This is a genomic window from Chryseolinea soli (genome assembly GCF_003589925.1).
Classification (GTDB): domain Bacteria; phylum Bacteroidota; class Bacteroidia; order Cytophagales; family Cyclobacteriaceae; genus Chryseolinea; species Chryseolinea soli.
Genome location: NZ_CP032382.1, coordinates 7551058 through 7781743 on the forward strand (window position 1 = coordinate 7551058; position 230686 = coordinate 7781743).

At 48.6% G+C, this 230686-nt stretch carries 215 protein-coding genes (2 of these 215 running past the window's edge); 77 read left to right on the forward strand and 138 right to left on the reverse strand.

Annotated features, from left to right (window positions below; all coding sequences use genetic code 11):
- The 6 genes from D4L85_RS31345 to D4L85_RS31370 all read right to left on the reverse strand — a co-directional run.
- Positions 1-1702: the 5' portion of an efflux RND transporter permease subunit gene (locus tag D4L85_RS31345; RefSeq protein WP_119758057.1), read on the reverse strand. It extends 1727 nt beyond the left edge of the window; the window shows 1702 of its 3429 coding nt (coding positions 1-1702); the start codon lies at positions 1700-1702; its stop codon lies beyond the left edge, outside the window.
- A 20-nt stretch (positions 1703-1722) separates the two neighbouring features.
- Complete coding sequence (locus D4L85_RS31350; protein WP_160144118.1) at positions 1723-2853, reverse strand: efflux RND transporter periplasmic adaptor subunit; 1131 nt, start codon at positions 2851-2853, stop codon at positions 1723-1725.
- A gap of 30 nt (positions 2854-2883) precedes the next feature.
- Positions 2884-4344, reverse strand: coding sequence for a TolC family protein (locus tag D4L85_RS31355; protein ID WP_119758059.1), 1461 nt, complete (start codon positions 4342-4344; stop codon positions 2884-2886).
- A gap of 11 nt (positions 4345-4355) precedes the next feature.
- Positions 4356-5000, reverse strand: a complete 645-nt coding sequence (locus D4L85_RS31360; RefSeq protein WP_119758060.1) for a TetR/AcrR family transcriptional regulator — start codon at positions 4998-5000, stop codon at positions 4356-4358.
- Between the two features lie 127 nt (positions 5001-5127).
- On the reverse strand, positions 5128-5505 hold the full coding sequence (locus D4L85_RS31365; protein WP_185154863.1) for a hypothetical protein: 378 nt from the start codon (positions 5503-5505) through the stop codon (positions 5128-5130).
- 11 nt (positions 5506-5516) lie between these two features.
- Positions 5517-6080: an RNA polymerase sigma factor gene (locus D4L85_RS31370; RefSeq protein ID WP_335621955.1), complete on the reverse strand. Its 564-nt coding sequence runs from the start codon at positions 6078-6080 to the stop codon at positions 5517-5519.
- Between the two features lie 249 nt (positions 6081-6329).
- On the opposite strand from D4L85_RS31370, the gene D4L85_RS31375 reads away from it, so the two are divergent.
- Complete coding sequence (locus tag D4L85_RS31375; RefSeq protein ID WP_160144119.1) at positions 6330-8780, forward strand: ATP-binding protein; 2451 nt, start codon at positions 6330-6332, stop codon at positions 8778-8780.
- Between the two features lie 85 nt (positions 8781-8865).
- On the opposite strand, the gene D4L85_RS31380 is transcribed toward D4L85_RS31375, so the two are convergent.
- From D4L85_RS31380 to D4L85_RS31390, 3 genes are all read right to left on the reverse strand, one after another.
- On the reverse strand, positions 8866-10224 hold the full coding sequence (locus D4L85_RS31380; protein ID WP_119758062.1) for a sigma-54-dependent transcriptional regulator: 1359 nt from the start codon (positions 10222-10224) through the stop codon (positions 8866-8868).
- Positions 10225-10308: 84 nt separating this feature from the next.
- Positions 10309-10611, reverse strand: a complete 303-nt coding sequence (locus D4L85_RS31385; RefSeq protein ID WP_073132801.1) for a hypothetical protein — start codon at positions 10609-10611, stop codon at positions 10309-10311.
- 306 nt (positions 10612-10917) lie between these two features.
- Positions 10918-11268, reverse strand: a complete 351-nt coding sequence (locus D4L85_RS31390) for a DUF6249 domain-containing protein (protein ID WP_119758063.1) — start codon at positions 11266-11268, stop codon at positions 10918-10920.
- A 192-nt stretch (positions 11269-11460) separates the two neighbouring features.
- Here D4L85_RS31390 and D4L85_RS31395 point away from each other — a divergent pair, with 192 nt between their 5' ends.
- The 5 genes from D4L85_RS31395 to D4L85_RS31415 all read left to right on the forward strand — a co-directional run bounded on the left by D4L85_RS31395 (position 11461) and on the right by D4L85_RS31415 (position 14951).
- Positions 11461-12018 carry an RNA polymerase sigma factor gene (locus D4L85_RS31395; RefSeq protein WP_119758064.1) on the forward strand — a complete coding sequence of 186 codons (558 nt, stop codon included), beginning with the start codon at positions 11461-11463 and terminating at the stop codon, positions 12016-12018.
- 3 nt (positions 12019-12021) lie between these two features.
- A complete protein-coding gene (locus D4L85_RS31400) occupies positions 12022-12549 on the forward strand; it encodes an anti-sigma factor family protein (RefSeq protein ID WP_119758065.1) in 528 nt (175 codons plus the stop codon).
- Positions 12550-12645: 96 nt separating this feature from the next.
- The gene (locus D4L85_RS31405; protein WP_119758066.1) at positions 12646-13980 is read left to right on the forward strand and encodes a sugar porter family MFS transporter; all 1335 of its coding nucleotides are present in this window, start codon (positions 12646-12648) and stop codon (positions 13978-13980) included.
- A 40-nt stretch (positions 13981-14020) separates the two neighbouring features.
- Positions 14021-14428 (forward strand): DUF1801 domain-containing protein, encoded by a 408-nt coding sequence (locus D4L85_RS31410; RefSeq protein WP_119758067.1) that lies wholly within the window; start codon positions 14021-14023, stop codon positions 14426-14428.
- Positions 14429-14456: 28 nt separating this feature from the next.
- Entirely contained in the window at positions 14457-14951 is a 495-nt protein-coding gene (locus tag D4L85_RS31415) for a DinB family protein (protein ID WP_119758068.1), read from the forward strand.
- A gap of 4 nt (positions 14952-14955) precedes the next feature.
- On the opposite strand, the gene D4L85_RS31420 is transcribed toward D4L85_RS31415, so the two are convergent.
- On the reverse strand, positions 14956-15501 hold the full coding sequence (locus D4L85_RS31420; protein ID WP_119758069.1) for a hypothetical protein: 546 nt from the start codon (positions 15499-15501) through the stop codon (positions 14956-14958).
- A gap of 4 nt (positions 15502-15505) precedes the next feature.
- Positions 15506-15868: a hypothetical protein gene (locus D4L85_RS31425; protein ID WP_119758070.1), complete on the reverse strand. Its 363-nt coding sequence runs from the start codon at positions 15866-15868 to the stop codon at positions 15506-15508.
- A 196-nt stretch (positions 15869-16064) separates the two neighbouring features.
- Here D4L85_RS31425 and D4L85_RS31430 point away from each other — a divergent pair, with 196 nt between their 5' ends.
- Positions 16065-16562, forward strand: a complete 498-nt coding sequence (locus D4L85_RS31430) for a hypothetical protein (RefSeq protein ID WP_119758071.1) — start codon at positions 16065-16067, stop codon at positions 16560-16562.
- A 9-nt stretch (positions 16563-16571) separates the two neighbouring features.
- Here the strand turns inward: D4L85_RS31430 and D4L85_RS31435 are convergent, their stop codons facing one another.
- From D4L85_RS31435 to D4L85_RS31465, 6 genes are all read right to left on the reverse strand, one after another.
- Positions 16572-17018 (reverse strand): hypothetical protein, encoded by a 447-nt coding sequence (locus tag D4L85_RS31435; RefSeq protein WP_119758072.1) that lies wholly within the window; start codon positions 17016-17018, stop codon positions 16572-16574.
- Positions 17019-17384: 366 nt separating this feature from the next.
- Positions 17385-17777: a type II toxin-antitoxin system HicB family antitoxin gene (locus tag D4L85_RS31445; protein ID WP_119758074.1), complete on the reverse strand. Its 393-nt coding sequence runs from the start codon at positions 17775-17777 to the stop codon at positions 17385-17387.
- A 32-nt stretch (positions 17778-17809) separates the two neighbouring features.
- Positions 17810-18049, reverse strand: a complete 240-nt coding sequence (locus D4L85_RS35195; protein ID WP_418219845.1) for a type II toxin-antitoxin system HicA family toxin — start codon at positions 18047-18049, stop codon at positions 17810-17812.
- A gap of 146 nt (positions 18050-18195) precedes the next feature.
- Positions 18196-18513 carry a hypothetical protein gene (locus tag D4L85_RS31455; protein ID WP_119758075.1) on the reverse strand — a complete coding sequence of 106 codons (318 nt, stop codon included), beginning with the start codon at positions 18511-18513 and terminating at the stop codon, positions 18196-18198.
- Between the two features lie 111 nt (positions 18514-18624).
- Positions 18625-19935 (reverse strand): adenosylhomocysteinase, encoded by a 1311-nt coding sequence (gene ahcY, locus D4L85_RS31460; protein ID WP_119758076.1) that lies wholly within the window; start codon positions 19933-19935, stop codon positions 18625-18627.
- Between the two features lie 1158 nt (positions 19936-21093).
- A complete protein-coding gene (locus D4L85_RS31465) occupies positions 21094-21594 on the reverse strand; it encodes a helix-turn-helix domain-containing protein (RefSeq protein ID WP_119758077.1) in 501 nt (166 codons plus the stop codon).
- Between the two features lie 555 nt (positions 21595-22149).
- Here D4L85_RS31465 and D4L85_RS31470 point away from each other — a divergent pair.
- The gene (locus D4L85_RS31470; protein WP_119758078.1) at positions 22150-22479 is read left to right on the forward strand and encodes a helix-turn-helix domain-containing protein; all 330 of its coding nucleotides are present in this window, start codon (positions 22150-22152) and stop codon (positions 22477-22479) included.
- A gap of 251 nt (positions 22480-22730) precedes the next feature.
- Positions 22731-22928 (forward strand): PCC domain-containing protein, encoded by a 198-nt coding sequence (locus tag D4L85_RS35200; RefSeq protein ID WP_418219846.1) that lies wholly within the window; start codon positions 22731-22733, stop codon positions 22926-22928.
- 83 nt (positions 22929-23011) lie between these two features.
- On the opposite strand, the gene D4L85_RS31475 is transcribed toward D4L85_RS35200, so the two are convergent.
- The 5 genes from D4L85_RS31475 to D4L85_RS31495 all read right to left on the reverse strand — a co-directional run bounded on the left by D4L85_RS31475 (position 23012) and on the right by D4L85_RS31495 (position 27213).
- Positions 23012-23458 (reverse strand): nuclear transport factor 2 family protein, encoded by a 447-nt coding sequence (locus tag D4L85_RS31475; RefSeq protein ID WP_119758079.1) that lies wholly within the window; start codon positions 23456-23458, stop codon positions 23012-23014.
- Between the two features lie 55 nt (positions 23459-23513).
- Positions 23514-24929, reverse strand: a complete 1416-nt coding sequence (locus D4L85_RS31480; RefSeq protein WP_119758080.1) for an aldehyde dehydrogenase family protein — start codon at positions 24927-24929, stop codon at positions 23514-23516.
- A gap of 255 nt (positions 24930-25184) precedes the next feature.
- Complete coding sequence (locus D4L85_RS31485; RefSeq protein ID WP_119758081.1) at positions 25185-26000, reverse strand: helix-turn-helix domain-containing protein; 816 nt, start codon at positions 25998-26000, stop codon at positions 25185-25187.
- A complete protein-coding gene (locus D4L85_RS31490; RefSeq protein WP_119758082.1) occupies positions 25997-26500 on the reverse strand; it encodes a hypothetical protein in 504 nt (167 codons plus the stop codon). Before D4L85_RS31490 ends, D4L85_RS31485 begins: the two co-directional genes overlap by 4 nt.
- A 461-nt stretch (positions 26501-26961) precedes the next feature.
- The gene (locus D4L85_RS31495; RefSeq protein WP_160144120.1) at positions 26962-27213 is read right to left on the reverse strand and encodes a hypothetical protein; all 252 of its coding nucleotides are present in this window, start codon (positions 27211-27213) and stop codon (positions 26962-26964) included.
- Positions 27214-27515: 302 nt separating this feature from the next.
- Between D4L85_RS31495 and D4L85_RS31500 the strand changes: the two genes are divergently transcribed.
- From D4L85_RS31500 to D4L85_RS31530, 7 genes are all read left to right on the forward strand, one after another.
- Complete coding sequence (locus D4L85_RS31500; RefSeq protein WP_119758084.1) at positions 27516-28067, forward strand: flavin reductase family protein; 552 nt, start codon at positions 27516-27518, stop codon at positions 28065-28067.
- 120 nt (positions 28068-28187) lie between these two features.
- A complete protein-coding gene (locus D4L85_RS31505; protein ID WP_119758085.1) occupies positions 28188-29144 on the forward strand; it encodes a helix-turn-helix domain-containing protein in 957 nt (318 codons plus the stop codon).
- Positions 29145-29271: 127 nt separating this feature from the next.
- Entirely contained in the window at positions 29272-29835 is a 564-nt protein-coding gene (locus D4L85_RS31510; protein ID WP_119758086.1) for a hypothetical protein, read from the forward strand.
- Between the two features lie 63 nt (positions 29836-29898).
- Positions 29899-30855 carry a helix-turn-helix domain-containing protein gene (locus tag D4L85_RS31515; protein ID WP_119758087.1) on the forward strand — a complete coding sequence of 319 codons (957 nt, stop codon included), beginning with the start codon at positions 29899-29901 and terminating at the stop codon, positions 30853-30855.
- An 84-nt stretch (positions 30856-30939) separates the two neighbouring features.
- On the forward strand, positions 30940-31746 hold the full coding sequence (locus tag D4L85_RS31520; RefSeq protein ID WP_228450689.1) for an SDR family NAD(P)-dependent oxidoreductase: 807 nt from the start codon (positions 30940-30942) through the stop codon (positions 31744-31746).
- 108 nt (positions 31747-31854) lie between these two features.
- Positions 31855-32247 (forward strand): GlcG/HbpS family heme-binding protein, encoded by a 393-nt coding sequence (locus D4L85_RS31525; RefSeq protein ID WP_119758088.1) that lies wholly within the window; start codon positions 31855-31857, stop codon positions 32245-32247.
- Between the two features lie 27 nt (positions 32248-32274).
- The gene (locus D4L85_RS31530; protein WP_119758089.1) at positions 32275-33087 is read left to right on the forward strand and encodes an SDR family oxidoreductase; all 813 of its coding nucleotides are present in this window, start codon (positions 32275-32277) and stop codon (positions 33085-33087) included.
- A gap of 86 nt (positions 33088-33173) precedes the next feature.
- Here D4L85_RS31530 and D4L85_RS31535 read toward each other — a convergent pair whose 3' ends face one another.
- A complete protein-coding gene (locus D4L85_RS31535) occupies positions 33174-33461 on the reverse strand; it encodes a winged helix-turn-helix transcriptional regulator (RefSeq protein ID WP_228450690.1) in 288 nt (95 codons plus the stop codon).
- Positions 33462-33606: 145 nt separating this feature from the next.
- Between D4L85_RS31535 and D4L85_RS31540 the strand changes: the two genes are divergently transcribed.
- On the forward strand, positions 33607-33978 hold the full coding sequence (locus D4L85_RS31540) for a nuclear transport factor 2 family protein (RefSeq protein ID WP_119758091.1): 372 nt from the start codon (positions 33607-33609) through the stop codon (positions 33976-33978).
- A gap of 72 nt (positions 33979-34050) precedes the next feature.
- Positions 34051-34824: an alpha/beta fold hydrolase gene (locus D4L85_RS31545; RefSeq protein WP_119758092.1), complete on the forward strand. Its 774-nt coding sequence runs from the start codon at positions 34051-34053 to the stop codon at positions 34822-34824.
- A 23-nt stretch (positions 34825-34847) separates the two neighbouring features.
- Here the strand turns inward: D4L85_RS31545 and D4L85_RS31550 are convergent, their stop codons facing one another.
- From D4L85_RS31550 to D4L85_RS31595, 10 genes are all read right to left on the reverse strand, one after another.
- Positions 34848-35696, reverse strand: coding sequence for an aldo/keto reductase (locus D4L85_RS31550; protein WP_119758093.1), 849 nt, complete (start codon positions 35694-35696; stop codon positions 34848-34850).
- 38 nt (positions 35697-35734) lie between these two features.
- The gene (locus tag D4L85_RS31555) at positions 35735-36583 is read right to left on the reverse strand and encodes an alpha/beta fold hydrolase (RefSeq protein WP_119758094.1); all 849 of its coding nucleotides are present in this window, start codon (positions 36581-36583) and stop codon (positions 35735-35737) included.
- A gap of 62 nt (positions 36584-36645) precedes the next feature.
- Entirely contained in the window at positions 36646-37491 is an 846-nt protein-coding gene (locus D4L85_RS31560; protein WP_119758095.1) for an alpha/beta fold hydrolase, read from the reverse strand.
- 465 nt (positions 37492-37956) lie between these two features.
- Positions 37957-38547 (reverse strand): DUF1826 domain-containing protein, encoded by a 591-nt coding sequence (locus tag D4L85_RS31565; protein WP_160144121.1) that lies wholly within the window; start codon positions 38545-38547, stop codon positions 37957-37959.
- Between the two features lie 56 nt (positions 38548-38603).
- Positions 38604-39812, reverse strand: coding sequence for a GTP-binding protein (locus D4L85_RS31570; protein WP_119758097.1), 1209 nt, complete (start codon positions 39810-39812; stop codon positions 38604-38606).
- A gap of 24 nt (positions 39813-39836) precedes the next feature.
- The gene (locus D4L85_RS31575; protein ID WP_160144122.1) at positions 39837-40301 is read right to left on the reverse strand and encodes a hypothetical protein; all 465 of its coding nucleotides are present in this window, start codon (positions 40299-40301) and stop codon (positions 39837-39839) included.
- 2 nt (positions 40302-40303) lie between these two features.
- Positions 40304-40714, reverse strand: coding sequence for a Fur family transcriptional regulator (locus D4L85_RS35205; protein ID WP_119758099.1), 411 nt, complete (start codon positions 40712-40714; stop codon positions 40304-40306).
- Positions 40715-40911: 197 nt separating this feature from the next.
- Positions 40912-41649: an outer membrane beta-barrel protein gene (locus D4L85_RS31585; RefSeq protein ID WP_119758100.1), complete on the reverse strand. Its 738-nt coding sequence runs from the start codon at positions 41647-41649 to the stop codon at positions 40912-40914.
- A gap of 33 nt (positions 41650-41682) precedes the next feature.
- Positions 41683-42348 (reverse strand): hypothetical protein, encoded by a 666-nt coding sequence (locus D4L85_RS31590; protein WP_228450691.1) that lies wholly within the window; start codon positions 42346-42348, stop codon positions 41683-41685.
- A 31-nt stretch (positions 42349-42379) separates the two neighbouring features.
- A complete protein-coding gene (locus D4L85_RS31595; protein ID WP_119758101.1) occupies positions 42380-44689 on the reverse strand; it encodes a TonB-dependent receptor in 2310 nt (769 codons plus the stop codon).
- 669 nt (positions 44690-45358) lie between these two features.
- Here D4L85_RS31595 and D4L85_RS31610 point away from each other — a divergent pair.
- Entirely contained in the window at positions 45359-45700 is a 342-nt protein-coding gene (locus tag D4L85_RS31610; RefSeq protein ID WP_119758104.1) for an MmcQ/YjbR family DNA-binding protein, read from the forward strand.
- A 57-nt stretch (positions 45701-45757) separates the two neighbouring features.
- Here D4L85_RS31610 and D4L85_RS31615 read toward each other — a convergent pair whose 3' ends face one another.
- The 3 genes from D4L85_RS31615 to D4L85_RS31625 form a co-directional block, all read right to left on the reverse strand.
- Complete coding sequence (locus D4L85_RS31615) at positions 45758-46504, reverse strand: alpha/beta hydrolase (protein WP_119758105.1); 747 nt, start codon at positions 46502-46504, stop codon at positions 45758-45760.
- 626 nt (positions 46505-47130) lie between these two features.
- Positions 47131-49011 carry a tetratricopeptide repeat-containing sensor histidine kinase gene (locus D4L85_RS31620; protein ID WP_160144123.1) on the reverse strand — a complete coding sequence of 627 codons (1881 nt, stop codon included), beginning with the start codon at positions 49009-49011 and terminating at the stop codon, positions 47131-47133.
- Positions 49012-49575: 564 nt separating this feature from the next.
- On the reverse strand, positions 49576-50745 hold the full coding sequence (locus D4L85_RS31625) for a XylR family transcriptional regulator (protein ID WP_160144124.1): 1170 nt from the start codon (positions 50743-50745) through the stop codon (positions 49576-49578).
- Positions 50746-50986: 241 nt separating this feature from the next.
- Here D4L85_RS31625 and D4L85_RS31630 point away from each other — a divergent pair, with 241 nt between their 5' ends.
- The 6 genes from D4L85_RS31630 to D4L85_RS31655 all read left to right on the forward strand — a co-directional run bounded on the left by D4L85_RS31630 (position 50987) and on the right by D4L85_RS31655 (position 63168).
- Complete coding sequence (locus D4L85_RS31630) at positions 50987-54028, forward strand: SusC/RagA family TonB-linked outer membrane protein (protein WP_119758108.1); 3042 nt, start codon at positions 50987-50989, stop codon at positions 54026-54028.
- Between the two features lie 11 nt (positions 54029-54039).
- Complete coding sequence (locus D4L85_RS31635; protein ID WP_119758109.1) at positions 54040-55545, forward strand: RagB/SusD family nutrient uptake outer membrane protein; 1506 nt, start codon at positions 54040-54042, stop codon at positions 55543-55545.
- Positions 55546-55564: 19 nt separating this feature from the next.
- Positions 55565-57058, forward strand: coding sequence for a sugar porter family MFS transporter (locus D4L85_RS31640; protein ID WP_228450692.1), 1494 nt, complete (start codon positions 55565-55567; stop codon positions 57056-57058).
- Entirely contained in the window at positions 57055-58032 is a 978-nt protein-coding gene (locus D4L85_RS31645) for an ROK family protein (RefSeq protein WP_119758110.1), read from the forward strand. The genes D4L85_RS31640 and D4L85_RS31645 overlap by 4 nt, the downstream gene beginning before the upstream one ends.
- 2 nt (positions 58033-58034) lie before the next feature.
- A complete protein-coding gene (locus D4L85_RS31650) occupies positions 58035-59789 on the forward strand; it encodes a class I mannose-6-phosphate isomerase (protein ID WP_119758111.1) in 1755 nt (584 codons plus the stop codon).
- Between the two features lie 205 nt (positions 59790-59994).
- Positions 59995-63168 carry a GH92 family glycosyl hydrolase gene (locus D4L85_RS31655; RefSeq protein WP_119758112.1) on the forward strand — a complete coding sequence of 1058 codons (3174 nt, stop codon included), beginning with the start codon at positions 59995-59997 and terminating at the stop codon, positions 63166-63168.
- 68 nt (positions 63169-63236) lie between these two features.
- Here the strand turns inward: D4L85_RS31655 and D4L85_RS31660 are convergent, their stop codons facing one another.
- Positions 63237-64589 (reverse strand): glucosidase family protein, encoded by a 1353-nt coding sequence (locus tag D4L85_RS31660; protein WP_228450693.1) that lies wholly within the window; start codon positions 64587-64589, stop codon positions 63237-63239.
- 158 nt (positions 64590-64747) lie between these two features.
- On the reverse strand, positions 64748-65689 hold the full coding sequence (locus D4L85_RS31665; RefSeq protein ID WP_119758113.1) for an NADP-dependent oxidoreductase: 942 nt from the start codon (positions 65687-65689) through the stop codon (positions 64748-64750).
- A gap of 149 nt (positions 65690-65838) precedes the next feature.
- Between D4L85_RS31665 and D4L85_RS31670 the strand changes: the two genes are divergently transcribed.
- On the forward strand, positions 65839-66693 hold the full coding sequence (locus tag D4L85_RS31670) for an AraC family transcriptional regulator (RefSeq protein ID WP_119758114.1): 855 nt from the start codon (positions 65839-65841) through the stop codon (positions 66691-66693).
- A gap of 150 nt (positions 66694-66843) precedes the next feature.
- On the opposite strand, the gene D4L85_RS31675 is transcribed toward D4L85_RS31670, so the two are convergent.
- The 25 genes from D4L85_RS31675 to D4L85_RS31795 all read right to left on the reverse strand — a co-directional run bounded on the left by D4L85_RS31675 (position 66844) and on the right by D4L85_RS31795 (position 90516).
- Positions 66844-67290: a VOC family protein gene (locus D4L85_RS31675; RefSeq protein WP_119758115.1), complete on the reverse strand. Its 447-nt coding sequence runs from the start codon at positions 67288-67290 to the stop codon at positions 66844-66846.
- A 57-nt stretch (positions 67291-67347) separates the two neighbouring features.
- The gene (locus tag D4L85_RS31680) at positions 67348-67950 is read right to left on the reverse strand and encodes an NADPH-dependent F420 reductase (RefSeq protein WP_119758116.1); all 603 of its coding nucleotides are present in this window, start codon (positions 67948-67950) and stop codon (positions 67348-67350) included.
- Between the two features lie 181 nt (positions 67951-68131).
- Positions 68132-68692 carry an NADPH-dependent FMN reductase gene (locus D4L85_RS31685; RefSeq protein WP_119758117.1) on the reverse strand — a complete coding sequence of 187 codons (561 nt, stop codon included), beginning with the start codon at positions 68690-68692 and terminating at the stop codon, positions 68132-68134.
- 142 nt (positions 68693-68834) lie between these two features.
- On the reverse strand, positions 68835-69653 hold the full coding sequence (locus tag D4L85_RS31690; RefSeq protein WP_119758118.1) for an alpha/beta hydrolase: 819 nt from the start codon (positions 69651-69653) through the stop codon (positions 68835-68837).
- A 197-nt stretch (positions 69654-69850) separates the two neighbouring features.
- On the reverse strand, positions 69851-70888 hold the full coding sequence (locus D4L85_RS31695; protein WP_119758119.1) for an LLM class flavin-dependent oxidoreductase: 1038 nt from the start codon (positions 70886-70888) through the stop codon (positions 69851-69853).
- An 82-nt stretch (positions 70889-70970) separates the two neighbouring features.
- A complete protein-coding gene (locus D4L85_RS31700; protein WP_119758120.1) occupies positions 70971-71396 on the reverse strand; it encodes a nuclear transport factor 2 family protein in 426 nt (141 codons plus the stop codon).
- A gap of 61 nt (positions 71397-71457) precedes the next feature.
- The gene (locus D4L85_RS31705) at positions 71458-72222 is read right to left on the reverse strand and encodes an SDR family NAD(P)-dependent oxidoreductase (RefSeq protein ID WP_119758121.1); all 765 of its coding nucleotides are present in this window, start codon (positions 72220-72222) and stop codon (positions 71458-71460) included.
- 80 nt (positions 72223-72302) lie between these two features.
- On the reverse strand, positions 72303-73088 hold the full coding sequence (locus D4L85_RS31710) for an SDR family NAD(P)-dependent oxidoreductase (RefSeq protein ID WP_119758122.1): 786 nt from the start codon (positions 73086-73088) through the stop codon (positions 72303-72305).
- A 155-nt stretch (positions 73089-73243) separates the two neighbouring features.
- Complete coding sequence (locus D4L85_RS31715) at positions 73244-73666, reverse strand: nuclear transport factor 2 family protein (RefSeq protein WP_119758123.1); 423 nt, start codon at positions 73664-73666, stop codon at positions 73244-73246.
- 39 nt (positions 73667-73705) lie between these two features.
- Positions 73706-74446: an SDR family NAD(P)-dependent oxidoreductase gene (locus D4L85_RS31720; protein ID WP_119758124.1), complete on the reverse strand. Its 741-nt coding sequence runs from the start codon at positions 74444-74446 to the stop codon at positions 73706-73708.
- Positions 74447-74461: 15 nt separating this feature from the next.
- Complete coding sequence (locus D4L85_RS31725) at positions 74462-74911, reverse strand: nuclear transport factor 2 family protein (RefSeq protein ID WP_228450694.1); 450 nt, start codon at positions 74909-74911, stop codon at positions 74462-74464.
- A 61-nt stretch (positions 74912-74972) separates the two neighbouring features.
- Positions 74973-75935 (reverse strand): amidohydrolase family protein, encoded by a 963-nt coding sequence (locus D4L85_RS31730; protein WP_160144125.1) that lies wholly within the window; start codon positions 75933-75935, stop codon positions 74973-74975.
- Positions 75936-76010: 75 nt separating this feature from the next.
- Positions 76011-77462, reverse strand: coding sequence for an aldehyde dehydrogenase family protein (locus D4L85_RS31735; protein WP_119758126.1), 1452 nt, complete (start codon positions 77460-77462; stop codon positions 76011-76013).
- Between the two features lie 45 nt (positions 77463-77507).
- A complete protein-coding gene (locus D4L85_RS31740) occupies positions 77508-79142 on the reverse strand; it encodes a GMC family oxidoreductase (RefSeq protein WP_119758127.1) in 1635 nt (544 codons plus the stop codon).
- 34 nt (positions 79143-79176) lie between these two features.
- Positions 79177-80130 carry a pirin family protein gene (locus D4L85_RS31745; RefSeq protein WP_160144126.1) on the reverse strand — a complete coding sequence of 318 codons (954 nt, stop codon included), beginning with the start codon at positions 80128-80130 and terminating at the stop codon, positions 79177-79179.
- Between the two features lie 52 nt (positions 80131-80182).
- A complete protein-coding gene (locus D4L85_RS31750; RefSeq protein ID WP_119758129.1) occupies positions 80183-80767 on the reverse strand; it encodes a Crp/Fnr family transcriptional regulator in 585 nt (194 codons plus the stop codon).
- A gap of 33 nt (positions 80768-80800) precedes the next feature.
- A complete protein-coding gene (locus tag D4L85_RS31755; RefSeq protein ID WP_119758130.1) occupies positions 80801-81223 on the reverse strand; it encodes a nuclear transport factor 2 family protein in 423 nt (140 codons plus the stop codon).
- Between the two features lie 163 nt (positions 81224-81386).
- Complete coding sequence (locus D4L85_RS31760; RefSeq protein ID WP_119758131.1) at positions 81387-83315, reverse strand: sigma 54-interacting transcriptional regulator; 1929 nt, start codon at positions 83313-83315, stop codon at positions 81387-81389.
- A 23-nt stretch (positions 83316-83338) separates the two neighbouring features.
- Positions 83339-85642, reverse strand: coding sequence for a tetratricopeptide repeat-containing sensor histidine kinase (locus D4L85_RS31765; RefSeq protein ID WP_119758132.1), 2304 nt, complete (start codon positions 85640-85642; stop codon positions 83339-83341).
- 362 nt (positions 85643-86004) lie between these two features.
- Positions 86005-86589, reverse strand: a complete 585-nt coding sequence (locus D4L85_RS31770; protein ID WP_119758133.1) for a Crp/Fnr family transcriptional regulator — start codon at positions 86587-86589, stop codon at positions 86005-86007.
- 308 nt (positions 86590-86897) lie between these two features.
- The gene (locus D4L85_RS34575; protein WP_160144127.1) at positions 86898-87053 is read right to left on the reverse strand and encodes a hypothetical protein; all 156 of its coding nucleotides are present in this window, start codon (positions 87051-87053) and stop codon (positions 86898-86900) included.
- Between the two features lie 272 nt (positions 87054-87325).
- The gene (locus tag D4L85_RS31775; RefSeq protein WP_160144128.1) at positions 87326-87688 is read right to left on the reverse strand and encodes a hypothetical protein; all 363 of its coding nucleotides are present in this window, start codon (positions 87686-87688) and stop codon (positions 87326-87328) included.
- Between the two features lie 53 nt (positions 87689-87741).
- Entirely contained in the window at positions 87742-88488 is a 747-nt protein-coding gene (locus tag D4L85_RS31780; RefSeq protein WP_119758135.1) for a hypothetical protein, read from the reverse strand.
- 165 nt (positions 88489-88653) lie between these two features.
- The gene (locus D4L85_RS31785; RefSeq protein WP_119758136.1) at positions 88654-89355 is read right to left on the reverse strand and encodes a hypothetical protein; all 702 of its coding nucleotides are present in this window, start codon (positions 89353-89355) and stop codon (positions 88654-88656) included.
- Between the two features lie 822 nt (positions 89356-90177).
- On the reverse strand, positions 90178-90516 hold the full coding sequence (locus D4L85_RS31795) for a hypothetical protein (RefSeq protein ID WP_119758138.1): 339 nt from the start codon (positions 90514-90516) through the stop codon (positions 90178-90180).
- Between the two features lie 479 nt (positions 90517-90995).
- Between D4L85_RS31795 and D4L85_RS31805 the strand changes: the two genes are divergently transcribed.
- Entirely contained in the window at positions 90996-91955 is a 960-nt protein-coding gene (locus D4L85_RS31805) for a hypothetical protein (RefSeq protein WP_119758140.1), read from the forward strand.
- A gap of 197 nt (positions 91956-92152) precedes the next feature.
- On the opposite strand, the gene D4L85_RS31810 is transcribed toward D4L85_RS31805, so the two are convergent.
- Both D4L85_RS31810 and D4L85_RS31815 read right to left on the reverse strand, forming a co-directional pair.
- On the reverse strand, positions 92153-92818 hold the full coding sequence (locus D4L85_RS31810) for a DsbA family oxidoreductase (protein WP_228450695.1): 666 nt from the start codon (positions 92816-92818) through the stop codon (positions 92153-92155).
- 288 nt (positions 92819-93106) lie between these two features.
- On the reverse strand, positions 93107-93844 hold the full coding sequence (locus D4L85_RS31815) for a hypothetical protein (protein WP_119758141.1): 738 nt from the start codon (positions 93842-93844) through the stop codon (positions 93107-93109).
- 583 nt (positions 93845-94427) lie between these two features.
- Between D4L85_RS31815 and D4L85_RS31820 the strand changes: the two genes are divergently transcribed.
- From D4L85_RS31820 to D4L85_RS31855, 6 genes are all read left to right on the forward strand, one after another.
- Positions 94428-94559, forward strand: coding sequence for an SDR family NAD(P)-dependent oxidoreductase (locus D4L85_RS31820; RefSeq protein ID WP_119758142.1), 132 nt, complete (start codon positions 94428-94430; stop codon positions 94557-94559).
- 96 nt (positions 94560-94655) lie between these two features.
- Positions 94656-96017, forward strand: a complete 1362-nt coding sequence (locus tag D4L85_RS31825; RefSeq protein ID WP_160144129.1) for a serine hydrolase domain-containing protein — start codon at positions 94656-94658, stop codon at positions 96015-96017.
- A gap of 1007 nt (positions 96018-97024) precedes the next feature.
- Positions 97025-97504, forward strand: a complete 480-nt coding sequence (locus D4L85_RS31835; protein WP_160144130.1) for an SRPBCC family protein — start codon at positions 97025-97027, stop codon at positions 97502-97504.
- Between the two features lie 291 nt (positions 97505-97795).
- On the forward strand, positions 97796-99058 hold the full coding sequence (locus tag D4L85_RS31845; protein WP_119758147.1) for a glycosyltransferase: 1263 nt from the start codon (positions 97796-97798) through the stop codon (positions 99056-99058).
- A 247-nt stretch (positions 99059-99305) separates the two neighbouring features.
- The gene (gene nhaA, locus D4L85_RS31850; protein ID WP_119758148.1) at positions 99306-100454 is read left to right on the forward strand and encodes a Na+/H+ antiporter NhaA; all 1149 of its coding nucleotides are present in this window, start codon (positions 99306-99308) and stop codon (positions 100452-100454) included.
- A gap of 306 nt (positions 100455-100760) precedes the next feature.
- Positions 100761-101000, forward strand: a complete 240-nt coding sequence (locus D4L85_RS31855) for a hypothetical protein (RefSeq protein ID WP_119758149.1) — start codon at positions 100761-100763, stop codon at positions 100998-101000.
- 72 nt (positions 101001-101072) lie between these two features.
- On the opposite strand, the gene D4L85_RS31860 is transcribed toward D4L85_RS31855, so the two are convergent.
- On the reverse strand, positions 101073-102830 hold the full coding sequence (locus D4L85_RS31860) for a chloride channel protein (RefSeq protein WP_119758150.1): 1758 nt from the start codon (positions 102828-102830) through the stop codon (positions 101073-101075).
- 734 nt (positions 102831-103564) lie between these two features.
- Between D4L85_RS31860 and D4L85_RS31865 the strand changes: the two genes are divergently transcribed.
- The 8 genes from D4L85_RS31865 (at position 103565) to D4L85_RS31900 (ending at position 109478) form a co-directional block, all read left to right on the forward strand.
- Positions 103565-105082: a sensor histidine kinase gene (locus D4L85_RS31865; protein WP_119758151.1), complete on the forward strand. Its 1518-nt coding sequence runs from the start codon at positions 103565-103567 to the stop codon at positions 105080-105082.
- Positions 105045-105455, forward strand: coding sequence for a response regulator (locus tag D4L85_RS31870; RefSeq protein WP_119759028.1), 411 nt, complete (start codon positions 105045-105047; stop codon positions 105453-105455). Before D4L85_RS31865 ends, D4L85_RS31870 begins: the two co-directional genes overlap by 38 nt.
- 294 nt (positions 105456-105749) lie before the next feature.
- Positions 105750-106433, forward strand: a complete 684-nt coding sequence (locus D4L85_RS31875) for a response regulator transcription factor (protein ID WP_119758152.1) — start codon at positions 105750-105752, stop codon at positions 106431-106433.
- Positions 106430-107803: a HAMP domain-containing sensor histidine kinase gene (locus D4L85_RS31880; RefSeq protein WP_119758153.1), complete on the forward strand. Its 1374-nt coding sequence runs from the start codon at positions 106430-106432 to the stop codon at positions 107801-107803. Before D4L85_RS31875 ends, D4L85_RS31880 begins: the two co-directional genes overlap by 4 nt.
- Before the next feature lie 92 nt (positions 107804-107895).
- Positions 107896-108375: a hypothetical protein gene (locus D4L85_RS31885; protein ID WP_119758154.1), complete on the forward strand. Its 480-nt coding sequence runs from the start codon at positions 107896-107898 to the stop codon at positions 108373-108375.
- A 10-nt stretch (positions 108376-108385) separates the two neighbouring features.
- Positions 108386-108796, forward strand: a complete 411-nt coding sequence (locus tag D4L85_RS31890) for a response regulator (RefSeq protein WP_119758155.1) — start codon at positions 108386-108388, stop codon at positions 108794-108796.
- A gap of 81 nt (positions 108797-108877) precedes the next feature.
- Positions 108878-109087 (forward strand): hypothetical protein, encoded by a 210-nt coding sequence (locus D4L85_RS34580; protein ID WP_160144131.1) that lies wholly within the window; start codon positions 108878-108880, stop codon positions 109085-109087.
- Positions 109088-109121: 34 nt separating this feature from the next.
- A complete protein-coding gene (locus D4L85_RS31900) occupies positions 109122-109478 on the forward strand; it encodes a hypothetical protein (RefSeq protein WP_119758157.1) in 357 nt (118 codons plus the stop codon).
- Between the two features lie 342 nt (positions 109479-109820).
- Here the strand turns inward: D4L85_RS31900 and D4L85_RS34585 are convergent, their stop codons facing one another.
- From D4L85_RS34585 to D4L85_RS31925, 5 genes are all read right to left on the reverse strand, one after another.
- Positions 109821-110141, reverse strand: coding sequence for a hypothetical protein (locus D4L85_RS34585; RefSeq protein WP_160144132.1), 321 nt, complete (start codon positions 110139-110141; stop codon positions 109821-109823).
- A gap of 59 nt (positions 110142-110200) precedes the next feature.
- Positions 110201-110551, reverse strand: a complete 351-nt coding sequence (locus tag D4L85_RS31910; protein WP_119758159.1) for a TfoX/Sxy family protein — start codon at positions 110549-110551, stop codon at positions 110201-110203.
- A gap of 440 nt (positions 110552-110991) precedes the next feature.
- Positions 110992-111921: a hypothetical protein gene (locus D4L85_RS31915; protein ID WP_119758160.1), complete on the reverse strand. Its 930-nt coding sequence runs from the start codon at positions 111919-111921 to the stop codon at positions 110992-110994.
- Between the two features lie 81 nt (positions 111922-112002).
- The gene (locus D4L85_RS31920; protein ID WP_119759029.1) at positions 112003-113487 is read right to left on the reverse strand and encodes a sensor histidine kinase; all 1485 of its coding nucleotides are present in this window, start codon (positions 113485-113487) and stop codon (positions 112003-112005) included.
- 3 nt (positions 113488-113490) lie between these two features.
- Positions 113491-114216 carry a response regulator transcription factor gene (locus D4L85_RS31925; RefSeq protein WP_119758161.1) on the reverse strand — a complete coding sequence of 242 codons (726 nt, stop codon included), beginning with the start codon at positions 114214-114216 and terminating at the stop codon, positions 113491-113493.
- A 393-nt stretch (positions 114217-114609) separates the two neighbouring features.
- Here D4L85_RS31925 and D4L85_RS34590 point away from each other — a divergent pair, with 393 nt between their 5' ends.
- The 7 genes from D4L85_RS34590 (at position 114610) to D4L85_RS31955 (ending at position 122324) form a co-directional block, all read left to right on the forward strand.
- A complete protein-coding gene (locus tag D4L85_RS34590) occupies positions 114610-114966 on the forward strand; it encodes a DUF6249 domain-containing protein (protein ID WP_160144133.1) in 357 nt (118 codons plus the stop codon).
- A 32-nt stretch (positions 114967-114998) separates the two neighbouring features.
- Positions 114999-115589: an RNA polymerase sigma factor gene (locus D4L85_RS31935; RefSeq protein ID WP_119758163.1), complete on the forward strand. Its 591-nt coding sequence runs from the start codon at positions 114999-115001 to the stop codon at positions 115587-115589.
- On the forward strand, positions 115586-115984 hold the full coding sequence (locus D4L85_RS31940) for a hypothetical protein (RefSeq protein ID WP_119758164.1): 399 nt from the start codon (positions 115586-115588) through the stop codon (positions 115982-115984). Before D4L85_RS31935 ends, D4L85_RS31940 begins: the two co-directional genes overlap by 4 nt.
- Complete coding sequence (locus D4L85_RS31945; RefSeq protein ID WP_119758165.1) at positions 115981-116817, forward strand: trypsin-like serine protease; 837 nt, start codon at positions 115981-115983, stop codon at positions 116815-116817. The genes D4L85_RS31940 and D4L85_RS31945 overlap by 4 nt, the downstream gene beginning before the upstream one ends.
- Before the next feature lie 339 nt (positions 116818-117156).
- Positions 117157-117417 carry a hypothetical protein gene (locus tag D4L85_RS35210; protein ID WP_418219881.1) on the forward strand — a complete coding sequence of 87 codons (261 nt, stop codon included), beginning with the start codon at positions 117157-117159 and terminating at the stop codon, positions 117415-117417.
- A 379-nt stretch (positions 117418-117796) separates the two neighbouring features.
- Complete coding sequence (locus D4L85_RS31950) at positions 117797-118207, forward strand: response regulator (protein ID WP_119758166.1); 411 nt, start codon at positions 117797-117799, stop codon at positions 118205-118207.
- A gap of 874 nt (positions 118208-119081) precedes the next feature.
- Positions 119082-122324, forward strand: coding sequence for a DEAD/DEAH box helicase (locus D4L85_RS31955; RefSeq protein WP_119758167.1), 3243 nt, complete (start codon positions 119082-119084; stop codon positions 122322-122324).
- Between the two features lie 476 nt (positions 122325-122800).
- On the opposite strand, the gene D4L85_RS31960 is transcribed toward D4L85_RS31955, so the two are convergent.
- From D4L85_RS31960 to D4L85_RS31975, 4 genes are all read right to left on the reverse strand, one after another.
- Complete coding sequence (locus D4L85_RS31960; RefSeq protein WP_119758168.1) at positions 122801-124696, reverse strand: ATP-dependent nuclease; 1896 nt, start codon at positions 124694-124696, stop codon at positions 122801-122803.
- 548 nt (positions 124697-125244) lie between these two features.
- Positions 125245-126234 (reverse strand): type II toxin-antitoxin system HipA family toxin, encoded by a 990-nt coding sequence (locus D4L85_RS31965; protein ID WP_228450696.1) that lies wholly within the window; start codon positions 126232-126234, stop codon positions 125245-125247.
- A gap of 20 nt (positions 126235-126254) precedes the next feature.
- Positions 126255-126578: a HipA N-terminal domain-containing protein gene (locus D4L85_RS31970; RefSeq protein ID WP_119758170.1), complete on the reverse strand. Its 324-nt coding sequence runs from the start codon at positions 126576-126578 to the stop codon at positions 126255-126257.
- Between the two features lie 10 nt (positions 126579-126588).
- Positions 126589-126804, reverse strand: coding sequence for a helix-turn-helix domain-containing protein (locus D4L85_RS31975; RefSeq protein WP_119759030.1), 216 nt, complete (start codon positions 126802-126804; stop codon positions 126589-126591).
- Between the two features lie 342 nt (positions 126805-127146).
- Between D4L85_RS31975 and D4L85_RS31980 the strand changes: the two genes are divergently transcribed.
- From D4L85_RS31980 to D4L85_RS32025, 9 genes are all read left to right on the forward strand, one after another.
- The gene (locus D4L85_RS31980) at positions 127147-128241 is read left to right on the forward strand and encodes a helix-turn-helix domain-containing protein (protein ID WP_160144134.1); all 1095 of its coding nucleotides are present in this window, start codon (positions 127147-127149) and stop codon (positions 128239-128241) included.
- Positions 128238-128669, forward strand: a complete 432-nt coding sequence (locus D4L85_RS31985) for a hypothetical protein (RefSeq protein WP_119758172.1) — start codon at positions 128238-128240, stop codon at positions 128667-128669. The genes D4L85_RS31980 and D4L85_RS31985 overlap by 4 nt, the downstream gene beginning before the upstream one ends.
- 304 nt (positions 128670-128973) lie before the next feature.
- A complete protein-coding gene (locus D4L85_RS31990; protein WP_119758173.1) occupies positions 128974-129873 on the forward strand; it encodes a multiubiquitin domain-containing protein in 900 nt (299 codons plus the stop codon).
- Entirely contained in the window at positions 129857-131275 is a 1419-nt protein-coding gene (locus D4L85_RS31995) for a HesA/MoeB/ThiF family protein (protein ID WP_160144135.1), read from the forward strand. Before D4L85_RS31990 ends, D4L85_RS31995 begins: the two co-directional genes overlap by 17 nt.
- Before the next feature lie 91 nt (positions 131276-131366).
- Positions 131367-131711: a hypothetical protein gene (locus tag D4L85_RS32000; RefSeq protein ID WP_119758175.1), complete on the forward strand. Its 345-nt coding sequence runs from the start codon at positions 131367-131369 to the stop codon at positions 131709-131711.
- Positions 131712-132000: 289 nt separating this feature from the next.
- Positions 132001-133059: an SH3 domain-containing protein gene (locus tag D4L85_RS32005; RefSeq protein WP_119758176.1), complete on the forward strand. Its 1059-nt coding sequence runs from the start codon at positions 132001-132003 to the stop codon at positions 133057-133059.
- Between the two features lie 245 nt (positions 133060-133304).
- Positions 133305-135197: a DUF262 domain-containing protein gene (locus tag D4L85_RS32010; RefSeq protein ID WP_160144136.1), complete on the forward strand. Its 1893-nt coding sequence runs from the start codon at positions 133305-133307 to the stop codon at positions 135195-135197.
- Between the two features lie 111 nt (positions 135198-135308).
- A complete protein-coding gene (locus D4L85_RS32015) occupies positions 135309-136103 on the forward strand; it encodes an FRG domain-containing protein (protein ID WP_160144137.1) in 795 nt (264 codons plus the stop codon).
- A 521-nt stretch (positions 136104-136624) separates the two neighbouring features.
- Positions 136625-137224, forward strand: a complete 600-nt coding sequence (locus D4L85_RS32025) for a DsbA family oxidoreductase (protein WP_119758180.1) — start codon at positions 136625-136627, stop codon at positions 137222-137224.
- Between the two features lie 103 nt (positions 137225-137327).
- Here the strand turns inward: D4L85_RS32025 and D4L85_RS32030 are convergent, their stop codons facing one another.
- Positions 137328-138644, reverse strand: coding sequence for a sialidase family protein (locus D4L85_RS32030; RefSeq protein WP_119758181.1), 1317 nt, complete (start codon positions 138642-138644; stop codon positions 137328-137330).
- A 355-nt stretch (positions 138645-138999) separates the two neighbouring features.
- Here D4L85_RS32030 and D4L85_RS32040 point away from each other — a divergent pair, with 355 nt between their 5' ends.
- The gene (locus D4L85_RS32040) at positions 139000-139746 is read left to right on the forward strand and encodes a coiled-coil domain-containing protein (protein WP_160144138.1); all 747 of its coding nucleotides are present in this window, start codon (positions 139000-139002) and stop codon (positions 139744-139746) included.
- Between the two features lie 54 nt (positions 139747-139800).
- Here the strand turns inward: D4L85_RS32040 and flxY are convergent, their stop codons facing one another.
- From flxY to D4L85_RS32210, 35 genes are all read right to left on the reverse strand, one after another.
- Positions 139801-141093 carry a flexirubin biosynthesis putative acyl-CoA ligase FlxY gene (gene flxY / locus D4L85_RS32045; protein ID WP_119758184.1) on the reverse strand — a complete coding sequence of 431 codons (1293 nt, stop codon included), beginning with the start codon at positions 141091-141093 and terminating at the stop codon, positions 139801-139803.
- Positions 141090-141464 (reverse strand): holo-ACP synthase, encoded by a 375-nt coding sequence (gene acpS, locus D4L85_RS32050; protein WP_119758185.1) that lies wholly within the window; start codon positions 141462-141464, stop codon positions 141090-141092. The genes flxY and acpS overlap by 4 nt, the downstream gene beginning before the upstream one ends.
- A complete protein-coding gene (locus D4L85_RS32055; protein WP_119758186.1) occupies positions 141461-143119 on the reverse strand; it encodes a C45 family autoproteolytic acyltransferase/hydolase in 1659 nt (552 codons plus the stop codon). Before D4L85_RS32055 ends, acpS begins: the two co-directional genes overlap by 4 nt.
- Positions 143100-144623 (reverse strand): phytoene desaturase family protein, encoded by a 1524-nt coding sequence (locus D4L85_RS32060; RefSeq protein ID WP_119758187.1) that lies wholly within the window; start codon positions 144621-144623, stop codon positions 143100-143102. Before D4L85_RS32060 ends, D4L85_RS32055 begins: the two co-directional genes overlap by 20 nt.
- A gap of 53 nt (positions 144624-144676) precedes the next feature.
- Positions 144677-148510 carry a trifunctional MMPL family transporter/lysophospholipid acyltransferase/class I SAM-dependent methyltransferase gene (locus D4L85_RS32065; protein ID WP_119758188.1) on the reverse strand — a complete coding sequence of 1278 codons (3834 nt, stop codon included), beginning with the start codon at positions 148508-148510 and terminating at the stop codon, positions 144677-144679.
- 2 nt (positions 148511-148512) lie between these two features.
- Positions 148513-148848, reverse strand: a complete 336-nt coding sequence (locus D4L85_RS34895; RefSeq protein ID WP_236849093.1) for a DUF2062 domain-containing protein — start codon at positions 148846-148848, stop codon at positions 148513-148515.
- A 14-nt stretch (positions 148849-148862) separates the two neighbouring features.
- The gene (locus D4L85_RS32070) at positions 148863-149693 is read right to left on the reverse strand and encodes a glycosyltransferase family 2 protein (RefSeq protein WP_228450697.1); all 831 of its coding nucleotides are present in this window, start codon (positions 149691-149693) and stop codon (positions 148863-148865) included.
- Positions 149693-150061 carry an ApeI family dehydratase gene (locus D4L85_RS32075; protein WP_119758189.1) on the reverse strand — a complete coding sequence of 123 codons (369 nt, stop codon included), beginning with the start codon at positions 150059-150061 and terminating at the stop codon, positions 149693-149695. The genes D4L85_RS32070 and D4L85_RS32075 overlap by 1 nt, the downstream gene beginning before the upstream one ends.
- Positions 150058-150681, reverse strand: a complete 624-nt coding sequence (gene lolB2 / locus D4L85_RS32080) for a flexirubin biosynthesis protein LolB2 (RefSeq protein ID WP_160144139.1) — start codon at positions 150679-150681, stop codon at positions 150058-150060. The genes D4L85_RS32075 and lolB2 overlap by 4 nt, the downstream gene beginning before the upstream one ends.
- On the reverse strand, positions 150662-151324 hold the full coding sequence (lolA2, locus tag D4L85_RS32085; RefSeq protein WP_228450698.1) for a flexirubin biosynthesis/transport protein LolA2: 663 nt from the start codon (positions 151322-151324) through the stop codon (positions 150662-150664). Before lolA2 ends, lolB2 begins: the two co-directional genes overlap by 20 nt.
- Complete coding sequence (locus tag D4L85_RS32090; RefSeq protein ID WP_119758191.1) at positions 151317-152090, reverse strand: polysaccharide deacetylase family protein; 774 nt, start codon at positions 152088-152090, stop codon at positions 151317-151319. Before D4L85_RS32090 ends, lolA2 begins: the two co-directional genes overlap by 8 nt.
- Positions 152084-153112, reverse strand: a complete 1029-nt coding sequence (locus D4L85_RS32095) for a beta-ketoacyl synthase chain length factor (protein ID WP_119758192.1) — start codon at positions 153110-153112, stop codon at positions 152084-152086. The genes D4L85_RS32090 and D4L85_RS32095 overlap by 7 nt, the downstream gene beginning before the upstream one ends.
- A 32-nt stretch (positions 153113-153144) precedes the next feature.
- Positions 153145-154341 (reverse strand): beta-ketoacyl-[acyl-carrier-protein] synthase family protein, encoded by a 1197-nt coding sequence (locus D4L85_RS32100; protein ID WP_119758193.1) that lies wholly within the window; start codon positions 154339-154341, stop codon positions 153145-153147.
- A gap of 3 nt (positions 154342-154344) precedes the next feature.
- Entirely contained in the window at positions 154345-154602 is a 258-nt protein-coding gene (locus D4L85_RS32105; RefSeq protein ID WP_119758194.1) for a phosphopantetheine-binding protein, read from the reverse strand.
- A gap of 3 nt (positions 154603-154605) precedes the next feature.
- Positions 154606-155211, reverse strand: a complete 606-nt coding sequence (locus tag D4L85_RS32110; protein WP_119758195.1) for a beta-ketoacyl-[acyl-carrier-protein] synthase family protein — start codon at positions 155209-155211, stop codon at positions 154606-154608.
- Between the two features lie 3 nt (positions 155212-155214).
- Positions 155215-156456 carry an NAD(P)/FAD-dependent oxidoreductase gene (locus D4L85_RS32115; RefSeq protein WP_119758196.1) on the reverse strand — a complete coding sequence of 414 codons (1242 nt, stop codon included), beginning with the start codon at positions 156454-156456 and terminating at the stop codon, positions 155215-155217.
- Between the two features lie 72 nt (positions 156457-156528).
- Positions 156529-157596, reverse strand: coding sequence for a methyltransferase (locus D4L85_RS32120; RefSeq protein ID WP_119758197.1), 1068 nt, complete (start codon positions 157594-157596; stop codon positions 156529-156531).
- Between the two features lie 10 nt (positions 157597-157606).
- Positions 157607-158716 carry a beta-ketoacyl-[acyl-carrier-protein] synthase family protein gene (locus tag D4L85_RS32125; protein WP_119758198.1) on the reverse strand — a complete coding sequence of 370 codons (1110 nt, stop codon included), beginning with the start codon at positions 158714-158716 and terminating at the stop codon, positions 157607-157609.
- Positions 158713-159132: an acyl-CoA thioesterase gene (locus D4L85_RS32130; RefSeq protein ID WP_228450699.1), complete on the reverse strand. Its 420-nt coding sequence runs from the start codon at positions 159130-159132 to the stop codon at positions 158713-158715. Before D4L85_RS32130 ends, D4L85_RS32125 begins: the two co-directional genes overlap by 4 nt.
- A gap of 60 nt (positions 159133-159192) precedes the next feature.
- On the reverse strand, positions 159193-159831 hold the full coding sequence (locus D4L85_RS32135) for a hypothetical protein (RefSeq protein WP_160144140.1): 639 nt from the start codon (positions 159829-159831) through the stop codon (positions 159193-159195).
- A gap of 16 nt (positions 159832-159847) precedes the next feature.
- Positions 159848-160273 carry a hotdog family protein gene (locus D4L85_RS32140; RefSeq protein WP_119758201.1) on the reverse strand — a complete coding sequence of 142 codons (426 nt, stop codon included), beginning with the start codon at positions 160271-160273 and terminating at the stop codon, positions 159848-159850.
- 18 nt (positions 160274-160291) lie between these two features.
- Positions 160292-161176, reverse strand: a complete 885-nt coding sequence (locus D4L85_RS32145) for an LpxL/LpxP family acyltransferase (protein ID WP_119758202.1) — start codon at positions 161174-161176, stop codon at positions 160292-160294.
- 7 nt (positions 161177-161183) lie between these two features.
- Positions 161184-161438, reverse strand: coding sequence for an acyl carrier protein (locus D4L85_RS32150; protein ID WP_119758203.1), 255 nt, complete (start codon positions 161436-161438; stop codon positions 161184-161186).
- A 3-nt stretch (positions 161439-161441) separates the two neighbouring features.
- Complete coding sequence (locus D4L85_RS32155) at positions 161442-162665, reverse strand: beta-ketoacyl-[acyl-carrier-protein] synthase family protein (RefSeq protein WP_119758204.1); 1224 nt, start codon at positions 162663-162665, stop codon at positions 161442-161444.
- A gap of 154 nt (positions 162666-162819) precedes the next feature.
- Positions 162820-163548: a flexirubin biosynthesis SDR family reductase FlxB gene (gene flxB, locus D4L85_RS32160; protein ID WP_119758205.1), complete on the reverse strand. Its 729-nt coding sequence runs from the start codon at positions 163546-163548 to the stop codon at positions 162820-162822.
- Positions 163549-165090 (reverse strand): flexirubin biosynthesis tyrosine ammonia-lyase FlxA, encoded by a 1542-nt coding sequence (gene flxA / locus D4L85_RS32165; protein ID WP_119758206.1) that lies wholly within the window; start codon positions 165088-165090, stop codon positions 163549-163551.
- A 310-nt stretch (positions 165091-165400) separates the two neighbouring features.
- The gene (locus D4L85_RS32170; protein WP_119758207.1) at positions 165401-165949 is read right to left on the reverse strand and encodes a transposase; all 549 of its coding nucleotides are present in this window, start codon (positions 165947-165949) and stop codon (positions 165401-165403) included.
- Between the two features lie 319 nt (positions 165950-166268).
- Positions 166269-167336 (reverse strand): hypothetical protein, encoded by a 1068-nt coding sequence (locus tag D4L85_RS32175; RefSeq protein WP_160144141.1) that lies wholly within the window; start codon positions 167334-167336, stop codon positions 166269-166271.
- Between the two features lie 154 nt (positions 167337-167490).
- The gene (locus D4L85_RS32180; RefSeq protein WP_119758209.1) at positions 167491-169974 is read right to left on the reverse strand and encodes a GAF domain-containing protein; all 2484 of its coding nucleotides are present in this window, start codon (positions 169972-169974) and stop codon (positions 167491-167493) included.
- A gap of 247 nt (positions 169975-170221) precedes the next feature.
- Positions 170222-171511 (reverse strand): glutamate-1-semialdehyde 2,1-aminomutase, encoded by a 1290-nt coding sequence (hemL, locus tag D4L85_RS32185; RefSeq protein WP_119758210.1) that lies wholly within the window; start codon positions 171509-171511, stop codon positions 170222-170224.
- A gap of 90 nt (positions 171512-171601) precedes the next feature.
- Positions 171602-173323, reverse strand: coding sequence for an ABC transporter substrate-binding protein (locus D4L85_RS32190; RefSeq protein ID WP_119758211.1), 1722 nt, complete (start codon positions 173321-173323; stop codon positions 171602-171604).
- A gap of 145 nt (positions 173324-173468) precedes the next feature.
- Positions 173469-174995: a glutamine-hydrolyzing GMP synthase gene (gene guaA, locus D4L85_RS32195; RefSeq protein WP_119758212.1), complete on the reverse strand. Its 1527-nt coding sequence runs from the start codon at positions 174993-174995 to the stop codon at positions 173469-173471.
- 83 nt (positions 174996-175078) lie between these two features.
- Complete coding sequence (locus D4L85_RS32200; RefSeq protein ID WP_119758213.1) at positions 175079-175693, reverse strand: outer membrane beta-barrel protein; 615 nt, start codon at positions 175691-175693, stop codon at positions 175079-175081.
- Position 175694: 1 nt separating this feature from the next.
- Positions 175695-176318 carry a DUF4136 domain-containing protein gene (locus D4L85_RS32205; protein WP_160144142.1) on the reverse strand — a complete coding sequence of 208 codons (624 nt, stop codon included), beginning with the start codon at positions 176316-176318 and terminating at the stop codon, positions 175695-175697.
- 232 nt (positions 176319-176550) lie between these two features.
- A complete protein-coding gene (locus tag D4L85_RS32210) occupies positions 176551-177297 on the reverse strand; it encodes a phosphatase PAP2 family protein (protein WP_119758215.1) in 747 nt (248 codons plus the stop codon).
- A 206-nt stretch (positions 177298-177503) separates the two neighbouring features.
- Here D4L85_RS32210 and D4L85_RS32215 point away from each other — a divergent pair, with 206 nt between their 5' ends.
- The 5 genes from D4L85_RS32215 to D4L85_RS32235 all read left to right on the forward strand — a co-directional run bounded on the left by D4L85_RS32215 (position 177504) and on the right by D4L85_RS32235 (position 181470).
- Positions 177504-178196 carry a response regulator transcription factor gene (locus D4L85_RS32215; RefSeq protein WP_119758216.1) on the forward strand — a complete coding sequence of 231 codons (693 nt, stop codon included), beginning with the start codon at positions 177504-177506 and terminating at the stop codon, positions 178194-178196.
- Entirely contained in the window at positions 178193-179572 is a 1380-nt protein-coding gene (locus D4L85_RS32220; protein ID WP_119758217.1) for a HAMP domain-containing sensor histidine kinase, read from the forward strand. The genes D4L85_RS32215 and D4L85_RS32220 overlap by 4 nt, the downstream gene beginning before the upstream one ends.
- Positions 179573-179702: 130 nt before the next feature.
- On the forward strand, positions 179703-180185 hold the full coding sequence (locus tag D4L85_RS32225; protein WP_119758218.1) for a hypothetical protein: 483 nt from the start codon (positions 179703-179705) through the stop codon (positions 180183-180185).
- 28 nt (positions 180186-180213) lie between these two features.
- Positions 180214-180675 carry a lipocalin family protein gene (locus D4L85_RS32230; protein ID WP_119758219.1) on the forward strand — a complete coding sequence of 154 codons (462 nt, stop codon included), beginning with the start codon at positions 180214-180216 and terminating at the stop codon, positions 180673-180675.
- Between the two features lie 6 nt (positions 180676-180681).
- On the forward strand, positions 180682-181470 hold the full coding sequence (locus D4L85_RS32235; RefSeq protein WP_119758220.1) for a YoaK family protein: 789 nt from the start codon (positions 180682-180684) through the stop codon (positions 181468-181470).
- On the opposite strand, the gene D4L85_RS32240 is transcribed toward D4L85_RS32235, so the two are convergent.
- The 6 genes from D4L85_RS32240 to D4L85_RS32265 form a co-directional block, all read right to left on the reverse strand.
- A complete protein-coding gene (locus D4L85_RS32240; protein ID WP_119758221.1) occupies positions 181421-182317 on the reverse strand; it encodes a 1,4-dihydroxy-2-naphthoate polyprenyltransferase in 897 nt (298 codons plus the stop codon). The genes D4L85_RS32235 and D4L85_RS32240 overlap by 50 nt on opposite strands.
- 59 nt (positions 182318-182376) lie before the next feature.
- A complete protein-coding gene (locus D4L85_RS32245; RefSeq protein ID WP_228450700.1) occupies positions 182377-182856 on the reverse strand; it encodes a DUF5384 family protein in 480 nt (159 codons plus the stop codon).
- A gap of 12 nt (positions 182857-182868) precedes the next feature.
- Complete coding sequence (locus D4L85_RS32250; protein ID WP_119758223.1) at positions 182869-183429, reverse strand: glutathione peroxidase; 561 nt, start codon at positions 183427-183429, stop codon at positions 182869-182871.
- Complete coding sequence (locus D4L85_RS32255) at positions 183416-183916, reverse strand: glutathione peroxidase (RefSeq protein ID WP_228450701.1); 501 nt, start codon at positions 183914-183916, stop codon at positions 183416-183418. The genes D4L85_RS32250 and D4L85_RS32255 overlap by 14 nt, the downstream gene beginning before the upstream one ends.
- A gap of 223 nt (positions 183917-184139) precedes the next feature.
- Positions 184140-185927, reverse strand: coding sequence for an arginine--tRNA ligase (gene argS, locus D4L85_RS32260; RefSeq protein WP_119758224.1), 1788 nt, complete (start codon positions 185925-185927; stop codon positions 184140-184142).
- Between the two features lie 123 nt (positions 185928-186050).
- The gene (locus tag D4L85_RS32265; protein ID WP_119758225.1) at positions 186051-187028 is read right to left on the reverse strand and encodes a deoxyhypusine synthase family protein; all 978 of its coding nucleotides are present in this window, start codon (positions 187026-187028) and stop codon (positions 186051-186053) included.
- Positions 187029-187290: 262 nt separating this feature from the next.
- Between D4L85_RS32265 and D4L85_RS32270 the strand changes: the two genes are divergently transcribed.
- Positions 187291-187938: an SRPBCC family protein gene (locus tag D4L85_RS32270; protein WP_119758226.1), complete on the forward strand. Its 648-nt coding sequence runs from the start codon at positions 187291-187293 to the stop codon at positions 187936-187938.
- Positions 187939-187998: 60 nt separating this feature from the next.
- On the opposite strand, the gene D4L85_RS32275 is transcribed toward D4L85_RS32270, so the two are convergent.
- Complete coding sequence (locus D4L85_RS32275; protein ID WP_119758227.1) at positions 187999-188958, reverse strand: arginase; 960 nt, start codon at positions 188956-188958, stop codon at positions 187999-188001.
- Between the two features lie 294 nt (positions 188959-189252).
- Between D4L85_RS32275 and D4L85_RS32280 the strand changes: the two genes are divergently transcribed.
- A complete protein-coding gene (locus D4L85_RS32280; RefSeq protein ID WP_073135306.1) occupies positions 189253-190650 on the forward strand; it encodes a type III PLP-dependent enzyme domain-containing protein in 1398 nt (465 codons plus the stop codon).
- Between the two features lie 79 nt (positions 190651-190729).
- On the opposite strand, the gene D4L85_RS32285 is transcribed toward D4L85_RS32280, so the two are convergent.
- Positions 190730-191575: a DUF4412 domain-containing protein gene (locus D4L85_RS32285; RefSeq protein ID WP_119758228.1), complete on the reverse strand. Its 846-nt coding sequence runs from the start codon at positions 191573-191575 to the stop codon at positions 190730-190732.
- A gap of 253 nt (positions 191576-191828) precedes the next feature.
- Between D4L85_RS32285 and D4L85_RS32290 the strand changes: the two genes are divergently transcribed.
- Positions 191829-193955 carry an elongation factor G gene (locus D4L85_RS32290; RefSeq protein WP_119758229.1) on the forward strand — a complete coding sequence of 709 codons (2127 nt, stop codon included), beginning with the start codon at positions 191829-191831 and terminating at the stop codon, positions 193953-193955.
- 55 nt (positions 193956-194010) lie between these two features.
- Here D4L85_RS32290 and D4L85_RS32295 read toward each other — a convergent pair whose 3' ends face one another.
- A complete protein-coding gene (locus D4L85_RS32295; protein WP_119758230.1) occupies positions 194011-194430 on the reverse strand; it encodes an SRPBCC family protein in 420 nt (139 codons plus the stop codon).
- A 426-nt stretch (positions 194431-194856) separates the two neighbouring features.
- Between D4L85_RS32295 and D4L85_RS32300 the strand changes: the two genes are divergently transcribed.
- Positions 194857-195612 carry a polyprenol monophosphomannose synthase gene (locus tag D4L85_RS32300; RefSeq protein ID WP_119758231.1) on the forward strand — a complete coding sequence of 252 codons (756 nt, stop codon included), beginning with the start codon at positions 194857-194859 and terminating at the stop codon, positions 195610-195612.
- Positions 195613-195636: 24 nt separating this feature from the next.
- On the opposite strand, the gene D4L85_RS32305 is transcribed toward D4L85_RS32300, so the two are convergent.
- Together D4L85_RS32305 and D4L85_RS32310 are read right to left on the reverse strand one after the other, a co-directional pair.
- Positions 195637-196059 (reverse strand): hypothetical protein, encoded by a 423-nt coding sequence (locus D4L85_RS32305; protein ID WP_160144143.1) that lies wholly within the window; start codon positions 196057-196059, stop codon positions 195637-195639.
- A 215-nt stretch (positions 196060-196274) separates the two neighbouring features.
- The gene (locus D4L85_RS32310) at positions 196275-197504 is read right to left on the reverse strand and encodes an ABC transporter permease (protein ID WP_228450702.1); all 1230 of its coding nucleotides are present in this window, start codon (positions 197502-197504) and stop codon (positions 196275-196277) included.
- Between the two features lie 83 nt (positions 197505-197587).
- Here D4L85_RS32310 and D4L85_RS32315 point away from each other — a divergent pair, with 83 nt between their 5' ends.
- Both D4L85_RS32315 and nth read left to right on the forward strand, forming a co-directional pair.
- Positions 197588-198787 carry an exo-beta-N-acetylmuramidase NamZ family protein gene (locus tag D4L85_RS32315; RefSeq protein ID WP_119758233.1) on the forward strand — a complete coding sequence of 400 codons (1200 nt, stop codon included), beginning with the start codon at positions 197588-197590 and terminating at the stop codon, positions 198785-198787.
- A 39-nt stretch (positions 198788-198826) separates the two neighbouring features.
- Entirely contained in the window at positions 198827-199462 is a 636-nt protein-coding gene (gene nth, locus D4L85_RS32320; protein WP_119758234.1) for an endonuclease III, read from the forward strand.
- A gap of 68 nt (positions 199463-199530) precedes the next feature.
- On the opposite strand, the gene D4L85_RS32325 is transcribed toward nth, so the two are convergent.
- From D4L85_RS32325 to D4L85_RS32335, 3 genes are read right to left on the reverse strand one after another with little or no spacing between them, the layout of a single operon-like run.
- Positions 199531-200124, reverse strand: coding sequence for a precorrin-2 dehydrogenase/sirohydrochlorin ferrochelatase family protein (locus D4L85_RS32325; protein WP_119758235.1), 594 nt, complete (start codon positions 200122-200124; stop codon positions 199531-199533).
- A gap of 11 nt (positions 200125-200135) precedes the next feature.
- A complete protein-coding gene (gene cobA / locus D4L85_RS32330; protein ID WP_119758236.1) occupies positions 200136-200921 on the reverse strand; it encodes a uroporphyrinogen-III C-methyltransferase in 786 nt (261 codons plus the stop codon).
- A complete protein-coding gene (locus D4L85_RS32335; RefSeq protein ID WP_119758237.1) occupies positions 200918-203050 on the reverse strand; it encodes a HEPN domain-containing protein in 2133 nt (710 codons plus the stop codon). The genes cobA and D4L85_RS32335 overlap by 4 nt, the downstream gene beginning before the upstream one ends.
- A 449-nt stretch (positions 203051-203499) precedes the next feature.
- Here D4L85_RS32335 and D4L85_RS32340 point away from each other — a divergent pair, with 449 nt between their 5' ends.
- Entirely contained in the window at positions 203500-204186 is a 687-nt protein-coding gene (locus tag D4L85_RS32340) for a hypothetical protein (protein WP_160144144.1), read from the forward strand.
- Positions 204187-204188: 2 nt separating this feature from the next.
- Here D4L85_RS32340 and D4L85_RS32345 read toward each other — a convergent pair whose 3' ends face one another.
- The 3 genes from D4L85_RS32345 to D4L85_RS32355 form a co-directional block, all read right to left on the reverse strand.
- Entirely contained in the window at positions 204189-204593 is a 405-nt protein-coding gene (locus tag D4L85_RS32345; RefSeq protein WP_119758239.1) for a DUF3052 domain-containing protein, read from the reverse strand.
- Positions 204594-204675: 82 nt separating this feature from the next.
- The gene (locus D4L85_RS32350) at positions 204676-205245 is read right to left on the reverse strand and encodes a hypothetical protein (RefSeq protein WP_073135330.1); all 570 of its coding nucleotides are present in this window, start codon (positions 205243-205245) and stop codon (positions 204676-204678) included.
- A gap of 89 nt (positions 205246-205334) precedes the next feature.
- Positions 205335-206699 (reverse strand): LPP20 family lipoprotein, encoded by a 1365-nt coding sequence (locus tag D4L85_RS32355; RefSeq protein ID WP_119758240.1) that lies wholly within the window; start codon positions 206697-206699, stop codon positions 205335-205337.
- Positions 206700-206842: 143 nt separating this feature from the next.
- Here D4L85_RS32355 and D4L85_RS32360 point away from each other — a divergent pair, with 143 nt between their 5' ends.
- Positions 206843-207358 carry a hypothetical protein gene (locus D4L85_RS32360; protein WP_119758241.1) on the forward strand — a complete coding sequence of 172 codons (516 nt, stop codon included), beginning with the start codon at positions 206843-206845 and terminating at the stop codon, positions 207356-207358.
- A 201-nt stretch (positions 207359-207559) separates the two neighbouring features.
- Here the strand turns inward: D4L85_RS32360 and D4L85_RS32365 are convergent, their stop codons facing one another.
- From D4L85_RS32365 to D4L85_RS32375, 3 genes are read right to left on the reverse strand one after another with little or no spacing between them, the layout of a single operon-like run.
- Complete coding sequence (locus D4L85_RS32365) at positions 207560-208327, reverse strand: succinate dehydrogenase/fumarate reductase iron-sulfur subunit (RefSeq protein WP_119758242.1); 768 nt, start codon at positions 208325-208327, stop codon at positions 207560-207562.
- 1 nt (position 208328) lies between these two features.
- The gene (locus D4L85_RS32370) at positions 208329-210248 is read right to left on the reverse strand and encodes a fumarate reductase/succinate dehydrogenase flavoprotein subunit (RefSeq protein ID WP_119758243.1); all 1920 of its coding nucleotides are present in this window, start codon (positions 210246-210248) and stop codon (positions 208329-208331) included.
- 49 nt (positions 210249-210297) lie between these two features.
- Positions 210298-210990, reverse strand: a complete 693-nt coding sequence (locus D4L85_RS32375) for a succinate dehydrogenase cytochrome b subunit (protein WP_119758244.1) — start codon at positions 210988-210990, stop codon at positions 210298-210300.
- A 465-nt stretch (positions 210991-211455) separates the two neighbouring features.
- Between D4L85_RS32375 and dnaE the strand changes: the two genes are divergently transcribed.
- Both dnaE and trxA read left to right on the forward strand, forming a co-directional pair.
- A complete protein-coding gene (gene dnaE / locus D4L85_RS32380) occupies positions 211456-215646 on the forward strand; it encodes a DNA polymerase III subunit alpha (RefSeq protein WP_119758245.1) in 4191 nt (1396 codons plus the stop codon).
- A gap of 109 nt (positions 215647-215755) precedes the next feature.
- Positions 215756-216079, forward strand: coding sequence for a thioredoxin (gene trxA, locus D4L85_RS32385; protein WP_119758246.1), 324 nt, complete (start codon positions 215756-215758; stop codon positions 216077-216079).
- A 93-nt stretch (positions 216080-216172) separates the two neighbouring features.
- Here the strand turns inward: trxA and D4L85_RS32390 are convergent, their stop codons facing one another.
- Positions 216173-217576, reverse strand: a complete 1404-nt coding sequence (locus tag D4L85_RS32390; protein WP_119758247.1) for a sialate O-acetylesterase — start codon at positions 217574-217576, stop codon at positions 216173-216175.
- 81 nt (positions 217577-217657) lie between these two features.
- Positions 217658-218161, reverse strand: a complete 504-nt coding sequence (locus tag D4L85_RS32395; RefSeq protein WP_119758248.1) for a YkgJ family cysteine cluster protein — start codon at positions 218159-218161, stop codon at positions 217658-217660.
- 50 nt (positions 218162-218211) lie between these two features.
- Here D4L85_RS32395 and D4L85_RS32400 point away from each other — a divergent pair, with 50 nt between their 5' ends.
- Positions 218212-219414 (forward strand): acetyltransferase domain-containing protein, encoded by a 1203-nt coding sequence (locus D4L85_RS32400; protein ID WP_119758249.1) that lies wholly within the window; start codon positions 218212-218214, stop codon positions 219412-219414.
- Positions 219415-219505: 91 nt separating this feature from the next.
- On the opposite strand, the gene D4L85_RS32405 is transcribed toward D4L85_RS32400, so the two are convergent.
- From D4L85_RS32405 to D4L85_RS32420, 4 genes are all read right to left on the reverse strand, one after another.
- A complete protein-coding gene (locus D4L85_RS32405) occupies positions 219506-220468 on the reverse strand; it encodes a helix-turn-helix transcriptional regulator (RefSeq protein WP_119758250.1) in 963 nt (320 codons plus the stop codon).
- Positions 220469-220575: 107 nt separating this feature from the next.
- Positions 220576-222252 (reverse strand): RagB/SusD family nutrient uptake outer membrane protein, encoded by a 1677-nt coding sequence (locus tag D4L85_RS32410; protein ID WP_119758251.1) that lies wholly within the window; start codon positions 222250-222252, stop codon positions 220576-220578.
- Positions 222253-222267: 15 nt separating this feature from the next.
- Positions 222268-225495, reverse strand: coding sequence for a SusC/RagA family TonB-linked outer membrane protein (locus D4L85_RS32415; RefSeq protein WP_119758252.1), 3228 nt, complete (start codon positions 225493-225495; stop codon positions 222268-222270).
- Positions 225496-225825: 330 nt separating this feature from the next.
- Entirely contained in the window at positions 225826-227496 is a 1671-nt protein-coding gene (locus D4L85_RS32420) for a sodium/sugar symporter (protein WP_119758253.1), read from the reverse strand.
- Between the two features lie 252 nt (positions 227497-227748).
- On the opposite strand from D4L85_RS32420, the gene D4L85_RS32425 reads away from it, so the two are divergent.
- From D4L85_RS32425 to D4L85_RS32435, 3 genes are read left to right on the forward strand one after another with little or no spacing between them, the layout of a single operon-like run.
- The gene (locus D4L85_RS32425; protein ID WP_119758254.1) at positions 227749-228525 is read left to right on the forward strand and encodes an HAD-IIA family hydrolase; all 777 of its coding nucleotides are present in this window, start codon (positions 227749-227751) and stop codon (positions 228523-228525) included.
- A 58-nt stretch (positions 228526-228583) separates the two neighbouring features.
- The gene (locus D4L85_RS32430) at positions 228584-229087 is read left to right on the forward strand and encodes a hypothetical protein (RefSeq protein ID WP_119758255.1); all 504 of its coding nucleotides are present in this window, start codon (positions 228584-228586) and stop codon (positions 229085-229087) included.
- 45 nt (positions 229088-229132) lie between these two features.
- Positions 229133-229597: a hypothetical protein gene (locus D4L85_RS32435; RefSeq protein ID WP_119758256.1), complete on the forward strand. Its 465-nt coding sequence runs from the start codon at positions 229133-229135 to the stop codon at positions 229595-229597.
- Between the two features lie 57 nt (positions 229598-229654).
- Here D4L85_RS32435 and D4L85_RS32440 read toward each other — a convergent pair whose 3' ends face one another.
- On the reverse strand, positions 229655-230686 hold the 3' end of the coding sequence (locus tag D4L85_RS32440; protein ID WP_418219847.1) for a ThuA domain-containing protein. It continues 2694 nt past the right edge of the window; 1032 of the gene's 3726 nt are visible here — the last part of the coding sequence; its start codon lies off the right edge, out of view; the stop codon is at positions 229655-229657.

Below are 230686 nucleotides of genomic sequence, written 5' to 3' on the forward strand. Positions count from 1 at the left end.
GAACGAAGGGCCAGGCACGCGTCTGGAACTTGGAGATTACTTCTTCCAATACAAAACGGTGCAGCGCATAGATGCCGAAGATGAATACGGTAAAGTTACCCATACCGATCGATCCGGTAACGTAGAACAACAAAGCGATGGCAGCAAAGATCACGAGCGATATCTTGAAGCCTTTTGTAAACTTCGGTTTGTTCTTATGATCGTGATCGTGCGGCTTCATGAAGTCGGCCGCAAACACCGGGTTCATAATGTAGGCCACTACCAGCGAGGCCAGCAAGGCTACGATGAGGGTGATCGGCAGGTAGACCATGAATTTACCGATCACGCCGGGCCAGAAGGCCAACGGCACGAACGGCGCCAACACTACCAACGTTCCAGAAAGCACGGGCATGAACACTTCGCCGGCAGCGATCTTCGCTGCTTTGCGAATGGGGACTTTTCCATTGTCAAACACGCGGTGTGTATTCTCGATCACCACGATGGCATCATCCACCACGATACCGAGCGCCAACAGGAACGAGAACAAGGTCATCAGGTTCAGCGTAAAGCCGAGCGTGGGGAAAGTAAGAAAGGCGATAAAGCTTGATATCGGCACCGACAATCCCACAAAGATGGCGTTGGTGGCACCCATAAAGAACATGAGGATGAGCGTTACCAGGACGAAGCCGATGATGATCGTGTTGATCAGATCGTGCAAAGTGGTGCGCGTATTCTCCGATTGATCTCCAGTGATCGTGATCTTTGCTCCTTTAGGAAGGATACTCGTTTCAAATTCCTTTACAATCTCCTGGATCTGGTCCGATGCATTGATGAGGTTCTCACCGCCGCGTTTCACCACCTGCAGGGTCACCACGTTTTTCTCGTCCAAACGGGCGAAGCTTTCTTGCTCCTTGTGCGTGTCCTGTACGTCTGCAATGTCTTTCAAATACACTTTGCCGCCCTTGGTAGAACCTACCACGATATTGCCCATTTGTTCGGCCGAGTTAAATTCGCCGTTCACCGTTATGGAACGCTTCATGCCGTCGACAGAAAGCTGTCCACCGGCGATGAGCACGTTTTCACCTCGCAGCGCTTGTGAAATGTCGTCAAGGTCTACGCCGGCCTGGGCCATTTTAAAGAGGTCGGCATTCACTTGGATCTCGCGATCCAAAGCACCCGCGATGTCGACACGACGAATCTCCTTTAGTGCCTCGATGCGGTCCTGCATCTGCTCTGCATATTCTTTCAACGTAGCCAAATCGTAATCGCCCGACAGGTTGATGAACAGGATCGGCACTGCCGAGATATCGATGTCCACCACCTGGGGTTCGTCTGGCATGTCGTTGGGCAGATCGGGCTTGGCCTTGTCTACCGCTTCCTGCACTTCGCGTTTGGCGTCCTTCACTTCCACGTCGGGACGAAACTCGATGATCACGTTCGAAAAGTTCTGTACCGAATTGCTGGTCACTTTCTTTATACCGGCAATGGACTTCACCTGCTTCTCGATTTGTTTCGAGATCAGGTTTTCGATGTCTTCGGGCGCGCCGGGATAGGGCGTGGCCACATAGATTTGCGGAAACACTACTTCAGGAAAGTTTTCCTTCGGCAGACTGTTATAGGTCATGATCCCCGCCAAGCAGATGATCACCGTAGCCACATAAATGGCCACTTTGTTATCGATCGACCAACTGGTGGGTTTAAATTCTTTTTCGATGTCTTGCATAAAAAGGATAGGTTAATGCCCTAGTTGGTTTTAATCACTTGTCCGTCGTCCAGACCCTGATAACCGAAAGAAACAATCTTCTCGCCGGCCTTAAGACCTTGAACTTGCGCCTGGTTGTCGTACACGCCGTCGACCTTTACCACTTTCCTGCGAGCTACGGTTTGCTTGCCGTCGGTTTCGGATATGAATACGATTTTCTCGTTGTTGATGGATTGCACCACGTTTACCGGTACAACGATCGCCGCGGGCTCTGTATGGAAGATCACTCTCACAACGCCGGTCATGTTAGGGCGAAGGTTAGCTTCCGCCGGCAATTTCACTTCCACGGGGAAAGACCGCGAAAGGGGATCGATCGTTTTTCCTACGAACGTTACCGTAGCCGAGATATCTTTGCCCAATTCGGCAATGCTTACCGTCACTTTGTTACCTTTCTTGATGTTGGTCACATACGCCTCCGAAACGGCGGCTTTCAACTTCAGATTGGACGTGTTCACGATGCGCGCAGCAGGCATACCGGGCGCAATGTTTTGCCCAACCTTAGCCGCTATTTCATCCACCGTGCCACTGAAAGGGGCGGTGACGCGGGTCTGGCTGTTTTGTTCTTCCAGTGAAGCTACTGTTCTTTCGAGATTTTCTTTGGTGGTCTTGGTCTGCAAGTATTGTACTTCCGTTCCGATCTTCTGATCCCAAAGATTTTTTTGGCGTTGGTATACCGTGGTTGCCAATTCCAACTGCGCCTTCATAGCTTCAATGTTGCGTAGGATAACCGAGTTATCGATCTGCGCCAACGTCTGCCCTTTGGAAACAGCGTCGCCTTCTTGCACATATACGGCAGTGATTACGCCAGCGGCCTTAGAGCTCACCTGGATGTTGTCTTCCGCCTCCACGCGACCTTGTGTTTGCACAAAGTAATCGAATTTGCGCGGCGCCAGCTCGGTGACATTCACTTCTTTGGCTCTCACTTTCACAGAATCGGGGTTGGCCTTGGCGATCTCCCCCTCAAGTTTCTGTATCTGTTTGGTAATATCTGCCTGCTGTTGTTTCAGCTTCGCCAGTTCCGCCTTCTTATCGTCGGGCGAAGCAGCGCTGCAGGCCGCTAAGATTGCGGCAGTCAGGATGACGGCAAAACGTGTATATATCGTGGCTTTCATAAAATGGTTATTTTTCATTGGGTTTGGTTCTTATTTAGCGGGTTGGGCTGTTGCATATTTTGAAGGATCGATCTTCGCATACGCTTTATCGAGGTCGATCTTGGAAACGATCGCATCATACAAGGCGTTGTAATAATTGATCTGCGCCTGCTTCAAGCTGTTCTCGGCATCAGTCACTTCGATATTCGATCCTACACCTTGCTCGTACTTAATCTTGGTTACCCTGGCTACCCTGTCGGCCAGCCCCATGTTTTCTTGTTGCGATTTCAAGGTCTCCACGGAGTTCTTAAAGGTGACGGTATTCTGTTCGATGCTCAAGTCGATGCTTTGCTTCAATGAGCTGTAATTGTTTTGGAGCTTCAGCAAGGCCAGTTTGGATTGTTGGATCTGGTAGGTACGCTGCAAGCCACTGAACAATGGAATGTTGAGCGTGATACCGTAGGCCATGTACGGATACCATTTGTCGGGACCGAACTCAGACGTGGAGGCGATCTTCGATTCGGTCTTAAACAAGCCACCAATGGTAGGCGACTGTGTGCCATAGCCCGCGTTCAGGTAGCCCGACAGGCTGGGCAGGGACGTAGAATACTTATTCTTGATGTCCAGCTCCTGCAACTTGCGTTGTGTATCGAGCAATTTGTATTCGATGCGATTTTTGTAATCCCATCCTTCCTGGTATTCGTTGAAGAGATTTGCGTTCACCGTCAGGTCTTTCAGGTCACCCACGACGGTCAGTTCTTTCTCCATCGGATAGTTCATTTGGAATTTCAACAGCCCCAAGCTCAGGCTCTGCGAGTTCAAAAAATTTAACCGCTCCGTTTTGAGATTGTTCAGGGTCACCTGGATCCGATCCACGTCGATGGATTCGGCAAAACCATTTTTGTTCAACGCTGCGGTATTTCTCAACAGGGTGTCGACACGCGCAATGTTGTTGTCGAACAACGTAATGCGTTCGTTGTTCACCAGCACCGCATAGTACGCTTTTGTCACCATTTCAACCACCTGGATCTGGGTTTGCTCCTCGGTCTTATAGGCGAGGTCTTTATAGGTGTCGGCTGCCTTCAAGCCTACCAGGTACGATCTGCTGAAAAGCAATTGATTGATCGTAACGCCCGCGGTGCCGTTACTGGGCAATTGAAAAACGTTTTGAAAAGCCACCACATCACCGGACTTGATGCCCGGGATCGAACTCAGGTCGATAATGCTCGGTTGGCCTTCCGTGTATCTGCTGTAAAAACGAGGCAGTTTCGGGTTATGCTGAAGGGCCACGCTACCATTGATTTGCGGCAACCCGATTCCGGTAGTTTCCCTTACTTTGGATTCCGATATCTGGGCATCGATGCGTGCATTCTTCACGGCCACTTGATTGGTCAGTGCATACGAAATGGCTTCGTCCAATGTGAAGACGCTTTTTTCGTCCTGCTGCGTCTGGGCTTCCACCCACAAGGGCACAACTAAACTGAATACTAAAAGATAATAAAGGGGTTTCATGCTGTTGTGGTTTATCGTTGGTTTACTGGGGTTACTTCTATAGCCTTCTTTTCTTTGTACTTCTGATAGAGCTTCCGTCCTTTTTCGGTAACGAGGCCGTGTACAAAGTGATCGAAGATTTCCATTTGCACGTCTGCCAGCTTGAATTGTTGCTGGGGGAATGTATGATCATCAAAAACGATCTCTACCGTAGCCATTCTAACAATGCTCAGGACCTCGGTGTTGAGTTCCGGCCGGTAATATCCTTCGGCGATGCCCTGGTCCAGGTTGGCTTTCACGGAGTCGTAGATGCAGCTCTTTTTAAACTCCTGCCAGATGGCCCAGGCCCGCGGGTGGTATTTCTGAAGATCGAACAACAGCGAGGGATTGATCTCCTCCATGTTGCGTTTCAGACAAATCGAAAGCTTGGCCAGTTCGTCGATGGCGTTTTCGGCGCTCACCCGGATCTCGTCGAATTCTTTCTGGCCTTCCTTGAGGTGCATTTGGCACACCATGGTGACCATGTCTTCCTTATCGGCAAAGTGCTGGTAGAGGGTTTTCTTGGAGACGGTGAGGTGGCGGGCGATGTCATCCATAGAGATGCTGCGCACGCCGTATCGCATGAAGAGGCCTTCTGCCCCTTTTAAAATCTTGCGTTTGATGTCTTGTTCTTCCATAAGGGTTGCAAAACTATGGAAACTATTTACATTACAAAAGTTTCCATAGTTTCCTTGAACGCTCAAAGCGAGCTATGGTTCCACTTTTTCGTAACTTTTTAAGAGAATTTCTTCGGAAATATCAGCCTCAACCGTTTGAACCGGTCGAACCCGTCGAGTCACCGGTTTGGGTGTTTTCTTCCCAGCGGCACCATTTATCCTTCATTTTTTGTTTGAGGGCAGCCCGCTCATCGGGGCTCATAGACGAAAACTTAGCATAGAACTTATTCTTCCAATGGGCTTCGGCAGGATGCGGGCGATGCCAGCCGCGTTTTCCGCCTCCAAAGCCGGAGAACAGGATCTTAGACAACAGGAACAAACCCAGGGCTTGCCAGAAGGTGATGACGGGACCGGCAAACAAGGCCGGGACAAGCCAGTTCCAAAGGCTCATCGTCACCCATCCAAAAACAAAGATCGCCAAAACGCCCAGGGCCACACACGCCACAAATTTTACTACTCGGTTCATAATCCAATGCTTTAAATGTCTTTATACAGTCGTTGTAATTTTTTTCGCAAAGCGAGGATCGCATAGCGTTTCCTCGACAATAATGTGTTGATCGAAACGCCCGTTTCCTCGGATATTTCCCGGAAACTGCGCTCTTCAATCTCATTGAGTATAAAGATCTCGCGCTGTTCGGCGGGCAAATCATCCAGGGCCTCCATAATGGCGTCCCAGATCACATCACGTAAATAGGCGTCTTCGGGAGAGTTCCCCAAATCGGGCAAAATGTCCTGTAATGTCAGCGGTGCATCGTCGTCCGTCCCTGCATACATCTCGAGGTCCGCGCGTTTTGGACGGGCGGCATCGCGGCGATAGCGGTCGATGATCTTGTTTCGGGCCACCGAAAATAGCCAGGAAGTGACACGGTCCAGGGACTCTATCGTATCGTAGCCGGCTACGAACTGATAGAATACATCCTGCAGAATGTCTTCCGCCTCCTCCACGGAAGAAACCCGGTTGCGGATAAATCCCAGCAACTTGTCCTTCTCACGGAGAAATGTTTGCTCTTTCATTTGCATGGCCAAGTCCATCGCTTCCATTACGTTAATTACCTCCTAAGTCGGGAATGGAGGGAGGATTATTGTAGGATGGGAAGGCAAAAATCAGCATTTATAAGGAAGAAGTCTGCATTTAGGCTAGAATACAGGAGCCGGAAGCCCGGAGCCAGGAGCCTTTTCGACGAAAAATTGCCCCACAAAACCCAATCTATCCCTAACTTATGGCCACCAATCATTGTTTTTCCCCCAATTGGTATGCAGTATTTTCGCGATAAGCTCTATCCTACTTCAGTGAAACGGAAAATCCTTGCGGGGTTTCTCCTGGCCTTTGTCGCCATTTTGCTGGCCTTGGGCATTACCCATTTTGGGTTTCGCGATATGTTGGATACGGTGAACGAACTTTCGGCGCCGAACCGGAAGCTGGACGCCTTGAATGATATTTTTCAAGAGATCACGGCCCTGGACCAACTCCAGCGTGCAGAGGCCATCCGAAATCCTCATAAGCCCTACAAAGCGTTTCTTAAACAATCCAAGTCTCTCGGAAACAAGATCGACTCCCTGGGACTGCTCAAGTGGGATACCGCGCAACACGACCGGCTGATCACCATCAAGCAGATCCTGCAAAAAAGGAATTCACTGTTCTTTTCTTATTTGAAACTAAAATCCGAGGTGGCCGACAACCGCCGCCTCTCCATACGGCTCGACACCCTTTCCACCATCCTGCAACACGAAAAGATCCTGGTCGATACTAGTGTGGTGACAACGGAAAAGAAAACGATCACCACCTACACCCGCGATTCGGTTGCCGCTCAAAAAGAACGGTCGGGCCTGGGCAAGCTCTTCAGTAAAAAGAAAACCCCTCCCCCGGCCACCACACACGTCAAGGTACAGGAAGAGCTTAGCGTGACCGTTGACACGCTTTCCGTGTCGCGTCAAAACAAAGCGCTCGAAGAAGTGGAGAAGATCGTGACGGACCTCGAGAAAGATCAGCGCGCTGAGAACAAAAAATTGTTACAGCAGGAATTGGAGCTCATCCACGCCAATAGTTTGCTCATCAATAAACTGCTCAGCATCCTCCACGATGTGGAGAACGAAGAATTGGCGCAGATGCACGAAAAGAACGACCACGCCATTGCCCTGGTAACAAAAAGTATTTCCAACATCGGGTTCCTGCTGGGCGCTTTCTTCCTGGGCGCCGCGCTGCTGGTGTACCTGATCTGGGTCGATATCGGCCGCAGCAATTACTATAAAGAGCAGCTCGAGAAAGCAAAAGATGAAGCGGAAGAATTGAGCCAGATCAAGCAGCGCTTCCTGGCCAACATGAGCCACGAAATTCGCACGCCGCTGCAATCCATCATCGGGTTTGCCGAACAATTGAAACACCGCGGACAAACCCGCGAAGCCATCGACGCCATCCACAGCTCTTCCGAACACCTGCTCCACATCGTAGACGAAGTGCTGGACTATAGCCGCATCTCCAGCGGAAACTTCACCTTGGAACAAGAACCGTTCGACCTTCTTGCCCTGGTACACGAAGTAGAATCTGCACTGCGCATCCAGGCCGACCGCAAGGCCCTCGCCCTCGTGCTCGACGTTGAACACGCCCGCGATTTTCAATTGCTGGGCGATGGCTTCCGGCTGCGCCAAATTCTTTATAACCTCATCGGCAACGCCATCAAATTCACCGCCAAAGGGTCGGTGAAACTCGCAGTGACAACCTTGGAGCAGGAGGAAGACGCATACATACGCTGCATTTTCGAGATCACCGATACCGGTATCGGCATACGCCCCGAGGACCTGGAGAAGATCTTTAATCAATTCGAACAAGCCAGCGCCCTGATCGCGCGTCACTACGGCGGCACGGGATTGGGATTGACCATTGTGAAATCATTGGTCGAAGCACAGGGCGGGTCGCTTGAGGTGGAGAGCGTGCCGGAGAAAGGCTCAACGTTCCGGGCAGCCATTCCGTTCGCCCGCGCCACTGCCGGCGCACCCCGGCATGCTGTCCAGAAAAAACAGCCGAGGAGCGCCTTCACGGGAAAAGTGCTGGTCGTCGACGACGATGTGATGATCCTGCGGCTGTGCAGCCTCATCCTTCAAAAGAACGAAGTAAACTTCACCACCTATGGCGAAGCGCAAGATCTGATCAACCAACAACCTGATGCCGCCGTGTCGCATATCCTGATGGACATTCGCATGCCCAACATCAATGGTGTTGAACTTTGTCACGTGCTCCGGAAAAGATACCCTCCTCAAACACGCTTTGTCGCGCTCACGGCCCACGTCTTTCCGCAGGAGCGTCAGCAACTGTTGGACGAAGGCTTCGACGTCGTCCTGTCAAAACCCTTCCGCGAACACGAACTGCTGGACGTGTTGGGCATCGACGCCGACACTACCGATACGTTGGATCCTAATCTCTCCATGTTGAGACTCATGACCCTGGGGGATGAGGCCTTGTTCCAATCGGTGTTGCAGCAATTTATCGAAGAAACGAAACGCGATGTGGAGAGCCTGGACCGGGAGTTGAAGCATATGCGCGCCGAGCCCATCCGTGAGATCGTGCATAAGCTGGCAGGACGCATTGGGCAGATGGGGTCTTCCGAGCTATCGGTGACGCTACGGGATATTGAAACGCAATTGGCGGATGGTGTGGCGCTGCAGGATGTGTTGCAGCCGTTGTTGGATGCGAAGGATGGTGTGGAGGGGTTGTTGATGAGTATTCAGGTGAATGTGGTGTCGTAACCATTGGCGCACCAACGGGCACGTCACTGCAGAGTGGCCGGTTAAAAAATCTTGTTGGTGAAAGAATACCAACAAGGGCGGTGGATTATTCGATGCCGTATTTTTCGATCTTTAAATATAAAGTCTTCCGGTCAATGTTGAGGATGCGGGCGGCCTTGGATTTGTTGTAGCGCACTTCTTTCAATGTCTTCATGATCATTTCTTTTTCCTGCGATTCTTGTAAGGCCTTCAGATCATAGACCGGGGTGTCGTTGTTGGGTTTAGGCTGGGGGTTGCGGATGGTTTCGAGCATTTCTACCGGGAGGGCGGCGGCGGTGATGAGGCCTTCGTTGGTGAGGAGGACGGCGCGTTTTACCACGTTTTTCATTTCACGGAGGTTGCCGGGCCATTCGTAGGTGCGGAAAATGTCGGTCACTTCTTTGTTGAAGCCGGTGACATGGCGGTCGAGTTCGGCATTGGCCAATTCACGGAAAAAGTCCAGAAACTCATCGAGGTCCTCTTCGCGGTGGCGGACGGCGGGCACTTTTAGCTTGAACTCGTTCAGGCGGTGATAGAGGTCTTCTCGAAACAATCCCTTCTTCACGCTTTCGGCCAGGTCGTCGTTGGTGGCGGTGATGATGCGCACGTCGATTTTCACTTCCTTGTTGCTGCCGATGGGCTGGATGATGCGTTCCTGGATGGCACGCAATAGTTTTACCTGCACTTCGTAAGAAAGATTACCCACCTCGTCGAGGAAGAGGGTGCCCTTGTGGGCGTCCACAAATTGACCAACCTTATCCTGGACAGCGCCGGTGAATGAGCCCTTCGTATGGCCAAACAGTTCGCTGGCGGCAAGCTCTTTGGAAAGGGCACCGCAGTCGACGGCAATAAATGGCGCTTTGGAGCGGGCGCTGAGGCGGTGTATGGTTTGGGCCACGTTCTCTTTTCCCGTGCCACTCTCCCCTTCTATGATCACCGACATGTCGGTTGGCGCCACAAGGCGTATGTATTCATATAGCCGCTTGGCTTCGGGACTGGTGCCCTCCACAAATTGCTTTAGGGCAGTCGATTTGGGTTGGGCCGTGACCGAGGGTGTCGGGGCGTTTTCTTTTTTTAGGGCCTGCTGGAGCATCATCAGCAATTCGTCGGGGTTGACGGGCTTGGTGATGTACTCATAGGCGCCCATCTTCATAGCCTTGACTGCCGTGCGGATGTCGGAAAAGCTGGTCATAATAATGACCTGGGTGTGGGGTGAATGCTTTTTGATCTCGGTGAGCACATCCATACCCGTGGTGTCGGGCAGGCGGTAGTCCAGCAAAACGAGGTCGAATGCTTTGGTTTTCAACGTCTGCAGGCCGTCATGACCCTTATGACAAACGGTGACGGAAAAACCTTGCTTGGTGAGAAATCCTTCCAGTATCCTGGAAAAGGTCAAGTCATCTTCTATTACGAGAATCGCGCCCATATACGGGCTAAAATAAAGAAGAAAGCTGGAATAATTCCCAGCTTTCTTCCAATCGGTTGTTTACAGGTTGTGAGGACAAGTCGATTAGTCGACTTTCTTTCCGTCCTTGTTGAACTTAACGGTCTTTGTTTCCGCACCGTTCTTCAACTCTACTTCATAGACATCGCCAGCTTTGTAGGCCGAGCTGATCATCCAGCCACGATATTCTTGAGCTTCGAGCGATTTTTTAACGGCTTCAGGAAGTTCTTCAGATTTGATCTTTACTTTTTCGCCTTGCTGCACTTCGGTAGGAGCAGCTACAGCTTTATCACTTTCCGTTGCATTTTGTGCATTAACAAATGCTACACTTGACAAGAGGGCTGCTGCAGCGATCATTACTTTTTTCATGACAGTTAGAATTTAGTTGAACATTTAATTATGATTAGCCTACTACGAAAGAAAGTGCCAACGGCAGCATGACCAATAAACTACTGTTTATCAGGGCGTTGAAAAACAAGAATCAAAATATTGTGCTGAAAAATTGTAGAGGTATTCTACAGGATGAGAGTATAGTTCCACAAACACTGCGTACGCGTGAAGATAAAAATCAACAAATGGAACTACTGTATTTAACGAAAAGCATCAAATGACGGTTACAGCATCTGCCCGGAAGCACATGCTGTAACAAACGTGATGGGAAAAGCGGCAGAGCGATCAACGACCTTGTTCTTTTTTCGCTTTATTCTCTTCGATGAGGTATGATCCACCCAAACCCAGGCCTCCGAAGATGAACAGCATGGAAAAGTAGGCCACCTCCTCCATATAGAAGGTACTGTCGAGCCAATATCCCATCAACAACCCCAAACCTGCCCCGATCAACAGGAGCGATGCGCGCAAAGGCCCGGACGTGTTACTCCTCCTGGGGGCGATGGCATTCGGGTCCATGCCTTTTTCGATCATGGCCATGCGCTCTTCATTGGCGTATTTACGGAGATAAATGACCATGATAAATGCCCCGATGGTAGCGACGATGGGAATGAATACCCCGATTACTGCGACTTCCATAATTGTAAGGATTTTGTTTAAATCTGCCTCTAGGACGCGGGCGTTTGAAGCCAGGTTACCGACTTTCTGAAAAAATCGTATTCTCCATCCCCACGCGGCGGAAAAGGCGTCGGCCAATGATGTTCAAAGTTTTTTGATCCCCGGGGATCGAATCTGTAACTTCCGTTGAAAAGATCGCGTCAAAGCGCTGTCATGACCATCCCCGCGGAGCATACCATTATCGACAGGATCCTGGCCGGTGAGCCCTCCGTGTATGCGGAGCTGGTGAACAAGCATAAAAGCTATGCGTTCACGATTGCCAACAAGATCCTGCAAAATCGCGCCGAGGCCGAGGAAGCCGCGCAGGATGCTTTTATAAAAGCCTATCATCATTTGTCGACCTTTAACCGGGAGGCAAAGTTTTCCACGTGGCTGTACCGTATTGTGTTCAACACGGCCATCAGTTATAAACGCAAAAGCCGCCACACGTTCCAGTCCATCGAAAATACGGTGCTGGAATATTCTCCCGACGGGGAGGGCACGCTGGAGCGGACCGACAAGCGGAAATACCTGGCGCTGGCAATGGCCCGCCTCAACGAAGCGGACCGCACGGCCCTGACCTTGTTCTATCTCGACGAATTTTCGCTGGAAGAGATCGCCGAGATCACAGGCATGCAGGCTAACACGGCCAAGGTGCGCATCCATCGCGCCCGGCTCCGGCTGGCCGATGAGTTAAAATTGATCTTAAAACAGGAAGCGTTAACTTTGTAACGTATGAAAAAGATACCCCAGGCCCTCGAAGAAATGCTTTTCGACTATCTGGACGGCACCCTCAACGCCGCCGACAAGCAACGTCTGGAGACGGAACTCAGCCAGAACCGCGAGCTGAAAGCCCGCCTGGATGAATTGCAAAATGTTGAACGGTGGCTTTCCAAAATTCCACTGGAAGAGATGCCCTCTCGCAATTTTACCCAACAGGTCATGGGCAAGCTGGATCAATATCCCCGGTCCTCCACCCTCACCTACCGCAATGGCATCTTTCTGCTGATCGGTATCCTGGTGGCTGTCGGACTGGCCACGATCCTGGTCTCCTCCGGGGTCTTCGACAGTGTTCAGACCACCATCAACTTAAACCAGGAATTGCCCCAGAAATATATTCAAAAGAGCCTGCCACCCATTGCCCTGAGTGGAAAGTTGATCGTCAACATCATCATCCTGCTGAACCTGGGGCTGGCCTGGCTGGTACTGGACCGCGCCATCTTGAAGCCCCTCTTTCAACGCCGCATGCACGCCGGCCACTAGCTTTTTATCATTTCTCCCCGCTTCCGGGGATTGATTTGATCGGCTTCATGTTTCATTCCGCATTGTTTCTTACCTTAAAAGATTCAATGCCTAAACATGAACACTCCCGCAACCGCCTTCCGCAATGCCCTCGTAGCCGCCCTCGGTGGCTTTCTTTTTGGATTTGACACGGCCGTGATCTCCGGTGTGGAAAAGTCCATCCAAACCCTTTGGTCCCTGGATAGTTTCTGGCACGGCTTCACAGTGGCCGCGGCGCTTATGGGCACCGTGATCGGCGCGCTGATCGCCGGAAGACCCGCCGAAAAATACGGCCGCAAAAAAGTGTTGCAGGCCATTGGGTTGCTCTACCTGGTCACGTCGCTCGTCACAGCGCTGACGCCGGCATGGTCCCTGTTCGTTGTGTTTCGGTTCCTGGGCGGGATTGGGGTGGGCGCCTCGTCGGTAGTGGGGCCGATGTATATCGCGGAGATCTCGCCTGCACACGCACGCGGCAAGTTGGTAGGTTTGTTTCAATTCATGGTCGTGAGCGGCATCCTCATCGCCTTTGTGTCCAACTTCCTCTTATTCGGCGTGGGCGAAGAGGCCTGGCGATGGATGCTGGGTGTGCAAGCCATACCCGCACTCCTGTATTTTGTGCTGGTTTTCTTCGTACCCGAAAGCCCGCGCTGGCTGGTCAAAGAAGGCCGACCCGATGAAGCGCTGAAAGTATTCGTCAGCATCGGCGAGCCGCGGCCTGCCGAAGCCGTTGAAAAGATCAAGGCGTCGCTGCATTTGGAAACCGGTGGCAGACGGGAGAGCGTTTTCAACGGTCAGTACAACAAACCCATTTTGTATGCCGTGGTGCTGGCCATGTTCAATCAACTGTCGGGCATCAATGCCATCATGTATTACGCACCCCGCATCTTCGAAATGACGGGGCTGGCCAAAGACACGGCTTTATTGCAAGCGGTGTCGATCGGCGTCACCAACATGATCTTTACCTTGCTCGCCATTTCCGTGATCGATAAATTTGGAAGACGCACGTTGTTGATCATCGGCTCGGTGGGCATGGTCATCTCGCTCGGTTTGGTGACCCATGCTTTTTATACAAAACAATACGGCGGCTATGCCGTGATGTTGTACCTGGTGGGCTTCATCGCCTTCTTCGCATTCTCGCAAGGCGCTGTGATCTGGGTATTCATCTCCGAGATCTTTCCCAACAAGGTGCGATCGCAAGGACAGACGCTGGGCAGTTCCACGCACTGGATCATGGCGGCAATTATTTCGTGGACCTTTCCCGTGCTGGCTGAGTCGTCGGAGATGGGTGGATTCATTTCATTTCTCATCTTCACGATCATGATGTTGCTGCACGGGTTCTTTGCGTGGAAAGTGCTGCCGGAGACGAAGGGGAAATCGCTGGAGGGAATACAGGAATCGTTGGGAATTCATTGAGAGAAAGAGTTTTAGTCAATAGTAAACGTGACAAATCGCTATGGCAAAGAACAAAACCACCGAAACTAAGGTAAACGTAAATGACTTTATCGAATCCTATGTGGAGAACGAGCAAAAGAAAGCCGATAGCTTTCGATTGCTTGAACTCATGAGCAAATGGTCTGGGCGTAAACCGAAAATGTGGGGACCGACCATTATCGGTTTTGGAAGTTACCACTACAAATATGCCAGCGGCCATGAAGGCGACGCGCCGCTCATTGGGTTCTCGCCGCGTAAGGCCGAATTCTCACTCTATGTTTTTTTACCAACCGAACAAAACAAGCATCTGCTGGATGACTTTGGCAAATTCACGATGGGGAAATCCTGCATCTATGTAAAGAAGCTGTCGGACGTCAACCTGGCGACATTGGAGAAACTGTGCAAGCATACTATTGCTCTACATCAGTGAACATCACCGTGCTTGTAAGGACTAAGCCATGCATCTCCAAAACCTCACCACCCGCTTCATTCGCTACAACCTTTGGGCTAACGAACGCCTTGCTTCCTGGTTGATGACCGTCGACAGAAATATACTCTACGAAAAAACAGGCTCAAGTTTTGGAACAATCGATCGGACACTCCAACATATGCTGTCCGCACAAATTTACTGGCTTACCCTCTTTACCAAAGGACAGATCACTGAATTCAGTCAACCGATAAGAGAAAATGCTGTAGACCAGATCATAGCCGATCTCATTATTAGCTCACAACAATTGATCGATGGCCTCTCCGTACTGAATGAGCAGCAGCTAACTGAACGCATCAAGGTATCGGACAGCACGCAAAGTCGATATGAGTATATCCTGCATATCGTCAATCACGGTTCGTACCATCGTGGCCAGGTCGTTACAATGTGTCGCGCACTGGGAATCACAGGAGAAATACCTGTAACCGATTACGATGCGTACCTCTGGTGGATAGAGAACATGTGACTGATCAATCGGGAGCCTCGCTCCCAAAAAATTTGCTAGGAGAAGCAAGTTGGTGGAGCGTATCAACTGGGGTTAATGTAAGCCTGTCTATGGATCGTTTTGCATGCAAAAAAACATTCTGTATCAAGAACACAGGTATCAAATAGATGAGCATGCAGAACGAATTCGCAAAAACAGCATAGTTCATCAATACAGAAAGCTCATGATATATTTCCCGGACTCCTCCGATTGAGCAGGACTCAATCGCACGCCGCCTTTGCTCAATGACATCTTTCAAATCCGGATCACTTTCCTCCGCTCTGATCATTCTACGTACAAAATTTATATTCAGAACGGGCAAAACTTCAAGCATGCCGTTAATAATGTCGTGCAGGTGATCGAATTCACTATCCTTGAATTTGTGGTTTTCATTGATCTTGAGGTCACGAAGGCCATCGCGTAGCGCATAAAGCTCGAAGCGAAGTTTCAATCTGATGCTTGGCAACAAGATCCCTTCGTAGATAAAATGCCAAAGGCAGATAATCACCAAAGTTACAAATAGGTACGTCATAGCATTAATGATTTGAAGAACGTAATTCCCTTTCCAACAATTTGGCCTGTTTCTCATTTCGCTCGCGCGAAATCCTCGCCATTTCCTTGTTGATCATTCTACGTTGATGCTTAGAATGCAACAACCACCCGATGCTCGTTACTACTCCCAAAGTCCAGCCGACCAAATGGAGGGACTTAAAAAGCGCCAATAGTTCAAAAACCAATTTCGAAACATCTTTCTCCGGCATTTTGAAAACGAAGCAGATAACTACCAGCCCGATAAGGGCAACAGGAAACTGCCCTTTATTCATCGACATGACCAAAATGTCACGTATGGCCTGCCAAAATCCGATTTTGCCGTTTCCAGTTGACCTTCTTTTTGTCATCACAACGTTTTTCGAACAACGGGTCTAACCCTGTGCCTACACTAAATTACAGCGCTCCACTGCAATAATTTTGCAGTGCCAAAATATTCGCAAAAAAAGTCACGTTGAGCTGGCGCGTATGGAAAGAGAATATTGCAATCAAATAATCACAAAACCGATTCTACTAGATGAAAGCAAATAGCACTATATTTAGCTTGTGGGCGACATCGAAAACCTTCTCCATAAAATCGAAAGCGAATCCAACTATGGATTGCTTGGGGACTGTTATTGCTTACAGGGTCACGTTGAGTTAGGTTTATTTAGGATAAAGAAAATCGAGGACGTTTACCAGGACGCTTTCAAAGATTTTACACTAGGTCTCCCAAACCCCTTTGTTACTATTGGCATATCCGTCGATCAGAACGAATTGTGGCGAATGAAAGAACAGATGATCGACAATGGTAAGAAGGACTTTTCGGGCAACATCTTAATTGATGACAAGTTTCATGTGGTTGAGGGTGAACCAACCCGGAATTTAATTTTCACATCAACGAAGCTGATCAATCTATACGATAAAAACCTGATCTCCCTCAGACTAGGGGTCAATCGAAATTGGTTGCTGCTTGGCGTGGCCCCGAGTTTTGAGATCGCTCAAATGCATAGCACAACGGTAAGGGTGTTAGGTGGGAGAAAAGAAGACCCTCCTAAAGAATAAAAAAAGGCGTCAATCGAAAACTTTCATCTTTGCCACAACCGTGCGCATGGTTTCCTCCGGGCCAATCCATTTTGCAATATTCTCGCGGATCAGATCGATCATTTCCCGGACGATCTCTTTCCGGAAACCGAATTTGATGGCAAAGATCTCGCACAACCGCAGCTCTTCAACATGAATGTTCTTGTCGACGGACATCATGTGAACGAGGTCGTACAGTTGTTTGAATTTTTCACGATCGCTGCCCGGAACTTGAAACTTGATGTCAGAAGAGTCGTGCTGCATCGCTTGTAGCTCCGCCGATGAAATGTTATTTCGTTGCGCTGCGTATTTCAAAAGTCGTTGTTCTTCCGTCCCCAAACCGCCATCAGCTGCGGCAATTTCGATCAGGTTGCGCATATGGCTTTTCGCTGTGGCCTTGCCCATCTTGAAAAGGTCGAGGACGTCGTTGATATTCATGAGAGCGGATATTTCTTACGAAGATAGTCAAGGGCCATCGCTTTCTTGCGCGTTTTTTCGTTCAAACGTTTAACGATTTGCTACTTTTCGATTAAGAATATCAAAAATCTGAAAGTGTGCTCAAAAGGTCTTCGTTGTTGAGGCGCAAATCGAAGTGATTCGAAATAAGAGATACTATTCTCAAAGAATTTTGCCAACCCTGGCGCCCATCCCCACAAAAATCAGGGCTCAAGGCGATTGTCACTACATCAATCCGGTCAAGCGCTCGCTCGATCTCTCTCATCCGTAAAAAAATAATCAATATCAAGATTTAAGATCCACTGCAGATTATTTTTATATTGAGAGCCTTTCTCTTTACTCCTTACCTCACAGCTCCACCGCCATCAGCTCGCTTGCCAACTTGTGAATACCCGTTTCCAATTTCTTCAACTGTTCCGGGCGTGGTTTTTTTCTTCCGGTGGCGTAGTGGTTAATCTGGCGTTGGTTAATGCCGGAGATCCTTTCCAGCGCAGCATTGGTGAATATACCCTTGAAGTAATTCAGGAAACTTTGTCCGTCGTATTTGTAGATCAATTCGTAGTCTTTGTTCTTTACCCAATCGGCCACCTCGTTGTGTTTGACGTATAGTTTAAGACCCTCCTTCAAATTCTTCTTTACCTCCGCTACGGTCTCGCCCGCACCATACACACCCGGAAATTTTTCAATCCAGGCACCATAGTCGTCCGGGCCTTTTGAAATAATCACTCTAAGCTTTCTCATTTTTTTGATTTTATTACTGAACAGAACGTTGTCTAAAGCCCCATATCTTTTGCAATCCTTTTTCGCAACCCTTCCCCTATTTCCTTCGCCCCATGAAACGGAACATGGTATCGCACACCATCTTTTTCATAGATATAGTGGCTTCCCTCGGCACCCGCCCAAATCCATCCACTCCGACGAATCTGTCTGTGAAATTCCGAATACTTCACGGCTAACAGGTTTAGGCTTGAAACATTCGAGGGATGAAATAAAGGTAGTAAAATTACTACCATTTAAAACCGATTTATCTCCAAAAAGCTGCCCTAAAATAAAAAAAGACGCAAAGCCACCATTGCACCTGGCTTTGCGTCTTGCAAATCGTATTGAAACTTATTCTTGTTAAGTCGAGAAAACGAGCACGGCTCGCGCTTTGCCTTCGTTAAAAACTCTTCGTGCTGTCACCGGCATCGGTCTTCTTCTCCTTCGGCTGTGGGCATTCGATCTTCCATTCGCGCGCCAGGAAAAGGGTCCCCTCCTTGGCTTTCTTCACCACCTCGTCGAGCTTCTTGCTGAATTTACATCCCATGTCGACGTAGCGATACTTCGCGCCGTCGACCACGAAATTGAAATGACAGGTGTTGCTGGCCTTGTGGGTCTTCATGCAAACGAATTCAACATTGTCGCCCTGGTCGGCGCGAAACGAAGCCAGCACGACAAACAAAGTGACGGGAACCAAGCGGATCAGGAAGGATCTCATATGAATTGGGATGGGCATTTAATGCTGCAAATGTAAAGACAACCGTCATGCCACAAAACAAAAAAACCTGGGGCTGCCAGGTTTTTTTGTTTGTATAGCGATCGTTTCGGATCAGTATCTGTAATAATCCGGTTTGAAGGGACCTTTCACATCCACGCCGATGTATTTGGCTTGGGTAGGCGAAAGCACATCCAGCTCCACGCCGATCTTCTTCAAGTGGAGGTTTGCCACTTTTTCGTCCAGGTGCTTGGGCAGCATGTATACTTTGTTTTCGTAGCTCTTGGTATTGGTCCAGAGCTCCAATTGCGCCAGCGTTTGGTTGGTGAAGGAGTTCGACATTACGAACGACGGGTGGCCCATAGCGCAACCGAGGTTCACCAGACGGCCTTCGGCCAACAGGATGATCTCACGGCCGTTGCTGAGCGTGTAGATGTCTACCTGAGGTTTGATGGTATCCTTCTTGCCATTCTTGTTCAACCAAGCCACGTCGATCTCGTTGTCGAAGTGACCGATGTTACACACGATGGTCTTGTCTTTCATGCTTTGGAAGTGACGATCCTGGATGATGCCGAAGTTACCGGTAGCCGTCACGATGATGTCGGCTTCCTTGGCAGCGTCGTCCATTTTCTTCACGGCATAGCCGTCCATGGCGGCTTGCAGCGCGCAGATGGGGTCGATCTCGGTCACGATCACGCGTGCACCGGCACCGCGCAGCGAAGCGGCAGAGCCTTTACCCACGTCGCCGTATCCGGCTACGACGGCTACTTTACCGGCGATCATGACGTCGGTGGCGCGACGGATCGCGTCTACGCAAGATTCTTTGCAACCGTATTTGTTATCGAATTTCGATTTGGTAACCGAGTCGTTGATGTTGATGGCGGGCAGGGGCAATTTGCCATTGTGCATGCGCTCGATGAGGCGGTGCACGCCGGTAGTAGTTTCTTCGGAGATACCGCGGATGCCTGCGACGAGTTCGGGGAAACGATCCAGCACCATGTTGGTGAGGTCACCACCGTCGTCGAGGATCATGTTCAGGGGCTTGCCACCTTTGAAGGCATAGAGGGTTTGCTCGATGCACCAGTCAAATTCCTGTTCGTTCATTCCTTTCCAGGCGTATACCGGAATACCGGCAGCGGCGATCGCGGCGGCGGCATGGTCTTGCGTGGAGAAGATATTGCAGGAAGACCAGGTCACTTCGGCGCCCAGCTCAACGAGGGTTTCGATGAGCACAGCGGTTTGAATGGTCATGTGGAGGCATCCTGCGATGCGTGCATCTTTCAATGGCTTCTGCTTGCCAAATTCCTCACGGAGGGCCATCAAACCGGGCATTTCAGCTTCCGCCAGTTTGATCTCTTTGCGACCCCATTCAGCCAGGGAGAGGTCTTTTACCTTAAAAGGGAGTTTTTTCTCGTCAACAGTCATTTTTTTTGGATTTTTGCTTTAATAGACCTCCAAAAGTACGATAAAGGTTTTTAAATAACTACATACACCCGCGGGCAAAGGGGTCCATAAAGTTGGGAGTGTGGCATTTTGAGCATTTAATGACCATCCAGGACCTGCCATTTTTTAAACGCCGCCGGGGGCCGGGCACCGAACCATAACGGAAGCCGTGCTGTTATGCCAAAAATTAAAATCAGTAATCTTATTTACGCTAACGAATGAAAACCATTATAAAGCCCGTTATCCGGATCGACATTGTGTCGGACGTTGTATGTCCCTGGTGTTATATTGGCCCCCTAAAAAACGCGAAACAACGCGAAACAAATCCAGTCAACAGTAGATAAATCCAACCAACCCTAAGATAATCAGGAGTTGCAATCCCTAAATAAATCGATTCAACGCTAAGATAATCAGCGAGTTTCAACCTAAATAAATCAAACCAACGCTAAATAAATCGCAACCAACCCTAAGATAATCGGGGCGTTGCCTTCAAATTTGACGTAATCGTCGGTTACGCTTCTGCGCGCCATTCTTTCATTCCTTTGTGACTGCTTGAATCTTTCCGAACATCGCGCAAATTCGTTACCCGGTGTTTCAGCAGAATTTGAGAATGATCTTGCCTAAATGGGATGTGCCTGGGCAGGTGACTTCCAGGTCATTCCAGGATGTGGATACGATTAAGCTCTTTTGGATCTGTTGGAGTAAGCAAAGGTTTCGAAGAGGTGTAAAACGAACTTGTTGATGCCTTCCCGTTGTACGGCAAACGCCCACGTCAGACGGTCTTCATAGTATGCGCCTCCTTCGACAAAGGACGGCGGCACAAAGTTATCTTTACAGAAAATTCTGAATGGCGTTGAAGTTAAGGTGGGAAGTCGAGCAAGGTGGTAATGCCTTCCTCCGGTCGGCGGACACATTCCGTTGTACTTAGTTGCAGGATCATATTATTAAACGCATAACCCTTGAAAGCCTGAGACCTCCCATTCAACTTCCACGCTTGCTATGCAAGCCGAACGGCATCTAACGTGACTTGCGATCCACAATAATCCTCAATCGAAGAGCATCCCGGACGGAGCTACTTCGCGGGTATAACATGAAGGCTTTGGTAAAATCATTGAGGGCTCTGAGCGTCGCTTTAAGAGACTATTTTATTCGTTTTTCATATAGAAAACTGCCCTTCCGTTTAGGAGATAAAGTTTTTTTCAGTTTCTTCTCGATAACAAGTTTCTTCAGGACTCCAGAAGTAGCAGAACTATTTAGACGCACGCTGTACAAATCCGCGCATTTTTCTGTTATTTCCAGAACCGACCTCGGTTTTTCCAAGTAGTCGGTATGTAATAATTCTATAATGGTAGCGGTTGTCGCGGGGCGATTTTTTTTTCGATGAAGTAGACTGAAGTCAGTGTTGAGTTTAAGAGGGAATTCAAACCTAAGAAGTTCGTCTGGATACTTACCGAGCGCAATAGCAATGGCCTTGATCGTATGCATATTAGCAGCGTGCCTGCCATTTTCAATTCGCGAGATTTGATTCACTTCCATTTTAGACTCCGTTGCCAACTGATCCTGCGACCATTGCTTCTCTTCCCGCAGACGCCGGACGTGTTTTCCAAATGCCTTTTGAAATTCTTTATCCTTATTCCTCACTCAGGGCAAACTGCGCCCCCTTAATGGTTAGTTTATTATCAAATTTGTATATAAATTGATTATTCTATATTTTTGATAGAGTTTAAAGAGAATCAAAAAACGGGAGCCATTCCTATTGCCGATACCCGAAAAACACCGCGTAGGTCACATTGCCCCAAATTTGAATCCATTTGATGTTTTAGGTGGTGAATTTGTGGCACGGTTGAGTTTCCCTTCAAGAAAAGAGCCCAGCGAAAAGGGATCCTCAGATCTTTCGTTACATGATTTTGAGTCGTGCCCGGTCTTATTTCATTCTCCGTATGAAACAACCCTGAAACTAGTTTAACCCAATTTTGGACAAATTGTCCAAACCAATTTGATTATCGACTTGAATGTTCAGGATTTCTCAGTCAATTTAAGAAGGTAAGACCACCTGAAAACATATGTCATTCCGCGCCATTGGCTTTACAGTAGTTTTCGTTAGGATTTTTTGATATGACAGGAATCAATTGATAAGTTTAGAGTAGATGCAGCTGCAATAGCTCCATAGTGCTTTTAGAATAAAACTTTTGATTCATGAAATCACGATTTTTAGCTCACATGACCATAGAGGAATTCAAAATTCTTTTGAGAGAAATTTTGAAGGAAGTATTGGATGAAGAAAAACGAACTGGTCTGGATACCGACTGCTTATTAAGCACTCGGGAGGCTGCCCTTCTGTTGAATCTTGAGGTCACAACTTTATACGACAAAACTTCTCAACGATTAATACCACATTATAAGCGCGGTAAAAAAGTATTGTTCAAAAAGTCCGAGTTGCTTGCATGGATTGAGGCAGGAAAAGTTGCTACTACACAAGAGATCCAAAAAGATGCATCCCAACATATTTGGAAGAGAATGCCCTGATTCCTCTTTGTCGATCTCCTTGCACATCCAAAAAAACTCAATGAATAAGCCAAGGGCACCGGCCAATAAAGTCCCAGTCCTACAGTAGCCTCAGTTCTTTCTTTAATCTCCGGTCTTATGATTAGCCTTAACCCACATCATTTATAGTCATTCCACAATCATGCATTTGGCTTCTTTGATTTTGGCAAGAAAGAATACATACCGAAAGACTTCAAAAGGGTGGAACCTGCCAGTATGCGGGGCACCATTGCATGGAAGGCGGACAGCCGTCTATCCACGCGCATGGCGTTGCTGGCGACCAATCGTTTCAAACTTTTGGAGGACACATTCTAAAAACTAGTGTTAGCACCGGGTCCCTGGAAGTCCTCATTATTCCGCACGACAAACTTTTTGAACGAAAACATGATGATAGCATAGGCACAGACGTTCTCGACATCCAAACACCTTGATGCTACCTGGGAAATTTAAGATTTGATGATAAAACTGAGACTATTCCGATGAGAAGGCAAATATCATTTTTAAGCTACAACAACTATCTATTTTCGATCCAGCAAACTTTTAATTTTCGCTCTGCAAATAACCACGAACCGTTTTGCTTTACCATGGAGTCATAGTAACGAATACCCGCGATCATAATTTTCTGGACTCCGTCTTGAATATTCAGGTGATAGGCCCTGCAATAGGAAAGGCTGGTCGCGCGGTCTCCCTCTAGTTTAATGGTACTTTGACCATTGAAATGCATCGTGGATATATAGGTATTCAGATTGTCAAATACTGGAAAGAGGTCTCTCCGTGTACTAACCACTTGCGTCGGCGTTGACGCTTTTTCGTCCATATATACCTCAAAATTGGTATCCTCAGTAAAGAGTGCCATTTGGCCTTGCGCATCACGGGTGTCAGCACAGTAGGCGTACCGGTCGATTAGCTCACGGATTGCCAGTCGGTCTTCAAATTGTTGCAGTTTTTGTTCGACGTTCATAGTATTTTATAGATTATTTTACACAGTTCGATCGGACCTTTCGAGTACAAACTTTTTATTCCAAGAATGCTTTCGGCTCAAGATATTCCTCCAACCCAAATTCGCCATACTCCCTCCCAACGCCTGATTGCTTAAACCCTCCGAAGGGAGCTTTTGAATCGTGCATGAATCCGTTGATACAAATCCTTCCTGCGTCAATCTGCGAAGCTACCCGGTATGCCCTTTCCTTGTCTGCCGAAGTGACGTATGCGGCTAGGCCATAGGTAGTATCATTAGCGATGGCAATCGCGTCTTCGTCATTTTTGTAGGGGATAATGGATAAGACAGGCCCGAAAATTTCCTCCTGGGCAATCCGCATGCTGTTCTTAACATTAGTAAAAATGGTGGCCTTGGCAAAATATCCGTTTTCCAGCCCCTTTGGTTTTCCTAGACCACCCACCAACAACGTAGCTCCCTCCTGTTGTCCGACTTTGATATACTCCTGAACGCGGTCAAACTGTTTTTTACTTACCATCGGCCCCACCATTGTTTCCATACTGCCCGGGTCGCCGACTTTAATATTATCCACTGTATATTTTGCGATTTCGTTTACGTCCTTGAGTTTGCTTTCAGGCACGAGCAAGCGCGTGCCTGCGGCGCAGGCTTGGCCGCTGTTCAGAAAGGCAATCGTAATAGCCATCGGGATAGCCTGCTGCAAATTGGCGTCGTCCAGGATAATGTTTGGCGACTTGCCACCGAGCTCCATGGTAACCCTTTTCATGCTTTCGACCGCTCCGCGCATAATGATCTTGCCTACACCGGTGGAACCTGTGAACGCTATTTTATTAATGTCAGGATTTCTGGTGATCTCTCCGCCAATCACATCGCCCATGCCATTCAGGAAGTTGACGACACCTTTGGGTATGCCGGCTTCATGAAAGCACTCGGCCATTACTTGCGTTTGCTGAGCACTCATTTCACTGGGTTTGACAACGGATGTGCAACCTGCGGCTATCGCTGTTGAGAGCTTTGTAACAATAAATCCGTTACTCATATTCCACGGTATAATAATACCAACGACTCCAACGGGCTGCAGACGGACTCTCGACTTACCGGTCTTTCTTTCAAGGTCAAAATGCTTCAAGGTATCGATCATGGCACTGACGTCTTCAATCGCGTTGTTGGTAACCATCGTGCAGAATTGTCTCACGCCGCCATATTCTTCTACCATCACGTCCGTTAAATCATTGGCGCGCCTTTTTATTGTTGCACGCAGTTTCTCCAAATAGCCAATGCGCTCATCCTTTGTTGTCTTGGAGAACGTTGTAAACGCCACTTTTGCCGCGACAATCGCCGCCCTCGCATCCTCCACATCGCCCAAGGTCACCTCCGCCATCTTTTTGTTTGTCGTTGGGTTGATCAGTTCCAGTATCTCCGTACCATGTGGAGTAACAAACTCGCCGTTGATATAGAATTTATTGATCGTTTTCATCCGCGTAAATATTTAAGTAGAAAGGTCAAACAATACACTACACGGTCAGGCGCATCCGATATATCGCCTGATCCTGTAATTCACCGTTCTGTTTTGTGGGACGAGTTTAGATGTTTTGTGTAAGGTTCTATTTGCTGTCCGGATCAAATTTCAATTGCTGTGCGGTGCAGCATCCCCTCTAGAAAAAAAAGGTCTCTTGGATCTGTCGTTTGATGATACCGTGGCAATGACTGATTCTTTGTCCAAAATGTCAATTCACTTTACCCCCATGATCTCCTTCGGCGTGGCACCAAATTTCTGTTTAAAGACCCGGTAGAAGTGCGTCAGATTCTCAAAACCTACATCCAAATAAATATCAGTCGGGTTATGCTTTTTCTTCTTGATCAAATGATAGGCCTCTGCGAGCCTTTTCTCCATCAGCCATTTGCCAGGAGGCATATTAAAAGTCTTTGTAAAGTCCCGTTTGAATCCAGCGAGACTTCTTCCGGTGAGTTTTGCAAAAGTTTCCAGTGAAGTATTGTAGTGAAAATTGTTCTTCATGAACTCCTCAAGATCTATTTTTTGCGGCTCACTAAAGTCAAACAGGATGTTTTTCAGCCTTTCGTCCCGCTGAAGGATCAATTCAATGGCCTCGCTTATCTTGATCCGTGCGAGCTTATCATTTAACGGCCGCGACTGCTCAAGGTAAGGCAACAACGATGAGAAGTATGTAGTAAAATAGCTGTCGGCATTTAGTAAAAGCATACCATCCCCTTCATACTTCCCATCACAATTCATGTTGTTTGTCAGGGCGTAGTGTTGCAAGCGTTCTTTGCTTAGAATAAGTGCCATTACTTTATACTCTTGATCCATCGCCGGAATCTTTAAGCTATTGGCCAATTGATTTTTGCGCGCCAATAAAAGTTGGTTTTTCTTCAGGATGGTCGTGCCTCCCTGGTGAAATACATGGGTCTCTCCAGAAATTTGATATGCGAGAAGATTTTCGGGCACAAATGGCTCGAGGCCGCGCTCTTCTTCAAACGAGCATGAATAAACAAATGCACCTTCAATGGTTGTTGTCGCTAATTTCATTTGACGTTGGTCATACGTTCGAGCTGCTGGAGGTACTCCGAGTTGCGAGCGTCTGTGTTGCTGTCCACAATCAGTAAAATGATGGAAAGCAGAATGACCGTAATTCCGATTGCCCTCCAGGTGGTATTCGATACCAATATAACCAGTAATGCCCCAAAGAGTATAATTAAGGGTAGCATTTTGAGCACCCTTGCCAGTTCACGTTTTGACTTCTGTGCCCTGGCAACCTCTTCTTTAATGAAGACTTCTGAATCGGACCTGTATTCTTGTTCGAATCTTGAGATCCGGGGCATATTTGCCATGTATAAACCTGTCCCCACGGCGATCAGGAATAGACCGGCTGCCAGGAATGGCCAAATATAAGCTCTTGCCATTGCCGTTTTTCCGAAATAGGCAAATCCCGCCGAGGTGGCGATTACTAAGATGCTTGCAAGCCATACTATTTTCGCTGAGAAAACTTCGGCTCTTGCCCAGTCGGTACTTAATTTTATTTCGTCCATGGCTTAGTTCGTTGGTCGCACAAGTTTTAGAATTTAGCCGGCTATTTCCTTGCTGTGCGGCTCAAATAATAGTTTCTATATGGCTCATCGGGTATAAATCCGAAATAGCAAAGTCCCCGAGGCGGGAGACTTTGCTATGGCGTGACACGCTATAGGGGAATGTATTGAGGCTACTTTCGTATCCTAAGGGCTGTCACTGTCCAAATCCAAGTCTCCCGCCTCGGGGACTTGGATTTCTCAACAGCGCAGTTACTATTTTATGACTTGTCGTGAGTCGGGATTTATTTAGCGTCTAAGTCATATTCGAAATAGCAAAGTCCCCGAGGCGGGAGACTTTGCTATGGCGTGACACGCTATAGGGGAATGGATTGCGGCTATTTCGTATCCCAAAGGCTGTCGCTGTCCAAATCAAAGTTTCCCGCCTCGGGGATTTTGATTTCTCGAACAACGCAGTTACTATTTTATATCTCTACGTTCCCGGGGTGCAATATCTCATCAAAGATCTCATCAACCGCTCGCCGAAAAAAACGGCTATCTATATTCTCCAGGTCCAGATACTGTTCAGGGTTGTTGATCACGCTTTCCCTGGTCATCGACACAAAATTGCCCCATGCGGCAACGCTAAGGGTTTCGTGCTTATATTCCAAGAGTTGAATAAAAGGATATAACGAGGCATGGAGCCTATTTTTTTGTGTATTAAATTCATCCGTCATGGCTTCCAGGGATTTGGGATGGTCAATGTAGGAGTTTTTACGCTGCCAGGCAGATATCAAGTGTCTACTAATGTGCACCAAAAAAAACACGTGCCGATGCGTTAGGAATGGTGAAATATTATAGAAATTCCGGTGAGTGCTTCACAGCTCTGCCTTCTGTTCATTCAACAATATGGTTTGCGGGTTGTTAGAAGTGGGTTTAGTTTAGGGAGAGAATAGGATATAATTTACTATCGTAGGAGGGCTCAGAAATAGCTGCCATTATAAACCACGAAACTTGATCAATACTAAGCAAACATGTCATGAGAAACTATCCCCTCGAGAAAGTATACAGGCTTATGGAGCCTAGTCCGATCGTATTGGTAACAACTTTTCACCGCGGAAAGCAAAACATCATGACGATGGGATTTCACATGATGGTTCAGCATACGCCTCCTCTTATCGGAGCGGTCATTGGTCCCTGGGATTATAGCTATAAAGCGTTGAAGGCAACGCGCGAGTGCGTTATCGCCATACCTGGAGCAGACCTGGCAGAAAAAGTCGTTGACATTGGCAACTGTTCCGGAGACGACATTGATAAATTCGGAAAATTCAGACTCACTCCGACCGAAGCACAGCATGTCAAGGCACCTTTAATCGAACAGTGCATTGCAAACATTGAATGCAAAGTGGCCGATATGCGATTGGCAAACCGGTATAGCCTTTTCATTCTTAAAGCCGTAAAAGCCTGGGCAAATCCCGATAGAAAGGAGCAGCGAACATTACACCACCAGGGCAATGGTACCTTCAAAGTGGATGGCAGGACTATAGACTTGCGCAAGCGAATGGTGAAGTGGCGGGAATTGGTGGATTAATGCGAGCGAAGAATAAGAAACAACTCACCTTCATGCTTAATAGATCGCATCCCACCGCTGGCGGAATGGATCAGGAAACTGGATAGCAAATTTGCTGCAGTTTTTATAGATTGGGCAAGCATGGGAAAAACAAAAAAAACGCCCGCAACCGAAAACATCCCTTATTTGCGTGACTTGGAAAGCTTTTATAAGCATGTAAAGGCAAGGCCACCATTGCATAAAGATTTCGACATACGGGAAATCGACCCCGAGGTGCTAAAGGCGTATGACTATGTAGCCAAGCCATTCCGTCATTCATTCTATTGCGTCACCTTATTCCTCCAGGGAGACATTACCTTGAACGCAGGCTTTTGGAAAACAAGATTAAAGAGACCTGCAGTATATTTTAAGACACCATGCCAGATAGTATCCTGGACCAAACCCGAACGATGGCTGCAAGAATATTTCATAGTATTTACCGACAATTTTCTCCTAAATAACAGGGCGCTGGCAGATATCATTTTTGATTTGCCATTTTTCAAGTTGGATAAGGCCATTCCCTTTGAGATAGAACCTGATGAAGTGGAGTTGCTGGTAAGTATTTACAAGCAAGTCCTGAAAGAATATCATTCTGACAGCAAGGACAAATTCGCACTTATAGCCTCCTATGTTCATACGCTGTTGCTGCATGTGCGCAGGCTCTTTCTCAAATACTCGCAGACGGACGAAGTGCTTGTGAATCATATCCATTCGCATGAGCAGATGCTCGTCGAGAGTTTTCGCGCGCTCATCAGAAAAAGCCTTGTCAATGGCAATGTTGACCGGCGGCATTTGACAGTGAGGTATTTGGCGGCGCAACTGTCGGTCCATCCCAACTATTTGAACGCTGTGGTCAATCGTCAGAATGGAAAGACCGCGATTGCATCCCTGCACGAACAGATTTCGCATGAGGCGCAAACACTCCTGAGCCAGACGAAATTTACCCTTAAAGAAATAGCCTTCCGGCTTGGTTTTGCAGACGCGCCGCATTTCAACCACTTCTTTAAAAAGCAGACAGGCTTCACGCCTGCGGCCTATCGGAAAAAACAAAATCTTTAGTTTTTTCAATAATCGCTTTGATTTATACAACGCTTTCCTTGTCCGTATTAAGGAGATTTGGCTGCATAGTGTTTAGGGCGATCCGCGATTTCGTCGTACCTGAATTAGACATTAAAAACAAATAAAAATGAACACTGATCAGCTACAGAAAGCTTCTTTTGGAGAATGGAAAAGCATAGCGGTCGAGGTGCGGCCGAGCAATACGAAGAACCCGAACGGGACATTGAAACCATTTTACTTAACCAGGGAATTTACCCTCCGCCCGGAGAGCAGGTTCAATCTTGTTGTCACCAATTTTGCCGACCCCTTTGGCAAGGTAGCCCTTGCCAGAATGTCTATCACGGGTCATATCGAATGGTGCGGTGACCACGCTGTCGTCCCTAATACCCAAAAAGTAGACTTCTCGGCAGACGAGGAATATATCGTCACTCCCCTGTTGCAGGGTTTTGCAGACGTGCTGAACCAGTATACCAAAGGCTTTAACGAATGGAAAGTCAGTGAGCCGCAAAGCATATTCAAGAAGGCGTTTGCCCCCTTTGGCCTTACGGAGGGAAACATATTCAAGGAGTACGACCTCATTTACGTTCTAAACGATATGATGTTCTGGGGCGCAAGACATGTAGATGGCCGGGGATTTGATACTGAGGAAAACAGGCCTACGAGTTTGCAAATCCCGATGGTCAGAAAATAAAACATTGAATATCCCATCGTATCTTCAGCGTCTTGCAACCATCCGCCAGAACAAGCCTTCGATATGGCCTCAAAAAATAAAGTATCCAGCCAAGCGCACATTCCACTCCTGGAAAACCTGGTTGATTTCTATAAATTCGTCGGGGCTGCTCCTCCTTTGAGCAAAGATTTTGATCTGCGTGAGGTTGATACCCAGCTCATGAACTTGTTCGATTCCGTTGTTGAGCCCTTCCGTCATCGATTTTATTGTGTGTCCTTGTACTTAGAGGGCGGTGGTATCATGAATACTGGCTTTTGGAAGACCACCCTCAGCAAACCCGCATTATATTTTAAGACGCCCAATACAATTCTCTCCTGGGTGATTCCTGAAGGTACGCGCAAGGAGTATTACATTCTTTTTACTGAAGCCTTTCTCATCAAACATAAAGCATTGGCAGAGCTTGTTTTCGATTTGCCTTTCTTCCAACTGGAAAAAGCTATTCCCTTTGAGATAGAACCTGAGGATGCTGAATTTCTTGCTGGCATTTACAAAACAATTCAGAAAGAGTATCATTCCGACAACATTGATAAATTTGAATTCATAAGTGGATACACTTATTTGTTGTTGCTCAATGTGCGTAGATTATATTTCAAGTTTGCCGAGAGAGAACAAGAATTGGTACTGGAGTTGAAGTCAGGCGACGACGCCCTGGTGAATAAATTTCAGTCTTTCATTAAACAATATCTGCCAGACCCGGCTGTCAACGAACAAGCAAGAACTGTAAATTTTTACGCTAGCCTTCTGAATGTCCATCCTTATCATTTGAATGCAGTCGTAAAGCGTGTTACGAAGGAAACCGCGATTTCATTTATCCATCGGCATATCATCAATGAAGCCAAATCGCTACTTATTCAGACCAACCTGTCTATAAAAGAGATTACATTCAAACTTGGTTTTAACGAACCCGCGCATTTTAACAACTTCTTCAAGAAACAGCTCCAGGTAACTCCGGCTATTTACAGGACCCAGGGCGGAATTTGATTTTTGCAACCTTCACTTTGGTATTTGCACTGTTATAACCATCGGTTCTAGATAATTTTGAACCATAGTCAAACGGAAAATATCATGAGTAAAACAATTTTTATTACCGGAGCGTCAAAGGGATTTGGCAGAATCTGGGCAACCGCTGCGTTAGAACGCGGAGACAACGTCATTGCTACTGCAAGAAGAGTCGAAGACCTGAATGACCTTAAGCAACAGTTCGGTTCTTCTGTTCTGGCGATTCAACTCGACGTAAGAAACAAGGCAGCCGGAGCGGGGGCCCTGAGAAAAAGCCTCGAGCACTTTGGAAGTCTCGACGTGGTCATCAATAATGCAGGCTATGGTTTATTCGGAGCCATCGAAGAAAACTCCGAGGAAGAAGTACGTGCGCAGATGGAAACAAATTTCTTCGGCGCGTTGTGGATTACGCAGGCAGCCATCCCCATCATGCGTAAACAGCGACACGGCCACATCATTCAGGTTTCAAGTATTGGCGGGGTGATCGCACTGCCTGTTCTTGGAATCTATCACGCATCAAAATGGGCAATGGAAGGCTTTTCTGAATCCCTTTCCAAAGAAGTCGCCGAATTTGGCATCAAAATAACACTGGTTGAACCAGGTGGTTATGCAACCGATTGGGGCGGCAGTTCCTCTTTTAAAAGCAAACCAGTGGAAGGTTACGAGCAAACAAAAGAATTTGTGTTCACGTTGCTTCAAAATTCAGCTGCCGATCCGCAAGCGACGGGCCAGGCAATTCTCAAAGTGATCGATGCAGAGAATCCACCATTGAGAATCTTCCTGGGAGATATGTTGCCATTGATAAAACCGCAGTACCTGGAGCGCTTGCAAACATGGGAAAACTGGTCGGCTGTGTCAGTGTCCGCCCAATAGTAAACCAATAATGAAACACATTGGACATAACGTGCGCCACCGTTGTCGTGGATCGCTGGAATATTGTCCAAACTCTCCGGAAAACATTTACACCAACTCAAACAATTTATGGAGATCACAACCAAACAAGCAGAAAAACTTATGAGCCAGGCAAAAGCCAAGGCCGAAGAGATCAATGTTGCTATGAACATCGCCATCACCGACAAATGGGGACACTTGAAGGCATTCGAACGAATGGACGACGCCTTCCTAGGATCGATCGATATCGCAATAAAAAAAGCCAAGACGTCAATGCTTTTCCGTATGACTAGCGAACAGGTAGGAGAATTCCTAAAGCCTGAAGTGGCCGCATATGGAATGGAGAATACCAGTGGTGGGCTCATCGGATTTCCGGGAGGAATGCCTGTAAAAGCCAATGGCGAAATCATCGGATACATCGGAGTTTCCGGTGGCTTTCCCATCCAGGATCAAACCGTTGCATCCGCCGGAAGCACTATCTAATTATTATATCGATAACCATCCATTATCATGTCAAACAAAAAAACAATACTCATCACAGGGGCTGGCTCGGGCCTGGGAGAAGGCACGGCTATCGGTTTAGCGAAAGCAGGGTATAACGTCATTGCCGGTGTTCACATATCACCACAAGTAACAAGTCTGCGGTTAAAGGCAGAAGAACTTGGACTTCAGGATAAACTCAGGGTTGAAAAACTTGATGTATTGGATCCATTCGATGTCAACTATGCCCTCACGTGGGACATCGATATTTTACTCCTCAACTCCGGAATAGGCGAAGGAGGACCGGCTTTTGAAATTCCAATTGATCTCGTTCGGAGAAATTTCGAATCGAACGTATTCGCCCCGCTGAATCTTGCACAAAAATTTATTGGCAAGTTTATCACGAATAAGAAAAAGGCTAAAGTCATCTTCACTTCTTCCATGGGCGGGTTTCTATCACCATGGGGATTGGGAATTTATTGTTCAACAAAGCACGCAATTGAGGCCATAGCAAATTCCTTGCAGCAAGAACTCACACCCTACGATATTCAGGTACAAACCATTAATCCAGGCTCATACCTGACAGGCTTCAACGAAACCGTAGCCGACTCTGCTTTCCGCTGGTTGGACGATGCAAAAAACTTCACCAAGCAAAGTGCCATGAAAGCACAATTTGATCTTTTGCTAGCCAACGACACGTCACGTCTGGACCCAAATGAAATGATTGATGCCATGGTAAACATTGTTCCGCAGGAGACTGGTAAATACAGAAACGTTGTACCGAAGTTTGTCGAAGATTTCATAAGAGATCTCCAGGTGAAAGCCTGGGACCAAACCATTTAAAATAATTCAGCAGCGGAAAAGGCGCCTCCACTTATTACATCAAATGGAGGCGCTTTATTCTTTATTTCGCAGGTTTTAACAAAAAATTATTTCTTTAACCCTCGCCTCATATCTTTTAGTCCCCATTGCTGAATGGTGACTATTACAGGCCACATCGTTTTGCCATATTTCGAGACTTTGTATTCTACCCTTGGCGGAACTTCTGGAAATACGGTCCGCTCGATAATACGGTCTTGCTCCAACTCGCGGAGTTGATTGATCAGCGTTTGCTTGCTGATATGCGGAATCACTTTGCGCAGTGTACTAAAACGATTATGCCCCATCTCTATTCCGTATACGACCAACACTTTCCATTTGCCTCCTATCTTATTCATGAAATGTGTAACGGGGCAGTTGTTCGGATTAAAATCTTTGTTTTTTCTATTCATTGGTCTAAAAAATTGTACTAAGCATATATTTTATGACTACTTGTTTATACGTTACTAACCTACGAATTTAGGCTCGTAAAATCACAAAATAATGAATCCTAAAGAGCTGGCGTTAAAAGCCATTACGGATGTTTTTGTCCGCAAGGACATCACGGCATTTGATAAGTACTTTTCCAAAGATTACAAACAGCACAATCCGTTCATCCCGAATGGCACGGAAGCGCTAAAACAATTTCTCCCTACGTTGCCTAAGAATTTCAAATACGAACCTGGAGTAATCACCGATCACGGAAATATGGTCATGATTCACGGACGGTATGAAAACTGGAATGGCAAGAACATGATCGCAGTAGATATTTTTAAGATAGAGGACGGCAAACTCGTGGAACACTGGGATGTCATGCAGGAAGAAGTTTTGCCTTCCCAATCAGCCAATGGAAATGCTATGTTCCCAATTATTTGAAGAGCGTCTAAGTCCTTAATTCAGTCATTACCTTTTGCAATTAGGTGAGTACCTGCCGCTTTTAAAAATCAAATGAAATATCAGGTAAACAACACTACCCTTCACATCGTTGACGAAGGTAAACATTCACCAACCTTGCTCTTCCTGCATTTCTGGGGAGGTTCATCAAGAACGTGGACCGAGGTCGCTGGCTTACTCAGCGATCGCTATCGCACGATAAGATATGATCACCGCGGGTGGGGTGAATCTGATAAACCGGACAACGGCTATGACATCAAAACTCTGGCCTCAGACGCTTTGGCCCTCATTGCACAATTGAATTTGGATAGTTTTGTATTGGTGGGCCATTCCATGGGAGGCAAAGTGGCACAATACGTCGCAGCGCGGCAACCGAAAGGGTTGCGCAAACTGATCCTGGTTGCACCTTCTCCCGCAACGCCTACAATCTTTCCTCAGGAAGCTCTCAATAACATGATGAATGCGTATACCACAGAGGCAGGAATAAATAAAACCATCGATCAAGTATTTCAGGCTGGCAACATCAATTCCACGATACGAATACGGACCATCGAGGATATGAAAAAGCATAGCAAGGCTTCGAGAATAAGTTGGCCTAACATCGCCCTGTCGGAAGATGCCTCCGAAGGGCTCAGCAACATCAATGTCCCTACGCTCATTATTGCCGGCGAAAAAGATGTGGTGGATACTCCGGCAAGATTAGAACACGAAGTAAAAGACCGAATACCCGGCTCTTCCATGGTAACTATCCCGCAAGTGGGGCACTTAATGATGCTACAAGCACCTGAACCGGTAGCCGCTTTTATAGACAGTTTTGCCAAACAGTAGTCATAGTTTGCGTAAGAGCACAGTTATTCAATGGTGCTCAACTCGGCCATTTCTTCTGCTGTGAGCTTAACCTCTGCCGCTTTCACGTTCTCCGCGAGATGGCTTGCTTTGGAGGTGCCCGGTATGAGCAGGATGTTCGGTGAATGATGATACAGCCAGCTTAATGCAACCTGTTGCCCGGTAGCTTTGTGCTTGTTGGCAATCTTGGTGAGCTTTGCCGCATAGGTGATATCGCCGGCATTGATAGGGTTCCAGGGAATGAAGGCGATATGATGTTCTCTGCAGTATTCCAACTCTGGTTCCCAGTTACGCGCGACGATACTATACCTGTTTTGCAGTGACACAATGGATACGAACTGCTGCGCTTTTTTTAATGTGGCCAAGTTTACTTCTGAAAGCCCGATGTGTTTTATAAGGCCCTGCTGCTGCGCTTTTTGCAAAAAGGACATCGTGGATTCGAAAGGAACTTTGGGGTCTATCCTGTGTAATTGATAGAGGTCTATGCGATCAAGTTTCAGTCGTTTGAGGCTGCCTTCGAGTGCTTCTCTCAGGTGGTCTGGGTGACCGTTGATGTGCCATGCATTGGGACCGGAACGCTCGAGACCACCCTTTGTGGCGATCACCATATCGGCAGGATAGGGATGGAGTGCCTGGGCAATGAGTTCTTCAGATACATAAGGGCCATAACTGTCGGCTGTGTCAATGAAATTAACGCCGAGCCCTGGAAGGGCTTGCAGTACACGGATGGCTTCGTCCCTGTTTTTTGGTTGGCCCCAAACACCTTCCCCCGTGATGCGCATGGCACCAAAACCGATTCGATTTACGGCAAGATCGTTTCCAATCTTATAGGTATTGTTATCCGGGATCGTCATAGGTTTTCTAGTATATTTCTTATTCGACGGCACAGGCCTTATTCAAAAGTATTCAAAAAATAATTGGCCTGTTCCACAAATAACTCAGGATACTGAAAAAATGACCCATGCGCGGAATCAGGATAATAATTGAGAAGTGCATTGGGGATTTGCCTGAAAAGTTCCTGTGACGAAGCGCTGTCCATCATGTTGTCATGGCTGCCTTGTATGATCAGGACAGGTTGTTGGATTTCTTCAAGCTTTATCGTGACGGGATCGGTTCCCCATCGTGTGAGCGCCTTGATTTGCGCCTGCACCGAAGGCAGACTGGTATTTTTGTCGCGGTCTTGCTTTCTTTCCATCAATCGCTGAAGTGTGGCCGTCAGTTTTGACCTGCTTTTTTCAGATTTGGTCGCAAAAATAAAGAGAAAGCTTTCCATGGGGTTGTTCAATTGAAATGCTTTTTCCGCCAACTGCGGGAATGAATGCAAAGCCTTCGTCCCCTGTGGCGCTGTTCCCACCAGGATAATTTTGCGCAAGATGTCTGGCTTCTTCGTGGCGATCATTTGCGCGACAAAACCACCTAACGAAAAGCCAAGCAAATCACACTGTTTCACGCCTAGGGCGTTGATGACCTTTAGAACATCCAGCGTCATGGCCTCCACGTTGTCGGGCGTTATCCCTTCTGAATTACCGATGCCGCTGTTGTCAATAGTAATAACATGCCTTTCGCGGGAAAGGCCATCCATAATGATCGGGTCCCAATTGTCCAATGTGCCCGTAAAGTGTTGTAAACAGACGATGGGAGATCCGGATGGCATGCCTAATGACCGGTAAGCATAGCGAATTCCATCCACCTCGATATACTCGGTTGGCGCATCTTTGTATGCTAAGATTGGGTTGCTCATAGTTTGGTTTTACAGCATAAAAATTCTTCCTTAGCCGCGAGGCTCTTCTAATTTGACTTTGTTCACAAAGCCCTTAGAAGCGAGCGATAGTCTCCATCAAGCCACGAGACAATGGTCTTATTATACTCATCGGCGGCCTCTTCCCAAAGGCGATGTTCTGCCTCAAGCAGCAAGTGGCGATTGTTCGGCAATCGATCTGCCAGAAATTGAAGATTTACCGGCGGCACGATGGCATCATGCTTTCCTGATAGGATCAATGACGGCGTTTTCACATTGAGCAACAGCGGTTCCAGTTTAGGAAGATCGTGAATATATCCCCGTACAAACTGGGTCGCCTCTTCAAGACGCCGGCCAGCAGACGCAGCCCGAAAGTCTTCAATGATGGCGGCGGGCGTCAATAGCGCCGCTTGCTCCAGGTAGGGTTTCACGCCATCGGCCCCGGCGTTGGCCAGATAGCCCTCGGGCGAATGAATAAGGTCTTTCAAAGCACCTCCGGCAAGATCAGGTTTCATCGCGGCACCGCCAATGACCAGGCTCTCAAAAAGTTCTTGCTGTTTCGAAGCAGCAAACAAAACGGCAGGTGTACCCACGTCAGGTGCGACGGCATGCACGCGGCTGAAGCCGAAATATTTGAGAAGCTTTATGACAAAATCCCCCATCGCTTCTGGCGCCATGACATCAGCACGACTTTGTGAGAGACCGAAACCTGGTAGGTCAACGATTATAACACGATGTGTGGCGGCAAGCCGTGGTGCCAAGTGATAAAATGCGTAAATACTTTCTGGCCATGGCGCAGTAAGAAGAATAGGCATGCCTTTCGATGCGCCGGACCGTGCATATCGAATGGCTAATCCGTCAATCTCGGCTGTCGCCACAGCACCAATGTTTGGTAAATTGTTTTCGCTCATATTTTATAGTTTGATTTCGCAACTGATGGCGTCACTTTGCCTGAAATTTATCAGTCAGGCAAGATTGAAGAACAAATCAAGAACGGATTGTATAAATCAAAGCAAGTATTGTAGAAACTAAATATTTCGCTGATATTTTCCTGGTAATTCCCTGAATCATACCCTGGCGGAATGAACTGGGCAAGGGGGTCGGAATCTCATCTAGTCATCCAACTTCCAATTTGGCTTCCATTGTATTTGAAATAATCCCTTCTCAAACTTCATCGGTAACCAAACATAAGTGGAGTTCTCCAGGTCAACTTTGTTCCAACGATCCGCTAAGAATACAAAGTCGTCCTGACCCTTTTCCGTCAGGGGCAATACGAAGGTGCTTTGTGATAAAAATGTCGAATCAGCCTTAGGGCAAAACGACAGGCAGAGCTCAGGTTTTCATCTCGATCACAAGGTCGTCTGTGTAAACATATTTCAAAAATCCAATCGCAAGAGAAGTCTTTTTCCCCCAAGTTGCTGAATAGCGGGGGAGCGATGAACGATCCCTTTTCCGCCCGGACGCGAGGGGACTTCACCTTTAAGTATGGCCACTTCAAAAGGTTCAGTCTGCTTCACTTTTGAAAAGTCACGGATGATATCCTTATTGGACCCGGTGACCAATTTTTTTTGGTTTACATACCGATCTTCAATCCACTCTGTGCCGCTTCCCTGGTACGTGCATAATAAGCGCAAATCATAGGCATCGGTGTGGAATTTTCGACAAGCGTCATCACTAACCACTTTAAGAATTAGTTGGATCTGCTGTGCCTTCGTGATGTTAAAAAACACTTGCGTGATGTTGAGAATATCCTGCATGAATTTTCTTTTCCATAAAAGATGGGCATCATCGTTACTTAACCGAGCTGCCAGCGTTTTGGCCACGTTGTGCGGAGTTACCGATTCACTAATTCCGTTAAAATCATTCTCGATCAAATACCAGATAAATAATTCAATATCGTCATCAATCGGCCGCTTGTAATAGACAAAATTTACATACGGATCATGGATCAAGGCTAAGTCATTCATTTGATCAACTTCGACCTGACAGAATTGTCTTCTGCCTACAAGTTCATTTAACCACCTCATATTGGCCACTGGTCTTGAAATTTTCCGCCTAACTGAAAATGGTTGATCTCTGCTTCATTGCAAAGGCACTCCTCCAATTCTCGCTGTACCTTATCCTTATCCAGGTGTTGACCGATGATGACGAGTTCATTGAGCCTGTCACCCCAGGTGTTGTTCCATTTCCGCTGAATGAGATCCTGGTTTTCCATATAGGCCGCGCTTTTAGCACGGTCAGCCAGGGGAACGGAGGCCCACCATTTGCCATAAACCTCCGCTTTCGACGCCCCCCCGACCTGGCTCCACAGCAGGGCATGATCCGGCCGGGACAACATCCAGAAAACCCCTTTGCTCCGGATGACGTTACCAGGCCATTTGTTCTTGATATACATCCAAAGGCGATCGGCATTGAACGGCCGATGTTCACGGAATACAAATGAGCTAATCCCATATTCATCCGTTTCCGGTGTGTGTATACCATTCAGTTCCTTGATCCACCCGGCAGACTGTTCCGCTTTTTCGTAATTGAAAAGCTTTGTATTCAGAATATCATTAACATCAATCTTACTGAACGAAGTCTTTATGACGCGAGCATCGGGATTTAGTTTGCGCAGGGTGCCTTCGAGTAATTTTAGATCTTTAGCGTCAATCAGATCGGTCTTATTCAATACAATTACATTGGCAAACTCAATTTGGTCGGTTAGCAAACTTACAATGCTGCGTTGATCTTCCATATCATCGGTCATTTCTCTGGTCAACACGGTATCGGCACTCCCAAAGTCTTTAAAGAAATTGAGTGCGTCGACCACCGTAACCATCGTATCCAGCCGGGTAATGTCCGCGAGGTTGAGAAGTTGGTCCCTGGTATCGAAGGTGAAGGTCTGTGCTACAGGAATAGGCTCCGATATGCCGGTGCTCTCGATGAGCAAGTAGTCAAACTTTCCTTGCGCGGCCAACGCACCTACTTCTTTGATCAGGTCTTCGCGTAACGTACAACAGATACAACCGTTGCTCATTTCCACCAGCTTCTCTTCCGTTCGCGAAAAATTGATCTCATTCTTTACCAGCTGAGCATCCACATTAACTTCGCTCATGTCATTGACGATCACGGCTACTTTCAATCCATCCCGGTTGTGAAGGACATGATTGAGGAGGGTTGTCTTGCCGGCTCCTAAAAAGCCGCTGAGAACGGTTACCGGCAATTTCTTTTCTTTAAAAAATCTCATCATTAAAGGGTTACGGTTAAATACTTTTTAATTTTCAATGATCTCAGCCTCTACCAATATGAAGTTCATATGATTGATGTCCTTATCGTTGAGCTTTAGTTTACCTTTCACGGTAATGGTCTGATCGGATTTCAGTTTAGGTGCCTTGGATTTTAGAATGGCCTCCGCTACGGACTCTGGGCCAGCCCCACCACAGAAAAAACAGGAGGCAAGCGGGCTTTTTGAAATGATGATTTGATCCCTCGGCCCATCAAAGGGTATGTAGTGTCCCTTTACCGTAATCTCCGTGCCCGCCAATGACGTAATCCGCTGGTCAAAGAAGGGAACCAAGTAATATTCATTCAGCTTTTTGAACAACCTTGAGGTGAATTTTACCTTGGCAAATATGGGCCATCCGTCCACCGCGCCGCTTTGAGCAAAGGCGGCCGGAAAACAAAGGAGCGCGAAGATTAAAATATACCCCCTGTAAATCCTTCTTCCTGTTCGCTGCATAACTACGAATACCTGCATTTTTTGCAACTGCCCTTTATTAATAATATCTGTTGTTGCACGACATATCCAGGAGGGGCTCCTACGTTTTCAATCTTTCCGGTCAGGCAAAAAACCTTGCCGCAGTCGGTGCATTGAAAATGAGCATGATCATCAAGGGTCTTGTCGTGGGTTGACAAAGCATACTTCAACACTCCCTGGTCGCAAATCACCTGGTGGATAAAATTCTTTTTGATCAATATTTTGATAGTACGGTAAACCGTGGTCCTGTCGAATTCTCCACGGAGTTGATCCCTGATCTCTCCCTCCGAAAAGGCTATACCGGAATGATCCATGAATATCTTTACTATTTCTTTTCTACAGGAGGTCTGGTGAATTTCCAGATCAGCGATTATTTTATTTCTCTTCGTCACCATAAATAATGATTGAGAATAGTTGAGAAATTTGATTTTAAAACCGGAGACAAGAAGAAGAAGAGGAAGAACGGCTGCCCGATACCAACCCTAACCTACGAAGAAAAAAATGCGGTATGGGCAAGCCGTTTCAGCCTTCAAAGCCTGGGTTGATCCGCGTCATGCTCCAGGCAGGAAGCCGTGCTTCTGTCATCTCAGTATTATTTACCCAATGAAAAAGATAATCCCACCGAAGTATTGACCCACGACATGGGTTGTTTGGTCACCAGGCGGCCTGCCCTATTCTCGCGGTGCTCATTCTCGATTTTCACCCCATCGGAATTGAAATAGTCGGCGCGAAACATAAGGCCAAGCTTGTCGGTAAGGGTGTAACGAAATCCCGCACCCACTTGCCATCCAAAAGCTGATCCCGTTGAACTGTTCTGCTGAAGTGGCGCTGCCGTATTATCTTCTAACACCACCGTCATTTCCGGTGTTGAAAGACTCTTCAGAAGACCGCCCAACAGCCGGATGTCAAATGTGAACTTGTTCACTGGGAAGGAGAAATAGGGACCCGCCATCAGGTTAAGCGAGCTATAGTTGCCGCTAGTGGTGACGGTAGAGGCATCGACGCCAAAGGCATCGGTATAGCTTGCACCCAATTTGGCAGCATCGGTTTGACTGAAACCTCCGTGTTGCGCATAATACAGTGTTCCCCCTACTCCGATATGGGGAAGAAAGTAATAGGCACCTTCTACGCCGGCGGCGAAACCGGTGTTGGCAAAGCCCGCCTTATTGTTCCAATTATTAAAAGTGCCGGCCTCTGCTTTCGCGAAATCACCGGTAGGGATGGATGCGCCCAGCGTGAAACCGATGAAGTTCTTTGCCCTGTCTTGTGCTATGGATGAAAAAGAGATCAGCACAGATAGTGCGCAGAAAATTATAAATTTTGTTTTCATAGTTGAGTCCGTTTATCGTTTGCTAATAATCCATTATTGAATAGTGACCGTGAAGCCTACATCCAGATCGGTTGATCCGGGCGCGTATGTTCCATTTTTTACATTGGGTTGGTGGCGCATCACGATGCGCAGCCATCCGGTGCCTGCCGCTCCCGCTGCAAAATTGCTTTCGAGGCCAACCGGGTATTGTTGCGGGTTGATGTCATGATCGGTAATTGCAATCGTCAGGTTAAGGGCGCTTCCTGCTGGAATGGGTGTTGGAATAGGTTCCGGGTAGACATCATTTTTATCATCCGGATAGCTGTTGGGGATAACCAGGGGCTGACTTGTCGGCAACGGTTGAAAAAAGAACAAGTGATAATTTGCCCGCTCCTTGATCTCGTCCGAGACCACAAAAACAGGGCTCTGTGTTTTGTCCAGCAATACAATTTTGGCGGTATAGGTCGCATTCGCTTTTAAAGTCAGATTCGCCTGACTGACATCCACGGGCAAAGGATTTCCATTGTTATCCAGCAACTGCTCCCACTGGGCAGTAGGTTTGTCTGACGCGTCGGCCGTATTGATAAGTTGTAGCTGCACGGTGGTCAAGGCCTCGTTGGCGATGGTTGGGGCTACAACCTGTTCGTCCTTGTTACAGGAGAATACCACCAGCGCCCCGCCGGCGATCATCATGGAAAGTGATTTTCTAAAGTTCATCATTGTATTTATTTAGGTTATTTTATTTTGTTGGTCATTTTGATTGTTGTTTGGTCATCCCAAAGGGTATGCGCACCCGCACCGTAAAATTTCTTCCAGGCTCATCAGTGAAATAGCGGAACCTGTCCATATAGTCGCGATAGACCTCGTTCAGTAAATTGTTGGCCGAGACATTGAACATCATAGGCTGCCTGCCCACGTGAAGGGAGAACCCCACGTTAGCATTCAGAAGAAAGTAAGCGGGGGGTGGATCGACATAGTCGCTGTTGGCGGGGACGCGACCCTGATGCCCCACGTAAATTCCCGTGGCGGCCATGAAGAGCTGTTTTAAAAATCCATGATCGCCGAGTCCGTAACGGATCGAATTTTCAAACCGGTTGGCCGGTATCAATTGCAAGTAGTCGTGAATGGTGTTGTTCCAGGCATAGAGCAACGACATTTTGGTTGTGAACGCCAATGAATCCGTCAGCTTATACGTGGCCGAAAGATCCACTCCGCGAAACCGTGCATTGACTTGCGTGTAGGTGAACGTCGGATAGGAGCCTCGCACGGTGTGGATGTATTGCAGATCCGGCTTGAGGAAAATGTAGCCGTCAATAATGTTGTTGTAGAGGCCCAATTCTCCATGCCAGCGATCGCCATCATAATGAAGCGAGGTGCTGAAGTTATACGCCCTTTCAGAATGCAGATCCGGGTTCCCGATCTCATAGGCCACAGCGCTCTGGTGCACCCCCTGCGACATCAGTTCATTGATGGTCGGCGCGCGCCAGGCCGTTCCGATATTGACTGCCCACGACAGATTAGGTCTTATATAATACTGGGCGCCGATGGTCTCCGTAAAGTTCTGAAAGGTCCACGTGGGTGTGACAACCTGTGCCGTATTGTTGTCCAGCGCATAGGCTCTTAACCAACGGTAGTCGTATCGCAGGCCAGCTTCTAGCGTCAACCGGTCTTTTGTCCACTTTCCAATATAGAATGCGCCGCCACCGTAGTTCCGGAAGTTGGGGATCAGCATTTCATATTGACGCACATTGCCTTGGGTAATGCCATTGAACCCAAAGCTTCCCGAATAATTTCCCATCGCTTTGTGCTTGTAGGTCACATCCAGCGTGTGAGACACAAGCCGCAAGTAAAGCTCAGGGTTCTGCCGACCGCTGAGTGGCACGTAATCGTATTCGGACCGTTCATTCTGTTGCCTGGCAAATACCACATCCAGGCGGCTTTCATTATTGAAGATCAGGAATCCATTGGCCTTGAACAGATCGTGCTTCACCTGCTGATAGGGACGGTCAATGGAGTAGCTGAAATAGGATGGAGTGATCGGTTCGGGCCTGCTTATGGCTGCCGTAATATCGCTTATCGATTCCGCATGGGTTCCGGAGAAAATGCCGAGTTTGGTATTGAATTCACTGTAATAAAGCGCTCCCCCGTAATTTTTTCTCTTGTAGGATAGCGCTGTCGAGAAGTTTGCCTCTTCGAAGCCGGTGTTCTCCATATAGTAGTTGGGCGTTTTAGAATTCCCCGCTCGCCTATACGTTCCCTGAACCCGCCAACTCAGCCCGCTAAGTTTCCTGTCGAAGGCGCCTTGCGTGATGCCCGAGACCACACCCATGCGATTATTGCTTGCCGCTACCGTGTTGAATTCTCCACTGATCCCGGGGGAATCCGGAAACGAGGCTGGCTCCACCAGGATCACGCCGGCGATGGCATCCGATCCATAGCGAATACTGGACGCGCCTTTAATAACGGAGAGTTTTGTTGCAATGAAAGGATCGATCTCCGGAGCATGCTCCGATCCCCATTGCTGCCCTTCCTGTCGCACGCCATTGTTAAAAATGAGGATCCGATTGCTATGCAAACCGTGTATGACAGGCTTGAAAATTGACGGCCCCGACTGAAGCGTGTAAACACCGGGGACACTGGTCAGCGATTCTCCCAACGTAGCGCCCCGTACTTTGATGAGGTCTTCTCCTTTGATCTCGGTCTTCGACTGTGAAACAAGGGCTTGCTCCTCTTCCTTTTTTCCCACCACTTCAATTTCTTTTAACGAAGTGACTTCCGGCCTTAGCGAGAAATCGTACGTGACGTTCCTCTGTATAGCAACCGAATACGTGATGGACTGATAGCCGACAAACGAACACACAACGGTATAATTACCCGCGCAAATTGAGTCGATCGAAAAGCTTCCATTCCGATCAGCAGCCGATCCTCTATTTAATTCCCTGACATAAACATTTGCAAAAGGTAATATCGCTTTGCTTTCAGCATCATATACCTTACCGCCGAACGAAATGGAGCAAGTGTGCTGCGCCATTCCAATAGCGGGAAGGAACACTACCAGCATAGCTATTCGTATGATGAAATTCACCAAAATAGAATTTAGAAGTTGAAGGCAACACTACAGCTTAGTTGCAGCGGGTGCCCGACACTGAAGTCAAAAAGAAAAAAAGGGGGAAAGGATCAGTCCATCAAGACTGGAGGGGCGCGGTCCCGGGATAACGAAGCGGACCAGCAGGTTACATCAATACTTGAGGGAACGGAAAGCGTTACCTCGGGTGGTAATGTGCTTAATCGGAAAGAGGGATCAATGAATAAATGAAACAGAATATCCAGGGCACATATCGTACAACGTTCGGTATGCGCTTGAACCGAAGACTGGCCTTTTTGCAATTCCACGACCGGCTTCCGGAAATCGTGGTTGTCGTGCAACAGGTTAATAACCACCTGGCTGAAAAGCAGGTTGGCTATCAGGAAGCAGGGAAAGGCAATATGGCGAATTGTCTTTTTCACGGATTTTGTTGGCGCATACAAATATAGGACGATAACCTGTTAATGCAACTAGGTTGCACTAAATTTACAGGAACGGAAGGCCTGGAGCATTTAACCCTTAAATTGTAACAGATGAAATCAAAATTTCGTCTAAATGAAAAAGTGCGGCTTGACTTTAATTTTGGTTTGTTGACGTCTTGACAACGGCATCGTGTGAAGTGGTTCCAAACAAAAATGCTAAACAATGACACTGGAAGACTTAAGACAGACTTGCATTTCTCTGCCCCACGTGACAGAAGATGTAAAATATGGAACTGACTTATGTTTTTCGATTGGCAATAAAATATTTTGCGGGACACGAATTGAAGGGCCCTTTAGGACAGGTATAAAATGTGAAGAAAGCGATTTTGCCCATTTAGTAGAAAGGGAAGGAATTGTTCCTATGCCAAGACTTTCAAAGACATTTTGGATAAGGATCGAGAAGGCTAATTCACTAACCCCGGCAGAATGGAAGAATTATCTCAGAAAGTCCTATGCGTTAGTGTTATCAACCTTGCCGCTAAAAGTAAGACAATCCTTAAAATAGAAGTACCCATCCCTAAACAACTCCAAGTAGTTCCTCGGGATGGGTACTTCTCATTCCCTAAACACTGTGTTGTAGCAAGATCTCATGTGCTTCCGTAGCAGCTTCCACGATCACTTTGGCCACTTTCTCGGGCTGCGACATGAAAATCACGTGGCTTCCTTTCACCTCGGTAACTTTAGTATTGGAGCGCTTGTACATGGCGTGTTGAATTTCGGGAGCAATACTCTTGTCTTGCGTAGCGACAAGAGCATAGGTAGGCTTGTCTCTCCAGGCCGCCTTGCCGATCGGTGTAGCAAAACCCTTGGCATAGAAAGCGCCTTGCGATGCAAACATGAATTCCGCTTCCTCCTTGGGGATATCGGCGCAAAAGCCCGCATGGTACTTTGCTTCGTCGTAATAAACGATTCCCTTTTCGTCGGGAGGCAACACTCCGTTCTCCGATGCCGGCGGGGCGGTTTGAAGCCACTGCAATGCCGACTCTCCATTGTCAGGCTGAAAGGCTGCGATATAGACAAGGGCCTCCACATTGGGGTGATTACCGGCCTCCGTTATGACAGCCCCTCCCCATGAATGCCCAGCCAGGACGGTGGGACCATCCTGTTTGTCCAACACCACTTTTGTAGCAGCAACGTCGTCCTCAAGGGAGGTCAATGGGTTCTGCACTACGGTGACGCGATAGCCTTTTTTCGTAAGGACATTATACAATGCCTTAAATCCAGAACCGTCTGCGAATGCTCCATGCACCAGTACGACATTCTTAATGTTGGAGTTAGACTCCGGGTTGTTTTGATTTGTGCTTTTCATAATTAGGGTTTTTTATGGTTTACTGTGAAATTGTTTCTTATGCAAAAATACTCCCCCACTGTGCTAGCAGCATTGTTGAAAAATCCCGAGTTCCTGTAATTATTTCCCGGGATGCATGATCTGGTCCTATGGCGTTTGGTCTGAAATAGACCATAAAATGAGAGCAGCCGTACCACTTTTTAAGGGTACGGCTATCTGATACCTTCGGTGTGCAAGCCTCTACTTCGTTTTAATGGCATTGGTCGCCGCTTCGACAATCACATTGATAGCGGCTTCCGACTAGGATATAAAGATCAACGTCTGGAGCGACGCTCTGTCCACGGCTGCCAACATGCATAAGTCGGTTTGTCGGTCATGCTGCGTGCGTATGGTAATCAGAGGTCAACGTTGTGGGACTCAATTTAGGAGTTTTTAAGTTGCTTGCATCGCTGAAAATGGACAATTTAGCTCACGTCTACCTCTTGTATATTTTCGTCAAACTTTGTATGTTATGGCTTTGGGCTTAATCCAACGTTGTAATCCCTCATGCCAAATTTTCCATCCCCTAATAAATAACCGAAAGACCGGATTGCCGCACGCAGGGCTGCGAGTCGTAGCAGAAAGTGAAGAGATTGGAGCGTGCATTTTTACCGGATCATCACAACAAACTCTGATCCCTGATCCACCGTGCTGCTAGCAGTAATGTCTCCGCCAATCAGCTTGGCTGCCTTCATCGCCAGGTAAAGTCCCAAGCCACTCCCAGTCGATTTGGTGCTGCAGCGGACATAGGGCTTGAATATGTTTTCAAGGAACTGGGGTTCGATGCCAATGCCCTGGTCTTTTATCACGATATAAGCGAAGCCATTCCCATTGTGTACGGTAATCGTCACGTGATCACTACAGCCCATTGAAAATATACAAGCATTTTCGAGAATGTTCATCATGACGATGTTGACCAGGACAATGTTAGATTTAACCACTACTTGATCGCTTTCAATGATCTCGAAGTTCATCCGGGGATATTCTTTGCGCAGTTCCTCTATTTTAAGCCCCAAATATTTATTAATACTTATTCGAACGCGGTTACTCTTCCTTTCTTTTTCAAGCTCATAGGCCATTTGTAGCTTTTTGAGCATTTTGTCCATTCCGTTCGCTGTTTTTTGAATAGCATTAAATATCTCAATGCGTTCGCTTTCATGGGTAAGAGGAGCTATTTGGACGAGCCCTAATATTGTCGTGATCGGCCGGCGTACATCGTGCGATGCCCGGTAAAGGTACGTGTCCAGTTCCTGGTTGGTCTTCCGTAGCCGTTCTGTTCTAGCCTTCACCCTGTTTTCAAGGACCCGGTTCAGCTCATTGAGCTGCTTATTGCCTCGCCTTATAATATAGAGTAATCCCGCGAGCAGCACAGACACCAGCACAAAAGCTATCATCGAGATACGGCTTATCGTAAGCTCCTTTTCTTTCAGTTCATTTTCCTTTTTTAAAAGTGCGATATCGGAACGTTGTTTTTCAAAACGTTTTTGATTTTGAATTTGCTGAAGCTGCGAGTTGATCTGTATACTTTGCACCGAATCGCGGAATGTAATGTGTCTTTTGTAATATTTGAAAGCATTGACGGGATCTTGCTTCAGCTCAAACCATTGCGACATCAGATAGTTATATTTGCTCAGCGAAATAGGCCGTCCTGACCGCGACAGCAATGCATAGGCCGAGTCGTAATATTGCCTGGCGAGTGCAAGCCGCCCCTCGGACACGTATATCGCCCCTAGGCTAAGCAACGATAAGGCTGCTGAAGTAGGGTCGTTGTGTTTCAGGCTTGTACGGATATCATTTTCGTAACTTTCTATAGCCTCCTTTGCCATTCTCTTGGCGAGATAAATATCGGCCGCATTACCCGCCACGAGCGCCTGCCAAAATTCCTCTTTCAGCGAAGTGGCCAGGGCATATGATCGGTCGTAATATCGCTGCGCGCTATCGATGTTGTTCTCCTTGTAATATGCCAAGCCTATGGTGTTATACACTTGCATAAGCTGTATGGAGTCTCCGTGCGCCTTGGGAAAAATACCATGCAACAAGTCAATCACACGGCGGCCGTTCTCAATAGCCAGGGGATAGTTCGCCGTGTTATACTGCAAATTCGCGATGCCGACGTAGCACGATGAGGCTTTGCGCGCCAGGCCCAGTTGAAGATAGATGTCGGCTGCCATATAGAGGTCCTCGGCGGTCAGTTCCATCCGGTAGGTATTGCTGATGAGTGAACTCCTGAGCACCAGAAGCTCCGCCCGCTCGAATAGCAAACTGGGATTTTCTGTGCGGGGCAATATACCCTCTATGACTTCGATCGCTTCGAGGCCTAGGTTGTTGTGAAAAAGGGCCTGGGCCGTTGCATACGCTTGCCACACATTCCGGTCAATTCCCGTTATCGTATCGATATCAATGGCTGTCTTTGCACACAGAAGAATAGAGTCTACGTGTCCGTTCTTGCACCGGGTCAGCGCATCCGAATATTCCTGAAAATTCTTCATCTTTAATGCAAGCGTATCCGCCATCTCGGGTGCCCTCTTACAGGAACACAGGCCAATACAAAAAACAATAAAAACGGTTATAGCTCGATGGGTCAAAGAAATACGTTTGAAAGGTTTGTACAATTTAGGTAAAATATATCCAGGTTTTCAGGTAGCCGGTCAAGAGACATTCAAATTTTCAGAGCAACGGGGCCACCTTTATCACGAAGCGTAAACTAAGTCGGGATGGAAACTCAAATCGTTTGTAAGTTATACTGAGGTCGGGGCAAATGTCCGGAATGGAAAATTAACCTGCGCGTTCTTGTAGGGATGCCGGTCGAGAGAGCTTCAACGTAACATCCCACGGGAAGTGCCGGACGCTGATCCATTTGATCCACTTCACATCGTAGCCTATGCCGTAAAAAGATACTGCTCGTCCGCCGCCAGGTGGGCACCATATTCATACGTTTCCGTATTGAATTTACTGCCTATGTTTTTCGAAGCGCCCCACGATAGCTAACGGACGTTTGGCATCGCCGATGAACAGCATCATCGATGAAACATTTACTTTCATTCTGAATTTCCTTAAAGGCTTTTTTTTGGCTGAAATTCTTTCCGATACTCCAGAGGCTTGAATCCAGTGGCCATCTTGAAATAACGGGTAATGTTATCAGGATTACCAAAACCCATCTCGTAGGCAATTTGCTGAGCCGTAAGATCAGACTCCGCTAAAAAATTTTTAATCCTTTTAATCCGCACTTTCTTTATCTCTTCCAAGATGGAGGAGTTGAGCAACAGGCTAAACTTTTTTTCCAGTATCCGGCGGGAATGATTGGTAGCGTGGACTACGTCATTAACATGGATGTCGCGATAAGGTGCGTTGACGTTAATATAATTCAATGCCTTCCGCACCTGTTCGTCTTCTATCGCCAACGCACTGGTCGAATGGCGCTCTATGACAACATTAGGTTTAATCATGAAGTCTTGCTGCGGTCTTTTTTGTGTCTCAATCCACTGTAGCATTCCCTGCGCGATTTCGTAACCTGCCCTCCAGGCATTCTGATCGATGCTAGACAAAGTGGGAAGGGCCATGTCGCATAACAATTCGTCATTATCCACTCCAAGGATAGCGAGTTCGTCGGGAACTTTATAGTCGGCGACTTTGGCGGCATCCAGAAGGTGTACGTTTAACTCATCTGTAACTGAAAAAATGGCGCATGGTTTTGGAATGGTTTTTAGCCATGACAGGAGGCGAAGTGGCAGATCCTCCCAGAGCATTCTGTGATCATCGAACAAAAACTTTTCAACCCGTACGTGACGTTTACCAGCACTCAGTTGAAATCCGTTCTCACGCTCAAGTGACCAAACAAATTTTTTGAAACCCAGCAGCCCTAAGTTCTTGTAGCCTTTATTGAGGAAGTACTCGGCAGCAAGTTCACCGATACCGGTATTGTCCGCCCAAAGGTTGACACAATCCTTATATAAACGGGTATGTGGCGAGACAATCATCGGGATGTTCCATGACCGCATGGTTTCAAGACTTGGTATCTCCCGTGTGACAATACCTTCCGGTTTCCAGTCCCAAAGTCTCTCTATCAACTTTGTGTTATCATCTGCGTGGATGTACTTTGGAGAATAAAAAAAGAAATTGAATCTGTCATAAAGTTTATTGAAATGCGTAATGCCTCTAAGGACATCCCTGTCATATGCGCGAGAGGCATCAAGTAACACGGCGACTCTGAACTTCTTTTCCACCTTAGTTTTATTCAATGCCTGAAATTAGTCTTTATAAAGAAATAATTCACAATGTGTATTAAGCGCTCGAAACTTGCTGCTCATTTAAGCGTTGCAACGCATTCCGATCAATCGCAGTCATTTCAAGATGCCTATGTGTCGTTCGCATTTGGAATGCTTATAGACGCAATCGGAAGATCGACTTAACGCTTGGTTAACAATCTTTATCAAAGATTCAAGCTTAACCAAAAAAACAAAACCTATGTTCAAACTCTACCCCAAATGTATTTTGGTGGTGATACTTCTATGCCTTTTCGCGTCAAGCATGAACGCTCAAGGTCAGACGATCACCGGAATTGTGACAGAGGCGGATGCATCCCCTCTCCCTGGCGTCAATGTGCTGATCAAAGGCACGACGAATGGCACCTCCACAGATGCCGAAGGAAAATTTTCCTTAAGTGTCAATGACGCGAATGCTACGCTTGTATTCAGCTTTATTGGGTATCTGACGCAGGAAGTTGCGTTGCAAGCGCGGACGTCTCTGACGGTTGAACTGCAGCCCGATGTACGAACGCTGAACGAAATTGTCGTAGTAGGTTATGGAACGCAGCGAAGAGCGGATGTCACCGGGGCAATTGCGTCTGTGGGGTCTGAACGAATCGCTTCAAGACCGTCGGCCAACCCATTGGATGCCATCGTTGGGCAAGTGCCAGGCTTGAGCATTGCTAGTAACGGGGGCAGGCCCGGAGGCGACCTTCGCATCAATATCCGGGGATTTAACTCCATCAATGCATCGAACGCACCCCTCTTTGTTATCGATGGCATCGTTGGTGCCGACATCAATTTCATAAATCCCGCCGACATTGAGTCAATGGACGTTTTGAAAGACGCATCCGCGACAGCGATCTATGGTGCCCGCGGTGCCAACGGCGTAGTCATCGTCAACACAAAAAAAGCAAAGAGCGGAGATCTAGTGACAACATACTCCGGTACAGTCGGTGTTGATGTTCTTGCCCGAAAAGTTGACGTGTTGAATTCCGATCAGTATATGGCCAATTTGCGGGCTGGCTATGCTTTTGTTCCTGGCAGACCGGTACCAGACTTTGCAGCACTATATCCAGATTTGTTCAATGCAGACGGCTCTCCAAAGTATAATACAGATTGGCAGGATGAGGCAACCCGGGCTGCATTCACTCAAAGACATAACCTTACGATCAGTGGTGGAACGGAAAAATCCAGAACTGGCCTTTCTCTTGGCTACCAGAATCTCGATGGAATACTGCTGAATACCTTCTATAAAAAATACAACGTCGGCTTCAACAATGAAGTGCAATTGAAGCCTTGGCTAAAGTTGAGCACCAATGTCATGTATAGCTATACAAAGACAAACCGCATTGACGACTATGGCGTTGGAGCAAATAACGCTACCCGGGTTATGACGGAGTTTCTGCCCATGCTGCCTGTGAAGTACGCTGACGGACACTACAGTAGATTGACAGACTTCTTAAACATGTTTCCCGTCGAAAATCCAGTCAGATTGTTGAATGAACTACAGAAAATATCTACCGACAATCAACTTCTTGGCAACCTTGCCGTCCAAATCAAACTTACACCATCATTATCATTTAAGTCAACTGTTGGTGTCGAGTCCAAGAATTTCAATGTCGACTTCTATGCTGGACGTGACCTCCTTGATATTTCAGCCTCTCAAAAAGGCAGCGCCACACGATCCAGTCAGCGCATCTTATTCTGGCAGAATGAGAACTTCATGAACTATAACAAAACGTTCGGACAACATCACATAGATGCCATTTTGGGAGCCAGCTGGAGTCAATCCGTTGATCAAAGCTTTACAACCACGGTCACTGGCTTTTCCGACGACGCTTATCAATTCAACAATCTCGGAGCGGGTACGGTGTTTAATGCGGGCAGTGGCTATACAGCGTGGAAGCTTAACTCGTACTATGCACGGGCAAACTACAATTATGCGGATAAATATTTGTTCACGGCAACCGGCAGATACGATGGATCTTCAAAATTTGGTAAGGACAATCGATACGCCTTCTTTCCTTCCGCTGCTGTAGGCTGGAGAATATCAAATGAAGGATTCCTCAATACTTCAAACGTAATCTCCGATTTGAAACTTCGCTTTTCGTCCGGCGTGACGGGTAACTCCGAAATTGGTCCGTACGCCGCGCAAGGCTCTACAGGAAATTATACGGTAATCCTGAACGAAGCCAGAACGCCGGGTATTGCCATGGGCGGCATTCCCAACCCTTCCTTAAAATGGGAGAAGACCATTCAACAAGACTTGGGTCTTGACCTCGGCGTGTTGCATGATCGCATCCGATTGACAGCGGATCTTTATCTGAAAAGGACAAAAGATCTTCTGCTGGCAAAACCCATTCCATTCGTATCCGGATATGGAACAGTCACCGACAATATCGGCGAGCTTGAAAATAAAGGGATCGAACTCTCCCTGCAAACCCACAACATTCGTTCATCCAATTTTCAATGGAATTCGATCATTAACTATAGCGCAAATCGTAATAAGATCATTGCCCTTGGCGCGAACAACGAAGATATCTTTCCAGGACCTGGTTTTCTTGCCCAGACAAACATCTTGCGTGTAGGCGAATCTGTAGGTTCGTTTTGGGGATACCGCAGGCTTGGCACCTATAGTACCGACGAAGTTGATGAGGCTGCCCGGTACGGAAAAAAACCAGGTGACCTAAAACGTCTCGACAAAGACAATAACGGCACTTTCAACGATAAAGATCGCGAAGTAATCGGCCATGCTTATCCAAAGTTTGAATTGATGGTAGGTAATACATTCACCTACAAAAATTTCGATCTCTCTATCGACATCCGCGGTGTGTATGGCAATCAGGTATTGAACCTTACGCATCACTCCATGGAGGACCGTATCTGGTACGCAAATTCTTACACTTCAACGTTGGACGCCTGGACACCTGAACATCAAAATACTCAGGTTGGAAAACTTCGCCTGGCTCCTTTCGATGGAACCGATACAACCATCGATTCGCGATTCGTTGAGGATGGATCATTCATTCGCGGGCAGAATCTCACTTTGGGCTACCGTTTTAGTCCTGGACTTCTGGACAAGCTCGGTCTGAAAGCCGCACGCTTATCTTTCAATGTTCAAAACTTCTTCCTGATCTCTAACTACAAAGGATTTGATCCGGAAGTAAGCACATATACTCAAAGTTTTGCGCAAGGGATAGAGTTTCACGGGTATCCAAAGTCAAGAAGCTTCAACCTCGGCGTCAATGTTCAATTTTAATTCTGCAAACCATGAAAATTCTCACATTAAAAATAGCTGCCGGTCTTACCGGATTACTCCTGCTGAGCGGATGCGAATCGTGGCTTGACGAGAGCCCTAAATCAGCATTAACACAATCCAACTTCTATCAGAATTCCGAGCACGCCGAAGTTGCCGTAAATGCAATCTACGCGTTCACCACCAGTCCCTTCGTAGGCGCCGGCACGTATGGTGAAACGCCCTTTGCCATGATGGAAATGGCCACAGGGCACTTCCTCACCAAGATTGGCCAAGCGCAATATGCCATCGAGTCGGGCAATCTGGATGTCAAACCGGAAAGTCCTTATGTATTGAGCTGGTGGCAAAGTTCATTTCAAGGAATCGAAGCTGCAAACCTTGCGTTGGATCATATTCCTGGAATTTCCATGGATGAGATGAGAAAAAAACAACTGCTCGGTGAAGCGCATTTTTTCCGAGCCTACTATTATTTCAACCTCGTCAGGATGTTTGGCGATGTGCCCATGAAGACGACCAGCACCGTGGCGCCAAACGATGGACAGATTCCCAAGTCGCCTGTCGCCGACATCTATTCGAACGTTATTGTTCCTGATCTTCTGGCAGCCGAACAAGCTGGCTTGTCGAACGTCGCCGTAGGACAACGGGTGTCACTCGGCGCTGTCAAGAGTCTTTTGGCAAAAGTCTATCTCACAATGGCCGGTGCACCCCTGAATCAAACGGATAAGTATGGTTTGGCACGCGACAAAGCGAAGGAGGTCATCGATGCAGGTTGGTACTCCCTTTTCCAAACCGATGGCGACGGATCCTATTTTGACAAAGTTAATAACGTAACCTACGATTATACGGGTGAGCACATTTTCATGGCCAATTTTGCTACCGGCATCTTGAATGCCTATTTGCCAGCCTACCTCACGCCCCTGGAAGCCGACATCACGGCATCCATTGAGTTTGGAGGCTTATATCCTCATCAAACATTGCTGGACACTTACGATGCGAATGATCTTCGCGGACAAGACCACGGATACTACTACGAGAATCTTGTGGTAGGCGCAAATACATTTAATTTTCCATGGGCCATATACAAACACTTCGACAAGAATATCATTACTACATCCCCCCAATCAGGCAAGGATTTCCCGATTATCCGATACCCGGACGTCTTATTGATCTATGCCGAAGCGCAGAACCAGGCCGATGGATCGCCAAATGCTTCGGCATACGCTGCTATCAATAGCATTCGGAGTCGTGCGGGTCTCGCCGATCTTTCCGGGCTCTCGCAAGCCGCCTTCCGGGAGTCTGTTTGGAAAGAACGCGTATGGGAATTGAGTTCTGAAAATATTGTTTGGTTTGATATGGTGCGCACCCTAAAAGCATTCGATACTTCCACGGGAACATTTGTAGACCTCTTGAGCTACAAATTGCCGACGTCCGGCGTAACGTACAAGGAAAAAAACTTGCTCTTCCCATTACCTGCCCGCGAAGTGCAAGCGTCATCGTTGCAGCAGAATACAGGATACTAAAAAAAGGGTCTCCACTAAAATGTGGAGACCTTTTTTCGATTTACAACAAATCACTCAACGACTAATCGTGAATCTGGAAGTGGCCGAAAATATGATGGATAATGCGCCGAAAATATCCGGCCAGGAGAAAAGCAATGTATCCTTTGTCTTAAGAGTATCCTGCGTCGCAGCGTTGGGTGGTTTGCTTTTTGGGTATGATACCGCCGTCATCGCTGGAGCCATTGGATTTCTCGAGAAGAAATTTCTACTCTCGCCGGCCATGGTGGGTTGGGTCGCCAGTAGTGCCATATGGGGATGCGCTGCAGGTGTCTTGCTAGCGGGTCGCTTCGGTGACGTACTTGGACGAAAGAAGGCCTTGATATTGACAGCCCTGCTCTTCGGCCTTTCCGGTATCGGCTCGGCTGTTCCAAACAATCTTACCGTCTTTATTATCGCAAGATTTTCCGGAGGTCTCGCCATTGGTGCTGTTTCCATGCTTGCTCCTTTGTATATCTCTGAAATCGCGCCAGCAAGTATCAGGGGAAGGTTAGTTACTTTGTACCAGTTGGCTATTGTCTTGGGGATTAATCTCATTTACTATGTTAATCTCGAGATCGAAGCGTCGGGGGACTTATTGTGGAATATCGAGATGGGCTGGCGTTGGATGCTGGGTTCAGAAACCATACCTGCGCTCCTTTTCCTTTTTCTTATGTTTTTTGTTCCGGAAAGTCCGCGTTGGCTAATCGCGAAGGGCGATGAATCGGCCCAAAATATTCTTCAACGGCTCCATGGAGATATCGCAGGCAGGCGGGTATTCAATGACATTGTTGCCTCGCTGAAAAATGAAAAGGTGTCTATAATGGAGTTGTTCAGGCCAACGCTTCGCGCGCCGCTCGCCATTGCCGTGGTATTGGCTTTTTTCTCCCAGGTCACCGGCATCAACGCGATCATCTACTACGCGCCAGAGATTCTGAAACGCACGGGAATTGCAACGGACTCGGCCATGATGCAGACTTTTATGATTGGACTAGTCAATACCTTGTTTACACTGGTTGCCTTGTGGCTTGTGGATCGTCTCGGCAGGAGGAAACTTCTGTTGCTGGGGGTGTCGGGAATGGCGCTATGCCTTTTTGGTACTGGATACTGTTTTAACTTTAACATTACCGGCGGGCCGTGGTTGCTGATCTTTATTCTCGGATACATCGCCTGCTTTGCATCCTCTCTTGGGCCAATACCGTGGATCATCATGTCCGAGATCTTTCCCAACCGCACCAGAAGTATGGCCATGTCGGTGGCAACCGTTATCCTTTGGTTTGGGGTGATTATCGTCACACAACTTACTCCTATCCTGTTGGACAGCATCGGTGGCGCGTGGATGTTTTGGATATTCATGATCAATTCCCTGATCCTATTCACATTCACCTGGCTACGGGTTCCAGAGACAAAAGGCCTCACGCTGGAGGAAATTGAAATGCGTTGGAATGACAAACAACAAGGACCCGGTTTAAGGACTAACGAACGATTGCAGATATGAACGAAGTTGGGATTGCTATTGATATGGGCGGCACGACAATAAAGATAGGCATTGTCAGAGATGGCGATGTTTTGGACCATGCCATCGTCGTCGCAGGCTCGCATTCAAGTTTAAAAATGAAACTGGTTGAAATCGGAGACATCATCGATTCACTTTTATCGAAAGGTAAGTATACTCCCTTGGGGATTGGACTTGCATTTCCAGGCATCGTTGATGCAAGGGCCAATAAAATTATTTCAAAGTACGTCAAGTACCCCGATGCCCAACAAATGAACTTGTCGCAATGGGCCGCTGAACGTTGGCAACTTCCGATCGTCCTCGAAAATGACGCGCGGGCTGCCTTGTTGGGCGAGTGGAGGTATGGCGCTGGAAAGGGTTGTGATGATCTGGTCCTGGTGACGCTCGGAACCGGGTTTGGAACTGCAGCGATGATGAACGGCACATTATTAAGAGGGCGAAATCACATTGCCGGAAACCTCGGCGGACACATCACGATAAATTTACAGGGCAGTATTTGCAACTGCGGCAATATCGGCTGTCTTGAAACCGAGTGCTCGGCCTGGGCCATCGACCATTATGTTCGGAACCTTGAAGGCTTTAATCAAAGCACGATAAAAGAAGCCAAAGAAATCAGCTTTCGAAACATTTTTCACGCCAGTGCAACGGGAGATGCCTTTGCCATAAAGGTTCTGAAGCATTGTCTAAACGTATGGTCCATTGGCGTAATCTCCCTGGTTCACGCATATGACCCTGAGAAGGTAATCGTCGGCGGTGGCATCATGAAGAGCAAGGAGGTGATCATCCCGCATATCTCGGAGATGATAAAAAAACATTCATGGATAAAGGACGGATCCGTTGACGTAGTGTCCGCAGAGCAAATTGACTTTGCCGGGATCCTTGGCATGTATCATCTGATTTCCTCTTTGAAAACAAAACTCAAATCGACGCACGAGAGCGGCTACAACAATCAATAATCATGAACATAAGAAAGACTTCACAATACGAACTACCCATAACCAAGAATGAGTCAGCTGAAGGTTATGACATCTATCCCACCCACGCGATAACGGCGAATAGCATTCACATAGGATATACCTCGTTGGTCACACCGTTGATCCGCTACAAGGCAATTCGAATCGACGGCTTTACTGGAATAGTATTCGATGACATCAGGTCGCGCATGACCAAGGCATTTGAAGCCTTCAACTTAGTGCCCCATTGGGTTGATGTAACGGAAGCGCTAAAAAGTCCTCAAGAGATTGAAAAAATGATCGAACCGTTCATGGGTGGTGACGATCCTGTTTTTGGTAAGATCGCCACAATCGAGCTCCGGGATTTTTTCAATGTTGAAGCCTTGAAAGATCTCGCTACTCGCTCCCAAGGTGCGTTAACCATTTTCTACGGCGTCGGTGCGTCGTTAATTGAGGTAAACAGCCCCTTGGTCTTTTTCGACATTCCGAAGAACGAAATACAATTCAGATCGAGAGCCGGAGTTGTCCGAAATCTTGGGGCCACAGCATCACAGGATCCAAAGGTCATGTACAAACGCTTTTATTTTGTTGACTGGATCGTTATCAACCGAAATTTAAAATCCATTATTAACGCCATAGATTTTTTTGTCGATGGACAACGGTCGGATGAGATCACGTGGACGTCTGGCAAAATTTGGAGGGAATCGTTGAAGAATATCACAAGATCATGCATCCGTGCACGGCCCTGGTTCGAGCCCGGTGCCTGGGGAGGAAGCTGGATCAAAAGGAACATTCAAGGACTTAATAAAGATGTGATCAACTATGCCTGGTCATTCGAATTGATCACACCAGAAAATGGCATTCTCCTTGAAAGTTCAGGTGTACTGCTTGAAACAAGTTTTGACTCGTTAATGTTTGTCGCCGGAAAAGAAGTTCTGGGAACGGACGCTTCGATTTTTGGAGACCTATTCCCCATCCGATTCGACTTTCTGGACACCTTTGATGGCGGAAATCTTTCTGTGCAATGTCACCCGAGAAAAAAATACATACGCGAACATTTTGGCGAGGCGATAACACAGGAAGAAACCTACTACATCCTTGACCGCCAGAAGGAATCCAAAGTATATCTTGGCTTTAACGAAGGTGTAACCCCAGACCAGTTTGGCGCTGCCCTAAAACGGAGCTTTGAAATGAAAGAAACATTTGATGTCGACCGATACATCCAGTCATTTGTAACCCAGAAGCATGATCTTTTCTTGATCCCGCCCGGCACTATTCATGCGTCAGGAAAAGATACGCTTGTCCTTGAAATTAGCTCCACGCCATACATCTACACCTTTAAGTTGTACGATTGGCTTAGGCTGGACCTTGATGGCAAACCACGCCCTATGAACATTGATCGTGGTTTAGAAAATCTAGCCTTTGACCGTTCTGGAGCAGCCGTTGATCGGGACCTCATTTCCAAACCAAAACTCCTCGAGACGACGGAAGCGTACGATTTGTATCAGTTGCCAACCCACCCAGAACACCTTTATGAGATCCACCGCTATAAGATAAAAACAAAGGCAAACATCAGAACCCATGATAAGGCTCACGTACTAAGCCTTGTGGAGGGAAGCTCTATTGAAATAATGGTTGGCAAAAAGAAATTTGAATATCAATATGCAGAAACGGTTCTCATCCCCGCAGCGGTACAAACGTATACCGTTACCAACTTAGGTAGTAGTCCGGTGATGATGATACTGGCGTCGATAAAATAATCATCTCGTTTAGGTTTAGGGTAAAGAAGGCCGTGTCACCCGCATATAGGGTGCACGGCTTTTCCGATGCGGTGATTCAAGGGCGTCATAGAAAGATGGAGCCCCGTTCGCATTCGGACAGGTTTTAATCGCAATTTGCTTATCTTATTACATTTGCCACTCGCACCTTCGGGTGGTTTTTTGTCCCAACTGTCCCCCATATCCCATGAAATCTTGTTCTTTTTTTCCCTTTCGGGTTGGTATCGCATTTTTCATTTATACCTCGATAAGTTGGGCTATTAATCTGAAGCCATCGTCCGCTCAGGGAACGATCTGGCAGATTGGAAAAAGTGATAACAATGGAAAAGAATTCGCTTTGGCCCCGCGGGACTTTCAAAAGTTCCTCCCAAGTGACTTTGGATGGGAAGACAGATTTTTCCTCCCCGGCAATTCCGACCCCCTGGTCGATTGGCCTTATGTCATGCCTGGCCCTAAGGACAAGTGGGGTGGAACAGGCCCAACATCCGGAGTACGAACGAATGAACTTAACATTCTGTTTGGTCTCCCTAAAAAATCCGATGGCGGCGCCTGGACACTTGTCATAGACCTATTGGATACGCATGCAAAGTTACCGCCTTTGCTAAAGGTCTCCGTCAATGGAAACGCTCAGAAGTATCGACTTCCTGCCGGTGGCGAAATCGTTCCAACACTGGATAGTTTAAGCCACGCAAGGGAACACATTCTCGAGATCCCGCTTGAATCACAATGGATCAACGAAGGCGGAAACGAAATTAAATTGACCATATTAGATGGCGGGTGGCTCATGTTTGATCAGATCCGCCTGGAAGGACCTCCTGGCATTTCACTGAATGCGAATAAGAGCGTCTTTATAAGAAGTATAAACCCGGCAGACTATGAAATCGTGAGGAATGCAAAACACTTTCAGCCGTTGTTAGTAGATGTCGAACACCTCTCAGGTAATCCAACGGTTGAAGTAAAGCTGGACGACAAATTAATTCTTTCCCAAACTATTGAAAGAGGAAGGTATCAACTGGAAGTCCCTATGCCATCCGTTACAACGAACACGAGGAGCAAGTATGATGTCCTCGTCGATGGCAAATTGTTGCAGTCTGGCTTTGTTGCGCGGTCGCAGCATCATCTTATATCGCCGGCGATGTACGTGGACACCAAAATTGGCACTGCCCATTCCCGCTGGATGATTGCGCCGGGGCCCTGGATGCCCTTTAGCATGGTGAAAATAGGCCCAGACAATCAGCCTGCTGGTTGGATGGCAGGCTATGATCCATCCATTGAAAGCGTTGGTGCTTTCAGTCACATCCATGAATGGACGATGGCTGGGGTTGGCATGATGGCAGCCACGGGGCCGTTGAAGATCAAGGTGGGTGACGACGCACATCCGGGAGAAGGCTATCGCTCCAGCATTGACAAGCTCTCGGAGGAATCGCCACTAGGATATTACAAAGTATTGCTCAAAGACTATGGGGTTAAGGCAGAACTTACGGCGACCACCCGGTGCAGTTTCCAACGGTTCACGTTTCCTGGAAGCATTGATTCACGGATCATCGTGGATTTTCAAACGCCAGCCGAGTATCGATACGACATCAAGGAGATCGCGTTTAACAAAATCGACGACCACACGATCGAAGGACACAGTGTTCAACTGACACCACGCGCTTGGGGCGACGACGCGAGCCAGGAGTACACGATTCATTTTGTTATTGAATTCGACCAACCCTTTACGAAGATTGGTTCTTGGTTGAATGATTCCATTTCAACACAGTCAAGCGTGATCGCAAAAGATGTCGCGGATGCAGGGGTATATGTTGAATTCGATACAAGAATAAAAAAAACCGTTCAGGTCAGAACCGGAATCTCATTTGTAAGCCTGGAGAATGCAAGGGCCAATCTACATGCTGAAGTCATTGCACCCTTTGGATGGGACTTCAATGCGGTTCGGGAGAGTCAGGTAAAGGCGTGGGATACTTTGCTTGGTCGTATTGCCATCACCACCAACGACCGGCGGGAAAAAGTACGATTCTACACGAACATGTATCGTGCCCTTTGCAGCAGAAATACATTTAGTGACATAAACGGTGAGTGGATCGATGCCACGGAGCAGAAACAAAAAATGCAGGCCGGAGACGTCGCCCTTGGATGCGATGCGTTTTGGAATACATTCTGGAACCTAAACCAATTTTGGAACTTGGTCACACCCGAATGGTCTTCTCGTTGGGTCAAATCACAATTATCGATGTACAAAGCAAATGGCTGGCTGGCAAAAGGACCAGCAGGCATGGAATACATTCCCGTCATGGTCGCTGAACACGAAATTCCATTAATTGTCAGTGCATACCAAATGGGTATTCGCGACTTCGATGCGACTACCGCTTTTGACGCCGTCAGCAAAATGCAAACTACCTTGCCCCAGAAGGTCGGCGGAGGCCTCGCCGGAAACGCCGACCTCGCTGCCTATCTCCAATATCATTATGTTCCATATGACAAAGGAAGATTCTCGAACTCATTAGAGTATTCATACGATGACTACGCGGTTGCACAATTTTCAAAAACACTTGGTCGAACAAAAGACTATGATGTCTTTAAACAGCGTTCTGAGAATTGGAAAAATGTAATCGATCCTGAGACAGGCTACGCACGACTCAAAGATTCCAACGGAAAGTGGATGTCCGATTTTGATCCCTTCAAGTCTGGTGCAAACGAACATTACGTCGAAGGAAACGCATGGCAACTAACATTTTTTGTTCCTCAAGATGTGCCTGGACTGGCCTCATTGATTGGCAAAGATCATTTCGTAGAGCGGCTGAATTGGGGATTCGAAGAAAGTAGCAAACTAAGATTCAATGCGCCGGGCGACCAGTATTGGGACTATCCCGTTATTCAAGGCAATCAACAATCCATGCATTTCGCTTTTTTGTTCAATTGGGTTAATAAACCATGGTTAACGCAAAAGTGGAGTCGCTCTATACTTGATCGCTACTACGGGTTTGGCGTTTCAAATGCTTACTTAGGCGATGAAGATCAAGGACAGATGAGTGCCTGGTTCATCATGGCCACCCTGGGATTGTTTCAAACAGACGGTGGATGCTCGATAAATCCCATCTATGAGATAGGAAGTCCACTGTTCGAAAAGGTATCGATTGATTTAGGACAAAAATATGGCCGTGGCAAATCATTTACGATTGAAGCACATCACGCGTCCAGAGACAACAAATATGTTCAAAGCGCGACCCTTAACGGCAAGCCTTTGACCACCTGTTGGTTCCCATCTTCAGAATTGCTCAAGGGCGGCAACCTGATCCTTGAAATGGGCAACCAACCAAACATGAAGTGGGGTTTGCAGACACCACCCGTGTCACATTAGTGCTTAGGGTTGCCGCATCGGGCTGGCGAAAAATTGATTAAGGAGTTTTGACGGTGGCCGCAAATCTTTTACTTCGCCTCACAACCCCCTTCTCCCTGCGCCCATTTTTCAAGCGCAGTCACGGCATCATACAAGACGCCGGCCGAGCCTCGAAATGTTCCTGATCCTTTGGGTTGATTGTCGGGCGTGTACCATTCGAAAAATCCGTGATTGGATCGGGCACGCTGAATCATGGGCGCGAGTTGTTGTGTAGCTTCCTTCACGTAGCCAAAGCGTACAAGCTGCGTAATCATCCTTCCACCAAACCAATCCCAGTCACCGCCATTCTGATATCCAAACGGCCCCATGCCCTTGTTGGCAAAAAATCCTTCAGGGTAGGTTGGATACAAAGTAAGTCCAATCGTTGCAGCGTTCGCTGCTTTCATATTTGAGATCATTTTATCAAGAGAAGCCTTCACTTCGTCTTTTGTCAGCAACCCAGCCTCGATGGCAACGGCAGTTCCGCCATGATAGTAAATAATGTCTTCGTTAAAGTCGGCCGGAAAAGGCGACCCATCTAAGTATATGTGCGGCCTGAATTTTTGCCGGTCTTGATCCCATAAGTGCTTTCGGACATTCATTGCAATGGAATCTCGCTTCGGTTGCCAGTCTGATCTTTTATTCGGAAACATTGCTAAATAATTATCAATGGCAATTAGGAACATTGCATTGTCATAAACATCAATGGCATAGTGCGTTTCCTTGGTGATGTAAACGCCCCATTCATGTTCGGGTTGAACATCCCCCCAATCCGCTGTCGTCGCGCCGTACAGCAGACCATATTCTCTGTTGAACCTGTGGTCCAATAGATATTGCAGACATAGATGCAGTCGCTCCCCTACGTTCCTTTCACCAACGCGCTGATGGAGGATTGTTGAATCACCGGTCGCCTGAATATATCGGAACACGGCTTGAACCAGAGATGACTCCTGGTCGGTCTCGACTGTATTCTTATGGCCAGCATAACGCGGTTCCAGCGGTGAAAACCTGTATTGATAACCAACGCCTGCTTTTGCGACAGGAATAAATCCGTCGATGATGTTGCCGTCCCCAGCCTGAAGTGCAAAAAAAACCAATAGATTTTCCCGCAACAAGGAACTGGGATGAACGGCAGCGGCCAATGTGATAAATGTATTGTAGTCCCGTATCCAAACTTCACCATAGCCGTCGCCTGCGTTGAAACCGGCCTTAACCACATCGCGGCTTAGATTTTTTAGAAAGGTATAGTCCTCGTTTACACAAATTGCTTTCGCAAGTTCTTTGTTCCTTTCGTTCCTGCAGGATGTGATGAATACGGTCAATGTGAGATAAACCAGAATAACATATCTCCTATCAAAACCCATAGGCTTCAATAACACTCGATTGGAAGCGAAACAAATCATAGCCATTGGAATATATAATCGCCCAAACTCATGAATTCTAAAGTAATACCTCGATCGGAATGCGACAAAAATCTGTCGAAATGCGACCTTCAGGCTCAACCGACAGGCCCTGGGGGTAATTTTAATCGATCACGATCAAAGACTAAGTTGGCAACGTATTATGGAACGGAAACTATTACTTTTCCCACCGTCCTTCCCGTTTCAACATGTTTGTGCGCTTGATTCATCTCGGCGAACGCGTATGTCTTCGCGACATGCGATTTTATTGCGCCGATGGCCAGAAGCTCTGCAAGTGATTTCATGTCGCTGCCATTGGAATGGACAAGAAATGCGCTGCACGCAACATCGCGAACTTTCGCCTTTTCAACCACTGCGGGTGTGGCGCCGCCCAAAATGCTCACCACACCGCCTCCGGGCTTGATGATGGCGAGCGATTTTTCAACATTTTCAGCGCCAAGGCAATCCAGCACAAAATCAACTGGCGCCAGGGTTTCAATTTTGCTGTTCTTGTAATCGAACTGTTCATCCGCACCCAGGTTAAGAACAAAATCCTTGTTCTCCGGTGAAGACGATCCGATTACATGTGCGCCAAAATGCTTAGCGATCTGAACAGCGAAATGGCCGACGCCACCCGCAGCCGCATGAATGAAAACCCTGTTTCCTTTTTTTATCGCATAGTGATGCACCAACGCCTGCCATGCGGTTAGTGCTGCGAGCGTCGCAGCAGCCGCTTCTTCGTAGGAAATGTTCGATGGCTTCAAAGCCACGTGATCCGCAGGAGCTGCGACAAATTCTGAATAGGCTTTTCCGTGTCCGGGAAAATTCACCATGCCGAATACGTCGTCTCCTATTCGAAATCCCTTGACGCCATTGCCAACTGCGGTCACCGTTCCGGCAATGTCCCAACCGAGAATTATCGGCATAAATTCTCTCATCCGCGCGGCAAGCCCGTGCCCAGCGCGCGTCTTAACGTCAACAGGATTGATGCTTATTGCTTTTACCTTGATCAACACTTCATGGTCTTGAATCTCCGGCACGTGTAAATCCACCAACTTCAAATTTTCGGCAGAACCAAATTCGCTAAGTACTAAGGTTTTCATAGAAATCTTTTAGAATGATTATATGGCAAAATTATACCCTATTTGGGGGCCTCTTCTGGTACATTCTTTCCGTTTTTTTGTACTTTTAAGCCCTATCTGAAAACTTTTAGGCTCTTTCCAACCAAGGAAAAACACAAATCGCGCCCGATATGAAAAAGAGAAAAGCCAAACGCGTGCTTTCCGAGCCGTTCGAGATTGAATTCAGAACACTTGACGCCGCGCCCAAGGAAGAGCGCCGACAGCTTTACTTTGAATTGATATTTATTATTTCCGGGACGGGGGTCCAGTATATCAATCAAAGAAAATTTAACTATAAGCCGAATCACATGTTTTTGATCACGCCGGAAGATTCGAATTCCTTCGAGGTCGAGACGACAACGGAATTTTTCTTCCTCAGATTCAATGACATCTATATAACGTCCAACGCAATTCATGCGGACAATATCAAGCGGCTCGAGTACATTCTTCAAAATGCCAACCACGAACCCGGCTGCATTCTGAAGCATCAACCCGACAAAGGATTGATTCGCCCCATCATCGAGGCGATCCATCGCGAGCTTCAACAACATGACCTTTATAATAAGGACCTGACACAACATTTGGTAAACACGATGATCGTGGTCGTAGCCCGCAACATAGCCCGATACGTGCCGCACGTCGTGGCGGGGAAGTCAGACAACAAGGCGCTCGACATCGTGAATTACATTCAGCGAAATATTTACTCGCCTACGAAGATCCGCGCTGAATCCGTGAGCCGCCATTTTAATATATCGGAGAATTACCTTGGCAAATATTTCAAGCGCCATACAAACCAGACGCTGCAACGGTACATCATCGATTACCGGATCAAGCTCATTGAGGCGCGACTCCAGCACAGCGACCTCAGAATAAATGAAATAGCGCATGAATTAGGGTTTACCGACGAAAGCCATCTCAATAAATTTTTTCGCAAAACAAAAGGGATCAATCCGAAAGCGTATCGCGAAGCGTTAATGATACAGTAAGCTGACTTTTAAACCACTCCCTCGGTATTTCTACTATTTCAGGCTATTCGATGCAAGCCCCCAATCTGATTCTCCTCGGTAGCGTATTTGTTGATCTCATGCGGTCTGTCCCCTGTGGTCGAATTGGTAAACGATGGGCGACCGTCAGCCCTATGACGCCTTATGTTTCTTCCTTTCAAAAACAATTAGAAAATTTCCGTCAACATCCCTTAACATCGTATTCCTGATACGATCGTCGCAGATCACTAATTTTTGCCAGATGACGTCAATGTCTTTTCCTTCAAGTCGTGTTGAAAGCTCATCCAGGTCGTTCACGATCAAAATTAAAGACTTCCTTCCTATCGGACAGAAGTGTTCCGGAGGCTCGGCACACATCTCTTCAAGGCGAATCGATCTATCCGGCTGCAACAATTCAAGACGAATACCCATCCCGTCCAGAAAAGCGCCCTTAGCGTTAATAGCCTTAAATTCCGTCTTTGAAACCAAAACGAATCCAAGTACATTTTCATACCATGAGACGGACAGATCAATGTCTTTTACCGACAAGGCGAATAGGTCAAATTTGAGTTTTAATTTATTGTCACGTATTACAATCATGTGATTAGAGATAAGGGTGAGTCAAAGATTTTCTTTCAAGCAAAGGAATACCGCGAATTACAATTGAATTAGATTTAACGTCGCCAGGGGACCCTTCGCCTGTTGAAACTCACTGCCGTTGGCCAAGTCGCCTAAATCAACTACTGCAAAACCAAGCTCCTTGATTACTTCAGCTACTACTGACTTTGAAGGAGCATCGTCACCGGAGATGAATAATACTCTTCTCCCACCGGACTGGTTCGGGTCTTGGCCCAGTATCTTGAAATTAAGCGTGTTAAACGCCTTCACTACGCTGGCGCCTGGAAGATGCTCAGCTACTATCTGAGATGACGCCTTTCCATGAAGATCTGCCAATTGATAGTCGGGTGCATGCCTAATGAAATGATTCGTCGCGTCGATGACTAACTTATTTTTCCAGTCAGCGGCTTTTGTAAGGGACGAAGCCTGGGTCCATGGAAGTGAAAGAAGAACGACGTCGGCCTTGACCGCATCCCTTACCGATCCTGCCTTAGCCCCCTCGCCTAACGATTTTACCACATCTCGAACCGACTCCGGCCCGCGACTGTTACTCATGATTACGGGGTATCCAGCTTTAACTAAATGTTTTGCAACGGCTTGTCCAATGTTGCCCGATCCGATAATACCAAATGATTTTTTCATGGTTATTTTCGTTTTTGCGTAAAAGTAGTCGGGAACTCAGTGCTCGAAAAATGATGTATGCCAAAATCAGGTTGATATGGAAGCCATCCGGACGCAGTAGAATTCATCCAGGTTGGTACGCGCACAATAAAGGACAAACAGCCGATCGAAAAACTGTTCCGCACTGGGGCCATAGCCTAGATTACGCCACACGCAGTGGCTTGAGTGCCCTAGCCCAGGCAATAACCTGATCAAGCATTTGATTCAAGTTGGCCTGATGATAATCAGCTGGTTTGAAAATATGGAAGTTCTCAAAATCGGTTATCAATGAAAGTGAAACCTGAGTCCGCACACCCGCTACATGCAATTCGGCCATAATCAATCTCAAATGCTCAACGGCCCGCGTAGCCCCGGAAGCTCCATACCCTACGAAGCCCGCTGCTTTGTTATTCCATTCCTTGTACAGGAAATCAATTGCATTCTTGAGAGATGCACAGGTGGAGTGATTGTACTCCGGGGTCACAAAAATAAAGGCGTCGAATGGAGCGATTGTTTCTGCCCACTTCTTTGTGTGCGCATTGGCATATTGCCCGAATGATGCCGGCATTGGTTCATCCAGCAAAGGAAGATTAACACTTCTCAGATCGATCAACTGGAATTCAGCGTCAGTGCGTTTTGCTGCCAGTTGATACACCCATTTGGCAACAGCCTCGCCATTCCTGTTAGGGCGAGTGCTGCCTAAAATAATAGCAATCTTGGTCATAGTATATTTTGGTTGGTTTGCTCAGCCAAATTGCATTTTAGACTGGTCTTTTCTAATGACAGAAGTCAATAAATAAATGTGACCTAAGTCAACAAAACAATTCGTCCGTTCAGTTTGTCAAAACTTATCAATCTTCTTTACGCTAGGTTAAAAAACTTCTTATGTCGTTGATCGCCCGTACGGCCGATTCACTTTGAATGTTGTCCATTAACCATACATGCGTCTGACCCTGGTAGATTTTCAATTTGGCTAAAGGCTGACTAGCAACAATTCTTGAAAATATTGTTTTACTATCGTCTAGCAAGATCTCGTTCGAACCCACCATAATCAGCGTTGGTGGGAAAGTCCCATACAACGTTTCCATCGGGTTCACTTCTGCCAAATTCTTATTCCCGACATACAGTGACGTAAAATAGTCTAAGCTTTCCTTGGTTAAAACCGGGTCTATGCTTCTATTACCCTCTATTGAATCGCCATTGTTCCTTAGGTCAATCCAAGGTGAAATCATGACGATGTCCCTTAGGTTACGGGTTCTTTTTTCCCGGTTTAAGATAGACACAACAGACGCCGTCAATCCCCCTCCGGCGCTATCCCCCACAAAAGATATGTTTTGGATGCGGAGTTCATCGACTAAGTAATTGTAAACGTTCAAGACTTCGTTTACAGCCGTGGGAAAAGGGTGCTCCGGCGCCAGACTGTAGTCAACGAAAAGAATAGTGGCATCCAGTTGGGCTGAAAGATGAGACACAAGCGCCTGGTGAGACTTAATCGAGCCTACGGCATAACATCCTCCATGTAAATATATCATTACACTGACGTCAGATTTGGCGCCCTCTTTGAAGAACCAATGGCAAGGTGTGCCTTTGATTTTTTGTTTTCCCATCCAAACATTATCTGCCGCTCCATAGCGTCCTCCTAATTTGTCAAACCCGGAACGAGTTTCCTTAATTTTTATGTCCATAGTATTCAATTAATTCTGACTAGACAAGGACCAAAACGTTTGTCCTGTCTTCGTTTCTTTCTTTTAAAGAAAATTGGAAATAAAAAATGGTGAGCACTCGTGACTAAAGGCAAAAAATTAGCGTGACAAACATCACAATACGCTTCAAATGTGATGGCATCTAAACGCGACCACATGAAAGTCAACTAAAGGAAAGGTCAGGGACCTAAGAACTTTTTGACGATTGGTATAACTCGGGTTCCGATCAACTCAATACTCTTCATCATTTGCATTTGTGCCAGGTTGGCGTTGTCCATTTGAAAAGTAAAACGGCTGATACCTCCTAACGCTTGGCTATGTTGAATGATCTTCGCCGCCGCATTTGCCGGGTCACCGATTACAATCGCCCCCTCAGGACCAATCATTCCATTGAAGCGTTCGCGTGTTATCGGAGGCCATCCTCTTTCGCGGCCTATCGTGGTAAAAACTTCTGCATAGCCTGGATAATATTCCTCAATGGTGTCAGGTGTGTGCTCTCCTACATAACCCAATGAATGCAAGGCGACCTTCATATTTGAAGGGTCATGACCGGCAGCCATATAACTCTCTCGGTACAGATCGACCAAAGATCTAAAACGATGCGTTTGTCCTCCAATGACAGCAACCGCCAAGGGAAGTCCAAGCACCCCAGCTCTTTTAAAAGATGCCGGTGTACCTCCAACGCCCATCCAAATCGGCAGTGAATTTCGAAAAGGTCGAGGGTATATTCCCTGGTCATGTAACGCCGGTCTGAACTTGCCACTCCAGGTCACCTTTTCGTTCTTGTTGATGGTCAGCAACAGGTTCAACTTCTCAGCGTACAACGCATCGTAATCGGCGACGTCGAATCCGAAGAGCGGGAACGCCTCTATGAATGAACCTCTCCCGGCAACGATCTCCGCTCGTCCATTCGATATCAGATCAAGGGTTGCAAATTGCTCGAAGACTCTAACAGGATCGGCAGCGCTTAGCACGGTAACGGCACTGGTCAACTTGATCCTTTTTGTGATGGCTGCAGCAGCCCCCAGTATAACGGCAGTCGCTGAGTCTAAAAATTCATGTCGATGGTGTTCGCCAATTCCAAATACATCAAGGCCGACCTCGTCGGCCAGTTTGATTCTTTCCAACTGCTCAGCAATCGCCTTGGCATCACTTTGACCACGTGATTGTTTTTCATTTGATTTTCTTGCCACAAAGCTGTCTATTCCAATTTCCATATCAATAGCACTTATAAAGTCAGGTCAAACTTGACGGCGTAACTGCTCCCGTCCTGGTTATCCACTGGGCAAAGCCCACTGCTCACCATGTGCGGTTCTTACCCCATCTGAACCTGGCTTCATCCTCACCGATATAGTCAGGATCAAGATAGATGTGTATACTAACGATTCGCTGGTTGCGAAATTTAAACACGTTACAAAAACGTCCACCCGGTGTCTTACCTCCTGCCCATGACTTGCCAGACATTTTGCCATGTGAAGTGCCCTCAACCACCACGTAGTCTCCAGAAGGAATAAACGTCAACGTGTCATAGTCGTGCTGAATACTTTCCAATGCGCCTTCAAACCCCTTAACCATTTCAAATAGCGATTGTCTCCCCTGTCCGATGCCGAACTTTGGGAAATAAATCTCTGCATCCTCCTCCAATAGATCAAGCACGTCAGCTCGTCCTTGGTCGGCCCTGATGAAGTATTCGCGCGCGATAGCAATCCTTTCCTGATCGTTCATAGTGATTACGTTTATGATTAATTTATTGTACCGTTGCCCATTCGGCTGCTTCTCTCTCGAGCTACAGATTCATTCCACCCGACACTTCAATTCGCTGCCCATTGATCCATCTTGCTTCTTCGCTGCACAAGAATGCGACCACCCCGCCAATATCATCGGGCAGTCCTACACGTCCCAGTGCGGTGACACTGGCCATGCGCGTATTCAGTTCCCTGTTGTCTCTTACCTGTCCTCCACCGAAATCAGTTTCGATAGCCCCGGGTGCTACTGCATTGACAGCAATACCACGAGGGCCAAGTTCTTTTGCGAGGTATCTTGTTAATACTTCGATAGCCCCTTTCACAGAACCGTAGGCGGAGTAACCCGGAAAAGTGAAACGCGCAAGGCCCGTAGAGATGTTGATGATCCTTCCCCCGTTATTTATTAACGGGAGGGCCCTTTGTGTAAGGAAGAATACGCCTTTGAAGTGAATGTTCATGATGGAATCAAAGTCTTCTTCCTTGGTTTCGGCAAAAGGCGTGTATAAACCGGTTCCCGCGTTGTTAATGAGAAAATCAAAATTCGGCTCGCCTGTTTGCTTTTCTAAATAGGTGGCTACTTCCTTAAAAAATCCATCAAATGATTTTATATCCTTTGTATTGAGTTGAAATGCTTTTGCTTTTTGTCCTTGCAATTGAATTGCCGCGACGACCCTGTCTGCTTCTTCTTTGCTATTGTTGTAGGTGAACAAGATATCAATTCCTTTTTTAGCAAGGCTGATGGCCATATTCCTCCCGAGACCGCGGCTTCCTCCCGTGATGAGCGCTATTTTATTCGTTGTTCCCATGATGCATTTTTAAATTTTTCCTGCAGTGACTACCAAACCTTCATTCCGCCGTCGACGACGATGTTTGTTCCTGTGACATATTAACTGTCATCACACGCCAGGAATAAAGCAACGTTTGCTACTTCCTCCGGCCGGCCGAGACGACCCAGCAATGTCTTTCCAAGCATATAGCCAGCCCATTCCGGATCTTTCAATTGCTCTCTGGTCTGGTTGGTTTCAATCACTCCAGGCGAAATCGAGTTAGCCCTGATCCCATACTCTCTGCCTTCCATGGCAAGCTGTCGGGTCATGCCGATAATACCGGCTTTGGCTGTTGTATGCGCAAGGCTGGGCAACGTCTTGAAACTTAGCAGCGCATTGAGAGAAGCGTTGTTCACGACTACACCGCGGCTTGCCTTTAAGTGTGGCCAGGCGGCGCGTGTGAGATAGAAAACAAGGTCCACTTCATTCCGGCGATTGCTACTCCACTCCTCGTCAGAAATGTCTTCGAGCCAGTTGAAGGAAGCCATGGCTGCATTATTAAAAAGTACGTCGATTCGACCAAAGCTGCGAAGGGCAAAATCAACCAGCGCCTGACAGTCGGCTGACTCACTCAGGTGGCATGGCTGCAGGGAGACCATTGTTCCCCCCGTGCCTTGTACAGCTTCAACAGTAGCCTGTGCGGTATCACTTTGAACATCACACCCTACAACCAAAGCGCCCTCTCGTGCAAACGTCAAGGCTGCTGCACGCCCCATGCTTCCACCGGTCCCCGTGATAATGCAGACTTTCCCCTCAAGTCTTTTCGATGTCGGAATTCTTGACTGGGATCCTGAGTGTGCCTCCTGGCCTTTCCCAGATTCATTTTCAGCGTTCTTCGAAGCCATTTCGTATCGATAATTTTAATGTTTATTAATCGGAGACGGTATCAGTATTGAAACAAAAGCTTCGCTCTATAATGCCTGCCCGATCTTTTCTTTATAAGGATGCCAAACACCTGTATTCTGTTTTGATGATTGAAACTCATAGACGTTTCAGTCCATTACTCATCGAATCGATTGCCAGCCATGGCTGCCAGGAATGCTATTGGATTCCAGTACTCGCGATAGACCAGAATACGACCATCACGAAATGTCACAAAAGTGGCATAACTCATTTCATAAGGATTTCCGTTGCCAATGACAACACCGGATGCACTCCATTCCGCAATAGCAACGTTTGGATCATCGGTTGCATAGGCCTTCAAAGTTGGAAGCTTGCGGACATCGATGAAACTTGGATAGTTCTTCAAATATTCATACAGCGCGACACGACCTTCAATTCTGGAGGGCGAGCCTTCAGGGGCAAAAGGAAATTCCGCGACTACATTTTCATCGCACAACTCCGACCATCCCTTCATGTCTTTTGCAAGAAACCTGTCTAAACTTTTTCGAAGCAGCTGAACTGCTGTTTGCTTGTTTTCCATTTCTTTAATTGGTTATAGTTATAAACTTCCCTCGCTCTACTAGCCAATCCGATACTGGCCGCCATCGACGACAATTGCCTGACCTGTAATGAATGAAGCGTCATTGCTCGTTAAAAACAAAACGGCTCCCGTGATATCATTCGGTTTTCCCAGGCGCTTTATAGCTTGTTGCTCCCATACCGAGCGCTTCATCTCATCAGGCTGTTGCGCGGTAGCCAATGTTTCCGTGAGACCTGGCAATACAGCATTTGCCGTGATGCCATCGTCTGCCACATCATTCGCCAGTCCTCGCATGAATCCGATGATTCCCATTTTTGTCGCGATGTAGTGGCTCATGCCTGGTATGGCAAGCCCAACCATATTGGACGATATGCCCACGAAGCGGCCCCATTTCTTCTTCCGCATTGCAGGCAAGAAATATTTTACACTCAAAAAATGAGAATCAAGATTTGTTGTGATCGTTTTCCTCCAGGTCGCGAGATCCAGTTCATCTATAGGACGGTTTGGGAAGTAACCGGCATTGTTCACAACGATGTCAACACCACCCCAGTCCTGACTTTTGGTGAGCACAGCGTTCCAATCCTCCTCCTTTGTGACGTCTAGTTGAAATCCGCGTGCGGTGGAACCAATCTTGCTTACAGTCTCCTGCGGGATAGCAAGGTCTGTTGCGATAACGCTTGCTCCCCGCTCGCCAAGCGCTACCGCGATTGCCTGTCCGATACCCTGACCAGCGCCTGTTACCAGAGCGACTTTTCCCTCGTGTGTTTTTCCTGTTGTCATGGTTTGTCGAGATTACTATTTGATAGCTGCGCCAAGGTTTGTCAAAACCCCTAACTGAGCGAATATTATTGTTCCAGCGTTGTAACAGTGAAATGCCTTTATCTTTCCGTTCTCCAGATACCAAACATCACAGCAAGGCGCATTCATTTTATTCTTCGTCGCAGGGATACTGCCAGCAGGGAGGGCAAGGGGACCGTTGTGCGTGCCTTGTAGATTCAGTTCGACGATGACCACATCCTCATCATCTTTAACGATGAACTTCAAAAGCTCGCGGTGCATATCGGGAAATGCTTTCGCGTACACGTCAACGGTTTTCCCAATATCGTTTCCATAATATTTCTGCCCTGCTGATACATCCCAGAAATAACCATCACTTGTAAATAGAGAAACAAATGCTTTTGTATCCTTCACTTCAGCAGCTCTGTATGCTTCGCGAACTACTTGCTCATTTGACATTTTTTTCATGTTTTCTTGATTTTAGAATTGTTGTTTAATGGCGCTTTGGATCCGACCAGAGCCGGTTGAATTATTTTTGATTGTATAAAGATTTGAGTCTCGGGAACAGGCTGAGCGCGTTGCCACCCAATACTTGTTTTCTTTCATCGTCTGACAGTTCGGCGCTTCCTGCAACTTGGATTTTGCTTTTTACAGCGAGGTCTCTTCGCAGGTAAGGGAAATCCGTGCCATAGACCACCTTGCTTATCCCGGCGATTTGGCGGAGCGTGTGCAGTATCGGATCGGACCAGGCCAGGGCGGTATCCCAGTATATTCTCTTGAAGGACTCGCTGATCGTTCCAGTCTTGGAGCTGTCGCCCATGACTTTCATCTCGTCAACTATGGACAGTCTATGCGCGAGGTACGGGATTGTTCCACCGGCATGCGAGAAGATGTACTTGACATCAGGTGTGGCCGCAAAGGTTCCCCCATAGTGTAGCTGAGCAATTGTCCTGGTAGTATCCGTCGGAAAATCGATCAGATTATCCGCAAGGCCAAGGCTATGGGCAATGGGATCTGGAGAAGGATTTGGATGTACATAGACGACAGCCTTTCGTTTCTGCAGTTCATCAAACAACGGCCTGACGGTTGGGTCACCAAGGTAAACACCAAGAGAATTGGTGAATAAAACGACACCATCCAGCTTGAGCACATCAAGAGCATATCGTACCTCCTCGATCGCGTCATGGATGTTTGGCATGGCTACGCTTGCGAACGCACCGAAACGTTTGGGATACTGGGCGATAAGGGAGGCGGCAAGTTCATTGCATCTCCTTGCAAGCTCGCGCCCCGCCACTTGATCGGACAACTGAATGCCCGGTGTACTTGTCGAAAGGATAGCCACGTCAATCCCCGCTTCGTCCATAAAGGACAGCGAAGTTTCCGGCGTCCATTTCTGCGGTTTAAGACCGCCAACAGGATGTTCTGTTTCGTTTGTTGCCTCATAGAAAAAATCCGGCAACATGTGATGGTGGGTGTCAATAGTCAATGCCACGGTGGTAGGTTTAAAAATGTACAAAGCCCGACGGCCGGTACTTTGTACATTTCGTTGTCGTGATTTAAAAACTGATTAAAAAGGATACTGACGTTGCGTGCTTCGGGAGTTGACCCATATGAGGTCCGTGAAATCCTCGATGCTGTGTGGACCGGTACGTCCCCAGCCGCTGTCTTTGACACCGCCCATCGGCGCATGTGTTTCCTCATTTACCGTCGGCGAATTGATGTTTACTACGCCATGCAGGATCTTTGGTGCCAGCTCAAACGCCTTGTAGGTGTCTTTTGTAAAGATCGATGATACCAAGCCATAGGATGTACGGTTTGCTACGGCGGCTGCTTCTTCAACCGTATCAACGGGCTCCACAATCACGATCGGGCCGAACGTTTCTTCATTCGATACGATGGCATCGTAGGGAACATCGATCAGAATGGTGGGATGGTAGATCGGGCCATCAGACTTCCCGCCGGCCATCACCTTTGCTCCTTTGCTGACGGCATCTTTCACACGATCGTCGGTCAACTTGATTGCCGCCTGATGGATGAGCGGACCAATGATTGTCTTATGATCTTCCGGATCACCAAACGGCAACGACTTGGTTCTGGCAACAAACTTCTCGAGGAACTCCTTATAAATCTTTCGTTGAATAATGATTTTCCTGGTATTCATACAGATCTGCCCCTGGTGAAAGAAAGATCCGAATGTCGCCGCCCTTACTGCATCGTCCACATCAACATCGTCGAGGATAATCATCGGGTTATAACCACCCAGTTCAAGGACCGTTCTCTTTAATGTTTTTCCGGCGCGCTCGGCAAGATACCTGGCCGTCTTAACGCCACCGATCAGGTTGATGACCCGTACGTTAGGGTTTTCAAAAATTTCATCGGACAACGGTCCCGCCTCACCAGGTGCGTGGGTCACCACATTGATGACACCGGGAGGGAAGCCGGCTTCGTGCGCGATCTCGGCAATCATAAGTCCCGCTGAAACCGGTGCAAACTCTGAAGGCTTTACAACAACTGTATTACCGGCGACAATCGGCGATATCACTGTACGCCAGGATAGTATGCTGGCTCCGTTCCACGGCGTGAAACTTGCCACCACGCCAAGAGGCCGACGCAAGCCGATTGAAAATGAGCCGGGAACATTTGACTGTAGAACTTCTCCTTTGTTTTCATACGCCCATCCAGCTCCCATTTCAAGCGTTCCTGCAAGCAGGTCCTGCTGAAAGGTTGCAAATGAAATAGTGCTTCCGGTTTCTTTCGCCAGGATCTCAGCAATTTCTGTTCGTCTTCTTTTTATAATAGCAGCGGCCTTGAATAAAAGTTCTGCTCTTTGTGCAGGTGTGGTCGCGGCCCACGCAGGGAAAGCGTCGGCGGCAGCCTTTAGCGCAAAGTTCATGTCCTTTTTTGAAGCAGCTGCAATCTTTGCAAAGATCTTTCCGCTATAGGGTTCCATGTCATCGAACGTGCGACCGTTCTCGGCGTCTCTCCAGGCGCCACCCGCGTAGTATTGATACGTTTTCATTTGACAATAACTTTTTTAGTTGTGAATAAGATTTATTTACTTCTCTTAGAGTGATTTCTTTATCTGATCAGAGATTTTCTCCGCCATCATGATGACGGTGGGATTGGGAGCCGCGGATACAGCATCGGGAAATATCGAGGCATCTACCACCCGGAGTCCTTTTACTTTATAGACCTTTCCCTGGAAATCCACTACCGCATTCTTACTGCCCGCTGCGCCCATCGGTGCAGAAGAGAATGGATGTGCGTAACTATCCACTGTACTTTTCACAGACGCGGCTACTTGCTCCTCGTTTTGCGCCTCCCATGGGTTGAGCTCTTTCACGATCAACTTCTTAAGCTTCTCCGACTTTGAAATTTTTCTTGCCAGTTGTACACCTTCCAGCAGTCGCTTGCGGTCCTCCTCCTCGGAGAGAAAATTCAAGTCGATGACCGGCACGGCGTTGGGGTCTTTTGAAGCCAGTTTGATCGTTCCCCGGGATTTCGGATTGGTTAACGCGACGGCAAACACGAATCCAGCCTTCGTAGGACTTTGATCCGCGGGGAATAAATGGGTCGCTGTAATATGGATATCCAACTCGCCGGCTTTGGCAGAAGAAGATTTTGTCCAGACTTTGGCGGCGATAACTGGAGTTTGTCGACCGACCGTATTCGGATCGGTTGCATACGCATTATAGTAGAATGGATGATCCACTAAATTCTCCCCGACAGGCAACTCGGCGACGACCGGGATAGAGAGTTCGTCCAAATGTTTTTTCGGACCAATTCCGGAGCGAAGTAGTATGGGTGCTGTACCATAGGTGCCGGCAGAAAGGATAATTTCATCTCCTTTGAATTGCTTGCCGTCTGTAAGTTGAATACCTGTGGCCGTTGTCCCATCGAAAAGAACCTTATCGATCATGGCCTCACCCTGGATGGTCAGATTGCTCCGTTTTCTAACATCCTTGTTCAGGTAGGTCATCGCCGTGTTCATCCGTTTACCATTCACGATGTTCATCGGATAAGGACCAACTCCATGCTGCTCTCCAGCATTGAAGTCACTGATCTCCTTGAGGCCATTCTCAACAGCTGCGCCGATGAATGCCAGTTGCATTGGAGTGATATCTTCCTTGCTCAACTGGGTAATCGGAAAAGGACCGGAATACCCATGCCACTCGCTGTTCTTCACCGTGGAAGTCTCCATCTTCTTGTAGTATGGCAAGACTTCTTTCCAGGTCCATCCTTTTATTCCTGCGGAAGTCCATCGACTAAAGTCACTCGGCAGTGCGCGAACAGCAGCCGCACCATTGATCGCCGAGCTTCCACCCAGTACTTTTCCATGCAGCACGTGAATCGGATGACCGATATAACCAGGTACTGTCTTGTAGCCCCATTCAAACTGAGGATCAAAATTTGCTCCGACGATGTTACTGTTGGCAAGTATTTCCGGATATGCATCCGGCTCAAACACTTTCCCTGCTTCCAGCAGCAATACTTTCACATCAGCATTTTCGGTCAGTCGGCTGGCCAGAACAGCTCCCGCTGAACCACCGCCGACAATGATGAAATCATAATCCGATTTCCTCGGTTTTTTCCCTTTGCGCTCCGACGGTTTAGAAGTTCCGCCCAATACGTTGGGCGGAACCATTGCTGCAGCTGAGGCCAGCATCATATTGCCGATGAATTTTCTACGCGTACTCATGATCTTGATATTTAGGGTTGTACATGGATATTTATTACGTGTTAATCTGTCCGTATTTGCCATCATAGTAGTCGTTGTAGGCCTGCGTGATTTCATGAGGCGTATTCATCACAAAATTTTCCTCTGTTACGATGGGCTCGTTGTAGGGTTCACCGCCAAACAAAATGATATCAATTGCTGTGTTCCGGACGTTGCTTATTTCGATTAATTCTCCCAGGGGAGTAAATGCAAGGACTTCGCCTCCCTGGAACTCGACGTCATTGGCAATGGCGCTACTCGCCGGGAGGAACGCAGCATATTCAAGTCGTTGGTCAGTGGTTATCGAGAATTGCTTCCCTGCCTGCAAGCAGATGTGAAATAGAAACTCGTTGGAGGAGCTGGGAACTTTGGCAATGCAATTTTTGTACTCACCTGCAAGGATTTTAATCCATCCGGCATTGTCGTCCAGTTCCTGCCTGCCGATTTCAACCGGAGAGATTGAAAAATATTCTGGCGCTTCAGACTTAAGATGTGAAGGCAGATTGATCCATAGTTTGACGATCGATAAATCGGGAGCGGTAGACTGGAACTCCGGTTGTACTCCTTCATCGCGCAAGACGCCGTTCCCAGCCTTCATCCAATGTGCTCCACCTGCGCTGAGCTTCTCGTGATTGCCCAGGCTATCCGCATGTTCAACTTCACCGGCCAGAATGTATGTTAATGTTGCAACGCCACGGTGAGGGCGAGAACCTCCGCCAAGAACTCCTTCGAGCGACTTGCTGAAGGATTGCCTGCTGGAAAGAACATGTTCAAGGAAAACAATTGGTCCAATCGCTTTGGCGAATTCATTAGGCAACAGGTGCAGCACCTTTATTTCACCTTGCCAGGCAGCGTTACTTTGCACGCGAAACCGAACCTTATTTTTGATTTTCCCAGACATAGCCGAGTTGCTGTTGACGTAGGTTAAAATTGCAACCCGCGGCGGGTAGATAGCGATGACAAATGACAAAAAAAATATGTGATATAAATCACATCGCGGTTGAATGCGCCAGTGAAGGATCTTACTTTTTGGCAGCGCGTGCCCTGATACGGCTAAGTGTTTCACGGTTGATGCCTAGGTAAGACGCAATGATGTGCTGAGGAAAGCGCTGTAGGAATTCAGGGTAGTTTTCTTCAAAGTGGTGAAGGCGGTCTCCGGATGATAAGCTGATGGCGGCTTCAATTCTTTTTTGTGCAGCTATCGCATGGTTGTTATCAAGTGTTAATATCCATTTCGTCATCACTGGAATACGATCCACCAAGTCGGATAAATCAGCCCTGGTCACCACCAGGCACTCGGTGTCTTCCCAGGCGTCAATATAATAGCTTGACGGAGTTTCTTTTATCAGACTTTCCCGGTCCGACGCCCACCAGTTTTCCAGGTATAACCGGATAACATGTTCCTCACCTTTTTCACCAACACGGTACTTGCGCATGGCACCTTTCACAATGAAGGCCGTGATCTTGCAAACCTCACCCTCTTGCAAGAAGTATTGCCTCTTCCTGAATTTCTTTGGTGTGAAGATGCTTTGGATCAAATCAATTTCCCATCCTTTCAGAGGAGTCGCCGTGAAACCATTAAGATATTTGATCAGGACGTCATACATTTTGCGAGGGCTAAGTAGATATAGGTCACGTTATCACGTTCTTGGAATATCGTCCACTCCATTTTTTAACAAGGCCCGTGCCGTGCACACCAGATTTTGTGCCTCCCGCAACAGTTTAATTTTGCCGTGTTCGTCTTTTACAAGCCTCCCAAAAAACAACTGATCAAACGGCCGATTGGTATGGGTTGCCATGGCATGGACTTCATATTCTGCAACAACCTGGTCATTATCTGCCATCAATAATCTGATGTTTGAGAATTTCCAATCCGGCACCATCTCCATCAGCGAGGCCAAGAACTTTTCAATTTCTCTTGGCCCTTCCAACCGGGGCTGCATATTTATGGTTTGCAGATAAGGAGTTTCCAAGACTCCGTCGGGAGCAAACAACGCCGCTGCTTTGGCAGGCGTAGAAAAAGCATCCAGATATTCCAACAAAAGATTTTTGCTATTCATCATTCCTACCCGAGGCAACAACAAGAGACATGCCATGGAGCCAAGCAGTTGTAAGTCAACTGTTTGGTGTGATGATAGGAGTAGCCGCTGACGATATTTCGTCAATTTTGACGACTAAAAGTAAGTGGCATTTTGATTAAGCCCTTCTGCTGGTTTACAGCGAGCCTTACTTAATGGGCCATGTAATACCCAAGCGCTTCATCTTGGATCGTAGTGTTGTGGGACGAAGCTGTAACAAATGACCTGCGCCACCTTGCCCGGAAATTTTACCATTACACCTTCTTAGCGCGGAAATGATGTGTTCCTTATCCATTTCATCAAAGGTCTTTATTTTTGGATCTGAGCTCTGGGAGAAGCTGGCACCAGGCAGTTGTTCGGGCATTTCAAATGAATCAATAACGGAGCTTTTAGCGAGCAGCACATGTCGTTCGATCAGGTGTTGCAACTCTCTAATATTACCCGGCCAGCTGTAGTTATGAAGTTGTTTCAAGGCCGACGCACTGAGCGTGATGTCTTTTCCTGATGCCTTCCCCATAATCTTCAGGAAATGGCTTGCCAGAGCAGGGATATCCTGTTTTCTTTCCCTCAAGGGCACAAGTGTTATCGGAAACACATTGAGACGATAATATAAATCGAGTCTGAAATTTCCATCAGCAATCTCCTGAAGTAAATCCCGGTTCGTGGCGGCGATGATGCGCACATCGGTCTTTATGGTCGTTCGACCGCCTACCCGTTCAATTTCTTTCTCCTGAATAGCTCTCAATAATTTACTTTGGACTTCCAATGGCAGCTCTCCGATTTCGTCAAGGAACAGCGTCCCCCCGTTAGCCAATTCAAATTTTCCGAGTCTTGTTTCTACAGAACCGGTAAACGCTCCTTTCTCATGTCCAAATAATTCAGATTCCACAAGGCTAACAGGCATTGCCGCACAATTTACCTTAACAAAAGGTTTACCCCTTCTATTTGAAAGTTGATGCAACGCTTTTACCAAACCTTCCTTTCCAACACCCGTCTCACCCATCACGAGCACGGTATTATCAAACGGTGCAACTTGCGATACTTTGTCAAGGGCCTCGAGCATCTTGGGACTTCTGCCAATGATTCCCTCCAGTTCGGGTTTCAATAGCTGGCCCGGATGCTTTGTACGCAGCGGCTTTTGTGGCGAATGCCGGTCATCTTCACTTTTCCTGACACTATCAATGACAGCGGCCAGAAGTTCCTGGACGGATTCAATCAATTCAATATGTTCCGAGGAATAGGCATCGGTATTATAGCAATAAAATGCAAGCGACATGTCGACGTCCCAGTGCTTCAACAGTGGTGCCCACAACATCGATTCAAAGCCTTTAATCTCCATGATCTTTCCTTCTGCTGCATTGGTCTTGCAATGCTCCCGATATCTTACACCGTTTAGATAGAAAGGCGTTCGCTTTTCCCTATTTTTCTTTCGCGTCTCCATGAGACTCGGCCATTGCTGACCATTACTATCAAGATCTCGGGATGAGTCAAACAGAAGGTATTCATCAAACCCAATCCGTTGATACCGATATACAGCACTTTCAGGTTTATTGATATCAGTGTCTACCACGACGAAATCGAACGGCAGAAATGACGTTAATGCCTTAACCAGAGACTGTACTTTTTCTGATTTTGCACCGTTCATTTCTTTAATATCCTGCAGCAGCTGGCTTAGCCAATGCTGTTGTGAGGATGTGAACTCGACACCTTTTCGGTGACGATATATCGCTATGTTAAGGGCCATCAGAATCTCACGTTCGCGAAAAGGTTTGATGAGAAACCCAAATGGTTTTGTCGCCAACGCTTCCTCCATGGTAATGGAATTGGAATTGGCTGTCAGATAAATAAAAGGAATATTTTTCTTATCAAGTGTTCGGGCCAGATCAATACCCGAAAGGTTCCCCTTTAAAAAAACATCGACCAGAACAACATCAGGTTTATTTTTCTCCATCAGCTCAATAGCTTCTTCAACAGATTTGGCAATACCATAGATTTCATATCCTTCCTTTTTCAGGATAATGCTAAGACTGTCGGCTTCGAGAAATTGGTCTTCGACGATCAAAACTTTGAGTGACATATACTGACGTTCTTTAATAGTTTCTAAAATAATTGCGTAGTATCGACCAACCTGTTTTGCTTGAGCAACCCATCGATGGAAAATACAACGCGGACTGTCGTGCCCTTGCCATTGAACATTTGACTTTCACCGGAGAGATCGGAAGCAAGCCCCTTGATTAACCGGATGCCAAAAGATACACTATCGCCGTCCACTTTTTCAGAAAAACCGATTCCATCATCCTCCACTTCAATGATTACTTTATTTTCCAAAGCCTTGTTAATGCGAACGGCAATGGTCCCCTGTATTTCACCGGGGAAGGCATGTTTCATGGCATTCGAAATAGCTTCATTCAGGATCAGCCCTACCGGCAGCGCAACTGAAATATCCAGTGAAATCGGATCCACAAACAAAGAGAATACTATGCGGCCGTCTGCTCCGTATGCTTCACGCAGATGCTCGACAAGTTCAACAACATACGCCGGCATCATAATCGAACCGTAATTGTTGGTATTATAAAGTCTTTGATGGATCATGGCAATAGCTTCTATTCTATTCCGGCTTTCCCTGATGGCGTCCATGACCGCTCCATTTTCCGTAGAGTCCATTTGACTGGTGAGCAAGCTGGTAACAATCTGCAGATTATTTTTCACGCGGTGATGGATTTCCCTCACCAACCATTCCTTTTGAATGAGCAATTCGTCTTTATCCGCGACCAGGTTTTCCAACTCAACGTTTTTCTCATTGACCTCCTGCTGTTTTGCCTGAAGTTGCTTGTACAGTCCTTGTTTGGTTCGATAGCGACCATATAATAATACTGACAACAGAGCGAGAGCAACGACACCGCCAATAACGATGTTACGAAGCAAGAGACTCTGCTGAAGGCTTGCCTCCTGAATGATCTGTTGTTGCTTGAGTAACTTAATGTCATTGTCCTTTTTCTCAGTTTCATGTTCCACCTCCATCTGAGCAAACTGAAATGTCGACGCCTCGTTTAGTATGGAATCCGTTAGACTCTTATGCAACTGATAGTTCACCAGCGCGGACTTGAAATTCCCCCTCGCGGAGTCAAGTTGTGATTTCAATAGATAAGCCCTCGCCATGTGCCTCTTGCCATTGTTTGGAACAAGGACCGAAAGGTAATCGGACATCGTTGTTTCTGCCTTGTTAAATTGACGGATATTCAGGTAGTACGTAACCAGGAAATGAAACGTGCTGAACGTGAGGACGTCTTTTTGAATGCCTTTCAGCAGACGTTCCATCTCATCAACGTATGGCCTTGCCTTTTCGAATTTCTTGGAACTAACATACGTGATAACGTAAAACAGGTTAAGGTGGAGACTGTCATACCGGCTCCACGGTTTCTGAAGGGCAGCCTCCCCCTGGCGGATCGACTCGATGGACGCGGCCTCCTTTCCCAACCGCGAATAAAAAAGACAATTAATTTCCGTGCAGACCAGTATGGATGATCGGTCGTTATACTTAATAGCTATAGACAACGCTTTGTTTGCATTGGGTATCGCCTGATCAAAATCTGATAGGTACGCATAGGCGACAGCAAGTCGCACATAGATAGTACACATCTGGAGTGTTGTGTCTTTTACCTCTTCTCCCGTTTTTACTGCCAGCAGGCCAAACCGGACAGCATCGTGTAAATCTCCTTTCTTTCCGAATATATAGCCCATGAGGTCATAAATGCCCTGCAAACTTTTGTGTCCAACGGATTTATAAATACTCAATGCTTCATTCAATTCTTTCATGGCAAGCTCTGCATTTCCAAGGATCTGGTCCAGGTCACCTAAGTCCTTTAACACATCTGCCTGTCTTTGCCTGCTGCCTGTAGTCCTGAAAAGCGCGAGGGCCTTGTCGAGGCATTTTCTCATTTCCTTGATTTCTGCAGCAGATTCCGATATCGAATAGTAGCGAGATCTTTCAACCCAGGCTTCCGCCATGTTTGCCGGATCAGAAATCGATTCATAGATTTTCAGCGATGATTCGATGTACGCTTTTCCATTTGCGCGGTCGCCTTTTTCACGATGGGCAGCGGCGTAAACAAAGTACGCCCTCGCTTCTGTTTTCTTATCATGCAATCGTCCATTGATCTGTTCAGCTTCACTAACTAATAGTTTGGCTGAATCAAGATCACCCGAGAACTCGCCAGGCTTATAGACGTAACAGAGCGCCAGCTCAAGTAAAAGTTTCGCCCTGCTTGAGTCTGTCCCGGTTTCTTTCAGCGCACGCGACAATTCATGTATTCGACGACTGGTTTGCTCAGCAGGAATTGTCTGAGCTTTTGTAGCAAAGAATGACGTAAGGAAAAGAATTTGCAGTGCAAGTCTACGGCACATAAATTATTCGACTTCTAATTTTAGACTGATCGATTACGCCCTAAAGCAATAAGTAAAACTTTGTTTGCAAGAATCATCTTTTATTAAGGTACTTCGTTGAAAAAAAATCGAGTTAAGCGAATCACGAAAGCATATGGCTTTTTGCAGCCACACGTAAAATTCTTTAGTGTAAAAACGTTGGGATTAAATCCATTCAGCCAGCCAGTGGCTCGAACAGTAAAATAATCAATAATGCCCCTATTCGCAAGAAAAGCCAAGCTCAAAAGTTGCAACCCTTAATTGGGGAGAACCGATGACAATTGTCAATAAAAAAGTGTGACAAAAGTCACAACGTTACGGGGTTGACCTACTACAAACAGGGTCTACTTCTTAGTGCCCCGACTGTTGATACGGCTAAGTGTTTCGCGGTTTATGCCCAGATAAGATGCGATGATATGCTTTGGAAACCGCTGTAAAAACTCAGGGTAGTTTTTCTCAAGATCGTGATAACGGTCCTCCGCGGACAGGCTGATAGCCGCATTAAGCCTTCGTTGTGTTGCCGCAGCGAAATTATCATCAATGGCCCTAATCCATCTTGTCATCGTCGGAATGTTATACACCAAGTCTGTCAGATCAGATTTCGTTACAATGAGCGTCTCAGTCTCTTCCCATGCATCGATAAAAAAAATTGAAGGTGTTTCTTTTATCAGGCTTTCACGGTCGGTTGCCCACCAGTTCTCAATCGATAAGCGTATGATGTGCTCTTCACCTTTATCACCCACCGTATACTGACGCATTGCCCCCTTAAGGATGAAAGCCGTGTGCTTGCACACTTCTCCCTCCTGTAAAAAATATTGTCTTTTCCTGAATTTCCTAGGCACAAAAACACGTTGAATTGCGTCAATCTCCTCGCTAGTCAGGGGGGTTTCTACGTGACGATTGATATAAGTAACAAGGGTGTCGTACATGATTCAGCGGAATATTAAAGGTATATAATTTGTCCATTTAAAGGGAAGGACAGACCCGGGAGTAAGGTAAAAGGCTGACAGATAATTTGTTGCAGCAAATTTAACCGCTCTTTAGGCGAATTCCAAGGTGCTGATAAACTGGTCAAGTCATTCATAGGCCGCAAGAGTCTTGTGCCATCCGCACGACTCCAAAAAATATATTTGAGACGCGTCTCCGGATACTTCAGAATTACAAATTAGTTACCTTCTCGGATTCTTGTATTCATTCTTATTCGCCGGTGAGGTTTTTATATTTTCCGAGTTCGAGGTTATGTTTTTAGTACGCCCACGGCTGCGTAATACGATTCACATTCCTTCCGGCCCCGTTCGACCGCTGCCAACATGCGTTTCTCGAACATGTCGGCGAAGTCGCCGTAGGCCAGATTTCCACAGAGCTTCATCACGATCATGCGTTTGAGTGGCATTTGACCGGATATGCGCGTGCTGAGATCCTCGCAGGGAATAGTATTGACGAGCTGATCATTTACCGCCTGGAGTGTACTGAACTTACGGAACCGATCAATGCATTCGCGTAGCAACGAGCATGATTCGATGAGCCGATCTTCGTGGTATACACCCGCTTCAATAAATGGGGTCCTCCCTCCAAGAAATTTGGCGTGGACTGGGGATTTTCGCCGGCCTCGTGCACGGTGATCTCATACGGGCCGGACAACAAGGGCTGATTGACCGGATCGGTTTAGGTAGCGCCACTTAGCGCTTGTTTCAAGACCTGGTTGACCACCGGGAAAATAACATCGTATACCGTCCAGTTGAAATTCAATTCATCGACGCCTGCTTTTGGATGGAATTCGTACCGGATACGGTAAATGGCTTCCCCTTCATTTTTTAGCATAACATAAATACGATTATCCTGGGAATGCTCATAAAACCCCAGGCTTTCGAACCCGATGTACTGCTTTACCTTCCGTTCAATTTCCTCAATCTTCATTCCTTGATGTTTGATCCTTCTATAGGTGGTCGTTGTGCTCCTCCCGTATATTTTATAGAAAATATCCAACGTTTCAATGGCGCCGCAGGCCCTGGGTACTTCCGTTGCCATAACCAGAATCGTTATGCCCCAAGAAGGAGCACCAAAAACGGCGATGCGCACCATCATGATCCATCTATAGTCAACGTCTTGTATTGTTCCTGGTCCAGACAGGCCTTCAGGGCTATCGCGGCGGCGAGGTAGGATTCGTATTCCTTCATCCCTTTATTGATGGCGTCCAGTAGTCTTCGTTCGAACCAGGCGGTAAAACGTCCGTACTCCGGATTGTCGCAGAGTTTCAAGATGATCATCCGCTTGAGCGCGGGGTGGTTGTTCATGCGGCTACCTACCTTTTCAAACTCCGTGGTTTTGATAAACAGATCATTTACGTGTTGCAGGGAGGAATAAGTCTCAAAGAACGGCAGAACAAATTGATCGATACCTTGCCGCTGCACAGCACACGCCCTGACCAGGCGGTGTTCATAATAGCTACTGTTTTCTATAAACGGCTCCACGCGATTGGCTTGCCTAAAATCTTGCATGGCATCGACGTTCTCCACACGATCCAACAAAGTCGTATCATAAAAATCAGCAGTCACGGGACTTCCATGCGAATCCGTATAGGTTGCGTTATTCAAAACAGCCATTAAAATCCGGTTTACCTTCGGAAAAATGATACTGTAGTGGATCCAGCTGAAATTGAGTATTTCCAGTATGCCCTTGGGGAAAAATTCATAACTGATCTCGTAAATAGCCTCACCCGACTTTTTGAACATGTAATAGTTACGGTCATAGTTTTTGTGCTCGTAAAAGCCCATGCTTTCAAAGCCGATGGCAGCTTTGACTTTTCTATCAACTTCTTCGATTTCCATTCTTTCTCGTTATGGCGTGATTGCTTCGTAGGCGGCCGGTGTACCGCCCTATTGGTATACATCCTTCTAAACGTTGGTGAGGCCTTGTATTGTCCTGGTCCGGGGATGTCCTCAGGGCGTTCCGTGCCGCGTAATACCAGTAGCGGTTCATCATGACTGTGAGTTTCAATGTATTTCAAACTTCCGGAAAGGCTCTATCTGAACATCTCTCAATCCTTTACTTTCCATTGCCTCTTTTGCTCGTTCACTTACCAGAAGCGAATTGTTAAATCCCCACATTACGTCGTATTCCACCGTCAAAACCATGGATTTAACACTCAGCAGAATATTATTATCGATCATCTCGGAACATTTTCTTTTGAACGCTTCGTAATCGATAAAGCCGCCTTTTTGAGTCTCGATAAGATTCCTGGTTTTCAGATCTTCATACTTGAATTCAGATGCCTGGTAATCGGCAATATTGTAGAGTGATCCGAAGATTTGAAGCAGGTGATACGTCCATGTCTCTTCTCTCTTTTCATATTTGATCAAATTCACGGGATGATACCGGTGGGGTGGCATGGAAAATCCATCCAATACAGCCTTCATTGCATCGCTCACAATAACTGCGAACCCGTGACGGGGTCGGAACGCTTTGTAGGTGATATCGTCCGACCAATATACCAGGTCAGCCTCGAAGGGTATGTGCCGCCGGTCCTTCTTATCCCGGTTGGTGTTGACCAGAAACATAGTGATCGGCGCGGCCATGTCGAGAGCCGCTTCACGCGAAATTATATCGTTAATATCATATCCGCCATTCGTACCTTGAATAAGAAGGGCGTTCCACTCTCGATTTCCATCGACCCGTGCCTTAGCTTCAAAAAACATAGTTTGTTGTCTGCTTTAGTTTGTTAAAAACGACATGTGGATGTGCTCCGGGGAGAGAGTCAGCTGCTGTGGTCAGATATGAACCGACAACGTCTGTTTTAAAGATAATACCGAAACCCTTTTTTCCGCCGTTGGCGGCGCCCCAAAAATTCCCTTGGGCGTGGCAAATGGTTGTTGAAAGAGCAAGGGCCGATAGTAATACATTGGCATTGAATTGGGACGAGAAAAATCGCATGACGATAACAGGTCAGATAGCTGTCAAAGTACAAAATTTCCGCGCGACACCGCGGATGTTTCGGATTAATTAAGTGTTAAAAACAAAGGGCACCGAGGGATGTCTGCCAAGCATAGCTATTTTTTTTGCCCCATCCAATCTAGAACTTATATTTAACCAACGTAGGCAAATATCCGAACCAAGCATTTGCGGCATTTCAGCCACCGCGCATCTGCCACATATGGGCTATTTAATATAAGGCACCTTATATAAACTTTACCCCGATTGTTCATTTATTTCAAAATATCCATACTACCCTCCACGCAAAACAATCGAATATTTCCCGCAGGCGCGAAATCGCCGGGGCATTGGGATTTGTTGTTCGGTCCGATGGTGGCCTTAGAGTTAATAAGACCACGGTGCATCTCTAAAGAAAGGTTTCGCATAGGTTATTCGCCCAACACTCTTCGGGGTGACTGATCAAGGGCCGGGATAACGTTAGTCGATTTTCTGATGTTTTATGGTGAGCGCCATGGCAACCCGCACCCTGAGAGCGAAGTTGGTGTAAAGTTTGCTGATAACAACACCTTACGTGTCAAAAATACTGACTACTGATTGTTACAGACACGGTCATGTAAGTCCTGATCCCATATATATTCAATGCTAAATTTGTGATCAGGGTATAGCGTGAAGATGGCGCGGTTCCAATCGCTATGCTGTAAGGGATGAGATTGTGTCATCTCGTAAAGTTTATGAACGGCCTTGGACGTTTGAAAGTCCCCGGTTGTATCAATTTCCACTAGCTTGTCAGCGAAATCTGAATAGTAGCTTTCGAAACCTACATTTTTCTCAAGACGTTTAATTTTAAGGGATGCAGACTTCCAATCTTTTACGTGGGTAACACTGTCCAATACTTTGCTGGCAAGGAGATTGAATATTTCGTTCATGGAGTTTTTTTATTTTCAAATACTCGTCATTTTAGTTCCATTAATCTAGGTCCAACGTGAGCCCGAAAGGGACCCCGCTATTCGCCCTAATCTGCGGTTCGGCATCTACCACAGTTTTGCACATGGCATCAAGCCACATTGGAAAACCGTCAGAAATGTCGCCGGCCTTTCTGAGAGCGTATAGCTCTGCTGTATCTTTCAAAGATAATACTCTCCTGTTGTCGCTGACGCTTAGTTATCTGAAACAGCATCAAATTTATGAGTACGGATACAACAACGTAATGGATGAGTTCCAAACGAGTTATTTGGCAGCGTTCCTTGTGGAGCGTTTTACATCTAACGGTGTAAGGGAAATATTACTTAATGTGTTGGGGGCGCTGGAATTTTGTATATCTTCGGTGATAAGCCCATCCGTTGCCTTTTAACAAAAAGGCCGGTTGGGCTTTTTTTTATGTTTTATATTCTAACCCTCAAAATCTATGAAGGCATTTAATGTATTGTTTGTGACCTGTTTGCTATTATTCTCCGTACGGTCCCTTGCCCAGAAGATTGGTGTGGATAGCAAAGGGAAAAGTGTATTCACTCACTTGTCCAGCGCTGAAGCGCGATTTGAGCTGAGCACTGAGGAACCGTTATCGGTTTCGTATTTATTCCACCCTACCGAGCATCCGTTTACGTTAACCAGAACAGGCGATACGACGGTGGTAAAGATACACGGATGGTTAGGTCAGCTGTCCCTGTTAAACTCAAGCGATATTTTGGTCCTCTCGGATCTTTCCGATTCCAATCTGGGGGTTGGTGGCAAATTTGGCTACCAGAGCACAATCGATGTTTTTCATGATCTTAATAGTATTCCGAGCGGATATCTTGGTACGTATACGTGGGGTGTGAACGGCGTTCTGAACATGGACAATATCCGGTTATATGATTCGGTCTCGGCGAACATATCGAAGGAACGCCCGGTTACACTTGGAGCCGAGGGGAACTTCAACCTATTTTTTAAGAATTGGAGTGGAGGCAGTGCTCGTATGGTGTTTGCCTTTACGGGTGCAATACTGCATACCTGGAATGATGATGAACTGATCAATTACCAAGAGCTTTCGAAAACGACGGTGCTACCGACGATTGTCGCTTTGAAGGACTTTAAAGGACGATACGGAACGCTCGACCGGGATGTGACCAAGATACGCTTCTCGCTTGCTGTGCCGATGTACTTCAGCATCGTCAACCCCATACCGTATCTGGTCTTTAACAGTTCGTCTGGGAATGACAGTTATACCTATGGCGCTTTTATCAACGTAATCAGCAAAAGACTCACAAAAATAAAATTCAAGATACCTTCTTCCATCGGTATGGGGATCGACTGGACCTCGACGGACGGAGATGTTTCAGATCCGAAGATATTTGTAAAAGGCGCTATCAGCTTAGGTAAGCTTTGAGATTTTTAACTGGAGATTCCGAGGTGTTGGGACATAACTTCAAGATAGTCAATACGGGGGATGGTCAATTCCTCGTATTGGCTATCTTGAGTTATGTCTTAACACGATTGAATCTGCGCTTACTTAAGTTATAGTGGTCAAGAACGTCGGAATCCCACCTTTAGGTAACCGAGAAGGAAATTCAAATAAAATCAAACCTAACGGATTAACTGTTGTTGCCATTCGTCAAAGGATTTTTGAATTGCTCTTAAAAACGCGTTGCTCTCTTGCGCCCCTGATATAGCATATTTTCTGTTAAACACAAAAAATGGTACGCCACGAACACCTACTTGCCTGGCCTCATCAATATCTGCTCGAACATTGTCGGCATAACTTCCGTTTTCCAATGCTGTTTGCAAAGCCTCTGTGTCCAGTCCTATTTCTTTTCCCATCTCAATGAGTGTTTGATAATCATCTATGTTCTTTCCATCGGTAAAGTACGAGCGGAATAATATCTCTTCAGCTTCATTTTGTCGATTGTATTGCTTTGAAAAGTGCGTAAACCTGTGAGCATTGAAACTGTTTGCAACAACGGATCTTTCAAAATTATAAGCCAGACCTACTTGTCTTGCCAATTGCGTTACGTGGTCATTCATCCCTTTCGCCTCCTCGATACTCATGCCTTTATGTTCTGATAAAAATTGATGTATATTTTTATCAATTCGTGTTTCAATTTCTGGGGCGAGTTGAAAGCTCTTCCATATCAATTGCACTTCGTCTTTATGCGAAAATTGCGATAATGCACTTTCAAATTTTCGTTTTCCGATATAACAGAATGGACACATCACATCGCTCCATATCTCAATTTTCATTTTATCTTCCATAGCTGACCTGTAGTTAATTCTTTTGAGTTCTTCCCCGGTTGGCCTTGAGCCATCATGAACACGAATAGAACGTACTTCACAACATCTTTGATTTGACTTCCTTTGCTAGCAAATGTATGTACTTTTAATATACATTAGTAACTACTATACTACAGTATGTCGGTATACTTTAGTATATCATTAATGGAGATTTCTGAGGGGAGTTGACCACTGTTATTCGGCATGCGACGTTAATAATCTTAGGGACAATGTAAAGAACAGATGTATGCTAATGCATTTTCTCCATGTTTATGCTCCGGCCAGGGTCTTGTATCGGTCAGTATCCAAGTAAGTTCTAAGCGCTTTCAGCGCCGCGTAAAACGACTCGTATTCCTTCATGCCACCCTCTACAGCTGTCTTTACACGTCCTTCAAACATGTCTGCGAATTCCTCGTAAGCAGGATTTCCGCAGAGCTTCATGATGATCATGCGCTTTAGCGGAGTTTGGCCGCTTATACGGCTGCTGAGGTCTTCCCAGGGGATGGCATTCACAACCTGATCGTTTATGACTTGCAGTGTACTGAGTCTTTCAAAGAATGGCAGCATGAACCGGTCGATACTTTCGCGCTGATACTTGCAGGCTTCGATCAGCCGGTCTTCGTAGAACACCCCCCCTTCTACAAAAAATAGCAGGTCATCTTTTAGAAATTCGCGGATAGCCATTCTATTCTCCTGGGCATCTATCACGGTCGTCTCATACGAATCCGACAGCAGGGGTTGGTTGATCGAATCGGTATAGACCGCGCCACCCCAGGCTTCCTTCAGAATGCTGTTTACTTTCGGGAAAATGATATTGTACTGCATCCAGTTGAACTGCTTTCGCTCCATACCGTTTGGCGGATAGAATTCATACGAGATTCGGTGTATGGCTTCGCCATCGCGCCGGATCATGGCATAATGACCGTCAAACCGGGTATGCTCATGAAATCCCAGGTTGTCCAGCCCTAAGAGCGACTTCACTTTCTTATCGATTTCTTCGAATTCCATGGATACTTTTTAGAGTGTTTCCATTCCACATCAGCTAGATGGCTTATTACAGCTAAATATCTTATAAAAGTTCTTTTTTACCGTTTGATCGGCAACTTTCCGCTCGGAAAGTTATCAGGTTTTAGTTAACATAAGACCAGTTATATAAACGCATTTTTCATTTATTCAGTCGCCTCGGTGCAATGTCGCCGCTGATCTGCTACGACGGCGCCATGCGATCAAAAATTGCGAAATGAAACTTTATCATTTCAATTGCGATAGCTTCTTTTAGAGAATTCGCAAATTAGAAGAACCCAGGGTGCGAGTTATTAGACACAATTTTCAGGTAACAGTTTTTACTTTATTGATCGAGTCATCCATTTGCTTATACAGCGAGTAAAGCTAAAATTGGACGTACGTTGAATCGCCATCTGAACCGCTGCTAAAAATCAGCTGACACGCAAAAGCTCGTGTGATATCGAGTTTTATCCAGCTCCCAGTATTTTCCTTTCAGGCAGATGGGATCAAAGTCTTGATCTGCTCTCGAAAAATCTGCAAAGTTTCTCCTGATCAACGTTTGTCTTGTAAATAAAACTACAACACAATGAAGAAAAACAAAGTACGGTTAATAACCGGCGCAGGCAGCGGCATTGGATTGGAAATTGCCAAAGCTGCACTTTCCGCGGGTAACAGAGTTGTCGCTATGGGCAGAAGGATGACAAGTTTAACTTATTAATAATACTTTGTTTTTCGGATATGGAATAGTTAGTACGAAATTGAAAGGAATCTAACACAAATTCCCATTTGCTGTAGAATGACTAAATTGTCACTTATGAAGGACGTCATTAGCTACATTACAGTCATCATTTTGGCAACTCTGCACACGACTGCACAAAGTCAGGTCCGAGATTCTGACTCAATTATGGTCAAAAGGCTGAACGACTATCTTGTTTCAGCTAATAGTGCCTATCGATTTAATGGATCAGCGATGATACTGTATCATGGTAGGATTCTCTTGAGCAAAGGATATGGATTCAGCAACATTGCTTCGAAGTCTGTGAATACAACGGAGACCCGCTTTCCCATTTTGTCAATGACAAAAACGTTTACAAGCACTGTGATCCTAAAATTGGAAGAGGAGGGCAAACTTTCTGTCAACGATAACCTGTCAAAATATCTTCCAGATTATCCCAATGGGTCTAAAATAAAAATACGTCACCTGTTAACTCATTCGTCCGGAATTTACGATTACACTGGGAATGTTGGCATCGAGGACTCTTTAATTGTCAACAATCCTATCGCGAAAGAGAAAGTTATTAGCCACTTTAAAGACAAACCGTTGGATTTCCCTCCTGGAAAATATTATAGCTACAGTAATTCTGGTTATTTCTTATTAGGACTAATCATTGAAAAAGTCACTGCACAGCCATATGAAACGGTTGTCAGGGAAATGATTTTCAGACCCCTTGATATGACACAATCTGGATTTGACTTCATTAATCTTCCCCGTGAGGTGAAAGCTCAAGGATATGAATTGTGGACCGAAGATAAAGTGATTCCTTATAAACACTATGATTCAACCTATGCTTATTCCGCAGGAAGCATTTACAGTACAATAGCCGATTTGGATAAATGGGCCGAAGCTATCTCTTCAAGGAGAATTCTAAAACCTGAGACATGGAAGGAGGCTTTCGATAAAAAAATAAATAATTATGGTTACGGGTGGCAAACAGGAATATTTGTTGGTAAGAAATATGTGAAGCACTCGGGAGGTTATCCTGGCTTTATGTCCGAGTTTATTTACTATCCTGATGAGGACCTAACCGTGATACTTCTGAATAACTTTGGAACCTATGATCAAAACATTTGGTCAGTGGGAATGGGACTGTCATGCATTGCTTTTCAACTTCCCTACGATAACTGGAAATTGAGACCAAAAATTACGCTTGACGAACGTATGTTGGAAAAACGTGTCGGGACTTATGAGATGAGCTTTAAGAATCAAAAATCTAAAATCGGCATTAAATTAAAAGATAGTAATCTCTATTTGGACATAGATGGGATGGAGTTGTCGCTCTATGCAGAAAATGAGAACACTTTTTTCTTGGAATACTTCAATGCTCAATTAGTCTTTGAAAAGGACAAGATTATTTTTCATTCACACGGGCAGGATGGAGAATTGAAGAAAAAATAAGTCGCTCATGTGGTCTTAGGCAATGAGTACTTTGCTCCCCCATCAAAACAGTCATCCTCTTCATGAGATATGCGTGTCATCCATTTATTTACTTCATTTTCGATCTTACTAATTCGCCAAACAATACTTGCGCCACTAATCATCCGAACCTTCATGGATGATTTCTGAATCGACGTTTGCTTTTAACAATCATCCTCTGAATGTCCTTTAGTTTCTCCCCCTCTCTTATGGTTATCGTATCATCAATGAGATTAGTTTCGTATCCGGGATCCGACTCAAAAAGTACAATTTCTCTTACAGCCAAAGAGTCGCCCAAACCCTCAATCTTTTCGGAAACCCTAACCGCTTTCGGACCGCACGAATAGATTTCATTAAGCCATATTCCCACTCCACTTGCAAGGAATATGCATATAATAGTCAGTAGCATTTTCGGCCTGTTGTTATTCACTCGTGTAATCTAAAAAGGATCATCCAGTACAGGAAGCTATTAAAAATTAGACCGATTTACTCTCTATTTCCCCAGATTATCGTCCTCTCTCCACTGCTCTTATAACCCAGGCGTCTTTCCAAGACCGGCACTAACTGCTGTTGGGTATAACGTCGCACAATCAAGCCTCCGATCGTTGGTGTCTTTCCCTGTGCCAACTATCCAGCACCGGAAGTTCCTCTCAGTATTTCACTCCAGGCGACTCATTTCGGTAACAAGATGAACTTTAATACCGATTTAATGTCTGATCATCAGCATGTTATAATTATTGGTGCGTTTAGCCATTGCTTTTAAATGCCCAATTCGTTCAATTCTCAGGAACCAAGCCATTAATTGCAAGCCATAGAAACAAACTCATGCTTCCGTCTCCGGGGAAACTGCTCTTGAGATCTTGAAATGAAAGGCATTTCTGGAGCGGGTGATGACAAGGCACTGGGACGAACCATTCCATTCTACTTCTCTGTGAGCGCGGACTTCCAAAAAGTATAACCCTAAAGTTGACAAACAAAATATAAAAAAATTGAATCGTTTAAGACCAAAATTTCAATCCAAACAAACCATAACTATAAATGCTCCTATTGAAAAGGTCTGGGCGTTCAATCAAGACCTTTCCCGGATACCTGTGTACCATCCAAGGGTGAACAAGGTTGATTTAATTTCCGGCAAGCAGTTTCGCGAGGTTGGCGTGTCGTATCGATGTCATCTTTCCGACGGCAAAAACACATGCGTTGAAAAAGACATCGAAATCGTCCCCCTGGAAAAAATTGTTACGGTATTTACTGCGGACACCATGGGGTTGACGAAGCTACTCCCCGACTATATCGTGGAATCCACTGTTAAACAAATTGACAATAATTCGACCAGAGTCGAAATATCCCATTTCTATTCAAGTTCAAACTGGAAAGCATGGCTATTGAATTTCATCATAAAAAGTAAAATCGCACGCCAAACAATGGACACCTTAAACGCCATGAAAATGAATATAGAAAATGAATACTAAATTTTCATTCAAGGACGTCGGTAGCATTTCAAAAATAGCGACACTTACTATTTTTCTTGCGCTGATACGTTGCCTCTGCGAACCTTTCCGCTTGCAATATCTTTCAACCACTCCTTTGACTTTCCACGACGTGGAACCATTTTCTATCGGCGCGTTAGTGGCCGCATTAGCATTGTTTGCTATGATCATTCTTTCCTATTTCGGCAAATACCGGCTAATAATCGCTATTTGTCTCATGACTATTGTGATTTTGTTAATCGTCAAAAAAATTTACGCAACACCCTAATTCAAATGAAAGTAGCACTGTTGACTTTAGGAACAAGAGGCGATGTTCAGCCTTATGCCGTTCTGGGAAGGGCGTTAAAGGACCGCGGGCATGATGTCACCTTATCAACGGCGTCGAACTTTGAATCCTTTGTGAAATCCTATGGCCTCGGATTCCGGCCCGTTCAGGCGGACTTCCAGGCATTAGTGGCGTCCCCCGAGGGCAGAGAGATGATGAAGAATCCATTCCGGGCCCGCAAATATTTCAAACAACTGGTTCATCCCATGATTTATGATTGCCTGACCACGTTTTATGGGTTGGCAAAGGAAAGTGATTGTGTCCTTTATCACGTAAAAGCACTTGGAGATTATTATGCGGAGAAATTTCCGGAAAAGATGATGAGGGCCAACGTTGTTCCTGCCGTTCAGCCAACAGCTGAATTCCCAAACCCGGTGTTCAGCGGATTATCGGTGCCGGCATTCTTCAACCGGTTCACCTATACGATGGCCGACGCGGGGCTGCGAATGATGCACAAACCCATCATGCAATTCCGTGAAGCTAACTCCATGGGGAGAAAGATCTCAAAAGATCTGGCAATATCCTCCCTCTATGGCATTAGTACAAATTTCTTAGCCAAACCAAAGGATTATCCCCCCAACAGTTATTTCACGGGCTTTTGGTTTGATGAATCCCCCACCCCGTTGTCCGCAGATCTATTGCAATTCCTGCAAGCGGGAGAACCTCCGCTACTTATCACCTTTGGCAGCATGCCTTTCGATGTTTCGTTTGACATACAAAAAGCTGTCTTAAACTTGTCAAAACGATTTGGTCTCCGAATTCTTATTGTGAAGGGCTGGGGTTTTGAAAATACGGATCAGATTGAGACGCATGATGCTATTAGGGTCATCACCTCCGCACCTTTTGGCGAGTTGCTTCCTTTGGTGAAGGCGGCCATTCACCATGGTGGCATCGGTACAACAGCGGAATGTCTCCGTGCCGGCATTCCGTTTTTACCTTGCCCGGTAATTTATCCTATTGGTGATCAACATTTCTGGAGTCAATTGTCTTATCGCAAGGGCTATGCCGTTCACCCTGTTCCCCTAAAGAAATTAACAGAGACCTTGTTGACAGAAAGTGTGAAAGAACTTTTATATGATGAGCAACTCTATAGCCATGCGCAGGATATGAAGGGCACCTTAAGATCGGAGCATGGCCTTCAGGCCGCGATACAGATAATCGAAAATCATTTTGCTGGAAACAAGGTGATTCAAAAAACACTAGCTAAGTAACCCACGACAGTGCAATTGATGGCAAGAATATCCGTTTCTCGCAAATGGATGCGATGGTATTTTGGACAGACCTTCATCGAAGTAAAAAATGTCGGATATTTTTCACACCTGTTTACGCTGAACAATAAATCACCTACCTTTGCTGAAAGAAAAAAAGACAATTATACAAGACCTTAAGTAGTTTACAGGCTACAGTGCCCGGTATTACGCGAGTATAACCGGGCCTTTTTATTTAAAGCACGCGCCCATGAAAGCGACACACTTATTCGAAGATTTCTTTCACAGTGAAAAAGCAGGAGGCCTAGTGTTGATGGCATGTACGGTCATCTCTTTGATTCTGGCCAACAGCGGTGCTTCCGATGGCTACCTGCATTTCTGGCACCTTGAATTTTCGGGGCATAGCATTTCCCACTGGATCAATGACGGTCTCATGGCAATATTCTTTTTGCTGGTTGGCCTTGAGTTGGAGCGCGAAGTATATATCGGCGAACTGTCCAGCCTCAAAAATGCGTTGCTTCCTGTAGTGGCGGCATTGGGCGGCATGCTCGTCCCCGCCGGGCTTCATTTCTTGTTAAATCGGGGCACAGAAACGCAGGCAGGTGCCGGTATCCCTATGGCTACAGACATTGCCTTTGCCTTAGCGGTTCTTTCTTTATTAGGTAAACGCGTACCAAATTCATTAAAGATATTCCTGACGGCTCTTGCTGTCATCGATGATCTGGGCGCCATTTTGGTTATTGCGATTTTCTATACAGGTTCCGTTGCTTGGGTCAATCTTATCGCTGCGCTCTCGATCTATGGTGCGTTACTGGTCATGAACCGACTTAAAATCCGAAACCTGATCCCATACCTCATTGGAGGTGTGGTCATGTGGTACTTTATGCTTCATTCAGGGATACACGCAACAATAGCGGGAGTGCTGACTGCCTTCGCCATCCCATTCGGAAATGGCGATGAAAAATCGACCTCCTTTATATTGCAGCGTTTTTTACATCGTCCGGTTGCCTTTGGAATCCTGCCCTTGTTTGCATTAGCCAACACCGCGGTGGCACTGCCCGGTGATTGGGTTCATTCGCTAGTGGAGGCTAACAGCCTCGGGATTTTTGCGGGCCTGTTTCTTGGCAAGCCGTTGGGGATTTTCACATTTTCCTTCTGCTCTTCGCTTATCGGCATAGCCAAACTTCCGTCCGACTTAAAGTGGACGCATATATTAGGGACCGGCTTCTTGGGTGGCATAGGCTTTACGATGTCTATCTTCATCACCTTGTTGGCTTTTGGTAAGGATGCCATTATTGACCAATCCAAAATCGTTATCCTTATCTCCTCTTTTTTGGCGGGAATCGTTGGTTTTGTTTTGTTAAATATCTTTCTGAAGTCAGAAAAATCAGCGCAGTAGAATCGCGCACGGCAGTGCGCCAGGAGCCGCTGAAGCCCCGAATCAGTTGGACATAGATCGCTGGATTGCATGACATGAAGCTCGTCAGTGTTTATATGACCGACCATCGCTTTCGAATAACTCCAAACCTCATTTTTAAGACAAATTTAATGCCAGATCAAAGCTAATCTCAGCTTTGACAGCGACCTTGCATAAGGTGTCGAGGGTAAGCAGCCGCAGCATCATTTGGTTGCCAATAGACCGATGATTCGAAGGTAATTCTCGTCGACGATCAGGTCACAAAACATTTCTTAAAAACACGTTCACATGGCAAAAATCATTATCAAGCGATATGCATTCGCTAACAAACAGATTCAAATCATAGACGTGGATTACAAACAGATCTATGCAGAATTAGACGAAGAGATCAGAACCTCGCACGAGCCGGTTGCCGCCTCACATGCTTTTGAATCAAATTTCTTGACCGTGGTCATTGTGCTGGAACCGATTCATCAAAAATCGGACGATCCTTTGGATAAACCCCTTCGATGGATACCGTCAGCCTGATGGGAGCCAACATATAATTCAGCGTTAACGTCGTTGTTTTGCATACGTTTAGATCAACGTCCAACGCCCTCGCTAAGATTCTATCAACTCATTTCGATATCGGTTTAGTATCGAGGATTTCGAGAGAAAACCAAGATAGATGCCATCCTCGATCACGGGAAGATTCCATTGGTGTGTGGCGTCAAATTTGGCAAAGACCTCGTGGAGATTCTCGTCCAGTTCTACTACCGCCTCCGGTTTAGTCATGAGCTCCCTAACGCTAATGACATCATACTTCGAATTGTCAAACATGATCCCGCGCACTTTGTCCATGTGGATCAGGCCTATGAGTTTCTGGCCCTTGTCCACCACAGGAAACAGATTTCGATTGGAGGATGCGATGATCTTGACAAGGTCAGAGAGCCTGGCTTCTTCGGGCACCACTGAAAAATTCCGTTCGATAAGTTCGGAAAGGTCAAGACGACTTAGCAAAAGCTTGTCGCGTGTTTCTACCGTGGAGTGCAACATTTTTGAAAGCTTTTTTGCCTCCATCGACATGGGTTCAAAAAAATGCACGACGGTGAGACTTAGAGAGGAAACGAGCATCAAGGGGATAATCAAGTGATATCCTCCGGTAATTTCAGCGATCAAAAATATAGCCGTCAACGGTGCATAGAACACGCCACTCAAAATACCGGCCATGGCCACCAGGGTAAAATTGCTGACGGGTAGCTGTGTCAAGCCAGACAGGTTCATGAGGCGTGAGAACAAAAATCCGAGATAAGACCCGACCACCAGGGAGGGAGCAAAACTTCCGCCGTTTCCACCGCTGCCAATGGTGACGGCCGCCGCGATCATTTTGAAAATAATCAAAGCGCCTATGAAGACCAGCAACAGTCCTTCCGAGTCAATGAAGCTGCTCAAAAAACTTCCTTCCGTCAGCATTAGCGCGTTTTTGCTCTCCAACACGCGAACACTATCATATCCTTCTCCAAACAAGGGTGGAAAAACGGCAATGATCCCAAAGAGCAAAAGTCCCCCGATGATTGCGCGAACCCACTGATTGCTCACTTTTCCGATGCGCGATTCAATGCCATGAAATACTTTCGCATAACAAAGTGATATCAGCCCACACAAGATACCAAGAACAACATAGTAGGGCACGTTCTTATAGTCGAAGGGCTGCTTCAGTGAGAAGGCCAGTGTTACGCCTTCCGCTAATACGATTTTGGAAAGAAGCGCGCCGCAGGCGGCGGAGATTATCAAGGGTATGAAAGCCGACGCCGTCACTTCGGTGAGCAATACCTCTACTGCGAACAGCACACCGGCAATGGGTGAATTAAAGGCTGCAGCAATACCCGCAGATGCGCCACAGGCCAGAAGAACCGTCCGTTCCCGGTAGGTAAGACGATTTGCGTGGCCATAGTTGGACCCGATGGCGGAGCCTGTGGAGACCATGGGAGACTCCAACCCCAGCGACCCTCCAAAGCCAACGGTAAAGGCGCTGGTGATCAGGTGGCCAAACATATCCCTCGCCGGAAGAATACTTGACTTTTTAACAATGCTATATACAATCTCAGCGCTCCCTTTTTTGAGGGTGTTATTGAGGAAATAGCGGATAAAGAAAACGGTGAGTAAAATCCCTAGCAACGGAAAAATGGCAAACACAAAGAAATCTTCGGTCTTGCGGGAATCAGCTACGATTTCCTCGATATGATGGACCATGTACTTGAGCACAATCGCTGCTGCACCTGAGGTAAGGCCCACCAGGATGCTGGAAAGAATGATAAAATGTCGTTCCGAAAGTTTGTTCCGCAGGTAAAAGATCGGGCGACTCATAAAACTGATCATAAGGCGATATGGGTTATCTAAGCTGCTGCGCGATCTCTGCCTTCTATCGCGGATCCACAGACTCCCGGTTTTGTTTTCGGGATAGACCTTAAAAGTAGTGAATACGGCTCCATGAAGCACACCCTAATGGCTATTTACAGTCGATTTAATGTCGAATTAATCCCGCTTCAAGGCTGAGTGCGTTAAACCAATCATCCTTTCTTATGAACGACACGGGGACCGAACAGGTATACCGGGGCAAACTCCTTGGACAATCTACTAAATCACTCCTTTGAACGATGGTCTGCCGACCGTTCGATCTCTCTATCTAACTTTTTTGATGGTGTATTGGCAACCGTGGATAGGGGCCGAAATAACTCCATCAATCCCCGTGAGTTCGATACCCTGCTCCAGAAGTTTACGGATTGGCCAATTCCAAGGGCGCATTGGACCGTGGAAGAATTCATGCCCGTGATAAAGATCACGTTAGCCACACTGTGAGACACCTCGTGCGACGGGTTGAAAAGCGAACTGGAGATGGCCATCTGAATGTTTTACTATACTGACCTTAACAAAGATCAGCCTGTGGACGATCTGGAGTTCAGCCTTTGGAAAGTCAATCGCTAAGCCGAGCGGCCAGGATTAAAAGGACATTAAATCGACATTAAACTCATGCGTCAGGGGTCTGCCCTGTTCAAATTGGAGCTAATTTTATCGAGACGAAGGCAACCGGCATTATCATAACTTTTTTTCCAATGAAAATCGCACACATTATCCTCGTTAGCTTTTTTAGTATCCTGGTTCTTTTTTCCATTACCACTTTTATCAACTATCAGCAATATGGGCTGGTCAACGACAATGCCGAGCGGCTTGAACGCTCCACAGCGATTGTGCGAAACAGCAACCGGTTCCAGCGAAATTTTCTAAACATGGTCAGCGGCTTGCGTGGTTATCTTCTGACCAATGAAACATCTTTCCTGCAGACCTACGATTCTGCTGTTGTGGAGAACAAAGATATCCTCAGCGAACTTAACACCCTGGTACCCGCGGGTTCCGATCAAAAGATCATTCTTGACGACATCCGGGAACTCCAAAAGTACTGGATCAGTGAATTTGCCACGCCCCTGCTGGAAGCAAAAAAGAACGCAGACCTTTCCGAAAAAGAAAATCAGGCATTTCAGAAACTCTATCGTGAGAAGCTATTGAACAAATTGGAAAAAGACGTCCAGGCGAGCCTTCAGCGGAAATTCTCCGACTTCACCAATTACGAATATGGGTACCGTATCAGCGACCGTGAAAACCTGGCGCACACGGTTCAAAACACAAAAAGTATTTCGTTTTATCTTACGACCATCTCGGTGATCCTGGGAACGGCGATTGCCATCTTTATTGCGCACTACATCTCCACCCGCATTGTTCGTATGGTTAAAATGGCGAATGAAATTGCCGGTGGCAACTATGCGGTCTATATGCCGGAAAAAGGGAACAGCGAGTTAAGCCAGCTGACGCGCGCCCTCAACAACATGGCCAGCATCCTGGGCTCCCAAATCGCTATCCTGAAACGTCAAAAGGAAGAGGTGGATCAGTTCGCCCACATTGTTTCGCACGATCTGAAGGCCCCCTTGCGCGGGATCGACAACGTGGTGACCTGGATTGAGGAGGACCATAGTTTCGATCTGCCACCGAAAGTGAACGAGTACCTGAAAGTGATCAAAGGTCGCATCATCCGGGCCGAAAATTTGCTAAAGGGTATTCTCATGTATGCCCGCGCAGGGCGAGAGACTCCCGACCGCGAAGTGGTAGACGTAAACGACGTGTTAGCCGAAATTCGCGGCGACCTGGGCAGTTACAATGGCATTACCCTGGAGATCCAAAAACCTATGCCCACACTCCTTACACAGCGCGTACCGCTGGTACAAGTCTTCAGCAACCTGATTGTGAATGCATTTAAATACCACGACAAAAAAAACGGCGTGGTCAACGTATCCTGGAGGGAAGAGGGTGAACACTACCATTTTTTTGTATCCGACAATGGGCCGGGCATCCCGGCACTATATCACCAGAAGATATTTGCCATTTTTCAGACCCTTCAAGAGCGTGATACGCTCGAGAGTGTGGGGGTCGGGCTGGCCATCGTGAAAAAAATATTGGATGACAGACAACTTTTTATCAACGTAACCTCCGAGCCGGGCAAAGGCGCTACGTTTTCTTTCACCTGGCCTAAACATGAAGAACATGAAACGAGTAATCCACATCCTGCTCATCGAAGATGACACCCTTGACCAGATGGAAGTTAAACGTACATTGGAGAGACGAAATATTCTGCATCGCCTCACCATTTTGACCAATGGCGAAGAGGCCATTCAAATGATCGAGGCTACAGAAGAAGACATTGAAAAACCTGACATCATCTTGCTGGACCTTAACATGCCAAAACGTAACGGGTTCGAGGTGCTGGCTTGCGTGAGGGGAAATGACCAATGGAAGGACGTTAAAGTGTTTGTTCTCACTACCTCCGATGAAGCCTTGGACAAACACACAGCACAACTCCATGGAATCTCCGGATTCATTACCAAGCCATTAAAACTTGAAAGTCCCTCGTCGCTGGATGCTTTCAATCTCATGATCGACCTGATGAATATCTAACCCGACGTTTTATATCGAAGCTATTGGCAATTCTCTCAGATGATAAGCCTTTTGGATAAATGTGCTGACATGACGATCGTTGTTAAAGCGAAAAACCAACAGCATGGCCAGTGGGTTTTCTGATTTCAGACCGTAACCAGATGCTGGTTAAAACCTTGATACACAAAGATAGCCGTTTGGCCGGGAGCGACCGTCTTTGGGGCATTAAAAGGACATTAACGTGGCCTTGGGGCTTCTTCGGGTAAAAATCTTGTTAGCTTGTGGACCGTAAGACTTCATTTGATAAATTGAGCTATGAAAGTATTAGTCATTGAAGACGAGACGCAGGTTTCTGCTTTCATAAAGCAAGGACTAGAGGAACAATCCTTCGAGGTGGACGTTGCTTTTGACGGAAACATCGGCGAGCGCCTCGCCCTGAGCCGCGACTATGACGTGGTGTTACTCGACATTGTCATTCCTGGGATCAATGGATTTGACTTATGTAAGATCATAAAAAAGAAAAAACCGAACCTTCCGATCCTCATGCTCACCACGCTGGGGACGACAACCGACAAGGTGACGGGTTTTGAAGCGGGCGCCGACGACTACCTGCTCAAGCCATTCGAGTTTGAGGAACTCACGGCCCGCCTGCGCGCCCTGGCGCGAAGGCCCACCATGACGGGTACCAACCATGCGAATATTCTTCGATTTGATGACTTGAAGTTAGACCTCGAAAAAAAAGTGGCAGTGCGAGGCGAAAAAACCATCAAGCTTTCCGCCAAAGAATTCACCTTGCTGGAGTTCTTTATTCGCCACCCCGGCAGAGTCATTTCGCGCGCCGAACTCGCCGAAAAAATATGGAACATTCGCTTCGACACGGGTACCAATGTGGTGGAAGTGTACATCAATATGCTGCGAAACAAGATTGACCGGGATTTCGCACCGAAGCTGTTGCACACCCGGATAGGTTTGGGATACGTCTTAAGCAACGAAGCATGAACATCCGCACCCGCCTGACATTGATCTTCTTCAGCCTGGTTGTCGTGATGTTGTCCGTTATTTGTCTTTCTATCTATTTCTTTTCAGAGAACTATCGCAAAGAGGATTTCTACAGACGCCTAAAAAACCGGGCAACCAATACCGCCAAAGTGCTCACGGAAGTGAAAGAAGTAAACGCCGACTTGCTCAAACGTATGGAGCGAAATAATCCTGCCAGCCTGCCCAATCAATACATCGCCATCTATAACTACCGGAACGAGGAGTTATACAGCTCCGATGGCACTGCCGTTGTCAAGGTAGACACCACGCTTCTCAACCGGATTCGTCTGCAAAATGAAATAAGTTTTAAAGAGGGAAAGGTTGAGGCGCTCGGATTTCTGTTCGCAGATCGCTATGACCGCTTTACCGTCGTGGCGGCAGCCATCGATGTGTACGGCCTGGATGCACTGGCGAATCTACGCAACGTCCTGCTGTTGACCTTCTCGTTAAGCTTGCTTTTGGTTTCCGTACTGGGCTGGATATATGCCGGGCGGGTTCTTCGTCCCATTTCCAAGATCGTATCGCAGGTCAGTGAGATCACCGAGGTCAACATGAACCGCAGGCTGGATGAAGGAAACCAAAAAGACGAATTGAGCAAACTATCAAAAACCTTTAACAGCATGCTGGAAAGGCTGCAGGCGGCATTCTTGTCACAGAAAAATTTTATTGCCAATGCCTCTCATGAGATCAAGACACCGATCACCATCATGACTTCCGAGATCGATGTGTCGCTTCTGCAACCGCGAAACCCCGACTACTATGTAAAGGTTTTGCGATCGGTGCTTGGTGGCTTGCGGGACCTCAATGATCTCACCACGCAGTTGCTATTGCTCGCCCAAACCAGCGCCTTTGAGCCAAAGACAAACTTCACCTCGTTTCGCATCGACGACGCCCTTTGGGAAATGAAAGAAGAACTTCAGAAGGCTTTTCCCAAATACAACGTTGATATCGACTTCGATTTGAAGATAGAGCCTGATTCGCTCTTGATCGCCGGTGACGAACATTTAATCAAAGTGGCCATCCTCAACCTGATGGACAATGGTTGCAAGTATTCTGACGACAATCGAACCGTAATCCAATTGGAAGTAGGAAACACCGACTACATCACCCTGCGGTTTGGCAACTTGGGGAAAGGTATTGAGGCCGATGAGCTCGGAAAAATATTTGACCCCTTCTTTCGCGGCAAGGGCAATCTGTCCATTAAGGGTTCCGGTATTGGGCTTTCCCTCGTAAGGCGCATCGTCAGTCTCCACCAGGGCACAATTACCGTCAGGTCGGTCCCGGGGGAAGTCACGGAATTCACCGTACGTTTTCCGGTCCGCAAAGTCTAGCGTGTTTTAATATCGATTTAATTTCGATTTAATTATTGCTCATTTCCAACGCGGGCCAAATATCGTTTCTTGTAGGAAAGGAATGGACTTCTATGGACAGTCTCAAGACGGCTAAAATCATAACGGTGGCTACGGCGATTCTTTTTGCCATCGCCTTTTCCTGGCTGTGGTCGACACAGGTTTCCAATGAGGCTATGCGCCGGGAATTAGACCAGCAAAAACTTCGCAGCGAGGCTTTGCTTGCCGAAAAATTATTGGGCGAAAAATCAGCCGTACAGCAAGAACAGTTGCTCGCGCACGCAAGAGATACCGTGGCATTGCTCACCGACCAGAATACATTGATGCGCCGGCGGCTAAGTGAGCAAAGCCAAAATTATCAGGTGCTGTCGGCACGTTGCGACCTGGCCCTTCGCAACCTAGGAAAAGCAAGGACCCAGCAGAAAATTGCTGAAGCGAATTTGGCACAGGAACAAAATTTTCTTGAAAAAATCCGGGAAGAAAATATCCGGCTATTCGACAGCCTTCGATACTACCAAAAAAGAGGAAGATGGAAAGGCTATATTTTTTTCTAAAACAATCTCTATGATCCAGATCGCAAAATCCTGTCTCCTTATAAACGATGACCCGATAGATCAAGCGATCTTCGTTGAGGCGTTGCTCGATGTGGCGCCGGAAACGCTTTTCATGCTGGCTCGAAATAGCGTGGAAGCATTAGAAATTCTTCAGGAGGACAATCTTTCGCCGGATTGTGTTTTTGTCGAGCTGAGCGTACCGGGCATCGACGCCTTGCAATTCCTGAAGGCGATGAGAAAGACCGATTTGTTACGGGAAGTTCCCGTCATTGTCCATTCCTCGGTTCCCGCTCACCACAGGGTGATTGAACTTCAGGAAATGGGCGCCCTGGCCATCTATTTCAGGCCCTATAACTACCAGGGTGTTTGTAACGTCCTTAATCTTTATTTCAAACAGGACTATAAAAACAACCTAAACTAAAACCGTTTCATGCTACAGTTGCTGCTTTAATGAAAAAAGGCCCGGATAGTGTTCTCCGGGTCTTTTCGTTCTCGGAAAAACTTGACTGCCCTCGAAATAGACACTGAATTTTTGCAACTCATCGGAAGGCTTCATGCCGGGGCTGGCTCTATCGCTGAGCAAAAATGGACTTCCAATCAAATTCAACTTCATTGCATCACCTGGAAACAAGCTCCTCATAAAATAGCCGAATCAGGCGGCGTTCGAATGATCATCCAAAAAATGAATATCTTGGTAAACGAAAACTCCTAGTCTGATCAAAAAATACACAGTGATCAAATAAGCCATGGAAAAAAGACTTATGCTTATCGGCCTGATGGGCTTTACGCTTACGGTCTTCGTCTACCGGACGTGGATGAAAACGAAATGGCATAAAAAAAGGCATTTCACCACCTTTTACACCGCTGAACTGGAAGGCGAGATCTCACAGGTAAAATCGGGTTTCCAGGGAGTTCATTTCAAGTTAAACAATGACTCGACGGAGTATATTTTTCACCCCGAGCCAAGCCCGACGAATGGTCATACCAATTTTGCGAGCATTGCCCAAGTTGGAGATTCCGTAAAAAAACCATCCTATGCAGACACGCTAAGTTTTATCAAGAAAAAAAAAGTATACCGCTATCATTTCAGAAAGTTCCATTGAGCGATAAACCGCTGGATGTCAGTGCTGGCAGGATGAGGTCAGCCAAAAAAGATGCTATGCCTTGTCTTTTTGATTACGTTTTCATGCGCGCGCCGGCCACCACCCCAAGTTATTCTCTATCGCCAGCAACCTACGCTAATGCCTACAGAATATGGCGCTCGCTAAGGCACGCTCCATACAAGTTAAAAGCGCCATTAAACTCACATTAAATCGGCTATAAATCGATATTAAGCCCATTTCCGTGCGCTGTAATGCCGTAATTTTGATTTACCAGCAACGTGAGAGCAAAAAAAACAACGGTACAGATCGATGCATCACGGCGCCTTCCTATGGACAAACTTATCACCGGATTTCACTTGAAATATGCCAAAAATTATAGAAATGCTTACTGTCTATCTTTGGCTGGTTACTTTCATCGTCGGTTTTATTCGCATGAATGGAAGTATCCTCCGAAAGTTCATTTTTGGACTCGTTTGTATGCTCACCCTTGTGGGCATTTTCTCCATTCCGATAATCATGCTTTGTATCTTTGATCTGGCGCACGACCAATCCTTCTCTGCGGCAATGCTGGCGTTTGGCTTGACCTCTTTTATTACCTCCCCCACCATGCTCTTCCTTTGGAATAGATTTGAAAAAAGCATCAAATGACCAATCGTTTAGCACAATTTCAGAATGTCACTGAACTTCCTTCAAATGCCCTACAACAGTAAATTAATTCCGCTCTAGTCTTTCAGCCTTTTTTTACTGGAATTTGCCTTGGGATTATACTCCAAGCACAGGCCTACCCAATATTCAAGGTCCTTGTCTGCATCGATGCCCTTTGGAGAAATAAATACGAATCCTTTCATTGGCCGGCCCGTGAAATCCATTTCGCGGCTATATTTTTTCTTCAAAACCACTTCGTAGATCGCTGGATCAATTCGTGCCATGAGTTCGTTCTGCACTACGCCAACACACATTTTCTCATTGACCATAAAGCAAAGGCCACCCATCATTTTCTTATCTTCAAAGCGAACTTTCTTCTCTTTGAATATTTGGCGAATGCGGTCGGCAAGGTGTTCGTCGTAAGCCATTGACTAATAATCTACGGTAGCGAATCTAGCTATAGAATGTGTAAAAAGAAAAAAGCTCATCATTGAGTGGTTGAATGCATAGAAAAAAATGAGAGAAATTTCTCGGGCCTTCGGGAAATGGAGAGACTTGATCAATAGATGACATTTTTTTTGACGGCTTCATAAAAGCCGGGATATCATTCTTACAAATTCTTCTGAGTAGGTCTGGATAGAGATGGAAAACCAAAATTTCAAATCTCTCGGAATAGCCTGATCATGCAAGTGAATTTACGCCTGGCAATTCAACGATAAGGTCGTCGCAACGACAAAAAGGGCCGACCCCCGATCCTGTTCTCTCTTTTCAGGTTCATCCCCTTTATAACGGGTCTGAAAAAAAGGAAGTCACCCCACCTGTTACCACAGGAGAGGCGACCTCCGCGTATGAAATTTCGTGATATAAATTAATTGCTACTGACCAACGGACAATTTACCATGGCAATCCCATCGCCCGCAGAGGTGGCCGCCTGCGCGGTGGCAAGATTATTAACCGCATCGAAGTCTGCGTTATCATATGCACTTACAATCCACAAAGGAGAATAACCGGCATTAGACGGGAGAGTGGACACTACATTATGCGTCTGTGTGGACCCCGGCTCCGTTTTAAAGCCCGACGCAGGGCCGCTTTGGTCGTTACCAGGGGTTAGGTTGGTCTTGAAGCTTACATAGATCGGGGACAAGGGCACCTTTCCCGCGGAGGTCATCAATTCTTTCTCACCGAAGGTAAAATAAGATACGACCTTGCCTTTGTACCACCCTTTGATCAACCCAGCCGGTTCCCCCGTAAAACGCTTTGTGGCCGTGGATCCTTCCGGCACTACAGGACAATTTACCAACGATGTGGTCGGCTCAAGCGGATATCCCGCCGCAACAATTTCATCGTAACTAGCCACCTGGTTGGCCTGGTAACTCGCAGGAACCGTGACCTTTATTACTTGCCAAAAATCATTATACCCTGCTTCTCCGGGCAGCACATTAATAATGTTCATTTGATCGCTTACAGGATTCGATTCACCCTGCTTGAAAAGCACCCAGATCGGCGCTGGGGTAGTTGACTGAACATCGAAATTGTAATACTCAACAAGTTGTCCGCCCGGTCCGAAGCCTTTGGTGATGAAAGGCCCCTGGTCGAAATTAACAGGGGCATTGGCCGCCGGCAGGCCATTCGTGGCTGTGCGCACTTGAAGGTGCCCGGCGGTTGCGCTGAATCGGTCCACGGATACTTTTTCGGCCGTATTCGGATCGTGCGTGGCGGTCATTTTATCATCATCGCTGCACGCTGCCAGGTAGATAATGGCGGTGGTGGTAAGTAAAAAGAGTTTTAGTTTTTTCATTTGACATTGCATTTTTTATGATGCAAAATCACCTTCAAGTGTCACGGAAAGATCACGGAAGAATAACATTTTCTCTGCCTTTTAATTAACGGCCACCGGAAGATCGAATGAAAAAGTGGTATTGCCGTATTGCTCGCTTTGCACCCGGATATCGGTTTTATGAATTTCCAGGATATTTTTTACGATCGCCAGGCCTAAACCGGTACCCCGGTTAGTTCTATTGTTCTCAACTTTGTAGTAGCGGTCAAAAATTTTCGGCATATCCTGCGGCAGAATTCCCCGTCCCGTATTGGAAACGCTAACGCGGATCTTGCGCTCCTCCTTCTCCATCCGTATCCTGACTTGCCCATTTTCCGGAGTATAATTCAAAGCATTGTCCATCAGATTTTGAAGCACACGCTCAATCATCGCCACGTCGGCCCGAACCATCGGCGAGCGCGAAGCAAAATCAGTTTGCAGGTCAATGTTCTTTTCCTGTGCGAGCAATTTGTACTTACAATCCAGATCCTGGAGTAAATCGGAGATAAAGAAAACTTCCAGTTTGGGTTTCACCTGTCGCGATTCCAGTTTGGACAATTCAAACAGATCGCTCATCAAGCGTTTAAGGCGCTCCGTGCTTTTTAAAATAATTCTCAGATACTCTTCTTGCTTTTTACTATCAAGGGTATCGTGCTTGATAATTAAGGTCTCGATATACCCATGAATGATGGAGATCGGAGTTCGGATATCGTGCGAAACATTCGCGATAAGATCGCGTCGCAGCTTGTCAACCTCTTTGAGCTCATCCATGTTGCGCAAAATTGTGTCGGCCATCATATTGATGGTCAATGCTAATTGAGCCAATTCACCCTTGGAGCGAATGGGAATCCTGGGGCTGAGGTCGCCTTCTCCGAATCTTTTGACGGTCTCCACAATACCTCTCAAGGATCGCATCAGTAACCAAAGGATAACCAGCGCTATTAAGGATGCGGCCGTTAATGTGATCACAAAAGACTGGACACCGATTTTCAGCAAATAGCTTTCTTGAAGTGCGACGCTGGTGTTTTCATATTCTTCGCTGGCCAGGATGAGGTAAACATATCCCAGCAATTGTCCGTGCTCATACACAGCCGTAGCTGAAAATATCTTGGACCTACCGGGGTTTCTTGGATCGTCTCCATAAATCAACGATTTGCCCTTGCTGCTTAGAAATTTCTTTATAGGCTCCACCGCCACGTACTCAAGCTTGACTTTCTTATGCAACACCACAAAGGAGAGAATTTTTCCCTGAGGGTCGAGTAAGTAAACCTCCAACCCCGGATTCACAGCCATCATGGAGTGCATGATTTTTCCCAGCGACTCTTCATTCACTTTTCCCTCCACAAAGGGTGAAACCTCCTGCAACAATTGGTCAGCTACATTCGCATTTAGCTTTTGCGTAGTCTCATCCGAATAGCGCTTCGCTGTCATTATGGTAATAAACGTGTATGCAACGCCTAACATAACAAGGATCAGGAAGAAGAAACCTGAAATTTTCCAGTATAGACTCTCCCTGATGTTTTCCAATTTCTTTTGAATCTTGTTCATCATTTATCGGGTGGAGATTTCTTCTCTCATAATTTCATCGTTAAACCTGTAGCCCACTCCCCAAGTCGTAAGAATGTACTTCGGTTTGGAAAAGTCGGGCTCAATCTTCGAACGCAGCCGGTTAATATGAGAATTGACGGTGTGTTCATATCCTGCGAATTCATAACCCCAGATCAGGTTCAGGAGATCCTCACGGCTGTAACTCTTACCGGGATGATTGGCCATAAGCACCAAAAGGCTATACTCCTTTGGCGTAAGCTCTACCCTGCTCCCCTTCACGAGCACTTTATGCTTTTCCCGATCGATCGTTAAGTCTTCCAACTGAACGATGTTTGCCGGCGGCAAATCGGCCGATGCTCCATTGAAACCGGCTCGACGAAAAATGGCCTTTACACGGGCAATGAATTCACGTATGCTGAATGGTTTTGTGAGGTAATCATCGGCGCCGGTCTCCAGCCCCAGTACCTTATCGATCTCTTCCGATTTAGCAGTAAGCATTAAGATTGGGCTGGATATTTCCTGGGCCCTCAGCTTCCGGCAAACCTCCAACCCATCCATCTCCGGAAGCATGATATCCAAAACAATAAGGTCAAATGGATGACGTAGGGCCGTTTGAAGTCCTGTTTCGCCATCGGCTACCCGGTTTACATCACATCCTAAATCACGGAGGTGAATGGATACCAATTCCGCTATATCATCATCATCCTCAATAACTAAAACACGCCACATAGGATACTTTCTGGACAAACTAGTCAAGAAAGTGTCACAAAATTGTCACGGCCCTTACAAATCGCTAAATATGTACAAGAAAAATTCGGTGCCGTTAGGCGTCGCTTATCGCGCTATCGCCTTAACCTGAATTTCTTTGGAGCCGACGACGGACGAAGGAAACAATGAGAGCTGAGGCCAATAATCGTCACTTTGTATTCGATTGCGGCGATATATTCCAGGTGATCCTCACCACGCTACAAGATTAAACGGATATTACCTTTGCTGTAAACAGGTTATTGAGGGTGCGATAGATCTTCTAAAAAATCTTGTATCAAATTCGACTTTTATCACAGCTCTTGAAACCAGATTCGTCTCGCTGTAGTCTCAGGTAATAAACATAAAACAAAACCTATGGATCAGGCCTACTTCATCATAATAGCAGTTTTTCTGAGTATTTTCGGAACTGTGTACACTTACTTGAGCTATCGGAATAAAGAACGACTAGCACTTATTGATTCAGGGCTAAGTCCTGACACTTTTAAACAAATGGCACAAGGGAAAAGAAGACTTTTATTGGTGTTTGGACTTGTCTTTATTGGATTCTCTTTGGGTGTTGTAGTCGGCTTCTTTTTTGAGAAATACCTCTTGATTAACTACAATCCGCTTGGTTACAGAAATTATCCTCAAGCTTACTTAACAATGGTTCCTTTATGCATCGGAATATCCTTGATTATTTCATTCTATATTAATCGGAGAAACGATAAGTAATCTTACACTTAAGCTACTCCGATTGAGAACGAATGGCCGAATCAACGTCGACTGAGCAAATAATAATAGAAAGAGCCATTGGGGGCGATCCAGAGGCATACAGACTCTTGCTTAACAAGTACAAAACTTACGCTTTCTCTATTGCGGTAAAAATTGTGAAGAATAAAGAAGATGCAGAAGAGGTAGTTCAAGATTCATTTGTAAAGGCTTTTAAGGCATTAAGGAATTTTAATGGATCTGGCAAATTCTCAACTTGGTTGTACAAAATAGTTTATAATACGGCCCTTACCAGAATTCGAAATAAGAAAATAATTATGGATACTCTGGAAGAATTTCCCGCTTCAAATTTTGATTTCGCCATCCCTGACAATTATACCGGATCTTTTGAAAAACTCGTGCAAGCCGACCAAGCAGCCCTTTTAAGAAAAGCGCTCGTCGTTTTAACGGAATCAGAAAACCTTGTAATTGGGCTTTACTACTCATGTGAGAACACAATAGCAGAAATAGAAGGCATAACGGGATGGAATCCTTCAACAATCAAAATAAGGTTGTTCCGGGCAAGGCAGAAACTCTATACAGAACTATCAAAATTACTTAATGATGAGATGAACGAATTGTTATGATAAAAATCAATTTTAATAATCAACTTGAGGATGAGGATGGGCAACTGATCCATCTGTTGAAAGAGCAAATCCTGGAGTCCCCATCGGATCAATTAGTGGAAAACACCATGGCAAAATTTGCGGCTCTGCAAGCGGAAAAGAAGTTTGCACACAAGCCGCTTAGAATCCCTCTCTATATAATGATAGCAGTTGTGTTTCTACTGTTGCTGCCTTTCTTTGTCCCAACGGTCTCAAATGGTTCAAATCCGAATCCATTATCTGAATTACTAGGTTACCCAATAAGCTCCATTCTAAAATATGCAGTATTGTGCTGGCTCGCGGTAGTGGCACTTTGGATTTCCAAACTAATATTTCCCATTCAACTGAAATTCAATTTAAATCCATTCAAGCCATGAGATTAATTGGTATACTCACCTGTCTAATATTTATGAACAGCGTGAGCCTAAAAAATAAAGTTTCAGGTATGATCCGACATGATGTTGATATTGAACGTTATCGCGAGCTTGGCAGGAACCCGGAATTTAGCTGTGTTGGGCGCTACTCGTCGACCGCTACCAGTGACGACTATGCAGCAGGTGTTCTCATAGCTGAAAAGTGGGTTCTGACAGCCTCTCATTTTATCGGAGACTCTTCGGTTTGGATGTTTGGTGATAAATACTACAAAAGCAAAAGAACTATAAAACATCCCAAGCTTGAACCAGGCGCAACGGAGAGACAATGGACCGGATGGGATTTAGTATTAATCGAATTAACAGCACCCGTAACCAATGTGAAACCCGCAAGCAGGTATTATGGCACCGCGGAAGTAGGCTCAATAGTTATTAAGATTGGCTATGGATACATCGGAGATGGACTTCATGGAATGAAATCACCGAGAGAGTCAGAACGATTGGGCGGACAAAATACAATTGATGCCGCAGGAGGAACGTTTGAATCCAGATCCTTTTCCTCAGATGTTTTAATTTTTGATTTTGATAGTCCCATCTCTAATTCATCTAACAAATTTGGTTCGGCAGACCCGCTTGACCTTGAAGTTGGAGGCTCAAAAGGAGACAGCGGAGGCGGAGTTTTTGCTAATTACAATAGTGAGTGGAAGCTTGTAGGAATTGTTTCAGGGGCATTGAATCGAGAAATAAAATACGGTTCAGTCGCGGCCCTCGCAAGAGTATCATCTGCTAACGAATGGATAGACGCGGTGACAAATACATCTCCTCGAAAACCGGATTAACTCTTGTTGGCAATGGAGGTAATTGTGCCTCTCAGAAAATTAAAGATGTCTTTGGAGGCACAGGTCATAATCCCCTACCCGCATGAGGTCCGGACGTTCTGCCTTGGATTCACAAAGGAATCCATTTCCATGACTTTTTCAATTTTAACGGGTTTCTGTATCATCACAAACAAGCTGTCATTCAGACGTGTTTGGAAAACTCAGAATTTATTGAGGAATATCAGCAGGTAAAAATAAAAATGTCAATCCACAACGATGAAATAGCGTTCTATTCTGATAGCCATCGTCTTTGGGGTAATTTTTGACGACCTAATCTCCAATGCCATCCGGTATCGTGACATTTCTAAAAAACAATCGAGATTAGTCATTGAAGCCGAAATAACCGAAAACACAGTGCATATTCTCTTTCAAGATAATGGTATCGGTATTTCAGAAGATTGGTCTAATGACCACAATAGTTTCAACCCTTCTTCTGCGTTATTGGCCATCAAGCATGTCATATCTTTGTTATCGCTCACTAATGCTGAGGTGAGCAATTCCAGATCATCGGGATCGTCGTCAATTGCTAATACTAGATTGCCAGGTCGCATACATTGTTAGATTGACCCGATCGGAAGGTCATAAACAGGACCAAACTTTTGGGCATTGATTGTAGGGCAGGATAGCTTCATTTAAAAGGTGGTGGGATCGTCTATTTGCGCTCACAAATGGATACTTAATAAATGAAGTGTGGAGAAAAATCCACACTTAAAATAAGGCTGTTGGGCGGTATTTCTTTCGCAATTGACCCTTCCGGCACCTGGTTTTCAATGTTTCAGAATAGATAAGGGATTAAGAAGGTAGCCCTGAAGAAGACTGTGCCGAGAGCAGAAGTTTGTATAAAATTGCCCTTTTCCCGAGGTTTTACCCACTATTTTACTCGCTGTAGCCTAGCAATTGAGAAACCTTTTCTTTAGCTTCACTTTCCCTTTTTCATGCGATGAACCAATTGACAATCATGGTGGTTGATGACGATCCTGACGACATCGATCTGTTCAAAGATGCTTTGTCCGAGGTGGACGATAGCTGCCGGCTAGTCGTAGCAAATGACGGGGAGGAGGCGTTGCGGCAGTTGAGAGAAAGCAGCGTCGATCCTGACATAATTTTCCTGGATTACAACATGCCTGTCATGAATGGGATCCGTTGTCTTACTTCATTAAAACAAGACCCCCTCCTTCGGAATATCCCTGTAGTGATGCATTCAACGACTCTTCCCGAAGAGGATATAACATTGTGTAAAGATCTTGGCGCGAAAATTCTTATGAAACAAGTTGTCTTTACCAATATGATCCACGAGCTAAATAATATCCTGTCAGAGGTAAGAAGTTGGGAAGAGCGCATCATAAGTTGAAAACTCATTCCAAAAAGACCATGCCCCCCAGTTAGCAGCGGGTCATTTAACATAACACCACTTATATAAACAACGCCATCATTCAAAGGTCAACGGTTCCCCTAAAAATGCTCATCCCTTTCCTGAAACTGATTTGTCATTCGCAGAGTGATTCGATCGGCTTTCTTTTTCTTTACCGGCATTGTAGAAGATATCCATCAAGCCTTGGACATCGCTAGTCTTTTATCAATAGGAATATTAGCCAGCAGCTTTTTGCAAGGATTTCTTTCTCTTCAAAATTGATACAGCTTATTTGTATTCACCGCTATAAGTTGTTCGTAACGGTGCAAATATCCCGCATGATCGCCGAAGAAGAGCGTAGAGTCTTTTATAAAAAGTCCACGTCAATGAAATTCCCAGAGACTGTAGACAGCCGTAACAGGGCCTGCACATCGGCAACATCGCGCGGCAGGCTAATACCTTTCTTGTGTGTATCAGGCGCCCCTGGTTGGAAACACCGTTAAGAATCCCCTTTCAAACTCAATTGAATCACCAACTTACCTTTGCGGCAATCTTCGTACGCACCTTTTAGTATCACTTTTAAACCATGAGCCACTTTCGATCCCTTATGGGCATGAGTCAAAGAGTAGCCGATACATCCAACTTCCTATCTACCACGTTAACGCTCGAAAACCAGGGTACTACCTTGCCAGAAAGACAGATAGATCAACCCCTTTTGCTTCACAATCTTTTTATTTATCTTAGTAAAGATTCCTTGTCCCACCCGATCCGAGCTGATCACCTAGCCCACCTGGAATCTTCCTGGAAAACACATAGACTTGCTCCAACATCTTGCAACTTTAATTAAAACCATCACCAACACAAAGTATCTATAATGAGCCTGACTCTTCCGGAAATATCAAAAGCCATTTTTGAAAAAAATGGCAATGAAATATGGCAATATTTTGATCGTGAAATAAGTCTTGATAACATCCAAATCATAAGTACAAATCCATTTGTAATTGAAGCCGATAGGATTAATTATTTACTGGTGAGTGACAAGGCAGACCAAAACATCCAAGGACATGAAAGAGCATTGTTGATATCGAAAAAACCAACAAGGGCGGATCTAAATACCGAAAAAATAAAAGTTAAGCGATGGCTTAAGCACCCACTATTTCAGACCAAAACGCCTGATGAAGTCATCACTACCTGGGCGGACAAATTCAAATTTGTAAAAGAAAATGAACAAGCAGGTGTCAAGGGATTAAGGCCGCCACAGGTCGGCGCCTTGTATTCCATTTTAGCACACGTCCAAAACCCGGAGGAGAATGCAATTGTCGTTATGCCAACTGGGACAGGTAAAACTGAAACAATGTTAGCTACTCTAATTGCAAATTGCTGCACAAGATTATTAGTTTCTGTTCCCTCCGACTCGTTACGAACACAAATTTCTGACAAATTCATAACACTCGGCTTTTTAAAGGAATTCGGAATAGCAGATTCCTCCTGTTTAAACCCTATTGTTGGAATAATAAATCATGGTTTTTCAAATGCTGATGAACTTCAAGATTTTGTTTCTCGGTGCAACGTAGTTGTATCTACAATGAGTTTACTTACAGGCCTTTCAGCCGCTCAAAAATTGATATTAAGTAACTCTTTCTCACATTTTTTTATCGATGAGGCTCACCATTCAGAAGCAGACACATGGAAAGAATTGATTAATAAATTTAGCAAAGAAAAGGTTTTTCTCTTCACAGCGACTCCGTTCAGAAATGATGGCAAAAGCTTACAGGGGAAAGTAATCTTCAATTTTTCGTTACGAAAAGCTCAAGAGCAGCGGTACTATAAGACAATTAACTATCTACCAATCAGAGAATACAATCGAAAACTAGCGGATGAAAAGATTGCCGAAAAAGCTGTACAACAGTTGAAAGAGGACATTGGGGCTGGCTACAATCACATCTTGATGGCGAGGTGTATGAGCAAGCCAAGGGCAAAAGAGGTATTTGAATACTATCAGAAATTCCCCGAGCACAATCCAATTCTGGTTTATACTGGTGTCGCGGGACTTGGTGACAAAATCGAAGCAATTAAGCGAGGCGAACATTCAATAGTGGTTTGTGTAAACATGCTGGGTGAAGGGTTCGATTTGCCAAATTTAAAAATTGCTGCAATCCACGATGAGCGACAAAGTCTTCCAGTCACATTGCAGTTTATTGGGAGATTTACGAGAACGTCTTATGACGAGTTAGGCAACGCGAGTTTTATAACAAATACTGCATACCCACCAATTCATGAAGAGTTAGATCAGTTGTATGCAAGAAATGCGGATTGGAATTTATTACTACCTCGGTTGAGCGCAAATGCAACGCAAAAGGAAATTAATATTAAAGAATTTCTGGAGGGATTTTCAAATTTAAGCGATTCTGTTATCCCATTTACTCAAATAAATCCAGCACTTAGTACAATTATATACAAGACAAATATCAATGAATGGAGACCGGCCAAACAATATTGGGAAACACTCTTTTTGAGTTATGAACACGTCTTCAGCGATACAAATCATCACGATACACTCGTCATTATACTAGGAAAAATAGAACGAGTTGAATGGGGTGATTTCGAAAGTGTTCGAAACTTGAAATGGGACATCATAATAATTCACTGGGATGTACGTCCTAATGTCAATAGAATATTTTTCAATACATCCTTAAAGCAATATCCCGGAAAAGAATTGCTAGAGAACATTTTTGGTGAAGGTAACATAAGTCTTGTCACTGGGATGAGCGTATTTAGGATATTTAATAATGTTAATCGGCTTTCTCTGTTCAACGTTGGGACAAGGAGGGGAATCGGTCAGGATATAACCTTTCAATCTTATTTCGGCAAAGGTGTTCAAGATGGAATTAAACTATTAGAGCAGGGGACGTTGATAAAGAACAACATATTCGGGGTAGGCTACAAGGAAGGCGAAAGGACTTCTTTAGGTTGTTCTGTTAAAGGGAAAATATGGTCCTATCAGAGGGGAAATTTGGATGAGTTAACCAAATGGTGCAAAGCAATCGGTGAAATAGTGGAGGATGAGACAATAGACCCTAATGTCGTACTACAACATACCCTAGCAATCGAAAAATTAGGTCATCGGCCACCTAATGTGATGCCCATTTTAATTGATTGGAATCCCGAAATGTATGAAAACATTGAGGGTCGGTACCAACTGAATATCAATGGAATTTTGTCCGACATCTCGCATACAGAGCTCAATTTAATTGCTCCTAGCATTGACCAACCTTTGCAATTTTCTGTCGACACAGATCAATTCTCTGTCAGTTTTCAAATTAATTTAGGAATTAACCTGGAAACGAGTGAAACCTTCTATCGTGTAGTTCAACTTACAAATGAAATTTGTTCAATTCAATATGGAACCAAAAATGAAAGCTTAGTACAGTTTTTTCAAGCTAGTGTACCAACTATCTGGTTTGCCGATGGCTCACAGCTATTTGGAAACTTATACGTAAAACTAAAGAACCGACCTGATGTTATCCCACAAGAAAGTATTATATCAGACACCTGGACAGGCGTCAATATTGAAAAGGAATCGCAGGATGTTGCACCTTTTATTCAAGATTCCATACAATATTATTTCATCGACAAAATAAGAAATGACTTTCAGATAATCTATGACGATGACGGGAAAGGAGAAATAGCCGACATCATTGGTATTAACGACACAGGCAATGTTATCGACATTCATCTGTACCATCTCAAATATGCTCTAAATGCTCAGGTGGGCAATAATATTAATAACTTTTACCATGTTTGTGGACAAGCCCAGAAGGCCTTGAAGTGGAAGCATAAAGATGGTAGAGAGATATTTACACATTTATTTAAACGAAAAACGAAGTCTTTGGGAGGCAATTCTTGCAGCAGAATTATCAAGGGTACTGAAGATGATTTAGAGAATCTATTGGAACAGGCCAAGTGGACGAAAGCGATTCGTTTTCATATGTATATTGTCCAACCCGCATTGAGTAAGGCTAACGCGTCTAATGACATCTTGTTACTGTTAGGCAATGTTCAGCATTGCCTCGCAACTGTTGGCAACATCGATCTAAAAATCTATACTAGCCCGTAACGGGAGGATACCCTGCTTCGAATCTTTTGTAGATATCAAAAAACTATTTTTGATATACCGAGATAAGAAAGTTCGGCAAACCGATGAAGGGTATGCCCAGTGTTGTGCGTTAAGTCGTGTCGACCAAAATATTTCGTACAGCCGTCATCGATGCTGTTGAAGGATCTCATCGAACACGCCTCGAATATCTGGGCGCCAAATACATTGTTAAAGAACTGAAGACTGGATCAATCATTAAAAGGTCTTGCGTCGTCTGCGTTTAAAATAAATCCTGTATGTGAGAAAATTTCCCAGAAGGCTCCGGTGGACAGTCAGGTATCGGTTACTTATTGCTCAGAGCCCAACGTATCATTGCCTTCGTTCAGAAAGAAGGAAGAGATTTAGATAAGAAGGACAAAATCAACAAGTTAAGACTCGAAATTTATTCCCTTTGAACGTTTCATCACCTACCAAGTTCATTTTTGGCTTGTGGGGAATTAGAAACCGCGCTCACATGCCAAGATTATCAACCCTACAATCGCGGGGTTGACGTCATCAAGATCATCATCGGTAAACGCCTCTACTACTTTGTTAACTAACTGTTTTTTACTAATGGTTTCACCCATAAATGTACCTAGGTTAGAATTCCTTGGAATCGAATCGAGAAATACCTTAATGGCCGCTTGGTAGGTCTCCATCGATAATTTAGTATTGAATAGTTTGTTTATGATTTTCACCGGATAATAATATTCGATCGCGTCCCTTTCAATAACAAGGAACCGTCTATCCGCGTCTGCATTAAAATATTTTTTGATCTCAGCGATTGCCTTGCTTTCCGCCGGATTGTGGGGTTGATCAAAAATACCGCAGATTCGTTCTTTGTAGACCGGCGAATAACTTTGAGTTTTGAACATCTGGAGCGCAGCTACTGACCCAGTCGCTGCATTTCCAATTCCGTCAACGAAATGAAATGCAATTTTCTCATTTTTCACCCTTCCAGCCGACAATAGGTGTTTGTGCAATGCGGTCAAAAATATTTGGTCTATAGCACCTTCAACAATAATAATGTTTGAAGGAAAAAATAGGTCGGCAGGTGTGTGCCCCAGAAGTTGATAAGTTGCGTATTCGATCGATTTATGATCTTGGAGCTGCTTTATCTCAACAGTTCCATTTTTTTTAGAAACCTGAAAATTGTTAGTAGGTGCTATCCGGTCAAGAAATAAATGCGAATGGGTTGCTAATATGATCCTTTTCCTAGGGAAACCTCCCAAACCCTGGGATGCTTCCTTGATCACTTTGAAAAGAATTTTCTGCATTCCTGCCTCCAAAGCAAGCTCGGGCTCGTCGATCGAAAGCAATGCGACTTCTGGATTGAAAAGTTGTATGATAATTGGAAAGACTGACCTAGCTCCTGTGCCCTGTGTTATCGGATTCATGCCATTAGCTTGCAATTGATTTCCCACATGGTACTCGCCGGAATGTTCCTTTTCAAGCAGCCATGGCTCGAAATAAGCCGCCATCCAATCCAAAATTTTTTTGCGGTCCTCCCTATCCTGTAGCGATAGCTCCTCCACCCAGTCAAAGGGTTGATTATATCCGTCGTCCTTTTGAGTTCGTCTTCTTCGATTATTCTTTTGAATCGACTTGCGGTCGGCCTTGTTTTCATTTATATAGTTGTAGGACGTTACGGTAAAATTTCGGTTTACTCCTATATAATCAACAGCATGGTCATTGTCGTCCCGCGGTATGTGACAAGCTGCAACCAATGCGGAAGTTTTGCCGGAGTTATTTCGGCCAAAAAAAATGGTCAGGTCTTGGATGGGGACATTAACCGTTTGGTTTTGTAGTGCGGAGGTATCTTTTAATGCTGACAACATGGGCAGCGTGGATACAGTTATTTCACTGGTGATTTCATAAGGTGTCTTATCCGCCCAGGCAAAAGCTTTGAAATGACTGTGTGCCCCTAGGTCAATTTCCTCGACGTGGGTTTCAATACCTTCGGCAGCTACATATATTATGACCTCTCCATTTTTTATCCATTCAATTTTAAAACTGACTGGGGTTTTCGGCTGATACCCGTCTGCACGATAGAGGACGTGGTCCTTGGTGCTCACTGTGTATTGCTGGAGCTGAAGCCGGTTCGGAAGCCGCCATTGTTCATTGCTACGCTCGCCAGCGCATATTTCGATGTGTTTTACGGTCGTGTCCTTATATCGTTTGAATGTCCCATCATGCGTTTGGCGGTTCCCGATCACAAATCGTACACCAAATCTCCAATAGTCAGTAGCTGGTATGACCTTAAAGACGAATAGGTGTCCACGAATGGCAAATAAGTCAGGAACAGAGACGTCATTATGCTCATCTTCTGAGTCACTTAGGAGAACGTGCGTCATTTTTTTATGAATTCGTATTGTTGAAGTTCGCGGCGACGGCTTAGCCAAGACAGACTTATGGAAAATTATTTCCTTGATCTATCTTCTTTGATTTACAAATTACCTTTTTTTTCGGTTTCGGGAGTTGGGTAGCACCAATACGTCATCAGGATTAACACGCAGCGAAATTGGGTGTTTACTCCGGCATTCAACACCGCTGTCGCTGACGGCAACTTTGAGAAGTTCTTATCGCTCTTCCCGAGGGCACAAAGTTGGCTCAATGCAGGCGACACTAGCCCCAAGGAACAGGAACCTGTGCACCATTCCGGAGATCCGACCGGATTGGTCCCTTGCTCGTTGTCGTTGATTGCTGACCATTCATCTCTCATTCCATAGATCGCCAATTTCGAACATTTGATCACATTTGTCAATTGACGGTTGACCATTAAGTGGCCAAGTGATACAACTTATATCCGATATAAGCCTCGGGTAGGCAATAATTCGTTCGGTCTCTCACACATTAATCTTTAGTTTCTACCGCAAGCTTTCAGGAGGCACCTACTGTAGGCTTAGTGAACCACAGCTTGTTGGGGCGGAGTAAACTTGACTTGCAGGCGGGTTAACTTGTCTTTATACATCTGTTTATAGCGATCCTTTACATCATCACGCAGAAACGAAGCGTCGATCAACGAATCGACAATTGATTCTTTTCCATTAAAAAAATCGATGATGCGTATAACGCGACTTTCCTTTATCCCCAGCACTTTTCCGAATTCCAAAAAATCAAAGTGGGTATAAAAGCCGTGATCATCAAAGGCAGTGGTGAATCGGTCTTTTAATAACATTAGCGCCGTGTCGCTTTCGCCTGGCGCATGAAATCGTGTACAGAGTAAATCATAGGCTGGAGTAAGCACATAGTCGCCTTGGTCGGTGCGAATGACTGAGAAATTCTTAGCGTGGGCATCTCCGTTGGAAAAGATATAGTTGAAAAGGACCAAGCGGAAAAATTTTTCAACCTCCACGGCGTACATGGGTATGTACTTGCGAATGAGCAACCCTATCTCTTCATAAGAGAGATCATATTTATAATCCTTCCCACGTGTCTCGGCAGTCATTTGCGCGAGTTGGGCAAAATCTTCCTGCTGGTATTTCGTTCCATCTTCTCGCACGTCGAATCTTTTCACCAGATAGGCCGGGCTGTGATCGCTGAAGTGAATAATCCCATTGGGCGGTACGCTAATTCCGAAAACCTGTTTTGCCAGTTGCATAGTAAGATGCTCGTTCGCCGGCGCCTGGTCCAAAAGCGGAAACTGCCCTGTGGGGATTGGCTTTAGAATGTACTGTCCACCTTTGTCTGTAAGCACGAGTTGATCGTTTTCAAGGCGCATGGAGTATTTAACTTGAACACCAGAAATGGATATCTTTTTGGTATTGTCTCTAAACAGTTCTGATTCTTCGTTATAGGGCGAATTGAACGGCAGAATGTCACTAACCTTCTTACCGGAAAATAGTTCCTTGAGGCATTTCTTACAGTAGCCCGTTTCTTCTACTTGTTTCAAACATCCCGCGCAAATCATAGTCAAATTTCTTTTACAGTTATGGCCCCGATGGTATCGGAGTGTGCCGTTGCCAGCAGGAGACCGAAATGATCGTTTTCATCAATCTTCAGCAGCCTGCATTGCGTTTGCCTGTTGACTCCTTCAGAGAGTAGACCAAAAAAGAAAGGGAACAGAATGGTCGATCTGAATTCCTGTTGTGTCTTGGGCAAGGTCAGGCTAATGGCTGGACATGCCGGATTGATAAAATACTTATCGTCGTAACAAAACACATAGCGTTGTTGGTCAGTCTTCTCCAGCGTTCCCGCCAGCAGGTTATTAATATAGACTTCAGCCTTGCGGCCCATATTGCATTCTTTAAGTGATTACTTCAATTTTTATCTGCATTCCTAAGACACTACAGATACGCAGGAGCGTATCCAGTTCAGGATTGCCGCTGCCTTTTTCGATTTCACGTAGCGTTCGCGTCGAAATGCCGGCGATATCAGCAAGCTCCGCCTGCTGGATGTTTCTGGATTTTCTGCGGGTTTGAATAATCGTTCCCCATGTCTTTTTCTCAGCTACTGGATCCATGGTCATAGGCAGTTAATTGCCGGTTTACGGCATTTTTGAGGATTTGGATTCAAATATTATTAAATATAGGCATTAAACTTCCTAATAGGAATTATAGTTCCTATTTTATATCAAATAATAGCTTTTCAGGTAATGTTGCGGCCATAACCGGCAATAAACTGCTGATAAGATCGCAAATTACTTTTTCCGTGGGCATTTAATACACACTTTGGCACATATTTTGACAACTATAGTTTACAGTTTTATAATTTTACATATTTTGTTAATTAAAAATTAACTAGTATATTTGATTCAAAGCACTAAACTACCCGGCATAAGACAAAAAACACCATGGGAACCCAAATGAGTGATCCAAAAATGGTCTTCGCTAAAAACCTCGAGCGAGCGCGCAAACGGCTCGGAATATCGCAAGACCGACTGGCGAAAGACGTTGGCCTTACCAGACAGGCAATCTACAAATACGAGAAGGGTGACGTTAACCCTAGTATGGATGCGGTTTTCAGACTTGCCTCCCAGCTAAAGGTTGACGTAGAGTATTTCTTTCAGTACCGTTCGGAGCGAGAAGATTTTAACCGCTGGCTTGAAATCATTGACTTTACGCCATGTGAGGCATTGACCCAAGTCAACTACCGGGAGCAGCAGAAGTTAACCCCGGAGAGTACGGAAAAGGTCAAAAACGACACATATAAAGAGTTGATTAAGCTCCTTGCTATTGAAGAAATCACTAACGACAAAATCGATTTTCGCAACCCCATCGACAACATTCCAGTGCGCAACCGCGAGGATGCAGAAAAGGCAGCGCTAGAAGTGCGCAAAAAATGGCAACTGTACGACAATCCAGTGACCAATGTGATCAATCTCCTGGAGTCGAAGGGGATTCGCGTATTTGAGGTAAACGCCGATGAAAACTTCCAAGGACTCAGCGCTCGGTATGGGAATCTTCCGATCATTGTGTTGAATTTTAAAATGCAGGAAGTTACCCGCAAGCGGTTCACAGCGCTGCATGAATTAGGACACCTGATCCTTCAGATCACTGAAGGGATCGACCACGAGACGATCGAGAAAATATGTGACGCATTTGCTGCCACGATGCTGCTCCCCAAGCAACTGTTGATCTTGGAGTTAGGTGGGCGTCGCCATAGCCTCGGCCCGGTTGAGATCTTACGCCTAAAGGCTATGTACGGCATCAGCGTACAAGCTATCCTTGTCGGCGCATTCTCCGCCCGCATCATTGAATATGCCGAATACCTTCGATTAACTAATACTGTTAGCAACCGTAGCGTAGCATATCGCATGCTGGAACACCCCACGCGCTTCAGGCAGCTTCTCACAAAAGCTCTAGCCGAAGGCATGGTAGACGCCCGCAAGGTGACGAGCTTAAAAAGCGGTGCTATACTGGATGATATTCCCCATAATTTAATCACTGCAGCGCTATGAACATTGTTGTAGACCGTGCCTCTGACTTAGTGAATTCGTCCTTACAGGATGAAATGTTTACCGTACCAAATTTGACGGCGTACGTCCTTGAATCAGATTGGAATGGTCTACGGCCTGTCGATCAGCTGATGCTGATGCCCTTTAAAGCGGGTGGAAAGATATGCTTTGTGCCTCTCAATGCGATCACCTTTACCAATGTGGCTTTGTTAAAGAATCGGTTCGGGGGTTTTAGTATAGCGGGCTTGGTCCTGGTGAGCTATTGCCAGCAATTTGACCTGCCGCTTTATACCTCCGACCCGGGAATGATAAAAGTGGCGCAGCAGGTGGGCGTCATGCGTTATGAAACGCTCGGTGAAAAGCTGAAACGTGAAATGATAAATTTTGAATATGTAGTAACCTTTAAACAACAAAAAATCAGGAACGGATGACCGCCCTGATTTTGAATTTGGTCGACTAACGAAGGCTTAGGCCGCCTGAGTTAATCTACAATGTTATTTAGCGATACAAAGGTAGACCATCCCGACCAGGATTCCAAATCAGGCATACTGAACGGTTTATACCGTCCACAAACGTGTCCTTTCCCGATACGACCATAGCCCACGCCTGTACTCTTCTTGACATCTCTAAAGTTCACGAGGGCTGCTCCCCTTTCGAAGCCGTCAACAAGCCTCACCAGGTGAGGTTTGCCGGTACCGTCCGAGCATTTTTTTAGAATCTTTAACAAGAAGTCATATGACAAACATAAACAAGGACTACAAGGTCCAAATCGATCGAGAAGTATATACAGTGCAAGAGAGATGTTTAACCGGCGCGCAGCTCTTAAAACTTGCAGGCAAAGAACCGGTGGATCAATTCCTGCTTTTCCAAAAGCTAAAAGGCGGTAAAGTGGACAAGGTTGAGTACGACCAGACGGTGTGCCTGGATGACCCGGGCATCGAGCGTTTTACTACCCAAAAGAAAAGTCACCAGGATGGTTCGGCAGTAAAATATAAAATACAGGTCGACCGTGATACCATCGATGCGCCCTCCCGTTGCATGACGGGAGCACAGATCCTGGAACTGGTGGGCAAACAACCGTATACCGACTTTCAACTGTACCAAAAGCTGAAAAGCAACAAGGTGGTGAAAGTCGAGTACGAGGAAACTGTCTGCTTTGATGATCCCGGTATTGAACGGTTCACGACTCAGAAGAAAAGTCACCAGGATGGTGAAGCGCGAAAACGCGACTTCGATTTATTGGAGGACGACAGTACAGCACTTGATGCGCATCAACAGGTCTGGGACTCAGTTAAGGACACCAACTTAAACTATGTAATCTTGCGGGGGGTAAAACTCCCCGACGGATACAATGTCGAGTTTGCCGATGTGGCGATCCGCATTGACGGCGGTTATCCAAGAACGCAGCTTGACATGGCCTTCTTCCACCCTGCGCTTAACCGCACGGACGGTCGTCCCATAGCCGCGTTAACGCCGCTGTCCATCGAAGGCAAAACCTACCAGCAGTGGTCCAGGCATCGCACGGAAGACAATCCGTGGCGAGAAGGAATTGATTGCCTTGTCACGCACCTGGGTTTTGCCATGCAGTGGCTGGAAGATGAATTTAAAAAAACGCCCCGTGGAGTATCAGCTTAGAATGGCTGGCATTCACTTCGAGGAAGTGAAGCAGCATCTCTTTCCTGGAGATGGAAAGGAAGCAATCGCCATTGCGTTGTGCGGGAGGTTTAATAACGGACGAGTAACCATGTTACTCGTCCATAAACTCCTGCTCCTGCCCTATCATCTGTGCAAGCGCGAGTCTGATTTTATCGAATGGCCAACCGAACCAGTAGTACCGTTTCTTATCGAGGCGATGCAATCAGGTATGGCAATACTCAAGATCCACAGCCATCCAGGCGGGTACGATCAATTTTCTGAGCTCGATGACATTTCGGATGTAGAATTCTTTACTTCCGTGTATGGGTGGACCAATTCGGACCTGCCGCACGGCAGTGCTGTTATGCTCCCTGATGGTCGCATCTTTGGCCGTGTGATTCTACCGGATCTCTCAGCACGTTCCGTGGATCGGATCCTGGTGGCCGGCCACCAGATAAGAATGTGGTCGGCAGCATCGGTCCAAAGCACGCGGCAGAGTTTACGGACCATCCAGCTTTTTGGCGAGGGTACTTACGGGTTGCTGCGTCAACTTAAAGTTGGTTTGGTGGGATGTTCCGGTACGGGAAGTATCGTCGTGGAGCAACTCCTCCGTTATCAGGTCGGTACGCTTGTTCCGATAGACGGCGATCACGTTGAGCATAAGAATCTCAATCGCATCGTTAACGCCAGGGTCATTCATGCGGAAAATGCCGCCAGGAAAACCGATGTAGTCGTGGAGACTGTTCGGGAGACCGGACTGGGTACAATAGTCATACCGTTCGATAAAAACCTTTATGAAAGTCCCGAAGCGATCATTGAGCTGACCACCTGTGATCTGGTCATTGGGTGTATGGACACTGCTGAGGGGCGGGATCTGCTCAATCGCCTCAGCACCTATTATCTTGTGCCCTATATAGACATGGGGATTATGATTGACTCCGACGGAAAGGGCGGCATCAACAAGATCGAGGGTTCGGTCCATTATGTACAGCCAGGCATGTCATCACTTTTTACGCGCAGCGTTTACACCATGGAAGAAGTGACCGCCGAAGCCCTGAAACGAAATAATCCACAAGAGTATGCGCGATTGCTGGAGGACGGACGAAAGAACGGATACAAGTATGTAAAGGACATTAACGTAGATCGACCGGCCGTGATTAGTCTCAACATGCAGGTGGCCAGCACGGCAGTCAACGAACTGCTCAATAGAATCCATCCCTACAAGTTCATGCCACCGGAATCGACCGCAAAGATAGCGATCGACATCACCGACAATTTCATGGCGCCTGAAGGGGAGCATAGCTTCCAGTGTGACCAGTTCCTTGCTAAGAACGTCGGTCGCGGTGATGTTACGCCGTTACTTCACTGTGTTGAGCTGGGAGAGAAGGTGCGCGTCACATAGTACAGAACCTAGGCAGGATAGTGCTTAGAAGGAGTTGGTGAACAACCAACTCCTTCCTTGCCTATCCATCAAAAAATGGAAAACTCTAAAAATGAGCTTTCCAACCTGCGGCGAGATCAGCATTGTGTTAAACAACAAGATCGAGAAGATTCTCGAATATGCTTTCTCTGCAGAAAGCCAAGTCGTTGAATCCGCGCGGGGCACCGTATGGGGCGCATATATAGTTCTATCACAGGATACTTCCATTAAGAACAGGAAGACCAATGAAGGAAAATTTGATTCGACATTGGGGACTTTCGCTATCTTTTACATCGTTCTTGCGCGATTATTATTTGTCAGACCAGGCAACCCAGGGAAACAAAAGGTTAATCGCAGCTCAAGATGCTGGCGGTTAACGATTGGTAAAGAAGTTGGGCAGAGATCATTTTCAGAATAAAGACCATGCATGAATCCTGCTAGGATACTGGCACCAAAACCATCCATATAACAGAATCTAACTACGAGGTCAGTGAGACTCTCATTTGCAATTTTGGGGACACTTCAGTATCAAAATGACCTGAGACGTCTCGGGGGGCGGGTACCATTCCACCGAGAACGGGACGGACGGTACGCTCTTTTCGGATTCGACCCATAATCAGCGATTTCCGGCAGGATTCCAGTCCAGTATCGGCTTTCGAATTTCCAGACAAAAAGGTAACTTCCGCCCGTTAACAGTTACCACATCTATGTCCCCTTCGCCTGTTGATAAGTTCAGAGCAATCGCTCGTCCCCCTCAAAATGACATACTTCGAAAGTTCGCCACCGCAGCCTCAGCGTTCGGTCTAGAGAAGTCATACACCGATAACTTAAAGAAAATGGTAGGGCTTGGTACAATACCCGGTGCCTCAGATTTATCTGGTCTAAGCGCTGCATTAAGATTACCTACATGGGCGCAAAAAGCGCAAGTGTTACAGGCGATACCTAATGCCTATAGATCTGCCGGACTGGGCCAGTTTCACATAATGGCTTTGGAAATGGCGAAAATCAAAAAGGCGACCACCAGTTTCCACGATCCTGCTTTCCTAAAATTGCAAAGCATAACCGATAATCATAGGCGTATGCTGGACGTCGTCAGCAAAATTCCAATACCGAGGAGCCATTTCCCTGCGGACCAGGCCGCACAGAACATTTCCAGACTTTTTACGGTCGAGAAAAATCTAATAGGAATATCCTCCGCCTTGACTGAGTGGGCGATAAAGGTTAGAAAAATCAGCCCGCTTGACGATTTAGAGGAAGTGACTACTCAGGCCGCGGAGATTACCGCTAAGATAGCGGGGAATCAACCGGTAACTCACGCAGACCTTGAACAGCTAAAGGAGTTTATAATAAGCCGTGAGCAAAAGAAAGGCACCTGGCATTACCTCTTGATTGTGTTCTTTCAATTTTTACTCATGGCGCTGGACGCTACGAACAATATCAACGGGGTCGGACAAATGGTCGGGGTTATCCAGGACGATCACGCGACCAGGGAAGATCTTGAAAATCTCAAAACAGAACTCTTAGACTCATTAAAGAATTACCAATCCCATGATGACTCTGTTCGATGTACTCTCAGCAGAGTTCATCTCCGACTCAAGCCAGATAAAAATAGCTTAATTCTTCTAACCCTGGGGAGAGGTGAGACAGTGGAGGTGTTACGAAGCCAAAATAAATGGCTGCAGATAAGTGTCATTGACAAGAAAGACAATGTACCCGTCGTGGGCTGGGTTTTCAAAAAATACCTTGAAAATAGACGGCCGGATTAACATTGTCTCAAAAAGTATCCCAAGATATTAACTGATGAATCAGAACGATGCGTCACATAGACTAATCCAATTCTTTGCAGCATTAGATTTATCAGCATCCCCGACGATCCAACGGTCGGCGCCGCAACTCCCACTCGGTCTTCGATCGGGCAGGGACATAGCAAAATATTCTTTTTGTCTTCAAACGTCAACCACCCACGGGCTAGGCAAAGTCTCTTGGTCAAATGCCACAGCTTAAAAACATTATGACAAAACCGACGCCTCTAAAGTCCACTACCCTTACATTGGGAGAAATTTTCAACGAAGGATTTCGCTCCTTTGAAATCCCGGACTACCAAAGATCTTATTCCTGGGAAAAAAGCCATCGAACTGATCTTCTCAACGACATTGAGAACACAAGCATGCTATCGAATTATAAGCACTTCGCTGGCACCATTGTCGTCAAGGAAAAAGGCAACGTTGATGGTGTAACTAGTTTCGAAGTTGTTGATGGGCAGCAACGCATGACATCGTTGGTAATGCTGCTTTCAGTTTTGGCCCAAAGAAAGTTCCTACCGCAAGATCAGATTGCCTACATAAATACCACTTTCCTGTTTAGAGGCAAGGACTCGGGAAACACCATTCGGCTATTTAAGCTTAACGGAAACCTTGATAACTATTTTTATCGGAAACTTGAGCAATGGGACTACACGTCTGAAGAGCACGCAACCAAAGCCCAAGCAAACATTGATAACGCATTTTCGGAATTCAACAACTGGTTGGAAGACGGTGTCGCGAAGGACCCTTCGTTTACCAAAACTATCTACTCAACTATCACCGAGAAAATTGTCTTTCTCTTTCATGTGCCGGATTCCCCCGCAGAGGTAGGATTAATGTTCGAAGTCATCAATAACCGCGGCAAAAAACTGAGTGAACTTGAAAAAATTAAGAACTACCTGATATACTATGCGGAGAAAGCAGGATACCGCGATATTGCCACAGCCGTGGCTGACAACTGGGGTAAGATCCTGTACAACCTGAATGCCTGCAATCAAACGTCCAATGAACAAGAAGATTCGTTCCTACGATTTACCTGGATAGTGTTTGAGCGCGCTAATAAGGCAGAAAGCTATTATGTCTACAACAATATAAAAAGAGATTACCCGGGGCTGCCAGACTCTAATTGGCGGAGACTAAAAGCCTATGTAGAGTTCATTGCAGAATGCGCACAGACTTATAATAAACTATTAACACAAAACCTGGTGGTAGATCCTCGTGAACAGAAGATCTTAAAACAGATCAGCTTCCAGGGGTCGAGAGCTTCGATTACCCCTCTGATACTGGCAGTGTATTCTAAAGTCAAAGAAAGCGAACAACGAATTGAGCTTTTAGCCATTCTGGAGAAGCTGAATTTCCGATTCTATGGATGTGGGGTTGCCTCCCGCGCTGACGTAAAGAATGGTCATTTATTCGGAACCGCCAATGAATTCTTCAACAACTACAACATCAATGATCATGCGACTGAATGGCTTAAACAGGACTTGCTTGACTTCGTTGAGAGAGAATGCAACGATGAAAGATTCATTCAAGCCTTGGTGGTAAGTAGCGAAAACCCGCGTAATTATTTCTATTGGAATAATCTCAAATACTTTTTGGCCAACTATGAAGAAAACATAGCCGCCAGCGTTCACGAGAAAGAAGACTTCACAAGATTCTTACTTGAGCAAGACCCAGAAACCAAAAACGCGAACTTTGAGAAAGAGCACATAATCGCTACCAATGAGTGCACGGCACTTGTGGAGGCAGAGGACCTCCACAAGTGGAGGCTAGGAAACTTCGTATTGCTTAGGCCGACAATAAACAAGTCCATTCAGGATGCACCTCTCTATCAAAAACTGATTGCTTATACCGAAAAAATTGACCAGTATTTAACTCCTCGTTCAGTTGCAGAACTCAGTAAATTATACGGAGTTGAAAACATCGCCAAAGAGCAATCCATCTACACCAGGGAATTCCTCATAAGGTTTCTCGACCAACGCGAGGAGAAGCTAATCAACTTCGCATTGCGGCGTTGGGGGTTGGGAAAGGGGAGGAAGATTCTCGTCAATTCCATTTCTGACCAGACGCCCGCATATAGATTCGAAGGTTACCAAGATTGAAACTGAAACCAGATCGCCACTATGCACCCTATTACAACCATCATTAAATCTTACCACGAAAAAAGCACCTTAAGACTTTCAAGGAACAGTAAGGTTGGAAAAACTTACAAAATGGGAAAAACAAGTGTCGCACAAATTAGAACGTCAAGCGGATATCCCGTGGCCACATTCCGGCAGCTCCTTGACGAGGTCGCATTCGTGACCATCAATAACAGGAATTTCGAAATGTTTTTTCGCGGCCAAAGAGAGGACCACAAAGATCGCCTCAAAAAAACAAAAATCTATCCATCTATCTTTCGTCCCTTACCAGGCAAAAAAGCCGTTACAAGGAGTTTGCTTGAAAAGCGACATTACGAATTACACGCATTGATCAATGGCGCAAGAGCGGACCAGGGACTTATCGAAAAATACTCCAACGACCCGTTCATTTCCTTTGATGAATTTCATATTGCCCAGTTCCAGCACTATGGTATTGTGGAGACACCATTTATAGATATCACGCAGTCATTACGGGTGGCCGCATCGTTTGCACTTCGAAACTCTCAAGAAGGCTATTTGTACGTTTTTGGCCTGCCCTATCCGAACGGAAGCATTTCACATTTTATCGATCAGCAAATTGTTCTAGTCAAACTGCAAAATGTTTCACCGGTAGACGCATATAGACCAAGATACCAGGAAGGTTACTTAGTTGGAAAATTTCCCATCACGGCATCCAAGGAAGCAGGTGATAACCTGGCCAGGCGAATGATTGCAAAATTCAAGCTCGAAAATTCCAATGGAAAATTTTGGGACCCCGATTTTACTCAGATTAAGGATGAGATACTTTTTCCTGAAAACGACCAGCACGAGATATTCTTGGAAAATCTAAAAAGAAATACCCTTCCAGAGTTTTCAGCAAAGCGATGACGTTTGTCGCGGACTTGCCTGGTTTGGTTCAGTCAGAGTTCCTTGCCTTGAAGCACAATCCTTACTTATCGTGACGAAGCCCCTGAAAGGAAGGGTGCCTCACATGACCATCATCCGTGAACTCAACATATTGAATCTGCGCCAAATGATTAAGGTTTGATCCAATGGTAGTCTTTCTCTTTTTCACCGGAATTTCCAATGTAGAGATTCCGACCCCCTTGACCACTTCATTTCGTGAGGGCATGATCACCATAAGTTTATTAAATATAGGTTCAATGGTGTTGAGTTCTTTCTAGTAGTCGCTTCTTGCTTCAACGGATTGGTCACTTGCTTTTAGAATTCGAAACATTTTCTAACTTCGTGTGCCAACAGATGCTATAAAGTTTCTTCTGGGTTTTTTCCAGTCTTTTTAAGCGCTCTTGAGGGACTTTTTGTTGCGAGTTTGTTGCTTTAGCCACTTAACGTACTGATAATGAAGGCTTAGAATATGCTATATTGGCAAACGCCGCATCGAAAAGGCCATGGCCGATGTGGCTTCCGAATACGATTTCGATGTCCATTACCTGCCTTTCGAGCTTAACCCCGATATGCCCGCCGAAGGCAAGAACCAAAAACAATACCTGGCCAATAAATTTGGCGGCGAGGCCCGCTACGAGCAGATCACGCAACACACCACCCGCGTTGCCGGCGACGAGGGGCTGGCTTTCGATTTCTCAAAACAAAACGTTTCTCCCAATACGCGGCTGGCACACGTGCTCATTCAGGCCGCTGCAGAAGATGGCAAGCAATTGGCCTTGACCGAGGCATTCTTCAAAGCCTATTTCACGGACGGTGTCGATCTTTCTAAAAAAGAAAATCTGATCGACGTAGCCGTGGGTGCGGGTTGGCAAAAAGAAAAAGCCGAAGCTGCACTCGCCGATGAAACCGCCGTGGCACAGGTGGCCTTTACCGAAAAAGAAATGTCCAAGCTGGGGATCAGCGGGGTGCCCTTCTACATCATCAACAATAAGTATGGGGTGTCGGGGGCTCAGGCCTCTGATGCTTTTGTGAAGGCCTTCAAGGAAATCGGCGTTGAGATGGCACAGGGTGCAGCCTGCGATGTGGATGGTAACAACTGTTGATGCGTTTGGCGGCTGATCAAATATTGATGAACCGCCTCACCTTCGCTAAGCTTCGGCAAGCAAAGTCACTCAAGAAATTTCTAGAAGAAAGAAGTAGCGCTTGCTACTTCTTCTTTTTTGCGGTCTGTGGTGCCGGTGGGGTGATGATGTCTGCTTCCTTGATCACGGCCGTCCAGAGGCTTGGTTTGCCGTCGTCGGTGCGTGACCATAGGGGTGTGATGATTCCTTTGTAGGCTGAGATGCTGTTGCGCGTGTCGAGGCCTGGGGCTTCTGTGGGCACAAAAGGGGTTTCGCTGATCTTTACGTTTTGAAAGTTTGTGCCGCCGTTTGACGAGTAGGCCATGTATACGTCGGTCTGTGTGTCGCCGTATGCATGACGGTCGAAATACAAGATGTATAAATTGCCGTTGGCAGGGTCGATTGCAACGGCGGGATTGTATTGGTGTCCTTTGCTGTCTTCGCCGATGCGGATGGGTGATGTCCAATTGTCGCCATAGTTGAGGGAGCGCATAAACCACACGTCGGTGTCGTCAGCGCCGTTGCGTTGGTCGGTCCACACCAAGTAGAGGCTTCCCCTCAGTTTGCCCTTGCTTTTGTCGATCAGCAGAATGGGAAAGCTCTGGCTGCTGGCCACGCCGGGGACCTTCAGATTCCAGCCCCCACGTTGTTCGGTCACGCCGATATCGTTGGTGAGCCACATGCTGCCGCCGCTAAACGAGCGGTCCATAAATATTTTATTCTGGTTGGCCCAGGTCACAAACACTTTTCCATCGGAGGTGATGGCCGGCATCGCGCCCTCGGCGCTGGAGCCCTCGTCCTTGCAATCGCCCGGGGTTTGAGAAAGCTCGAAGGGCTTGCTCCACTTCTTTCCGTTCGACGATGTGCTGTACAAAATCCGCGACTGGCAGCTTGCCTCTTCGCTCTTATAGGCATCAAATTCCGTCCAGGCCATCAGCAAATTGTTTTTGGCGTCCAACGTCACGGCCGGGCGGAACTGATCCTTGGGCGCGTTGAGGCCAACCCCACCGCCCTCTTCCCAGGTTTTGCCGCCATCTTTCGAAATGTGACAAAGGATCTGGTCGAGGCTCTTCTCATTCTTCAGGCCTTCGCCGCTGGGGTCCGACAGGTGAAAAGCATAGACGGTGCCGTTGTCGTCGGCAATCAGTACCGGGTGACCGTACAGGCCGCCGGTAGACGTTAGCTTGGAGGCTGCCCACGTCTGGCTTTCATCGGATGAATAATAGATATTGTCCGGGGCGGTAGCCACCACAACACTGACGGCTTTGTCGCCGCTCACGGCAATGGAGGCTTCCAGGCCTGTGGCGCCGGCAGGGGCGTCGGCTATCTTTATATTCTTGATCTGGGCTTGTACACTGAATGAGCATGAACACAACGCGAGCAACCAGGTGGTTTTTTTCATATGATCCTTTTTCGAGCCTGAATATACGCAACGATCGTTTTGCACATCAACATAGGGGCTTTCTATTTATCATCTTATCATCGGGAGTAACCCGTCGGATCTTTGCCTAACGGTTCCGATGATGATCCGCTCCCGTTTTTCGCACACGATTCCGTTCCCAATTTTCCCTCTGTGATACCCAAGTTGTAGAAATACTCCCCAAAATCGCTGAGGGTTAGTGCCTTACATCCCGCTAAAAAGGTGAGCTTTTTCCATTCGACCCCCGAAATCAGCATTTCGTCGGCAAAAATAAAGGGTTTTATTTTCTGTCCATCCTTTTGCAATCCCCTGATCAAGAAACTTAAATTCAAAAGTTATGATTAGAAAACTCGTGTTCGCATTACCTGTAGCAGGTATGATATTATTGGGAAGCTGCGATAAGAAAGAAAAAGAACAGCTTAAGGCTCAGGTTGACTCTTTGAAGACCGAACTTCAAACCAGCCAACAAACGGCCGCACAATTGTCAGAGATCGGTACGTTGATCGACTCCATTGACGCCAGCCGTCAATTGCTTCGTACAGACGTTGTAGAAGGCACTTCCTATACCGACTATAAGAGCCGTCTGCAAAGCATCAACAACCACATCAAAGACACACAGACAAAGATCGCTCAACTTGAAAAGTCTTTGAAGTCTGTTAAGGGCGGATATGCAACGACCATCAAGAGACTGAAAGCCGACCTGGAACTGAGCACGCAACAAATTGCTGCCCTGCAAAGCGAAGTGGATCGGATGAGAAGCGAAAATACTTCGCTGGCCAAAACGGTGACCGAAAAAGATTCTATCCTCACTACCAAGCTTGAAACCATCAAGATGAAAGAGCAGGATGTGGCTAACCTGGAAGCTCGCGTAGAAGAAGTGAATGCAGCATCCAAGGCCAGCCAAGCTGACTTGTACTTTGCACAAGCCCAAGCGCTCGAAACCGCTGCCGACAGAACCAAGTTTGCGCCCAAGAAAAAGAAAGAGACCCGTCGTGAAGCCCTTGAGCTTTACAAGCTGTCGCTCTCTCTTGGAAAATCTGAAGCGCAGGCCCGCATAGACGAACTCGAAAAAGAACTTTCCTAATATAGATTTGGTAGTAGGTTTGATAAGGCTGATGTTGCAAAACATCAGCCTTTTCTATTTACGACTGTCGATAAACTTTTTGATCTTCCTCCCCGCGTGCTGGAGTTTTTCCAACGCCGGGGGTGTGCTGAACAGGATGGTGGGAACCACGCGCAAACGCGATTGGAATGCCGCCCGCAGCCGATCGGCCGTTTTTTCTTTTTGTTCCTCCACGGCCAGGATGTGAAGGTTAAGTTCATCCGTCCCCAATTCGCCGGTCACCGCCTCGACGGCATAGTCCACGACGCCTTCCACCTGGTTCAGTATCTCGAAAATTCCGGGCGGATATAGGGTGGTGCCCTTCAGCTTGATCATTTGTTGTTTTCTTCCGATGACGGGACCTAGTCTCACCGTTGTTCTTCCACAGCTACAGGTTTCATGAAAGGCCGCTGCCATGTCGCCGGTTTTATAACGCAGCAACGGCATGGCCTCCACGCCCAAGGTGGTGATGGTCACCTCGCCCACTTCCCCGGGCTTTACCGATTTGTCGTTGGCATCCAACACCTCGAGGATGATCAGCTCCGGATGGTGATGCCCCCCGTTGCCTTGGCCACATTCGGTGAAGGCGGTTTGCATTTCAGTGGAGGCATAGGTACTGTAGAGCTTGAGATCCCACGCGTCCACGATCTTTTTACCCAACGCATTGTATTGCAGGTCGGCTGTGCGCAGGCTTTCGCCGATGCAGATGGCACGTTGGATGGAACATTGCTCCAAATCGATGCGATGCTCCCGGGCATACTCGATCAGCTTCACGATGAAGGAGGGCACACCTACGAGCACCGTAGGCTTAAGACGTTGGATGGTCTCCCACTGCATGGCCGGCAACCCGGGCCCCACGCGGATGAGGCCCGCTCCCAGTTTATGGATGCCTTGATAATAAGCAATACCCGCCATGAATTGGCGGTCCAGCGTGAGCATGAGTTGATACAGATCGTTGGACGAGCCGTCGGCACAGGCAAAAGAAATGGCTTCGTTGTAGGCCAGGCGTTGCAGATCGTTTTCGGTCAGGGCCACGATCACCGGACTACCCAGCGTTCCCGAGGTACTCGTGTATTCAGCAATACGCTCGCGCGGCACGCACAGGAAATCCCAATTGTGTTGTTGAAAATCGTCTTTCGTCGTGGTGGGCAATGTGGCCAGGTCTTCCAGGCTTCGGATTGCCTGGATGTCGACGCGATGCGCATCAAATTTCTTTTTGTAGAATGGGGAATGCGTGGCCAGGTAGGTCAACGCGGTCTCTAATTTTTCTTCCTGATAGCGCTTTATAGCCGCCGCCGATTGCAGTTCTATTTCCGGGATATGACTCATTGCTCAAGTATAACTACCGCACACGCTACCGTGGCGAGGTGCGAAAGGGACAAATGTATTTTATTCCAGTTGTTTTGAAGCGCGATAGCCTTAAAATTTCCATGCAAATGAAGATGGGGCTGGCCGTGGGCATCGGGCACTACTTCGATTTCGGCCAGGTCGTAGCCCAGCGTCAGGCCTTTGCCCGTGGCTTTCAGAAAGGCCTCCTTGGCGGCGAAGCGGGCGGCATAGCTTTGATCGGCGTGGGTCTGCGCCTCGCAGAAGGTGATCTCCTGCGGGGAAAATATCTTCTCGCGAAAGCCTTTATTCTTGCGCACCTTTTCCATGACGCGGTCCACTTCGATCATATCCATGCCCACGCCCACGATCATTTGATACCGGCTTTACAATGTTCCAGATTTTTTTGCATGTGCTCCCGCTCTTGTTGGGTAGCCACTTCTTTTTTCAATCCCTCTTCATAAAACGGCATCGCTTTTTTCCATTCTTTATGATCCACATAGAAATCGCCGGCCAGCATGTAGGCGTGGTACGACTGCGGATTCCACTTCACCAGGCTGTCGGGTATCAAGTCTGTCCGCGGATTGAAGGGAAATCTATAGGGGTGAAATTTGACGTATTGCCGGTAGGCGTTTGTCAGCAAAAATGAATCGGCGGGGATCGTCAGATCTTGTTCGATGATCTCTTCATTGGCCGTCATGTTCTTTGCAAAGATCTTGTGGAGATCGTAGCACACAAACTTGCCCAGTTGCCACGGGGCAGTGGAGATCCACACCAAACCTTTTTCGGGTTGGAAGATGATGCCGTGATGGGCCACGAGTTGGTTGATGGCTTTCTCATTGCCCATGCCGATATCTTCGCCACCCAGCCCTTGCTGGTTCCGGAGGATGACCGCCGTTTTTTGTACGGAGTTCTTTCCCTGTTGTGCCAGCAATTCTTTTACGCGCTTGAAGCGATACGGGGAAGCGCTCGTGGCCATATGGTCTTTATTTAGTTGCGTCTCGCCCAACGTCTTACCCTGAAAATGATTGGTGCTGATGATGTAGTTTTCTTTCGTCTCAAAAAAATCCATGCCGTCGGGCGTTTTCTCGATGATGGCCGCCTTGCCATCGCGGGCTGAGCCAATGAGAAACGATTCGGCGACGAACATTTTTCGCTTGGCGGCGATGCCCTGGGCTTCCTTGATGTTGGTTGCATATTGCAAGATCTCGCGCGCTACCAGCGACACCGGTGTGGCCGAAGCGGAAGGGATCTCCGACTTTGCGGCGTTGATCGTGACAGTGAGGCCTTGATCGTTCATACCGGACAACACACCCGTCATGCCCCCAAATGTCACCATCATGAACTTGTGACCTTTTGTGGGGTTGTAGAAGGCGATGATCTTGTCGCGTGCAAATTCATCGCCCACATAAAAATCAAAATTACGACCGATGATCAGCGTGCTGTCCTCCGACTGATCACCCCATGTGGCAAAAGACGTACAGCCTACCAGTGACATGTTCTGCAAAGCATGCCCGATGTCGTGCGCTGCGTGATAGTTGAGGATGCGTTGATACGGATCGGCGATATCGTCGAAGTCGTGAGAAGCCGCTTGGGATACGCCGTAGATCTCCTGTTTGTATTCCGTTGAGATGTTGTCGGCGAGGTCGCGGTTGAACCAGCCTACAAAATATTTCAACATACCGAGATAGAAATCCGATGGCACCAGGCGATGGATCTGATCGGTGAACACTTGTTCCTGGTATTGCACCAGATCGTGAGTGAGTTTGCCGTTGGCCACGCCGCGTTCATAGGGTGGTCCTTCGACATACAACTCATAGAGACCGCTTTCGCTTTTGCGGAACCAGTCGTTCTTCCATTTATAAAGACCCGAATCCGGTTGGGTCACGGCCTCGTCAAAGGCATCGGTCGGCGTGATCATCGGGGGTGACGTTACGGCCACGGCCCGCACATAGATCAACAGCGCTGCGATGAGCAGCACGAAGATGCCGAATATCCAGGCCAGTACTTTAAGAAACTTCTTGAGCATTCTTGATCTTTTCGATGAGATAGTCCATTCCCAACAGCTGCGAGCAAGTGAGCACGGAGCTTACCGTTACACCCAACACCCCGTGAAGATTGAGATTCTGTCCCGTCAACAATAAGTTGGGTATTTTGGTGCGTGGCGAAATGAAGGTCTTGAGGGGGTCGCGATAATCTTTTGTCAAACCGTACAAGGAGCCGTCGCTGGTGCCGATGTAATCGCGGGCCGACAGCGGGGTGGCCGACGTATAGGAATGGATAGCGTCGCGGAAGCCGGGGAACTTGCGGTCCACATAGTCGATCAGGATTTCCGATTTCTCCCGCTTAAACTCGTCATAATCCTCACCACGGCTCTCTTCTTCAGACACGGTGTTGAATGTATCCTTCCATTTTTCCACATCCTCGTAGCGCATATAGGCCATGATGGTGACACCATCGGTATACTCATCATTCATCGAGGAGGTGGTGTAGAAAAGGGCAAAGCCCATGGGCCAGTTTTCGGCGTTGTAGTTCACCACTGCCCAAGGATCCTGGGTTTCGAAATAATAATAATTGTGGTTAAGGTGTTTAAAACTGTCCTTCTTCATCACCACGTTCACATAGAACGTGCCGATGGAGTTCTCCAGATTCATAATACGGTGACGGTAGGCTTTTTTGATGACCTGGCTCTCCACCATTTCCAACGTTTGGGCGGGATGGATGTTCGAGATGAATTGCTTGCCATAAAAGCGTTCGCCTTTATCGGTTTCCACATACCGGATCTCGCCGTCTTCTTCCTGGAATTTCACGACTTTGATATGCTTCACGATCTTGCCGCCCCTCGAATTTATTTCGCGGTGCAGGTAGCGCGCGATCTGCGAGCCGCCATTCACAAAACGATACGAGCTTTCAATGTAGCTGTTCACAATGAGGGCGTGAACATAAAGCGGTGTCTTATAGGCCGACCCGGCATAGAGCAGGTTGTTGCCGGCCAGCACGCTCTGCAGTTTTTTATTGTCGGTGATCGATTCCAGATAGGTCTTGGTGTCGGTTTCCAATGCCGACATTTTATCGAACAATCCGCCGCCGCTACGGAGGTTGTAAAGCGGGAATTGGAGACACACTTCCCTGATCTTGTCACAGTAGGCGCGAATGGCCGCTTCATCATCGGGAAAGTAACCGACCATCGTGCTGATGAAGTTTTCATAGCCTTGGGCGTATTTGTACACCACGGGGTCGCCTTCAAACATAATGGCATCAAACACATCTTCGTCCATCTTCCGGAGTTTGAGCTTGTCCATGATGCCCAGGTAGCGGAAAAGCTGATAGAGGTTCTGGCCCTTATCCAAGCCGCCCACATAATGGACGCCGGAGTCGAAGATCACGCGGTCGCGCACATAGGTCTGCAAATTGCCGCCGATCTGTTTGTTCTTTTCCAGCACAATGACCTTGTAGCCCTCCTTTGCCAGGATCGTGCCACACGCCAGGCCCCCGAGGCCACTCCCCACAATCACCACATCGTATTCGTTCATGAATTCTTAAAATTAGCCGGATGAAGTCAAAACACCCTGATTTTCAGGTTTGTTCAATTTTTTTCAAACACAAAAATAACATTCGAGGTAAACTTTGCATCATCCTGCTGCGCTACTTTTAGACCGTGTTTCCGGGCAAGGGATGTAAGGTTTTGGCCCGAAACAAAATTCAGGGCATTGACCGACTTGTTGAACTTGAGGAGCTTCACCGAGAAGAATTCCGTGAGCTTCGTACCCTTGTGGCGCTCTTTCAGATCGGCATTGCCATCGCGCACAATGAGTTTGCCGCCAGGGTTCAACGCCTCGAAACACCGCGTCAGCAAGGCTTCCTGTGCATTTGTTTCCAGGTAGTGCAGCACGTCGCTGATGATGATCACGTCATATTTCTCCAACGGAAATTGTGTGACGTCGGCGCAGAAGAAATTCAAACGCCCGGTTCGCGCGTAACCATGACGGGCCGTCTCGATCTTATCTTCATCATAATCCACGCCGGTGATGATGCGCTCCGGTGAAAGGAATTGCAGCATATAGCCGAGAAATCCGTAGCCGCAGCCAAGGTCCAGGATGGTCGCTTTATGCGGGATCATGCGATGAAAAGGCTCGTAATTCTTCTCCAACCGCAGTTTCACGCGCATATACCACTCCAACACCGGGCCCTTGTAGAGATAATTCGAGATCAACCGATGGGCAAAATAATCCGGCGTTTCGATCTCGTTCGCCAGGGCCGCATATTCTTGCTTGAAATAGCGACTGATCCCCTTGGTGCGCTCGGAATAGGTTGCTCCAAAACGAGGATCGTTGGGTTCGATGCGCGGAAGAAATTTCAGGGTGAGTTCGCCTTTGTTGAGATAGAACGTTCCCTTGGGAATGGCATCCGCTGCCCCATGAATGAGTAACGGCTGAATGGCGACACCGAGTTCCTCGGCCATAAAGAATGCTCCCTTATGAAAGCGCCGCAGCTTGCCGTCCTCGGATCGCGTGCCCTCGGGGAACACGACCACAGAATATCCCTCGTCCACACGCGCCTGCAATCGCTCGATGCCCTCTTCGGCTCCCTCCGTCACCGGGTAGTAATCAGCCAATCGCACAACCCCGCCAAATACGGGCGATTTCCAAACCCACTCGTTGGTGAGCAAAATCAGTTTGGGATGGAGCAAGGTGGAAAGCAAAATATCGAGCACCGACGAGTGATTGGCAATGATCACACTGGCTTTTGAAAACGTATCCGGCTGGCGACCGATCACTCTTTTCTTCACGGTGGGTTCGAAAAAGATGAGCGCCCAGGTGATGTACCGGATCAGGGTATGATACACGATCTTTATTTTCTTTTTCCCGAAAGGGATCAAGCGAAAAACAAATCCGATCAACGTAAGTGCTATGGCACCGAGAACAAAAAATCCATAAGTAAAACCCGTGCGCAAAATCCCAACCCAGGTCCTTGGTCCAAAGCCTTTCTTTGTGCGATTCGTGATGAGCCAGCGAAACAAATACGGCTCCAGCGTCTGCGACATGATAAACACGCAGACAATGCCGATGATGGAGATAGAAGCAATGGACCGCAGGGCCGGGTGCTTGGCAAAGATCAACACGCCCAACCCGGCAATGGTGGTGGCCGCCGACAACAATATGGAGATGCGAATCGACGGGAGGTTTTTCCTGCCATAGGCATATTCCTGTTGCAACCCGTCCATGATGAAAATGCTGTAGTCGTCGCCCAAGCCAAAAATGAACGTCGACACCATCACGTTGATGATGTTGAATTCAATACCCGCCAGTGCCATGATGCCGAGGATCCAGATCCAGGTAATGAACATGGGCACAAAGGTGATGAGGGTGAGCTCAATGCGGCCAAACGAAAGGAACAACGCCCCAAACACCAACAGGGCGGTGAAGGTGACGATGAAATTAAAATCCGCGTGCACATACTCCACAAAAAGATTGGTGAGCATCTGGCGATCGAACGACTGTGCGGGGGTGGCTTCCAGTTGTTTGTAGACAAACGGTTTCCTTGCCGGGTCGACGTTGGCCAGCGAGATCACGGTCGCGCGGCCATCCTTTTCAATGATGTAGTCATCAAAAAATGCTGCCCGGATGCCAGACATGTCTTCCGAAGAAGCCGGTTGATAGGCCTTGGTGATGAGTTGATCAAAGTTGTCGATCACCTGTTGTGAAAACTTCAATGCCGTGGCTTCCTTTTTCACGGCGGCCATCACCGTTTCTTTTCTTTGAGGTGACCAGAATTCATTCCAACGGGCGATGCGCACGCGTTGGAGCGAATCGGAAATGAGGAAGAGCGATACGGAGGAAAATTTATGAAGGGCGTGGGTGTCTTTCAACGATTGCAATACCGGGGTGGCTTGCTCATTTTTCCTGAGGGCCTCTTCGAGTGTACGTCCCGTCGAAACAACATAGACTGCGCTGAGCGAAGCTTTGTTTACCTTCTCCAAACGCTCCTGGGCCTGGCGTGTCTCTTCATGCATGAAGTTCAACTTACCCATGTCGCTGTTGAAAGAAACGCGTCCTGCGAAGTAGAGAAAAACAGGGGTTGCCAGGAGAATGATGATCACCATCACTTTAGGCGATTCGAACTGCAACAGCAGGCGCTCGATTCTTCCTTCCTCCTCTGCATGAACGGGGAACATTTGCGCGGAAATAAAATGCGGCAGAAAAATCAGCGAACACAATGACGCCCCGATCAGACTGAACGCTGCAAACAAACCCAGGTCACGCAAAACCGCCGCGTTAGCAAACTGCAGACAGAAAAACGCCAGCACCGTGGTGGCACTGCCCAGCGTCATGGGGGCCACCAGGTCTTTGATGACCAGCTTCACATCGTGGGTGTGCTTCAGGTGAGCCAGGAAATGCAACGAATAGTTTACGGCAATGCCCAGGATGACCGAACCCGCCGCCAGGGCCAGGATGGAGACCGTTCCCTTCAACAGATAGATACAACAAAGCGAAAACACACCGCCAAACAGCACGGGGATCAGAATCAGAAACGGCACGCGTTTCTTCCTGAAATAGCCAATCAGCAACACGGCCAGCAACACGACCATCAGGCTCACCGTGAGCATCGAGTCGCTGCGCAATTGTGTAGCATTGCCTACCGCCACAGCCGACGCCCCAAAGTAAGACGACATCACCGGCGAATTGACGGGTGTGGTCTCTTCGACGATCTGGTTCAGCGCGGCAATAAATTTTGTATTGTTGCCCGTTTCACTGGGGCCGTACACCGGCTGAATAAAAAATAGCAAATGCCGGTGATCCTTCGTGATGATGTAACCATCGTACAATTCAAAATTTTCGTCATACTGGAGTTGACGCAGTTTCTTTAAAGCCAGGAAAGAAAAACCCAACGGATCCTGTACAATGATCTTTTTCAACGCCATGCCCGCCGGCGAGATCAATTGCTGATAATTTTCATTCAATATCTTTTGAACATTCTCCGGGCGACTCAAGGAATCCAACTGCCGGTAGTCTTTTTCATCGAGGAAGATGGGCAGTTGCGTTTGGATGGCGCGGAACACTTCCATCACCTTCTCGTCGTCGACCCGCGTCACCATTTGCTTCACATAGGGTTTCAGGTCCGTGTCGATGCGGGCGGCGATGGCTTCGGCACGGGCGATGAGGCTGTCGGGTTCGGGTGTGGTGGTGCTGTCTTTCACCGACACCATCATCACCATGCGCTCCACGAATTTGGAGTTCTTAAAAACGTAGTTCAGTTCCTCCACCCGGGGGTCGTCCGGGAAAAATTTGGTGATATCTTCTTCCAGTTCGATCTGTGATGCGCCCGCCGCCAACAAGGCGAACAGCCCCAGGAACACCGCCCAGAACAAGGGCTTGCGCCGCTGAAAGAAATCGTACAGGGAAAGAAAGATCCGGGCCATAATCAGGATTGCCGACGCTTAAAGAGTTTCAACCCCACGTAGGTCAATCCCCCAAAAATAACACCTGCCACGACAGCCAGCGTGGTGGCACCGAGAACATATTGGAAAAAGTTTTGCCACATCAGCTCCAGCGTGATGTCCTTGCTGAACGAGAGGTACTGTGCCTTCTCGCCCATCCAAATCCGGCCTGTGTAATGGCTCAAAAAGAGGATGACCGGGATCATGGGCGGTATGCTGATGTTGGCCGCGATAATGACCAGCGCCTTGTTCAATTTCAAAGCAAACGATAGCGCTATGGCAATGATCAACTGAAATCCCCACAAGGGAACGATGCCCATAAAAATACCAAAGCCTACCGAGAGGGCTTTGACGGCGTCGGATTCATGCTCCGCGAATAACTGCTCGCGGACGAACTCACTGAATTTTTTTTTTTAAAGCTCCTGAAGAAGTCGCGGGGGTGGATGTACAACAGGGCGATGGTGACCAGGAACGTGTTTAAAATGCTGATGCGCGTAAAATCCTTGAACGGCCGGAAATGCGAAATCCGCTCTTCGCGGGGCGCATAGAAAACCCGCACCGGCACTTCCGCCATCTCGATGCCGCGCCACGACGAACGCACCAGCACCTCGATCTCGAATTCGAATTTCCGCGTGATGAAAGAAGTCCTTTCTAACAGTTTCACCGGGTAAAGCCGGTAGCCGCTTTGTGTGTCGTTGCGTTTCAACCCTGTCTCCACCCAAAACCAGAAGTTGGAGAACTTGTGCCCAAAGCTGCTCTTGCCCGGCACGCTGGCCTGGTCCATGTTGCGCACACCAATGATCACTGCCGCCGGATGCTCTTCCAATGCTGTGATGAATTTGGGAAGGTCCACGGCAAAGTGTTGTCCATCCGAATCGATCGTAATAGCATAGTCGTATCCCATATCCACGGCGCGCTTAAACCCTTGCCGCAGGGCGTAACCTTTTCCTTTGTTGGGGAGATAACTGACGAGATCGATTTGAGGAAATTGTTTTAAGATTTCAGGCGTAGAATCCGTCGCGCCGTCGCAGACCACGATCACCTGGTCGGTATATTCCAACACGTCGCGGATCACCTGGCCGACCGTCTGTTCATTGTTGTAGGTCGGTACCAGTACGCATACTTTCTTTTGCTTACATAACGCTTGGAATGCTGCTGGTTCCATCAGGCAATTTTCAGCGTGGCTTTTAATTTGAAGAAGGTGACCGCACCGGCAAACAGCGTGGCGTTCACGATCCATTGGCCGGGCTCCTCCGTATAAGAAAGACTGGCCTCAACATCTTTGTTCTGATCGGGGTTGATCACAGAAAGAAACTTCATGTTATCGGCTTCGGCGATGCGCAAGGTCTTTTTGGTGGTGACCTCCATCAACTCGCGTACGATCTGCATCATGCACACCCCGGGCACGATGGGCAAGCCGGGAAAGTGACCCTCGAAGATCTTGTGGTCGCGGCGGAGGGCAAGCGTGGCTTTCACGGTGCCGGGTGTGGCTTCGTGGTGTGAGAGCGTATAAAAATCGTTGAGCAACATCATTCTTTTGTGATACGTGCCAGTTTAATCTGCATGTTGAACGTGTGGTGCTTCAGTTCCAGCATGTCCGGCGAGGGATAAGGCGAACCGGGCAGTAGCACCGTCACCTTGCGTTTCCGGGGAGCGCCCCATTCCAACCTGCGCAAAGAAGCACAATCTTTGCTGGTAATGAAATAGGCAGTTTCCTTTTTTTGCGCCACTCCAAAGAAAACCTCTTCTCCCTCCGTCCAGCGCTGGTAAACGCCTTGCCGGAACGGCAGCCCTAAAACCAGTTCAAAGTCCTTCCGAAGGGTTTGGATCACCGCTTTTTTGTTGAGCTGGTGGATGGCATTGTATACTTTAAAGTCGCCGTTGGTGAGGAACCCAAAGTCGAAGAACGTCACCCCGGCTTCGTTGGTGAACACCACACGGTAGGAGCTGTCGGGCATGTGTTTCACCAGCAGCAAGCCACTGATGTGCCTGCCCACCACGTCCACATCGGCATTGTACCACGAGGTGTTTACACGCGCCGGAACCACCTTGGCGGCGCAAACGGCATCGGGGGCCGTTGCTTGCAGCCCCTTGTAGTCGGACGCGCATCGCATGAGCAGAAGACAGCCGATGCTAAAGAGAAAACAGCGCATCGGACAGGGTGGTGTTTAAGGTTTTGTCGGTAAACGAGATCACCGTTTTGTCGCCCGAGGGTTCATTCATTTCGATAGACCGGGCCGTGTAATCTTTTTTCTCCACCTGCAACACGATGGTTTGAAAGAATTCCTTCAACGCTTTCGAAGTGGGGGTCATCTCCAGCAAATAGCCTTTGTCGTTCTCGAACACTTTCGTGGTAAAATCTTTACTATCGAGGATGGTGCCCTGCACACAATCGATCATGATGCGATTGACCTGTTGAAAGAGCTTATTGGATTTTACGTTGATCCGGTTTTCTTTCTGATCGTTCTTGACGAGCATTTTGTCGCCGTTCATCACGATCAGGTAGTGAAAGGGCTTTTGATAATCGATGCGCACGCGGTTGCTGCGCTGAAACCAGAATTTACCGGTGGACGTGATCGTCTCCGTGAGTGCCGTCAGCGTTTTTACCTGGGTAAAGTTGCTGGTGATCGTCGACACTTTTGCCGACTCGGTGGCGAATTGTTTTTTGAACGCCGCCAGGTCGGCCACCGGTTTGAAGCCGGTGTATTGCGCTTTCGCGGGATGGGAAATCAGCAACCCGATGCTCATGAGCAATCCCAGCGTCTTGAAAAAAATGGTTGTTCTTATATCACGCATATGCTCGCTCGTTCAATAATTCATCTACCCTCACAATTTTCAATCCACGTTTTGCCACGTGATCCAGGAACGCGGGGAGTATCTCCAGGGTGATATCACAGTAGTCATGAAACAGCACGACGTCGCCACCTTTCAGGGATTTTGTCACGCGCTGCATCAACATGGCGGCGTCCTTGCTCACGGTGTCGAATGACCGCACGCTCCACCCGATGGTTTTGTATCCGCCCTTCTTCACGGCTGAGGCCAGCATGGGGTTGGTCACGCCATAGGGAGGGCGAAAGAAAGCGGGTCTTGCCCCAATGGTTTCTTCGATGACCTTGTCGGTATCGGTCAACTCTTTGCCTATTTGCGCAGCGGTCTGCAGATCGAACGTGGCGGCATGCCAGTAGCTATGATTGCAGACCAAGTGGCCTGCGGAATGGATCTCTTTTGTTAATTGAGGATGAGCAGCAATGCGGTTGCCGATGCAGAAGAACGCTGCCTTCACGCCGCGCGTCTTTAAGATCTCCAGGGCTTTCTCGGTGTTGCCCGGAATAGGCCCATCATCGAACGTGATGGCGATGCTGTTGGACGCTTGATCACCCTTGTATCGCACCGGGAGAAAAAACTGCGCCGACAATACCGAGGTCCCATATCCGACTATACCTAAGTAAATAATCGCCAGGATCAAATAGCACCACCACGGCAAAGTTTCCATGGCATCGTACACCAGTATGGCTGCCAGGGTAACGATGAACACGATCGTGATGGTTTTGTATTTCAGCATGCTTCGAGTAAAATCAACGAGTGGTATTTACCAAAGTAAGAATTAAAGATCAGCACGCGTTGCAGCGGCCGGTTGGCTTTTCCGATCGACACGCTTTCCGGAACGGTTTGGGCTTCGATCATCCGTGCCGCCAGCCACACGGCAAATGCGGTGGCCGTGGGATATTCACCAGAAAGATGTTTGAAGTAGCCCTTGGCGCTGGAAGGGAAAAGTGAGCCGGCTGTGTTTTGTAAAACTTCTTCATCTGAAGCGTCGCCTTGTGTTCCCATTAAAAGCAAGTCAATGTCTGCTGTCTTCAGATTGGCATCGGCTAAAAATTGATGAACGCCATTGTTCAATGCCGTTTCGTCGGCATGATAAAATGTTGCGAGGGAATGGATCGAGACCTTGTCCTTACTGCTCTTCTCTCCTGACAAAACAAAATACGCTACGCCTTCTCCGTTTATGGCACCGGCGTGGTGTTCGTCTTTGAAGATTCCAAAGCGTTTTTGAATGGCGTGACTGGTGTCGGTGATCTCGTCGGCGGCACCCACCAAAAAATGCTGGGCGGGGGTTTCCTGCAATTCCATCAACGCATCCAGCAACGCATTCTCAAATGAAAATGCGCGCTGCGTATAGGTTTGATTGTAGCCCTGGCATTGCAACAACAAGGCTATCTGGGAGCCGATGGTGTTGTGTGTGGATTGGATGAACGGCGTCGGGTTGAGCGCATGCTCGACGTTGGTGATCATTTTGCTGAGGAAAATTCCGGTGTCCTCCAGGCATCCATAGCTGGTGCCGGTGATGATGCCGTCGGGAATAGTGATGCCAGCTTCTTTCAAGGCCATGCTGCCCGAGGCTACACCCATTTTCAAAATGCGGCTCATGCGGCGCAGTTGGCGCACGTCCATGTATTGCGTGTAGTCCGGTTCCACGCAGGTGAAGCGATTTCCGTTGGCCAGCACGGGCGTTTCCAGCAACGATGTTTCACCCCAGGTCTGCTGCGGTGAGATGTTGCCTTTGCCTTTGATGTAGATCGCCATACGCTATACTTTCGCCGACCGGAAGGGCCGTTTTAATTTTTTGAGAATATGATGGAAGAGCAATTGCCTCCAAAACCAAAGGAGTTGCTCATCACATGGTTTACCGCTATGCCGGATTCAAAACTCTTCTGGGGAACAATGCCCACCTCGGGGATCGGTGTTTCAAAACGCAGGTTCGGAAAAACACATTGCTCGCGGATCGCCATCACCGAGAACACGGCTTCAATTCCTCCACTGGCGCCGAGCGTGTGACCGGTAAATGCTTTGGTGGAGCTAAGCCTCGGATAACGGTCGCCATAGAGCCGCGCGATGGCGGTGCCTTCCGAGAGGTCGTTGTTCAACGTGCCGGTGCCGTGCAGATTGATGTAGTCGATATCCTGCGGTGAAAGTCCACTCATGGCCAGCGCTTTTTGCATGGCCCCAAACGACCCGCGCCCCTCCGGGGAAGACGCCGTTTGGTGATAGGCATCGTTCGTGTTGGCATATCCATTGACATACGCCGAAGCTTTTATTTTCTCCGCTTCCAGGACACGATCCGACACGAGCACGACAAAGGCCGCGCCCTCACCCAGGTTCAGCCCGCTGCGACTCGCATCGAACGGACGACATGGTTGCTGATCCAATATCATGAGGCTGTTGAATCCATTCAAGGTGAACTTCGAAAGCGCATCGGTCCCGCCGGCAATGACCACATCCAATTGGTTGTGCTTGATGAGCCGCGATCCCAGCGCAATGGCGTTCACCGACGAAGAGCATGCCGTGTTGATGGTGGAAATAAATCCATTCACCCCCAGGTCATCGGCAATCAGTTCCGTCGACATACCGCATTCGTGATGCAGCACGTTGCGCAGTTTGCCCTTGGCGTTGTCGGCGAGATAGTCGATGAAAAAGTTTTCGGTTCGATCCATCCCTCCCACGGTCGTGGCCGAGATCACGCCGGTGCGCCAACGCTTTATGTCCACCTTCGACGCTTTTACGGCCTCTCTTGCCGCATAGATCCCCAGCAACGCCGTGCGCGATGTGTGGGCGGGCATCCAAAGTATATCACAAAGCTCGGCATTGGAAAGCTTGACCTCTCCTACCGGAAGCACATTCTTGTAGACTGAATCAAACAGCGTGATGTGCCCGATGCCGGAGCGCTGGGCCTGAAATGCGGCCAGCGTTTCGGAGACGGAATTTCCGATGGCGGAGATGATGCCGGTGCCGGCTACATGCACGGTGCCTTTCAAGGATCAGGAAGGTTTGTTGGCCCGGATGTATTCGGCGATGGTCTTCACCGATTTGAAGATCTGCGGGCCGTCTTGCGGATTGGCCAGCTTAATGTTGTAGTGTTGCTGCAGCAGCACGATCAGTTCCAGGGCGTCGATCGAATCGAGTCCTAAACCTTCCACAAAAAGCGGCTGATCGTCGCCGATATCTTCGGGTTTCAAATGCTTCAAATTCAACGCCTCGATGATCTGCTTTTTCAGATCGGCCATCAACTGTTCCATAATTCACTGATAAAGTTTTCGAAGTTGTTCTGCAGTATGTTCCGGCGTTCCGGCCGGTTGCTGTTTTTCCAGCAAATATAAGAAAACATCGTGTTGCTCACCCAGAACATCTACCCAGCCCGCCAGGCAGGCCTGGGTCTTGTCGGTGGCCATCACCAGCTCCACGTAGGTGTGCAGCAAGACCGGGTCGAACGCGGGCGTCACAAAAAAGGCATTCTCTCCTTTTATGCCCTGCCGGATGCAAATCTCGCCGGCCACGATGTTGGCGAGCGTATACACAAATAAGGCCGGGCTCGCCAGCGTTTTGGTCGACTCGTAGTAACGAATGTCGGTATCCAGGCTGGCGTGGGCATTGGCCAGGACCAGGGCCACTTGCTCGGGTGCATAGCGCGGCAACAAGGGGGCGTCCTTCACCAGCATCTCCGCTCCCAGGAACCCCAGTTTGGACGCGCGGTCCATCTTGTAGAATTTCGGGTATGGGATGCTCATGGCTTGCAGGGCCGCGTCCAGGAAATCGTCCAGGGTGCCTTCCGTTTGGGTAAAAACCGGCTTACCCTGGTTGTACAGGGTGCGGTTGTAGATGCGGCAATATCGGGTGATGGCAGACACGGATCAGAGTGCGTCTAATCGTTCACGCACGTCGATCAATTTTGCCAGGCGTTTCAGCGACCCGGCGTGATCTTTCACATACGGGTTGCTTTGATCCCACACATAGCCCGCCAACACTGAGCAGATCTGACGCTTGATCTCGGGGTCGGGATTTTTGGAGAAGAATATTTTCTCCAGCGTGCCGTCGTACCAGGCCATGACGTAGGTCCTGAACGTGTCTACACCCTGGCGGATAAAATTCGTATAGTCATTGTCCCAATCGACGTTCTCGCCCTTCAACTTGCGGATCACCATCTTGCTGGCGGTGTGGCTCGATACGGTGGCGAACATCACACCCGAAGAGAAAATAGGATCCAGGAACTCCGTCACGTTGCCCGTGAGCACGAAGCCGTGTCCATAGAACTTATCAGTGGTTGCCGACCAGGCTTCCAGCTTCCGGGGCTCAAACACCCACTCCACATCGCCAAAGCGTTGTTTCAGATAGGCGTTGCCATCGATGAAGGTTCTGAACTGGGATGAGGGATCGCCGCCCATCGCATTGAAGTAGTCAAAGCTGCCCACAAAACCCAGCGAGGTCACGCCGGTGGAAAATGGGATGATCCACGACCAAATGCCCGGCGCATACATCACGGCGATGATGCGGTTTGGTTCGTCGTGGTTGTTGCGGTGAATGTCGTTCACATGGGCGAACACGGCCTTGCGCGGGTCCAGGTTGGATGGTTTGTCCAGGTTGAACAAGCGCGGGATCACGCGCCCATAGCCGCTGGCATCGATGATGAAGCGGGCTTCTATTTTGTCGGTCGTGCCGTCTTTTTTCTCTACGCTGGTGATCGAACTTTCGTCGGGCAGGAATTCAATGGCCGTCACGGTTGTCTCAAAATCCACCGGCACGCCGCGGCGTTGTACATCGGTGATGAGGGTAAGATCGAACTCCGCGCGCTGCACTTGCCAGGTCCACGTCCAGCCTTTTGAAAATTGATCGGAGAAATTGAAGTCGGAAACTTTCTCCTCCTTCATAAACTTCGCGCCGAACTTCTCTTGAAATTTCTTTGCTTTTACGGCATCTAAAAACTCCGCGTCCTCCAACACCTCCATACACCGCGGCAACAAGCTTTCGCCGATAACAAAACGCGGGAACTTCTCGCGCTCTACCACGCGAACCGAAAGCCCAGCCTTGTGAATCATCGCTGCGGACACCGACCCCGCCGGCCCCGCACCAATCACCAAAACATCAATTTTATTCATGCTCCTTTACTATTTGATATTTCAAACTTTCTTCGCCCGCTTTCGCTAAAGCTTCAGCGGGCGGCTAAAAAATTATCCAGGCTGACACACCAACAACGTATGGCTCACCCCAATGTAATCCTTCTCCTCCACCACTTTCAATCCCGCACGCTCCACGCACTTGATGAACACCTTCGAATCATACATCTGGCTGTTCCCATTCGCCATCACCGTAAAATACAGAGATGTCTGTTGCAGCGAGAAAGCCGACGCTTCAAACCGCTGACGATCCCAGAAAGTCTCGAGGATAAAAATTCTTCCACCCGGATTCAATGCCTTCTTGCAGCGCGTGAGGATCGACACGATCTCATCGTCCGAGAAGCAATCCAAAAACTGGCTCATCCAAACGGCATCAAATCCCTGGGGAAATTTATGCGCGTCATCCAGCACGTTGCCGGGATGAAACTTGATGCGGTTGCCATAGCCCAGCGACTCGATCTTGCCTTTTGCCCCATCTACATACCCGGGCAAATCCATGATGGTGATGTTCACATCAGGGTCGTGTGCAAAACTCTGCATCGACCACTTGCCCGTGTTCCCGCCAATGTCCAGCAAGGTTTTCGGCTTGTAGTGATACACGTGCGGAAGCACTTCGGGAAATGCATAGTCGGAATAGAAATGGTCGAACGAGAACCAGCTCTTCTTGGCTTTCTCAGGAAGGTTGGTCGACAAGGCCTGGTAGATGGTAGGCCACTCGCCGAAAACTTTAAGGCCTTCTGGTTTTTGATTTTTGATGCTCTCCTCCAGGAAGTACATGCCGTTGTAGCACACGTCGTGGGTGAAGTCCATGTTCACTTTCGTGAGTTCGTCGTGCAAAATGAAGTAGGTCGTCTTGGTGATCTTGTATTTTCCTTCGGAGAGGACGAGCAGGCCGATACCCAGGGCGGCTTCCACCAATACGCGGATGCCATAGGCGGGTAGATTTATTTTCTCGTTGAGTTGTTCCAGCGTAATGCCTTCTCTGTGGGACTCCACGGTGGTTAGAATTCCACTGTCACGCAACACGCGGGTGGCCTGGAAAACGAACGGTGCAAACGTGATCCATTGTGCTTCTTCTTTTGCCTGCAGGGCCGTCAGTTTTTCTTTCTCGTAAAAATTCATGTTTAAAAAGTTATTGTTCCTGTAAAATTATAGCAGCATTGCATCCCCCAAACCCCGACGCTGTTTTCAGGCAGGTTTTCAAAGTGCGTTGCTCCACCGTTCGAATAACATTCACGGACTGCGACGTGCCGGGTGTTTCAAATCCCAGCGACGGTACCAGCTCATTGCGCTTCAGACTTTCAGAACTGATGATCATCTCCACGACACCCGCTGCTCCCAGCGTATGACCGAAATATCCTTTCAAGCTGTGGAGTGGGGTATTTTCCAATCCCACGCGATTAAACGCTTTGGCTTCCATCTCGTCATTGTAGAGCGTGGCGGTGCCGTGGGCGCAGATGAAATCAATATCATTTTCGGTGAGCTCCGATTCCTGCAGCGCCTGGCGGATGGCAAATCCCAATTCTTCACCGGTGCGCGATGGCCCGGAAATGTGGTTGGCGTCGTTGCTCAGTCCACCGCCCAAAATCTCTACCGATGCCGAAACTCCCAATGCTTCCGGTGCCGTGGAAAGGATCATCACCGCAGCACATTCGCCGAGGTTGATGCCTTTGCGCCCCGCGTCAAAGGGCCGACAGGGTTCGGCTGTCAGGGCCTGCAAGCTCTGAAAGCCTGAGATCACAAAACGGTTCAGCACGTCGGCACCCAGCACCACGGCGTGATCGTATTGCCCCGACACCAGCAGCCTTCTCGCGACAATGGTCGCCATCACGCCGGAAATGCAAGCGTTGGAGATCACCGTATGGCTGGGAATGCCAATGCGATCGGCCAGCATGCTGGCAACGGCATGGAGATGAATGCGGGGGTGGTCAGGTTTTCCCTCTTCTAAAAATGAGATATTCCCCTTCGTCGTGGAGAGGATAAAAATCGTACGGTCCTTTGGAAGGGTGACGTTTTGCAAGGCCTGCTGCAATGCGCGATCGCACAAATATTCAAAACGCGACAAGGGCGACTCGGGCAATTTTTCTTGTATCAAGGCACCCGCAAAAATCTGCTGACTCAACGCCGCATCTTCCACGCGGCGGATGCCCGAAATGCCTTTGCGGACTTGTGTGTAGTTTTCTTCCGTGGTCCATCCCAACGGAGACACTATACTGTCAGCCACCATCCACACGCGCTTCATGCGTTGAAGTTCTGTTTTGATTTCCAGGCTTCGAAGAAAGCCGGTGTGGTGAATTGAAGTTCAAATGATTTTGCGTCGACAAACACTTGCGTGGAGGCGCCGGTGGCCACGAGATTCCTGTGGGCCGAATCGAACATGCGGTATTCGAAATGCAGCTTGGCGGCCGGTGTCGGCATGTAGATCGTTTCCACGATCACACTGTCGCCATAACGCAGCGGCTTTTTGTAGTCGCAGTTGACCGACACCACGGGGACGGCCAACCCGTTGCGATAAAAGTCGAGATAGGAAATGCCGTGTACCTTCCCGAACGCCTCGCGGCCGTCTTCAAAATAGCGCAGGTAGTGCCCGTGCCATACGATGCCCAGGGGATCGGCCTCGTTGAAGCGTACAAGGATTTCAGTTTGGTGAATCAGCACAATTGGTTTGTTGTTAAAAATCAAAAAATAAAAAGACAGGTTGCTCCTGTCCTTTGCACGTCAGGGACGATAATATTTTTTACGCCACATTTCAAAGCCGTCTTTTTTGCTACCGACCTTGGCCAGGATCTTGGCTACACAGCCCGCCCAGAAGTTGCGCATGCCCATGCCCGCCGGAGGGCCTACAACGCGCTCGGTGAACAACACTTCCTTGGTGTTGAGGTTGATGAAGGTGACATAGATGGAACCTTCTTCATTTTTTTTATTGAAGCTCTCCACGTTGAACATGAGCCCTATGCCGCTCAAACCGCTCAGATCGTAGCCGGCAATGATTTCGTCGATGTCGGAAACTTTCAAGTGCAGGTAATCTTTTTCTTCATCGGAAAACATGCTCAGCACATCCAGCTCGGCGTTGTGGGCTTTCACCGCCTGCAGGTTGTTCTCCACCTTTGCGCGGCCGATGGCCTTGGCGATGTCGTATTTGTCGTGCTCTTTCAGGATCAGATCATTCCAGGCATCCAACAAATGACGCACGTCCGACTCGGAGCCGAATTTCTCGCGGTCGCCGATAAATTTTGCGTTCGAGAAGTCCAGCCCCAGCCAGGTCACGGGCACCTCGGGGCGAAACACATCGCTCTTGGTTTGCGCCTTCGCGGAGAAGGCTGCCAACACGAAAAACAGGAGTGCGATTCTTTTCATGTTCATATCTCTGGTTTTAGGATTGCAGCTTGGCAAAGATCCGCATCTCGCAAGAGGCCAGCACGTTTCCATTCTGCTCCACTTTACCCTGCACCACCGTGATGTCCAGCACTTTGTTGACGATCTCCACCGATGTGGTGATGGTCGTATTTTCTTTCGGGAGGCCCGCGATCTTCAAGTTCTTTACGGCTGCGATGTAGCCGATGGGAATGGGAATGTTTTTCTTTGAACACTGATAGCCCACGTGCACGGCAGCGGTCTGCGCGATATTCTCCACCAGGCCCGGTTCCATAAACTGGCCAGCGGATACGAAGAGATTTGTGGGGTCAATAGCAAGCTGAGTCACCGCACGGGTGTCGCTTGCTTCCAGCAGGTTGTGCACCATCACAATCGGATTGCGCTGGGGAATGTATTGGAGGATGTCGGTTTGGTTTGCTAACATTGGCAGCGCAAAAATTGATTATTTTCCCCAAAAGTTAAAATAATTAAACCACTGATCGGGGTAGGCCCGCACTTTTTGTTCCAACTCGCCCACAAACGCCGACAGGAGGCGCTCCATGAATTCAGCCTTGGTTTCGTCATCTTTCCGGGTGAGCAGCCCGCTGCCAAAAAAGTGATAGTGTGTCGATGTTTCCTTGAAGGCAAACACGATGGACACCGGCACGCGGAAACTGGCCGACAACAGGAACGGCCCGATGGGGAACGGTGCCTCGTCGCCCAGCAATTTCTTATAGGTGATCTTATTGCCTTCCAGGAACCGGTCGGCATGGAGACAGATCAGCTCGTTGTTCTGCAGGGCCTCGCCCATGGCAAACACGTGCGACATGTCTTCCTTGATGACGATGATGCGCAGGTTGCGGCCACCGGTCACGCTTTCGAGGTAGTCTTTGATACGCTGGTGCTCGCCGTCGAACATGACCACGTTCACCCGGGTGTCGAGGCGGCGCAGCAAGTGGCCCGCAGCTTCCCAGTTGCCCACGTGTGCGCTCAACAAAATACCTCCTTTCCCACCGCGGACGATCTCGCGGAGGTTGTCCTCGCCATCAAAATCGTAGGTAAAGCGGTTCCCAATGCCCGCCATGACCACCACTTTGTCCAGCAACGTCTGGCCAAAGATGTAATAGTTACGATAGACCTTGAAAATGGACTTGAGTACGCCATAGCCGTGACGCCGGCGGAAATAAGCGTAGATGGGACGAGACGAACTCCAGGAAAAAAGAAAATAGTAGAACGCTACAAAGCGCAGGACAAGATAGGCAGGCAAGACACCCAATGTCTTGATGATGAAAACAAAAATCCGATACCCCAACGGGGTGCCTTTGGATTTACCCTGCCAGCGCGGCATACCTTGCTTAGGCTACTTTTTCGCCTACGCGATGCTCGACGTAGTCGTAAAAGCTTTGAAAGGTGTCGATGTTTGTAAAGTCTTCGGGTTTTACTTTGAAACCGAAGTTGCTTTCGATCACTACCACCAGATCAATGTAGTCGAGGCTATCGAGTTCCAGCGTTTCACGCAGGTTGGCTGCCGGCGTGATCTTGCCGGGGTCCACTTCAAACTCGTCTACCAAAAAACCGTTGATCTTGTCAACAATAAATTTTGTTTCCATCACTTATTTGCTCCACTTTTTAACTATCAAAGTCGAATTCGTTCCTCCGAAACCGAAAGAATTAGACAAAAATACATCAATATTTTTATTCATCGTCTTCGCCACAATATTGAGACGTGCTGAATCTTCGTCCGGTGTTTCAAAATTTATGTTTGGCGCAATAAAACCGTTTTCCATCATGAGCATGGAATAGACGATTTCACTTGCGCCGGCCATCCAGCACTCGTGTCCGGTCATAGACTTCGTTGAGCTGACCGGTGTATGGTTTTCTCCAAAAACATCAAATATAGCCTTGGCCTCACTGGCGTCGCCTGCCGGTGTGGAGGTGGCGTGTGCATTTACGTAATCGATTTCGCTGGGCTTGAGGCCCGAACTTTTCATCGCCATGCGCAATGAACGGGCGGGACCTTGCACGGTCGGGTTGGAGATGTGTTCGCCATTGGACGAGAAGCCATAGCCGATCACTTCGGCCAGTATTTTTGCCCCGCGTTTCTGTGCCGACTCCAGGCTCTCCAAAATCACGGTTGCGGCTCCCCCGCTGGGCACCAGGCCGTCGCGGTGTTTGTCGAACGGTCGCGAAGCCGCGGTGGGGTTGTCGTGGCGGATAGAGAAAGCGCCAAGGGCGTCGAAATTGCCCATCGAGTAGACGTTCGTTTCCTGTGCGCCTCCGCAAATGATGCAATCCTGCATGCCGTTGCGAATGAACATGGCGCCCATGCCGATGGCGTGCGATCCGCTGGCGCAGGCGGCGCTCACGGTGAAATTGATTCCTTTCAGCCTGAAAATGGTGGCCAGGTTCATGTTCACGGTCGAGTTGAGCACCTGGAACACGTTGCCGGAGCCCACCATCATGGTGTCTTTCTTTTCGCGGATGATGTCCACGGCCTCGATCACGGGCGCAGCCGAACTGTCGTTGCCATAGATGATGCCCAGCTCGTGGCGGTCGATAAAATCCTGGTCGATGCCGGCGTGGCTCAGGGCCTGGGTGGTGGCCATATAGGCGTACTCCCCTTGTTCAGGCAACATCACCCGGGCGCGGCGGTCCAGCACACCTTTCAGGGCGGGTCTTTCCACAAAACCGGTGAGGCTGGAGCGATAGCCCATCTCCGTACGCTTAGGGTCCAGGATGATTCCGGATTTTCCGGCATACAGCGACTGCTGCACTTCTTCCAGGCTTTTGCCGATGCACGAATAAATCCCCAGACCTGTTATGACGACTCTGTTCATTCAGAATTAATACGCTAAATCACCATGCCGAACACATTTTTATCGGCATGCATACCATTACTTTAATCCGCAAAAATATAGTTTAAATTCGTGATTATCCTAACCACCCTGCGCAAAGTAGACGTATAAAATTCTCTACACTTTGGTCTGGAGATCAGGAGTAAAGCCCCCCGTTGATGGAGATGACGTTTCCGGTGATGTAGGAAGCTTTCATTGAGGCCAGGAACACCACCGCATCGGCCACCTCTTCGGGTTCGCCAAAACGCTTCATGGGCACCAGTGCCTTCAATTCCGCCTCGTTCAAATCCTGCGTCATGTCGGTCTTGATAAACCCCGGAGCCACCGCATTTACGGTCACTCCCCGGCGGGCCACTTCCTGCGCCAATGCCTTGGTGGCACCGATCACGCCGGCCTTTGCCGCCGAGTAGTTGGTCTGTCCCGGCATGCCCTTTAGCCCCGACAACGACACCACGCTCACGATGCGGCCATACTTGTTGGCCAGCATGCCGTTGATCACCTGGCGGGTAACATAATAAAAAGCGTCCAGGCTGGAACCCAGCACGTTCTTCCACTGCTGGTCGGTCATCCAGATCATGAGGGCGTCTTCGCGAATGCCGGCATTGTTCACCAGCACCTCGATGACTTTGTCCTTGTTGCCTTCCACCCAGCCTCCCAACACGGTATCTACATCGGTTTTGTTGCCCACATCGAACTTCAGCGTCTCGGCCGTAACATTCTTCCCGCGCACCAGCTCGGCTGTTTTAGCAGCCTCGGCGTCGTTGCTTTTGTAGTTGATCAGGATATGATAGCCTTGCTCGGCCAGCTTCACGCACACGGCGCGACCTATGCCTCGCGAACCACCGGTAACTAATGCGTATTTCATCTATAATTTTGTAGTTGAACCCAACGTCACCAAATATTTGCGCACGGCCTGGATGTCTTTATACAGCGGCTTATCCTCCAGGACAGGCCCGACTACGGCGCGTACCTCTTCGTAAAATTTATGCGTGAACGACGACAGGCGCGGCTGGCACTTCAGGAAGTCGATCGCTTGCGCCAAGGCGATGGTCTGGATGGCCAGCACATCGAAGCCGTTGTCGATCACCTTGCGGGTCATCAGCGCGGCGTTGCAGCCCATGCTCACGATGTCCTGGTTGTCGTTGTTGTTGGAGATGCTGTGGAGATACATCGGGAACGACAGTGTCTGGTTCTCGGCCGTCGTCGAGGTGGCCGTGAACTGCATGCCCTGCAAGCCCAGGTTCAATCCCAGCGTACCCAGGTTGATGAAAGGCGACAGCTTCTGGTTCAGCTTGTCGTTCAGCAGGTAATTCAACTGGCGTTCCGACAGCATGGTGAGCTTTGTCATCACGATCTTGAGCTTGTCCATGGCCAGCGACACATAGTCGCCGTGGAAGTTGCCGCCGTGGTACACGTTCTCGCGCTCGTGATCGATCACGGGGTTGTCATTCACCGAGTTCACCTCGTCTTCCACCACTTTGCGGACCTCGGCCAACGTATCGTACACCGGTCCCAGAATTTGGGGAACACAGCGCAGCGAGTAGTATTCCTGCACCTTGTCGGTGAAGATAGCCTCTTCGATCTTGCGGTGGTAAAGATGGTCGGGACGCTTGCGGATCAGCTTGCTGTCGGCCAACAGGGTGCGAATGGATGCCGCCACCTTGGATTGGCCGGGGTGATGTTTCACATGGTTCAGCTCCGAGGAGAAGTGGTCGTCGAACGACTTCATCAGCTCGTTGGTGATGGCCGAAAGGATCACCGAGCAAGTGAACAAATATTGGGCATGAATGAGGTTGACCATGCCGATGCCGGTCATGGCCGACGTGCCGTTCATGAGGGCGAGACCTTCGCGAAGGTGCACATCCAGCGGCGTAATTTTGCGGGCGGCGTAAACTTCCTTGGTCGATTGCAACTTACCGTCTACCAGCACTTCACCTTCGCCGATCAGGTTCAGGGCAAGGTGGGCCAACTGCACCAGGTCACCGCTGGCACCCACGCCACCGCGCTCGAAAATGCAGGCTGTGATGCGGGCATTGAGCAGGTCGCGCAAGAGGGAAACGGCGGTAGGGTGAACACCCGAGGAAGCCTGCATGAGGCTGCTCAGGCGTGCGAGCATGGTTGCCCGCGACAAGTCTTCGGCGATGGGCTGGCCTGCACCGGAGCTATGGCTGCGAATGAGGTTGAACTGCAGTTGACGCTGATCGTCTTCGCTGATCTTATATTGTGCCATCGGCCCGAGGCCGGTGTTGATCCCGTAGATGATCTTGTGCTGGGAGTAAGACTTCAGAAAGGTAAAATTGTGCTCCACTTTTTTCACTGCCGCACTGTCCAATTCCACACTCTCTCCCTGGTAGAGAACCTTTTCGAAATCCGCGACTGACAGCCTTCCCTGTCCTACTTTGATCATATGCGCTAAACTGGTTTAAAGATCGAGGTTTAAAACGGGCGCAAAATAGTAAAGACGAGTGTAATAATCACACGAATGGGTTCGTTTAGGGATATTTTGTTTGTTGCAGGCCACATTTTCAACCGCCCGACAAACCGTCACGTATGTCGGTTCCTCTCCCATTCCCATCATTTAACATTCTCCGCCAACAAACACTGCTCCCCACCACTAGCTCGTGCATATGCACCAATCGTCCTTGGTGTCCCACCGACAAGCACCGGTCGCCCTTGTTGGTGTTCTTCACCAACAAGTTTCCTTCCTGTCACTTTATTCAAGCCTGCCACCCATCCTCACCCATCAATATGAACGAGAAATCCCCATCTCCTCTCCCCATTAATATAAAATCCAGCACTGGAATACTTATACTCCTCCGGACATTCACACCATCCCGCTTTGACGGATTCAAGTGGATATAATCGATCTTTTGCCACATCACCTTTTCCGACCAAAGAGAAATCACCAGTGAATTCCTTTCCCAAATCTGATATCTTCGATCTTTTGCTCCGACTAGCAATTCTCCTTGAAGGGGTGAATTTTCATTTCTCAAAATTTTGAGAATTTGTTGGCTTGTAAATCTCAAAAAATCGCGTTGAACATTTGCCCTGGAATGATCGCCTAGAATTTGCCAAATCAAATGCATATGGTTTTGCATGATGACGAAGGCATAGATGATCACACGATTCGCCTTGTTTAAGAAAGATAAACTGGAGATGACTATATCTTTAAAGCGATCATCCGCTAGTACGGGTTTCCAATCCAGGCAAGTGATGGTGACGAATTCAGGATGGGTTTTGGCGTAAACTATGTTTCCTCTTTCCATGGTGATGAAAATTTAACCTTGAATACTGCAATGATTTTGCAGTGGTGGATTTTTATAGAAACGTTTATGCTTGACAGACTTTGGCGGAGAGTGCCGAACTGAGGCGACCAAAAAGTCGATTGATAAATTTCATGTGAGGTGCCAGAAACTTGTTGGTGAAGAACACCAACAAGGGCGGCAGGGAATATTTAGGGGTTGCAATGCTGGGCGACTTTGTGACGAGGGCCAAAACTGGAGCGATCAAAAAAGTTAATGGATGAATTTCATGTGGGACGCCCGGAACTTGTTGGTGAAGAACACCAACAAAGGCGACGGGGTGTTACTTCCCGAACGACTCCACTTTATAATCCAGGTTTGTTCCGAACACGGGGAAGCTGATCTTTAGCATGGCGTAGAAGCCTTTGCCTTCAAAGCTGGGGCGGTAGCCAACTTCGCCGCCATACGACCAGCTGAACATGCGGTTGAAGCGACCGTCCATGCCGAGGCGGAAGCCGAGCATTTTGGTTTTAAGGGGGCTGATGTCGTAGGTGTGGGTGCCGGCGTTGGGGCTGTTAGGGTCGGTGTCGGTGTAGACGATGTTGTCTACTTTTATGGAAGGTGATACGAGCACGTCGAAGTAGGCGGTGAAGATGAGGTCGTCGAGGCCTTCTTCAAATTTGTCGAAGTTGACGGCCACGTTCTTGATCCAGGTCATGGATCCTCCCACATACAATCCTTTGGAGGCAATGTTACTGAACACATCGAACGATTCGTTGCGGCCGTTCACAAACTTGGTCATGGGTAGGCCAACACCTTCGGAGTTTTTCAGGTCTGCATTGGTCAGGTTTTGTGCCTTGAGGGCACGGCCGATATCGGCTGAACTGTCCCAGATGATGCCGCCCAGTCTGGCGCCGTAGATCTTGCGCACTTTGCAGGGTACTTCAGCATTGAGGGGAACGCGGGCCGCCCATTTGTTGCCTTTGTAGCTGTTCTTGTAGAGGAACATCTTGGTTTTGGAGCTTTCCTCGAAATCCTTGATGTGATAGGTGCCGCCGAATTCATAGTAGTTGAATACTTCGGCGCGGTTGTCTACATCGCTTTTCTTAACGGCCAGGTCGCGGGCAAAGTCGAAGAACTGTTGGCTATAGCTCTTGCGGAAGGCCACCCTGAAATCGGCTTTGTCCTTGTGATAGTAGACCGCTTCGGCGCCGAAGCCGGCCGTGACGTTGGTCACGAACATCTCGGCGTAGAGGGGTTGAATGCCCACGAACAGTTTGTTGACCGAATAGGGTTCGTCGTATAGCTCTTCGTAGGTAACGGCGGTTTTATCCTTTCGTTCGCCCTGTGCAAAAAGATTGACGGAAGCCGTCAAAAACACAGCTATTAAGATTAAAAAGCGATGGTTCATAACCTTCGTAAATTGGGTATAATAGGTAAAAGTAATAAATCTCCGGCTAAAAATTAGCCCCTATACATACGGCTAGCCCGACAGATGTAATACTTTGATGCAAAATCACCTCGTTTGGAGCCTCGCAGGGTCTCCATTCCGGCCATCATCCAACCTAGTTCGCCCCTTTCTCCAGGCGTTTCTTCAGCTCTTCCAACTCCTTCAGCTTCGCAATGACATCGGCTTCCTTGCGCTTGCGGTCGGTAATATCCTCGAACATACCCAATACGGCCACTACTTCGCCGTGCTTGTTGGCAACGGGCACTTTACTGGTCAATACCCACGATTCCTCACCGGCGCTGTTCACGTTGCGTTCCTCTTGGTCCAGGCGGGGCACTCTGCTGTTCATCACCGCCAGGTCGTCTGCGCGGTAGGCCTCGGCGTGTTCCTTCCAGGGCATGTCGAAGTCGGTGCGACCGACCATGTCCTTGTAAGATTTGAGACCGGCCACCTGGGCAAAGATGCGGTTGGCTCCCTGGAAGCGCAGGTCCTTGTCTTTCCAGAACACGGCGCGGGGAATGTTGTCGATGATGGCCTGCATGGTTTCCTGGTCGTCGCCGAGCTTGTCCAGCATGAGGTTGATCTTGGCGGTGTTGTAGGCCACGGTGAGCAGATCGGCACATGATTTCAGGAACTCCACGTCCTCTTCGGTCCACTCCTTTTGTTCGTTCTGTTGTTCGCAGCAGATCACGCCGGCGATCTTGCCTTCGTTGAAGAAGGGCACGTCCAGCATGGATTGAATGCCCAGGGGCCTCAGATACACGTCCGTGAACTCGCGGGTAGCGGCATGGGTATGCGCATCGTTGGCAATGATGATCTCTTCACTGGTAACAGCTTCGAAGTAGCCCGGGAAGTCACGACCGTGCAACTCCGATCCCGATTCGAATGTGCCTTTGCTATGCTGATATAATTTCTCTTGACGGATCTTGTTTTCCTTGGAATGATAGGTCCAGATGCTGCTGCGCGACACGCCCAACTGACGGCTGATGGTGCTGGTGATCTTCTCCAGCGACGCATTCCAGTTACCGTCCTGGATATCCTTGTTCTTGGTGAGTTCCATCAGCACGGTGCGGTTCTTCTGGCTGATCTCGTTGCGCCGTTTCTCGCCGTCGAGCATGTTTTGGATGTGCTTTTCCTTGCGGCGCATTTCTTCCTGCGTGGCTTCCAGCTCTTCCATGTTCTGGCGCATTTCTTCTTCCTGAGCGCGCATTTCTTCGGCTTGTTGTTGCGTGCGCTCCAGCAGGAGGCGTGTGCTTTCGCTGATGCGTACCGAAGAGATGGTGGACGCGATGCTCTCCGTTAGTTTCTCGACCAATTCAATTTCGTGTGGCTCGTATTTTCCAAAGGTGGCGAGTTCCATCACACCAAAGATCTTCTCGTTCACCTTGAGCGGCACCAGCAACAGGGCGTTGGGTGTCGACCCTCCTAAACCCGAGGTGATGGTGACGTACTCCGACGGCACTTCCAGCAAGTAGATGCGCTCGCCTTCGAGGAAGCTCTGGCCTACCAGCCCTTCGCCAACCCCGACTTGTTTCTTCAGAAATTTCTTGCGTTCAAAAGCGTAGCACGCCACCAGCTCCAGGAACTTGTCGCCCTCGCTTTCTTCGTTGAGGACAAACAGACCTCCCTGGTTGCTCTTGGTATATTTTACGACAAACTTGATGATGTTGTCGAACAGTTCTTCGGTGGTGCCCGTGGAGGCACGTAAGATTTCTCCGATTTGTGCTAGTCCGGAGGTCGACCAGTTCCGGCGGCGGTCTTCTTCGGCGTTCACGCGGAGTTTGTCGCGCATGGTGAGCAGGGTGGTGCCCAGAGAACCGCTGCTTTCTTCGTTCAGGTCCAGGTCGGCTGTGTAGTTGCCCGCGGAGATGGCTTCGATAAAGCCCGAGAGCGACGCCACGGCACGGCCTTGCTGCTCAGAACGCGATTCATGCTCGACGACCAATTTTGTAGCGCTGCTTTGCAGGCGATACAGAAATAAGCACAGGGCTCCAAAGGCCACGACCAACAGGACGATGGACAACCAGGAGAGCATGCTTAGCGAAGAAGTATCACCCGATACGCCTTGCTGAATGTGGTCGACCAGCCTGTCGAGGGAGGTCAGGAAAGATTCGAATGTCGCATCAAATTGCTGATCGGCTGCGTCGCCGGCGTGGCTTCCGGCAACGGCTGCCGTACTGTCGGTGGCGGCGATGCCGGCCTTCCGGTGCGTGTGGCGATCTTGTGCCGACTCGATTACTTTCTCTATAGCAAAGATGGATTCTTTCAGTAATGCTTTGGTTTCTTCATCGTTGATCGTACCCAGGTTACCGGCCTCGGTTTGCTTGCCGTCGTAGGTACCTTGCAAGATGGCTGCCGAGGTTTTCAGCGGGCCTACTACATCGCGCTCGAAGTTGAGGCTTTCATCGCCGCCCATCAGCTCTTCGAACGACAGGTGGGCTTTGGTGACGCGGTTCTCGATGTTGTCTCCCAGGGTGATGAAGGGAAGTTTCTGTTGGTAGGTGGAGAGTGTTCTGCGTTGAACATAACCGATAAGAAGGGTTATGATCAGGCCCGTGAGGGCAAATCCGATGGTGTACTTGAGGGCACGATTTCTCATTGGCGCTACAGGATGATCGTAGTTTTAGGTCGTTAAAAGACGAGGAATGCTTTTGTTCAAAAGTTAGGTAATTATAGGGGGAAAAGAAAAGATTTGAAAGCTGACGCAATCCGAATCAACCGTTTTAAATGTAGGAAAAGAGCGCATTTTCAACGAATTGACCAACCTAAACCTGCACCGTTCGCCTGCCCCGAAGAACACGGGACGTTTGCCGGTTGTAGGAATATTGACAGAACGTTCAAAAACATCACAACGCTTTCAACGCATGCTCGCTCGCCTGCAACACCCTGCCCACAGCCGCATCATCGATGGCCGCCGAAACAAACATGGCTTCGTATTGCGAGGGTGCCATGTAGATGCCCTGCTGGAGCATGGACTGAAAATATTTTGCGAACTGCAACGTGTCTGAAGTCTTGGCCGTGTCGAAATCGATCACGATCTGGTCGGTGAAAAAGAGCGTGAACATGGAGCCCACCTGGTTGACGGTGTAGTTCAGTCCCTTCTTAAAAAGTTGTTGCCGGATGCCCCCCACGATCGCACTGGTGGCCGTGTTGATCTGGTGATAGACCGAAGGATTGTTTTTTAATTCCTTCAACATCGCCAACCCTGCCGCCATGGCCAAAGGATTGCCCGACAACGTGCCGGCCTGGTAGATCGGTCCCGCCGGCGACACCGCTTCCATGATCTCTTTTCTTCCGCCATAGGCCCCTACCGGCAAACCTCCACCGATGATCTTGCCCAGCGTCGTGAGATCCGGAGTGATGTTGTATAGCTCCTGTGCTCCCCCAAAGGCCAGCCGGAAGCCGGTCATCACTTCATCGAAGATGAGGAGGATCTTGTGTTTGTCGCACAGTGCGCGCAAGCCTTGCAGGTAGCCGGGCTGAGGCGCCACGCAACCCATGTTGCCCACGACCGGCTCCAGGATGATGGCGGCCACTTCGCCGTGGTTTTCTTCCACCAGCTTCTCCATCGCACGCATGTCGTTGAAGGGTGCGATCAGGGTGTCCTTCGCTGTGCCTTTCGTAACACCGGGACTATCGGGGGTGCCAAAGGTCATGGCACCGCTGCCGGCAGCGATCAGGAACGAGTCGCCGTGACCGTGGTAACAGCCTTCCATTTTGATGATCTTGTCGCGACCGGTGAAACCTCTCGCGACGCGTATGGCCGACATCGTGGCTTCTGTGCCGGAGTTCACCATGCGCACTTTTTCTACGGAGGGAATGATCGAGCAGATCAGTTCTGCCATTTCCACTTCTCTTGCCGTGGGCGCTCCGAACGATGGCGACGTGGCCAAGGCTTCTTTTACCGCTTCCTCCACTGCCGGGTGGGCATGCCCCAGGATCATGGGTCCCCAGGAATTGATGAGGTCTATAAATTCGTTGCCATCCTCGTCGTACAGGAATGCGCCCTTGGCACGCTTCATAAACAACGGGTTACCCCCGACGGCACGAAAAGCCCTGACGGGAGAGTTTACTCCGCCGGGGATGAAATGTTTGGCGCGTTCAAAAAGGGATTTGCTCTTGGAAAAATCTTTCATGGTGAAATAGGTTATCGCTCCACGCCGTTGCACAGCGACGTCATGGAAATTTGTTGTCAGTAGGTAAAATCGAAAGGTTTCATGGTTCGATCACCGGCGCTCCAGCACCTTCATCTCGCCTTCTTCAAAGCGGACAAACGGCACCAGCTCGTTGCTTCGGCCTTGCTGATAGTTGTAGCCTTCGGTGATGTTGCCGGGAATGATGCCTTCCTTGGTCAAGGCATCCTGGAAATACACGCCGTTCTTCTTCAGCTCGTTGCCCACGAAGAGCATATACGCATAGCCCAAGGCTGCGTAGTTTGACGGCGCACGGCCGTGGGTCTTGATATATTTCCGAACAAAGGTCTTTGCAAGGGGTTTCCTCTGATCCACAAAGTTCGGCGAGGCCAACACGACGGCAAGGTTCTGAAATTTCTCCAGGTCCACGGCGGTTTGGTCCAGCCAGGTTTCAGATCCCAGCACGGTGATGTTGTCTTTGCGCGTTTCGATGCTGCTCAGCACTTTGGCATAAATGAGGGCATCGTCGGAGGCAACATAGATGCTGCCTACGCTGTCTTTTTTCAGCGTGAATTGTTTGGGGTAGTGAAACTCGTCGTACTCCGTGGGGGTGGCCAACGTGGTAAAGATCGCCTGCGAACCTTCCTTCGACACACGATAGGATTGCATGATCTTGAAATTTTTCTCCTTGGCGGCCTGCATGAAGTTGGCGGCCAACACAGAGTCCCGCTTGCTGCTGCCATAGAACACCAGGCAGTTTTTCTTTTTCACGTTGGCGGCCATGAACTCACCCGACTTCCGTCCCAGGATCTCCAGCGAAGGCTGGTATAAAAACGCATAGGGATTATTTCCGATAAGCTCGCTGTTGTTGTGCACCGGGTTGAACACGTTGATGCGGTTGGCCAGCGAGAAGTCGGTAATGAGTTTGCTTTCTTCCATGAAGAACGGGCCGGCAATGAGGTCGGTGCTCTTCAGCTCGTCGGTGTTGAGGATCGTTTTGATCTTCTCCAGGCTGCGTTCCGTGTCGTAGGCGCGGAAGCTGATCTTCACTCCTTGTTTGGCCAGCGTGTCTACGGCCAGCTTCATGCCCTCATACAGGTCCAGCACGCTTTGGTTGCGCTTCTTGACGGGTGAGGCATCCAGCGTGTTGACCATAAAAGGCAATAACGCGGAGACTGTATACGTATCTTTAAAATAAGACTTGGGGGCTTCGGGAATAAAGTTGGCGCGATCGAGACTAAATTTTTTGATGACCGATTCCAGCAATTCTTTGTCTTCCGGGGTGGCCGGGTTTTTCGACAACGCTGTGGCTAGGGCCGTGCCCACGATCGCATCTTTGGGATACTCCTCCAACATCATGCGAAGGGTCTCTACGTCGGTGATGGCGCTGATGTTCTTGGCTTTGATGGCTTCGGCATCCTGTTGTAATTTCTTGTCTTGCAAGCCGGCAAACATTTTCAGTCCCTGGAAATAATCTTTCTCTTCGAGATTGATCTTCCCCAGCCAGAAGTTCACTTCGTCCATTTTGTCCCACGTGGGATGCAGGGTTCTGATTTGGGTGAGGGTGGACTTGGCGACAGCTTTATAATTTTGATTGTAGGCTGCCAGTGCATAGAAGAACGACGCGTATTCGGAAAAGGGATTGCCTGTGCTGTAGGGCATCAGCGGTTTGAAGCTTTCCATCGCCAGGTTCCATTTACCTTCGCGGAACAAGGTCTTGGCGTTGAAGTATTGCTTCGTAAAATCCACTTGTGCAAAGGCGGCGCTTTGCAGACATGCTATCAGAACAAAAAATAAAACTCCTTTTCTCAGCATAGTATTGACGTTAAAAAATAAGCGGTCGCATCGGTGTGAAGAGCGCTGGTGTCTGGCATCATCCGTCTGGCATCGTCCGTGTGCGCTCCCCGTGATCTTGTTGGTGAAGAACCCCAACAAGGGCGGCGGTGGGCGGCAAGGGCGATTATTCCCACTCGATGGTTGCCGGCGGTTTGGAGCTGATGTCGTAGACCACGCGGTTTACGCCTTTCACTTTATTGATGATGTCGCTCGACACGTTTGCTAAAAATTCGTAGGGCAAGTGCGCCCAGTCGGCCGTCATGCCGTCGGTGCTGGTCACGGCGCGGAGGCTCACTACGCGTTCGTAGGTGCGTTCGTCGCCCATGACACCCACCGATTGCACGGGGAGCAACATGGCGCCGGCTTGCCACACCTTGTCGTAGAGGCCGCTTTCGCGCAGGCCGCCGATGAAGATGCTGTCCACCTCCTGGAGGATGCGCACTTTGTCGGCCGTGATGTCGCCTAGGATGCGGATGCCGAGGCCCGGTCCGGGGAACGGATGGCGTCCCAGGATGGTGGGATCTATGCCCAACGTCTTGCCTACGATGCGTACCTCATCCTTGAAGAGGGTGTTCAACGGTTCCACGATCTTCAGCTTCATCTTCTCCGGAAGCCCCCCCACATTGTGGTGCGACTTGATGGTTTGGGATGGACCGTTCACCGACACCGACTCGATCACGTCGGGATAGATGGTGCCTTGCCCCAGCCACTTCACATCCTGGATAAGATGGGCTTCTTCGTCGAACACTTCAATAAAAGTTCTGCCAATGGCTTTACGCTTCGCCTCCGGTTCGGTAAGGTCTTTCAACGCCGCGTAGAATTTCTCGCGCGCATCCACACCTTTGATGTTCAGGCCCATGTGCTGGTAGGAATCCAGCACTTGCTGGAACTCGTTCTTGCGCAGCAGCCCGTTGTCTACAAAAATACAATGCAGGTTCTTGCCAATAGCTTTGTGAATGAGGGTGGCCGCCACGGTCGAATCCACGCCGCCCGACAACGCCATCACTACCTGGTCGTTGCCCAGTTTAGCCTTCAGATCGGCGATGGTGCTTTCTACAAACTGGTCGGGCGTCCAATCCTGGGCACAGCCACAGATGTGGACCACGAAATTGCGCAGCAGGTTCTTGCCTTCGATGGTGTGCGTCACTTCGGGGTGAAATTGAATACCCCAAACGGCTTTGTCTTTTATTTTAAAGGCCGCCACCGCAACTGACGGGGTGGTGGCAATGATCTCAAAATTTGAAGGTACCGAAGCGATGGTGTCGGCGTGCGACATCCACACCTGGGTGTCAAGGGACATTTCTTTTAACAGGTCGTTGTGATGGTCTACGGTGGACAGGCGGGCCCGGCCATATTCCCGCATCTGGGATGGCAACACGTTGCCGCCTCCGAGGTGGGCAATCAGTTGGGCGCCATAGCACACTCCCAGCACGGGCACTTTTTCAAACGCAGAAAGGTCTACGCTGGGTGCACCGTTGTCACGCACCGAGCAGGGACTTCCCGAAAGGATCACGCCTTTGATGTCGGGGGTGAGTTTGGGGACTTTGTTGAAGGGGTGGATCTCGCAATACACGTTCAATTCTCTCACCCGGCGGGCGATCAATTGGGTGTATTGGGAACCGAAATCGAGGATCAGGATCTGTTGCGACATGGCTGCAAAGATAACAGAAGCCTCCGCGTGAGAACACCCGCGCCGCAAAAAATTCTAGGATCTGTAAATCAATGATTTAGCCCTTACCACTGCATAGACATGATGCCCACCGAAACCCCCACCGCCGAGAAACTGCTGTAGTTGTAGTCGTTGCTCTTGTTGGTGGAATAATCGTAATGGACGGCAGCCATCAACCCGATGCGCTTCCGTGTGCTGATGCGCAACAAAATACCGGCTTCCGGGCGGGCCAAAAAGCCCCAGGCCGCATGCTGGTCTTTATAAATATTGTAGAAAACCGTGTACTTATTCTGATTTGCGCCCAATCCCATCCCCACATAGCTGAAGAAGCGTTCGTTGGTGCTCTTGTGAAAATAATACTGGCCGCTGGCAGCAAAAGACAGTTGGTAGATGTAGTTGAAGTAGTCGGTGGTGATCGCCCCGGCCTCTTGCTGAAAGGTTTGCGTGGGTTTGTACTCGCTAAAGGTAGCCCAGCTCACGTCCAAACCCGCCGAAAACTGGCGTTGCGATCCGAAGACAGCCCTGTACCCGCCCCGGAAGCCCCGGGTGGAGGTGGAGCCGATCCAGTTCGTGTTGGTCATCGGCGTGTTGATGTCCCAGTTCACAAAGAAGTAATTGTCTTGCGCCTGCACCAGCCCGCATCCACAGGCCAGCGCGATGATGATCGCTATCTTTTTCATGTTATCTGCCGATGTAAGGTGATTGATGGAAAGCCTGGTCGACGGCGTCGAGGGACTGCTGGACCAGGTTGATGGTGCTATACACGTCGCCCATGTAGGCCGTCCAGAGCACCCTCACCTTTTTGTCGGCGCCGATGTTTTTCAGGTCCACGATCTCGACCACCAGGGCACCCGTGTTTTGTGCATAGGTAGTGATGTAAGGATAATTATAATAGGATCCGTAATAGCCGTAGTAGGATGGATAATAATAGCTGGGATAGACCACCTGTTGAAACAGGTTGTAGTCGTTCACCACATACACGTTGATGCCCAGGTCGGGGTTGGCGTTCTTTTCCACACGGGTGTAGCCCACCTTGTTCAAGTTCGTTCCCACTTGGGTGAGCACCGGGCGGGGATAGCCAGGAGTGTCGTGCTCGGTCAGGATCGTATCGTTAGGGTTGGCGTTGGAGATAAACCCGATGGTATCGGTGGAGATGGAATAGGTGGCGTAGTCGGTGAAGTTGACTTCGGTGTCGTAGTGAGTTTGCACGACCAACTGGTCCAGCAATTTCATGCTGTCGGGCGTGGGCTCGCAAGCCCAGGCTAACGCCACGACAAGGGCGAATAAAAAGACGGTCTTTTTCATATTCATTTTCCTGAAAATAAAACGCATAAAGGCGGGGGCAAATTGCATCTTTCCTCCTTTAGACACATTATGGGGGCGAATGGTTTAAGGGGTGGAGGGAAAACCAGAAAAAAGATACTACAAATAACAAGTATCAGACAACAATGTTTACAGCGCCGCCGGCGCAAATACTCTGGCGATACATGTTAACTAGCTTCTGAACAAATCAGACTCCTGCTATACGCCACGAGAGTCATCGAATCGGTATGGAGACATACAACCCCATTGCCTTTTGTCCATACGATGGAATGATCGTTGCACCGGAAAGGTGTTTGTGATGTTTGCCCCATTTATACTGATGCGTGAGATAGGCCAGGTTGGTGGACAATATGCCGATGCCCGCTCCCGCCAGCACGTCGGACATCCAGTGCCGGTTGTTGAGTACCCGCAGCACACCGATGCCGGTAGCCGTGGTGTAGCCGAGAACGCTATAGAGCGGGTGCTCCCTCCCATATTCTTTGTGCAGAAACGTGGCGGCGGCGAAGGCCTGCGCCGTGTGCCCCGAAGGAAATGACGTGGGCGCACCGGTGTCGGGCCTGGGGACGGCGGTCAGTTTTTTTAGGGGCAATACAAGCGCGGCCATGATCAACTCCGACTTGATCAATAACACGGTGCGGTTGGCAAAGTCGTGTTCACCTTTCACGCCCAGGGCATTCAATCCGTATACAGCAACGATGGGAGCATATTGGAGATAATCATCTACGTGCGTCCGGAACCTGGGCAGGTGTTCGTTGCGCTCTTCCTCAATTTCGAACCGGTCGAGTACTTCGTTGTCGGTCATGGACACAAGTCCCGCGCCGATCAACACGGAGGGCACAACCACCACTTTTTTCCAGGCCTGGTGGCGATGCGTTGTGTCTGCGATCGACTGGGCCGGCAGCAGCTTCGTGGTCAGGCATGCACTCAGCAAAAATAGAACGACGTAGTGTCTGCGGATCATACGGATGGCGGCACCCTAGTATTTACCCTAGTGCCCACGGGTGGCTCGTTTTGTGTTTCTCAAAAGAAGAGACCGATTTTGTAGAATTTCTGGATACCATCGCAAGCCAAAGGAGGGCAGAAAGGTGCTTTCACACGCCAGTTGTTAAAAAAATAAGGTGGGTTCTTTGGTATTTAACTATTTTAACCGCCGTCAACCGTCATCGCATGAAACGAATCCTGTTAATTGAAGACGAAAGCAGCGTGGTTTCCTTTATTAAAAAAGGACTTAGCGAAGAAGGCTATGAAGTGAGCGTCGCACTAGACGGACACCAGGGCATGCAGATGGCCGTGACGCATGAATACGACCTTATTATTCTCGACATCATGCTGCCCGGCAAAAACGGACTGGAACTTTGCCGCGACATTCGTGCGCAAAACAAGAAAGTCGCCTTGCTCTTTCTCACCGCGTTGGGCACAGCCGAAAACATCGTACTCGGTCTGGAGACCGGCGCCGACGACTACCTCGTCAAACCTTTCAAGTTCATCGAACTGCTGGCACGCATCAAATCGCTGTTACGCAGGACCGAACCCGTGCAGACGCCACCCGTCACGGCACCTTCGCGCTTCGGGATCGCCGACCTGGAACTCGACGACTTCACAAAAACGGTGACGCGGGCGGGCGCGGTGATCTCGCTTACGGCCACCGAATACCGCCTGTTATTCATGTTCCTCAAAAACCAACGGCGCGTGCTGTCGCGCATGGAAATCCTCGAGCAGGTTTGGGGTGTGGATTTCGACATGGGCACCAATGTGGTGGATGTGTATGTGAACTTCCTGCGGAAAAAGCTGGAAGCCAATCAATCGCCGCGTTTGCTGCACACCGTCGTTGGTATGGGTTATGTTTTAAAAGAAGAATGAAAACACAAACGCGCATCGCTCTCACGTTTTTCCTGGTCACGCTCACCATCATGATCGTGCTGGGCAGCGGCGTTTATTTTTTTGTGATCAAATATACCTTCAACGATTTTTATAAGCGCCTCGAGACCAGGGCCGTGTTGGCTGCCCGGATCCGGCTGGAGAATGAACCTGCCTCGGCCACCGCTTTTCAGGAAATGCGGGATCGCATCCTGGAAAAGCTGCCCCAAGAGGAAGACTATTTTTTTGAGATCACGCCCGGTAAGACCTTTCAACAGGAAAGCGAATCATTGAAGCTCCCCTTAACATTTTTCAACGAGATCGCCGGCGGGAAAACTTCGCGGTATCAGAAAGGCACCATCTTTTTTTCGGGGATCTTATACCAGCAAGATCATCGCTCTTTTATCGTCATCGTTTCGGCGGAAAACTATTATTATTCGCATCACCTCTATAACCTGAGAAGCATTATGGGGGGCGCCATCGTGGTGGTGGCGTTGTTGGTGCTGTCGGTTTCCATTTGGTTTTCGCGTTATGTGTTCCGGCCCGTGCGCCAGATCACCAACCAGGTGAAGGTCATCAATTCACAAAATCTACACCTCCGCTTACAGGCATCGAGCGTCAACGACGAGGTGAACGAACTGAAGAACACTTTCAACACCATGCTCGACCGGTTGGAAACGTCGTTTGCCACACAAAACAATTTCATCAGCAACGCCTCTCACGAATTGAGCACACCGCTCACGGCCATCATCGGCGAAGCGGACGTGGCGCTTTCCAAGACGCGCAACGACGAAGAATACCGCGAAACTATCGGCGTGATTCTGAACGAAGCCGAGCGTTTGGAACGGATCACAAAGTCGCTGCTTTTCCTGGCACAGACCGGCTTTGATGGCAAGAAAGTAAAAATGGAAACCGTGCGCATCGACCAGTTGATCTGGGATGTCAAGGAGACCATCGAAAAGATGAATCCCAAAAACAAGGTGAATATCGATCTCAGCCTAATGCCCGATAATCACCTCAAACTAAAAATAAAAGGTAACCCCCAGTTGCTCCACCTGGCCATTTCCAACATCGTGAACAACGGCTGCAAATATTCATCACACCAACCGGTGAAACTTTCCATCGGGGCCACCGACAACAGCGTGATGGTGGTGGTTCAGGACGCGGGCATCGGCATTCCACCATCGGAGATGGCCTATATCTACGATCCCTTTTATCGCGCTTCGAACACGCACAATTTTGAGGGCTACGGCATCGGCCTGCCGCTAGCGCGGAACATCATGCGGCAGCACAACGCTACCATCGTGGTGACCTCGGCGGTGAACGAAGGCACCACCGTGCGGCTCACCTTTCCCCTGGAGAACGTTGCCCAGCATTGAACGAACCATGGGTTTCCCACTCAAAAAGCCCGCTTTAATCATATTTTAATCTCCTTTCATCGCATTTTAATTTCATTTTTAGATCGTCTTAACCCGGCGGGCACATCTTGCACAAAAAAAATATACAGCTATGCGCAAGACCATTTTGATACCGACCGACTTCACGATCACCCCGCTGCTGTTGCTGAAACATGCCGCCGCGACCAGCACGGTTGCATTGGATGTGATCTTTCTGTATTGCACCTCGCTTCCCGATTCGATCACCGAGTTATTATTCTATTCGCCAAAAAAAATATTGGAAGCAGCCGTCACGAAGGAGTTTAGCGACGCGTGCGCCGTCATGCAAAACAAGTATCCCCAAAGGATCCACAGCATTCGTTTTGAATTGTTTCATGGCCGCAGCAAAGATGCCTTTGAAACCATGGCCGAAATGAACGAAGTAGACGAAACGTTCATCGCGCGCGCAAGTACCATCCCGTCGCACAAAAACAACTTCGATCCCACACCGCTGATCCGGAGATCCCACGGGATGGTCACAGAGGTTGACCTGGAATCGTATGAATACATTCCGGAGAAAGACCTGCTGACGGGCTTGTTTGTTGGCGCGGTATAATTTTCTTCAGCAAAATCTTTTCCAGCATATGAAAGTATGGGCAATCTCCATCGGCATGGCAGTAGGGTTGATCTCCGGGTTCGCTTGGATGAAACATCGCGTGAACAGTCCCGAGCAACTGATCGTGGGCACGTGGCGCGAGAAAGCGTGGGAGTATGAGAAAGTGAACACGCCTGCCGATCGGAGACGGCTCACGATGGAGGACACCGTTTCGCAAGCCGTGAAAGATCAATTGGGAAAGCACCTCATGATCCACTCCGCCGAAACCTGGGAATTTTATCCCAACGGCACCCTCCTCCTGGAGGGTCCTCACGACGTGAAAAACATTCGCTGGAAAATAAAAGGCAGAGGCCACATCCTGGAGCTGAACCATCGCAACCAAACCGTGGAACATTACAACATTACCGAATTGACAAGCGATCACCTCATCCTGAATTTCGACTCCGACATCCAGGTGAAGGGCATCGCCAAATTAACCTTTCAAAAATAAGACACTGTGCTCCGAAGATATAACCACCAAAGAACCCTGGCCGACAACATCCGCCTGGGGACACTCACTGCGTTTGCCGCCGGCATGGTGAACGTGGCATCGTTTCTCATTTTCTTTTCGTTCTCCTCCAACGTCACGGGCTACTTTGCCATCTTCGCCGCCGAGATGGCGAAGGGAAATTTTTACCAGGTGTTCATGGTCGTCGGTTGGATCTTTCTTTTTTTCTCCGGCAGCTTCACCTCCAATTTCATCATCATTCATTTCAACAACAGGCGGCGGTACCTGGCCCATGCATTGCCTATTGTTCTTGAAATCGTTGGTTTATTGATCGTGGGACTCTATGGGCAATTCTTCTACCAGGAAACCCTTCGCGAAACCGAAGCGCTGCTGGCCATCATGTTCTTTGCCATGGGATTGCAAAACGGACTCACGGCAGGCATCTCTAATTTTGCCGTCAAAACAACGCACCTCACCGGCGCCACGACAGACCTGGGCATTTTGTTGTCGATGTTCACGAAAAGCGAATTTCGAATTAAGCCGGAGTTGGTCAACAAAGCCAAGCTGATCGCCTCCACCTTCGGTGCATTTATTGCCGGCGCGCTCACCGCGGGAATTGCCTATCCCTACCTGCAATTCAGATTGTTCTATGTCGTTTGTGGATTTCTGACGGTGGTGGTGATGTACGATGCCTATCGCGTCACGTTCCTGCGCTTTGCCAACCGAAGCCGGCGAAAAGGGTCCTACCCTAGCCTAGCATCAAGCCCACGCCAAACAACAGCACGAACGCCAGCGTAGACAGCGCCATTTGCTTGAGAAAGGGATCGAGCTCATGCGAAGGCTTTTGTTGAACAGCCATACCGTTGCGAATGAACAGCGGCGCACTGAGCAGAAAGAGGAATTGCCACGGCGAATGAAACGTAAGCGCACTATACACAACGGCCGACAACAACCCTCCACTCAATAAAAACCAATGATAGGCCACGGCACTGCTCCTGCCGATGCGGACAGGGATGGAAAACTTCCCTGCCGCCCTATCAGACTCGATGTCGCGAATGTTGTTCACGTTCAGCACACCGATCGAAAAGAATCCGCAGCTCAATGCAGGGAGAATTTCACGCCACGACAGCTGTTGCGTGAACAAATAGTATGACCCCATCACCCCTACCAACCCAAAGAAGATCAACACCGAAAAATCGCCGAGGCCGGCATAACCATAAGGCTTCTTACCCACCGTATACGCAATAGCGGCCAATATGCTCAACACACCCAGGCCGAAGAAAAACAGCAAGGCGTTCCAGTTCAGTCCAAAAGAAACCAGTAGCAACGAGATGCCGCTGCCCAGACACAGTAAAACAAAAATGATCACGGCTGTCTTCATCTGCGCGGCCGTGATGGCCCCACTTTGCACCGCCCGCTGAGGACCCTTGCGCCCGGCATGATCGGCTCCATTTACAGAGTCGCCATAGTCGTTGGCGAGATTGGATAAGACTTGCAAAAAGATCGTGGTGAGAATACAAAGTAAAAAGATGTCCCACCGGAAAGCTCCGGCCGAAGCGGCCAGGAATCCTCCCATGGCAATGCACGACAACGCCAGCGGCAGCGTGCGCAGACGGAAGGCTTGTAACCAGACTTTAATATCCATGATGTTAGAAAATATGGGCGAATATAATTCAAATTCCCCGAGCTGTTTACGGGGATCGCCTACAGAACCTGCAGAATCTTGTGGTGCTGATTGTTAAACGTGAACGTATCGTCCACAGCCAATCCCATGAGGGATTTTCCTAAAGGCGAGCTGGGCCCCACCACAATAAAATCCAGACCCGATACGGTCATTTTTCCTGCGCCAATGGCGATGTAAAAGTTGTAGTGGGCGGTAGACACCACGCTGCCGGTCATCACTTTTTGATGCTGCTGCGCACGGTCTATGTGGTCGAGCGCTTGTTTTAGCTTTAAGGCTTCCTGTGCCTGCAGGGCCGCTTTGTCGCGTTCGATCTGCGCCATGGCACGGCCGGTTTCGTATTTATCGCCGGCGCTGCTCTTGCCTTCTTCGTTGGCGGCTTGCTGGGCGTGGTGCATGGCCTGCGTAGCCGTGGCGAGTCGTTGCTCCACGTATTTTTTGCAGGCGTTCAACAACTCTCCTTTGATCGCCACGTCAAGCATCGCACGTTCGTTGAGGTTCAACTGAAGAGAAAGTCATGGCTGCCCCAAGGCATCGGTGATCTGCTTGTCCAGCGGATTTACTTTGGAAGAAAAGAATTTTACCGTGTTGCCGTCGGCACTCACCACATACTTGCAAAAATTCCAGGACGGTGTTTCGCCGGTCTTGGCTTCCAACCATTTGTAGAGCGGGTGTTTGTCGCGTCCTTTCACCGAAATTTTTTCAAACATCTGGAAGGTCACGCCATAGTTCTTCTGGCAAAAGGCGGCAATCTCTTCGCTGGAGCCAGGCTCTTGCCACAGGAAATTGTTGGCGGGAAACCCGAGCACAACGACCTTTCCACCATAGTTTTCATACAGTTTTTCCAAGTCGGCATATTGCGGTGTGAAGCCACACTTGGATGCCGTGTTCACGATGAGCAGCGGCTTGCCTCTGTATTGGGCAAAATCAATAACGGTACCGTCGAGGGCAGCGATCTTGAAATCGTAGATCGTGCCCTCGACAGGTCCGGCCTTGCCGGAAGCTATTTTACTGGAAATAAACGCGGCGAGGCTCATAACAACAATAACCGTAAGGGCTGCCTTAATTAAGCGCATCAATAATTTGCTTGTCGAGCGGGCTTACTTTCGAAGGAAAGAATTTCACCGTGCCATCGGGCTTCACCAGGTATTTGCAGAAATTCCAGGTGGGTTCTTCGCCGGTCTTTTCTTTCAACCAAGCGTAGAGCTCATCCTGGTCGCTGCCTTTCACAGATACTTTTTCAAACATCTGGAACGTCACACCATAGTTCTTTTGGCAAAATTCAGAGATCTCCACGTTCGTGCCGGGTTCTTGCGCGCCAAAATTGTTGGCGGGGAAACCGAGGATGGTCACTTTGCTGCCATACTGGTCCTGCAATTTTTGAAGCTCGGCATACTGTGGGGTGAAGCCGCATTTGGAAGCGGTGTTCACAATGAGCAAGGGCTTGCCTTTATACTTGGCAAAATCAATGACCTGTCCGTCGATAGCCGTTTTCTTGAAATCATACACAGAAGAGGCCATGCTCGGGATCAGGATCAAAAGGGTAACAATGAGAGTTTTCATAGGGTAGTTGCGCTTTTATATCAACATGAAAATTTACGATTTGTTCCGTATTTCCAGTATCCTTTTATCACATTTTGGGGGTGGTAACCAGATGGGTGACAATTCAGGAGCCTGGAGCCGGAATCCAGGAGTCGGAATCAGTAGCCAGTAGTCAGTAGCCAGTAGTTTGGTTTCGTGCGGGCTTTGTTGTAAAGTTTTTTTGCGGTTTGGGAAATGTTTTGGGCTACATCTTTTCTGGCACGGCAATTCCCAACAAGTTCATGGCTTTTTTGATGGCGTCGGCGATGGATTGGGAGAAGGCGATGCGGAAGCGGAGGCGGGCGGGGTTGGTTTCGTTGAAGATGGGGATGTTTTGGTAGAATTTGTTGTATTCTTTGGCCAGGTCATAGGCATAGTTGGCGATGACGGCGGGCGAGTATTCGCGGGCGGCTTCCTTGATCCGGCTTTCGAAAAGGCTGAGCACATTTAAGGCATCGCGTTCCGCGGGTTCGAGGGTGTCGACTTGCTGGAGGTCGGCTTCCGTGCACACTATATTCATGCTCGCTGCTTTGCGAACGATGGCGCGGATGCGGGCGTGGGTGTATTGGATGAAAGGGCCGGTGAATCCTTGCAGCTGGATGGATTCGTTGGGATCGAACAACATGCGTTTTTTGGGATCTACCTTGAGAAGGAAAAATTTCAAGGCGCCCAAGCCAATCATTTCGAATAATTTCACGGCCTCTTCGGGCGTGATCTCGTCTACTTTGCCCAGTTCGCGGGTTTGCTTTTCGGCTTCGTCCACCATCTCCTGCATCAGGTCGTCGGCATCGACGACGGTGCCTTCGCGGGATTTCATTTTGCCGGTGGGCAGGTCCACCATGCCGTAGGATAAATGGAAGCAACGCTTGGCCCAGTCGAAGCCTAACTTTTGCAGGATGAGGAACAAGACTTTGAAGTGATACTCTTGTTCGTTGCCTACCGTGTAGACCTGACCCATGATCTTGGGAAAATCGGTGAAGCGAAGGATCGCCGTACCGATATCTTGGGTCATATATACCGAGGTGCCGTCCGAGCGCAGCAATACTTTTTGATCGAGACCGTCGGCGGTGAGGTCCACCCAAACTGAGCCGTCGTCTTTTTTAAAGAACACACCCTTCTCAACACCTTTCAATACTTCTTCTTTGCCCAGCAGGTAGGTGTCCGATTCGTAGTAAAGCTTTTCGAAATCAACGCCCATGCGTTTGTAGGTGGCGTCGAAACCGCTGTATACCCAGCCATTCATGGTTTTCCAGAGCGCGACTGTTTCGCTGTCCTTCTGTTCCCACTTGCGCAGAAGCTCTACGGCCAGTTGCATGATCGGAGCCTTTTTACCGGCTTCCTCCTCACTCATGCCCTGCCCCATAAGGCTCGCGATCTCTTCTTTGTATTTTTTATCGAATACAACATAATACTTACCCACCAGGTGATCACCTTTCATGCCGGTGTTCTCGGGGGTTTCACCGTTACCATAAAGTTTCCACGCGGCCATGGACTTACAAATGTGAATACCCCGGTCGTTGATGATCTGCACCTTGTGCACTTTGTAGCCATTCGCTTTGTAGATCTCCGCCACACTGTAGCCAAGAAAATTATTGCGCAAGTGCCCCAAGTGCAACGGCTTGTTGGTGTTGGGAGATGAATACTCGATCATGATCTCCTGCCCGTTGGGGGGAAGCTGACCATAGTTGGGGTTCACAAAAATGGAACGATACACGTCCAGCCAAACCCGGTCGTTCAACACGAGGTTTAGAAATCCCTTCACCACATTGAAGCGGCTCACGATGCCGGAATGCTGCACCAGGTAATCGCCCACCAGGCGCGCCGTTTCTTCCGGTCCCTTGCGCGAGAGCTTGGTGAGCGGAAAGCATACCAGCGTGTGCGAACCCTCAAATTCCTGGTTGGTGGGCTGCAGTTGCAGGGCCTCGACCGATTGGTTGAAGAGTGCCGTGATTGCTTTTTGTATTTCGGTGCGGAGTGTTAGATCGAGATTCATGAAAGCTGAGAAATGTTTTTTACCACGAAGGCGCAGAGAACGCAAAGTTAACGCAAAGCCCTTCTCTGCGTCCTCTTTGCGTCTTAGCGCCTTCGCGGTTAATATTTTTTTACGGCGATAGCGCTACCAGCCGAGTACATAGGCAAACATCAACGGTGCCACTATCGTAGCATCGCTCTCGATGATGAACTTCGGTGTCTCTATACTCAGCTTGCCCCACGTGATCTTCTCGTTGGGCACGGCGCCGGAATAGGAGCCGTAGCTGGTGGTGGAGTCGCTGATCTGGCAGAAATAGCTCCAGAACGGAACGTTGTCTTTTTCAAGATCCTGGTGGAGCATGGGCACCACACAAATGGGGAAGTCGCCGGCAATACCGCCACCGATCTGGAAGAAGCCGATGCCGTCTTTACCGGAATTTTTGATATACCAGTCGGCCAGCCAGGCCATGTATTCGATACCGCTCTTCATGGTCGACGCTTTCAACTCGCCCGTGAATACATACGATGCGAAGATGTTACCCATCGTGGAATCTTCCCATCCGGGCACTACCATGGGCAAGTTGCGTTCGGCCGCAGCGATCATCCAGGAATTTTTAGGATCGATCTCATACTCAGCCTTCAGGTCGCCGCTGTTCAACATGCGGAACATAAATTCGTGGGGGAAGAGGCGTTCGCCTTTGTCTTCGGCATCTTTCCACACTTTGTACAAATGCTTTTGCAGCTTGCGGAAGGCCTCTTCTTCGGGGATACAGGTGTCGGTTACGCGGTTGAGGTGATTTTGCAGCAAATCCCACTCTTGTTCGGGCGTGAGGTCGCGATAGTTGGGAATGCGCTTGTAGTGTGAGTGGGCCACCAGGTTCATGATGTCTTCTTCCAGGTTGGCACCGGTGCAGGAGATGATCTGGACCTTATCCTGGCGGATCATTTCGGCAAAGCTCAGGCCCAACTCGGCGGTGCTCATGGCGCCGGCCAGGGTGACCATCATTTTCTTTCCGGAGGCAATATGGGTCTTATAGGCCTTCGCAGCATCCACCAGGGCGGCGGCGTTGAAGTGCAGATAATGCTTTTCGATAAAAGAAGAGATTGGTGCGGTTTGGCTCATGACAAATATTTTAAATAGAGATAAAACTTCAATTTGGGGGCGAAATTAAGGAAAAAGGCCGAAGTTTAAGGAGTATTTTTATCGTCTGTCGGATTCCATGCACGATGCCCGGATCGCGGTCGTTATATTGTTAAGTTGATATGAACATCGGACATCCTAAAAACCTTTCCCCCCGAGAACCCGGCATCCCAAAACGCCCTGTAGCAACCTTTGTGCCCTAACCGGCATCTTTTCGGTGAACCATTGTCTTTCAACCACAATTATGCGCCTATACCTGACATCAGCCCCCATCCTATTCCTGCTTTTTGCCAGCACCCAGGCGTTGGCACAAGACAAGGAAGGTTTCACCCTCGTGAAAAAGGACGGCACGGTTTCTATCTATGAGCGGTGGATCACCTTCCCGGCCTCCGATCCCCCGGTGAAGGCACGCGAAGTCAAAGGCGAATTCTATTTCAACAACACCATCTTTGCAGGGCTTCACCTGCTCCGCGACGAAAAGAAGATCAAGGCCTGGCAAGACCACGTATCCGAATTCAAAGTATACCCGCAAGGCCAGGACACCACCGTGTGGCTGGAGTACTCCTACCACGACATTCCCTGGCCCGTCAGCGACCAGGACCATTTCCTCGAATATAAAGTCGTGCAAACCATACCCCTGCGAAAGCTCTTCATCACCTTCGAGTCGCGCGTGAACGAAACGCTCGCACCCGTGCGCGACGGCGTGACCCGCATGAAGCTGTCGGGCAGCTGGACGCTGGAACAAATTGGACCAAAACAGGTGAAGGTGACCTACCGGATATTGTCTATGCCAATCGGCATTCCGAAGTTTCTCACAGACCCGATCATCCGGAGCAATATCATGACGACGATTGAGGAGTATGTGGCTCTATTGGAGCCTGGAGCGAAGTGATGTTTCATCGCAAAGGCGCAAAGCTATTCGCATTAACTTTGCGCCTCAACGGTGAAAAAGTTATTGCGCCAGCACCGGCCGTCCCATAACAGCCTGCGCCGTGGCCTGCAGGATTTCAAAAGCGCTGTCGGCCATGCGATTCTCGGTGTCCAGCGTAGGGTTTACCTCACTGACCTCCCAAGCACAAACTTTGGGGCTTTTCGCCAGCGCAGCGTTTAATATCTTGGCTTCTTCAATGGTGAGCCCACCCGGCAGCGGCATACCCGTTCCGGTGGATACGGATGAATCAAGCGCCGAAACATCAAACGAAACATAGATGAGATCGCAGTGGTCCAGCATCTTCAGCGCCTTTTCGGCGATGCGTGCAGGGCCCGCCTTCACTTCTTCTGTTTCGATGTAGTTGACGTTGTATTTATTGATGAGATAGTTCTCAGATTTCTCCAACTCGCGCACGCCGATGTAGACGATGTCTTCGGGATAGACCTTGCGGCCGGGCATGCCAACGTTTTCGATCTGTTCCCAATAGTCCAGCGTGTCGCTTTTGGGGTCATTCACCTTGCACTCCAGGTTGTCGATGCCGCAGGCCATGGCCAGGGGCATAGTGTGCATGTTGCCGGTGGGCGACGTGAAGGGGGTTTGGATGTCGGCATGGGCGTCGATCCAGATCACGCCAAGGCGGGCTTTGGGATCGGCCTTTTTGATGCCGGCAATGGTGCCGTAGGCGGTGCTATGATCGCCGGAAAGGATGATGGGGAAATATTCTTCCCAGATGGTTTCATATACTTCCAGGCATACGCGTTCTTCCATGACCATCACCCCGTCGATGTACTTGGCGTGGGGCTGTGTGGGCTTGTCGAACAGGATGTCGTTCACGTGTTCTACCTCCACGGACTCGTTTTGCTTAAAAAAGTCTGACTGAAGGTCCAGGCTGGCAATTTTTATGGCCTCCACGCCGAGACTGGCACCGCGGGTGCCGGCCCCGATCTCTGACTTTACTTCAATGATCTTCAACGCTTTCACAGGAATAAAATTAAGGTTTTTAACTGAATGGTTATCGTTTAAACAAAAGAACAAAGACAATTTCCCGCCAGGCCGCTAGAAGTCGGGCAAGGCATGCATTCCGGCAGGGTCCGGGTCGATTATCCAGGCGGGAAAACGATTTACCATAGCTTGATGTGTATTGCAAAGATGGCAAATTTATCACAATATTGCACCTCTTTCCCAACGGGCAACTCCAGAAAGAAAGCCATCTGATTAATTAATATTAGTTTAACTTTTTATTCACGGTTAACCCCTTAACGATTCTATCCATAAATGAAGAGTTATCGCGAGCTGATTGAGCAAACCTTTGAGTTTCCCCAGAAAGAATTTAAGGTGCGCGACCATGAATTGCTGTTCAACGATGTGCCCCTGATGGATATCATCAAGGAATATGGCACACCCTTGAAGCTGACGTATCTGCCCCGCATCAGCGAAAACATCCGCTATGTGCAGGCCACGTTCAACAACGCCCTGGAGCGTTTCAAATACAACGCCAAATACACGTATTGCTATTGTACAAAGTCCTCGCACTTCTCCTTCATCATGCAGGAGGCTTTGAAAAATAAGGACGTGCACATGGAAACCTCGTCGTCGTTCGACATTCCCATCGTGCGCGCGCTCTACGAGCAGGGTAAACTCACCAAGGACACCTACATTCTTTGCAACGGCTTCAAGATGCCGCTCTACCGTCAGTACATCAGCGAACTGCTGAACGACGACTTCAACAACTGCATTCCCATCCTGGACAATCTCGGCGAAATAGATTTCTACGAAGAGAATGTGAAGGTGCCCTACAAAGTGGGTATCCGCGTGGCCGCTGACGAAGAACCCAAGTTTGAGTTCTATACTTCGCGCCTGGGCATCCGCTACAGCGACATCAATTCGTTCTATAAGGAAAGGATCGAGAAGAGCGACAAGGCGTCGTTGAAGATGCTGCACTTCTTCATCAACACCGGGATCAAAGACACCGCCTATTACTGGAGCGAGCTCAGCCGCTTCATCTTCAAATACTGCGAACTGAAAAAGATCTGCGATTCGCTGGACTCCATCGACATCGGTGGCGGCTTCCCGATCAAAACATCGCTCACTTTCCACTACGACTACAAGTACATGATCGAACAGATCGTGGAAAACATCAAGTGGATCTGCGACAAGAACAACGTGCCCGTGCCCAACATCTTCACCGAGTTCGGCAGCTACACCGTTGGCGAAAGCGGCGCGGTATTGTATTCGCTCGTTGACCAGAAACTTCAAAACGACAAGGAGCTTTGGTATATGATCAACGGCTCGTTCATCACCCACTTGCCCGACGCCTGGGGACTGAACCAGAAATACATTTTGCTGGCGCTGAACAAATGGGATGACCCCTACCACAAAGTGAACATCGGCGGCCTCACCTGCGACAGCATGGACTATTACAACTCCGAAGCCCACACCGGTGAAGTGTTCCTTCCCATGATCACCGACGAGGAGCCGCTGTACATCGGGTTCTTCCACACCGGTGCATACCAGGAATCGCTGGGTGGCTATGGCGGCATTCAACATTGCCTCATCCCCGCCCCCAAACACGTGCTCATCGACCGTGATGAAGACGGGGTGATCACCACGCAGCTTTTCGCACCTGAACAGACGAGCGAAAGCATGCTGCGCGTGCTGGGATACGGAAAGTAAAGGATATCAGAATCATAAGGACATAAAAAAACGCCGGGAGATTTCCTGGCGTTTTTTTATATCGACAATTCCAAAGGATCTAGAATCCCGACTTCACTTCTTTATATCCGGCCGGCACTTCAAAATCAGAAGCGGGCAGCGATTGTTTTTTGATCTCAGTAACTTCCATCGCCATATGCCCCTGAGGCATAGTCATCTCTATTCTCAACGGAACGCCTTCGATCTGCTCATAGAAAAGAGCCTGTTGTGAATTGCCCATCCGTTGCTTGGAGAGGCTTTTCAGATCGATGCCTTTCATGTCGGTCGTGGTCCAAAAGAACTGCTTCATCGCCATCTTCTTGGCGTCGGGATCTTGGGAGGTAGACTCCACGATGAACTTGGTGCAGGTATAGCCCAGGATCTTTGTGGTTTCGGAAGTCTTGGTCACCTTATAGTCCAGTTTTTCCTTCTCTTTATCTTTATCCGTGAATTGCGGCATCACTGAAAAAGTTTTGTTCTCCCGGTCGATGCGATAGGCAGTGTTTTTGTCCGTCAGGTACAGCATCTCCATGTTGGACATCATGCCACCATCCATTTTGGTGATAGAATTGTTGTTTTTTACCTTGATCTGCATGCCCTTGGGGAACATGGAGCTGAGTCCACCGCCGCCTTGCGCCGCCTTGAGCATATTTTCGATTTGGGCTTTCATTTGGGGGTTGGATTCCATCATCGCCTTGAACTGGGGATCTTCCATCTTGGCCTGCATCTCTTTCATTTTGGCCTGGGTGGCAGGATCTTTCATTTGTTTCTCCGCTGCTTCCATCTGGGCTTTCATTTGCGGGTCGGTGATCTCCATTTTCATGGTCCAGTTCATGATACCCTCCCAGCTTTGCGCGTGGGCGAGTGTGACGGTGAGAAGGAGAAGAAGGATCAGTGTCTTTTTCATGTGATTTTTTAGTTAGGGTAAGGGCGGCTTTGGGGGGGTGCCAAAACCGGCATCCAAGATAACTAAAGAATCAGAGAAATGTTCGGCCGGTTTTTGCTTTCGTGTTTCCCCATTTTAGGCTAAATTCATTCAAGATTCCTGCCTTTATTTATTTTCTAAACCGCTCGCCTTATGAAATGCTTCTCTGGTGTGCTTGACCGTCCCCGCTATTTTTTAGCACCGCACTTCATGCGACGACTAAAACCAAACGCTCATGAAAATCTACGACGAAAAGCACCTCAAGAACATTGTTCTGCTGGGTGCGCCCAAGGCCGGCAAGACCCTGCTGGCCGAAGACATGATTTTTGAAGCCGGCATCATTCACCGGAGGGGTACCATTGAAGGTAAAAACACGGTGTCGGACTTCCATGACATTGAACAGGAACGGGGCAATTCCGTCTTCGCCTCGTCGATGCACACCGAGTGGCGCGACTACAAGATCAACATCATCGATACCCCCGGGTTCGACGATTTCATAGGTGAAATGATTGCCGCGGTACGCGTGGCAGACACCTGTGTGATGGTCATCAACGCACAACACGGTGTAGAAGTAGGTACCGAACTGATCTGGGACTACATCGACCAGTTTCAAAAGCCGGTACTCTTCGCTGTAAACCTGGTCGACCATCCCAGGTCAAACTTCGACGGTGCGCTGCAGTCGCTCAAAGACCGCTTTGGAAACGCCGTCGTGCAAATGCAATATCCCCTGAACCAGGGCGAGAGTTTCAACGCCATCATCGACCTGCTGAAGATGGTGATGTATAAGTTTCCGCCGGAAGGTGGCAAACCCGAGAAGCTTCCCATCCCCGCCTCCGAAAAAGAAAAGGCCGACCGCCTCCACAACGAACTGGTGGAAAAAGCGGCCGAGAACGACGAGAAGCTCATGGAAAAATATTTCGAGCAGGGCACCCTCGACGAAGACGAGATGCGCGAAGGCCTGAAGCTGGGCATGATCCACCACGAGGTCTTCCCCGTTTTTGTGATGTCGGCCAAAAAGAACATGGGCAGCGGCCGCATGATGGGCTTCATCGACAACGTGGCGCCCTCTCCCGCCGAAGCCAAGCCCGAACTCAGCGCCGACGGTCAGGAACTTCCCATCGACCCCACCAAACCCGCCGTCTTGTTTGTCTTCAAGACCCACCTTGAACCCAACCTGGGCAGGCTCTCCTTTTTCAAAGTGATCTCCGGCGAAGTGACCACCGCCTCCGAACTCGTCAACAGCCAGACCGGCGCCGTCGAACGCATCCACCAACTGTTCATCGTCGACGGCAAAGCGCGAAACCCGGTCGACCGCCTGGTGGCCGGCGACATTGGCGCCACCCTGAAGCTCAAGGACACCTACACCAACCAAACCCTGCACGCCAGAGGCTACGACATCACCGTGCAGCCCATCACCTTCCCCGAACCGCGCATTCGCACGGCCGTGATCGCCTTCAGCAAAAATGATGATGAAAAGATCGGCGAGGTCTTGCATAAGATCCATCACGAAGACCCCACGCTCATGGTGGCCTATTCCAAAGAGATCAAGCAACTGATCATCTCCGGGCAGGGCGAGTTGCACTTGGCCGTGTGCAAGTGGTTCCTCGAAAATGTATACAAACTCCACGTGGACTTCGAAAGCCCCCGCATCTCCTATCGCGAAACCATTCGCAAATCGGCCAACGCCACCTACCGTCACAAAAAACAATCGGGTGGCGCAGGGCAGTTTGGCGAAGTCCATATGAAAGTGGAGCCTTATATAGAAGGCATGCCCGAACCCACGGAGTTTCCCGTGCGCGGCAAAGAAGTGATCGACCTGGAGTGGGGTGGCAAGCTGGTGTTCTACAACTGCATTGTGGGTGGCGTGATCGACTCGCGCTTCATCCCTTCCATCCTGAAGGGCGTGATGGAAAAAATGGAAGAAGGTCCCATCACCGGCTCCTATGTGCGCGACGTACGTGTGATGGTCTACGACGGCAAGATGCACCCCGTCGATTCCAACGACATCTCCTTCAAGATCGCAGGCATGATGGCCTTCAAAGACGCTTTCCTCCGCTGCGAACCGCTGCTGCTGGAACCCATCTGCGATGTGGAGATCATGCTCCCCGAAGATGTGATGGGCGAAGTGATGGGTGACCTCCAAACCCGCCGGTCCCTTATCATGGGCATGGACAGCAAGGGCAGCTACCAGGTGATCAAAGCCAAGACGCCGCTGGCCGAATTGGATCGCTACTCCACCACGTTGCGTTCACTCTCGCAGGGCCGGGCGCGGTTCACACAAACCTTCTCTGAATTTTCATCCGTACCGTTCGAACTTCAACAAAAACTATCCAAGCAATTGCAGGAAGTGGAAGCGGTTTAAACGATCTCCGGCCAGAACCATGATCCACACCGGGTCATGGTTCCGACCGTTGCCTTCACAATTTCTTGGCAGCCTTCACCTGTTCCACCATTTCGGCCGGAAGCGCATCGGCAATCTCCTGTGCCACGATCCGGCGCCACAAAAAACTTAGCGGACCGACGACTTTCATCGTGGTGGTCATGCGCAAGCCTTCCGGGGTCTCGTCGTAGGTATGTTCGCCATACATCTTCGCCAAGGGAAAAGTTGTGCAGTCCACAAACTTCCGGTTTTCGATTACCTCCACCAGTTTGATCTTCACCTTGGGTCCTTTCTTAGGTTTGAGGATGAAATGATTTCCCACTTCAAATTTGCCCAGCAAGCGGGCATACTCCACACCGGCGTCCCAGGTGTGCCAGCGATCGACGTCGGAGAATAATTTCCAGAGTTGTTCTTTGGTCACCTCGCGGGTCACCAGGGTGTGCGATTGGGTCCACATAAATTTTCGGCTTTTATTTAACTAAGTGTTATATATTATATAAACAAATATAATATGTATACTTATAATATACCAAGTTTTACTGTTATTTTTTTAATGCCTGGGGCTTTCTTGGAAATGAAAGGGTTGCTGGTCCGCAGCCTAACGTCCTATGCGGTATCGCCACACAATGCAAAGCTTGCTTGGATGTTTAATGCTGGGATGCGCGGCTTCAGGTTTCCAACGGTGTAGCACGGAATGGATAAAAATTGAGAGCAAATTCACAAACATTACCACCGCAACTCAAGTTGCGGTGGTGTGTGTTGCTGTGTTAGTCGGCAAAACCGTTGTGTCCATCTAATTATCTTAAAAAAGCTGGAATCAGAAATTGGAAACGATTGTTTTACATATGAGTTTTTATAGATTTGTTATCTTAGGCTTCATCCTGTGAGCAACGCAATCGTCATCATTCCCACCTATAAAGAACGCGACAACATCCGCGCGATCATCGACGCCGTTTTTGCTCTGCCCAAAGAATTTCACGTCCTCATTGTAGACGACAACTCTCCCGATGGCACGCCGCAGATCGTGGAGCAAATGCAGCAATACTACAACCAGACCGAACATAAACTTCACCTGGTGAAACGCCCGGGCAAGCTGGGTTTGGGCACGGCATATATCACGGGGTTTAAGTATGCGATGGCAAAGGGGTATGAATACATCCTGGAAATGGATGCTGATTTTTCGCACGATCCCAAAGACCTCATCAATCTTTACCTGGCCTGCGCCGAAGGCAAAAGCGACGTGGCCATCGGTTCGCGCTATGCTACCGGGGTGAACGTGGTGAACTGGCCTATCGGGCGCGTGTTGCTATCCTACTTTGCCAGCAGCTATGTGCGGCTGATCACCAGCATCCCCATTCGCGACACTACGGCCGGTTTTCTGTGTTATCGTAAAAAAGTATTGGAAACAATTCCGCTCGACCAGGTGAAATTTGTTGGCTATGCGTTCCAGATCGAGATGAAATTCCTGGCTTGGAAATACGGATTCGTATTGGAAGAAGTGCCTATCATCTTTACCGACCGCACCCGCGGAGAGTCCAAGATGTCGGCAGGGATCTTTAAAGAAGCCTTTTTCGGTGTACTTCAAATGACCGTACAAAGTTGGTTTAAGAAGTATATCCCACTCGGTCAATCTTCTTAAACCAATTTGTCAATCACTCTCCTCTTATTCCTGAAACCCGACAAAAGTTACGGGGCCTACGTGTGATTTCACCAGTTCCAGGTCCGGTTCAGTGATCTCTACTTCATAGCCATCCTCCTTGAGCATGTTCAGTATATCCTCTGCGGCTTCGTGCTGTTTGTAGATGTGATAATCTTCACGGGCAAAAACGGGATAGCGTCCCAATTTTTGTTCGCGATCTACAAAGTTAAAGCCGCACAGGTACAATTTACTAGCGCTGTGTTGAATTCGATAGAGAGGCATTTGCGGAAATTGCTGCAGCCACTCCACCACTTCTTCGCGCGTTCCTTGTATGATTTCCGTCAGCTTATAGATCTTCATCACTTCTCCCTGGTTGGGCTTGTCCAGCATGCGCAGGTCGAAGTTATGAACATAGGCTGACAGGCCTACGCATCCGCACAACACCATAAGCGGGTTTTGTGCATCTCCGTGCAGTCGTACGTCCAGGTTCTTCGCATTGAAGAATGCCTGAAGCCTACGATTTCTCTTTTGAATCGTGTTTGTTAGGTCCGGCCTAACTGGGTTTTTGAATTTTAATTGCATAACATTTTTAACGTTACTGATAAGGCGGGCTCCTTATGTAACAAAAATAGAAAATTATTTCAGTTTTAATATATTCTTAATCAGTCAAAACGGATGGCACGTATCGGATTTATCCGTGCAATGACCATTGTAGGGACCAACAACACGATTGTGACGACGAAAAACGTGACGATGTTCAGCACCGCAACGACTTCCCAGTTCCAGGAAATGGGTACGAAGCTCATGTAATAATCATGTGCGTTTAGCTTAATTATTTTAAAATAATACTGTATCGCGCATAAACCAAGTCCCAACAGGTTGCCTAAGACCAGACCTTTTACCAGCAAATTAATGCCATTAAAAAGGAAAACAGACCGTATCATCTTGTCGGTTGCCCCCATGGCTTTGAGCATGCCAATCATTTGCGTGCGCTCCATCACCAGGATCAGTACAATGGAAATCATGTTTACACACACAACTGTTAAAATAATGACCAAAAGAATGTTGACTTGCCTGCTGATGAGATTGAGCCATTCAAATACCTGGACGTACTTATCGCTCATCAATTGCACATTAAAATCCAGGTCCATGGCCTCACTGATGGTGAACGCATCCTCCTCCATCTTTTCAGGACCCTGGTCCTTCACAAATACCTCCAAACCGCCGGCGAGGCTGTCGGACCAGTCGTTCAACTTCTGGATCATTCGAATGTCACCGATGATCACCTTGCTATCGAAATATTCGGATAGGTTGGTCTCGTAGATGCCACTGATGGTGAGCTTGCGCGAACGGATCGGATTCTGGAAAAAGTGCACCACGATGTTGTCGCCTACCTTGGCGTTGAGCTTGCGGGCGATGATCTTGCTCACCACCACCTGGTGGGCATAGCCCGAGTCGGGAAAGTCAAAGAACTTGCCCTCCACGATGCTGGAGCGAAACGCGTTGACATCATAACTCTTCCCCACACCTTTTACAAAAACGCCCAGCACTTCGTCCTGGTCGGTCTTCACCAGGCCCGGCTTATGCGCGAACTCCTGCATGTGGGTGACGAACGGATATTTCTCCGGATGATCGTAGGGATCCACGTGATAGTTCATGGGCCGCTCTTCCGATGAGTTGCTCATAGTGAGTTTGGTCACCACCATGTGGCCGTTGAAGCCGTATACTTTCTGCTTCACCGTTTCCTGGAATCCACGCATGATGAGGAACGAAAGGATGCTGGCCGCCAGCCCGATGCCGATGCTGGCGATGGCGATGCGATGGATGGTCGATGCAAATCCCTGCTGCTGCTCACGGCTTATTCTTTTGGATATGAAATAGGAAAGGTTCACGTGTTATTGCTAACTTTTCAGCCGTTAATGATTTCTGCAAAATAAGATAACCGCAGACCACAATCAACTGCCCGGAACGGATCATGAAGAAACTCCTCCTATTACTCTTGATCGTGTGGAATACCACGTATTGCACCACCCCCAAGACCACCACCCCTGCTCCCAGCGCCACAGCGACCACCCCAACCCAAAAGAAGGAAGTGCTCACCGGCGCTGCACAGCTCGATGTGCTGTTGCCCAAACTTCAAGGCAAACGCGTGGCATTGGTGGTGAATTATACGGCCACGGTGGGCAAAACCCACCTGGCCGATACGCTGAAAAGCCGCGGGGTCAACATCATCAAGATCATGTCGCCGGAGCATGGCTTCCGGGGCAACGCCGCGGCTGGCGAACATGTGCAGGATGGTGTGGACACAAAAACGGGTCTGCCCGTCGTGTCGCTCTATGGCAACAATCGCAAGCCCACGTCCGAACAACTGGCCGACGTGGACATCGTGATCTTTGATATACAAGATGTGGGCGTACGGTTCTTTACCTATGTCGGCACGCTGCACTACCTGATGGAGGCCTGCGCCGAAAATGGCAAGAAAGTGATCGTGCTGGACCGGCCCAATCCAAATGCATCCTACATCGACGGCCCTGTTTTGTCGATGGAGTTCAAATCGTTTATCGGCATGCATCCCGTGCCCGTGGTTCACGGCCTCACCGTGGGAGAATATGCGCAGGTAATCAACGGCGAAGGCTGGTTAGAGGGTGCAAAGAAATGCGAACTGGAAGTCGTTCCTTTGAAAAACTGGACGCATAACGATGCCTACTCACTCCCCTTAAAGCCTTCACCCAATCTTCCCAACGATCAGGCCGTGCGCCTGTATCCATCCATCTGCTTTTTTGAAGGCACACCCATCAGCCTGGGGCGCGGCACCCAAACCCCTTTCCAGGTGATTGGCCATCCCGACCTGAAGAGCCTCCCCTACCAGTTCACGCCGGTGGACATTCCGGGGATGGCAAACGATCCTCCACAAGAAGGCAAGTTGTGCTACGGCCTCGACCTGCGACAAGTGCCCGTTGCCAAAAGACTCGACTTGCACTACCTGATCGACATGTACAAGATCTTCCCCGATAAAGAACATTTCTTTGTTCAACACTTCGAACGGTGGTCGGGCACAAAAGCCCTGCGACAACAGATCATCGACGGACTTTCCGAAGACCAGATCAGGGCTTCGTGGCAGAAAGACCTGGATCAGTATAAAGCCATGCGCAAGAAATACCTGCTTTATCCCTAAGTCTCATTTTCTCATTTGTTGAACGTCGCACACATCGTTATGACCAAGGCTGAAAAAGTAAACGACATCCTCGCCATCCTCGAGCATTACTATCCGCATCCAGCCATTCCGTTGCATCACAAAGATGCCTACACGTTACTGATCTCCGTGTTGCTTTCGGCACAGTGCACCGACGAGCGCGTGAACAAGACCACACCATCGCTTTTTAAGCAGGCCGACAATCCTTATGATATGGTGAAGATGAGTGTCGATGAAATTCGCGAGATCATCAAGCCGTGTGGCTTGTCGCCCATGAAGTCGAAGGGCATTTACGGGTTGTCGAAGATCTTGATCGACAAGTACGATGGGAAGGTACCCAATACGTTTGAGGCGTTGGAAGAATTGCCCGCCGTGGGACATAAGACGGCGTCGGTGGTGATGACGCAATGGTTTGGGGTGCCCGCGTTTCCGGTGGATACGCACATTCACCGCCTGGCGTATCGCTGGGGGTTATCGAATGGGAAAAGTGTGGAGCAGACGGAGAAGGATTTAAAGCGATTGATCCCGGAGTCGAAGTGGAACAAAGCGCATTTGCAGATCATCTACTTTGGCAGGGAATATTGTCCGGCAAGGGGACATGTTTGGGAGACCTGTCCTATTTGTTCGAAGTATATGCGGAAGGATTTGAGGGATTAATTTTTTCGCAAGTCTGAAGACTTGCTATATGACTGGTTCAAGTGTGAACACTTGAACCAGCTTTGGCTTTATTTCACCACAGCGGCTTCTTCCAGCCACGACGCTGTGATCTCATTCAGAACCTTCACCTTTTGTCCAAAGTCGCCTTTGATCTGGTCGCGGATCTTTTGCATGTTGTCCAGCAGCTCGTTGGTGTTGTCGGGAATGGCCTCGTCGAGGTATTCGCGGATGCGCTTGGATATGGTCGGGGATTTGCCGTTGGTGGAGACGCCGATCTTCAGGTTTCCTTTTGTGACGACAGAGCCCAAATAGAAATCACAGAGGTCGGGCGTGTCGGCCACGTTGGTGAGGATGCGACGGGTGCGCGCCAGTTTCTTGATCGCTTCGTGCAAGCTGCGGTTGTCGGTGGCCAGGAGCACGATGTCTTTGTCCCACAGGTCCCACAATTTGAAATTTCTCTCGTATAGCTTCACCGTGGGATGGGCTTTGGCCACGTCCTTAATGGCATCCTGAATCGTGCGGCCTACCAAGGTGACCTTGGCTGAAGGGCTGCTCTTGAGGATGGCCGTTAATTTTTCAAGGCCTACGTTGCCGCCGCCGACGATGAGGGTGTCGAGCGACTCCAGCTTGAGGAAAACGGGAAACAGGTTGTTGCGCTCCATGGTGGTAACTTTTATTGATAGTGTGTTGCTACTTCTTGTGTCACAGCGGCCAGGGCACGGGCGTGTTGCACCACTTCACCCACGACCATGATGGCCGGTGAGCCGATGCCTGCCAGCGATGCCTTTGCAGCAATGTCGGACACGGTTCCCGTCACCAGCCTTTGGTTGGGGAGCGTACCGTTTTGGATGATGGCCGCCGGTGTTCCCGACTTTCCATGCGCCTGGAACAATTCCATGATCTCTTTCACTTTGTTGAGCCCCATGAGGATGACTACCGTTGCCGTAGATTGCGCAGCCAACGCCAGGTCGCCCGAAAGCTCGCCGGCTTTTGTCGTGCCGGTGATCACCCAAAAACTTTCACTCACGCCGCGTTCCGTTACCGGGATGTTCACACTGGCCGGCACGGCCAACGCGCTGCTAATGCCCGGCACCACGGTTGTTTGCACGCCATGCGCTTCCGCGAAAGCGATCTCTTCCGCACCCCGCCCAAACACGAACGGGTCGCCGCCTTTCAAGCGCACCACGTGGCCATACACATAGGCGTAGTCGACGATCAATTCATTGATCTCGTCTTGTGTATGCGAATGCGCTCCCGCTCTTTTGCCCACCGAAAATGAGGGCACGTGCACGGGGATCATGTTCAAGATCTCTTCGGATACCAGCGCGTCATACAGCACCACGTCGGCCGTCTTCAGAACCATGAGGCCCTTCAGCGTCATCAGTTCCGGGTCGCCGGGGCCGGCGCCTACCAGCGTGAGGCGGGGTACTTTTTCGAATGTGAATATCGTTGGTATCATTTTGCTACAGCTACTTTTTCTACGACGTTCTCGCCAGTTTCTGCGGCGCGGTAAGCGGCCACATCTTCCATGAATTTTGTCGACTCGGCAATGAATTTTGCGGCAAAGGCTTCAGAGGGTTCGTTCTTGTTGATGCGGAGCACGTATTCCTTGAAGTTGCCTTCGAAGGGAAACACTCCGGTATCCACAAACTCTTTCTGGAAGTCGCTGATGGTTTGATATTGCGTGCTCGGTTTGATATCGCGACCCAGCAACAACGCCTTCGCACTGTTGATAAACGCGCTATAGCTATGATAGATCGAATCGGCATACAGTCCTTGGTCGTAAGCTTCTTTCGCCCATCCGAGTTTGTCTTCCGAATCGTATAACAATGTTGCCACGAGGTCGATGATCACGCCTGCGCATTCGCCCACGGCGGTGTGCAGAATGAAATTGTGATCCTGACCCCAGTCGATATATTCTTCCGGCAATACCGCCGTGATGTCGCCAAGCGGCTTCAGCAATTGATAAAAATGGTTGCGGCCAAGACGCTTGAAGTAGTCGTGGTAGTATTCGCCTTCGAGGCTGTTGGTCTCGTAGTCGGTAAACAGGATACGCAATGCGTCGGGGCCGCGTTTGCTGGGGATCTTAATGATCTTGTCGGAGATGATGCCTTCGCCGTTCTTCACTTTGCCTCCACCCAACAGGACCACCAGCGCGGGCATTACCTTGCCTTGCTTGTCTTTGATGGTGCTGCCGTGCAGACCGATGCTGGCCAGGCCGTGCTGACCGCATGAATTGGGGCAGCCGCTGATCTTGATCTTGATATCGTTGTTGTAGATGAGGTCCGGGAACTCATTGCGGATCACCTTTTCCAGTGCCAGCGAAATGTTGGTACTGTCGGAGATACCGAGGTTACAGGTATCCGTTCCAGGGCACGCCGTGATATCGGCCACACTGTCGAAGCCGGGTTCGGCCAAGCCCAATTGGTCGAGGGCCACGTAGAGGTGCGTCAGGTTCTCGGGGCGCACGAAGCGGAGGAGATAGCCTTGGTTGATCGTTACACGCATGTCGTCCGCAGCGTACTGGTCCACCACATTGGCAAACTGACGGGCCAACTTCGACGACAAGTTACCCAGGGGAACTCTCACGTTCACGCCAAAGAATCCGGGTTGTTTTTGCTCGAACACGTTGGTGTCTTTCCAGCGGTCGTAGCGCTTCTGATCGGCGATCGCTGCCGGACCGGTGGCTACTTCGCTCGGGATCACTGCGTCGGGCAGTATCGCGGTGTTGATGTGATACGATTTGTTTTTGATAGCGGTTCTTTCTTCGGCCACCAGCGCCATCACTTTTTCCAACCCGATGTCGGTCAGTAAAAATTTGAAGCGCGCCTTCATGCGGCGGTTGCGTTCGCCATAGCGATCGAACACGCGGAGCACCGCTTCGGCGAAGGGAATGATCTGATCTTCTTCCAGAAAGTCATAGGCCAGTTCGGCCAGGGTCGGGTTGGCGCCAAGACCACCACCGATCATTACCTTAAAGCCACGCTTGCCATCGACGATGCGGGGGATGAAGCCCAGGTCGTGGATGAAGCTGAAAGCAGTATCTTCTTCGCTGGAAGAAAATGAAATTTTGAATTTACGACCCATTTCCTGGCAGATGGGATTGCGTAGAAAATAGCGGAACATCTCGTGCGCATAAGGCGACACATCGAAGGGCTCCTTCGGGTCGATGCCGGCCGTGGCGGAAGCGGTTATGTTACGAACTGTATTTCCGCAGGCTTCGCGTGTGGTGATCTCGTCTTTTTCCAGCTTGGCCCATAGCTCAGGGGTTTTGTCCAGGCTCACGTAGTGGATCTGGATATCCTGGCGCGTGGTGGCGTGCAGGGTGCTGCTGGCGTATTCGTCGGAGATGTCGGCGATGCGGCGGATCTGCTTGGTGCTCAATCTTCCGAAGGGAAGCTTGATGCGGATCATTTGCACGCCGGGTTGGCGCTGACCATAGATACCGCGTGCAAGCCGGAGGCTCCGGAATTTTTCGTCATCAATCTTGCCGTCGCGAAAAAGCTGGATCTTTTTTGACAGGTCGATGATGTCGCGTGCAACGACGGGGTTATTCAAGTCTTCTAATTCTGTGCGGAAGCTTTCCATGTTCTAGCGGTTGTTCGTTTGGTGGCGATGTCGATAAATAAAAGAGCCTTTCCTGTGGCAGGAAAGGCTCGGTATGTTTTGTGTTTGTTAGACGATTCGATTTGTGTTTGTCTTACGTACCGGATATTCCTGCATGGGCATTAAGATGTTTACAGCAACACTTCGCTGTGTTCATCTTCTTGGTTGTACAGGAAATCACATTTTTCATATCTATATATCTTATCTATTCTATAATATCTATCACGAAAGTAGACTATGCTTTACAAAATTCAAATCAATATGTTATAAAAATTGTCTTTTCACCGGCTTAACAACTGTTCGTATCGCAGCGCAATCGAATGTTCCCAGCAAAAATCACTTGTTACGGGTGATCCAAATTTGCCCCGGCGCTGGCAACTTCGCTTCCTGAACCAGGTTCGGCCTCGCCTTATGAACGGTCTAACGTCGATATGCTAGCTTTCGTTTCCGGAACAGGAGTTTTACTGGGCACACTCACCTCATTTTTTTTACTGATGGTGAAGCAGCCGCGGCACGAGCATGCCGTACGCTTCCTGGGGTTGTATACGTTGTCGTTAACGGTAGGGCTTGCGGAACCGCTGATCCCTTTAAGCAACCTGCTGCTGCGTTACGCTGCCGGCGGTGTCAGTTTGCTGTATGGACCTTTCCTCTGCCTCTACTGCCAACACCGGATGGACGCTGACCGCAGGGTCCGGTCGTCCTGGAAACACTTCCTCCCCTTTCTTGTCTACGGTTTGTTGTTGACCGCAGAAAAGTCTTTCGCCGGGGCGCCAATCGAGGTCCGCGAAGGTGTGGAACTGGTTTTGTATATCCTGCTGTTCACGCAGATCATCGGTTATTGCTTTATGGCCGATCTTTATGTGCGGCATTTCCAGGAACACATCGCGGGTGCCAATGTGTTTACGCGGAGCAGTCGTTTGTTCTTTTTGAAAATGATCGTGCGCGTTTCGGGGGTGTTCTTTCTGGCCACGTTTATGGTGAGCCTTTGCCAGGCATTGTTTGGGTTTGCCTATCGCGAGGAGCTGTCGATCTCTATCCAGGTAGGCGTTTGCCTGATCTTATTTTTGATCGCGCTGCTGAACACTGAAACGATGCATGCGGAAAAGATGGTGGAGTAGCGTTATCGATCCTTCAACCGGAAAACAAATTTCAACCCCGACCACACCTCGTCGACGGCGCAAACTTTTACATCGACCAAGCCATTCTTCAGGCCAAAATCGCGGATCACATTTTCATCGAGGTCTGTCGCCACCTTCGAGGCTTTCTTGGGCCACGACACCCACAACATGCCGTCTTTCTTCAGGTACGCCTGGCCACGGAGAAATTCCTTCTCGAACACGGCTTGCTCTTTGACAAAGATGTGAATGAAATCCAGCGTACCCGACGCCTTCTCTTTCACCTTGACGCCATCCGGCAATGCGCCCAGCAGATCGAAGTAGTCGGCCGGGGGCTTAAAAGCATAAACACTGGTATTTTCCTTAATGCCCAGTTTTTTTAAAAGGGGTGTGCCGGAATAGCCTGCCATGGTTTGCGAGATTGGTCTACCCTAAAATGCAAAATGCCCCGGTGATTACCGAGGCATCTGTGCAGAAAATTGAAGTGTGGGCTTAGTTGTTGTTGCCCATTTTCTCCATTTCCTTTTCAAAGGTATCCTTGAACTTCTCGTAGTCGTAGTCGATCTTCAGGCGATCGTCCTTGGAAAGACGTTCGTTGTAGGTGGCCACCAGTTCTTCGGCCGACAGTTCGATCGCGATGTAGGTTTTGTACGTGGCGTTCTCGGTCTTCATCAGCTTTTCGCAAATGGTTTTGAGGCCGGTGAGTTTCTGATCCACGATCTCGCGGTTCAGTTGTTCGAAACGTTCCTCCACCTGTTCCTTGTTGTTCATTTCACGGGAGTTGGTGTAGTTGTCGGTAACGGCTTTTACCGTGGTTTGAATGCTGGCCGCAAGTTCTGCGCGTGCGTTGGCCAAGGCCTTCTTCTTGGACGTTACCTGGTCCTGGCTTTCACCGATGGAGTTGGCGCGGAAGAATTTGCTTGTGGTAAAGAAATCAGGGCCCGAACACGGTACGTTTACTTCTGTTTCGCCTTTCGGGGTCTTCTCTTTGCTTTTACAAGCATCCAGGAGAACGCTTCCGAGAGCAACCAGCATCAAGGTAGAATAGGTGATTCGTTTCATACTCGACATTATTTAGTTATAGTAAGTTATATGTAAACAATTTAAATACCAAAGTCTAAGCCCATCCCAGGCCAGCGACCGCAACAAAATCACTGCAATACGGTGTTCAGCAATTCATTCATGCGTTCCTTTTCCAGGGTTTCCATGGTCTTGTTATAGGCATCCACGCTCGACTTGTCATAGTCGAGGCCGTAGCCTTTAATGCGGTCGAAGGTAGTGGCATATATTTCCTTGCTTTCCTTCACCGTTGAAACTTTGATTACGCTTGTAAGGTAGGTGATGTAAATGCTCCCGGATATTGATCCCTTTTCCGCGTCGGCGGTAACATCAAACCAGAGGTCGGCGGACTTTTTATCGTCTGTGAACTCGAAGCCATTGTTGGCCAGCAGATTTTTGAGCTTGTTGCTGATCTGAAAATTGGCCTTTTGCTGGCCGAAGGTTTTCTCTTGTGCCGTCAGAAAAACGATGGGGCGCTGGACCTTGAGGTCTACCTGCGCACGAGGAACGTTCAGGGTTTTGGCGATGATGGCATAGAGCGGTGAGCTTCCTGCACCACTCAAAGCATCGATGTCCACTTTTATGGCCACGGTCTGTTCCAGGTCTTTCGAGCCGATCTTGGTGAGCAGGATCTTTGCCTGCCCGGTGCCGTCGGCCTTGTAGGTTGGGTAAACATCACCGGCGCCTTTTTCAAATGCAGCGGCCAACGGCATTCCCTCCGAGGGTTTGTTGTTGTCTTTATAGGTGGCCTTGGCGGTGACGGTTTGCGTGGTCTGGTTTACACGCCGGTTTAGGGTGATCTCTGCCGGGGTGACGCGGATGTTCACTTTATCCAAAATGCTTTGCAGCGAACTGTAGATCTCGTTGACCAACAAAATCTCTTTGCCGTCTAACGTGACACGGATGGCTTCTCCCAGGTACTTCTCCAGGCTGCGAAAGGCCTGGAAGTATAAACCAATGGCTTGGAGACGTTCGCCGGCTTTTTCGGCTTGTCTGGCCTTTTGCAGATAGTCGGTGGCCAGCAATGTGGCGTTTTGCTTTTGCTCTTCCTTGATCTGGCGGTAGCGGGCGATGGAGAGGCGGTAGTATACCCAATAGTTGGCGTTGTCTTCCCAGGCGTCGACCAGTTCAAATTCTTCAATCTCGTCAGCGGCGGTGGTTTGGATGACCTGTTGGTACTGCTCGGTGAGCTTTTTATCCAACTCCAGTTGGCTGAGCACGGAGGTGCTGGACACATTCACCTTAATTTCGGAGACCAGGTCGTCGAGGGCGCTTTTCTTGGCGGCTTGGATGTAGTTGTTGGTACCGTCTTTTACGCTATGGCCAATGCCGGTGTAGTAGCCGTCCTGGTAAGGGGTTGTTTTGAGCCACGAGGGTTTCAATGATTCCGGATCGGGCGGCTGCACCTTGGGACTGCAGGCTGCCAGGACGATGAGAACCGCAAAGAATCTTTTCACAAAATAACTTTTTACCGATTACGTTAGTCAAATACCACTTCCATGCCAATCTTGACCAAACAGACAAATCTAACGGGGAATAAGGTTCAAATAGTGAAGTATGTACCAAAATATTTACCTTTAATAACCAAATGACGGGGCATATGAAAAAGTTGATTCTGGGGGTATTGACCATGGGCATGCTGCTTTCAGCCTGCCGCGAAAGCGAACAAGCCGTAAATTCGGATTTAACGGGTAACCAAACCGTGTATTCCTTACAAGCCGGATCCACCTACAACATCAGTGGAACGGTGACCTTTAAAGAAAAGAAAGATGGAACTGCATTGATCGACCTGGCCCTGACGGGCACGGACGGCACAGCAGAATTTCCCGTTCACCTTCACATGGGCAACATCGCGGCCCCCGACGCGGCAGTTGCAGCCTTGTTGAACCCCGTCCAGGGAAAGAGCGGCGCCAGCGAAACCAACCTGCTCCAATTGGCAGATGAATCGAAAGTCACCTATGCACAACTGTTGCAACTGAACGCCTGCGTGAAAGTGCACCTGGGCGCTACAGGACCCGACCGGGACATCATCCTGGCCGCGGGAAACATCGGCCAGGCCGCCAGCACAGATGTGAGCTCGGGACGTTTGGGAATAAGCGTCTGCAAAAGCGAGTAAAATACAATCTCAAAAAGCATGGAAGGCTGCCCCAAAGGCAGCCTTTTTTATTTAATGATCCAGACTAAAGCACGGGTTATGTTTAGAACTGTTCTTAGTTTATTCTTTTGTTTGCAACACCCGCTTCCAATCGACCAAGATCCCATAAAAAAAGGCGGCTACCTTTAAAGATAGCCGCCTTTTTTCGAATGCTATTTTCTCTTAATCTCCTCCACCAACTTTCACTTCATACGACGTAGTGATGGCAGTAAAGTACTCGCGGTTCATGCGCGCGATATTGGTAAGACTGATGCCTTTCGGACATTCCGCTTCGCAGGCACCCGTGTTGGTGCAGGCGCCGAATCCTTCTTCATCCATCTGCGCCACCATTTTCTCCACGCGTTCTTTGCGCTCGGGTTTTCCTTGTGGCAAGAGGGCGAGCTGCGATACTTTCGCGCTCACGAACAACATGGCGGAAGCGTTCTTACACGCTGCGACACAAGCGCCACAGCCGATACATGCGGCGGAGTCGAACGCTTCGTCGGCTACTTTTTTAGCAATGGGTATTTCGTTGGCATCGGGCACGCCGCCGGTGTTCACCGACACATAGCCACCGGCCTGTTGAATGCGATCGAAGGCCGTGCGGTCCACGACGAGGTCGCGGATGACGGGGAATGCTTTTGCTCTCCAAGGCTCGATCACGATGGTCTCGCCATCTTTGAACGTGCGCATGTGCAACTGGCAAGTCGTGGTTTGCTGCGGGCCGTGCGGGCGACCGTTGATATAGAGGCTGCACATTCCGCAAATCCCTTCACGGCAGTCGTGATCGAAGGCTACAGACTCTTCACCTTTGTGAATGAGGTCGTTGTTCAGTACGTCCAGCATTTCCAGGAAGGACATATCGGCGGACACGTGGTCCAATTGATATGACTTGAAGGAACCTTTAGTATCCTTGTTTTTCTGGCGCCAAATCTTCAGGTTAATCTTCATATTATTTGTAGCTTCTTTGAGTCAATTTAACATTTTCAAATACCAGGGGCTCCTTGTGAAGTTCTTCCGGTTGGTTCTCGCCTTTAAACTCCCAGGCCGACACATAGGTGAACTGATCGTCTTTGCGCAGCGCTTCGCCGTCGGGTGTCTGTGATTCTTCGCGGAAGTGTCCTCCGCAGGATTCGGTGCGGTTCAAGGCATCGTCCACCATGAGTTCGCCCAACTCGATGAAGTCGGCTACGCGCATGGCTTTTTCCAATTCCTGATTCAGCTCGTTTCCGCCACCCAGCACGTTCACATCCTTCCAGAATTCCGTTTTCAGGGTTTGTATCTTTTGCTTGGCTCCTCTCAAGCCCGCATCGTTACGCGACATGCCGCAGAACTCCCACATCAACAAGCCGAGCTCGCGATGGAATTCGTCTACGGTCTTCTTGCCTTTGATGGACAAGAATTTCTGAACCGTGTTGTTCACTTTGTCGATGGCTTCCTTGAACTCCGGACGGTCCGTGCTCACTTTTTCGGTGGGCAAACCTGCGAGGTAGTCGCCGATGGTGTAAGGGATCACGAAGTATCCGTCGGCCAAACCTTGCATAAGCGCGCTGGCGCCGAGGCGGTTTGCACCGTGGTCGGAGAAGTTGGCTTCGCCGAGGGCATACAAGCCGGGAACCGTGGTCATTAAGTTATAGTCCACCCAAAGTCCACCCATGGTGTAGTGAACGGCGGGGTAGATCATCATCGGCCCTTCATAGGGATTGTCGCCGGTGATCTGTTGGTACATGTCGAACAGGTTGCCGTATTTCGCTTCGATGGTTTTCTTTCCATCGCGCTTGATCGCATCGGCAAAATCCAGGAACACGGCCAGGCCGGATCCTACGCCGCGACCTTCGTCGCACATTTGCTTGGCGTTGCGGGAGGCCACGTCACGGGGAACGAGGTTACCAAATGAAGGATATTTTCTTTCGAGGAAGTAGTCGCGATCCGCTTCGGGAATGGCCGCAGCATCTTTCGCTTTCAATCCGGGGCGCGCCACTTTCGGCACCCACACGCGGCCATCGTTACGCAACGATTCCGACATGAGCGTGAGCTTGGATTGGTGATCTCCTGAAACGGGGATACATGTAGGGTGAATTTGTGTATAGCAAGGGTTGCCAAACAAAGCGCCTTTCTTGTGCGCTCTCCAGGCCGCCGTTACGTTCGAGCCTTTTGCGTTGGTGGAAAGGAAGAACACGTTGCCATAGCCGCCGGTGCAAAGCAACACGGCATGAGCAGAATGTGATTCGATTTTACCCGACACCAGGTCGCGGGTGATGATGCCGCGGGCCTTGCCGTCGACGATCACCACGTCGAGCATCTCGGAGCGGGTGTACATCGTTACTTTGCCGTTGGCGATCTGACGGTTCAGCGCCGAGTAGGCACCGAGCAAAAGTTGTTGTCCGGTTTGTCCGCGGGCGTAGAACGTTCTGGATACCTGTGCGCCACCAAAAGAGCGGTTGGCCAACAGTCCGCCATATTCGCGGGCGAAGGGTACGCCTTGTGCCACGCACTGGTCGATGATGTTCACACTCACTTCGGCGAGGCGATAGACGTTGCCTTCGCGTGCTCTGTAGTCGCCGCCTTTAATGGTGTCGTAGAACAAACGGTAGACGCTGTCGCCGTCGTTCTGATAATTTTTTGCTGCGTTGATACCGCCTTGTGCTGCGATGCTGTGCGCGCGGCGGGGGCTGTCCTGGAAGCAAAATGCTTTTACGTTGTAGCCCAACTCTCCCAGCGATGCGGCTGCCGAGGCGCCTGCCAATCCGGTGCCGACTACGATAATATCATACTTGCGCTTATTCGCCGGGTTGACCAGCTTGAGGTTGAACTTGTGTTTTGTCCATTTCTCCGCTAAAGGGCCTTCGGGAATTTTAGAATCTAATTTCATCTGTCTGTTTATTTTGGGTCGGGACCACGGCTAAAGGTCCGGCTAATTGCTATTTGTTATAAATGTCTTGGTTCAGATACATCCAAATGGGGATCAACGCAAACAGTACGGGCACGACGATGGCGAAGGCTCTTCCCACAAAACGGATAATGGGGTTGTATTTCGGGTGATTCAAGCCCAGCGTTTGGAACGCGCTGGCGAAGCCGTGCCACAAGTGAAAGCCCAGGATCAGCATAGAGACCACATAGAGGGCCGCGTACCAGAATTGAGCATAGGCTGCGGCGACAACTAAATACAAATTCTTTACGGTTTTGCCTTCGTAGTCGACCGTTTGAATTCCTCCCCAGTGCATTTCATACCAGAAGCCTTTCAGGTGAATCACCAGGAAGATAAAGATGATGCTACCTAAAATTCCCATATTCCGGGAAGTCCAGGCGGAAGAGTTTTTACTTACTGCATAGCCTTCGCTGCCGCGTGCCTTTCGGTTGTGCGAGGTGAGCAGGATGGCCCAAGCGATGTGGACCAGGATGATGGTATAGTTGACATAAGAGACGATCTTGATCAGCGGATTGCTGGTCATGAATTGAGCATAGACATTAAACGCATGGCCGTCGTCATGCTTTAAGAGTTGAAGATTTCCGATGAGGTGAACGACGAGAAAGAGAATTAGAAAGAGACCGGTGAGGGCCATCAGAAGTTTTCTGCCCAGCGTGCTGGTCAGAAGGTTGGTAAACCAATTCATAGGATGTAGTTGTCGAAAAATTTTGATGTGGTCAAAATTACTTCGCAAACCCTATTCCACCAAGACCAACCTCACTTTATAAAAATTCTAAATAAACCTTTCTACGTAAGGGAAGACGCCGATCAGAGAAGCTCAAACAGGAGGATAATGATGGAAATGGCAACGACGGCGATCAGTAAGAACCATTCTTTCCGCACAAAATTCACAATCCAAGAGAACAAGCGTTTCATAGCTTTAAAAAACAATTTTCTACCCTATGCCAAATATCAGGCCCTACTTCAATATCCATTGAATATCAACTCTTTAGCATAGTTTGGTTGAGAGGGCTATTCAGATTTAAGAATCAAAATTGTATCGATTTCCCATTTCTGGAAGCTCATGTTTGCCGCCCACAGAACTAAAATCCCGCTGTTACAATTGAAATGATGGTGTACATTTACGTCACCACTACATTTTTTCGACTTCATGTATTTAATATTCGACACGGAGACCACCGGTCTGCCACGCAATAAAACCGCGCCCATTACGGACCTCGACAACTGGCCCCGGCTGGTGCAGTTGGCATGGCAATTACACGACCATCGCGGCAAGCTCATCGCCCAACACAACTACCTGGTGAAGCCCGACGGCTTCGACATTCCCTACAACGCCGAGCAAATTCACGGCATTTCCACCAAACGTGCGTTGGAAGAAGGCCACGACCTGCGCGTGGTGCTCGACACCTTTGTGAAGGACCTCGAGGGCACCAGTCAATTGGTGGGTCATAATATAGAGTTCGACATCAACATCATTGGCGCAGAATTTATCCGCCAGCAGTTGAACACCGACCGCTTCCTGAACCTGGCCAAGCTGGACACCGGCATTTCGTCGACCGAGTTCTGCCAGCTATCGGGTGGCCTGGGGGGCAAATTGAAGATGCCCACCCTGCTTGAGCTGCACAAGAAACTCTTCAACCGCGACTTTGGCGATGCGCACGATGCGTCCTACGACGTGGCCGCCACCGCGCGAAGCTTCTTCGGGCTGGTCAAACAGAAAGTGGTCAAGCCGTTTGATGAAACGCCGTTCGAGGAAATCACCTACGAAGAACCGAACCTGGACGCCGCCAATTTTGCCAAGCGCGAAAAGAAAAAAGCGGCCGACTATTCGCTCACCGACAAAGTCACAGTCCTCACGGACAAACCTTTTGTTCACCTCCACGCCCACTCCCAGTTCTCGGTGCTGCAAGCCACACCCGACATCAAGTCGATGGTGAGCAAAGCCAAGGCATTGAACATGCCGGCCATTGCGCTGACCGACCTGGGCAACATGTATGGCGCCTTCAAGTTCGTGCGCGAAGCATTGAACAATGACCTGAAGCCCATCGTAGGCTGCGAGTTCTATGTGGCCGACGAGCGGTTGAAACTGAAATTCACAAAAGACAATCCCGACAAGCGCTACAACCAGGTGTTGCTGGCCAAAAATAAAAACGGCTATCACAACCTGGCAAAACTCAGTTCCCTCGGTTTCACGGAGGGGCTATACGGCATTTACCCCCGCATCGACAAGGCGTTGATCGAAGCGTATAAACAAGATCTGATCGCCACGACCGGGTCACTTTCCAGTGAAGTGCCTTATCTGATTCTTAACGTCGGCGAAAAGCAGGCGGAGGAAGCTTTCAAATGGTGGCACGGACTTTTTGGTGACGACTTCTACATCGAATTGAACCGTCACGGCATCCCGCAGGAAGATCACGTGAACGAAACCTTATTGCGCTTTGCGGCGAAATACGGCGTGAAATATTTTGCGGCCAACGAAGCGTTCTACCTGCAAAAAGAAGAAGCGAACGCTCACGACGTTTTGTTGTGTATCAAGGAAGGCGAATTCAAGTCCACTCCCATCGGCTATGGTCGCGGCCACCGGTATGGATTGGCCAACACCGAATATTATTTCAAATCGCAGGACGACATGAAGTCCATCTTCCGCGACATGCCCGAAGCCGTGGAGACCATCAGCGAGATCCTCGACAAGATCGAAGGCTATACGCTGGAGCGGAATGTGTTGCTGCCCAAGTTTGACATTCCACCCGATTTCAACACGGAAGATGAATACCTGCGGCACCTCACCTACATCGGTGCGGCCAAGCGCTATGCAGAGATCACGCCCGCCATTCGCGAGCGGTTGGATTTTGAGTTGGACACGATCCAGAAAACAGGATACCCCGGCTACTTCCTCATCGTACAAGACTTTACATCCAAGGCACGGGAGATCGGTGTGTCCGTTGGTCCGGGACGGGGTTCGGCTGCCGGTTCGGCGGTGGCGTATTGCATCGGGATCACCAACGTCGATCCCATCAAGTACGATCTGCTGTTCGAGCGTTTCCTAAACCCCGACCGCGTATCGCTGCCCGATATTGATATTGACTTCGACGATGAAGGACGCGATCGCGTGTTGAAATATGTGATCGACAAATATGGCAAAAACCAAGTGGCCCAGATCGTGACCTATGGCACGATGGCCGCGAAGTCGTCCATACGCGACTGCGCCCGGGTGATGGAACTGCCCTTGGCGGATGCCACCTTCCTGGCAAAGATGATCCCCGAGAAACCGGGTACTTCCCTCGATGACGCCTTCCAGGAAGTGAAAGAGCTTTCCGACATCAAGAAGGGAACCGACTTGAAAGCACAGGTGCTGCAACAAGCCGTGATCCTCGAAGGCTCGGTGCGCAACACGGGAACCCATGCCTGCGGGGTCATCATCACCCCCGACGACCTCACCAAGTTTGTGCCCGTGTCTACGGCGCGCGACTCCGACATGCTCGTGACCCAGTTCGACAACAGCGTGGTGGAAAGCGCCGGCATGTTGAAGATGGACTTCCTGGGGCTTACCACGTTGTCGATCATCAACTCGGCCCTGCGCAACATCAAGAAAAGTCACGGCATCGACATCGTTATCGACGATGTGCCGCTGGATGATTTGAAGACCTACCAGCTTTTTCAACGCGGCGAAACCACCGGCACGTTCCAGTTTGAAAGTGTGGGCATGCAGAAATATCTGCGCCAACTGAAGCCCGATAAGTTTGAAGACCTCATCGCCATGAACGCCTTGTACCGACCAGGCCCCATGGAATACATCCCTGCCTTCATCAAGCGGAAGCACGGACAAGAGGCGATCAAATACGACTTGCAGGCCATGGAGGAATTTCTGCATGAAACCTATGGCATCACGGTCTACCAGGAGCAGGTGATGTTGCTTTCCCAAAAGCTTGCCGGCTTTAGCAAGGGCGACGCCGACGTGTTGCGGAAAGCCATGGGTAAAAAGCAAAAGGCCGTGCTGGACAAGATGAAAGACAAATTCATCAAGGGTGCCGAGAAGAACGGCCACGCCCAGGACACCTGCGAAAAAGTGTGGACCGACTGGGAGGCCTTCGCGCAATATGCCTTTAACAAATCGCACTCCACGTGTTATTCACTGGTAGCCTATCACACCGCATACCTGAAAGCCAACTACCCCGCCGAATACATGGCAGCGGTATTGACCCACTCACAAAGCAACCTGGAAAGCGTTACGTTCTTTATCGAGGAATGCCGCAGCTTAGGCATCAAAGTGTTGGGCCCGCACGTGAACGAGTCGGGTGTTTATTTTGAAGTGAACAAAGATGGTGAGATCCGGTTTGGGCTGGGCGCCATCAAGGGAGCCGGTGATGCTGCGGTGGAAGCGATCATCCACGAGCGCGAAGCCAACGGTCCCTTTGAAGATATTTTCGAGTTTGCCAAGCGGATGAATCAACGCGCAGTGAACAAGAAGACCTATGAGTGCCTGGCCTTGTCGGGTGCGTTCGATTGTTTTGCCAGCATTCACCGCCGGCAATATGTGTTTGCCAAAGACGGCGAAGTGAGCTTGCTGGAGAAGGCCATCAAGTATGCCGCCAAGACCCAACAAGAAGAACAAAGCAACCAGGCCAGTCTCTTCGGCGGAAGCTCGGGCACGGTCATGCCAAAGCCCCGCATCGACTATGTGGAGCCTTTCAGCGAGATCGAAAAGTTGAACCTGGAGAAAGAGGTGGTGGGCATCTACATTTCGGGCCACCCCCTGGACAACTTCAAGTTCGAGATGGACGCCTTCTGCAAGACGCGGTGCAGCGAGCTGACCGAGCTGGAAGCCATGCAGGGACGCGAGGTCAAGTTAGGAGGCATCGTTTCCGGGGTGGAACACCGGACCACGAAGACCGGCAAGCCCTTCGGCAAGTTCACGCTAGAAGACTACACCGGCAACTTCACGTTCACGCTCTTTGGCGAGGACTATCTCAAGTTCAAGACCTTCATGACGGTGGGCTGGTTCCTCTTTGTGGAGGGCGCCGTGGTGCGCAACTCGTGGGGACAGCAAAACCTGGAGTTCAAGATCCGGAACATGGACCTGCTCAACGAGCTCGGCATCAAGCGCAGCAAGGGCGTGAAGCTCCGGATCAACGCCAACGATATCACCCCGGGCATGATCGGCATCATCGAAGGCGTTTGCGGAGAGTATTCGGGCAACACCCCGCTGTACCTGAAGATCCACGACCTCCAGGAAAACATCAACCTAGACCTGCTTTGCCGCAAATTCCGCGTCAACCCGATCAATGACATGGTACGGGAAATGAAAAAAGCGGGTGAAATCGAGGTAGAAGTGATGTTTTAGGTACAAAGGTGCTGCCGGCTGCCAGGGCTTCATAGAACTCTGAACTAAAAGCTATACCTTTGCGTTGGTCCTTTTGAAAGCATAAAAAGAACTTATAACATATACTCACATGGGAAAAGCAATTGAACTTAACGATGCTAACTTTGATCAGATCATCAACTCTGATAAGCCTGTACTGGTAGACTTTTGGGCAGAATGGTGCGGTCCTTGTAAAATGATCGGCCCGGTTGTAGAAGAGCTTGCCAACGACTACGAAGGTAAAGCGGTAATCGGCAAATTGAATGTCGACGACAACCACGAAGTAACCGCCCGTTTCGGTGTGCGCAGCATCCCCACCTTGTTGATTTTTAAAGGCGGCCAAATCGTTGACAAACAAGTTGGCGCTGTACCCAAATCGGTATTGAATCAAAAGATCGCAGCACAGGTTGCCTGATCATAACAGGGTATTCTAGTCCCTCGAAATAAAAAAGAGGCTGGTGATGAACCAGCCTCTTTTTATTTGGTTGCCTTTCGGCCGACCTGTATTTTATTTCACTTCAATGACCCAGTCGTCGGTGCGGAAGCTGGACACGGGCAGACCTTCTTTGCTAAAGAGATTAGGGATGGAGCCGTTCTTCCATCCAAACCGGACGGCCGCCGGCTTCTTCACTTCTTTGGCCGATACCACCACCGTGTTTCCATCGATGACGGCTTTTGCCGGGTAGAAGACTTTATCCTCCCCGGCGATGGTGAACTCGGTTGGCGAGCCACTCTTTGCCATCAGGCCGGTGGGAATGTTGTTGAACGATAGGCGGATCTTGGCCTTCTCCACTTTCATCTCTTTATACAGTGGGTTCAGATAGGTGATCCCTTTTTTGCCATAGGTGTCGGATAGCGCCAGGTTGGCGAGGCGCTCGCCTACGGGTTTCTTGTATTTGGGATGGATGTCGTTTACATCTTCCACCAGGTCGGAGACCACCACCATACCGGTCTTGGCGATGTCGAGCATTTTGACTTCTTGCTCGCGGACGAGCGTTCCCTTCTCCACTTCGCCATAGCCGGCATAGGGCGCGATCTGCACGTAGTAGAACGGGAAGTCATGCAGGAAATGTTTGCGCCAATCGGTGATCATCGTTTCCATCAGCAGCTTGTAGGTTGCCGGTGCGGCCGTATTGGCTTCGCCCTGGTACCACAACGCTCCCGCAATGCGGAAGGGCAGCATGGGATTGATCATGGAATTATAGACGACGGCAGGCGACGAGGGGCACCAGGGCCTGTCGTCTACTTGTTTCTTGGAGGCTTCCAGTAGCTTCGGGTTGCCTTCGATGCTTTCGCGGGGTGTCCAGGTTTCGGCGGGCGTGCCGCCCCAGCTGGCGTTGATGAGACCGATGGGAACGTTCAGGCTGGTGTTCAATTTCTTTCCAAAGTAATACGCCACGGCGCTAAAGGACTTCACGTTTTCGGGGTTGGCCACTTTCCATTCGCCCTCGCCCCTCACCTGCGGTGTCATAGCGGCCGAGTTGGGGACGTCGAACAGGCGGATGTTGAGGTCGTTCACTTTGTCGATGTCGTTCTTTCCGTCGAGGGAAGCATTCATGCTCCACTCCATGTTGGATTGTCCCGCGCAAAGCCACACTTCACCGGTCATCACGTCTTTGAGCGTGATGGTTTCACCGCCTGCTTTCACGGTGATCGTATGGGGGCCGCCGGCGACGGGTGTGAATAGCGTTGTGCCCCAGAAGGCAGTGTTGTCGGTTTTCACTTTTACGGTGGTCGTATCCCAGCTCACCTGGATGGTGATGTCTTGCGTGGAATAGGACCAGCCCCAGATGGGCGTCGGTGATTGTTGTTGCAGCACCATGTGATCGTCGAAGATGGCGGCCAGGCGGAGTTGGGCTTGGGTGGTCGCTGCGGCCAGCAGCAAGGTGAAGAGCAGGGAGATCTTTCGCATGTTGTGAGATTGTCTGTGAATCAAAAATACAAAGGTATTGGAAGAAACATAACGGCCGCGACAGCCTCTTCCGGATGTTTTCTACAGAATTTTTTTGAGGCGTTCTACGATCTCCAACACGGCGGGACAAACCTGGGTGTTCTTATAGGCCAGCCCGGTGACCTGTACCATTTTTTTCCGGTCGGTGTGTGGGTATTCACGGCAAGCTTTGGGGCGGGCTTCGTAGACACTGCAATAGTTGTCGTCGCCGAGGAAGGGACAGGGCGAGGACTTGAGCACGTAGTCGCGGTCTTCGTCGATGCGCAGGTATTGTTCAACAAAGTCGCCGGGTTTCATGCGCAGGGCTTTGGCAACGCGCTCGATGTCGGTCTGATAAAAAATAGGCGATGTGGTCTTGCAGCAGTTGGCGCACGTGAGGCAATCCATTTCTTCGAACACCGCTTCGTGGGTGGTGTGAAAGGCATCATCCACTTTGCGGGGGTCCATCTTTTTTACGCGCTCCAGGAATTTTTTATTTTCCACCGCCCGGTTTTTTGCCTGCTGATAGAATTTCTCCCGGTCGAAAGCCTTATCTTCACTTGCCATTGTGCAAAGATCGTAAATTTCAGACTGTCTAAACCTACTCAAAAAAAATTATGACGACTGCCGCTCCTGCCACCGTGCTCGTTGAAAAACCCCGTATTTCTTCCATCGACATGATGCGTGGCATCGTCATGGTCGTGATGGCCCTGGACCACACGCGCGACTTTTTCCACATCGACGCTTTTCTCTTCGACCCTTTGGATCTGACCAAGACTTCACCGGCGCTGTTCTTCACGCGGTGGATCACGCATTTCTGTGCACCCACGTTTGTGTTTCTTTCGGGCATGTCGGCGCGCATCAGTTTGCAAGGCAAAGGCACAAAAGGATTGAGCAAATTCCTGTTATCGCGGGGGTTGTGGCTCATCTTTCTGGAGGTGACGGTGGTGCGCTTCGGGTTGCTTTTCAATCTCTATTATGACTTCACGTTGATGCAGGTGATCTGGGCCATCGGCGCCTCGATGGTGGTGCTTTCGGGACTTGTGTTCTTGAAGGAGCGTGTCGTCTTCATCCTCGGATTGGTGATCGTGTTTGGGCATAATTTGCTGGACATGGTTTCCGTTCCGCAGCAGAATCCCTTGTTTCCGCTTTGGGCATTGTTCGCACAGGTTGGCTTTTTCCAGATCACGCCTCAAAGCGCCGTGGCGGTCCCCTACCCGATGTTGCCTTGGCTCGGTATTATGTTGACGGGGTATGGCATGGGCATGTGGTATACAAAGGGATATGATGCCGGGAAGCGCAGGACTTGGTTGGTCAGATCGGGCCTTATCGCGCTGGCGCTTTTCGTGGTGCTGCGCTTCATCAATATTTATGGTGACCCTGCACCGTGGAGTGTGCAGAAGAATGCGTTGTATACGGTAATGAGCTTTCTGAACACGACGAAATATCCCGTGTCGTTGTTGTTTACGTTGATGATCCTGGGCAATACGTTGCTGTTATTGGCGGCGTTGGAGCGGCTGAAGGGTGAGCAGGGATCTTCTTTTTTGGTGTATGGGCGGGTGCCGTTGTTTTATTTCATTGTGCATTTTTATTTGATCCATGTTTGCGCATTGTTGTATAGGATCGGGAATGGGACTCCTTTCGCATCGATCGATTTTCATTTTGCGAAAGGGTTTGGGGGCGTGACGGCGGGGTCGGGAGTGACGTTGTTTTGGGTGTATGTGGTGTGGGCGGGGATTGTGTTAGTGCTGTTCCCGGTATGTACTTGGTATAACCGGTACAAAAGCACCCATAAAGATTGGTGGTTGAGCTATTTGTAAGAAATCATTTTGAACTGACTCACATTCGCTCCTTTGCTGAAGCCCCCGTCTTCGCAAAAGGCTACGACGGGCAAGTCGGCGGGCAGGCGTTTTAGACCGTTTCGCGGGCGTAGTGGTTCGTGAGTTCTTCTACGAGGTCGAGCATGATTTCTTTTGCGGTTTCGGGGTAGTCAATATCAACGGCGGCGCCGTAGCTGAGGAGCCATTTGCAGAAGGGCTTAACGTAGCCGATGAGGAAGGTCATGCGCACTTTGGTGTCGAGGTTTTCTTCGGAGACAAAACCATAAAAATATTTTGTGTGCTGCACGTAGCGTGCCGTGGGCTGATCAAAGGAGACGATGATCTTCTGCAGCTCCTGATTGCCTTGCATCATGGAGGCGAGATATTCCTGCAGGCTTAACAAATTCCGGCCGTCGAATTTTATGCCGGGCGTCGATAGGTTCTTGATGCGGTCGGCGCGAAAGTCGCGGTAGCCATTGCGCAGGCGGCACCAGGCGATGAGGTGCCAGGCGGCACTGTAAAATACCAGGCCGATCGGTTCTACGTCGCGTTGGGTTGATTGCTCGTTGTAGCTGCTGAAATATTCTATGCGGACCACGTCTTTCGCGACGACGGCCCGTTGAATGCCGGAGAGAAAATCGTTGGGGAATTGATGCTCGTCCATCGGCATGCGGCGCACTTCGATATGCGAATGCAGGTCCTCGAGGAGGTCTTTGTCCGATTCGTTCATCACGGCTTTGATCTTTAGCAGGGAAGATTCAAACGCTTGCCGGATCGATTTGTCGGTCATTTTTTCTACCAGTTTCCCCGCCAGCAACATGGCACTGGCTTCGTCTTGGGTGAACATGACCGGTGGCAAATGATAACCATCCACAATAAAGTATCCCTTGCCGGCTTCCGACCCGATGGGCACGCCGGCTTCCATCAAGGCCTTCACATCGCGGTAGACGGTGCGCAGGCTGATCTCGAAACGGTCGGCGATTTCCTCGGCCTTGACCACGCGTTTGGATTGGAGCTGTACGAGGATGGCGGTGAGTCGGTCGATGCGGTTCATACCCTAAAGTTACGGCATCCGCAGGAATTTGTTCTCAAAAAAAATGTCCCGCAAACCAGGGGTTCCGGGACATTTTCGGGGGTAAAGTTGATTAAAGCTTAAGGCCCTTATTCGGGACCCACTACAGGTGCACTTCCCAATGCGGGGTTGTTATACTCTACTTCGTTTTTGGGCACATCAAAATAGGGCAGGTAATTATAGTTGATGAACGCCTTGGTATTCACCACCGTGCTGCCCGTGAAGTTTGACAGGATGACACCGTTGGCTCTGCCACCGCCCACACTCTTGTCGTCGGTGATACCCATGCGGCGGGCGTCGTAGAAGGACAAGCCGCGGAAGACCAGGCTGATCCGGCGTTCGCTGCGCAGTTCCTCCAGCGCCTCTGCCTGGGTAACCGTGCCGATGGCAGCGAGGCCTGCGCCTTGATCATTGCGTACGTCATCGATCAATGCCGTTCCTCCACCAACATTACCCGACCGGATCAACACCTCCGCTTTGATCAACTCGTTCTCTTCGTAGGTGCCTGCCAGGTAAATGTCGTCGACGCCGGTTTCCTGCGTGTGGACGTAGGTGATCACGCCGGGCATATTGTTCCCGCCGTCGATCAGGTAGTAACGCGTTCCGTAGCCCAGGCCCCGGCCGCGCATGTTCACCTGGGGTGACTCCAGCAAATCAAAATTGTTTGCCATGCGCTGGTCGTCGGCGCGAAAATCCTGGATGAGGCGTTCGCTCACATAAAAGGTCTGACCATCTTCGGTGGCGGCCAAGCCGGCCACGGAACCAAAATTGGGATCGACAACGGAGCGGCTAAAGTCTTCCGTGGTTTTCACAATAAACACGGGGTCGTCTTCCTGGATGCCGTTGTCCACGAAGCCTTCTATCGCCGTCCATTGCGCAGCCGTCATGTCGGCCACACGGGTGTTCACCAGGATGTTTCTGGCGCGCAGGGTATTGATGTTACGGATCCATGCCTCGGGCGAAGGGATGCCGCCTTTGCCTTGCTGGCAATAGCCCGGGATGGCCCCCGATAAAATATCGGCAGAAACACCGGGGTCAGTGATAGCGTTCAATTCGGTCTCGGCCTTGTCGAAGTTGGCCATGGCTTCGGCGATGATCTCTGTGTTTGTTTTGAACTCACCGTTGGTAAGGTTAGGCTCGTCGTTGATCACACCGGCCACGTACATGGAGCCGATGCGCGAATAGGCATAGCCCTTCCACCAATAGCCCCAGGCTTTCAACGTGTGCTTTTTATTTACTGCATCGCCGCTATATTCTGCACCGTCCACTTTTTTCAGCAGGATGTTCATGGCGTTGTTGAGAAAATACATTTGGGTCCATTCCATCAGCATGGTGTTGGCCGGGCCATAGGCGCGGTCGTTGCGCAGTCTCAACTCGTAGGGTTGAGAAACGCCGATGGGCATGGGAACCACCGTGCCGTCATCGATGGTGATGTCGGTGGGATTGTTGGCGAAGCGGAAGCTCTGGTTTCCCCAGGGGATGTAGATGATGTCGCCCATCGCATCGTGCAGACCGAAGATCTGCGCGGTGAGGAAGCCCAGGTTACGTCCCGTACGCGGACCCAGTTGGTCGTCGACGGAAGCGTAATAGCTGCCGATGCCGTTGATGTAGGTTCCTCCTTTGGCATAGGCCACCAGCCCGGCTTCCGTAGAGAGTGCATTCTCCAACGGCTCGTTCTTGTTCACCACGTCCGTGAGCTCATTCTTGCAGGCTTGTGTCACCAGCAAAAGAAGGCAAAGGGATATATAAAGTTTTCTGTGTTTCATACGATCGTGATTTACTTAGTTAAAAGAAACGTTCAGCCCCACCTGGTACGATTTGAAATTCGGGAACGACCAGAAATCAAGACCGCGTTGTGTGGCCACCTGGGGCGATGCCGAAGTGGTTCCGCCACCGGATGTGTTCTGGCTGCTTTCCGGATCCATGCCCGTGTAGTTGGTGATCGTCGCCAGGTTTCTTCCCGTGAAGACCAACTGAAGACGCGTGAACCCTTTCATGTCAAAAAACTTCGCGAAGTCAAATCCGACCGACAGGTTGCGCAAGCGGGCAAACGATGAATTTTCCAGGAAGTAATCTTTTGTGCCGTTGCTTTCGGAGGCATCATAGAAGCTTTTGTAGTAGGCCGTCCATGCGCCGGTCTCTCCATTGATGGTGAGCGATTTGTCGTAGTCGCCGTGCAGGCCTTCGGAATACATCCACTCCTTGGTTTGGTTATAGGTCTTTGCGCCGTATACCCAGTCGATCTGGAAGGAGAAGGTGAGGAAATTCTTGTACGAGAAATTGTTGATGAAGGCCATGTTGAACTTGGGGGTAGTGTTGCCCAAAAAATACTTGTCGGGGGTGAACTGCACGCGTTTGCCAGCCTTGTCCACCACACGGCCGTTCACCACTTCATAGTTGGCGGCGTTGGCGGGGTTGATATACGGATCGCCGTTCTTATCTTTTTGGTCGATGCTGGTCAGCGCTTTGTAACCATAGATCGTTCCGATCTTCTCGCCACCTTTCAACGTATAGGTAGCGGCGTTGGACCACACCAGCGGGATGTCTTTGCCGTCGGCCGTGCGGTCGAGCGATGAGGACTGCGTTCCGAAGTTGGTCACGAAATCCCATTTCAGGTTATCGCCGGAATACACGTCCATGTCCACGCTGAATTGCACGCCTTGGGATTTCAGGTCGATGTAGTTATCCCAAATGGTCTCGGAACCTTGCGACACCGGTTGTGTCCGTTGCCAGACGACGCCCGTGCTTTTGCGGCTCCAGATAGACACGTTGGTGGCGATGTAGTTGAACCATGCTCCGTTCTTTGTCGGCGTAATGCCAAAATCGAAACCGTATTCAAATTCCTTGGTGCGCTCCACTTTCAAGCCTGCATTCGCAAAAGTCGGATTGCTATAGATGAGAAACCCGTTGTCGACCGTGCCGGTTTTATATGACGGGATGCGCAGGTAGTGATTGGGTACGGGGCCCGCAAGGTCCTTCGAAGCATCCAACGTATAGCCTACCGGCTGAATGCCCGCTTCACCAAAGGCCGCCCGGATCTTGAACTCCGGCAAGACCGAGGAGATGCCGTCCCAGAAGTTGAGCTTTGACAGCCGCAGGTAGGCATCGCCGCGCGGGAACGTGAAGGGGGATTTGGCATCGCCGTAGGTAGAACTGTAGTCGGAGCGGAAACCGCCGGAAACTCCGGCCATCTCTTTGTATTCAAACCGCTGGTTCAACAAAAATCCATACGTAATGAAAAGGTCCTCGTATTCCGTGGTGCTGTTGGACGACGATTGCGCACCGTTGATGTCATCGATGCTCGAATAGGAAGGCAGCCCGGTGTAGATCAGGTACTGGCGATGGAAGCTGCTCTTGCGCCAGTCAAAAGCCAGTTGCGTGGTGGAAGCGATCGGGATCTTCCAACCCAGGTCTTTGTCAAAATCGAACTTGATGGTTCCCGTCACCAGCGAGTTGATGTTGTAGTTGTTGGTGACCGATTTGTTCAATCCGCCGCCAATCGATTCGCCAATAAAACTGTTGTTGGCAAGGGACGATGCATTTCCGGTCTGGTTCTGCGTTTCGCGTGCAAAATTGTTTACCGAATAGTTCAAGCCCAATTTATAATCCAGTTCGAAGATCTTGGTGGGCGTGTAATGCAGGTTTAGGGTGGGGATCACATCGATGACCGTGCTCTTGAAATTCTGATACTGGAAGAAATATTTCGGATTCGAATTGTTCGCTCCTGCGCCGCCAAACTGATAGGTATAATTTCCATCCGTATCCTTGTAGTCCAGATCGGCAAACGGGTAGGTATACATGGCCGACGACAACGGGGCATTGCTCACGTAATACGGGTTAACCGTGTTGTCGGTATAGATCAGTTGCGTCGTGGACCGGAATTTCAGGTTCTTCAAAATGTCGACACCCACGTTTGTCGTGAAATTGGTGCGGTCCAACACACCCTGCACGACAGACTCCTGACGGAGCTTGGAAAACGAGAAAGCATAGTCGCTGTTCTCTTTTCCGCCGGACAGCGCCACGTTATAGTTGGAGGTGTGAACATTGCGGAACAACTGGGCGATGTGGTCGTGGTATTTCGTGTTGTTCTGATAGGGTTTGTTGTTTTGTGCAGCCGGTCCGTTCTCCCAGTTGGCTTGTCCCCAAAGGCCCAGGTCGTCTTGCGTGAGCAAACCACCGTTGTTGTCGAGAATGTTACCGTTGGCGTCGGTGGTGAAGGAGTGATTGAAGGGTTGATGCAGGTTGCCGATGTTCAGCACCTGGTCAACACTGGTGCGGGCCGAGGCGTCGATGTGCATCGGGCCTTGTTTTCCTTTTTTGGTGAAGATCTGGATCACGCCGTTGGCGCCCTGCGCGCCATAGATCGTGGCGGCCGAAGCGCCTTGCACCACTTCGATGCGTTCCACGTTGTTGAGGTCAAGGGCGTTGAGCGAGGTGGAGCGCATTTCAACACCGTCCACCATGATGAGGGGCTGTGTTCCGCCCGACAGCGTGTTGATGCCGCGCAACTGGATACTGACCGGGGCCCCGGGGTTACCCGATGACGACATGATCTGCGCCCCGGCAATCTTTCCTACCAAAGCTTGGTCAATAGACGCGGTTGGAATCGTCGGCAGGCGATCACCCGAAACCGACTCCACCGAGATGGCTAAACGTCGCTTGTCGGTGGCCACGCCGACGCCGGTAACTACCACTTCCGATAGTTGTGTGACGTCCGCAGAAAGTTGGATGTCGATGACCGAGCGGTCGCCGATGGCGACTTCCTGGGTTTGCAGCCCGATGAAAGAGAACACGATGGTTCCTCCTGCATCTGCACCCGGGATGGAAAGCCGATAGACCCCATCCGCATTCGTGACGGTGCCAAAGGAAGTTCCCTTCAACACCACGTTGACGCCGGGCAAGTCAGAGCCGTCTTCCATAGACGATACCTTGCCCGTCACCACGCGTTCCTGGGCACGCGCCAATAGGGTCGTGCCTAGCAAACATGCTAACAGTAAAATTTTACTCATAGGTTTTTTTGTTAATGAATTGTTAATAATCAAAGCTTGGGAAATCCGCTTTGAAATGAATCACACCGTAAAGGGGAAGATTAAGAAGAGGTAATCACACGAGACGCGGTAGGGAAGCAAAGTGAGATGATCGATTTGAAGAATTGTGATACCCCTGTGTTCCGGTTTCACCAGTGTGCCCTGCTTTCGATCGAAAAGAAAATTTAAAACGTTAGCAGTTGTTCAACAACCCTTAAAAAATAAAAGCGTCTTGCCGTGTCGAACAGCAAGACGCTTCCTATACCGTAAGTGGATCAAAGAATTTTCATTCCTTCCACCATCAAAAAAAATCTACCAGAAGATCGTATACAGCGCTGCGAGAATTCCGCAGACGATCACCGCGCCCACGGCAAAAGCTCCCTTGGGCTTGAACATTTCGGCGTCGATTTCCAATCCTTTGGGTTCTGCCTTCGTGTCGGTCAAACTCACGACCACCATCACCGCCACAACGACCAGGAACACGAGGCCCATGCGGTCGATGAACGGGATCTCGTACAAGCCCGAATCAACATTGACGGCGGCGAGGCCAAAATTGCTGAGGGCCGAAAGGTCTGCATAGCCCGGCAACACTTTCAGAAACATCGAAAGCGGGAACACAATGACGGCGGCTACCAACGCTGCTTTTGCCGTGGTCTTTTTCCAGAAGAAACCTAAAATGAAAATGGCAAAGATACCGGGCGACACAAAGCCGGTGTATTCCTGGATGAACTGGAAGCCACCTTTTTTGTCGATGCCCATGAAGGGCGAAATGACAATGGCCAACCCCATGGCTACCATGATGGCGATCTTACCGACATGCACCAAATGCTTTTCGGTCGCGGCGGGGTTGAAAAATTTCTTATAGATGTCCAGCGTAAAGATGGTGGAGATACTGTTTGCCTTGCCGGCCAGCGACGCCACAATGGCGGCCGTAAGCGCGGCAAACGAAAGTCCCTTCAATCCGATGGGGAGCAGGTTTAGGAGGATGGGGTAAGCGCGGTCGGGGTTGAGTGCGCCGTTGCTTTGCATTTCCGTTTGGAACATGCCTTCCTTGTACAACACATAAGCGGCAATACCCGGCAGCACGACGATGACCGGCATCAACAACTTCAGGAACGCGGCAAACAAAATACCGTTGCGGGCGGTGGGCAGATCGGCACCGAGTGCGCGCTGGGTGATGTATTGGTTACAGCCCCAATAGTTGAGGTTCACAATCCACATACCGCCGAGCAATATCGATAAGCCCGGCAAGTCGAGATAGTTTGGATTACCCTGCTTGAAGAGCATGTGGAAGTGATCGTTGCCGTGATCCACCATGAGGCTGAATCCGTTGAGCACACCCGAAGAGCCAAAATGTTCCGACACCATGTTGAGGGCCATATACGTTGTGGCCAACCCGCCAAGGATGAGGAAGAACACCTGGATCACGTCCGTATACCCGATCACCTTCATCCCGCCGAGCGTGATGACGATGGCGAAGAGGGCCAGGCCGCCCATACACACCCAGAAGTTGATGCCCGAGATGGTGTTGATGGCCAGGGCGCCCAAAAAGAGGATCGACGTGAGGTTCACGATCACATACAGCAAGAGCCAGAACACGGCCATGATGGTACTCACCGTGCTGCTATACCGTTGCGTGAGGAACTGCGGCATGGTGTAGATCTTGTTCTTGAGGTAGATGGGCATAAAGAAAATGGCCACGACCAACAGGGTTGCGGCCGCCATCCATTCATAGGTGGCGATGGCAAGACCCATTTTGAAGCCGGATCCCGACTGCCCGATAAACTGCTCGGCCGAGATGTTGGAGGCGATCAGCGAGGCACCGATAGCCCACCAGGTGAGCGACCCTTCGGCCAGGAAGAAATCTTTGGAATCTTGCAGGGCCTTCTTCTTGCGGTTGTAAACCCAGTACCCGTAGGATGAAACGATGACGAAATAGATGAGAAAGACGATGTAGTCTATAGTGTGTAATTGCTGCTGCATCTTGGTTTAGGGTATGTTTAGGCGAATGATTGTTAGGTTTCCGCCTCCACAGCCGCTTCCAGGAAGAGGCAAATGAAGGTCAGTCTGTTGGTTTTGTGAGGGTCTGGAAAATAAAAGTCAGGTTCTTTTTTGAAACTACAAAGGATGCAATCGATTTTTTAGGCTTTTATCAGAAACCCGGCGGTGGATATTTGAATTTCATTAAAATAACCTTCAACTTTTGGTTTCTGAAAATAAAGAACCCGAAACACTATGGCAAAAGGCTTATTGATCGATATGGATGGCGTGATTTACGGAGGGGATATCCTCATTCCGGGAGCCGACACCTTTATTACCCGTTTATTGAATGAAAACATCCCCTTCACCTTCATGACCAACAACAGCCAGCGCACCCCCCTGGAGGCGGTGCGGAAGTTGCGGAAACTGGGCATCGAGGTGACTGAAAACCATATCTACACCAGCGCGATGGCTACTGCCAAATTCCTGGCGAGCCAGGTACCCAAGGGCACGGCCTACGTACTCGGCGAGGGCGGCCTCATCAGCAGCCTCCACGACCATGGCATTACCCTGGTGGACACCGAGCCCGATTTCGTAGTGCTCGGCGAAGGCCGCAACTTCACCCTCGAAATGGTGCAGCGCGCCGTGGACATGATCCTGGCCGGCGCCAAGTTCATCACCACCAACCGCGACCCCTCACCAAAAAAGAAAGGCTGGAACAACCTGGGCATCGCCGCCACCACCGCTATGATCGAAGAAGCCACCGGCATCAAGGCCTTCGTGGTGGGTAAACCCGGCCCCGTGATGATGCGGTCTTCGCGAAAACATATTGGATTGGAGACGGCGGATACTACGGTGATCGGTGACACGATGGATACGGATATTCAGGGTGGAGTGCAGATGGGGTATCGGACCATTCTTGTGCTGTCGGGGATCAGTAAGAATGAGGAATTGAAGAAGTATGCGTTTAAGCCGGATCTGGTGGTGAATTCGGTGAATGATATTGAGTTGCCGTTGGAGTGGTGGACATAAATCATGGATCTGCCTTGACCGTATAACACCCGGGACGAGCCTGATAAACAAAACAGCAATGGGATTTTTCAATAGAAAAAAGAAACAGGAGGAAGAAGAGCAACCAAAAAAATCTACTCCAGAGCAAAAGGAAACCCTGGATGAATTCGCTCAGCAAATGTCGGACGCGGCAGAAGCGTGTGCTGATCATTTTAAAGGAAGATATGGAGTGTTGGATTTTAGTGAGCGGAGCCTTCAAATTGTGGACACTATCCTGGAAGACGCTTCCGATTTCTACCCGGAAATGGAAGAAGCCCAACAGCAATGGATCGTATCGAGTGTCGGTTCTTACATCTTTGAGGTAGCCCGAAGAAATTTTGGCGGGAAATATTTTTGGTTTGATCAAAGAGCGCAGCCCATCCTGGTGACCGGTCAGCCCAGGTTTGAAATTTCCATTGTGGTCTTTGATAAGGTAGCCGGACGGTTGACCAACGGGAAAGAAGACAACATTCCCTACTTCTTCGAAGGATATGCGGAGCGGGTCCGCAAAGCAAAAGACGGAGATCGTGCGACGATCGTATAGCCGCCATACCCTAAACCTTAGTCTCCCAAGATTGATCGTCAGGCAATGATAAAGAAGATCACGTTTCCGCTACTGGGTTTGCTGGGTGGCTTCGGCGTGGGAATTTGGACTGAGTTTTGGATAAAGGGATTCATTCACGATCTCTTTACATTTTTTACCGATAATCACATCCGTTTTCATGGCAAGATATTCCGTTCGTTTTTTGAATGGCATTATCTGGCAATCTTTGCGCTCATCGGATTATTTTGTTATCACGCTTTTCGAGTATGTACATTGCCCGAGAAAATCAAATACGCTGGTCTGGCGGTTTCTATCTTTTTTCTGGCGCTGGCCCTCATCTGCTATGCCGATAGCTATGTAAAAATTATTGAATGCACGGCCTGCGATGATGGGGTACGGACACTTGAATATTCTGACATTCGATACGAACGGATTATCTTTACCAGTCTCGCATTATCTCTCCTGCCGATCGGGATCAAACGTATCCGTAGTCAGAGGGCGAATGATTAGAGCATGGTGGCTATACTTCACCATGGCTATTTCTCGCCATTTTGTAGTTGCCCGGCTCTACTCTTTACTACCCTGAAAGGAGAACCCCATGGCGTCCATTTTTAATTTATTGACTGCATTTTTTTCATCTCTGATGAAATTAATGGTAGCCTTACCATCGGCATCATAAGTATCGGCCATAACGGTTGGCTTCAGTTCCCCGATTTGCCCGCTGGCATCCATCATCACTTTGCCATCTTTAATGGTGATCACAATAAATTCAAATGGCAAGCCGGTCATCTTATATTTTCCTGCGTAGTCGTTCAGTTCGACCGTTGACGATTCCGTGCTCGCACGCTTCGTCTCGGAAGGGCTGTTCTCCGACTTGAAGGTCGTGTTCATCACCACCATGAGTGCGCCACCACCTTTCAACTCCGGATTGGTAAACACGAGGTACAGCGTATGGAACCCGGTGGTTTGTTCGAGATTTATTACGCTTGCGCTTGAACCAAAACCACCATCACCGATAAAGTCAGACTTACCAAATAGTTTCCCTTTCGGTGAATCGATATGCACTTCAATAAAACCACCCGCGGCGTTCAATTGTGCTTTTGGCGCTACCGCCGTAATCTCCATTTGCGTAACACCGGTCAAATCAATATTACTCAAGCCAACATAACTTCCCGACTTTGTGGGAATGACAAATTTATTACCGCCATAAGACATCTTGTTGACATCATTGCTCAAATCATAATTGGATGGATTGATTTTTGGACTGCGAAGGGTAAAGGTTTCTTCTGAGGATAGACTAGGTAGTCCGCTGGCACCACGATCCCTGTAAGCAGCACGAAAAATATATACGCCTTGTCCCTTATCGCCTGCTGGCAACTTCGCCGTATATACACCCTCGACCGGAAGCGATTTCGTTTTTGGTTTTGCTTCTGCCAGGCTCAGTATATATTTCACCATCTCCGCGGCATCTTCGGCAGAAAGCTGTGGATGTGCGGCCATAGGAACTTCACCCCAGACACCACTTCCGCCGGAAATCACTTTCTTTACAAGATTCTGTTGCGCCGCGGTTGCTCCTTTGTATTTCAATGAAACCTCACG

What these genes read in the sequence shown, in the direction of transcription:
- D4L85_RS31350 (WP_160144118.1), bottom strand. Translation starts at nt 2,853, where the DNA reads ATGAAAGCCACGATATATACACGTTTTGCCGTCATCCTGACTGCCGCA.
- D4L85_RS31355 (WP_119758059.1), bottom strand. Translation starts at nt 4,344, where the DNA reads ATGAAACCCCTTTATTATCTTTTAGTATTCAGTTTAGTTGTGCCCTTG.
- D4L85_RS31360 (WP_119758060.1), bottom strand. Translation starts at nt 5,000, where the DNA reads ATGGAAGAACAAGACATCAAACGCAAGATTTTAAAAGGGGCAGAAGGC.
- D4L85_RS31365 (WP_185154863.1), bottom strand. Translation starts at nt 5,505, where the DNA reads ATGAACCGAGTAGTAAAATTTGTGGCGTGTGTGGCCCTGGGCGTTTTG.
- D4L85_RS31370 (WP_335621955.1), bottom strand. Translation starts at nt 6,080, where the DNA reads ATGGAAGCGATGGACTTGGCCATGCAAATGAAAGAGCAAACATTTCTC.
- D4L85_RS31380 (WP_119758062.1), bottom strand. Translation starts at nt 10,224, where the DNA reads ATGGGCGCGATTCTCGTAATAGAAGATGACTTGACCTTTTCCAGGATA.
- D4L85_RS31385 (WP_073132801.1), bottom strand. Translation starts at nt 10,611, where the DNA reads ATGAAAAAAGTAATGATCGCTGCAGCAGCCCTCTTGTCAAGTGTAGCA.
- D4L85_RS31390 (WP_119758063.1), bottom strand. Translation starts at nt 11,268, where the DNA reads ATGGAAGTCGCAGTAATCGGGGTATTCATTCCCATCGTCGCTACCATC.
- D4L85_RS31395 (WP_119758064.1), top strand. Translation starts at nt 11,461, where the DNA reads ATGACCATCCCCGCGGAGCATACCATTATCGACAGGATCCTGGCCGGT.
- D4L85_RS31400 (WP_119758065.1), top strand. Translation starts at nt 12,022, where the DNA reads ATGAAAAAGATACCCCAGGCCCTCGAAGAAATGCTTTTCGACTATCTG.
- D4L85_RS31405 (WP_119758066.1), top strand. Translation starts at nt 12,646, where the DNA reads ATGAACACTCCCGCAACCGCCTTCCGCAATGCCCTCGTAGCCGCCCTC.
- D4L85_RS31410 (WP_119758067.1), top strand. Translation starts at nt 14,021, where the DNA reads ATGGCAAAGAACAAAACCACCGAAACTAAGGTAAACGTAAATGACTTT.
- D4L85_RS31415 (WP_119758068.1), top strand. Translation starts at nt 14,457, where the DNA reads ATGCATCTCCAAAACCTCACCACCCGCTTCATTCGCTACAACCTTTGG.
- D4L85_RS31420 (WP_119758069.1), bottom strand. Translation starts at nt 15,501, where the DNA reads ATGACGTACCTATTTGTAACTTTGGTGATTATCTGCCTTTGGCATTTT.
- D4L85_RS31425 (WP_119758070.1), bottom strand. Translation starts at nt 15,868, where the DNA reads ATGACAAAAAGAAGGTCAACTGGAAACGGCAAAATCGGATTTTGGCAG.
- D4L85_RS31435 (WP_119758072.1), bottom strand. Translation starts at nt 17,018, where the DNA reads ATGAATATCAACGACGTCCTCGACCTTTTCAAGATGGGCAAGGCCACA.
- D4L85_RS31445 (WP_119758074.1), bottom strand. Translation starts at nt 17,777, where the DNA reads ATGAGAAAGCTTAGAGTGATTATTTCAAAAGGCCCGGACGACTATGGT.
- D4L85_RS35195 (WP_418219845.1), bottom strand. Translation starts at nt 18,049, where the DNA reads ATGGTAGTAATTTTACTACCTTTATTTCATCCCTCGAATGTTTCAAGC.
- D4L85_RS31455 (WP_119758075.1), bottom strand. Translation starts at nt 18,513, where the DNA reads ATGAGATCCTTCCTGATCCGCTTGGTTCCCGTCACTTTGTTTGTCGTG.
- ahcY (WP_119758076.1), bottom strand. Translation starts at nt 19,935, where the DNA reads ATGACTGTTGACGAGAAAAAACTCCCTTTTAAGGTAAAAGACCTCTCC.
- D4L85_RS31470 (WP_119758078.1), top strand. Translation starts at nt 22,150, where the DNA reads ATGAAATCACGATTTTTAGCTCACATGACCATAGAGGAATTCAAAATT.
- D4L85_RS35200 (WP_418219846.1), top strand. Translation starts at nt 22,731, where the DNA reads ATGGAAGGCGGACAGCCGTCTATCCACGCGCATGGCGTTGCTGGCGAC.
- D4L85_RS31475 (WP_119758079.1), bottom strand. Translation starts at nt 23,458, where the DNA reads ATGAACGTCGAACAAAAACTGCAACAATTTGAAGACCGACTGGCAATC.
- D4L85_RS31480 (WP_119758080.1), bottom strand. Translation starts at nt 24,929, where the DNA reads ATGAAAACGATCAATAAATTCTATATCAACGGCGAGTTTGTTACTCCA.
- D4L85_RS31485 (WP_119758081.1), bottom strand. Translation starts at nt 26,000, where the DNA reads ATGAAATTAGCGACAACAACCATTGAAGGTGCATTTGTTTATTCATGC.
- D4L85_RS31490 (WP_119758082.1), bottom strand. Translation starts at nt 26,500, where the DNA reads ATGGACGAAATAAAATTAAGTACCGACTGGGCAAGAGCCGAAGTTTTC.
- D4L85_RS31495 (WP_160144120.1), bottom strand. Translation starts at nt 27,213, where the DNA reads ATGACGGATGAATTTAATACACAAAAAAATAGGCTCCATGCCTCGTTA.
- D4L85_RS31500 (WP_119758084.1), top strand. Translation starts at nt 27,516, where the DNA reads ATGAGAAACTATCCCCTCGAGAAAGTATACAGGCTTATGGAGCCTAGT.
- D4L85_RS31505 (WP_119758085.1), top strand. Translation starts at nt 28,188, where the DNA reads ATGGGAAAAACAAAAAAAACGCCCGCAACCGAAAACATCCCTTATTTG.
- D4L85_RS31510 (WP_119758086.1), top strand. Translation starts at nt 29,272, where the DNA reads ATGAACACTGATCAGCTACAGAAAGCTTCTTTTGGAGAATGGAAAAGC.
- D4L85_RS31515 (WP_119758087.1), top strand. Translation starts at nt 29,899, where the DNA reads ATGGCCTCAAAAAATAAAGTATCCAGCCAAGCGCACATTCCACTCCTG.
- D4L85_RS31520 (WP_228450689.1), top strand. Translation starts at nt 30,940, where the DNA reads ATGAGTAAAACAATTTTTATTACCGGAGCGTCAAAGGGATTTGGCAGA.
- D4L85_RS31525 (WP_119758088.1), top strand. Translation starts at nt 31,855, where the DNA reads ATGGAGATCACAACCAAACAAGCAGAAAAACTTATGAGCCAGGCAAAA.
- D4L85_RS31530 (WP_119758089.1), top strand. Translation starts at nt 32,275, where the DNA reads ATGTCAAACAAAAAAACAATACTCATCACAGGGGCTGGCTCGGGCCTG.
- D4L85_RS31535 (WP_228450690.1), bottom strand. Translation starts at nt 33,461, where the DNA reads ATGAATAAGATAGGAGGCAAATGGAAAGTGTTGGTCGTATACGGAATA.
- D4L85_RS31540 (WP_119758091.1), top strand. Translation starts at nt 33,607, where the DNA reads ATGAATCCTAAAGAGCTGGCGTTAAAAGCCATTACGGATGTTTTTGTC.
- D4L85_RS31545 (WP_119758092.1), top strand. Translation starts at nt 34,051, where the DNA reads ATGAAATATCAGGTAAACAACACTACCCTTCACATCGTTGACGAAGGT.
- D4L85_RS31550 (WP_119758093.1), bottom strand. Translation starts at nt 35,696, where the DNA reads ATGACGATCCCGGATAACAATACCTATAAGATTGGAAACGATCTTGCC.
- D4L85_RS31555 (WP_119758094.1), bottom strand. Translation starts at nt 36,583, where the DNA reads ATGAGCAACCCAATCTTAGCATACAAAGATGCGCCAACCGAGTATATC.
- D4L85_RS31560 (WP_119758095.1), bottom strand. Translation starts at nt 37,491, where the DNA reads ATGAGCGAAAACAATTTACCAAACATTGGTGCTGTGGCGACAGCCGAG.
- D4L85_RS31565 (WP_160144121.1), bottom strand. Translation starts at nt 38,547, where the DNA reads ATGAATGACTTAGCCTTGATCCATGATCCGTATGTAAATTTTGTCTAT.
- D4L85_RS31570 (WP_119758097.1), bottom strand. Translation starts at nt 39,812, where the DNA reads ATGATGAGATTTTTTAAAGAAAAGAAATTGCCGGTAACCGTTCTCAGC.
- D4L85_RS31575 (WP_160144122.1), bottom strand. Translation starts at nt 40,301, where the DNA reads ATGCAGCGAACAGGAAGAAGGATTTACAGGGGGTATATTTTAATCTTC.
- D4L85_RS35205 (WP_119758099.1), bottom strand. Translation starts at nt 40,714, where the DNA reads ATGGTGACGAAGAGAAATAAAATAATCGCTGATCTGGAAATTCACCAG.
- D4L85_RS31585 (WP_119758100.1), bottom strand. Translation starts at nt 41,649, where the DNA reads ATGAAAACAAAATTTATAATTTTCTGCGCACTATCTGTGCTGATCTCT.
- D4L85_RS31590 (WP_228450691.1), bottom strand. Translation starts at nt 42,348, where the DNA reads ATGATGAACTTTAGAAAATCACTTTCCATGATGATCGCCGGCGGGGCG.
- D4L85_RS31595 (WP_119758101.1), bottom strand. Translation starts at nt 44,689, where the DNA reads ATGCTGGTAGTGTTCCTTCCCGCTATTGGAATGGCGCAGCACACTTGC.
- D4L85_RS31610 (WP_119758104.1), top strand. Translation starts at nt 45,359, where the DNA reads ATGACACTGGAAGACTTAAGACAGACTTGCATTTCTCTGCCCCACGTG.
- D4L85_RS31615 (WP_119758105.1), bottom strand. Translation starts at nt 46,504, where the DNA reads ATGAAAAGCACAAATCAAAACAACCCGGAGTCTAACTCCAACATTAAG.
- D4L85_RS31620 (WP_160144123.1), bottom strand. Translation starts at nt 49,011, where the DNA reads ATGAAGAATTTTCAGGAATATTCGGATGCGCTGACCCGGTGCAAGAAC.
- D4L85_RS31630 (WP_119758108.1), top strand. Translation starts at nt 50,987, where the DNA reads ATGTTCAAACTCTACCCCAAATGTATTTTGGTGGTGATACTTCTATGC.
- D4L85_RS31635 (WP_119758109.1), top strand. Translation starts at nt 54,040, where the DNA reads ATGAAAATTCTCACATTAAAAATAGCTGCCGGTCTTACCGGATTACTC.
- D4L85_RS31640 (WP_228450692.1), top strand. Translation starts at nt 55,565, where the DNA reads ATGTGGAGACCTTTTTTCGATTTACAACAAATCACTCAACGACTAATC.
- D4L85_RS31645 (WP_119758110.1), top strand. Translation starts at nt 57,055, where the DNA reads ATGAACGAAGTTGGGATTGCTATTGATATGGGCGGCACGACAATAAAG.
- D4L85_RS31650 (WP_119758111.1), top strand. Translation starts at nt 58,035, where the DNA reads ATGAACATAAGAAAGACTTCACAATACGAACTACCCATAACCAAGAAT.
- D4L85_RS31655 (WP_119758112.1), top strand. Translation starts at nt 59,995, where the DNA reads ATGAAATCTTGTTCTTTTTTTCCCTTTCGGGTTGGTATCGCATTTTTC.
- D4L85_RS31660 (WP_228450693.1), bottom strand. Translation starts at nt 64,589, where the DNA reads ATGATTTGTTTCGCTTCCAATCGAGTGTTATTGAAGCCTATGGGTTTT.
- D4L85_RS31665 (WP_119758113.1), bottom strand. Translation starts at nt 65,689, where the DNA reads ATGAAAACCTTAGTACTTAGCGAATTTGGTTCTGCCGAAAATTTGAAG.
- D4L85_RS31670 (WP_119758114.1), top strand. Translation starts at nt 65,839, where the DNA reads ATGAAAAAGAGAAAAGCCAAACGCGTGCTTTCCGAGCCGTTCGAGATT.
- D4L85_RS31675 (WP_119758115.1), bottom strand. Translation starts at nt 67,290, where the DNA reads ATGATTGTAATACGTGACAATAAATTAAAACTCAAATTTGACCTATTC.
- D4L85_RS31680 (WP_119758116.1), bottom strand. Translation starts at nt 67,950, where the DNA reads ATGAAAAAATCATTTGGTATTATCGGATCGGGCAACATTGGACAAGCC.
- D4L85_RS31685 (WP_119758117.1), bottom strand. Translation starts at nt 68,692, where the DNA reads ATGACCAAGATTGCTATTATTTTAGGCAGCACTCGCCCTAACAGGAAT.
- D4L85_RS31690 (WP_119758118.1), bottom strand. Translation starts at nt 69,653, where the DNA reads ATGGACATAAAAATTAAGGAAACTCGTTCCGGGTTTGACAAATTAGGA.
- D4L85_RS31695 (WP_119758119.1), bottom strand. Translation starts at nt 70,888, where the DNA reads ATGGAAATTGGAATAGACAGCTTTGTGGCAAGAAAATCAAATGAAAAA.
- D4L85_RS31700 (WP_119758120.1), bottom strand. Translation starts at nt 71,396, where the DNA reads ATGAACGATCAGGAAAGGATTGCTATCGCGCGCGAATACTTCATCAGG.
- D4L85_RS31705 (WP_119758121.1), bottom strand. Translation starts at nt 72,222, where the DNA reads ATGGGAACAACGAATAAAATAGCGCTCATCACGGGAGGAAGCCGCGGT.
- D4L85_RS31710 (WP_119758122.1), bottom strand. Translation starts at nt 73,088, where the DNA reads ATGGCTTCGAAGAACGCTGAAAATGAATCTGGGAAAGGCCAGGAGGCA.
- D4L85_RS31715 (WP_119758123.1), bottom strand. Translation starts at nt 73,666, where the DNA reads ATGGAAAACAAGCAAACAGCAGTTCAGCTGCTTCGAAAAAGTTTAGAC.
- D4L85_RS31720 (WP_119758124.1), bottom strand. Translation starts at nt 74,446, where the DNA reads ATGACAACAGGAAAAACACACGAGGGAAAAGTCGCTCTGGTAACAGGC.
- D4L85_RS31725 (WP_228450694.1), bottom strand. Translation starts at nt 74,911, where the DNA reads ATGAAAAAAATGTCAAATGAGCAAGTAGTTCGCGAAGCATACAGAGCT.
- D4L85_RS31735 (WP_119758126.1), bottom strand. Translation starts at nt 77,462, where the DNA reads ATGAAAACGTATCAATACTACGCGGGTGGCGCCTGGAGAGACGCCGAG.
- D4L85_RS31740 (WP_119758127.1), bottom strand. Translation starts at nt 79,142, where the DNA reads ATGAGTACGCGTAGAAAATTCATCGGCAATATGATGCTGGCCTCAGCT.
- D4L85_RS31750 (WP_119758129.1), bottom strand. Translation starts at nt 80,767, where the DNA reads ATGTATGACGTCCTGATCAAATATCTTAATGGTTTCACGGCGACTCCT.
- D4L85_RS31755 (WP_119758130.1), bottom strand. Translation starts at nt 81,223, where the DNA reads ATGATGAATAGCAAAAATCTTTTGTTGGAATATCTGGATGCTTTTTCT.
- D4L85_RS31760 (WP_119758131.1), bottom strand. Translation starts at nt 83,315, where the DNA reads ATGTCACTCAAAGTTTTGATCGTCGAAGACCAATTTCTCGAAGCCGAC.
- D4L85_RS31765 (WP_119758132.1), bottom strand. Translation starts at nt 85,642, where the DNA reads ATGTGCCGTAGACTTGCACTGCAAATTCTTTTCCTTACGTCATTCTTT.
- D4L85_RS31770 (WP_119758133.1), bottom strand. Translation starts at nt 86,589, where the DNA reads ATGTACGACACCCTTGTTACTTATATCAATCGTCACGTAGAAACCCCC.
- D4L85_RS34575 (WP_160144127.1), bottom strand. Translation starts at nt 87,053, where the DNA reads ATGCCACTCAAACGCATGATCGTGATGAAGCTCTGTGGAAATCTGGCC.
- D4L85_RS31775 (WP_160144128.1), bottom strand. Translation starts at nt 87,688, where the DNA reads ATGGCAACGGAAGTACCCAGGGCCTGCGGCGCCATTGAAACGTTGGAT.
- D4L85_RS31780 (WP_119758135.1), bottom strand. Translation starts at nt 88,488, where the DNA reads ATGGAAATCGAAGAAGTTGATAGAAAAGTCAAAGCTGCCATCGGCTTT.
- D4L85_RS31785 (WP_119758136.1), bottom strand. Translation starts at nt 89,355, where the DNA reads ATGTTTTTTGAAGCTAAGGCACGGGTCGATGGAAATCGAGAGTGGAAC.
- D4L85_RS31795 (WP_119758138.1), bottom strand. Translation starts at nt 90,516, where the DNA reads ATGAACGAAATATTCAATCTCCTTGCCAGCAAAGTATTGGACAGTGTT.
- D4L85_RS31805 (WP_119758140.1), top strand. Translation starts at nt 90,996, where the DNA reads ATGAAGGCATTTAATGTATTGTTTGTGACCTGTTTGCTATTATTCTCC.
- D4L85_RS31810 (WP_228450695.1), bottom strand. Translation starts at nt 92,818, where the DNA reads ATGGAAGATAAAATGAAAATTGAGATATGGAGCGATGTGATGTGTCCA.
- D4L85_RS31815 (WP_119758141.1), bottom strand. Translation starts at nt 93,844, where the DNA reads ATGGAATTCGAAGAAATCGATAAGAAAGTGAAGTCGCTCTTAGGGCTG.
- D4L85_RS31820 (WP_119758142.1), top strand. Translation starts at nt 94,428, where the DNA reads ATGAAGAAAAACAAAGTACGGTTAATAACCGGCGCAGGCAGCGGCATT.
- D4L85_RS31825 (WP_160144129.1), top strand. Translation starts at nt 94,656, where the DNA reads ATGAAGGACGTCATTAGCTACATTACAGTCATCATTTTGGCAACTCTG.
- D4L85_RS31845 (WP_119758147.1), top strand. Translation starts at nt 97,796, where the DNA reads ATGAAAGTAGCACTGTTGACTTTAGGAACAAGAGGCGATGTTCAGCCT.
- nhaA (WP_119758148.1), top strand. Translation starts at nt 99,306, where the DNA reads ATGAAAGCGACACACTTATTCGAAGATTTCTTTCACAGTGAAAAAGCA.
- D4L85_RS31855 (WP_119758149.1), top strand. Translation starts at nt 100,761, where the DNA reads ATGGCAAAAATCATTATCAAGCGATATGCATTCGCTAACAAACAGATT.
- D4L85_RS31860 (WP_119758150.1), bottom strand. Translation starts at nt 102,830, where the DNA reads ATGATCAGTTTTATGAGTCGCCCGATCTTTTACCTGCGGAACAAACTT.
- D4L85_RS31865 (WP_119758151.1), top strand. Translation starts at nt 103,565, where the DNA reads ATGAAAATCGCACACATTATCCTCGTTAGCTTTTTTAGTATCCTGGTT.
- D4L85_RS31870 (WP_119759028.1), top strand. Translation starts at nt 105,045, where the DNA reads ATGAAACGAGTAATCCACATCCTGCTCATCGAAGATGACACCCTTGAC.
- D4L85_RS31875 (WP_119758152.1), top strand. Translation starts at nt 105,750, where the DNA reads ATGAAAGTATTAGTCATTGAAGACGAGACGCAGGTTTCTGCTTTCATA.
- D4L85_RS31880 (WP_119758153.1), top strand. Translation starts at nt 106,430, where the DNA reads ATGAACATCCGCACCCGCCTGACATTGATCTTCTTCAGCCTGGTTGTC.
- D4L85_RS31885 (WP_119758154.1), top strand. Translation starts at nt 107,896, where the DNA reads ATGGACAGTCTCAAGACGGCTAAAATCATAACGGTGGCTACGGCGATT.
- D4L85_RS31890 (WP_119758155.1), top strand. Translation starts at nt 108,386, where the DNA reads ATGATCCAGATCGCAAAATCCTGTCTCCTTATAAACGATGACCCGATA.
- D4L85_RS31900 (WP_119758157.1), top strand. Translation starts at nt 109,122, where the DNA reads ATGGAAAAAAGACTTATGCTTATCGGCCTGATGGGCTTTACGCTTACG.
- D4L85_RS31910 (WP_119758159.1), bottom strand. Translation starts at nt 110,551, where the DNA reads ATGGCTTACGACGAACACCTTGCCGACCGCATTCGCCAAATATTCAAA.
- D4L85_RS31915 (WP_119758160.1), bottom strand. Translation starts at nt 111,921, where the DNA reads ATGAAAAAACTAAAACTCTTTTTACTTACCACCACCGCCATTATCTAC.
- D4L85_RS31920 (WP_119759029.1), bottom strand. Translation starts at nt 113,487, where the DNA reads ATGAACAAGATTCAAAAGAAATTGGAAAACATCAGGGAGAGTCTATAC.
- D4L85_RS31925 (WP_119758161.1), bottom strand. Translation starts at nt 114,216, where the DNA reads ATGTGGCGTGTTTTAGTTATTGAGGATGATGATGATATAGCGGAATTG.
- D4L85_RS34590 (WP_160144133.1), top strand. Translation starts at nt 114,610, where the DNA reads ATGGATCAGGCCTACTTCATCATAATAGCAGTTTTTCTGAGTATTTTC.
- D4L85_RS31935 (WP_119758163.1), top strand. Translation starts at nt 114,999, where the DNA reads ATGGCCGAATCAACGTCGACTGAGCAAATAATAATAGAAAGAGCCATT.
- D4L85_RS31940 (WP_119758164.1), top strand. Translation starts at nt 115,586, where the DNA reads ATGATAAAAATCAATTTTAATAATCAACTTGAGGATGAGGATGGGCAA.
- D4L85_RS31945 (WP_119758165.1), top strand. Translation starts at nt 115,981, where the DNA reads ATGAGATTAATTGGTATACTCACCTGTCTAATATTTATGAACAGCGTG.
- D4L85_RS31950 (WP_119758166.1), top strand. Translation starts at nt 117,797, where the DNA reads ATGAACCAATTGACAATCATGGTGGTTGATGACGATCCTGACGACATC.
- D4L85_RS31955 (WP_119758167.1), top strand. Translation starts at nt 119,082, where the DNA reads ATGAGCCTGACTCTTCCGGAAATATCAAAAGCCATTTTTGAAAAAAAT.
- D4L85_RS31960 (WP_119758168.1), bottom strand. Translation starts at nt 124,696, where the DNA reads ATGACGCACGTTCTCCTAAGTGACTCAGAAGATGAGCATAATGACGTC.
- D4L85_RS31970 (WP_119758170.1), bottom strand. Translation starts at nt 126,578, where the DNA reads ATGGGCCGCAAGGCTGAAGTCTATATTAATAACCTGCTGGCGGGAACG.
- D4L85_RS31975 (WP_119759030.1), bottom strand. Translation starts at nt 126,804, where the DNA reads ATGGATCCAGTAGCTGAGAAAAAGACATGGGGAACGATTATTCAAACC.
- D4L85_RS31980 (WP_160144134.1), top strand. Translation starts at nt 127,147, where the DNA reads ATGAGTGATCCAAAAATGGTCTTCGCTAAAAACCTCGAGCGAGCGCGC.
- D4L85_RS31985 (WP_119758172.1), top strand. Translation starts at nt 128,238, where the DNA reads ATGAACATTGTTGTAGACCGTGCCTCTGACTTAGTGAATTCGTCCTTA.
- D4L85_RS31990 (WP_119758173.1), top strand. Translation starts at nt 128,974, where the DNA reads ATGACAAACATAAACAAGGACTACAAGGTCCAAATCGATCGAGAAGTA.
- D4L85_RS32000 (WP_119758175.1), top strand. Translation starts at nt 131,367, where the DNA reads ATGAGCTTTCCAACCTGCGGCGAGATCAGCATTGTGTTAAACAACAAG.
- D4L85_RS32005 (WP_119758176.1), top strand. Translation starts at nt 132,001, where the DNA reads ATGTCCCCTTCGCCTGTTGATAAGTTCAGAGCAATCGCTCGTCCCCCT.
- D4L85_RS32010 (WP_160144136.1), top strand. Translation starts at nt 133,305, where the DNA reads ATGACAAAACCGACGCCTCTAAAGTCCACTACCCTTACATTGGGAGAA.
- D4L85_RS32015 (WP_160144137.1), top strand. Translation starts at nt 135,309, where the DNA reads ATGGGAAAAACAAGTGTCGCACAAATTAGAACGTCAAGCGGATATCCC.
- D4L85_RS32025 (WP_119758180.1), top strand. Translation starts at nt 136,625, where the DNA reads ATGGCCGATGTGGCTTCCGAATACGATTTCGATGTCCATTACCTGCCT.
- D4L85_RS32030 (WP_119758181.1), bottom strand. Translation starts at nt 138,644, where the DNA reads ATGAAAAAAACCACCTGGTTGCTCGCGTTGTGTTCATGCTCATTCAGT.
- D4L85_RS32040 (WP_160144138.1), top strand. Translation starts at nt 139,000, where the DNA reads ATGATTAGAAAACTCGTGTTCGCATTACCTGTAGCAGGTATGATATTA.
- flxY (WP_119758184.1), bottom strand. Translation starts at nt 141,093, where the DNA reads ATGAGTCATATCCCGGAAATAGAACTGCAATCGGCGGCGGCTATAAAG.
- acpS (WP_119758185.1), bottom strand. Translation starts at nt 141,464, where the DNA reads ATGATCGTGGGCGTGGGCATGGATATGATCGAAGTGGACCGCGTCATG.
- D4L85_RS32055 (WP_119758186.1), bottom strand. Translation starts at nt 143,119, where the DNA reads ATGCTCAAGAAGTTTCTTAAAGTACTGGCCTGGATATTCGGCATCTTC.
- D4L85_RS32060 (WP_119758187.1), bottom strand. Translation starts at nt 144,623, where the DNA reads ATGAACGAATACGATGTGGTGATTGTGGGGAGTGGCCTCGGGGGCCTG.
- D4L85_RS32065 (WP_119758188.1), bottom strand. Translation starts at nt 148,510, where the DNA reads ATGGCCCGGATCTTTCTTTCCCTGTACGATTTCTTTCAGCGGCGCAAG.
- D4L85_RS34895 (WP_236849093.1), bottom strand. Translation starts at nt 148,848, where the DNA reads ATGGGCATCGTTCCCTTGTGGGGATTTCAGTTGATCATTGCCATAGCG.
- D4L85_RS32070 (WP_228450697.1), bottom strand. Translation starts at nt 149,693, where the DNA reads ATGGAACCAGCAGCATTCCAAGCGTTATGTAAGCAAAAGAAAGTATGC.
- D4L85_RS32075 (WP_119758189.1), bottom strand. Translation starts at nt 150,061, where the DNA reads ATGATGTTGCTCAACGATTTTTATACGCTCTCACACCACGAAGCCACA.
- lolB2 (WP_160144139.1), bottom strand. Translation starts at nt 150,681, where the DNA reads ATGCGCTGTTTTCTCTTTAGCATCGGCTGTCTTCTGCTCATGCGATGC.
- lolA2 (WP_228450698.1), bottom strand. Translation starts at nt 151,324, where the DNA reads ATGCGTGATATAAGAACAACCATTTTTTTCAAGACGCTGGGATTGCTC.
- D4L85_RS32090 (WP_119758191.1), bottom strand. Translation starts at nt 152,090, where the DNA reads ATGCTGAAATACAAAACCATCACGATCGTGTTCATCGTTACCCTGGCA.
- D4L85_RS32095 (WP_119758192.1), bottom strand. Translation starts at nt 153,112, where the DNA reads ATGGCGATCTACATCAAAGGCAAAGGCAACATCTCACCGCAGCAGACC.
- D4L85_RS32105 (WP_119758194.1), bottom strand. Translation starts at nt 154,602, where the DNA reads ATGGAACAGTTGATGGCCGATCTGAAAAAGCAGATCATCGAGGCGTTG.
- D4L85_RS32115 (WP_119758196.1), bottom strand. Translation starts at nt 156,456, where the DNA reads ATGAATAAAATTGATGTTTTGGTGATTGGTGCGGGGCCGGCGGGGTCG.
- D4L85_RS32120 (WP_119758197.1), bottom strand. Translation starts at nt 157,596, where the DNA reads ATGAATTTTTACGAGAAAGAAAAACTGACGGCCCTGCAGGCAAAAGAA.
- D4L85_RS32125 (WP_119758198.1), bottom strand. Translation starts at nt 158,716, where the DNA reads ATGAAGCGCGTGTGGATGGTGGCTGACAGTATAGTGTCTCCGTTGGGA.
- D4L85_RS32135 (WP_160144140.1), bottom strand. Translation starts at nt 159,831, where the DNA reads ATGAAAAGAATCGCACTCCTGTTTTTCGTGTTGGCAGCCTTCTCCGCG.
- D4L85_RS32140 (WP_119758201.1), bottom strand. Translation starts at nt 160,273, where the DNA reads ATGTTAGCAAACCAAACCGACATCCTCCAATACATTCCCCAGCGCAAT.
- D4L85_RS32145 (WP_119758202.1), bottom strand. Translation starts at nt 161,176, where the DNA reads ATGCCGCGCTGGCAGGGTAAATCCAAAGGCACCCCGTTGGGGTATCGG.
- D4L85_RS32150 (WP_119758203.1), bottom strand. Translation starts at nt 161,438, where the DNA reads ATGGAAACAAAATTTATTGTTGACAAGATCAACGGTTTTTTGGTAGAC.
- D4L85_RS32155 (WP_119758204.1), bottom strand. Translation starts at nt 162,665, where the DNA reads ATGAACAGAGTCGTCATAACAGGTCTGGGGATTTATTCGTGCATCGGC.
- flxB (WP_119758205.1), bottom strand. Translation starts at nt 163,548, where the DNA reads ATGAAATACGCATTAGTTACCGGTGGTTCGCGAGGCATAGGTCGCGCC.
- flxA (WP_119758206.1), bottom strand. Translation starts at nt 165,090, where the DNA reads ATGATCAAAGTAGGACAGGGAAGGCTGTCAGTCGCGGATTTCGAAAAG.
- D4L85_RS32170 (WP_119758207.1), bottom strand. Translation starts at nt 165,949, where the DNA reads ATGGAAAGAGGAAACATAGTTTACGCCAAAACCCATCCTGAATTCGTC.
- D4L85_RS32175 (WP_160144141.1), bottom strand. Translation starts at nt 167,336, where the DNA reads ATGAACCATCGCTTTTTAATCTTAATAGCTGTGTTTTTGACGGCTTCC.
- D4L85_RS32180 (WP_119758209.1), bottom strand. Translation starts at nt 169,974, where the DNA reads ATGAGAAATCGTGCCCTCAAGTACACCATCGGATTTGCCCTCACGGGC.
- hemL (WP_119758210.1), bottom strand. Translation starts at nt 171,511, where the DNA reads ATGAAAGATTTTTCCAAGAGCAAATCCCTTTTTGAACGCGCCAAACAT.
- D4L85_RS32190 (WP_119758211.1), bottom strand. Translation starts at nt 173,323, where the DNA reads ATGCTGAGAAAAGGAGTTTTATTTTTTGTTCTGATAGCATGTCTGCAA.
- guaA (WP_119758212.1), bottom strand. Translation starts at nt 174,995, where the DNA reads ATGTCGCAACAGATCCTGATCCTCGATTTCGGTTCCCAATACACCCAA.
- D4L85_RS32200 (WP_119758213.1), bottom strand. Translation starts at nt 175,693, where the DNA reads ATGAAAAAGATAGCGATCATCATCGCGCTGGCCTGTGGATGCGGGCTG.
- D4L85_RS32205 (WP_160144142.1), bottom strand. Translation starts at nt 176,318, where the DNA reads ATGAAAAAGACCGTCTTTTTATTCGCCCTTGTCGTGGCGTTAGCCTGG.
- D4L85_RS32210 (WP_119758215.1), bottom strand. Translation starts at nt 177,297, where the DNA reads ATGATCCGCAGACACTACGTCGTTCTATTTTTGCTGAGTGCATGCCTG.
- D4L85_RS32215 (WP_119758216.1), top strand. Translation starts at nt 177,504, where the DNA reads ATGAAACGAATCCTGTTAATTGAAGACGAAAGCAGCGTGGTTTCCTTT.
- D4L85_RS32220 (WP_119758217.1), top strand. Translation starts at nt 178,193, where the DNA reads ATGAAAACACAAACGCGCATCGCTCTCACGTTTTTCCTGGTCACGCTC.
- D4L85_RS32225 (WP_119758218.1), top strand. Translation starts at nt 179,703, where the DNA reads ATGCGCAAGACCATTTTGATACCGACCGACTTCACGATCACCCCGCTG.
- D4L85_RS32230 (WP_119758219.1), top strand. Translation starts at nt 180,214, where the DNA reads ATGAAAGTATGGGCAATCTCCATCGGCATGGCAGTAGGGTTGATCTCC.
- D4L85_RS32240 (WP_119758221.1), bottom strand. Translation starts at nt 182,317, where the DNA reads ATGGATATTAAAGTCTGGTTACAAGCCTTCCGTCTGCGCACGCTGCCG.
- D4L85_RS32250 (WP_119758223.1), bottom strand. Translation starts at nt 183,429, where the DNA reads ATGCGCTTAATTAAGGCAGCCCTTACGGTTATTGTTGTTATGAGCCTC.
- D4L85_RS32255 (WP_228450701.1), bottom strand. Translation starts at nt 183,916, where the DNA reads ATGAAAACTCTCATTGTTACCCTTTTGATCCTGATCCCGAGCATGGCC.
- argS (WP_119758224.1), bottom strand. Translation starts at nt 185,927, where the DNA reads ATGAATCTCGATCTAACACTCCGCACCGAAATACAAAAAGCAATCACG.
- D4L85_RS32265 (WP_119758225.1), bottom strand. Translation starts at nt 187,028, where the DNA reads ATGAGCCAAACCGCACCAATCTCTTCTTTTATCGAAAAGCATTATCTG.
- D4L85_RS32270 (WP_119758226.1), top strand. Translation starts at nt 187,291, where the DNA reads ATGCGCCTATACCTGACATCAGCCCCCATCCTATTCCTGCTTTTTGCC.
- D4L85_RS32280 (WP_073135306.1), top strand. Translation starts at nt 189,253, where the DNA reads ATGAAGAGTTATCGCGAGCTGATTGAGCAAACCTTTGAGTTTCCCCAG.
- D4L85_RS32285 (WP_119758228.1), bottom strand. Translation starts at nt 191,575, where the DNA reads ATGAAAAAGACACTGATCCTTCTTCTCCTTCTCACCGTCACACTCGCC.
- D4L85_RS32290 (WP_119758229.1), top strand. Translation starts at nt 191,829, where the DNA reads ATGAAAATCTACGACGAAAAGCACCTCAAGAACATTGTTCTGCTGGGT.
- D4L85_RS32295 (WP_119758230.1), bottom strand. Translation starts at nt 194,430, where the DNA reads ATGTGGACCCAATCGCACACCCTGGTGACCCGCGAGGTGACCAAAGAA.
- D4L85_RS32305 (WP_160144143.1), bottom strand. Translation starts at nt 196,059, where the DNA reads ATGGTGTTGTGCGGATGCGTAGGCCTGTCAGCCTATGTTCATAACTTC.
- D4L85_RS32315 (WP_119758233.1), top strand. Translation starts at nt 197,588, where the DNA reads ATGAAGAAACTCCTCCTATTACTCTTGATCGTGTGGAATACCACGTAT.
- nth (WP_119758234.1), top strand. Translation starts at nt 198,827, where the DNA reads ATGACCAAGGCTGAAAAAGTAAACGACATCCTCGCCATCCTCGAGCAT.
- D4L85_RS32325 (WP_119758235.1), bottom strand. Translation starts at nt 200,124, where the DNA reads ATGGAGCGCAACAACCTGTTTCCCGTTTTCCTCAAGCTGGAGTCGCTC.
- cobA (WP_119758236.1), bottom strand. Translation starts at nt 200,921, where the DNA reads ATGATACCAACGATATTCACATTCGAAAAAGTACCCCGCCTCACGCTG.
- D4L85_RS32335 (WP_119758237.1), bottom strand. Translation starts at nt 203,050, where the DNA reads ATGGAAAGCTTCCGCACAGAATTAGAAGACTTGAATAACCCCGTCGTT.
- D4L85_RS32340 (WP_160144144.1), top strand. Translation starts at nt 203,500, where the DNA reads ATGCTAGCTTTCGTTTCCGGAACAGGAGTTTTACTGGGCACACTCACC.
- D4L85_RS32345 (WP_119758239.1), bottom strand. Translation starts at nt 204,593, where the DNA reads ATGGCAGGCTATTCCGGCACACCCCTTTTAAAAAAACTGGGCATTAAG.
- D4L85_RS32350 (WP_073135330.1), bottom strand. Translation starts at nt 205,245, where the DNA reads ATGAAACGAATCACCTATTCTACCTTGATGCTGGTTGCTCTCGGAAGC.
- D4L85_RS32360 (WP_119758241.1), top strand. Translation starts at nt 206,843, where the DNA reads ATGAAAAAGTTGATTCTGGGGGTATTGACCATGGGCATGCTGCTTTCA.
- D4L85_RS32365 (WP_119758242.1), bottom strand. Translation starts at nt 208,327, where the DNA reads ATGAAGATTAACCTGAAGATTTGGCGCCAGAAAAACAAGGATACTAAA.
- D4L85_RS32370 (WP_119758243.1), bottom strand. Translation starts at nt 210,248, where the DNA reads ATGAAATTAGATTCTAAAATTCCCGAAGGCCCTTTAGCGGAGAAATGG.
- D4L85_RS32375 (WP_119758244.1), bottom strand. Translation starts at nt 210,990, where the DNA reads ATGAATTGGTTTACCAACCTTCTGACCAGCACGCTGGGCAGAAAACTT.
- dnaE (WP_119758245.1), top strand. Translation starts at nt 211,456, where the DNA reads ATGTATTTAATATTCGACACGGAGACCACCGGTCTGCCACGCAATAAA.
- trxA (WP_119758246.1), top strand. Translation starts at nt 215,756, where the DNA reads ATGGGAAAAGCAATTGAACTTAACGATGCTAACTTTGATCAGATCATC.
- D4L85_RS32390 (WP_119758247.1), bottom strand. Translation starts at nt 217,576, where the DNA reads ATGCGAAAGATCTCCCTGCTCTTCACCTTGCTGCTGGCCGCAGCGACC.
- D4L85_RS32395 (WP_119758248.1), bottom strand. Translation starts at nt 218,161, where the DNA reads ATGGCAAGTGAAGATAAGGCTTTCGACCGGGAGAAATTCTATCAGCAG.
- D4L85_RS32400 (WP_119758249.1), top strand. Translation starts at nt 218,212, where the DNA reads ATGACGACTGCCGCTCCTGCCACCGTGCTCGTTGAAAAACCCCGTATT.
- D4L85_RS32405 (WP_119758250.1), bottom strand. Translation starts at nt 220,468, where the DNA reads ATGAACCGCATCGACCGACTCACCGCCATCCTCGTACAGCTCCAATCC.
- D4L85_RS32410 (WP_119758251.1), bottom strand. Translation starts at nt 222,252, where the DNA reads ATGAAACACAGAAAACTTTATATATCCCTTTGCCTTCTTTTGCTGGTG.
- D4L85_RS32415 (WP_119758252.1), bottom strand. Translation starts at nt 225,495, where the DNA reads ATGAGTAAAATTTTACTGTTAGCATGTTTGCTAGGCACGACCCTATTG.
- D4L85_RS32420 (WP_119758253.1), bottom strand. Translation starts at nt 227,496, where the DNA reads ATGCAGCAGCAATTACACACTATAGACTACATCGTCTTTCTCATCTAT.
- D4L85_RS32425 (WP_119758254.1), top strand. Translation starts at nt 227,749, where the DNA reads ATGGCAAAAGGCTTATTGATCGATATGGATGGCGTGATTTACGGAGGG.
- D4L85_RS32430 (WP_119758255.1), top strand. Translation starts at nt 228,584, where the DNA reads ATGGGATTTTTCAATAGAAAAAAGAAACAGGAGGAAGAAGAGCAACCA.
- D4L85_RS32435 (WP_119758256.1), top strand. Translation starts at nt 229,133, where the DNA reads ATGATAAAGAAGATCACGTTTCCGCTACTGGGTTTGCTGGGTGGCTTC.